This is a genomic window from Lacticaseibacillus huelsenbergensis (genome assembly GCF_029726355.1).
In the GTDB taxonomy this organism is placed as follows: domain Bacteria; phylum Bacillota; class Bacilli; order Lactobacillales; family Lactobacillaceae; genus Lacticaseibacillus; species Lacticaseibacillus casei.
Genome location: NZ_CP120687.1, coordinates 2479872 through 2710557 on the forward strand (window position 1 = coordinate 2479872; position 230686 = coordinate 2710557).

Sequence of the window (230686 nt, forward strand, 5' to 3'; positions counted from 1 at the left end):
TTGCGGCATTAAAAGACGCCCAGGAAGGTATCGATGATATGGTGATTCGCCGAGTCGCTGACAGTCAGCGGCAGGTGAATACGTATCGCGGACTGTTAAAACGAATCAGCGAAGGCCAGCGGCGATTGAAGCAAATGAAGTCGCGGATTTTTTGGCATAACCTGAATCATCTTCAAGAGATTTTATTGACGCCGTATAGCCAACGGTTTGCCCGCAATTCCGCCAACCAGGAAAAATTGACCCATACGCAGCAGGAAGTACAGGCTTATTCCGCACAATTGGCTGATTTAAATCAAGCAGTAACGGAAATAACGGAGCAGGTTGAGCAGTTGCGCAACGAAAAAGCCAAGCAGGATCAGCTGATTAAGCGCCGGGCGCAATATGAGGAGCAAATTGAGGGCAACCAACGCGTATTAGACGATTATCGGAAGACACAGCAAAAAGTCGCAACATTACAGCAGCAGCTGGCAACCTTGGCCATCAAACATGACCGGATTAAACAACAATTGGCCGATCACACACAAACCAATCTTTCCCCGATCAGAGTCAAACTACTCGCTTTGACAAGCACCTTGAACAACTTTTCCCAGGTGATGCAGGCCGATGACTGGCAGGAGATTGAAGCAGAACTTGGGCATTATATTCATCAAGTGTCAGCGGCAAAAGTTCAGTACGATGGGATAGAGGAGACCATCAATCGCCTCAGCGCCGATGTGGGTATTACCAAGCAGATGCAAGCCAAAATGGGAACCGCGATTGATACGCGAGTCCAGGGGTTTGGTAGCGGCCGAGTTCATGATGGTTTGCAGGAAGATAACCGCACTATTCATGAAGCTGGCGCGGCGCAAATGAACACGCAATATCAGCTATTGCGTGACCAACAGTCAGCGATCCTGAAAAAACAGCCGGATTTGACTGTGATTTTGAAAGATCCAACGATTTTGTCTCAGTTGAAGGATCTGCGCAAACAGCTCAAACCGCTGGTGCAGACTTTGCTTCGCATACAATCGCTGTTAACTGCTAATGAAAGCGAGCAAAAAGCGCATCAGGGCAAACTGGATACGCTATTAGATACTTTAGATCCTGGCTTTGACGCGGATGAACTGGCGCAAACCATCGCGCGACTGAAGGCCGAACAAGCGGCATTGAAAATTGATCCGGAACTGCCGAAACGTTTGGCTGCGGCGGTCAATAAGCAAAGAAAGTTAACCCAACAGTTGCAAAGCGTGGAAACCGAAATCGCCACCAGACAAGGGGTCATCAGTACTTTGACTGGTACGATTAAAACAGACACGGCGCAATTAGCCAAAGAGGCGGCGGATGCTGCAGGAAAGCTTAAAACGTTGAGGCCGTATTTTCCAGAGGGCGTTCACCTTACTGACATGGATGAGCTGTTGGCCTTTGCCACGAGCAATCGCGCTAAAATTCGCAGCAGCAGTTATAGCGATATCAGCGCGCAGATTGGCAACCTGATTCATCGCCACGATGGTCACGGCGAGGATCAAAATGCGCTTGATGCGCTTTTTGCCGATCGGGGTTTTCCTGCCGAGGCAAGTGCAATGCGCCAACAGCGTTCAGTCGCAGACAATGGCTTGACCGTGGTGGCGTTTGACGTTAACAAAGCATTGAAACTTTTAGATGATGATCATGCCGCGGTGGAGAAAGCTTTAGCTGAAGAACAAAGCGGCAATGACATGGCTTATACGACCTTTGTCCAGGCGGCAACGGCAGCGATCAGTGCGCAGTACAACGTCATCACGACCTACAACCAGATTCTTGCCGCTGGAGCCGGTCATCAACATATCAAATTGAAAGTTCGCTTGACGCCGATCAAAGGGATCGCACCGGAAGCCATCGAAGAAGCCTGTGATCCGCAGCGTCAACAGCGGCCACACCTTGAGGCATTGGTGAAGCAGCGCCTTGATCAACTTGCCAACAACACCGAGGTTTCGAATGATGATGAGGCGTTCTTTGCTGCTGCGCGGGAGTTGCTCGATACGCGCGAATGGTCCGATTTTGAGGTACTGATTCGGCGGCGTCAAAGCGGCGAAAACGATTTTGAAGTCGTTGACGATAAATTTGTCCAGTCCGGCGGTTCAGGCGCGGAAAAGGCGCAGGCGATGGTATTACCACTCTTGCTGGTGCCGAAAATGGTTTTGCAACGGTCGAATCGTGCCGATGCACCGCATTTGGTCATGTTTGACGAGTTTGCCGATAAACTCGATCCGGAAACAGCTAAGTCTTTTGCCAAAACGATTGTTAATTTTGGCTTCAGCTTTATTGCTACGATGCCAAGCGGGGCGCAAAACAAGCTTTTGGCAGACGGCGTTGACAACATTGTGTGGGACGTCATGGCGTCACCGCAGCAAGGCGACGGCCGCTTCCATTTAAATCGCGTTCAGCAGAACTTTATTTGGAAAAAGGACACCGATAATGATTGAGTCATGGATTAGTTAGGTAAGAGGGGGATAGCAAGGATGAGTCGTTACAGCGATGCTTTTGAAAGCCAGACAGGACAAGCAGCACCGGAAAAAGCTGCGCAACTGGATCAACTGTTTGATCAAATTGCGCGCGGGAAAGCCTTGCCGCCTCGCGGACAACAGGCAGTCGCGCTGGGATTAACCGCGCATACCTTGAACGATCCGCACGAAGATCCGCCGCTTTTTGCCTATTATCGCTGGGTCATGACCCATTGCTTTCAGTCCGGCCAGGTCAATGAACTGACGGCACGCCTCATCGGAATGGCGTTTACCTCGGCTAATATTTTTGCGACTGACCTGCCTCAGCCGCTGACATTGAATCCCTGGCAGCTCAAACCAATGCTCGACTTTCCGCTGAAAAACACGCGGGCGGTGGTGATCGAAAACAATGGCGTCTTCGCATTGCTGAATCAGGAATATCCGGACTGGCCATTAATTTTGCAATCCGGCAATGACTTCAATGATGTTTATGTTCAGCTTATTCAGCGCCTCGAAGACCGCGGCATGCGTTATGCCTATTTAGGCGATCTCGACAGCAAAGGCGTTCAAATGGCCGATCAATTCGCGCGATTGCTAAAACAGACCGCTGCAAAAGACGTGGCGGCCTTACAGACACCTAAAGATGTTCGCATCTGGCTGGCCGATATGGGTAAAAAAGATCCGCATCGCACCAGACAATTAAAGGTCGTGATGCCTGTCTATCAGGCTGAGATGACAACGATCAGGCTATTCGGGAAGTTTGTTGAGCAAGAGCAGTTGATGGGGATTTATGAAAAGCGGATTGGGCAGTGGCTTGACGCGGGAAAGTAAGGTACCGGGATTGATTGATGGAAGATGCTTACAAATAGGGGAAACGATGGTCGCATACACAATTAAAAATTATCAATCGGAAATGCTGGAAAGCTGGTTGCGTTGTCGCGCACTGGCATATATGCGTAGTTCGTTTCAGGACGAGATTACTGCCGAAAAGGAAAATGTTTCGGATGCCACAGGTGTTTCACTTGTGGCAATTAAGGATCAACAAGTTATTGGTATTGCCGAGGCTATCTTTTTGAATCAAGGCCAGGCAAAAGCGGCATCTTATGGTCTTCATGAAGGAACAGTCCTGACCACACTTGATACGATTGCGGTGCATCCTGATTATCAACGTGTTGGAATTGCTAAAGCCTTGCTGAAGCAATTGCGCAGCCGATTAAAGATGCGCGGTGGTATTTTACTGATTTATACGCTTGATGATGATGCTGCCAATGGCTTGTACCAAACGATTGGCGCCAAACTTTGCTATCGGGCATCCATTGTTCATGGTCACAGTTCCAAGAATCATGTACCGGAATGGACACATTTTCGTGTCACCGATGATAAGCAGGTAGCTGTTTACGATGAACATGATCAGGAGATTGCATATGGGCAGGACATGGAGACATATTATGTCGGTAAGTCTGAAAACATCAAACAGTTGACAGATGTTCACAAAGTTGTCACTGAAAATGTCTATATTTTGGAGCTTTGATCGGCTTTGCTTTAAATTTACAAAAAAGATTGAAGTTCTTTAAAAAGTTTCTGAAACGGTGATTGTTGTGTCAGTACGCTTATTTACAAGTGTGCTGGCATTTTTAGCTATCTTGCAAGAGAAGTGACACCGTGTCACCTTCTATGATTCAAAATTTGAAATTGTCATTAATAAATGCCGCGAAAATACTTAATGTTCCGAATCCATTCCCGTTTGATATATGGAAAAACACACTGCACGTAAGCATTTTTACTTTGCGGTTCCCAGCCGTTCGTTAAAAGCCAGTGTTCATCGAATAACTTTTCCCAGTCATGATCATTACCAGAAAGATCGTCGGAAAAATTGCCATGGCCAAGAGGAATATGCCACGCATCAAAATCGCTTGCTAGAACAAGTTGGCTGGGAATATCGACGATTAACTGAACTGACGCAGCACGCCGATCATTCAAGCCCCGATATTGGACCTCATCGTGAAGCGGATGAATCCAGCCCCAGAGTAACGCGTTATCAGGATTTAGCGGCATTCGACGAAGCTCAAACTGATGACGCATCCATTCATAAGGTTCCCGGAAATTGCTAAGATCGGGCTCGTGCCAAACCTCGCGAGAACGCGGAGTGGTTAGTGTGTTACCCGGTTGTTTGATAAAAGAACGACGTTGCACGGTTCGAATAAGCATGCTATTACCCCAATGATTAGCGTTATTGGCACAACATTTCACAGCCAATATTCGATTATCTATTTAAAAATTTTGCTATCTATGTTAACGGAAATGAAGCTTTTAGCAAAATCTATTGTTAACACAAAAACTTATAAATGATGGTCGGTTAAGATTGGGGGAGGATGTTAACAGCACTCAAATATGTTGAATCATATGGAATAAAGCGGTACAACGTGGACATAATAATTAAGTGGAAGCTGTCCGTGTGTTCAAACCGAGTTAACTGGCAAAATATCTTGACAAGAGCCTCAATCGATACTGTATGATGGTTCTTACCAAAGTTCCGCTAGCTAGCATTGGTTTGAACGCTTACTCTGAGCTTCCTCTAAAGTGGCGTTTAACCAGCCAATTGAGAGGAGGTGACAACTTTTGATTAAAACGCATAAGATTAAGCTCTATCCCAATGCAACGATGCGGCGTGAACTGGAGCGATTGTTTAATTATCGCCGATTTGCTTGGAATCAGGCCCTTGAGACTTGGAACGCCATGTACGATGCTTCTTTGGTGATGGCAGACAAAACTTTGCGACCAAATGAACGCAAAGTACGGGATGAGCTGGTCTGGAACAAAGCCGATTGGCAGTACGAACAGTCCGCCCGGGTTTTACAGCTCGCGGTAAATGATTTAGGTAAAGCGTGGAAGAATTACTTCAATCCGAAGATGCCGAACCATGATAAGCCCAACTGGAAATCTAAAAAAAGATCCCGCAAAACATTTAAAACGGATCGAGCGCAACTTGTGAATGGCAAGTTGCGCTTAGATAAACCTCATGGTGCTGGTGCCTGGTATGACATCAAGCTGGCGGAACAACCACGCTGGCAAGGAAAATTGAAACAGGTTTGCGTCGTTCAAGACGCTGACGGTTACTATGCCTCCTTTTCAATTGAGGTTCAGACTTCTGTTGAAAAGAAGCCGGGTCTAATGGTCACTGGAGTTGATGCCAACATCGGCAAGTTTGACTATCAAACGTCAACTGGTTATGCGACTCAACCCACCTTACCTGAACGTCTGCCACCACTTTACGCCCGCATTGCTCATTATCAGCGACAATTAGCGCGTAAGCGGAAAGTAAATTCCAAGCGGTTTAACTCTGCGGCTTATCGCACAACGAGAGCCAAGTTGAAGCGTCAATACCAACGAGTTGAACGGATTCAAACGGATTTACTCCAAAAGTTTACGACTATGCTCGTCACTGATTATGATCTAATTGGGATTGAGGATTTGGATAATCACCATATGCGCATGAATAAACGGCTCGCGAAGAATCTGCATCGATCCTTGTTTGGCAAGTTCAAAGTGATCATGCAATACAAGGCTGATTGGTATGGCAATACGTTGGTGCTGGCGGATCGGTTTTACCCCAGCACCCAACGTTGTTCACGATGTGGTTATGTGAAAACCGCTGATGAACGCATCACGCTGAGTGGAAACTTGAAACATCATACTGGTCACGATGATTATCATTGTTACCAGTGTGGGGTAAAGTTGCGGCGAGACGAAAATGCGGTGGAGAATCTGATAGCTTATGCAAAATCAAAGGTTACGGGGTAGGCTATACCCTTAAAGTTCAGGAGACGGTCACTGTCATGCTGAATTATTTCAGAGTGGGAATACCGTTGTTGACGGGACTAAATGAAATGTAGGATTGTCAATCAAGAAAGGAAATATATAAAACCTTTATTGGTGTCGCAGAGACATTCTTCCACATTTTATATAGCAGGCGCAAATGACTAGGGAAAAACTTAAAAAGTTGGGTTCTGATGAACGCTTCACGTTTCAGGCAACTTATGCCGACATTGGGATGAAGCGGACAACGCGCGGGAAAATCAACACGCGCTTTTTGCCAACAATCTTATTTGAACGTGTCATGCTTGGCGATCAAGAGGTCACAGATCATCTTTGGCTCAATTATACGAAACAGTTTGCCGAATTGGGACTTTTAACCAAAGGCGAGATTGTTCAATTCAATGCGCGCGTGCATCGGTATAAAAAAGGCTATGCAGCGGTCAAGGTGATTGATTACGGCTTGCAACGACCCACGAAAGTATCGATTATCAAGAGCTTGACCGACAATCGCGCTAAATTACCACCGTTACCTGATGAGAAGAATGCCTTAATCGGGCTTGTTATGAAAACTAATAAGGACACTTACCTCAAAAACGGGCGTGGATTTGATCAGTGGTATGTCGATCAATATAACGCGTGGCTGCGGACCGAAAGCAACTCGACCGAGTACTGATCTTTTGCCGAAAATCAGTCAAAGTACGAATCCTTAAAAGAAAAACATCCGCAATTTTGGTAATATGGTACTTATTGAGTCGACAAGAAGCCAAGTAGAAATTGTGAGGAACGTTAAATTGATTGAAGAACAAACTGTCCAGTTAATGCAGCAGGATTTAACTAACATCACTCATCATCAGATCAGCGCCGTTTTGAATCTGATGCAAGAAGGCAATACGGTTCCGTTTATTGCGCGTTATCGGAAAGAGATGACCGGCAGCCTCGATGAAGTGCAGATTCAGGCGATCGAGGAAGCGTACAAGCATGTGACGGCCTTGCAGGATCGCAAAGAGGCGGTGATCAAAAGCATTGCCGAGCAAGGGAAGCTGACGCCTGAACTGGAGCGGCAGATTCACGCCAGCACGAAGCTTCAAGACGTCGAGGATATTTACTTACCTTATAAGCAGAAGCGACAAACTAAGGCAACCATTGCCAAAGAGCGGGGGCTTGAACCGTTTGCGCGCTGGCTGCTGTCGTTTCCCACTGGCAGTTTGAATGACGAAGCGCAGAAATACGTAGACGCGGACAAAGAGCTTGCATCAGTGCAGGATGTTTTGGACGGAGCGCACGAAATTCTGGCAGAAACATTCAGCGAGATTGCCGCCATTCGTAACTGGGTGCGCAATTTTACGATGCGGACCGGAACCATTCGCACCACAGTTAAAACCAAGGGTAAGGACTTGGACGAAAAAGGCGTTTACCAGCAGTTTTATGATTTTGAAGAAACCATCAAAAAAATGACTCCGACCCGAACCCTGGCCATTAACCGGGGCGAAAAAGAAAAGATTCTGACGGTCAAGGTGCTGGTCGATCCGGCTTCGGTCATGCAGTATTTTCATTTTAAAATCATCGATAATCGTCCTGACAGCGAAGCAACGGCGTTCATTGAAGACGCCTATCAGGATGCCTATAAGCGGTTTGTCGGCCCGGCTATTGAGCGGGAAGTGCGCGGTACGTTAACCGTTGACGCTGAAGAAAAGTCGATTAAAGTATTCGGCCAGAACCTGTACAACTTGCTGATGCAGGCGCCGATTAAGGGCAAGGTTGTCCTCGGTTTTGATCCTGCCTACCGCACCGGTTGTAAGCTAGCAGTGGTTGATGAGAATGGTAAGTTTCTCGATAAAGCGGTCATCTATCCGCACAAACCGGCGCCGGAAAAGAAGCGCGAAGCAGCAGCCCCCGAGCTAATTGCGTTACTCGAAAAGTATCAGGTAACCATGATCGCCATTGGCAACGGAACGGCAAGCCGTGAGTCGGAGCAGTTTGTTTCAGAAACGCTCAAGCAGATTAAACGCGATATTTACTATGTGATCGTGAATGAAGCCGGTGCGTCGGTTTATTCTGCCAGTCAGGAAGCGCGTGATGAATTTCCTGATTTGCAGGTTGAACAGCGTAGCGCGATCAGTATTGCCCGCCGGCTTCAGGATCCGCTTGCCGAACTGGTGAAAATTGATCCGGAGTCAATCGGTGTTGGCCAGTATCAACATGATTTACCGAGTAAAGAGCTGGCTAATGAAGTAGATGCGGTCGTTGAACGCGCAGTTAACCGAGTTGGTGTGAACCTGAATACCGCTAGTTACCAGCTGTTGACGCGTATTTCCGGTTTATCAAAAACAATCGCGCTCAATATTGTGCACTACCGGGATGAAAACGGTCGCTATAATAGTCGTACTGAGCTAAAGAAAGTGCCGCGCTTGGGGCCGAAATCGTTTGAACAGTCAGTTGGGTTCCTACGTATCATTGGCGGTAAGCAACCACTGGACAACACCGACATTCACCCGGAAAGTTATCCAGTCGCCAAAAAGATTTTGGCCGCGGCAGGTCTATCTGAAGCAGACCTTGGCGATCAACAAGCGGTTGCCAAAGTCAGCAACGTTGACTTAGCACCATTCGTTAATGAAGGCGTTGGTGCCGAAACACTTAAAGATATTGTCGCCAGCCTACAGAATCCGGGCCGAGATTTGCGAGACAACATGGCGGCACCGATTTTGCGCAAAGACGTTTTAACTATGGCGGATCTGAAACCGGGGATGAAGCTGGAGGGAACCGTGCGCAATGTTGTTGATTTTGGCGCTTTTGTCGACATTGGGGTGAAACACGACGGCTTGGTCCATGTCTCCAAAATGGCCCACAGGTTCGTTCGCGATCCGAAAACAGTTGTAGCCATTGGCGATATTGTTGAAGTCTGGATCGAATCGGTGGACTTGGCTCGCGAGCGCATTCAGTTATCGATGGTCGGCCCTGAAAAATAATCAATGATGATGGGCGGCTTTTGGTAGCTGTAAATCAGACAAGTTAGATAAACGGATTGTCATCCCTGAATTGCGGATGGCGATCCGTTTTTTTGTCACCATCTGAAAAAAATGGTTCGATTTGAAATACGCACACATGGATGTTCTTGAAGGCCCGAATGGCACCGATGTAAGGAAATAACGTTATTTTAAAGAGTACAACCTCAAAAACATTGCCGCCTTATATTAAGATTTTGGTTGAAAATAATTATATAAAGATTAAAATACAAGAATATCTAAAATACAAGGAGCTGATAGAATGCGACCGATTATCGCACTTACAGGTGATTCAATGGTCGCGCCTTCGCCTGTCATTAATCTAAATTACGCAGACATGGCGCCCAATATGATTAAAAACGCCATTGTGAAAGTTGGCGGTGCACCCTTGATTTTACCTTATCCGGAAGATGATGCTGCTTCCGAAGCATTAGCACAACAGTATGTGGCTGTTTTCGACGGATTGGTTTTGCCAGGCGGGCCGGACGTTGACCCGACGTTTTACCATGAAGAACCCATTCAAGCCATGGGGCGTGCGACTTATCAAAAGGATCGGTTTGAAATTGCCTTAATCAAGGCGACTTTAGAAGCGAAGAAACCCATTTTTGCCATTTGTCGTGGTATTCAAATTTTAAATGTGGCATTAGGCGGAACGTTGTATCAAGACTTACCGAGCCAAAACCCTAAAGTCACGATTCGCCATTCACAAGCCGCGCCGGGACAGTGGCCAACGCATCATGTTGCGATCACGCCCGGTTCGCATTTAGCGTCATTGATGGGCACGAGCAGCTATGTGAATTCCCGTCACCATCAAGCGGTCAAAGAAGTCGCGCCGGATTTGAAGGTAACCGCGCAGGCTCCTGATGGCGTGGTGGAAGCGGTGGAAAGCAAAGATTCCGATTTGATTCTGGGTGTTCAGTGGCATCCGGAGAACATGTGGCCGAGTTTTCCCGACCAATTACCATTATTTAGCGACATTGTGAAACGCGCAGGAGGTGAGGCTCATGAATAATAGCATCGTGAAAAAAGAGCAAATGGGCTACTGGAGTATGATTTTACTTGGCATCAACGGCATCATTGGTTCCGGCATTTTTCTTTTACCTAATCAAGCCGCCAAATTAATGGGTTCCGCCAGTATTTTCGTGTTATTGTTTGATGCGTTGCTGGTGATTACGATTGCGCTTTGTTTTGCGCAGGCGGCCACTTATTTTGATCGTGATGGCGGCCCATACTTATATGCGAAAGATGCGTTTGGCGATTTTGTCGGCTTTGAAGTCGGCTTTGTGACTTGGGCGATTCGCATTATTGCCGAAGCCACGATGGCAGTTGCCTTTACCACCGCCTTGGTCGGCACGTTTCCGTCACTGAACCAGCCAGTGATCAAAGACGCGGTTATTTCGGTCATGGTCATCGGGTTAGCCCTGATGAACATCGCCGGCGTTCGGGTTTCGACCGTTGTCAACAACATTATTAGTGTTTCCAAATTGGTCCCGCTGGTGTTATTCGTTGCGATTGGCATTTTCTTTATTAAAGGCAGCAACTTCACGCCATTATTCCCCGGCGGCAGTTACAAATCCGGCAGCTTCGGCCAAGCCGCAGTTGTTATGTTTTACGCGTTCACCGGATTTGAAGGCCTCGTGGTTGCGGCAGGTGACATGAAAAATGCCAAGCGTAACCTGCCTAAAGCGGTGGCCACGGTCATGACGGTGGTCGCACTCTTTTATATTCTGATTCAGGTTGTCAGCACCGGCATTTTAGGCAGCGCGTTGGCGAATACTGACACACCGATTCAAACAGCCTTTGCCAAAGTGGCAGGCGGCTTCGGTAACGCCTTAGTCGCTGCTGGGACATTGCTCTCAACCGGCGGGCTATTGGTGGCCAGCTCCTTCATCACCCCACGGTCCGGCGTAGCACTTGCGGAAAACCACATGATGCCGCAACTGCTGGCCAAACGTAATCGCGTGAACTCGCCATACGTTGCGATCATTGTGTCCGCCACCATCACTCTGATCATTGCCTACTCCGGCACATTTGGCTACTTGGCGCAAATCAGCGCAGTCTCGCGATTTGCTCAATACATCCCAACTTGTTTGGCCGTCATCGTCTTTGCCCACACCAAAACCAAAGACAAGAGCAGCACCTTCCATTTGCCTTTAGGTCCGGTTATCCCGGCAGTGGCGATCTTGGTTAGTTTGTGGTTGCTGGTTCAGGTACAGGTCAGCCAGCTTGTTATTGGACTGGGTGCGCTCGTCATCGCGGTGCCATTTTATTTCTTGACGTATACGTATCGGGAGCATGGTAAGTCGTAAGTTATAGAATAATTTTCTAAAAAGAAAGCCAGCTTGACTTGGGAGAGTCAGCTGGCTTTTTGCGGACATTGTGTTTTTAGGTATTATGTATTGCATGTTAGGCCGACCTGGGGTATATTATGTGCAGGAACTAGATGGTATTACCCACTAGCAGAGAAAGGAAAAAAGATGGCCCAGGATTTGCACACACAAATGCTCAAAGGCATCTTGCAAGGTTGCGTCTTGATCATACTTAGTCGCGGCGAATACTATGGCTATACTTTAAGCCAGGAACTCGAAAAGTATGGCTTTGCCGAAATTTCCAAAGGCACCATTTACCCGCTGCTCATGGCTTTGGAGAAAAAGGGGCTGATCACCAGCCAACTAAGGTCATCACCGGACGGCCCTCCGCGTAAGTATTATCAAGTTACTTCGGACGGTATGGTTGCCTGTCATGATTTTATCCAGCAATGGCACCAATTATCACAGCATGTTACCCAATTATTAACCGCAGAGGAGGGCGTGAGCCATGACGACCAAGGAAGACCAACTCGTTGAGGAAAATAATCAGCTCCGTACACAACTGACACCTGGCAATAAACATTATTATGAGGATTTGTTGGTATATATGCGTACGGGAGCGGTATTAAAGGACAGCACAGCCATCGAACAAGAGTTACTCACGATTCTGACAGATATTTTAGCTGCACAAAAAGATGGCGTCACAGCCGTAGAGTATTTTGGCAAACAACCAAAGGAAACCGCCGATGATATTCTGGCTGAAGTCCCGATCAGCTGGTTTAAATCATTCAAAATGGTCGGTTATGTTTTGATCACCTATTTTTTGGTAACAACCATTCCCGCCTTAATGATGCCAACGCAACCTTGGGACATCGGTGAAGAACTTCTTGTTGGCATTTATTTCACCTTTGTGGCGCTGGGAATTGTCACTTATATTGGGCACACAACTTATAAAAGAAATCAGCAATGGGGGCGATGGAGGATCTTTCTCCTTTGGCTGGCGTGTTGTGCGCTTATTGCGCCAGGGTTCCTACTGCCACTCTTCTTGAAAACACCTTGGCAACTTGATTTATCAGGTGTCAGTGGCGTTGTACTCATTGCTATCTTGTTAATTGCCCTAGGATTTGCTTTTTGGCGGCAAGCCGATAAAACAATGTGGTTACCATTTGTTCCGATTATCGGTATCATGGCCGTTCTCGGAATCGCCACCCGTGTCCCGGCCTGGCAACCTTTCCTGCTCAAGAGCACAGTAGGGCGGATCGGCTTGGCGTCAGTGTTGATTTTGGGGATTATTGTTTTTAACGTGTTGATTTGGTTGACCGTTCGTAAGATGAAGCGGGATGATTGAAGCCGATTAATTGTTTGCTGCTGAGATCCTGGCTATTTTGGCTGTTGATTTGCTCATTTGAGTTTACTACGGTGTCAAGTATGAGACACGAAAGTATGACTTTTTTAAAACTGGCTTGTGTTTTGATGATGAAAGCACGAGATTTAAAGATCACTATTTTAAAATAGTTAGCGGGGAACCAATCTTATTTGTAATTTTGATAATTTGGATTGACGATAAATCGTTTCTTGTCCTTCTTGTCAAGAGAATAGAAAGTCTTACTGTTAGGTACAATTGTCATTATGGTTTCTCCCCCTTGTTCGTCGCTTACGTAGCCGGCAAAATGTGTGGAATAAAGTTGCTGGTTCTGGGCGGGGAAATAAAAACTGATGTAATGTGCGTTGTCACTCGGAGCTGGGTCTTCTGAGAAGTGATAAATAAGAGTTATACTCTTTGTTTTGTTATTAGTATGGTTTGTATCTAGAGCATATTTGACTTTTTGGGAGTATGTAAATTTTCCGACTTTGCTTGTATCAGCATCGCGCCATGAATCACCATATGATTTTCTTAACCGCTGAAGTATCTTATCTGTGGTTTTCAGCCGTGCAATTTCACCGAAAGTTATCGAAGGAAGATTTCTTCCGTTCGCGTCGTGGGGATCAGATTGAACCGTTAATTCTGCTACTCTGTCATTTTTTATAAGGTAAACAGACCCCGGCCGAGAATCTTTATCCAATGGTATGGGTGCCTGAAAGAATATCTGTAGTTTTGGACTATGCATGATTGAATTCACAACTGTTCTGTTGTCAGGGAGAGATTGATTTGTTGTGATTTTGTTTGTGCTATTACTTGTTCTATTGCTATGACTGCAACCGCTTAGTACAATAGTGCCCAGTAGTAAAGTCAATGCAATAGCAATTTTTCTAATTCTCATTTGTTTATTCCTCCAAAGATTTAATTTTATGCTGTGATTGTGGATTAGAATTCTTGACCTTGCCATCGAATATCCACGGCCTTCACAGCTTATTTGTTCTCCGTTAACTGATGGTCAATGTAGGTTACGAGGATGGCCTTTAGATACAACAAAAACCAGCTTATGCTTCTTTGCAAGCTGGATTTGTCGGTGCTGTGTTATATGCTTAGTCTGCCTGTGAACAAAATTCTCTTGAAATTGAGGAAGTATATGCAGCAGGAATACCGATTATAGGTCATGCGAAATCATTATCCTTGGAAAGGAATCGTAATGATACCATTACCCGTAAAAACATAGGGACTATCTAGAGGCCTCTTCTTATTTAAATCTTGGGCAAATTGATCCAAATCAACTGTTACTTTGGAAGCGTCATGTTTCTTCACCGCAGAATCGAGAATTAGTTGTACATCCAAACTATCAAACTTTGAACCGTTACTTTCTGTTGTTATGTCTAGGTCACTAGCAATCATCTGGACAGCTGTATCATCTACTTTCCACCCGACAGTTGGATCGCTTAGCATATGTCCTTTTAAGATCGTTGCTACGTCAATCTTTTTTCCAGTGGGAATAGTTCCGACGACATAACGTTTTTGGGCCACTTCTTTGCCGTTGTGTGTCAATGTCAACAAATATGCGTCACCCTGCTGAACATTGCTGATTGTGTTGTTTATATTAAACAAAGGACGAGAGGTGTCATCATCTCGTTTAATAGTTCCTTTGAATTGCTGAGCATACTTTTCCAGCGCCTCAAATTTACTTTTTAAACTGCTGTCCACGTCACCATAATCACCATAAAAGGCATCCATTGCGGTTTCTATTTGATCATAGCTGTCACCACTTTCGGCAAAAATTCGAATTTGAGGGGCAATTTTTTTAGAGAATTTGTCAATTTGGTCACTAGTTAATCCCAAACTCTTGCCTTTAAGATCAATCATCTTTTTTGCAACTGATTGATCGTTAAGAACTGCGCTAGCATGATCTGATGTTCCCTTTACTTGAATTGCATCGGCTAAGTATTCAGGATGCAGTGACTTTGAGGACGCCTTTGAGGCAGAAGAAGGGGAGTTGCTAGAGCGAGTGGTACTTGCTGCAGTGCTGGAATGGCTAACCGATTGAGTGCTTTTCTGATTTGAACTGCATGCAGACAAAGTTAGCGGGATCGTCATAGAGACTAATAGTGCTAATGTTCGAATAGTTTTCATGTTCTTCTCCATATCACATTTTTTCGATGATTTCTGATGCCACTAGTGCGTAATAATCTCTTTCGGCTTGTTTGCGCTTCTCCTTATCGCCACTTAAGAACTTAATGCCTTTACGTGTTAAGCCTTCAAGAAAATCACTATGGCTAGATCCGGTTCCCGAAAAAACATCAACAATATGATTTTCCCTTCGAGCACCTTTGTCGAAAATTGCACTTTGTCCAGCTTGGTAGGCTGTCACGAAGGCAAAGGCAGCTTGTTTTTCCATTTTAAAGACATAGTAGAAATAATCGTTGGGGTGTTCGGGATGATACATGAGAAGACAAGACTCAGATGAACCAAATAAACCACCAGTTTTAAGTTCATCAGTGGCAAAAGCAACAGGCAATTGGGCAGCTGATGCGTTGGCCGCGAGTGCGTTTTGCACGGATGACAAAGAAAGCCCGCCCTTTGAATCATGAAACTTAAAGCGAACTAATTGTTGTCGTAGTTGATTTTCTTTGATCATTGTAAACATCTCCTCCAAAGATACTGTTATTTGACAGTTAGCTTTTTTTAATGAAGTTCAGTAGCAAAACTCAATAGAACGAAAAATCAGCCAATCATTACCGGTTATCATTCGATAAGTTCTGATGGTCTTTTTCTGCCGCTTGTTGCATTTTATAAATGATTTGCCAACCCGTAACGAAAGCGAAAGTACAACTTAGAAACATAACCAAAAAATTCCAAAGGGTTTTAATAAACATGCCCAAAAGCCCTAAAGCCTCATTAGCATTCTTGCCAGGTTGAAAGGTTTCGGTATGCGACGTGGCGTTTGCAGTGATCTTGGGAATAGGAATACCATGGGAGTCTCGTTTAACATCATCGAAAAAATTTCGTTCCCACTTCACATTCCCAAACATATCTTTATCAACCTCGGCAGTGACCTTCGTTGTCGTTCTTGTTGCATAAGGAAGTTCGTCATCGCGCATGGGGTTAATCGGTCTGCTGTCGTCTGCTAATAGTTTGTCAGTTTTTAGACGAACAAAGGGATAAAACCGACAGTCGGTATACAACACTAACGCGATCAGAAGTGAGAAGATCAAATGCGGGATGGAGACAGATAAAGATTGAACTGAACTGGCAAAAGACATTATAAACATGTCCCGAAAGTCAGAGTATACATTTCCCAAGTCAGTGAGCACCAAGGTAATAGCGATTAGAGCCAGCGCAAGACTCGGGATTGTGATATATTGTCGGAACTTTAATTGGCCAGAAAAATGCCAAATACGTTTCATCTTTTTCATAGTTCACCCCCTTAATTTTGATAAGCGCCACCACAGGAATCGAACCTGTGCAGAAATATTCTGGTACCAACGTGGCTTAGTTGTCGTGGATAACAAGAAGAGGCATGTGCTTTAGCTGCTAGTAAAGCATATAGGTTCCCATTCTCCCTGTGGATACTGCAGTAGAAACTCGGTAGTAACTGCCCGTATCAACGACATATACGGCAGCAACTAATGAATCAAAATTACTGTTAATTATGTTGTCGTAATGTCCACCAACTTTTCCATCATTGTTTTCAGGTAGTTCATCAGTAATATATTGTTGATACATGGCATTAGCAATTTCCTTGATGAGGTTATCAAGATTTCCTACAACTGCGGATTTTTTAATACTTGATTGTGAAATGTTTTCGGTGTTAAAGGTCTGTGAGGGCTCGCCGTTCACCCAACCGGGACTATATTGCTTGCCTGGAACTTGTTTGTCAGGTGAACCATGATTGAAGTCGTACATGACCTCAACAGCTCGTTCGGCCATAGCTAGATTATCTTTTGGCAATGTATTGAGTTTGGTTAAAGTGTGGCCGGTTCGCGTTTGCTCCTTATTTACCATTTCGTTAAATAACTTGGCTACACGCAAAGATAATTCGGAATTAGTATAGGTTTCGGCTTCTTGGATATCGACTTGTGTATCGTCTTTAGTAATTTGATCTGAAATGGCTTTTGTCATCGGATCATCGGTTTTCTTAATGGCAGCAACAATTGGATCAATGACGATACTCTTATTACGCCAAATTAAAACTGTTTTGGTGACGGAATAGATATCACCGTTTGCTGCCGTGTGATCTTGCGTAGAGGTCGTTTTGTCAACCTCAATGTAGTTGGCTGTACTGGTCAATTTTTCGCCGGACATTTCATCAATATTGATGACGGTTGGGGAATTGATATAAAAGTGTTGGATTTTGTGATAGATTTCTGTTGTTGTTACAGTAGTCGTGACATTTCCATCATTATCAGTCGTATTTTCTGAAGATGTATTTCGTGAAATCAAATGATAGCCGTCTGTATTTACAAGTACGTCTCCATTTTCGTCTTTCTTAACAGTAATTTTGACAGTTTTGTGATTTGGGTTGGAATTAGGTTTCTCCCAAAGAATCGTCGTCGTTACGACTGTGGTAGTATCTCCATTCTTAGCCACTTCGTCTCTACTGCTCGTTTTTGTAGCATCCTTAATCCGGTTATAGCCTTCAGTTGAGGTCAGTGTGTGACCATTCTCATCCACGTTAACCGTCACATCCTTGGTAAAGTACTGGATCTTATGATAAACATTGGTCGTTATGTGATGAGTCACAATGGTGCCATCCGGATCGGTCGTTTCTTTGGTTGACGGTTGGATCGTCATGAGATGATAAGCGTCTGAAGGCGTAACCAGGTTGCCCTGCTCGTCTTTATTAACCGTCTCATAAATGTCACGTTGGCCAGGTTGTTGGGTGGCCTTTTTCCAGGTCACGGTCGTGGTGATGACAGTCGTGACATCACCATTTTGAGTAACTTCTTTCTTGGTCGTGGTCTTTTCGTCCCCAGAAGCTTTGGTATAACCATTAGTGGACTGGAGAGTTTGGCCATTTTCGTCGACATTAACCGTTACTTGCTTGGTAAAGTGCTGGATCTGGTGATAGGTTTCGGTCGTCGTATAGGTGGTGATGGTATCGCCATTGGCCAAGGTCTGAACGGTCTTAACCGGGGCGCTGGTCTTGATGAGCTTGTAGCCCGTGGTATCGGACAACTGATGACCTTGTTCGTCCACTTTAACCGTGACCTGCTTGTCGGTATTCACTGGCACGTGATCGTCTTTCGGCATGTTGGCGTTGGTGTGGTCAATCGTGGTTTGCGCTTGCTGACCGGCACTGGTGGTATCGTTTGCCTGAGCGGCCACATTCGCTGTGTTAGCCTTGGTGGTTTGCTCCTTGGCCTGATCCAATTTGGTTTGGACAGCCGCAATGGTCTGCTGCCAAGCTTGGATCTGGTCATTTAAGGTCTTGAGCTGACCATCCAGCGTCGTTAATTGGGCATCATAATTGGCCAGGTCGGCTTTGAGCTGCTTGGCTTGGTCACTATTTTTGGCGGTCGCCTGTTGTGGCAAGGCCGCCAAATTGGTGTTGGCCTGTTGCAACTCGGCATTAGCGCTGGTGACTTGACCATTAAAGCTATCCAACTGATTTTTGGCATTAGCCAAGGCTTGCTGAGCAGCCGTTTCGGCTTGTTTTGCGGTACTCAGTTGTTGACTGGCTTGACTGAGTTGCTGCTCATAGGTTTGCAAACCTTGTTGTGCCTTAGTCAGGGCATTTTTAAGGGTGGCCACTTTGGCCTGGGTTGCCGGATCTTTGGCCGCTTGCGCATCGGCATTAATGGTGTCCAGTTGCGCCTGGAGACTCTGAATCTGGCTGGTTTGGGAGTTAATGCCAGCCGTTGCGGTGTCAACTTGCGTTTGTTTGGAGGCCGTATTGGCCGTTGCGGTATCTGCGGCTTGTTTAGCCGTTGCATACGCTTGTTGGGCAGCTTGCAGCGCTTGCGTGGTACTTTGAACTTTAGCTTTGGCGGTATCGACAGCGGCTTGGGCAGCCGTTCGTTTCGTCTGGAGTTGTGCCAGGGTCTGACCATTTTCCGCATTGAGCAATTCGGTCAACTTGGCTTCGGCTTCTTGCTTCGCCTTTTCCGCCGCTTCCCGTTCTGCTTGTAGTCGTGCCTGCTCTTCTTTAGCTGCTTTGATGGCAGCGTCAATATCGTTCTTGTTTGGGACAGACTTGTCATTACTTGTTCCGGTATTTGAATGATTGTGCCCAGCAATCAACGCAGCATCTGTAACGGTGGTTTTCTCATTGCCGATACTCTGGCCATTTGAGCCAGTTGAGTTTTGCTGAGGTGTGACAATCGCAGGTTTTGCAGGATTCAGATTATAAGTCTGATCATTTCCTGCGGCGTCTTTGGTTGTTACCGTTGCATTTTCCCCAGATCCTTGTAAGTACAACTTTGCGCCTGCATAAATCAAATTAACATTAGCAATGTGATTGATCTCAGCTAAACGATTAACTGAAGTGGTGAATCCTGTATGATTTAAGGCTTCAGAAATTGTTGAGAGAGTGTCACCCCATTGAATGTCGTAAACAGTTTTATTTGAAGCTTTAATTTGAGCTTCAATTTGACTAACTGGCCGCAAAGTCCACACACGTCCAGTCGTTGATGTTGACTTTTGTGTGGTAATTTGCTGATTGCTGCTAGCATTTACCACATTTGTTTGTCCTGCCAACCCAACAGCTACTATCCCCAACCCAATGCTGGTTAACCCCAAAGTAAACCAGCCACGATGCTTGCTATGCACCAGGGAAACACGGTGTGACTGCTTTTCAAGAGCAACCTGCAGTCGACGCCGTTTCCGAGAATTTTTCATCTTTACCCCTCCATAACAGTAATTATTTGAGCGACTTCATTGTACCTTCAATTTACTCTGGAGTCCATAATTTGTTTTATATTGACTTTTTAGCACTGATTTTCTGCTTTGTATTCGTTTAGCGTTGAATTATCAGCGAAAACGAGACTTGTGGTCTGAAGTCAAGGGAGTGATTCAAATTATCTAGACTTGTTTCATTTTTCAGAGGGTATACTTCCCCCAGCCCAGGGATTTAGTAATTTCTCTAGGTGAATCTAAAGCCCTAACTTGACGCTTGGCGCGCTAGACCGCTTTGGCTGGTTTATACAACTCGTGGTTTTTAAGTAATGCATAGATCACGCGTACCAGCTTTCTTGCAGTCATGACACAAGCACGTCGGTGTTGATATTTTGGCACCTCCCGGTATTTCTTGTCGTAAAATCTGGCAAATGTGGGATCATGCGCTCTTACCGAGTTGGCAGCTTCAATTAGGTAATAGCGTAAGTACTGATCGCCGTTATGCGTGCGCGGCGTTAGTTGCCGCTCACCGTTTCCGGATTGACTTCTGCGCCAAACCAGTCCGGCATAGCTTGCCAAACTAGCTTCACTCGGAAACCGTTCAATCTGACCAATTTCAGCCAGTAGTCCAGCCGAGTAGACTGGGCCAACGCCTGGAATACTTTGCGTTGACTGTGAGCCATCAATGACGGCACACAGGTCGGTGATGCTCTTGTCTAGGGCTTTTAGTTGCTTTTGTAACATCCGGATCTGGTTGATGTAAATCGCCATGACCTGGTCAACAGAATCGGCAACCGTCTTGCTCAAGCGATAAGAGCTACGGATGGCTTTTTGTAAGGCCTTAGCGATCGCCTCTGGGTCACCAAAGCGACCGTGGGACAATTGGTTAAGATCTTGAGTAAGCGTCTGTAAGGGCATCTGAGCGATTTCGTCCAGTGTGTACTTTTCACCGCTAAGCACCGTCATCATCGTGTTTCCGAACACAGAAGTCGGTAGCTCAGCTTCCAGTGTGTTCAATCGGAAGTACAGATTGTTGAGGAAGTGGTTTTTGCCATCTGTAATTTGTTTGACGACGTGATACCGTTCGCGGGTGAGCCGCTGTAAGGCAATGTGTTTCTCGTCGCGGGTCACTGGCACTTGATACCGGCCAATGCGCAGAAAGTCTGCGATGTGGAAGGCATCAATGGTATCAGTCTTGTCGTCATCGAACAATTGGCTGTAACGATGAGTCATCTTGGGGTTCAACGTGACGACAGTGGCATCCAACGCACTGAGCGCTGAGCTTTGTTCAAAGTAAAGTGTGGGGTGGATGTTGTACACCGAGGTGGCTTCCATGCCAATCACGATCTTTAGTGAATCATCTTGGCGTTTAGCCCATTCCAGGATTAATTTCTCAATTTGGCCGGCCCCGTCAGGGGTATTCGTGGTCTTGTCCTGGAAAATAACCTTCTTGGCAGAATCCAAGCCACAGTAATCAAGCTTTGCTTTTGAAACATCAATACCAACATTCAAGTTCATCGAATTGGACCTCCTTTCTGTTCTGATTTATGGATAGGCTTGGGCGCTGCGCGATATTCCCTAATTATGAACCTACAGTACTTCCTCGCAGTATGAGCAGTCTGTCTGAGGATCAGTAGCTGCTCGGTGAAACGCGAGTCACCGAACTGATCTCCAGCCCCCGCAGCTTGTGGTTTGTGCTTGTTCGATTCATCTGGGCGGCAGTCTCGGGGTGAAGTCTAGCAATAGCTAGCAACAGGAGGGAAAAGCCTATACCAGTTGGACCCAAATCCAATGAACAACTAGAGAATATCACGCAACATCCAAGTACGGAGCTATCCAAGAACTTGGTTGTAATTTAAATATACGAGGAGGGATGTCAGTGTCATTACCAGAACAAGTTGCTCAAAGAATTCGTGATCTGCGCATGAGCAAGCATATTTCTCAAGAGCAGCTTGCAAATATGGCAGGGATGGACGCATCAATGCTGGCAAGAATAGAGAATGGGCGGCGGCCTAATATTAAACTGGCAACATTGGAAAGGATTGTTAAAGCTTTGGGGGTCAATTACCACGAGTTCTTTACAATAGAAGATGATGAAAATCCGCAGATGCATTTAGCTGCCTCAGTGGTTCTTCTCAATAATCCAAAACTTGTTCAATCACTTCAAAATATTGTTGATTTAGCATTGGACGATTTCCGTGACGCCGAAGATAAGCAATAATTAATGGGAAACATCTAGAAAAGGGTGATCCAAAAAAGCTGTCCAAATCCTTTAGGGCTTGGGCAGCTTTTTAGATATGCAGGTTTGGGAAATGTTTTACTGTAAAGCAAAAGTGGATGTTGGTGGATTGGGACCCAATGCTCTTCATGGAAAGCATAGGTTAGAATGACGTACATATCATTTGTCCCTTAAGTTCAGTTATAGTTAAACTGCGTTAAAGACACAGCCATCAAGAGGAATAGTTGAGTGAAGGATGGTTTATTATTTGTACAAACAGATTTGAACGAAGTAGGGTACCCATATTTTTGAGGGGGTGATTTTCCGTCAGACGGCGTGCCCGTACCTTTCCTAATGAAATATGGTGTAGCTGACCGACATTACATTAATATCAAAAAAACACGCCCAAGATGGACGTGTTCGGCAATTGTTTGACCAGCTAAACTGAGTGCACGCAACCGCACGCGATAAATCGCTGTGAACGCCGGTGTAGAGGCATTCGTGGTCAAAAGTATTAAAGTTTCTGGTTATAGTATTCAACAACCAGTGATTCGTCAACTTCTGGTTCGAGTTCGCCACGTTCTGGTAAGCGAACGAGGGAGCCTTCCTTCTTGTTGTCGTCAAAGGTGACGTAGGCCGGACGGGAAACGGTGTTCTCGATGGCGTCATTGACGATGGCGAGGTTTTGTGAGCGTTCGCGAAGACCGATCACTTGACCAGGCTGTACTTCGTAGGAAGGAATATCAACGCGCTTGCCATCAACGGTGATGTGACCGTGGTTAACAAGTTGGCGTGCTTGCGGACGGCTGGAAGCCAGACCTAAGCGGAAAACCATGTTGTCCAAGCGGGTTTCGAGCAGGATCATGAAGTTATCACCATGGGTACCTTCTTTGATCTTGCCGGCGCGCAGGAACAGGTTCTGGAATTGACGTTCGTTTAAGCCGTACATCCAACGTAGCTTTTGCTTTTCACGCAATTGCTGACCGTATTCGGAGATCTTCCGACGGTTGTTGGCACCATGATCACCAGGTGCATAAGGACGACGAGCTAATTCTTTACCAGTGCCGGAAAGGGACAAGCCGAGACGACGGCTTTGCTTCCAGCGAGGACCAGTATAACGAGACATATAGATATTCCTCCAAGTTTTTATTTGGAGTAAAATAACGAATTGCGGCTTTAGCACACGGGCAGTCCTGCAAAGGTTCACCTTTGCAGCCGCGGTTACTACTGTCACCGGCTTAACGCCGAGGCAGGACTGGAGCCGACCATGCCGGCCGCTGCTGCATTATTTTACACGCGAGCTAGTATACCGTGTTTAACGCGGCAGTGTCAAGATGTGCGGCCAGTGTCTGCCCGAATTGCGTCAGGATCTTTTCGTCTTCTTCGCTAAACCGATCGAATTTTGGCGAATCGATGTCCATGATGGCAACTGTTTTACCGTCAACGTTGATAGGAACCACGATTTCGGCATTGCTGGCGGAATCGCAAGCAATGTGGCCGGCAAATTCGTGAACGTTCGCAACGCGGATGACGGATTGTTGCTGGAAGCTGGTGCCGACAACGCCTTTGCCTGGCTGAATGTGCATGCAGGCAACTTTACCTTGGAATGGCCCGAGGTCGAGCTGCCCGGTTTTGGTATTAAAAAGGTAGAAACCGGCCCAGTTGAGGTCGGTCATACTATCGTTTAGCAACGCGCTGGCATTGGCGAGTGCGGTAATAGGGTTGGTTTCGCCTGTGAGTAAGCCATCGAGTTGGTCGATAATGATGGGATCGAGAGTCGTCATTTGATCAGTCCTTTTAGGAATTTATGAAAAGCGGCATATAGGCCTTTTAACTGAAGGCTTTTTTTGCGATACTTGTAGCTAGGATATTCTCGTGTTTTGACACTTAACGGCATTTTAGCTGTGAAGCGGGCGAAATGCAATCAGAAAAGATAATCGGTAAAGCAGAGGGTGTAGGGATGATCTGGTTCTTTATTATCGTCGTGATTATAATTGTGGCCGCTGGCGGTGTCTGGTGGCTTCAGCATTATTTTCAGACTCGCATCAAGAACTTAGACGAAAAGGTCGAGGCGATTGATATTGGTGCGCTTTCGAGTCAAGTCCGCAGCATTGAGCAACTGAAGCTGACCGGCGACAGCCTTGCGACGTTTGGCAAATGGGAGCGGGCGTTTGATCAATTAAACGATCATGACTTGGCAGATCTCCAGAAAATTTTGCTTGATTTGGAAGATCAGGTCAGACGATTCCGGTTTGATCACGCCTCTAAGATTGCAAAAGTGTTGGAAGCCAAAATCGAAACGGCCCGCCACCAATATGAGCTGATTAGCGATGCCTTGCAGGATATTCGGCATGATGAAGCAGATAATCGGAGCAAAATGTTGCGACTGCGGGATGATTATCAGGTTTCCCGCAAGACCATCCTTGCCAAAAGTTTTGTTTTCGGCGATGCCCAGCCGGCGTTGGAACAACGGCTGCAACAACTTGCCCAGTTATTCCAAAAAATCGACCAGATCAACAACGATGGCGATCACCAAACAGCCAAGGCAGAGATTAAGCAGTTGGCTGAACAAATGGACGAGTTAAAAAAGCAGGTCAAAGAATTGCCACCGCTGGTCAATGAACAGGTCAATGAGTTCCCTGGTCAGATTAATGAAATCCAACACGGTTATCGGCAATTAACCACCGCCCATTATGTTTTCACGGATGATATCCCAGGCATGGTGGCGGACGTCGAAGCAAAAATGAAAGACGCGAACGCCACATTGAAGTCGATTGACGTAGCTGCAACTGCTGCGGCTAATGCCGAAATCGAAGCCGAGATCGACAAGATGTATGCGATTATGGAAAAGGAAATGCAAGCCAAGAAGCGGGTTGACGCGGCTACCCCTGACTTGCGGCGTTTCATTGACCATGCGTTGCGTCAGAATCGCGAGCTACAAACCGAGCTGGAGCATCTGGATCAAAGTTATACCCTGAATCATCATGAAATCAAAACGGCTAAAAATCTAAAAATGCAACTCGACACGATTGATGCCAATTATACGAAAGACACTGATGCCATCGAGGCCGGCAAAGCGGTTTATTCTGATGTGATTGGCAGGTTTGATGCGACTAAAGAACAATTAACCGAAATTGAAAAGCACCAGGTTCAAATTAATCAAGATGTGGCCGGTTTGAAGAAAGGCGAGATTGTTGCCAATAAGCAGGCAGAAAACTTTGAGCTTGATATGCGCAATATCAAACATGAAATTGTTCGCCACCACTTGCCGGGACTGCCGCAGGATTATGTAGATCAGGTGAAGCATGTCACCTCGGAAATCGAACAGCTGAATCACGATTTGAATCAAGTTAAAATCGATATGGATGCGATTGCGAAGTTCTTGATTAAAATTGCCAACGATATTGAGGATTTGAAGAAGGCAACCAGTGCGTTGATAGATGCTGCCGGTCTGACTGAAGAATTGATGCAGTATGCTAACCGCTACAAGACAACGGTTAAGCCGGTGGCCGATGCCGTGAAGCATGCCACGGAACTTTATTTGCATTTTGATTATCAGCAGGCTGCGGATACACTTGCCACGGCGCTGGAACAGACCGAGCAGGGGAGTTATCAGAAGGTTGAAGATGCTTATCTTGCGCGGAAGAAAGCTTCATTATATTAGGAGTTATTGAGAAGCCAGTCTGATTGGGCTGGCTTTTGTTTTGGCGTGAGGGGGTTGGGACTGTTGGCTCTCACAGTCGCAGAAATCTTCACATAAGGGCTTCAAGCCTAAATAGATTGCAGCTTTCTGGCGCAAAAACGCGCTCACCAGCCCAGAAACCTGCGTGTAAGGACCTTGGACGCAATGGCCAAACCCGGGCCATCACGCCCAAGGCCACTTACACTCCGGTTTCTAACCGGGCTGGTTCGCGCTCTTGAAACTTACTAACTTTTTGTCTATAATTCAACCCAGTCTAAATAACGGAAGGGGCCGGCTGATGATTTATTTTGATAATAGTGCGACGACTAAGATTTCGCCTGATGCTTTGGCGACTTACAATAAGGTCAGCACGGATTTTTTTGGTAATCCGAGTAGTTTGCATGCGCTGGGGACGAAGGCTGATGAGGTTTTGCAGAGTTCACGGGCGCAGATTGCCAAGTTGATTGGGGCTAAGCCGGATGAAATTTATTTTACCAGCGGCGGCACGGAAGGCGATAACTGGGTGATTAAGGGAACGGCCATGGCGAAGCGTGAGTTTGGCCGGCACTTGATTACGACCAGTATCGAGCACCCAGCTGTGATGAATAGCATGAAACAACTTGAAAAGTTGGGCTTTGAAGTTACGTATCTGCCGGTTGATCACCGCGGTTTTATTCATATCGATGATTTGAAGGCCGCGATTCGGAAGGATACGATTCTGGTTTCAATCATGGCTGTGAACAATGAGATTGGCAGTATGCAGCCGATTGTTCAGGCCGCACGGGTTTTGGATGCTTATCCCAATATTCATTTCCACGTTGATGCGGTTCAGGCGGTTGGTAAGGGCTTGGATAGCGCATTGCAGGATCCTCGGATTGATTTTCTCAGTTTTTCCGGGCACAAATTCCATGCGCCGCGCGGTACCGGGTTTATCTATGCCAAGGAAGGCCGCATGATCGATCCATTGCTGACCGGTGGTGGCCAGGAGCGTGATTGGCGTTCAGGAACCGAAAATGTCCCGGCAATTGCGGCGATGGCGAAGTCGTTGCGGTTGTTGTTAGCAAACGAAGACGACAATGTTGCCCAGCAGCAGGCGGTTCGCAAGCGTATTTACGATCATGTCAGCCAAAAGCCTAAAGTGACGATGTTTAGTCAGTTAACGCCGGATTTTGCCCCGCATGTTCTGTGTTTTGCTATTGCCGGGGTGCGCGGCGAAACGATTGTCCATGCGTTTGAAGATCATGCGATTTATATCTCGACAACGAGCGCCTGCTCAAGCAAAAAAGGCACGGAAAGCAGTACGCTGGCAGCGATGCATACTGATCCGAAAATTGCGACATCGGCGATTCGGGTTAGCCTTGATGAAGCCAATACGTTAGCTGAGGCTGATGCGTTTAATGACGCATTTGACCAGATTTATGCGAAGTTTGCCAAGCTCGATAAGGCGACTGTTTAACTGAAAGGATTTTGAGATGCAATATTCAGAAATTATGGTTCGTTACGGCGAACTCTCGACCAAGGGCAAGAATCGCCAGGCCTTCATCGGGCGCTTGAATGGGAACGTGACGCGTGCGTTGCATGAGTTCCCTAAGCTGACGATTCGGCCAAAACGGGACCGGATGCATATCGAGTTGAATGGCGAACCCAGTGATCAGGTGATGGCACGGCTGTCACAGGTCTTTGGCATTCAGAATTTTTCCCCGAGTATTGCCGTTGAAAAAGATATGGCCAAAGTGCATGAAGTTGCCTTGCAGTTGATGAACGAAACGGCACCTAAAGGCATTAGCTATAAGGTGAATACGCGGCGTAGTGACCATGACTTTGCCTTGGACACGAATGCGATGAATCTGGACCTCGGTGACTTTTTGACGGATAAACGGCCGGATCTAGTGGTTAAAATGCATCATCCTGATATGATTTTGCGTGTAGAAGTTCGGCGTGAGGCTATTTATCTGTCAACCAAGACCATTCAGGGTGCAGGTGGCTTGCCAGTCGGGACGGCTGGTCGTGCTGCGTTGATGCTTAGCGGCGGCATTGATTCGCCGGTGGCAGGTTATTATGCGTTGAAGCGCGGTGTGGACATTGAAATGGTGCACTTTTTCAGTCCGCCTTATACCAGCCAACAGGCGTTAAATAAGGCCAAGCAGCTGACGGCTAAATTGACCCCGTATGTCGGGCGGATTTACTTTATTGAAGTACCGTTCACCGAAATCCAGGAAGACGTCAAAGCAAAAGTTCCGGAAGGCTATTTGATGACGGTTCAACGTCGGATGATGTTGCGCCTCACCGAAGCAATTGCCAAGCAGCGGGGCGACCTGGCCATTTTCAACGGTGAATCGGTCGGGCAGGTAGCGTCACAAACTTTGGAGTCCATGGCGGCAATTAACGATGTGACGACCATGCCGATTATTCGACCGGTCGCGACGATGGACAAGAATGAAATCATTGCCGAAGCGGAAAAAATCGACACGTATGACTTGTCGATCATGCCGTTTGAGGATTGTTGCACGATTTTTGCGCCGCCATCCCCGAAGACCAAACCCAAGACCGATCGCGCGCGCTATTATGAAAGCAAACTGGATGTTGACGGGCTGATGACGCGTGCATTAGCCGGAATCAAGGTTCAGGAGATCAAGTCCTCGGATCAGTTTATGAATCAGGATCAGGACGTTATTGCAGAGTTGCTTTAAAGCTTGATGGCACCGGACGCAGATGGTAATGATTTTGTTGCCTCTGCCGCCCGGTGTTATTTTGTTGTCTAAAAGAAAAAGTTCACAAAAAATCTCATCATTTTAGCCGCGGCTTCGCGAAACCCTTTTCGGATGCTTATAGACGACGATCTTCCGCAACGTTGGTAACTGGGTCAACATGAAGCGCAATCTGCTATTCGCCAATTTTTTGCCATGAAAAAGGTGGCTAAAATCGCTTACATCTGTTAAACTAAATATGTGAAATGCTTAACAAATAGGTGCGGAGGTGTTCATCTTGGTCGTCAATAAACAAGCATTGTCGCAAGCAACGATTAAACGCATTCCGGTTTACTATCGAACGGTCAAAGCTTTACAACAATCGGGTGTCAAACGGGTGCGCTCGGATCGGTTAAGCAAGATGGTGCATATTGCCCCCGCGACTATTCGCCGCGATTTTTCTAATTTTGGCGACCTAGGCCGCAGCGGGTATGGCTATTCAGTTGATTTGCTTGCGGAAGTTTTTGGCGAGCTATTAGAGGTTCACTCCGAAGAGCAGATGCTGTTGGTAGGCTGTGGGAATCTGGGGCGGGCGTTGCTGACCAATAATTTTCGACGTAATCCCGACTTATCCATTGTGATGGGCTTTGACACGGATCCCAGCTTGATCGGGACGACAATTGCCGGTATTCCGATTTATAACTTGGCGACCTTATCCGAAAAAGTCCGTCCAGGCATGCACACCGCGATTGTCTGCGTGCCGAGTTCTGCGCAGGCAGCAGTGATTAGCCAACTTGAAGCTAATGGCATAACGGCGATTTTGACCTTTGCACCTAAGCCGGTTCCCGCCCAACCCGAAACAACAATTCGTTATATTGATTTGACCAGTGAATTACAAGCGTTACTGTTTGTTGACCATCAAAATAAGTTAACACAAGAGCAAAAAGCACCTTTGAAGCAATCATGACAGCGTTGACCCTGCCATGTCCGCGGGTTATAATGCAGCTAATGCAATGATCAAGAGGGTCATGATCTTTTTTCCCAGCGACGAGATGGTTGGTGTGAATCTCGAAAAGGGGTCGTGATTGTAGCTTGTGAGCTGCCGTCCTGAAGTGAGTAGGGAATGGCCGGTGACAGCCGTTATCCTGAATTAAGTGGGGAAGTTATTCCCAATTTAGGTGGTACCGCGAGTGAAATCGTCCTAATTTTTATATAAATTAGGGCTTTTTTTGTGTGAGCGCGAGCCGGTGCGGTTAGGAGTCGGAGTGTAAGCGGCCTTGGGCGTGATGGCGTTTTTTGCCATTGCGACCAAGGTCCTTACACGCAGACTCCTGCGCCGGGGAGCGCGTTATGGAGAAGCGTGAGCCGGCGCGTTATAGGAAGCGCGAACCAACGCGGTCGACAAATCTGCATATTGCGGTCCTGAAAACCTGGATGGACAGAAAAATTTGTGAGGTGGAGCCAGTGAGTGATGAAACATTAGCACCAAAATATGATCATAAAGCGGTCGAAGCAGGCCGCTATCAGGAATGGCTGGACGAAGATGTTTTTAAACCAAGCGGCGATCCAAAAGCCAAGCCGTATTCGATTGTCATTCCGCCACCCAATGTAACTGGGAAGCTGCACATGGGCCATGCCTGGGATACAACCTTGCAGGACATCGTGATTCGCCAAAAGCGGATGCAAGGCTTTGATACGCTGTGGCTGCCGGGGATGGACCATGCCGGAATTGCCACACAGGCGAAAGTTGAAGCCAAATTGCGCAAGGAAGGCATTAGTCGCTATGACTTAGGCCGCGAAAAGTTTGTCCAGAAGGTCTGGAAATGGAAAGATGAATTTGCCAAAACCATTCACGGCCAGTGGGCGAAGATGGGCTTGTCGCTGGATTACAGCCGTGAGCGCTTCACCTTGGACAAAGGCCTGAACGAAGCCGTTCGCAAGGTGTTTGTCGAACTCTACAAACAAGGCCTGATTTACCGCGGCGAATATATCGTTAACTGGGATCCGCAAGCCCGCACGGCATTGTCCGATATCGAAGTCATTCATAAAGACGATAAAGGCGCTTTTTATCACGTCAAATATCCGTTTGCCGATGGTAGCGGGTATATCGAAATCGCCACGACTCGTCCGGAAACCATGATGGGCGATACTGCGGTGGCCGTTCATCCTGGTGACAAGCGCTACAAAGATATGGTTGGCAAGGAATTAATTCTGCCGCTGGCTAACCGCAAAATTCCAATCATTGAGGATGCCTACGTTGATCCTGATTTCGGAACTGGGGCCGTTAAAATCACCCCAGCGCACGATCCTAACGACTTTCAGGTTGGCAATCGCCATGATCTGAAGCGCATCAATACCATGAACGATGACGGCACGATGAATGAAAATGCCGGCAAATACAATGGGATGGATCGGTTTGAAGCCCGTAAAGCCATGGTGGCGGATTTGGATAAGGAAGGCCTATTACTTAAAGTCGAACCGATTGTGCATAGTGTTGGTCACAGCGAGCGGACCGGCGTTCAAGTCGAAGCCCGTTTGTCGACGCAGTGGTTTGTCAAAATGAAGCCGCTCGCCGAAGCAGCCATCAAGGCCCAACAGGAAAGTGATAAGAAAGTAACCTTTGTTCCGGAGCGCTTTGAGCACACTTATTTGCAATGGATGGAAAATATTCACGATTGGGTCATTTCCCGGCAATTATGGTGGGGCCATCAGATTCCGGCTTGGTACAACAAGCACACCGGTGAAATTTACGTCGGTATGGAAGCACCGAAGGATATTGAAAATTGGCGCCAGGATCCTGACGTACTGGACACGTGGTTTTCCAGTGCTTTGTGGCCATTTTCCACAATGGGCTGGCCGAATACCGATGCGCCGGATTATAAGCGGTATTATCCGACGAACACCTTGGTCACAGGCTACGACATTATCCCATTTTGGGTTGCCCGCATGATCTTCCAAGGATTACACTTCACCGGCGAGCGACCATTCCAATACACGCTGATTCACGGCCTGATGCGGGACGAACAAGGCCGCAAGATGAGCAAGTCGCTAGGAAACGGGATTGACCCAATGGACGTCATTGAAAAATATGGCGCCGATGCCCTGCGGTGGTTCCTGATCACAGGTAATAAGCCGGGGCAGGATACGCGGTTTAGTTACAAACAGGTTGAAGCTGCCTGGAATTTCATCAACAAGATTTGGAATATTTCACGCTTCGTGATGATGAATCTAGGCGATCTGGACAAGCCGCAGCAGCCTGATCCAAGCACATTTGACTTATCCGATAAGTGGCTTTTTTCGCAATTAAACGAAACCATTAAGCAGGTTACCGATCTGTCTGAACGGTTTGAATTTGGCGAAATGGGTCGGACCCTTTACAACTTTACCTGGAATGTCTTTGCGGACTGGTATGTTGAAATGAGCAAGGAAGTCCTCTACGGTGACGATGAAAAGGCCAAGGCAGCTAAACGGGTTAATCTGGCTTATGCCCTTGATCAGATTCTGCGGCTTTTGCACCCAGTGATGCCGTTTGTGACCGAGAAGTTGTGGTTGGCTTTGCCGCACTCCGGCAAGTCCATCGTAACCGCCAGCTACCCTGTGGAAAACACTGCGTTTGAAAATGCCGACGCAACCAGTGCGATGGATGCTATTATTGCGCTTATCCGCGGCGTTCGCAGTATTCGTAAAGAAGCAGGCGCACCGCTTAAAACCAAGGTTGATATTATCGTGAAGTTGACGGATCCTGCTTTGAAGCCGATTTTTGACCAGAACTTCGATTTCATCGATCGGTTTGTTAACAGCAAGGAATTCACCGTCGGAACCGATGTAGCAGAGCCGAAAATGGCTGGCAGCGCCGTCATTACCGGAGCAACAATCTTTGTTCCGCTCAATGAATTAGTCGATCTGGACGAAGAAAGGGCCAAGCTAACCAAAGATGCTAAGAAGCTTGAACAGGAAATTGCCCGAATTGACAAGAAACTCAACAATCAAGGTTTCCTGTCCAAAGCGCCTGAAGCGGTTGTCGCCGAACAACGCACCAAGCGCAGCGACTTCGCCGACCAACTCAGCAGCACCCAGCAGCGGCTTGAGCAGTTGCAGCAGGCATAAGAGATCGAAGCCCGGTCTTGCAGGTAAAATGTTCGTCCGTCAACCTCAAGCGGTGTGGGTGACATAGCTTAACTAGATTTCCGAGAGGCTGGGTCATAATCTATAGCCACAATACAGAAGCGGACATACTCCAACTATAACTGGAGTATGTCCGCTTCTAGTTTTCCTAGGAGAATTCGTTGGATTATTAAGACGTTAGTGCCAAAGCGGAGCAATCTCCGGCCAGATGGGGCTGGAACGCTGTGGGCACGACTTTGAGCCTCAGCAAAGCCCGCTGAGTCTCAAAGCTCGGCCTTGTACTACGCCGGGAAGATCGCCCGGCTAGTACAATCTCACAGCTGAGCCCCATCTGGCCTCCGATTGCGGAGTTTGGCACGGTCTCACAGCTGAGCCCCATCTGGCCTCCGATTGCGGAGTTTGGCACGGTGACAAACTAATTGCCTGAGATTTTCTACTATACGAATAGGCGTAGATCCGTGTATTCCTCATGAATTGAGCAAAATTTCCGTTATCAGCGGCTTAGCCGACCAGCATTTTCTGGTATGATTAAGCCATATTGAGGCGCTGCAAAGGCGGTGTCTGCATGGATGTCACGATTGAAGGAAGTTAACGATGAACTACTCTGAAAGTGTTGCTTATATTCATTCTTTTCCGCGTTTAGCCAAAACCGGCGATCATCGTCGTATTCTGACGTTGTTACACGCGCTCGGTGACCCGCAGAAAGAAGGTCACTATATTCATATCACTGGCACGAACGGGAAGGGATCGACGGCTAACGCCATTGCTCATGTGCTGGAAGCTAGCGGGCTGAAAGTGGGCTTGTTTACTTCGCCGTTTATTATGCACTTCAATGAACGCATGATGATTGACCATGTGCCGATCCTCGATGATGAACTGGTACAGGCGGTTGCGGTCGCCCGGGCAGCACTTGATGACTTGCGCACCACTCAGCCTGACTTTAATGTAACCGAGTTTGAATTTGTCACCGCCTTAGCGTTTTGGTATTTTCGTCAGCGCCGCGTTGATGTGGCGGTTATCGAAGTCGGCATTGGCGGAGATACCGATTCAACCAATGTCATCACGCCGGTTGTGAGTGTGCTGACGGAGGTGGCGCTGGATCATCAGAAATTGTTAGGCAATACCATCACGGCGATTGCGACGCATAAGGCTGGTATTATCAAGCCCGGAGTTCCGGTCGTTACCGGTGACTTGGTACCCGATGCAGCGGCAGTGGTAGCGGCCAAAACGCAGTCCACCGGTAGTCAGTGGTTTCGCTTCGGTCGGGATTTCACTGTTCCCAAAGCCAAGCTGCACGGCTGGGGACAGCGGTTGACGTACCAGGATGAAGACGGATCGTTAGCGGATCTGACCGTGCCATTAGTCGGGGACTATCAACAGCGTAATATGGCGATTGCAATTAAAACCGCTAAAATTTATGCACAGGTAACCGACTGGCCGTTGACGGCGCGCGATATTCGCCAAGGACTTGCGGCCAGTCGCTGGCCGGCGCGGCTTGAGAAGATTAGCGATTCGCCGTTTATTGTGCTGGATGGTGCGCATAATCCGGACGGTATCAAGGGTCTGGTCACTGCGTTGCATGAACTGTTTTCCGGACCGGTTACGGTGATTGCCGGTATTTTGGCCGATAAGGATTATGCATCGATGGCAGATATGCTGACACGGGCATTTGCGACTGTTTACCTCGTGCCAGTGCCGGGGACGCCACGTGCATTACCTGAAGCCGGGTACCAAAGGCTTCATGAAGGACAGTTAAAAGACTCATGGCAGGCGGCATTAGCAGCCAGCTTGGATAATGACCCGGAACAACCGATTGTGATCACTGGGTCCTTGTATCTTGCTGCTGCCGTGCGTCAAACTTTATTGGAGGGAAAGTCATGACAACAACCGTGATTTTTGATCTGGACGGAACCTTGGTTGATACCGAAGCAATTTATCTTCAAAGCAACGTGCGCGCCGCAGCTGAGTTGGGATTGAAGCGAACCGAAGATGATTTTCGCCCGTTAGTCGGTTCGGCGGGGCCAAACGAAGCCAAGATTATTGCAGATCTTGTTGGGTCGGAAAATGCTGCGTGGTTTCAAGAATTTTCGACCAAGGATGTGTTGGATCGGATTCGCAATGGTGCCGATTTTGTGTTGCCTGGAGCTGATGAAGCCTTGAGAACGCTGCGGGCTGCTCGTTATCGGCTGGCATTGGCAACCAGTAGCGCTCAGCATTATGTTGATGTGGTTTTGGCAGCAGCCGGTTGGCAAGACTGGTTTGACCCGATTTTGACCGGCAGTGATGTCAAGGCGCATAAGCCGGATCCCGAAGTGTATCAGGTCATGAAAAGGCATTTAGGCGCTGGCCCGGCGATCGTCATCGAAGACACGCACGTCGGGGTGGCGGCCGCAGAGGGAGCTGGCCTGCCTGTGGTCATGATTCCCGGTATTGCCCAGCAACCGGATGAGAAAGCGACCGCTATTTTATCATCTATCACCGAACTGCCGGACTGGCTGCAAAAGCATGGCACATTTGCGTAATCTTCCTAGTGAGTCATGAATTGGCTCAAAATCGCAGCGCGCAACCAGGACATTCAATCAGCATCAGCTCGAAACGCAATGTGGGAATTGAACTGATGCGACCTGTACGTGTGCTACCAGGGGGAAAACGATGGCAGATGCAACTGAACAACCACGCGAACGGTTATTGGCGCACGGACCGGCAGCACTGACAGATGCGGAATTGCTACAACTGATTGTGCGGGCGGGAAACCAGCATTATCCGGTCAAAGAGATCGTGAGTGAGGTGTTGGCAACCTATCCGGCATTGCAAGGTCTGGCGGAAGGCGATGGTGACTCATTGGATCACATTCGCGGCTTAGGTGCCGCCAAACGCGCCAGTATTTTGGCAGGGGTGGAATTGGGTCGCCGGGTGATGCGCCGACAATCCGTTCGTTATGGGCAGATTAAAAATAGCGAACAGCTAGGCAAGAACATGGTTTCGCGTTTTGCCGGTGCTAATCAGGAGTCCATGCTGATTTTGTTTTTAGATGTCAAAAATCAGATTATTACCGAGCAAACTGTGGCGATTGGTACGGTCGATTCTGCATTGGCCGATCCGCGGGTGGTATTTCGTGAAGCCTTAAAATTGAGTGCCACAAATCTCATTATGGTTCACAATCATCCGAGCGGCGATCCGGCGCCGAGTCAGGCAGATCGCGATACGACAACCCGTTTTCAGTTAGCGGCGGCGTTGCTAGGGATGAATTTGCTGGATCATTTGATTATCGGCGGGAAGGCGTTTTATTCTTTTGCCCGAGACGATCCTGACTTTAATTAATTCAAGAAAATTGTAAGGTTTTTTGAAATTGGCGGTAAGGTGCCAAAATCAGGCGGTTTCACATTTTGTCACAGAAATAAATATGCTATAATGCATGGAGTTAATACGAAATGAGTCAGCATAAGGAGAGAACGTCTTGTTTGGATTTGGATCAAAGAATATCGGGATCGATCTTGGCACCGCAAATACCTTAGTTTACGTCGACGGCAAGGGCATTGTCTTAAATGAGCCTTCCGTGGTCGCGAAGAATACCCAGACGGAAGAAGTCATTGCCGTTGGTGAAGAAGCCCGCGACATGATCGGTCGTACCCCGACCAATATCGTGGCGATCCGACCAATGAAAGATGGGGTCATCGCTGACTACGACACGACTGCGGCCATGTTGAAATACTTCATGCAAAAAGCATTGGGTAATGGCAGCCATCCGCAGGTGATGATTTGCGTACCAAGTGGGGTTACCGAAGTTGAAAAGCGTGCCGTCATTGATGCGGCTAAAGTAGCTGGTGCACGGGATGCGTTTGTGATTGAAGAACCATACGCCGCGGCGATCGGTGCCGGCTTGCCGGTTATGGACCCGACAGGCAGTATGGTCGTTGACATCGGTGGCGGCACAACCGATGTTGCCACGATTTCATTAGGCGGCATCGTTTCGAGTCGCTCCATTCGAGTGGCTGGCGATAAGTTTGACGAAGCCATTATCAATCATTTGCGACAGAATTTTAATTTATTAATCGGCGAACGAACTGCTGAAGCGATGAAGATTCAAATCGGGTCGGCATCGGTTGAAAAAGCCGCTGACATCGACGGGATGACGGTTCGCGGCCGAGATTTATTAAGTGGTCTGCCTAAGACGATTGACATTTCGGCGACGGACATTGCCTCGGCGATTCATGAGAACGTGCTTGACATCATCACGGCTATTAAAGAGACGCTGGAAGAAACGTCTCCGGAAATTGCGGCTGATGTGATCGATCACGGTATCGTGCTAACTGGTGGCGGGGCGCTTTTGAAGCATCTGCCGGATGTCATTTCCGATGAAACCAAAGTACCGGTCTTTATCGCCCAGGACCCGCTGGATTGCGTTGCGATCGGAACTGGCGAATCGCTGAAGAATATTGACGTTTTAAAGAAACGTTAACAGCCCATAAATGAAGATGCTTTGCGTGTGGCAAGAGGCTGGGATGAAGGATCCTGGCCTCTTTTCGCGAGTGTGACGGAGGAACCAATGCAGAAATTCTTTTCCAATAAAAAATTGATCGCCCTCATGATCGCTTTGCTGGTCAGTATTGGTCTGGTCGCTGGGTCGATTTATGCGAGCAACAATCGCAATACCCCGCCGTTTATTCAGCGGATTGCCAATGATGTTGTTGGCATCGGTGGCCGGTTGGTTGCCTTACCAGGGGATTTTGCCCGCAACGGGTTGGATGACGTGCATAGCCTGATGGATACGTTCCAGGAGAATCAACACCTGAAACAACAGCTAGATAGTCTGGCCCAGACCAAAGTACAGGTTCAAACCCTGAAACGCGAAAACAAACAGCTGAAACAACAGTTGAAATTGAACGGTACTTTGACTGATTACTCGCAGATCAGCGCCGCCGTTATTTTGCGAACACCGAGTGATTGGCGGAACATGGTGGTGATTAACCAAGGCAGCGCGGCAGGGGTTAAAAAAGGCATGCCGGTGATGGCCGGATCCGGATTGGTCGGGCGGATCGTTGAAGTCAATCGAACCAGTTCAAAAGTCGAAATGCTATCGACTGCCAATAAGTCCAGTGATCGCGTCGCTGCCGCCGTTGAAACGAGTGAGGATAAAGAAGTTAACGGGATCATCACTGGCTATGACGAAAAGTCGGGTGACTTGGTTCTTGGCGAACTGAACAGCGAGCATGCGATTAAAAAAGGCGATAAAGTCGTGACCAGCGGCTTGGGCGGCATGACCCCTAAAGGCTTGCTTATCGGAGAAGTCACTAGTGTTAAAAAAGATGACTATGGGCTTGCCAATACCGTTTATCTGTCACCGGCTGCGAATCTCAATGATGTAACGGTTGTGACGGTCATTTCGCGGACAATCAAGGGTGACTGATATATGTTGAACGAAAAACACTTTACAGGGCATTGGTGGATTATTTCAATCCTGCTTTTGCTGTTATTAATTGATGGCAGTCTGGCATCCGTATTAGCCCAGTGGATTATGCGGCCGAGTTTTATGGGTACGCCGCAGCTGACTTTGTTAGGCTTGGTTATGGTGACCCTGCTAGTTCCGGAAGAGAAGTACACGACCTGGATTGCCGCCTTGATCGGGTTGATTTTTGACAGCTTTTACACCGGCATATTAGGCGTCAATGCTTTATTGTTCGCGTTAGTGATTTATATCGTGCGTCAGATTCGGCCGTACATTCCGCACACCGCGGTTTTTGTCGGGATGGTGTATATCATTGCGCTATTGCTGTATGGTGTCGCCAATTATTTTGTGAATCATTTTATTGGTTATGGCAGTTCCAGTGTAGTGATGCTGATTGCCAATCATTTGGGGCCGGGGTTGACGGTCAATCTGATTCTTTTCGTCATTGTGTATGGCCCATTGCATCGGGTATTGATTAACTTAGCGGAAGAATAGTTTGGGGTGATGATGTGGACAGTGTGGTCTTAAAAGGTCGAAACGACAGTCTGGCACTGCAGCTTCAAGATACGGCGGATTTTATGCAGATCATCGGGACGCTGAAAACGTTACTGGGGAAGCTGTATGAAGAAACGCCGACTGGTGAAGTCAGTTATCGCTTGGAAACCGGTAATCGTTTGTTGACTGAAGAGCAGCTTGCCCAAATTCAATCGGTTTTCGCCGATTATCCGCGTTTTTCAATCAACGGCATTACCAGTGCGGTCGTTGACAAAGATGTGGTGGCAGATATGGTCACGGCCAAAATGACGCATCGTATTGGTGGGGTGATTCGGTCTGGCCAAACGATTGACATCATGGGTGATGTGCTGTTCTTGGGCGATCTGCATTCCGGTGCGACTTTATGTGCTTCCGGGAATGTTTTTGTGATGGGTAAGGTCAGCGGCGTGGTGCAGGCTGGCAGCCAAGGGGATACACGCGCCGTTGTGGTTGGTGATCTTGAAGGGGCCAGCCAGGTGCGAATTGCCGATGTGATCGAGATTGTCGCTGATCACTATGATCCGCTCAAGCCAGTCGCTTATTTAAGTGAGTTACATACAATGACACACGCCAAAATGGCTGAACTGGCGAATCTTCGGCCGCGATTATTCAAGCAAATGGAGGCAATGTAGATGGGTACAGCGTTAGTGGTTACTTCCGGTAAAGGTGGTGTTGGTAAAACGACCACCTCGGCCAACATCGGCACCGCATTGGCTTTGCAGGGCAAGCGGGTGGTTTTATTGGACCTTGATATTGGCTTGCGTAATTTGGACGTGGTCATGGGGCTATCTAATCGGATTATTTATGACATTGTCGATGTCGCTACCGGCCGGGCTAAATTGCATCAAGCTTTGATCAAAGACAAACGCTTTGATGACCTTTTATACTTATTGCCAGCGGCGCAAAATGCTGAAAAGGATGCCATAGAGCCCGAGCAGGTTGTCGAAATTGTTGAACAGTTGCGGCCGGATTTTGACTATATCATTCTTGATTCGCCTGCCGGTATTGAGCAAGGCTTTCGCAATGCGACGGGCGCTGCCGATGGGGCGATTGTGGTGACCACACCGGAAATTTCGGCAGTCAGTGATGCCGATCGGGTGGTTGGTTTGCTTGAACAGCGGGATATGCCGCTTAAACCGCGATTGATCATCAACCGTATTCGGCAAAATATGCTGGCAGATGGCCGCTCGATGGACATTGACGAAATCACCAGTCATCTGGGACTCGATTTGCTGGGCATTATCGTTGATGATGACGGTGTGATTGAGAGCTCAAACAAAGGTGAAGCGATTGTGATGGATCCGGATGATTTGGCCAGCAAAGGTTACCGCAATATTGCCCGGCGACTGTTGGGCGACAGCGTGCCGTTAATGGACATTCGCCTTAAAAAGCAAGGCTTCTGGTCAAAACTTTTTCATCGGCATAACTAATTAAGCCACACGGTGTGGTGCGTCGACGCGGGAATTCGGCCATCACTTTTCCGACGAAAAGCTGCACGAATTTTTAGGAATAGTTGACTTTCGATGATTTTCGGTGTAATTTAGTGACAATTCATTAAAGCGTTGAGTGGAATCGATGAGCGGTCATGACTTCAAGCGAGTCCGGGTTGATGGGAACCGGGCAGTCATCCGTTGATCACACATCCATGAGTGGGCGATTGAACCTTAGTAGGTCGTCTCGGTTGGGCTCGTTATCGCCGTGGTTGAAATAACTACATGAGACTGATTGTGTGAGCAATTGGTAAATCTGAGGTGGAACCGCGGTTTAAGCCGTCCTCTTACAGCAACTTGCTGTAAGAGGATTTTTTTATGACTGCGATTTCGAATGATGATTATGAAGTTGATTTCAACCACATGAGGTCGACTGTGTGAACAGTCGGCAAATTGAGGTGGTACCGCGCAAAAAAGCGTCCTCTTGCTTGATGCAAGAGGACGCTTTTTTGCATTATCAGTCGGTCACCGGTTGCGGCCCGCCAACCACAAAACGCGTTTAATAAAATGAACAGAAACCATGGCAGTAAAGTTGTCACGGATTTGAAGGAGGAAGCACCATGACTTATATTTTTCAGATTTTACCGGCCTTATTATCTGGTGTGAAAATGACTTTGGGGATTTTTGCCATCACGTTGGTTGGCGCCATTCCACTTGGCTTGATTTTGTCAGTGGGACTCATTCCCAAACCTAAATCAATTCTGGGTAAGGCAGGAAAAAGCCTTTTGGAAGGTTACGTTTGGGTCTTTCGGGGAACGCCATTGTTGTTGCAATTGATGTTTATCTTTTATGGTTTACCGATTATCGGGATTGTTTTTGATCGGTTCTCGGCGGCTTTAGTTGCCTTTATTCTAAATTACGCTGCCTACTTCGCAGAAATCTTCCGTGGCGGCTTTGGGGCCGTTGATGAAGGCCAATTTGAAGCTAGCACCGTTTTAAACATGACGCGCTGGCAGGCATTGCGGTATGTCGTTATCCCGCAAGTCGTTAAAATCGTGTTGCCGTCCATCGGTAACGAAGTCATCAACCTTGTGAAGGATTCCAGCTTGGTTTATGTCATCGGCTTGGGCGATCTGCTGCGGGCCGGGAATATTGCCAGTGCCCGCGATGTCACCTTGTTGCCGCTTGTCTTGGTTGGGGTGATCTACCTGTTGCTGACGCTGATCCTGACGTTCCTGCAAAAACGGATCGAAGCAGCATTTTCATACTATCGCTAGGAGGCGTCGAACATGTTAGAACTGAAAAATATCAACAAATCTTTTAACGGCCGACCGGTTTTGAAAAATGTCACAGTGACCATTGAAGATGGTAAAACCCTAGCGATCGTGGGTCCCAGTGGTGCCGGAAAAACGACACTGCTGCGGATTATCAGCGGACTGGAGCAGGCTGATTCAGGTACCATGATCTGGAACGGCGAGCCGACAACCGCGCAGGCCATGCGTAAACAAGGGATCATCGGGGTTGTCTTTCAAAACTTTGAGCTTTTTCCGAATCTGTCCGTGATGCGGAATATTACGTTGGCTCCAACGTTGCAAGGGGTTGACCAGCAACAGGCTGATGCGACTGCCAAGAAATTATTGGATCAATTGGCGTTAAGCGATCAGGCTCAGGCATATCCGTATTCACTTTCCGGTGGGCAAAAACAACGGGTCGCGATCGCGCGGGCGTTGGCGTTGAATCCACAAATTCTTTTGTATGATGAACCGACCAGCGCACTGGATCCGTTGTTGCGGGAGAACGTGGCTGAGATGGTTAATCAGTTTAAGGCTTCCGGAATGACGCAGGTCGTGGTGACCCATGATATGGACTTTGCCAAGAGTGTTGCGGACACGACTTATCACGTTGGCAAAGGCGGTGATGGCCAATGAAACGGCGAATTTTATTAGCCGTCATGGTCGTTTTGGCCATGGCAGGCTTTATCATCAGCGGCTGTGCGCGCGAAACCGTCAACAATTCCTGGCCGCGGATTGAGCGCACTAAAAAAGTCGTGATTGGTTTAGACGATACGTTCGTGCCGATGGGCTTTCGCCAAAAGAATGGTCAGCTTGCCGGATATGACATTGATTTGGCAAAGGCCGTCTTTAAGCGCTATGGCATCAAAGCCGATTTTCAGACGATTGACTGGTCCATGAAAGAAACCGAACTGAAAAATCAAACCATTGACTTGATTTGGAACGGCTATTCCGTCACGCCGGAACGCAAAGAAAAAGTTGCCTTTTCCGACAACTACCTGATTAATCATCAGATTCTGGTTACCAAAACCAAGAGTCAGATTCATTCACTGAAGGATATGAAAGGGAAAACCCTAGGCGTGCAGACGGGATCAAGCGGTGCGTTTGACCTGGACGCGCAACCGAAAATTTTAAAGAATATGATTGCCAACAAAACCCCGATTCTCTACGATACGTTCAATGACGCCTTTATTGACTTAGACGCGGGGCGGATTCAGGGGATTTTGATGGATGAAGTTTATGCACGTTATTACATTGCCCACAAAGCGGACCCGTCAAGCTATCACATTGTTAACGATCCGTTTCCGCCAGAAGATTTTGCTGTGGGGATGCGGAAATCCGACCATGTCTTGCGCGGCAAAATCAACGCTGGCTTGAAGGCATTGAAGGCCGATGGCACCATCGCAAAACTGCAAAAGAAGTGGTTCGGTAAAGTTGAAGAGTGATTGGCGATTGCGACCGGATGAGTTTTTGGTTAGTGACGTGTCATCACTGATCAATCGTCTATAAACGCTGAGAAAAATGCTGCGGCAGGCACTGATTCATCTGACCGTAGCATTTCTCCTGGCGTTTTTATTGTCAGAAGATGGCGTTAGGGCACCGATCTTTAGGAAGAAAATGCAGCGAGAATGAGCCGTCGTTACGTCAGCACCACTGGACTTTTACGCTGCCTTGTCGGTAAAGTAGAGTATAATCATTGCCATGTGATTGGCTGGCAAGCATTCTGATATGGCATCATTTAGCGTGAATCTGGCGAGGAGGCAAGTTTATGTGGCTTGGGTTGATTTTTGGCGGGCTTTATCTTGTGAATGCGTTGATTGCGATTGTGACGGTTTTTCGCTCGCATCGTGACATCTCCGCAGTATGGGCATGGCTGTTGGTATTGATGCTGCTGCCGTTTGTGGGTTTTATCATTTATTTTGTGTTTGGCCGTAAGTTGCGGGCTAATCGCATGCAAGACTTGATGACGCAACGGCTTTTAGGCATCAATGACTTGGTCGTTCAGCAGCAAGAAGCCCTTGCAGCCGGCCAGCCGTTAATTGGCACCCCTGGTAGCGGCGGCGTTTCTGAGCTGGTTCGCACATTACTGCGGGCCGATGATGCTTTGGTGACCACCCATAATGAGGTTCAGGTTTTGGCGTTACGCGAAGCTTTTTTCAAGCAACTGTTTGAAGACATCGGGTTAGCGACCGAGCACATTCATATTGAAGCTTACACGATTCAGCCGGATGCAGTGGGCCGGCAGTTACGGGATTTATTAATTGAAAAGGCGCATGCCGGTGTTACCGTACGCGTTTTGTACGACACTTTTGGTTCTCATGGCTTGCCGATCAGTTTTTGGAAAGGATTGACCGATGCAGGTGGCCAGGTTGAGCGGTTTGTGGCGACGAAACTTGGGCGGTGGAATCCGCGAATTAACTTTCGGAATCACCGTAAGCTGATTGTCATCGATGGGCATCTGGCATACTTGGGGGGCTTTAATTTAGGAAAAGAGCATCATGGCTTGCCCACGTTACGCGATACCCAGCTGCGGATTCAGGGTAAGGCAGTTGCCGTGATTCAAGCGCGTTTTCTGATGGACTGGAATGGTACCAGCCGAAAGCAACAGGTTAAAAATGTTGACGTTCTTTTCCGCGAACCGGTTGTCACTGGTAATACAACGATGCAGGTGGTTGCTGGAGGACCGGAGCAGCAGGTTGAGGCAATTAAACTGGGTTATCTGGGTCTCATCAATCAGGCTAAGCGCAGTATCTGGATCGAGTCGCCGTATTTCGTGCCGGATGACAGCTTGCTGGATGCGTTGACGATCGCGGCCAATGCTGGTGTCGATGTCCGCATTATGATTCCGAAGAAAACCAATCAGGAACTGATGGCCAAAGCTTCTCAGTTTTACCTGAACCAAGTCGTGGCTAACGGTGGGCAAGCGTTCTTGTATGAAGAAGGTTTCTTGCATGCCAAAACGATTGTGGTCGATGGTAAATACGTTTCTACCGGAACCGCCAACTTTGACATTCGCTCCTTTAAACTGAACTTTGAAATTGCCGCGTTTATTTATGATCATCGGATCGGCAAAACATTTCAGAAACTTTTCCTTGCCGACATGGAACGAGCAATACCGTACACGCAAAAAGTTATCGATGCCAAAAAGCGGCCTGCCCGACTAGGAGAGGAACTCTCACGGCTATTGGCGCCGATTCTGTGACGCGACCGCTGTGAGCGCAAGAAAAAAGGCCTAACGACAGACGAGTTGTCGCTGGGTCTTTTTTTGCAAGTCATTCCACTAAGGTTCCTAGGTGATCGGTTTAGATAAGTTGCAAACTAGCGAGGGCACCGAGAACGACGCCGAGCACAGTAATGATAATCATCACCCAAGCGCTGATGATCGTCATTTTTTGAAATTTAGACTTTTTCTTTTTCTGCACCGAAAACACCACCTTTGTTATTCTGCTGGCTCTCATTGTACTGGTTTTTGCAAGGATCGGCAACTGAGATGCTGGGGGGATTTTGAAAAAGTTGCCATTTTTTAACGGTTCGCAAAGTTCTACTTTGTGATGAATGACAGTAGCGTTGAAATTGTTCGGCATGAGTTGGCACTGCAATGGTGCATCTTTCAACTAAATCAAGCTTGACGCTTATCCTCGCTTTGGGTAGGGTTAATTAGAATAGTATCAATAGACAGCGCTTCAGGCGGCTGCCTCCAGGGGGACTTATCATGGTGTTGCTCGCGTTGGGATTGCCGATTTTAGTGTGGTGCATGGTTGTCGCGGCAGTCGTGTACTTTGATTTTCATGGCGGTTCTTGGTTCTTCTTATTGACAGTGGTTAATTTTTGGGCGATTTTTCAGCTGACTTTTACGAAAACCCCGAATTTTATTTGGGTGATTTTGTTTACAGCCATGGTGATTGCTTTGATCCTGGTTATCTGGCAGGTCGTTCGTGAATATGATCTCATTATCCACCGTTATTGGCGTATGTTGACCCGAATCCTCTCATTGGCCACCACTTGTTGGTGGTTTGGCGGCATATTGATCTACTTTTTGGGATAAGTCCCCACTTTCTACCCACGTTTTAAAAAAGTCCGTGATCCTTGTGATCACGGACTTTTTTGCGTCTTAAAGGTTTTTTAAAACATAAAATAACTAAATTTTGTTTCAATTGTGGTTAGATGTGGAGAAGAGTGGGGCGTTGTGGTAGACTAAAAATCGTAGGGAGGTGCCAGCTATGCTCATGGGTGAATTTGAACGCAGTATCGACGCTAAAGGGCGTCTGATTATTCCAGCCAAATTCCGTGAGCAACTGGGGGCATCGTTTGTGTTAACCCGTGGTATGGACGGCTGCCTTTTCGGTTATCCAATAGCTGAATGGGACAAGCTTCAGGCCAAACTGGCAACGTTACCGTTAGCCAAAAAAGATGCCCGTACCTTTACCCGCTTTCTTTTTTCGGCCGCAACTGAGTGTGAGATTGACAAGCAGGGGCGGATTAACATTCCTAAGTCACTGTTTAAACACGCCGCATTGAAGAAGGAATGTGTGCTTGTCGGCGTCAATACTCGCATTGAAGTTTGGGATGCCGAGCGCTGGCAGGAATTTGCTGACACGGCTGAAGAAAACTTTGATGATATTTCGGAAAACTTAACGGACTTTGGGTTGTAGTGATGACAGAATTCAAACATGAAACGGTTCTATTAAAAGAAGCAACGGCAGCTTTAGCCGTGAAACCGGATGGCATCTATGTCGATGCTACGCTGGGTCGCGGCGGCCATACCCGTCAGATTTTAAAGCAACTGACAACAGGACGCTTGATCGCGTTTGATCAGGACGAAGCCGCCATTGCTGCTGTGACCGCTAGCTTTGGCAATTTACCGCCGCAACTGACGCTGGTTCACCGTAACTTTCGGGAACTAACGACGGCACTGGCTGAATTGAACATTAGCCATGTAGACGGTATTTTGTATGATCTCGGCGTCTCATCACCGCAATTTGATGATTCCAAGCGCGGCTTTTCCTACCGTTTCGATGCACCGCTGGACATGCGTATGGATCAGCGGCAGAAGCTCGACGCCAAGACCATTGTGAATGAATGGCCCTATGCTGAGCTGGTTCGCATCTTCTCGCGCTATGGGGAGGAGCATTTTTCCAAACAGATTGCGCGGCGGATCGAGCAAGCCCGGGCTGAGGGACCGATTACCACAACCTTTCAGCTCGTCGATTTGATTAAGGCGGGGATTCCTGCCAAGGCTCGGCGCACCGGTGGCCACCCCGCCAAAAAAGTGTTTCAGGCGATTCGCATTGCGGTCAATGACGAATTGTCAGCACTGGAATCATCGTTGGAGCAGGCATTGAAGCTACTCAATGTCAATGGACGGATCAGCGTGATTACCTTTCAATCGTTAGAAGATCGACTAGTCAAGACCATGTTTAAGGAAGTTTCGTCAGTTCAAGACGTTCCACGCGGTTTGCCGGTTGTTCCGGCGTCTGCCCAGCCGCACTATCGCTTGGTCACGCGCAAGCCGATCTTACCAAGCGCTGATGAGTTGGCCGAAAACCACCGTGCACATAGCGCTAAGCTCAGAGTTATCGAAAAAATTCGCAACTAGGGGGTACAATAAATGCTTGAGAGTACAGCAAGACCTTTGGTGCAGCAACCGGCGCCTAAACCGGTACATAAAACAGTTAACGAACCCGCGCCACAAACACATATCGCTTTTAGCGGATTCGAAAAAACCTTGATGTTCGCCTGTGGTGTTTTGGCCACGGTTGTTTGTGTGGTCTGTCTGTTCATGCAAAACCGCCTGAGCAATACCCAGCGCCAATACGAAGATTTACAAGCGCGCATTATGAAGCAATCGCAGGCAACCGCGAATCTCAAGCAGGAAATTGGTGAGCTCTCTAATTCGGAACGACTCGATGCTTTCGCAAAAGCACATGGGTTTAAAATCATTAATGGCAATATAAAGCGTGTTGATAATCAATGAAACTTTTCAAATCAAAACGATCAACGAATGCACATCCAGCCCGGAATCGTAAGTTATTTGGTATCGGACTGATCGGGTTTACGCTCCTGATTCTCGGTGGCTTCGTTCTTCGTTTTTCTTTTGTTGCCACAGTTGGCGAAGTGGATTCTAACAACCTGGCCAAGCAGCGGCAAAAACAATATCGTACGGATACGGTTCTACAAGCCCAGCGCGGGGCTATTTTGGATCGCACTGGCAATGTGATTGCCGAGGATTCAAATACTTATACAATTTATGCGATCCTCGACAAACAGAACAAGAATGGCGACAAGCCAGATTACGTCACGGATAAGGCAAAAACGGCTAAAGTATTGAGCCGTTATTTGGCGATCAGTGAAGACAAAATTCTGGCGCGTTTGAACCCGACTAAAAAGCATGTCTTCCAAGTCGAGTTTGGGACTCCCGGCACCAAATTGAGTCTGGCAATTAAAAAGCAAATTGACGCGGAAAAACTGCCGGGGATCCATTTTCGGGAAACCCCGTCGCGTCTGTATCCTAACGGCGTCTTTGCAAGCCATGTGATTGGCATTGCCCAAGCTCAGGATAAAGGCAGCGGGCTGACCGGCGTCATGGGACTGGAAAAGCAATTCAACACGGTTCTTGCGGGGGACAACGGTTATCGCCGCAGCGAAACCGATGCTTATGGGTACAAGCTGCCCAATGCCAAAACCAAGTTAAAAACGCCGGTTAATGGTGGAACGGTTTACACCACGCTGGACAGTGGCCTTCAATCCTATTTGGAAACGCTGATGACGGATGTCCAAACCAAATATGAACCAAAAGGGTTGACGGCGGTTTTGATGAGTGCCAAAACCGGCAAAATTCTGGCGGCCAGTCAGCGACCGACATTCGATGCCTCAACCGGTGAAGGCTTAGGCGATATGTGGCGGGATTCCTTGGTTGAAGACAATTACGAACCGGGATCCGTTATGAAAATCGTCACACTGGCATCAGCCATCCAGAGCGGCAAGTATCACCCAAATGAATATTACCAATCCGGTTCCGTGAAGCTTGACGGCGGAACGGTCAATGACTGGCGCAGTGGCGGCTGGGGCTCGATTCCGCTGAGCAAAGCTTTTCCATTGTCAAGTAATGTCGGCATGGTGAAAATCGAACAGGAAATGGGTGCCGGTGTCTGGAAGAGTTATTTAGATAAATTTAAATTTGGCCAAAAAACCGGCATCACGTTACCAGGTGAAACCAACGGGCGTATCAGTTTTGCCCAGCCATTGGACCAGGCGATCACTTCGTTTGGGCAAGGCATTGAAGTGAATGTCATGCAAATGATGCAGGCCATTAGTGCGGTCTCAAATGACGGTAAAATGCTGAAGCCACAAATTGTGTCCAAGGTCGTGCACAAGAATGGCAAAGAAACGGTCTATAAACCTGAAGTTGTCGGTCAGCCCATTTCCAAAGAAACCGCCGCTCAGGTCATTGACGCCATGCGACACGTGGTTAACGATGAAGATGGTACCGGGGTTGCGTATAAAATGCCAGGCGTGGATTTAGCTGTTAAAACCGGTACCGGACAAATTGCCAGTGCCCAAGGCGGTTACCTCACCGGTGATTCTAACTACATCTTTAGTGTGGCCGGTATTGCACCGGCGTCGGATCCGAAATATGTGCTCTATGTCACCATGAAACAACCACAGAAAATGACGGAGCCGGCTGAAACAATTTTGGCCAGCATTTTCAAACCGATGATGCAACGGGCGCTTGATACCACCGCCAACGGCACCGTCGCCAAAGACACTAATACGGCTGATGTTCCTGCGGTGACGAATGCTGCGTTAACCACCGCACAGGATACCGTGAAAAAGGCCGGCTTTGACGTTGCCACAATTGGCACAGGCAATAAAGTTGTTCAACAATTACCAGCGAGTGGAACCAAGGCACTGCGCGATTCGCGTGTGCTGCTTTTGACCAATGGTGCTATGACCATGCCTGATCTTACTGGTTGGTCGAAATCCGATGTGTTAAAATTTGTACAATTGACCGGTAAGAAATTCAAACTTGTCGGTGACGGCTTTGTTGTTCAACAAAGTATTGCCAAAGGAACTCTTTTAGGCGATACCAGCGGAACAATCGAGTTCAAACAACAATAGAATTGGGGATAGTCATGCAACTTGCTCAGATGCTCATTCCGATGGTTTCGGCATTTGCCATTACAATTATGTTTATGCCGCTATTTATCGGGTACATGCGTTACAAAAAAGAAGGCCAGGTGATTCGCGAAGAAGGGCCGAGTTGGCACGAGAAGAAATCAGGGACACCAACAATGGGCGGCCTGATTTTCATTGCCGCGATGATTATTTCGGCTATTTGGGTTAGCCTTTGGCAACACCAACTGACGCTGAGTGTCTGGATTTCTTTGTTTATTTTGGTTCTATACGGCCTACTGGGCTTTTATGATGATTTTGAAAAACTGGTTCATCATCGTAACGAAGGGCTGAAGGCTTGGCAAAAGCTGGCAGGTCAGATTCTGGGCGCCGTGATTTTTCTGATCGCGTATTTTCATGAAGGGTTCGATCATACCTTATGGGTACCGGTGATCGGCAATATCAGTGCCACATGGTTCTACGTTGTTTTTGTCATTTTTTGGCTAGTTGGTTTTAGCAATGCAGTTAATTTAACCGATGGCTTAGACGGGTTGGTTGCTGGGCAGACGACGATTTCGTTTGGTACCTATGCCATCATCGCTGCCCGCGAAGGCCGGACGGATGTGCTGATTATCTGCCTTGTCACGGTCGGCGCCATGCTTGGTTTTTTGATGTTCAACCATAAACCAGCACAGATTTTTATGGGCGACCTAGGTTCCTTGGCGCTGGGCGGCATGCTGGCAGTCGTGGCCATTTTACTTCATCGCGAATGGTCGCTATTACTGATTGGAATCATTTATGTCATTGAAACTGCTAGTGTCATCCTGCAGGTGGCGTCGTTTAAGTTAACCGGCAAACGAATCTTCCTGATGTCGCCGATTCATCATCATTTTGAGATAAAAGGTTGGTCCGAGTGGCGGATTGATTTGACGTTCTGGCTGGTCGGGCTAATCGCTAGCGGCATTTATCTGGTATTTTTTCTTTAAAGTCATGCTATAAAAAGAAGGATCAATTGTGAAAAATATTTCGGATTATCGTAATAAAAAGGTGCTCGTGTTAGGTCTGGCAAAGAGCGGTGTCAACGCTGCTCGCTTACTACATAAATTAGGTGCCTTGGTGACGGTTAATGACAAGCAGAAATTCGATAACAATAAGGATGCGCAGGAATTGTTAGCAGACGGGATGCGGGTGATTACCGGCCGGCATCCGGTCGAATTGCTGGATGAACATTTTGAATTGATGGTCAAAAATCCCGGCATTCCATACAGTAATCCTATGGTAAAGCGAGCGCAGGAGCTAGGGTTACCGATTATTACCGAGCCGGAGTTGGCTTATCAGGTATCCGAAGCCGAATGGATCGGAATCACGGGTACGAATGGCAAAACCACCACAACCACATTAATTGGCTTGATGTTGAATCAGCAGCGGCCACACCATGCGTTTGATGCCGGCAATATCGGCATTCCCGTCAGTCAGGTCGCCCAAAAGGCCGGCAAAGACGATACGATTGTGGCGGAGTTGTCGAGTTTTCAGCTGTGCGGTATCAAAACCCTGCATCCCCACATCGCGGTTCTGACCAATATTTATGAAGCGCATTTGGATTGGCATGGCAGCCGCGCCAATTATGTCGCAGCCAAAATGCGGATCACGATGAACCAAACACCGGATGACTATTTCATTATGAATTGGGATCTTCCGGAAATGCATAAGCTCGCCAAGCAAAGTAACGCCCAGATTGTGCCGTTTTCGCGTAAGCAGGCACCCGGTGCACGTGCTTCGCTGATTGATGGCTGGCTGACGTTTGATGGCGATAAAATCATGCAAGCCAGTGAGATGCAGATCCCAGGTCTGCACAACATTGAAAACGCGCTGGCAGCGATTGCCGCAGCCAAGTTAAAAGGGGTCGAAGATGACGCGATTCGCGAGGTGTTGCGGACCTTTTCCGGGGTCAAACATCGAATTCAGTATTTGGAAACGCTGGAAGGACGCCGGATTTATAACGACTCCAAGGCAACCAACGTCGAAGCTGCGACCGTTGCTTTGAATGCTTTTCATCAGCCGATCGTTTGGTTGGCAGGCGGACTGGATCGCGGATTGCCGATGGATGCGTTAACGCCGCTGGTCAAGGAACATGTGAAGAGCATGGTTGTTTTTGGGCAGACAGCACCACTGATGGCCAAAATCGCTAAGGATGCCGGGGTGCCAGTTCAAAAAACCGACAATGTCATGACTGCGGTGCCGTTAGCTTATGAAGCCAGTCGACCGGGGGATGTCATTTTGCTATCACCGGCAGCGGCCAGTTGGGATCAATATCCAAATTTTGAAGTCCGTGGCGATGATTTCATCAAAGCGGTTCATCAGTTGCAACAAACGGTCGAAAGCGAGGGCAATTAAATGCGGCTGGTTATTTCCGGTGGCGGTACTGGCGGCCATATTTATCCGGCCTTGGCGTTAATCGAGGCGTTGAAGGCGGAAGGTAAACTCGATGATGTCCTTTATGTCGGCACCGAGCATGGCTTGGAAAGTCGGATTGTGCCGGCAACCGGCCTGAAATTTGCGACACTCGACCTGCAAGGCTTCAAGCGCAGCCTTTCCTTAAGCAATATGACAACGGTCAGAAAGTTCATCGGCAGTTTGGGTCAGGCAAAAAAGTTGTTGCGTGATTTCAAACCAGATATCGTAGTTGGCACGGGTGGTTATGTCTCTGGCGCGATTTTATTTGCTGCCGCGCGGATGCACATTCCTACCGTGATTCATGAATCAAACTCGGTTGCTGGCGTGACAAACAAGTTTCTCAGCCATTTTGTCGATCGCGTCGCCATTGTTTTTCCTGAAGTGGCTTCAGCGTTTCCGGCAAAAAAAGTGGTGGTAACCGGCAATCCCCGAGCGCAGCAGGTTGCCGGGTTAAAACCGAATGACCGTCTAAAGGATTTCGGACTTGATCCTCACAAGCGTACTTTATTGGTTTTCGGCGGTTCACGCGGAGCACCCAAGATCAATGAGGCGGTTTTAGCAGCATTGCCGATTTGGGGCAAAGCGGATTTCCAAGTGCTATTTGCAACTGGACGCAGCCACTATGATACGATCAAAAAATCTCTGCCACCGTTGCCGTCTTCGATTAAGGTGGTGCCATATATTGATGATATGCCGTCAATCTTACCGGATATCGGTTTGTTGATTAGCCGGGCCGGGGCGACGACGCTTGCGGAGATCACGGCATTGGGCATTCCGGCCATCCTGATTCCGAGTCCTAACGTAACCCACCACCATCAATATTTAAATGCACAGAGTTTAACCAAACAAGGTGCGGCGCTGACGATTACCGAACCTGAATTAGGTCAAGATTTTCCCCAGCGGGTCGTGACCCTCATGGAAGATGATGCCAAACGTGCCGCCATGGCGCAAGCATCAAAGAAACTAGGCGTACCGGATGCCAGTGATCAGCTGATCGCTGTGATGACAACACTCCTTTCGAAACGTAGGTGATGACTTTGGCTTGGCTCCGAAAAAAAGAACAGCAATCTGATCCGCTGACACCGTGGCAGCAATATCAAGCGCGTCAGCAACAGAAGCCGCGACATGATCGGCGCCGAAAGCCGAAGCTGGATGTTGAGCTGCCGAAGATTCAAAATTTGCGGCGACGTAAACTGATCAAGAACCTTGCGTTGATCCTGCTCCCCCTGCTATTTTTGCTGGGGGTTTTTGGCTATTTTGCTAGTCCGCTTTCTAAAGTCGGATTGGTAAGCGTCCAAGGTGTCACAACGGTACCTGATCAGCAAGTGATCAATGCGACTAAACTGTCGGATAACGATTTAATGCTCAGTGTGTTGGTGCATAAAAATGACATTGCGCAACGGGTGCAGAAATCTTTACCGGAAATTAAAGAAGCCAGCCTAACTATAAAAGGGTTCAACCGGATTATCATTCGTACCAGTGAATATCAGACGATTGGCTATGTGTATCGGAATCACGCTTACCATAAGATTCTGGTCACTGGCAAAGTGCTGAAGGCCGGCACGCAAACGCCGGTTGACACGTACCCAGTTTTTTCTGGATTCACTGCCAAGGAATTACCTAAAATGATTGAGTTACTGAATCAGTTTCCTGATGCGATTCGTCATGACATTTCGGAAATCGATGCAAGCCGCGGTGACGCCAATCCCAACCAGATTGCTTTAAACATGAGCGATGGTTATCGGATCATAGCCGATTCGCGTACCATTGCCAAAAAAATCAAGTACTATCCGGCAATTGTTTCACAGGTCAAGAAAAAAGGCGTCGTTGATTTAGAAGTCGGTGCTTTCTGGCGGCCATATTCAAGTGGTGAAAAGTCGTCAAATGACTGATTTTGTAAGGTTTGTTTTCTCATCAGAAAATGAGTGTGTTACACTGATGATGGCACCGTTTTAATATGAAAATTAAGTTGATTAAAAAGTTACACAAGGAGGTTCCCGATACATGGATAATCAAGGTATTTACGTTGGACTTGATATCGGAACCACCTCAATAAAAGTCATTGTTGCCGAAGCAGTACAGGGACAAATGAATGTTATTGGTGTGGGAAGTCAGCGGTCTGAAGGCGTTAGTCGTGGGGTGATCGTTGACATCGATAAGGCAGTCGCAGTCATCCAGGCGGCCGTTGCCCAAGCTGAAGACAAGGCAAATATCAAGATCGATCGGGTTGTGGCTGGCATCCCTGCCAATATGCTGCAGATTGAACAGGTTTCGGGGATGATTGCCGTTGGTGAGGAGAACAAAGAGATCTCTGACAACGATGTCCGCAGTGTTGCTGCGGCTGCATTGGTTCGCAACCTGCCGCCTGAGCGTGAAACATTGTCACTGGTTCCGACCGAATTTATCGTTGACGGGTTTGACGATATCAAGGATCCACGTGGGATGTTGGGCGTTCGGCTTGAGATGCGCGGCATTATGCTAACGGTTCCCAAAACCGTGATTCATAACACGAAAAAAGCCATTGAAAAAGCTGGGTTACGGGTTGGCGGACTGGTCATTTCACCACTGGCGATTGGCCGGTTGGCGTTGACGGATGGTGAACAAGACTTTGGGACGGTCTTGATCGATATGGGTGGCGGCCAAAGCACAGCGGCTGTTATCCACGATCGCAAGCTCAAGTTTACGTCGGTCGATCAAGAAGGCGGCGAATATATCACCAAAGATATTTCCGTCGTGTTGAACACGAGTTTTACGGATGCAGAAAAGTTAAAACGCGAATACGGCAATGCAGATTCGCTAGCCACCAGCGAAGAAGAAACCTTCCCCGTGACCGTTGTCGGTAAACATGAACCGGCGATGATTTCGGAAAAATACTTATCGGAAATTATCGAAGCGCGGGTCGCGCAAATCTTCAAGCGCCTGAAAAAAGCACTCGATGCCGTTAACGCACTTGAGCTGCCGGGTGGCGTTGTGATCACCGGTGGCACGACGGCATTGCCAGGGGTTACTGAATTAGCACAGGATATTTTTGATCGCCCGGTCAAGCGCTTTATTCCCGATGACATGGGCCTTCGCCATCCTTCATTTACAGAAGGACTGGCACTGATCAAATATGCCGCTCAAATGACCGATATCGAAATGCTGGTTTCCAGTGTTCTGCCGACGCCGTTTATGGTTGACGGCGCCCAGACACCATCATCGTCACCATCACCGGCACCGCAAAAACAGCCGGAACAAACCGCTGCTTCGGAAGGCCAGCGTCTCGTCAAGCGCAAGCCCGACAAGCAGACAGACAAAACCAAGTCTAAGGAGCCATCTGCCTTGCGCCGGTTCTTTGGTAATTTCTTTGAATAAATCTCGATTCTAGGAGGAACACGAATGGATTTTCAAATGGACGCACAGAGTGAAAAAGGCGCCAACATCAAAGTTATCGGTGTTGGCGGTGCGGGTGGCAATGCCATTAATCGCATGATTGCCGAAGACGTTAAAGGCGTTGAATTTATCGCTGCCAATACCGATTTACAGGCGCTGAATGCCAGCAACGCAGAAACCAAGATCCAGCTTGGACCGAAATTGACGCGCGGCTTGGGCGCCGGTTCCAATCCGGAAATCGGGCAGAAGGCTGCGGAAGAAAGTGAAGAGGCGATTGGTGCCGCATTACAAGGTGCCGATATGATCTTTGTCACGGCGGGCATGGGTGGCGGCTCCGGTACCGGTGCCGCGCCGATCGTGGCTAAGATCGCCAAAGACCAAGGTGCCTTGACGGTAGGGGTTGTTACCCGCCCATTCACGTTTGAAGGGCCTAAGCGGGCTAAAAACGCCACTGAAGGCATTGCCCAGTTAAAGGAACATGTCGATACGTTGGTCATTATTGCCAATAACCGACTGCTCGAGATTGTGGACAAAAAGACCCCGATGCTTGAAGCATTCCATGCAGCGGACAATGTTTTGCGCCAAGGGGTTCAGGGCATCTCCGATCTGATCACCAGTCCTGGATACGTCAACCTCGATTTTGCCGATGTTAAAACCGTGATGGCCAACCAAGGTTCCGCCTTGATGGGAATCGGCAGTGCCACCGGCGAAAACCGGACGGTCGAAGCGACGAAAAAGGCGATTTCCAGTCCGTTACTGGAAGTCAATATCAGCGGGGCCAAACAGGTGTTGCTGAATATTACAGGCGGACCGGACCTCAGTTTGTTTGAAGCACAGGATGCTTCCCAAATTGTTGCCGATGCTGCCAAAGACGACGTTAACATCATTTTCGGAACGTCCATCAATGAAGAGCTTGGTGATGAAGTCGTTGTGACCGTCATTGCCACTGGGATTGAAGAAGAAGACCAGCGTCGGGAAAGCTCCCGCCGCCCAGCTGCTCAAACACGCGGTGCCGATCACGACAAAGGTAATGACACTTATCGTCCGGCATTTGCGGGTAACGATCAGCATGACGATCAGTCAGCACAAAGTGACGATCCATTTGGTAACTGGGATTTGCGGCGCGAGCCAAGCAAACGACAAACACCGAGTTCCGATGACATGAACAATGTGAAGAAAAAAGATTTTGATATTTTTGAAAATCAAACCAATGCAGACGATGCCGGAAGCGACGACCAGCCGCCGTTCTTTAAGCGTCGGCGTCAATAGTCAGGAGGTCATGGAACATGGCGTTTGGTAAGTTAGGCGAAAAATTCAACAACTTCTTTGCCATGGATGATGATGAAGATGATTATCAGGACCAAGAAGACGAACAGACGCAGGCAGCGCAGCCGGAGGATCGGAATGTGAATCACTACCGTAGTAACAAAGTTGTCGCTATGGGGGCACCGACCGGTAAAGCTGCCAAGATCGTGGTGTTTGAGCCTAGAATTTACTCGGACGCCAAGGAGATTGGGTCGCATTTGCTGAATAATCGAGCGGTGGTCATTAATTTTGATCGCATTGGCGCAGATGATGCCAGGCGGATCGTCGATTTCTTGACCGGGACTGTCTACGCGATCAACGGCGAGATTAAGCGGATCGGTGAGTCGATTTTCCTGGTTACACCAGCCAATTTTGAAATTGACGGCTCCTTAGCCAGCACCATTGATTCTGACGGTTTGAATCTTTCATCACAACACTAAACGAGGTGTCAAGTGTTCAATTTTCTTTATGCATTATACCGAGTCGGTGACTGGGCGATTTACTTATACATGATCATGGTGTTTGTTTACATTCTGATTTCATGGTTTCCTAACGCTCAAGGGACGGCGATTGATCGCTTCCTGGAACGGTGGGTTGATCCGTTTTTAAGTATTTTCCGGCGGTTCATTCCCGCAATTGCCGGGTTGGATCTTTCTCCGATCCTGGCGTTCTTCGTGCTTTCGCTGATTAAGTTCGGCTGGTCGCGTTTATTCTTGATACTCGTTCAATTAATTGGGTGACAAATCATGGACGCCATCTATCAACATTTTCGAAAAGACGAAGCAGCACTGATCGACCATTTCGCTGAATTAGTCGAAACGGCTCGGACCGAGTATCGCGCTGTTTTGACTGATTTTACCGATCCCCGACAGCGTTTAATCGCTGACAGTCTGATCAGTGCCCACGATGACATGAAACTCATGCATTTTGGCGGGTATCCGCATGCCGAGCGCCAACGGTTGATTTTTGCGCCGGATTATTATGAAGCACAACCGGATGATTTTGATATTCGCCTGTTGCAGATTGTGTATCCGGAAAAATTTGCCGAGATGCATCATAGTACGATTCAAGGAACATTATTAAACGCCGGACTGGATCGCGATGTTTTTGGCGATATCATTACAGACGGGCAAACGTGGCAATTCTTTGTGGCCGCCCACATGGAAGACTGGGTCATGAGCAATATCTCGAAAATTGGCCGTGTCGGCGTTCACTTTACCGACTATCCGTTAGATCAGGCGGTCACTCCCGAGAATGACTGGGAACCGATTGACTTTTCAATCAGTGCGTTGCGACTCGATACGGTTGTGGCGCATGGTTTCAATATGTCGCGGCAACGCGCCAAGATTTTGATTCAAGGCGGAAAAGTACGGTTGAATTTCGGTGAAACCGAGGCGCCGGATGCTGAAGTTGCGACGTCGGATATCATCTCGGTTCGCGGTTTCGGCCGCTTGCGATTGGATGCGATTCTTGGTGAAACCAAAAAAGGTAAGTTGCGTGTGTCGGCGGCGGTTATTCATAAATGAGGATGAGCGCGAGCTGGCGCGGTTAGAAGCCGGAGTGTAAGTGGTCATGGACGTGATGGCTGGGCTTTGCCATTGCGACCAAGGTCCTTACACGCAGGCTTCTGCGCCAGGGAGCGCGTTACGGTAAGCGTGAGCTGGTGCAAGAACCAAGCTCACGCTCATCCTAGTAGAGGAGGACTAATTTCATGGCTTTAAGTCCACTGGACATTCATAATAAAGAATTTAGCAGCAAAATGCGCGGTTATGACAAGGATGAAGTGAATGATTTTCTTGCCCAGATCGTTAAAGATTACAGCAGTCTGATTAAGGACAATGAAGGACTTAAGAAGGAACTGGCAGATGCCAAGGAAAAGGTTCGGTATTTCACGGACATGAAGGAAGCCCTGAACCAGTCAATCATTGTGGCGCAAGAGAGTGCTGAGAAAGTCAAAAATAGTGCGCATCAGGAAGCTGATTTGATCAAGCAGCAAGCACAACAGGATGCCCAGGCGATTTTGAATCGGGCCAAATCCGATGCGGATCAAAAGATGCACCAGGCACAGGCGCAAACGGAGCAGACGTTGCATGATGCGGAACTGAAACGGCAAAATATTTCCGTTCAGACCGAGGATCTTAAACGCCAAAGTCGGGTTTTCCGTCAGCGATTGCAGGTCATGTTAGAATCGCAGCTTGAAGTTGTGAAGAGTCCGGAGTGGAAAGAATTGCTTTCCAGCTCACCTGAAGCACCGGATACCACGGACCCGAGTCAAGAATCGCTTGACAATTCGCCAGCTGGTTTCGTAAACTCTAAGGGAGCAGCTTCCGGTGCCGATGCCTACACGGAGATTATTTTCCCAGATGATCAAAGTGCAACCTCAAGCTCAGCCAACGCTGAAGCAACACCGGCTGATTCGGCGACTGCTGAGTCGGAATCGGAATCAAGTGAGTCGAACAGTGACGATTCTGATGCGACAACCGATCAAAATGTTTAAAAACGTATGAACACGCGTCGTTTAGCGGTCCCCTTTGCAGCGAGCCAGGAATTAGGTGTGAGCCTGGCAAGTACCGCTTGATGATATCAGTTCGCAGTTGTCTCGCCGAGTCAATAAGCGGGACCGGTTGATCACCGTTAAGCAATCACTGAGGGGGACTTGTTCCCTGAAGTTAGGTGGTACCACGTTTGCTCGTCCTAATATAGGGCGGGCTTTTTTCATTCAATCAACAAAAGGAGCTGGACACGTGAAAATTAAAGATACGTTGAATATGGGGAAGACGACTTTCCCGATGCGCGCCGGATTGCCAAAGAACGAGCCGGTTTGGCAAAAGAAGTGGGACGAAGACCATGTTTATGAGCAGCGGCAGAAGTTAAACGAAGGCAAACCGACCTTCATGTTGCATGATGGCCCACCATTTGCTAACGGCAATATTCATATGGGGCATGCTTTGAATAAGATCAGCAAGGATATTATCGTTCGGTATAAGTCCATGAACGGTTTCCGGGCACCATATGTTCCTGGCTGGGATACTCATGGACTGCCGATCGAACAGCAATTGGCCAAACAAGGGGTCAAGCGCAAGGAAATGTCGATGACCGATTATCGGGAACTGTGTCGGCAATTTGCCATGAAGGAAATTGATAAGCAGCGGACTGATTTCAAGCGTTTAGGCGTCATGGGTGACTGGGAACATCCATACATTACACTGCATCATGCTTATGAGGCCAGCGAGATCCGGGTCTTCGGGGCAATGGCGAAAAAAGGCTACATTTACCATGGCTTGAAGCCGGTTTATTGGTCATGGTCATCTGAATCGACGTTGGCCGAAGCCGAAATCGAATATCACGATGATAAATCACCGTCGATTTATGTTGCGTTTCCGGTAGTTGATGGCAAGGGCTTGTTGGATCAGGATACATCGCTGGTTATCTGGACCACCACGCCTTGGACCATTCCGGCTAACTACGGCATTGCGGTTAATCCGAAGTTTGATTACGTTCAGGTTCAAGTTGGCGACCACAAGTATGTTGTGGCAGCCGAACTGCTTGATCAGGTGGCTGAAGAAATTGGCTGGGATCAGCCTAAGATTCTCAAAACTTTCAAAGGCACGGCCATGGACAAAATGACGGCCAAGCATCCTCTGTATGATCGTACAAGCTTGGTTATGGAAGCTGACCATGTCACGCTTGATGCCGGGACCGGCCTGGTTCATACCGCTCCTGGACATGGGGAAGATGACTACAAAGTCGGCATGAAATATGGCTTGCCCGTGATTTCGGTCGTTGACGCCAAGGGCTACATGAACGAAAATGCGCCGGGATTTGAAGGGGTCTTTTATGATGATGCCAATAAGCTCATCACCAAAGCCTTAACTGAAAAGGGCGCACTGTTGAAACTGGATTTCTTCACCCATAGTTACCCGCATGATTGGCGTACCAAAAAGCCGGTCATTTTCCGAGCCACAACGCAATGGTTTGCCTCAATTGAAGCTTTCCGTGATCAGATTTTGAAGGCGATTGATACAGTCGACTTTAAGCCTAGTTGGGGTAAGACCCGTCTGTACAATATGATTCGTGATCGTGGTGACTGGGTCATTTCCCGCCAACGTGCATGGGGGGTTCCGCTCCCGATTTTCTACGCTGAAGACGGCGAACCGATTATCGAAGAAGAAACCATTAACCATGTCGCCGACTTATTTGGCAAATATGGCTCCAATGTCTGGTTTGAACGCGAGGCTAAGGATCTTTTGCCGGAAGGGTACACGAACCCGCATAGCCCGCATGGTCAATTCACCAAAGAAAAAGATATCATGGATGTCTGGTTTGACTCAGGTTCATCACATCAGGCAGTCTTGGCTCAGCGTCCGGAATTGAGTTTCCCGGCTGATCTGTACCTGGAAGGATCCGACCAGTATCGTGGTTGGTTTAACTCCAGCTTGATTACCAGTGTTGCCGCAACCGGTGTCGCCCCATATCGTGGCATCCTGTCTCAAGGCTTCACGCTTGATGGCAAGGGTCGGAAAATGAGTAAAAGTCTAGGCAATACCATTGTGCCTGCCACAATTGAAAAGCAATTTGGCGCCGAGATCATTCGGCTGTGGGTCGCAACCGTGGACTCCTCGTCTGATGTCCGGGTTTCGGTTGACAATTTTGCCCAGACGTCTGAGGCTTATCGTAAAATTCGCAATACGTTGCGGTTTATGGTGGCTAATACCGGTGACTTTGATCCGCAAAAGGATGCCATTGCTTATGACGACCTCGGCTCCGTTGATCGCTATCTCATGGTTCGTCTGAATCAGGTCATTGCTAAGGTCAAGGCGGCCTATGATGTCTATGATTTTGCCACGGTTGAAAAAACCATTAGCAGTTTCCTGGTTAACGATCTGAGTGCCTTTTATCTCGATGTTGCCAAGGATGTGGTTTATATCGAGGCCCAAAACGATCCTAAGCGGCGGAGCATGCAGACAGTGATGTATACCGCTTTGCTAGATCTGACGAAGTTGCTGACGCCGATTTTGCCGCATACAGCGGAAGAAGTTTGGCCGTATCTGAAACAGGATACTGCTTACGCTGCCTTGTCTGACATGCCGGACGTTACGCATTTTGACGACGAGGATCAGTTACTCGACATCTGGTCAGCATTCATGGATTTCCGTTCCGAAGTGCAAAAGGCGCTTGAAGTTGCGCGGGACAACAAGGTGATCGGCAAGTCCATGGAAGCAGCCGTTACGGTGTATCCATCCGGACCGGTTCGTGACATGTTGGATGATGTTGAAGCGAACGTGATGCAACTGTTGATCACCAGTCACTTTGAAGTTGCGCCAAGCGATGCCAAAGCGCCGGCAGATGCCGAACAGTTCGAAGATATGGCAGTGGTTGTGACCCACGCTAAAGGGGAAGTATGCCCACGTTGCCGGATGGTTCGCACTGACATTGGGACTGATCCAAAATTACCTGAATTGTGCAGTCGCTGTGCCGCCATCGTTGAAGCCAATTACCCTGAGGCTGTCGCAAACGGTTTTGATAAATAAGCAGGTGACAGGATGCAAGGACGAGTTAAGAATTTCAATGTCGACAAAGGCTACGGTTTTATCGAAGCCGATGGGCAGCCGGATATTTTCGTTCATTTCTCGGCGATTAATGAACCCGGGTTTAAAAGTCTGACGCCGGGCGAACTGGTTGACTTTGTTATCGTTGAAGGTCCCCGTGGTCCTCAGGCTGCCAATGTGACGGTTCATCATGAGGCGGATCATTCAGACGATCAATGAACTGGCAGATATAAAGGTGCCACAATCATTCAATTAAAAGAATCGGCATGATAAAAAACCGTGATCACAGTTGATCGCGGTTTTTGTATACAGCCTATTTATATGCTAGAAATATGGAGCAGGTTACTTGTTGACTTCTTCGATTTTGCCGTCGTACGTGCGGGCAACGGTCATTTTGGTGATGGGGATGTAACCCAGCTTAGGAACCAGCGTCTTTTGAACATTCTTTGATTGAATGTAGTTGATGAATGCAGCGGTTGATGCGTTAGGCTTACCCTTGGTGTACATGTGCTCGTAAGCCCAGATCTTCCAGGTGTTGGTCGTCACATTTTTGTCAGTTGGTTGCACCTTGTCCAGTGCGAGCTTTTGGACGCCATCTTTAATTGCCGAGAAGGCTAGATAGCTAATCGCACCGGGCGTTGAGGAAACCATCTGATAAACGGTACCGCTTGAATCCTGTTCCTGACTGGTCTTGACTTTGTCGGTCTTGATACCGAACTGTTCAAAGGTGGCACGGGTACCGGAACCTTGCGCACGATTAATCAAAACAATTTGTTGATCTTTACCGCCAACGTCTTTCCAGTTGGTGATCTTGCCTTGGAAGATATCGACCAGCTGCTGGGTTGTAATGTTCTTAACACCGGCATCTTTGTTAACAACTGGGGCAATGGCAACTACCGCGACCTGATGATCAACCAGGTCGCTGGCCTTCAAGTCTTTCTTTTCCTGAGCGAAAATGTCTGAATTGCCGATGGTGACTGATCCAGCCGCCACCTGACTTAATCCGGCACCGGAACCGCCGCCTTGAACGGTGATTTCGGCCTTAGGATTGTCGGTTTGATATTGCTTAGCGGCCTGCTCAACAAGCGGCTGCAGGGCTGTGGACCCAACGGCAAGGATTTTACTTTGCTTCGCTGGTGCCGAGCTTGCCGAGCTTGAACTGCTGGCGGATTTCGACCCGCAACCCGTTAATACCAAAGTGGCAGTTAAGGCCACGGTCAAACCGACTAACAACTTCGAATGCTTCATTACTTTTCCCTCCAATACTTGAATAACTTAAGGATAAAGAATGAGTGTAAAGACTTCGCCACTTTGATGTAAAGAATGCGTTTTGCTTTTGTAAATAAGGTGTAGGTTCCTTTGAAAAAGTAACAAGATTCGGCGTATAATGGTACAGCTAGGCGTTTTAGAAGGAGCGGAAAATGTGAAAAATTACATTGATAACCAAAAAGTCCAGAAAAACCGGTGGTGGATCATCACGGCCATCGGGATGTTTACCATCATGTCGACGCTGGACGGGTCTATTGTCAATATTGCGTTGCCGGTGATGAGTCGAGATTTGAAAATTCCGATGAATCAGGCCGAGTGGGTTGTATCCATTTATCTGATGATGATCTGTGGATTGCTTTTATTTTTCGGAAAATTAGGCGATTCGATTGGCAAGATCAAAGTATTTCGTATCGGGATGGTGCTGTTTCTCATCGGTTCTCTTTTTGCCGGGTTTAACAATAGTTTGGCGTTGTTGTTGGCGGCACGAATTGTGCAGGCAACGGGCGCATCCATGACGATGGCTAATAACAACGGGATCGTGACCGAAATCTTTCCAATGAATGAACGCGGGCGAGCCTTGGGTCTCATTGGGTCGTTTGTTTCTATTGGCGCAATTGCCGGACCCGGGATTGGCGGGTTGATTCTGGGTCAACTGCCGTGGGGCTACATTTTTTGGATCAATATTCCGATTGGCATTGTGGCGTTGATTCTCGGATCGATTGTTTTACCGAAGGATTTACCCAGCAAGCGGGTTCCGATTGACTGGTCAGGCTTCATTAGCTTTTTAGGGTTTATTCTGACCTTGTTCATGGGTATTTTCCTGGGTCAGGAACGTGGCTTTACAGATCCGGTGATTCTTGCACTGTTCGTCATCGCCTTGATCGCATTGGCTGTCTTTGTTCGGATTGAAAATCATAAAACCGATCCGTTAGTCAGCTTTAAGTTATTTCGGAATAGCGCGTTTACGTTAAGTTTGTTATCGGCTTTCTTTATTTTTGTGACGAACTTCTTCTTTAATGTGATCTCGCCATTTTATTTACAAAATGCGCGCGGCTTATCACCGGAAAAAGCTGGCTATCTACTGATGATTTTCCCGATTGTCCAGGTGATTGTGGCGCCGGTGGCTGGTTCAATTGCCGATCGCATCGGACCTTACCGGATTACCATGGTGGGGTTGTTGTTCATCGTGGGCAGCCAAGTCGGCTATGCGTTATTCAATTTGCAGACGTCATTTGTTTTCGTGGCATTGATGATTGGCTTAGTCGGGTTTGGTAATGGCCTGTTCCAGGCGCCGAATAATACGGTCGTGATGTCGAGTGTCGCGCCGCAGGATCTCGGGATTGCAGGCGGCTTGAATGCTTTGGCCCGTAACTTAGGTATGGTTGTCGGCATTTCGACGGCGACGACAGTTTTGTTCTCCTCGATGAGTCACACCGCCGGGCGGAAGGTAACGACTTATTTAAACGGTCGTCCTGATGTCTTTATCGCAGGGATGCATGTATCCTTTTGGGTCGCGACCGGTTTGTGCCTCTTAGCCTTGGCATTGACAGGTTATCGGATGTGGCAAATTCGTGATGTTGCCGATGCTTAATCTGGGAAGGCGACGTCACTGAGGATCCGCTGGAAGTGAGTCAAAAAAAGTCCGCGATGACGAAGATCGCGGGCTTTTGACATTATTCAAAGTTTAACTGGAAGCTTAGGCTCGTTAAACATGCGGCGTGACGTCTTTAGGATTTTGACCATTCATATCGCCGTGGGTATAATTTAGCAATTGTTGCTTAAGTTCGCCTTCCATTTGTACAAGCTGTTTTTCGGCATTCTGACGCTTGACGCGGCCATCTTGCTGAATTTGCAAAGTCTGTTTCAAGGTATCGATCAGATCGTTTTGTGTCTGCGTCAGCGTCTCGATATCGACAACGCCGCGTTCATTTTCTTTGGCGGTTTCAATCGAACTGATCTTCAGCATCTCACTGTTCTTCTTCAGCAAATCGTTGGTTGTTTCCGAAACTTGACGCTGTGCGGTGACCGCATTTTTTTGACGCAAAAGGGTGAGGGCGATAGCCACCTGGTTTTTCCATAGAGGAATGGCAGTGTTGACACTGGCTTGGATTTTTTCTGCCAGCGCCTGATTGGTGTTTTGGATCAAGCGAATCTGCGGCGCTTGCTGAATGGTAATTTGCCGCGCTAATTGCAGATCATACGCCCGTTTTTCCAAACGGCTGGCGAACTGCCGCAGATCGTTGACTTGCTGAATCGCCATTTGGTCATTAGCTGCTTCGGCGGCCTTGGCTGCTTCAGGGATCGTTTTATCATTTAATTCGGCCAGCTTCAGGTTCGCCGCTTCAATGTAAATATTCAAGGCATCAAAATACGCCTTGTTTTGGTCATAAAGCTCGTCTAAAAGCTTGTTGTCGTTTAACAAACCCTGTTGTGATGTTTCGAGCCGGTTGGCAATCGTGTCGATTTGAGCACCGATTTTTTGGTACTTTGCGGTGATTTCATAAATAGATCGCTTGACACGGCCAAAAATTTTGCGGAAAATATTGTTATTTTCTGCTTTGAGTTCGTCAGGATTGGCTTCATTTAGACGCGTCATCAGGCTGGTTAAAGCGTCACCAACGGCACCGGTGTCTTGGCTTTGCACCTTCGTCAGCATGTTTTGAGAGAAGACCCCAAGCTGCTTTTGGGCATCGGCACCGTAGTTTAAGACAGTTTCGCCTTTAGTGACATCAATTTTGCTGGCCAAGTCCTGCGCTTTGGCTTCCTGTTCCGGGGTCAGTTTCGGCTTGGCTGTTGCTGCCTCGGAGATTTTGGGCGCGGTATCGCTTGCGCCGGATGAGGTGCTGAAGGGATCCGCTAATAGGTCATCGGTCAAATTTGTTTGTTTATCGTCGCTCACGTTGGTCACTCCGTTTCATGCATCTTATTAGGATCAAGATGTTTCTTGGCAAGGCGGACATCGCTATCCAGGTCATCCAAGTCATCTTTAATGAAGGTTTGATAATCGGTGCGGATCTTACCCGCCATCCCGGTCATCGTTTCAAAGGCCTTATCTAACGTTTCGTAGGTGTCAGCCGTTTTGACTTCATGGTGTGTGATTTGGGCATATTTCTGCATTAGATCCAACAGATTCGGGACCTGTTGATAGACAAAGGTGCCGGCGTCTGTCAGCCGCTGCGGAGCTTGCACCAGTGCCTCGAAATAAGCGTGCAGCAAATCGATCAAATCGGTATTAAGTGTGAGCGCACGAAGCTTTGGCACCTCTTTGGTCAATGCTTCAATGGTCCGAATTTGATCGGCAAGTTCAGCCATGGTCTTTCTAAAAAGTTTGATTTCTTCATCACTTAATCCGGAAGCCGCATAGTGTTCAGCCATTTTTGGATCCAAACTTGGCAGACTGGTGGATTTTGGCTTCGGTCGGCTTAGTTCACCGATAAAGCGAGCGAAGGCAAACACAACGCCGACAAAAACAGCGATTGCCCAACGCCCGGATAAGGCACCTAATACCGCACCCATGGCGGCCCAGAGTATGATTCGCCAAATGCGAATACGTTTGCTTGTGGCCACGAGATCACTTCCTCTTTCGTTTGAGTTTAGTTTAGCACAGTCCTATAGGTTGACTATCAGCCGGAAGTTGGATATTCGCAAATTTTTTGTTAAGATCAAGCATTGCATCGTTTGCTGGTGTAAGCTGATGACATGATCTTTCATAAAAGTGGTGTTTGGCAACGTTTTGAGTCGGTTAACGATTCGTTGATTGACGGCTTGGTACTTGTGACTAAATAGGACGAGGAGGCGGCTGCGATGGAGGAAAAACCGATTGCACAACAACGGGTATTTACGGGTGAATTGGTAGCAGTAGATGAACTGACGGTTAAACTGGCCGATGATCAGACAGCTAAGCGGGAAATCGTGCGTGCACAGCCGGCTGCGGGCATTTTGGCGTTGAGAAGACACCAAGCCATGTTTGTCAGTCAATTCCGGTCAACTGTTGGCCAGGCAACGCTGGAAATTCCAGCAGGTAAGATCCACCAAGGCGAGATGCCACTGGCTGCTGCCCAACGCGAATTAAATGAAGAAACCGGTTTAAAAGCGTTGAATTGGCAGCCGCTTGCCAGTTATTTTCAATCACTTGGCTTTTCGGATGCGACCATGGCACTTTTTTTGGCTCGCGAATTGACCCCCGCTGATCAGCGCCTGCCGCAAGATGCCGATGAATTTGTGAACAGTCATTGGCTAACCTTTGATGAAGCCCAACAAGCAGTCGATGATGGCCGAATTTGTGACAGTAAGACGTTGTTAGCCTTGTTTTATTGGCAGCAGCAGGAGGAACAGCATGGCAGAAGTTAACACGCGTAAAGCCTACCGTGAAGCCCAGAAGAAAAAGAAGCAAGAAGCTCGTGATCGCGAAGCCAAACGGGTTGAAGTGGAAAAAGAATACGCCCGGCAGACGCGCGACAAGCCAGAGGTTAAGGCGGCACGTTTTGATGAAATCACATTTCGTAAAGTGAATAGCCTCAAGAAGCGGCTGAATTGGGCGATCGGCATTGTCTTTGGGTTGATTGTGATTGTCTTTTTGGTTCTTTATTTTGGCTAAGGGATGTATCGAACCTACGAGGCGTAAAAATAGCGTCATAATTAATAGAGAAAACGAGGGGATTTTTTGATTAAAGTCGGTGTGATTTGTGCGATGGAAGAGGAAATTCGCACGTTGTTGGCGCGGCAAACCCAGCAAAAAGAGACGGTTATTGCCAGTCAACATTATTTTGAAGGCAAGATTGGCGATGTCGATGTGATTTTGGTACAATCCGGCATCGGCAAGGTGCAAGCCGCGATGACAGCGGCATTGCTGTTGGCGACTTATAAACCTGACGTTGTCATTAATACCGGTAGTGCCGGTGGGATTGGCCACGGGCTGGCGATCGGTGATGTGGTTATTTCCAGTGGCGTGGCTTATCATGATGTGGATGCTACGGCCTTTGGCTACTTGCCGGGGCAACTTCCGCAACAGCCGCAGATTTTTGAAGCAGGTATGTCTTATGTGACGCAAATTCAAACAGCGGCTGCGGCAACTGGTTTGACGCCCAAAGTAGGCTTGATTGTATCAGGGGACCAATTTATTAACGGGAAAGAAGCTATTGCCCGTATTTTGAAAACCTATCCGCAGGCACTTGCCAGTGAAATGGAAGGTGCGGCAGTCGGCCAAGTTGCCAAAGAGTTCCACACCCCATTTGTCGTGATTCGCGCCATGAGTGACGTGGCCGATGAGCAATCCGGGGTTGATTTTGACAAGTTTGTGATTAAAGCAGGTGAGCAAAGTGCCGCAATGTTGTTGCAGTTCTTTGCCCATTTACAGGCATCTCAGCATGATTAGGAGCTGATTTTTTTATGCAACATATTTATCTTGATAATGCCGCAACAACGCCAATGGCACCTGAAGTTATTCAGACGATGACGGATCAAATGCAGCATGACTTTGGTAACGCGAGCTCGACTCACTGGTTTGGACGGGAAGCACATACCGTAATGGACAAAAGTCGAAAAATTCTGGCCGATTCAATTCATGCCCAGCCCGGCGAGATGGTCATCACCAGTGGCGCCACCGAAAGCAACAATACGGCCATTACCCAGACGGCGCATGCCCGCGCTGCTTTGGGGAAGCACATCATTACAACTGCGATTGAACATCCTTCAGTCTTGCAGCCACTGAAGGCCCTGGAAAAAGAGGGCTTTCGGGTCACCTATCTGCCGGTTGACGAAAATGGGCGGATTCTGTTGGCGGATTTTGACGCAGCCTTGGATGATGACACGATTCTGGTCACGATCATGATGGGCAACAACGAGGTCGGTAGCCGCATGCCAATCACTGAAATCGGCGAACGGCTGGTGGATCATCAAGCCTGGTTCCACACCGATGCCACTCAAGCGTATGGATTACTGGATATTGATGTCAAAACCCAGCACATTGATATGTTGAGTGTGTCCGCGCACAAAATCAACGGACCAAAGGGGATCGGCTTCTTATATCGCGATCCCAAAGTGCAATTTCCATCGTTGCTAAAAGGCGGCGAGCAGGAACTCAAACGCCGTGCAGGCACCGAAAACATTGCCGGTATTGCCGGTTTTGCAACGGCCGTTGAGCTGATCACTTCTGAAGAAAAGGCAAAGCGCCAGACCAAATATCTTGGCTTCAAGAAACAAATCATGAACGCCTTAGATGATGCCGATATTCCTTACGCAATTAATGGCGACATCAGACCTGATAACGTTAATCACGTCTTCAACTTGTGGCTGAAGGGCATTTCCACCTATGCCTTACAAACCAACCTCGATTTGGCTGGTGTGGCTGTTTCAGGCGGATCTGCCTGCACGGCTGGGTCGCTGGAGCCATCACATGTCTTGACCGCAATGTTTGGTGCGGACAGCCCGCGGTTAGGTGAATCGATTCGCCTTTCATTTGGGGCACAAACCACTCAGGAAGACATTCAGGCCTTCATTGATACGCTGTTGCCGATTGTCCAACGGCTGACCGTTAAACAAGCCGCACAGTAGCCTCATGATATGCTAAACTTAATGATAGTAAAGCGTGTTCATGAGGAGGATGTTTCACAATGGCATTAGCACCCACAGGATCTGCGCAAGGCGATCCTAAGACTTATCGAATTGGTTCAGAGTTGAAACGGTTCACGTTGATTGATCTTGGCTTTGTTCAGACCAAGAATGGCAATTTTCAGTTGCAACGGTCTCTGGATCCTAACTCACCGTATACGACGGCGAATAAGCTGAAAATGACGGTAGCTAAGAACTTGGACAAGTTTCAACTTGATGTAACCACTGGGAACGGCTTAAAGGCGATTAACATTTTTAAAAACGACCGCACCAAAGAAAATGTTGAACAGTATCAGTACTGGGTTAACAATTTAATTGAACGCGGCGTTATTGAGCCTAAGTAATCGGGTTTGAAACTAGCAGTAATCTTCTTGTGTGTGAGGAGATTGCTGCTTTTTTCTTTGAGCATGAACGATTGATTCGCCGTGATGGGGTCATACTTGAAAAGTAAAAGTGCTAAGCTGGTATTATTAAGAATTTTTTAGCGTAAGCCGGCGCGTTGTGGTGAACGCGCGTCAGCAAGCACACGAATGGTTAGGGGGACGCTGGATGTTCGAGCACGGTTTTATCGAAGTGCATAACGCCAATCAGAATAATCTGCAACATGTGAATATTAAAGTTCCAAAGTACGCGATTTCCGTTTTCGTCGGCCGTTCTGGGTCAGGCAAGTCGTCGTTGGTCTTTGATACCATCGCGGCTGAATCGCGGCGGGAACTCAATGAAACCTTTCCCAGCTTTACCCAGCAATATCTGCCCAAGTATGGCCAACCTGATGTGGGCTCAATTGACCATTTGCCTGTCGCCATCGTGGTCGAGCAAAAACGAATCGGGAAAAATGCCCGGTCAACCCTAGCTACCTATACCGGGATTTATTCACTTTTACGGCTGCTGTTTTCCCGAATCGGCAAACCCTTTATCGGCTATTCGGACACTTTTTCATTCAATCTACCGCAGGGGATGTGCCAAACGTGTCAGGGACTCGGCTATGTCGATGATATTGATGTTAAAAAGTTGATCGATCCGAACAAATCGTTAAACGAAGGCGCCATCACGTTCGTCAGTTTTGGGCCCGATACTTGGCGGTGGCGGCGCTATGCCTATAGTGGGCTGTTTGACAATGATAAGCCGTTGCGGGATTATACGCCGGAAGAAATGAAACTATTGCTGTACGCGCCGCAACAGACACTCGAGCATGCACCTGCCAAGTGGCCGCGAACGGCTCTGTATGAAGGGGTTGTGCCGCGCATCAAGCGATCGATTATTGGCAAAAAAGAAGCGGAGCACCACAAAGCGGCACTTGCCGAAATCGTGACGCGCAAGCCCTGTCCTGCATGCCATGGCACCCGCCTGCGTCCGGAAGTGTTGACCTGCCTCATCAATCAGACCAACATTGCGCAGGTATTAAAAATGGATCTGGTCAATGTGCGGGAGTTTTTGAAGAAAATTCAGGTCCCATTGGCGCAAGATGTGATTCGCGAACTGTTGCGGAAAATCGATGCTTTAATTGATATCGGGTTAGGTTACCTTTCGTTGGATCGGCCGACAGAAACACTTTCAGGTGGCGAGACCCAGCGCATCAAAATCGCTAAGTTTCTGACCAGCGCCTTGGTCGACATGGTTTATATTCTTGATGAGCCAAGCGTCGGCCTCCATCCGCATGACATCGAATTGATTAAGCGGGCACTGGTGCGGTTAAAGCAAAAAGGTAATACGATTTTGATTGTCGAACACAATCCGGCGTTAATTGCATTAGGTGATTACATTGTCGAAGTCGGTCCCGGTGCCGGCACAACCGGTGGCCATATCACGTTCACCGGCACTTATCCACAGTTGCTGGCTAGCCAAGCGTTGACTGGCCGTCTGCTTAAACAGCGACTGACGTTTCGTCAACCGCGGCCAGCCAAGACGACGCTTGATCTGCCTCACATTAAGCGGCACAACTTGAAAGATGTCCATGCCGTCATTCCCTTGGGCATCGAAACCGTGATTTCCGGAGTTGCTGGCTCAGGTAAAAGTACGCTGGTCAGCGCATTACGCGATCATTTGACGGTGCCATATATTGACCTGGCACAGGCCGACATCGGTGCCAACATTCGCTCAACGCCGGCAACTTACCTGAAAATTCTGGACCCGATTCGCAAAGTTTTTGCCCACGCGAACCATGTAGGCAGCAGTTGGTTTAGCTACAACGGCAGCGGCGCTTGCCCACGCTGCAAAGGTAAAGGGGTGACGATCACGAACATGGCCTTCATGGATCCGGTTGTCTCCGTCTGCGAACAGTGCCACGGGCGGCGTTATAACGATCAGGCACTGAGTTACACCTATCACGGGCAAAATATTGCCGACGTGTTACAAATGCCGATTGCTAAGGCGCAAACCTTTTTCGCTGAAACAAGTGAGATTGCCAAGCCGCTACGGAATATGGCGCGGGTGGGGCTTGATTACTTAACACTCGGCCAGCCGCTGACCACGTTGTCAGGTGGGGAAAAGCAGCGTCTCAAGCTGGCGGTTGAATTAAATCGCACGGGCGAAGTTTACCTACTAGATGAACCGACAGCCGGCCTCCACTTACAGGACATCACCAAATTGTTGCGCTTGTTTGACGATTTGGTGGACGCCGGAAATTCACTGATCATTGTCGAACACAATCTGCAAGTCATCAGTCAGGCCGATTGGTTAATTGATATGGGTCCTGATGCCGGCATTTATGGTGGGCGGATTTTATACGCCGGAACCCCGGAAGCTAGCATGCAGGTCAAGCAATCCCGAACCGGCCAGGCATTGCGACAATATAACGAAGCCCCGGAACGGCGGGCATAATGCCAGAAGCAGGGTAATCGGCGCCGCTTAACCGTCACAGCACGTCTAGTCGATTTAAAAAACTTGGTCCACTTTAACCCAAAAGTCGGAAAAGGCTTGTACAGAGCTGTGCTTGCTATCTTTTTGTGGCCTGCTATAATAACACTTACTGGAATTCGACCTTCAAATCGGATATCTCCAGAATCTGATGAAATGATGGTGATTGTTTTGGACAATTCCAACACCCGGGTTGTTGTCGGCATGTCTGGCGGCGTTGACTCCAGTGTCACGGCGCTTTTGCTGAAGCAACAGGGATATGATGTTGTCGGTGTCTTCATGAAAAATTGGGACGACACCGATGAAAATGGTGTTTGTACGGCGACCACGGATTACGAGGACGTTGCTAAGGTAGCAAGTGAAATCGGGATCCCTTATTACTCGATCAATTTCGAAAAAGAGTACTGGGACCGGGTTTTTCAGTATTTCCTAGACGAATATAAAGCCGGCCGGACACCGAATCCCGATGTTATGTGCAACAAGGAAATTAAGTTCAAGGCATTTTTGGACTATGCTGAGCAGTTAAATGCGGACTACATTGCGATGGGCCATTATGCGCAAGTGAAGACCGATGAGGATGGCGTGACTCACATGTTGCGTGGGGCTGATGGTAATAAAGACCAGACATATTTCTTGAGTCAGCTTTCCCAGGATCAGCTTAAGAAGTCGATGTTTCCGATTGGCCACCTGCAGAAGCCGGAAGTACGTAAGATTGCGGCTGCTGCGGGACTTGCTACAGCGAAAAAGAAGGATTCGACCGGTATTTGCTTTATCGGTGAGCGGAACTTCAAGCAGTTTCTAAGTACCTATCTGCCAGCGCAGCCCGGTAAAATGATGACCGTTGATGGTGTCGAGATGGGCACCCATGACGGGCTGATGTATTATACGATCGGTCAGCGTCAAGGCCTTGGCATCGGCGGCAATTCGCAAAATTCTGAGCCTTGGTTTGTTGTTGGCAAAGATTTAGACAAGAATATCCTTTACGTGGGCCAAGGTTTTGATAATCCTGCCTTGATGGCCACGAGTCTCAGTGCGTCAAACCTTAACTGGACAACCGGAGAGGCGCCTGCAGAAGGCACCCACATGACAGCAAAGTTCCGCTATCGTCAGCGTGACACGGGCGTTACGATTCACTATCATGCGGACGGTACAGCCACGGTTGATTTTGACGAGCCGGTTCGTGCCATCACTCCCGGTCAGGCCGTTGTCTTTTATGACGGCGACGAGTGCTTAGGCGGCGGCACCATTGATGCAGCTTATGCCCACACGAATGAGTTACAGTACGTTTAGTAACAAATAATGACCGATTACAAAAGCTTCAGCCTTGGAGATGCTTGTCGTCTCTAGGGCTGATTTTTTTTGAGCGTGAGCCGACTCCTGCGCCGGCGAAAGCGTTATAGGTACCACTTGTCAGTTTTGATCCATCCCTGAGTGTGCTTGATATTTATGGCGAAAATACTGATAATGAAAAGGTTAAGACGTAAAAGGAGAGCGGCTTGTGACCAAATTATATTTTGTACGCCATGGCAAAACCGAATGGAATAATCAAGGACGTTATCAAGGCGCAAATGGGGACTCCCCGTTGCTTCCGGAAAGTTTTGAGCAAATCAAGGCATTGGCCGACTATTTGCGTGGTATGCATTTTGCCCACGCCTATGTGAGTCCGCTTAAACGTGCGCGGGTGACGGCGCAGACTTTAATCAAAGATTTGGATGAAACAATTCCGTTAACGGTTATGCCAGCGTTGCGGGAATTTAACCTAGGAAAAATGGAAGGCATGACGTTCAGTGATGTTGCCAAGCATTTTCCGGCAGAGCTCCATGCTTTTCGCCATGAACCGGCTGCTTATGACCCGCGAAAAATTCATGGCGAGTCGTTTTCCCAGCTGATCAATCGCGCCATTCCGGCCATCGTTGCAACAGTTGCGATGGATCGGAGCGGTGAGGCTAATTTGTTGTACGTCAGTCATGGCGCCGCGTTGGCTGCAGTCATTCAGAGCTTGCTGGGGACGCCATTAGCCGAGATTCGCAAAGACGGTGGCCTTACAAACAGCAGCGTGACGATTTTACAGGCAGATGGACCAAGCCTGCCGTTTAAATTAATCGACTGGAACGAGACCGGCTTTTTACCGGAACCCCCAAAACCAACCGACACCATTTGATTTTTGGGACAGCATGACCACGATATGAGTAAAGAGGTTGTTATGGATTCAGATATTTTAACCGCATTTAATCAAGGAAAACACGAAGAGGCCATACGTGCAGCCGTCAAAGCCATTGATGCTGCGCCGAAAGATCCTAAGCGCTATGCCATGTTGGCAACAATGCTCATCAGCTTGAAGGCCTTGGACCAGGCGGGTGAACTGCTCGCCAAAGCGCGCAACCTTTTCCCGACTGATATTGAACTCCAATATACAGCCGGCTTATTTGCCTATGCACAGGCGGATTATCCAGCCGCAGCAGCCTGGTTTGCCAAATGTCGCAAGGACAAGCACCTCAAAAACGATGCCACTTACATGTTGGCGTTGAGTTATCAACAGGCAGGTCAAACCAAAAAAGCCCTCGCATTTGCTCTCACCGCCCACGAATTGGCACCTAAACAAACCGACGCGGCTTTGCTTGCAGCTGATTTGTTGTTGGCAGCGCAGGCATTTGACGCGGCAGCGGACATTTTGAAGCCATTGCTTGACGCCAAACAACCGCAAATTCTGTTTACTTATGGCATGGCGTTAAGTGCCGCTGGCAAAGATGGTAGTCATTATCTGGATGAAGCCAAGCGACTCGATCCAAAGGGCTATGATCAAAAGGCCAGCGCGGTCGCCGACATCAACCGGTTTTTAAAGCTGCAGGAGGGTCACGATGGACAGGCATGAGGATAGTGTCACCGGCCGGGTCAAAAGCATTTTCTTTCAGAATCCGACGAATTTTTTTAAAATTCTCCTGATTGACATTACCGCCACGACGATCACCTGGACCGAGCCGGACATTGTCGTGACCGGCACGTTTGGTGATATCAAAGAAGACGAAACTTACACGTTTACCGGTCACGTAATCGACCATCCCAAGTATGGTCAACAGTTTCAAGCAGATAATTATCATGTTGATCAGCCAACCAACAAAACCGGTTTGATCAATTACCTCAGTTCGGATAAGTTTCCGGGTATCGGGCCAAAAACTGCCGAGAAGATCATTGGTAAGCTTGGGGTAGATGCGATTAATCAGATTCTCGATGATCCGGCATCGCTTGAAGGACTTGGCATCACCGCTGCAAAGCGAAAAATGCTGGTTGACAATCTTAAGACGAATCAAGGCATGGAACGCGTCATCATCGGACTGAATGATTACGGCTTCACCAGTAACATGGCGGGGCGGATTTATCAGCAATACCAAAATGACGCGCTTGAAGTGATTAAGCAAAATCCATATCAACTCATCAATGATATTGCCGGCATCGGGTTTACCCGTGCGGATCAAATTGCCGCCAAATTGAATATCGCACCGGATTCGCAATTGCGTCTCGGCGGAGCCGTCATGGACACGTTGCAACGCCTGACCGATGGCGAAGGGGACACTTTTGTCGAACTGCGCACGCTCGTTACCCAGACACTTGATTTGTTAGAGCGGGCACGGAATATTGCCGTTAAGCCAGATGACGTTGGTCAGGCCATTGTGACCCTTGCTAAAGATAATGAGCTGGTCGCTGAGGACAAACGGATCTTTCCTAAACGGCTCTATGATTCGGAGTGGCAGATTGCTCGTCAGTTGAAGGGATTAGCCGAAGCAGGCGCGAAGGCTGAAGAACCTGAGCTGCCAGATATTGAAAAAACGTTAGCCGAAGTACAGGCAGACACCGGCATTGCCTACGATGATGTCCAAAAAAAAGCAATTGTGACGGCGTTGCGATCCCCGATTTTTCTATTGACGGGCGGTCCTGGTACCGGAAAAACGACCGTGACAGATGGGATCGTCCGCACTTATGCGCGACTACATGATCTTTCGTTAGATGCCAATCAGTATAACTCGGATGATCCATTTCCAATCATGCTGGCAGCGCCGACTGGCCGTGCAGCTAAGCGAATTAGCGAGACGACGCAATTACCGGCCAGTACCATTCATCGGTTATTGGGACTAGGTGTGGATACGCAGGATTTTGCGCCTAATGATCTGCCGGACGGGCTGTTGATTATTGACGAAATGTCGATGGTCGATACGTATTTATTTCGCACGCTGTTGACCGCGCTTCATCCTGGCATGCAGATTGTGCTAGTGGGAGATAAGGATCAGCTTCCTAGCGTCGGTCCGGGACAGGTTTTTGCGGATCTTTTACGCAGCGGTGCATTGCCCCAAGCCGCATTAACCCATATTCATCGCCAAGACGCCGATAGTTCGATCATTCCGTTAGCCCATGCGGTGAACGCCGGCAAACTTCCTGACGATTTCACGCAACCACAAGTGGATCGCAGTTTTTTGGCATGCGCGCCCAACCAAGTGCCGGAGGTCGTAGGTCAAGTTGTGAAGCGGGCGGCCGTCAAGCAATTTTCGATCGCCGACATTCAGGTGTTAGCACCAATGTATCGCGGAACCGCGGGAATTGATCGCCTCAACCCAATGTTGCAGAATATTTTGAATCCTAAACGCAGCGCGCGGACCAAAACCGTTCATTTTGGCGACACCGAGTATCGAATCGGTGATAAAATCCTGCAGCTGGTCAATGATCCTAACCAGAATGTGTTTAATGGCGAAATCGGCCAGATTGTCGGGATCACGTTAGCCAAAGAAGCACCCAGCAAAACCGATGAGCTGACGATTGACTTTGACGGCAATGAGATCACGTATAAGCGTAGCGATTTTAGCAAAATCACGCTGGCCTATGCGACGTCGATCCACAAAGCTCAAGGGAGCGAATTCCCGATGGTGATTTTGCCGCTAACCTTGCAAAGTCGGCGAATGTTGCGGCGAAACTTGCTTTATACCGCCATTACCCGAGCAAAGTCATTTCTGATTTTGGTGGGTGAACTTGCAGCTTTTGAAACGGCGGTTGGTGAAGTGGCAGTGAATCGGCATACTGGGTTGGTTCAGCGGTTGCAGCAGGTGTTTGACATCGAAGGATCGCAAACGGCTGTCGAAGAAGCTACGGTACCACAACCAGCGTTGCCGCAAGAACCCACGCAAATTGACACAAATGGTTCCGACTCGGATAATGAAGTTAGGCCTGCCAAAACGGCGCCGCACCAGTTAACGCCGGCATTAGCAGCCTCACAGAAAATTGATCCGATGATTGGAATGGATGGTATAACCCCGCAAATGTTTATGACGAAGGAGAATTAATTTTGTATGGAGGACAACATACGCAAGTCACTGGTCATTAAGCCAGTGACGCCTAAGGATCTTGAGCAGTTCAATGATCTTTTGACTTATGTGTTTCAGGTTACGCAAAAAGACTTAGAACAATCCGGCTATGAAGAAGGCGAGTTGGAGCGGGCCAAGCGTCCGGTTTTGGAAAAATCAGATGTGCTGGGGTGGTTCCATAAAGATGAGCTTGTTAGCTCGCTTGCTATTTATCCTTGCACGGTGAACATTCATGGGACGTTGTATCAAATGGCCGGACTAACCGGCGTCGGGACTTATCCGGAATACGCGGGTCATGGACTGATGCACGATTTAGTTAAGTTGGGCTTGGAGCATATGCGCAGCCACAAACAATGGATTTCGTATCTGTATCCCTACAGCATTCCGTTTTATCGCAAAAAAGGCTGGGAGATCATGTCGGATCATCTCACGTTTGACGTCAAAGATACCCAGCTGCCGAAACAGGTTAATGTTCCTGGCCACGTTGAACGTTTGGAAATTGATGATCCTGACGTGATTGAGACATACAACCGTTTCGCCATGAAAAATCACGGTGCCATGATCCGCAACCAGTTAAACTGGGACGAGTACTGGCGCTGGGAAAATGAAGAAGAACGGACTGCAGGTGTGTACTATGATGCCGACGATCAACCTCAAGGCTATGTTCTGTATTGGATTGCGGACGAAGTTTTTCATGTGAAGGAAATGATCTACACCAATCAGGAAGCCCGCGTCGGGTTGTGGAACTTCATCAGTGCCCATTTTTCGATGGTGACGCATGTTAAAGGCAACATTTACAAAAATGAGCCGTTGCATTTTCTCTTGGATGACGGGGATATCTATCAAACCATTAAACCTTACTTCATGGCGCGGATTGTGGATGTCAAAGCCTTCTTGGCACAATACCCGTTTGCAACCGAGACAACGGAACCATTCCACTTTATTGTGAGTGATCCGTTAGCGCCATGGAACAACGGCACCTTTGGGGTTTATTGGGATGAAAATCAGCAGGTGCACATTACCGATCGGCCGGTTGGTGAAGCCATTACGACTGACATTCAGACACTGACAACCATGCTCATGAGTTATCGGCGGCCTTCTTATTTGGCTCAAATCGAACGGCTTTCGGCAAGTAAACACGCCATTAAATTGTTGGAAAATGCCGTGCCAATGGAAGAGCCTTACTTTTCGGATTATTTCTGATTGGATTTTGGTAGCACAATTTAAGTAACCGGTTTAGCGCACGCTGATCAATACGAACACTGAATAGCGTGAAAAGGCACCGCAGTTTGTGAAATTTCACAAACTGCGGTGCCTTTTTGTCATTCATTTAAATACTGCGGTCAATCCAAAAGCGTTGGCTGGCTACCGAAAAGTCTATTTCAAATGGTCGCGTTCCCATCTCTTCACCATCCATCTGGCCGAATTCCAGGGAGCTGGTCTCGACCGTTAGTTTATTCGCATGAAAAAGGTGAACGGCTTTGCTGGTCGGTGTTTTGCCGCGCAGCAATTGTAGCATCGCCAAGGCCCAGGAGACGATATTGAACCATTCCACGATCACTAGGTCTAACTGGCCATCAGTCGGATCGGCGGGTTTGTAAAGCCGGATGCCGCCGCCGAAGTAAGGAATATTCGTGGTGGTACAAATATAAGCATGGTGAAAAAAATGGCGGACACCTTTTTCATAAACTGCCACTGGAAAAGGGCGGCGGGTCAGTAACATGCCGAGAACATGGAATAAGTAGGTTAACTTGCCGAGGTGGAATTTGTTTAACAGTTGCTTACTGTCGCTGTGATTGGCGGCATTGACGACGGCTGCATCAAACCCAATGCCGATATTGTTGACAAAATAACCGGATTCATCGCGAGTTCGTTCGTGGTAGCGACCGATATCAATTGTAACCGGTTTAGAGGCTTGCAGAATCTGTTCTAGCGCATGCATCGGGTCCTCTGACATACCGATGCCCCGCGCGAAGTCATTGCCCGATCCGGCTGGTACATAGGCAACCGGGATATCATGTTGACGAGTGCCGATTAATCCATTGATAGCCTGATTCAACGTGCCATCGCCGCCGATCACCAACAAAACCGGATGTTCATGCGTGTTGAAGTTACCGATCTGTTTGGTAATAACGTTGGTATGGCCAGGATAACGCGAGGTTTTGATCGCGTAAGGCAACTGGCGCTGATCCAAGACGGCCTTAACCTGTTTAAAAATCGGGATGGCCGCACCGCCACCAGCCGCCGGGTTATAGATAAGATAATAAAAAACAGCCGCCATCAACTTTCCTCCTAATCAGACACGCAATCAATTATACCGAAAAACTGAAGAAAAACAATGCAATGACGTCCTCTCCAGAAGCCAAAAAAAATACCGTACTGCCGGCAACAATGCGGCAGTACGGCCATGATCGACATTTTGAACAACGATTGTTTTTGACAAGTCGGCTTTAAAGTAAAATCAACATCGGCAAAATAACTGGATGTCGTTCGGTTTTATCGAACAGAAATTCCTGCAAGTTACTGATAATCGCGTCTTTTAAACTTGCCTCGGTTACTTTTTCATTATTGGAAAAAGTGGATTTGATCGTGCGATAAACCCGCCGTTGTGCTTGGTTGATTAATTCACCTGATTCACGCATGTAGATGAACCCGCGTGAGAGCAAATCCGGGCCAGCCAAAACAGCTTGCTTCTGCATGTTGATGGTTGCGACTACGACGACCAAACCTTCTTCTGACAACATGCGGCGATCGCGGATAACCGCATTGCCGATGTCGCCAACGCCGCTGCCATCGATGTAAACGTCGCCAGCAGGGAAGTGGCCCGCGATCCGCGCACTTTTTTCCGTGAGCGCCAATACGTCACCATTTTCCATGATGAAGCAATTCTTTTCCGGAACCCCGCATTGTTGGGCAAGTTCACAGTGAATCTTTTGCATCCGATATTCACCATGGCAGGCCATGAAGAATTTCGGTTTGATCAGGCGCAACATCAATTTCTGATCTTCTTGACCACCGTGGCCGGAAGTATGGACGTTGTTGACTTTGCCATGAATCACTTCGGCACCGGCTTCGCTCAGCTGGTTAATCACGTGGTTAACGCTGACTGTGTTGCCCGGAATCGGATTACTGGAGAAGATTACCGTGTCACCGGGCTGAATGCTGATTTGGCGATGGGTACCATTCGCAATCCGGCTCAACGCAGCCATTGGTTCACCTTGCGAACCCGTGCACAGAATCATAACCTTATCGGCAGGCAGTGAATTCAACTGGTGGGCGTCAATTAAAACATCGTCCGGGATGTTCAGATAACCTAGCTCACGGCCATTGACCATCGCGGTTTCCATCGAACGGCCAAAGACCGCAATCTTGCGGCCATGTGCCATGGCGGCATCAGCAGCCTGGGCAATTCGCGAGATGTTGGACGCAAATGTCGCGAAGATAATGCGCCCATCAATTCGATCAAAAATATGGCGAATCGACTTACCGACAAAGCGCTCTGATTTGGTAAACGTCGGGATCTCGGCATTGGTCGAATCAGACATTAAGACTAGGACGCCTTCTTCGGCGAAACGACACATTTTTTGAAAATTCGGTGAAGGTTGGTCACCAACCGGCGTCAGATCAAACTTAAAGTCACCGGTCTGAATGACAATTCCCTGTGGCGTGTGGACGGCAATACCCAATGTATCCGGGATACTGTGGGTGGTGCGGAAAAATTCAACACTCAGTTTTTTAAACTTTAAAACGGTGTCTTCATTGATCTCCGTCAGCTTTGTTGTGCGTAACAAGCCGTGTTCCTCCAGCTTGCCGCGAATCAAGGCAGCTGCTAACGGCCCAGCATAAATCGGGACGTTTGGAACCTGCTTAAGGAAGTAGGGAATACCGCCGATATGATCTTCGTGGCCATGGGTAATGACCAAAGCCTTGATCTTGTCTTTGTTCTGAACTAAATAGGAATAATCGGAAATGACATAATCAATCCCAAGCAGATCATCTTCAGGAAATTTGATCCCCGCATCGATGACGATGATTTCATCTTGGAATTGAACCCCGTACATGTTCTTCCCGATTTCACCTAAACCGCCGACAGCAAAGACAGCGGTTTCGTTATTTTTAATATTTAATTTCATATGATTAGAAGGTGGTCAGCTTAAAGTTGGCTGACTTTTCCTCATACTCCAGGAAATTTCCGGAGAGTTCCTGGATAAATTCAATGTTGTAAGGCGTGTTCGCTTCTACAAGTGCACGCGCTTCAACCGCAGATGGCGCCTCGAGGTAAAGCGTCTGGGTTGTTTCCCGCCGCGGATTTTGGACCTTGTCTTTTTGATATAAGACTTTGTAGATCATGATTGGACTCCTTCCGTGGTACAAAAAGAAAGGAAGTGTGACAAAATGGCTTCCGAAAAAAGGGACACACCACCGAGATAACGAACCATAAAAAAACATGGTCGATCTCCTTGAAATGGCCGATATTTCGCACCGCTTGAACCGCAAAATGGCAACAAAGCACCCTTGCTGTGGTTCATTTCTTGCCACAACTCCTAAAACCTTTATGACCGATCGATTTGTTGTGAATACAACAGCTAGCAATAGTTTAGCATAATCAAGAAGGAATGAACAGAGAACGCATTTTGAAGAGGGCAGTTACATGTTGAACAGCAGGATTGGACGGTGCGTAGCGGATTTTAGCGATTACCATTACCACTTTTACACGTCAACTTCCGCGTTAACACTCACGATTGCGAGTTAAAAAATGAGTCAGCACTTTTCAGAATTTTAGATTAACGGCGATGACTGCCAAATGTTTTTGTCGGATTAGCGAGTTGCGACTGGTTTTAGGTATAATAATGATAGAAGAAACAAAAGTGTTCTCTAGAAGGGGGTGGACGTCATAGCATGGTTTTTAGTCGTCCTGTTACTGGTTGTCGTGGCAATTCTCTTAGCATTTAGGAAACGCTGGCGGCGCAACAAAGCCATTCAAATATTACTCCATCACAGCCAACGATTAACAGATCAAACAATGGCGGCAGCTTTACAGACACTGAACTTTCCCGTCGCTAAGCCGTTGGTGTCAAAACCGATGGCAGACATATGGGGACATGGCATCATGGCATTTTCATATCAATTACCGTTGCAAACAAAAACCCTCAAACAGCAGCCCCTTGAAAAAGCTTTGCAGAACGCAGCCGAAGAATTGGACATTGCAAGTTCGGATCCTGCATTGCCGCCTTTTGTGATTACCGATTTTTTTGTATTGGACGGCCAATTGCATGTCGATGTCGCGTTCATCACCAACCAAGCAACCATTGAGTATGTCCGTGATGTCAATCGCGTGGCGTGAGAGAATGATGTAGAAGGTGCAGTACACAGTCATTGTTGTTGCGAAAATCATCCTTTGCAGGGACCAAGCGGTTAAAAGGCTGGACCATAACTTATAGCTAAAAGAAAGCATGTGCGAAGGTAAAATTTCCAACTCCCCAGAAACTTCAAAAATGAAAGGAACCGATTCAAGGCTGAAAAATAGTCTTGGATCGGTTCTTCTTTAACGCCATTATACTTTTTAACATCGAGCGGGTTCCGCACTAAGATAATAAGTAACAACACGAACCAGAGAAAATGGGAACAACAACATGGCCATTAAGCGTACAGAAAATTAAGCGCTTTTTTTGAATACTGCCTTTGTCGTACAAGATGTACAGATGTGTTGAAATTATAGGAGGAAATGTACATATGAAAATCGAGAACATCAAAGTCACAGATCCGTTCTGGACCAAGTACAGGACCATCGTCAAAGACAAGCTGATTCCTTACCAGTGGTCAGTCATTAACGACGACAAGGCCATCACAATTGAGAAAGAAAACGCTGGGGCATACGACGCCGTGAAAAAGAGCCATGCTGTCGAGAACCTAAAAATCGCTGCCGGTTTGGCCAAGGGACACTTTTATGGTTTCTGGTTCCAAGATTCCGACGTCTACAAATGGTTGGAAGCCGTGGCGTATACTCTTCGATATGCACCGGACAAGAGATTAGAAGGTATCGCCAACAACGTCATCGACATCATTAGCCAGGCTCAGGAGCCGGATGGGTATCTAGACACATACATTCAGATTGAAGCGCCGGAGCATAAATTTACCCACGTGTCCCTGAGCCATGAGCTGTACGTCATGGGCCATTACATTGAAGCCGGGGTTGCCTACTATCAGACGACACATTATCGGAAGGCATTGGACATCGCCAAGAAAATGGGTGACTGCATCGATGCCAACTTTGGACCCGAAGATAAAAAGATGCACGGTTATCCCGGGCACCCGGAAATTGAGTTGGCGCTGGCCAAACTGGCCGACGAAACCGGCGACGTCAAGTACACCCGGGTGGCAAAGTACATGATCGACCAGCGAGGCACCCGGCCTAATAATTTCTTCGAGGAACAGCTTAAGAACGTTCAAGCTAAGAAGATTGAGGACCCCTACTATAGCGATGCCAGCCAGTCGGATCCAGAACCATCTTACTTCCAAAATGACGTGCCTGTTCGAGAAATGACCAGTGTGGAGGGCCACGCCGTCCGGATGGTCTATCTGCTCACCGGTATGGCCCACGTGGCTCGGCAGACCGGGGATGAAAGTCTCTTTGCTGCCAGCCAGCGTCTATGGAAGGACGTTACCCGCCGGCAGATGTATATTACCGGCGGCGTGGGCTCGTCTGCACCCAAGGGCGAAGCCTTCACCTTCGATTACGATTTGCCCAACGACACAGCCTATGCCGAGACCTGTGCTTCTTGTGCGATGTCCTTCTTTGCTAAGCAGATGCGGGATACTTACCAGGATGCCGATTATGGTGATGTGTTGGAGCGGGAACTATACAATGGTACGATTTCGGGCATGTCCCTGGATGGAAAGCATTTCTTCTATGTGAATCCTTTGGAAGTGGATCCCAAGGCCAGCAAGGAAGATCCCATGAAGTCCCATGTTAAAGTGCAGCGTGCCGCTTGGTTTGGCTGCGCTTGCTGCCCGCCGAACCTCGCCCGACTGGTGGCGTCGGTAGATCAGTACATCTACACCGTGACGGAGGATGCTATTTATGCGGATCAGTTCATCGGCAATGAGACCACTTTCGATAACGGGCTAACCATTGAGCAGACCGGTAATTTTCCCTGGTCTGGTAATGTGCAGTTTGCCATCACGGCAAAGAAAACGGTGAAAACGACTGTGGCAATTCGAATTCCTGCTTGGAGTCGTGATCATTACGCGGTGACCGTCAATGGTCAACCGCTGGCTGTGGAACTGGATCAAGGCTACCTGAGGATTAAGAGAAATTGGTCGGGTACAACGCAGATCGCAGTCACGCTAGACATGAGCGTGCAAATGGTCCACGCCGACCCCCGAGTTAAGGACGATGTGGGCAAAACTGCCATCCAGCGCGGGCCGGTGGTCTACACGCTAGAACAAGCAGATAATGGCTGTCAGCTCCAGGCCAATACCCTGCCGGTAACCCCGGCGTTCACCGTCACCCCCGATGATCAAACCTTTGCGGTGCCGATAGTGAAGATTACCACGACGGCCCTGCACACGGACGCCGCCACGCCGATTGGCAACCTCTACGGTACACCAGCAACCACGCTGACACATAAGAAGCAGCTTACTTTCATCCCGTACTTTGCATGGGCGAATCGAACCCCAGGAGAAATGATGGTCTGGGTGCACCAGATGTAAGGGTGATTCGCGATACCTAATGATTTGGTTCCTCTGGTTGGCTGGGTGAGGTGTAATTTTGCTGTAACACAATCAACATTTCAAATGCTTACCAAAACTAACTGGAACGTGGGGGACGGCAATAATTGCCTGGGGTCACTTATGCTCCGATTTCTAAGGGTTCTTTCATGCTTTGCTTTTCACACTTGCAGCGGTGTGCTAATCTAGTAAAAGAAATGAACGGAGGTACGGATCTTGTATTTAATGAAGGATATCACTCGTGACGGCGCTAAAGTTTTGCGTGAAAGAGCTAAGCCAGTAACGTTTCCTCTTTCTGATGAAGACAAAAAATTGGCTCACGACATGATGGCCTATCTGGTGATTAGTCAAGATGAAGAGCAAAACGAAAAATACCATTTGCGCCCCGGCGTTGGTTTGGCAGCACCGCAAGTCGGCCAGAGCAAAGCGATGGCTGCGGTTCTCGTGCCCGGAGAAAATAACGAAATCCTTTTCAAGGAAGTTTTGATCAATCCGCGGATCATCAGCAACAGCGTACAGCACGCTGCTCTTGCTGAAGGTGAAGGCTGCTTGTCTGTTGATAAAGATATTCCCGGTTATGTCGTACGCGCCGATCGCATCACGATTGCTTATCAAAACGAGGCCGGAGAACATAAAAAAGTCCGCCTTAAGAACTATCCTGCCATTGTGTGTCAGCACGAGATTGACCACTTGAATGGTGTTTTGTTTTACGACCACATCAATAAGGAACATCCCTTCTCAATCGATCCAAATGCTGTTTTGATTCATTAAAACAGCTGAATTTTCATTGCGGTCGGCACAATTGTGGAAGAGGGTGCGTGTTATTGTTGACATCCCTCTTTTCATCGGCTACTATAGATTACGGTAAATAAATACGGTGCTTTCCGTTAGGTGAGGCTCCTATACGAACAATGTTGCTGCTCAGAAACATCGAGAGATGCCAATTGAGTCAACTGCGTTTGCCCATTAAGGCTTACGCTAACGCAACTGAAGCTCGCTTCTAGGCGTATAGTGCTAAAACTAAACGATTGGGATGCTATTTCTGCACGTCCTCAATCGGCGTGCAGTTTTTTTATCTGAGGGAAAGTAGAAAAGGTGGTGAGCATAATGGAACAATCTTCAAAGAGTAGCGGTAGTAGCAGCGATTTAGCGGATCCCGGAAGGCCCATTATGCTGCCGCTACGATCTCTTAAGTGAAATTAATGGATTTGGCAGCATCGCGGCTCTTTTCGGGATATACGGAAAGGAGTTTGTCGATGTTGATGATGATATCAAGCGGCCTGACACGCTATGAAGCGCAAAGGGCTCAAAAAGCAGTGACACCCCACCAGAATTCGATCAGCAAGACAAAACTCTTTTTGCCTTTGCTGGCGGTACTGGCTGGTGTGAGCAGCCTAATTAGCTTTGTCAGTCACAGCTGGCTTTTAACTGCTATTATTGCGATACTGCTTGGTTTTTTGATTGCTGTGGTTGTTTATTTGATCACAGCGTTGACTCGGCATCAAAGTAATCCCCAACAATCAGTGTTGGTCGTGCGTGAAGGACTGGTTCGTCAGGTTCAGGCGCAAGACCTTGTCGTTGGCGACGTTTTGATGCTGACAGCGGGAGAAAAACTGCCTGTTGATGTTGCATTGTCTCCTGAAGTGCACGCAACCTTGCCAAGTGACATGGCCGGGATGCTGGTTTTGTTGAATCAGCAGGTGCCTGCAGGAATGGGCGTGGCTGGTGCCGTGATGGCAACCGACGCCCAAGCAACGGTGACTGCAGTTTGGCATAATGGTCTACTGGACCGTGCGTTAATGCAGCTTGCGAATCAATCCACAAATCTAGCGTCAACTTCACTTGTAATGAGTGCGGTTACCGCTATAACACTTGCGTTGAAACAGATTTGCTGTGTGGCTCGCATGACTGTATCAATTCTCCCTGCAGAATTGTTCAAAAGCAAACAAATAAATCGTGCAGTGCAAATTCAGCTGGATATGGATTTTGCACGCCACGCCACCTTGGTTGGCGCCATGAAACATCACAGTAAAACCAGTGATTTCTGGCACAACCAAGATCCGGTCTCGTGATGCACGGACAATGTTTTGATGATGAAGAGGCACGCGATTGTGAAACGACGTGCTTTTTTTGTGTCTTAATAAAAGGGGCCGCCTGTTATAGTCTGACAATGACATAACGGGCGGCTTTTTTTCGTAAAAAGTACTTCTTGTGTACCTTGAAATAAAACGCTTGCAACGACAATTTTGCAATGTTACGCTTTGTTTGTAAAGATTTTCATTAGTACAGTTTTCCTGGGTTAATAACTACAGGAATGGAAAGAGGTTCTGATTATGGCAAAACAGCATGCTGCAGTTGATTTTAAACGACTGCTAGACAATCAAGATGCCGATTTTAAGCCGACGATCCAGATTCTGGATGAGGTTGGCAAAGTCGTCAATCCTGATATCATGCCCGATCTCAGTGATGATCAGTTGGTTGATTTGATGTCCAAGATGGTTTGGCAACGGGTGCTTGATCAACGGGCAACAGCGCTAAACCGGCAAGGACGTTTAGGATTTTATGCGCCGAGTGCAGGCGAAGAGGCCAGCATGATTGGCAGTCATGCGGCAATGAAAAAAGAAGATTGGCTGCTGCCAGCCTACCGTGATTTACCGCAGCTGATCCAACATGGCCTGCCACTGGACAAGGCATTTTTGTGGTCGCGTGGTCATGTCGCAGGTAACGAATATCCAGAAGATTTTCATGCACTGCCACCACAAATCATTATTGGTGCGCAGTATGTGCAGACTGCTGGTGTTGCGCTTGGCTTGAAGAAAAATGGCAGCGATGAAGTCGCCTTTACGTATACCGGTGATGGTGGTACGTCACAGGGGGATTTCTATGAAGGCGTTAACTTTGCCGGACACTTTAAAGCACCAGCACTCTTCATCGTTCAAGACAACGGCTTCGCGATTTCCGTTCCGCGTGCCAATCAGACGGCGGCCAAGACGCTGGCTCAAAAAGCAGTGGCTGCCGGGGTTCCCGGCGTGCAGGTTGACGGTATGGACGCACTGGCCGTTTATGAAGTTACCAAGGAAGCCAGAGCTTGGGCTGCGGCCGGCAATGGTCCGGTTTTGATTGAAACACTGACTTATCGGTATGGTCCGCATACGTTGTCAGGCGATGATCCGACACGCTACCGTTCAAAGGAAACCGATGAATTGTGGCAGAAACGTGATCCGTTGATTCGAATGCGTAACTTCCTAACCGATAAAGGTCTCTGGGACAAGGACAAGGAAGACGCCTTGATCGAAAAGGTTAAAGACGATATTAAGAATGCCATTAACGAAGCCGATAAGGCACCACAGCAAACGGTATCGCGGTTCCTGAAAGATACCTATGAAGAGTCACCTCAGAATGTGGCGGAACAACTGGCAGAATTTCAAGGAAAGGAGTCGAAGTAACCATGGCACAAAAAACAATGATCCAAGCCATCACTGATGCGCTTGATGTTGAGTTGGCGAACGACCCTAAAACCTTGGTATTCGGCGAAGATGTTGGTAAAAACGGTGGGGTCTTCCGGGCAACGGATGGCTTGCAGGCTAAACACGGTGAGGATCGTGTCTTTGATACGCCACTTGCCGAGTCAGGCATTAGTGGTTTGGCCATTGGATTGGCATTAACCGGCTGGCGGCCGATTCCGGAAATCCAGTTCTTTGGGTTCGTTTTTGAAACCATGGATAGTATTGGCGGTCAGATGTCGCGGATGCGGTATCGGATGGGTGGTACGCGGTCCATGCCGATTACCATTCGGGCACCATTTGGCGGTGGGGTTCATACACCGGAAATGCACAGTGATAACTTTGAAGGCTTGATCGCCCAGTTCCCGGGCATGCGGGTTGTTATTCCAAGCAACCCATATGATGCTAAAGGTTTGCTGATTAGTTCCATTCGCAGCAATGACCCAGTGTTATTCCTTGAACACATGAAACTTTACCGGTCGTTCCGTCAGGATGTTCCAGAAGGGACTTACACGGTGCCGCTGGATAAGGCAGCGGTAACGCGTGAAGGAACCGACGTGTCGATCATCACTTATGGTGCGATGGTTCGTGAAGCGCTCAAGGCGGCTGATAATCTAGCCAAAGATGGCATCAATGCAGAAATTGTTGATCTACGAACTATTGCCCCGCTTGATGTTGAGACCATCATTGCATCGGTTAAGAAAACGCATAAGGCAGTGGTCGTTCAGGAAGCCCAGCGGATGGCCGGTGTTGCCGCCAACGTTATCAGTGAAATTTCTGAACGGGCAATTCTGTCACTTGAGGCACCGATCGGTCGGGTTGCGGCTCCTGATACGCCGTTCCCATTTGGTCAAGCCGAAAATATTTGGCTGCCAAATGCCAAGGATATTGAAGCTAAAGTTCGGGAAACCGTTAATTTCTAGAGAGAAGAGGTGCCAACATGGCTTTTGAATTCAAACTGCCAGAACTTGGCGAAGGTTTGGCAGAAGGTGAAATCGTCAAGTGGGACGTTAAACCTGGTGATGAAATCAAGGAGGATGACACCCTTCTTGAAGTTCAGAGTGATAAAAGTGTCGAAGAAATTCCGTCGCCAGTATCCGGGAAAATTTTAAAAATTTTAGTACCGGAAGGCGAAACAGCTTCGGTCGGTGATTTGTTGGTTGAAATCGATGATGGCTCAGGCGCGCCTGCACAGTCGGCAGCACCAGCAGCTTCAACCGCTGCACCGGCTGCACCTGCACCGGCCGCAGCTAAGTCGGTATATCAGTTTAAGCTTCCGGAATTAGGCGAAGGCTTGGCAGAAGGTGAAATTGTCAAGTGGGACGTGAAGGCTGGCGATGAAATCAAGGAGGATGACACCCTTCTTGAAGTTCAAAGCGATAAGAGTGTCGAAGAAATTCCATCTCCGGTTACCGGAACAGTTGTCAAGATTCTGGTTCCTGAAGGGGAAACGGCATCTGTTGGCGACGCCTTGGTTGATATTGATGCTCCGGGCCATAACGATACGCCAGTTGCCGGTGAACCGGCAGCTACACCGGCAACGAGTACTGCTGGGGCAGAGACTGCTTCTGCACCAAGCCCGGCGGCAGGTGCCGTACCGGCAATAACAGATCCAAATCGCGAAATTTTGGCAATGCCTTCTGTTCGGCAATACGCGCGTGAACAAGGCGTTGATATTTCGCAAGTGCCTGCAACCGGTAAGCACGGCCGCATTACCAAAGCTGACGTTGATGCGTTTAAGGCAGGCGGTTCAACTTCAGCAGCAGCTCCGGCACAACCAGCGCAAGCGGCAGCTAAGTCTGCTCCGGCTCAAGCAGCACCGGCAGCACCAAAGCCGCAACCTGTTGCACCATATGTTTCAAGCGGCAGCGAAGCCGAACTTGAGACACGTGAAAAGATGACCCCAACGCGTAAGGCAATTGCGAAGGCAATGCTGTCATCCAAGCAGCGGAGCCCACATGTCACGAGCTTTGATGAAGTCGAAGTTTCTAAGTTGATGGCTCATCGTAAGAAATACAAGCAGTATGCGGCTGATAAAGGCATTAAGCTGACCTTCTTGCCATACATCGTCAAGGCACTGGTCACCGTCTTGCGTGAGTATCCTGAATTTAATGCGTCTATTGACGATACCACCGATGAAATTGTCTACAAGCATTACTTCAACATCGGGATTGCAACCAACACGGATCATGGCTTGTATGTGCCGGTTATCAAGAACGCCGATGCGAAGAGTATGTTTGAAATTGCCAAAGAGATCAGTGACAATGCGCAGAAAGCCTATGACAGCAAATTGAAGCCAGATGAAATGCGTGGCGGTTCCATGACCATCAGTAATGTCGGATCAATTGGCGGCGGCTGGTTCACACCGGTTATTAATCAGCCGGAAGTTGCAATTCTTGGTGTTGGTAAAATTGCCAAGGAACCATACGTCAATGCTGATAACGAAATTGTTGTCGGTAATCTGCTGAAGCTGAGTTTGAGTTATGATCACCGTCTAATTGATGGTGCGCTGGCGCAAACAGCATTGAATCTGATGGACAAATTGTTGGCAGATCCTGATCTGCTGTTGATGGAGGGATAAGTATGGTTGTAGGCGATTTTGCAATCGATTTGGATACTGTTGTGATTGGCTCCGGCCCCGGCGGCTATGTTGCTGCCATTCGGGCTGCTGAAATGGGCCAGAAAGTTACCGTGATCGAAAGTACTTTCATCGGCGGTGTTTGTTTGAATGTTGGCTGTATTCCATCAAAAGCGTTGATTAATGCTGGGCATCGTTATCAAGATGCTTTGGACGCCAGCACATTCGGCATTAACGCTAAAGGTGCGGATCTTGACTTTAAGAAGACACAGGACTGGAAGCAAAATAAGGTTGTTCACACCTTAACCAGCGGTGTTTCAATGTTGTTCAAGAAGCACAAGATTGATTCAATCATGGGTACTGCTTTCTTAAAGGATGATCATAGTTTACGGGTCATGCAAAAGGATTCAGCCCAAACGTACACTTTCAAAAACTTGATTATCGCAACCGGCAGTCGGCCGATTGAAATTAAGGGCTTTAAATTCGGTAAACGAATTCTTGATTCGACCGGTGGCTTGAATTTACCAGAGGTTCCAAAAGAATTCGTTGTTATCGGTGGTGGCTACATCGGTTCTGAATTGGCAAGCGCTTATGCAAACTTAGGTGCACATGTCACGATCCTTGAAGGGACCAGTTCGATTCTGCCGAACTTTGAAAAGGATATGGTTCAGTTGGTATTGAACTCCTTTAAGAAGCGCGGTGTCACGGTTATCACGAATGCGATGGCCAAAGAAGCTGAAGATACCGGTAACGGTGTCAAGGTCACTTATACCGCTGATGGCAAAGAACAGACGCTGGCCGCTGACTATGTCATGGTCACTGTCGGACGTCGGCCAAATACGGATGATTTAGGACTGGACATTGTCGGCATTGAAACGACTGATCGCGGTTTGATCAAGGTTGATGCGCAAGGCCGCACTAACAAACCAAACATCTACGCAATTGGCGATGTTGTTCCGGGTGCAGCGTTAGCCCATAAGGCGAGCTACGAAGGTAAGGTAGCTGCTGAAGCGATCAGCGGCAAAGCGAGTGCGGTTGACTATAAAGCAATGCCGGCTGTTTGTTTCACAGATCCTGAGCTTGCAACGACTGGCATGACGCTTGCAGAAGCCAAAGCCAAGGGCATCAAAGCCAAGGCAAGCAAGTTCCCATTCGCTGCTAATGGCCGCGCCTTGAGTTTGGCCCAAACAGAAGGCTTTGTCCGTCTTGTCACCAATGAAGACGGCACGGTTATTGGTGGTCAGGTAGCCGGCGCCGGCGCCAGTGATTTGATTTCCGAGCTGACTGTGGCTGTCGAAGGCGGTCTGAACGTCGAGGATTTGGCGCTGACCATTCACCCGCATCCGACCTTAAGCGAAACGATCATGGACGATGCCGAAGTTGCATTAGGCTTACCAATCAATATTTAGCAGCTGGATCGGTCATTGTCAGAATTAGTTTTAGTTTCGGGTCACAATTTCTAGGATCACTAAGCAGACACTGGATTTTCACCAGTGTCTTTTTTTGTGCACACTTTTTTTCTTTTTTAAAAGACTAATCTTGCTAACTTTGAAAATTCAGGGCAAGTTATGACCACCAGCCTGAAGATAACAACGGTATTTTCATATGAGAAGGCGTTAATATTTCAGTTAGTTAACAATTGCACCTAAAGTCCTTTTTAATTTTGTCTTAAGATTGCGCTTCCGCTAGAATATAGGTAACGCAACTGAGGGGAAGGGGTTTCATGCAAAGAGTCGTCGTTCACGGAGCCAGTTGTAGTACACAAGCACTTTTGCAAACGTTAATTGCGTCACCACTTGATCTGGAAATTGGTTGCTACGAGCCGGATGCGGCATTGGTGGATGTCGCCGGTTTGACGGCACTGAGTCAAATTTGCCACAATACGTTTATCAAGGTAACCCCGAAAGTTCTCAAAACGGCGGATGTGTTGATTCTAACTGATACCGGAACGCCGGATGATGAAAACTTTGTGGCGACCAACATTGCCTCAATTCGTAAGGTTCTGAATTCAGCGATGGCAGCAGGCTTTACGGGTCGGGTTGTCGTGGCGATGACGCATGATGAACGCTTCACTTATTTTGCCCAGCGGTTCTCCGGGCTGAATAAACGGCAGGTTGTCGGATTAGGGACTTTCGGTGCGACGTGGCGCTTTGAACAATTCTTAGCGGATCGACTGGCTGTCCCGGCCAAACAAGTAACGGCTTATGTCGTTGGCACCAGCCAATCACCGGTATTGATCTGGAGTCGGGCCTATGTCGGGGCAACGCCAATATTGCGGTTACTAAATGATGACCAAGCCGTTTTTACCGAAGCGGCTTCGGCTGTTCATGCCTTTTTGGCAAGCGCCTTGACCGTTTTGGTGGGTCGGCTTGTAGAACCGATTCTGGCTGCGTTTGCTGGCGAAAAGCTCATTGGGACATTCGCACATCTGCGAGATTCTGACGATGAAACCGGACAAGTTGACAGCTCACCGATTTTGTTGGACGAACGTGGCGTGGTCACACTGGCGACAGTTGCGGGGTCCGATGATGAAGAGGCGGCTTTGAGCACAGCAATTCAAGCTGTTCAAGCCGAAATCGAAGCAATCGAACAAGGAGCAGATAAAAATGAAACCTAATTACAGCTATCCACTAGACCTTGACTGGACAACTGACGAAAAAATTAAAGTGACGACTTTCTTTGCACTCATTGAAGATGCGTATGAGCATGGCGTCGATCGGGATAACCTGTTGGCAGCCTACCGTGGATTCAAACAGGTGGTGCCAGATAAAGGCACTGAACGTCAACTGGATCGGGAGTTTGAAGCACTGTCCGGCTATTCCATGTATACTGTTGTACAGATGGCGCGCCAAGGTGTGAGCCAAAAGATTAAGGTGAAGGTGAGTTAAGTATGACGCAAGATCCAGAAAAACTACGGCAGACCCTGATCAGCTGGTTTGCGGAAAGTCGAAAGCAAATTTTAGCGGAAATGGCGAAACCATTAGATGTCGCGCGTAAAAGTAATCGCAATGATTTGGTCACCAATGTCGATAAAGCTAACCAGCAATTTCTAATTGATCACATCAAAGCCGAGTATCCGACAGCACGGATTATCGGCGAGGAAGGCCATGCCCATGATGATACGGATCTCAACGGATTGGTCTTTTTTGTCGATCCGATTGACGGTACGATGAATTTTGTCAAACAGCAGGCTCATTTCGCGATCATGATTGGTGTTTATCGTGACGGACAACCGGTTGTCGGGGCAATTATGGACGTCATGCGTAATGAGGTGCTTAGTGGCGGACCGGAAATCCCTGTTACGTTTGCGGGACGAACATTGACAAAATTACCGGATTTGCAACTGAAAGACGGGTTGTTGGGTGTGACCGGTCCAATGACGATCAAGAATCGGCTACATTTAGGTGATATTGCGTTGGCAAGTTCCGGGCCGAGAATGAGTGGCAGTGCTGGCATGGAGTTTATCGAAATCGCGTTAGGCCGACAACTTGGCTACGTTTCATATTTGCAGCCTTGGGATGTGGCGGCCGGCATGGCGATTACAAAGGGTCTGGGTGTTCAATTCAGTCGCGAAGATGGTTCACCGATTGATCTGCGTCAACCAGGCGTCGTTGTGGCTGCCACACCGCAAGCGCATCACACGATTCTTACAATGATGGCTGGCAAGTGATTTCAAGCCACAATAAGTAGCGCTCACAAACGAGCAACGATGACCGGCGATTAATGGAGACGCCGGTTTTTCGTCTATTTATTAGCCTAACAGCGGTTCTTTTACGAAAATTCAGCTAAAATGGCTGCGTGAAGCAATTCACTTTTCAGAAAATCCAGACAGATTGGGTAGAGTGTGTTATAATTCAAAATCGTATAACTGTGTCAGTTGCTGGCACTTTTTTAATGTGGTAAGCGGCCTGTAGTGCCAGCAGAAAGGAAGTAGAAACGTGAAAACACGTGACGATATTCGCAATATTGCGATCATTGCCCACGTTGACCATGGTAAGACAACTTTGGTTAACGAGATGCTTAAACAATCGGATACACTTGATCAACACATTCAATTACAAGATCGGGCGATGGATACCAACGCCATTGAAAAGGAACGTGGTATCACCATCCTGAGTAAAAACACGGCGGTGAAGTATGGCGATACAACGATCAACATTCTTGATACCCCAGGACATGCCGACTTTGGCGGTGAAGTAGAACGGGTTATGAAGATGGTTGACGGGGTTTTGCTGGTTGTCGACGCCTTTGAGGGCCCGATGCCGCAAACGCGCTTTGTTTTGAAGAAGGCGCTTGAACAGCATTTGACGCCAATCGTAGTTATCAACAAGGTTGACCGTCCGGGTGCTCGTCCAGAAGAAGTCGTCGACGAAGTACTTGAATTGTTCATCGAATTAGGTGCCGATGATGCGCAGTTGGAATTTCCTGTGGTCTATGCTTCCGCCGTTAACGGGACTTCCAGTATGGATTCCGACCTGTCAACGCAAAAGCACACGATGAACCCGCTTTTTGATACCATTATCAAAACAATTCCTGCGCCAATCGATAATAGTGACGAACCGTTGCAATTCCAGGTGGCCATGCTGGATTATAACGATTATGTCGGCCGAATCGGTATTGGCCGGATTTTCCGCGGCAAGATTAAAATCGGCGACAATGTTACCGTTATGAAATTGGATGGTTCGCAAAAGAACTTCCGCGTGACGAAATTATTTGGTTTCTTCGGGTTAACCCGGACTGAAATCAATTCCGCCAAAGCCGGTGATCTGATTGCCGTTTCCGGGATGGATGACATCTTTGTCGGTGAAACCGTGACGGCTGCCGACACACCGGAAGCGTTACCGATTTTGCGGATTGACGAACCGACGCTGCAAATGATGTTTGTGGCCAATGATAGCCCGTTTGCTGGTCGCGAAGGTAAAAATGTCACCGCGCGTAAATTGGAAGAACGTTTGAAATCCCAGCTGCAGACTGATGTTTCGTTACGTGTTGACGATACCGATCAGGCCGGTGCCTGGATGGTTTCCGGTCGTGGGGAACTGCATCTGTCCATTTTGGTTGAAGAAATGCGGCGTGAAGGTTTCGAGCTTCAACTCGGCCGGCCAGAAGTTATCTATCGCGATATCGATGGCGTGATGATGGAACCGTTTGAAAACGTGCAGATCGATACGCCGGAACAATATACCGGTACGGTTATCGATGCGATGAGCCAACGTAAAGGCGAAATGCAGAACATGGAAAATGAAGGCAACGGGCAAACTCGCCTCACTTTCCTGGCACCTTCTCGTGGCTTAATCGGCTACTCGACTGAATTTCTATCTTCCACTGGCGGTTACGGGATCATGAACCACACCTTTGAAAAGTATGCGCCGGTTATCAAAAACTGGGAACCTGGTCGTACTCAAGGCGCTTTGGTTTCGATCAACGCCGGTACTGCTACCACTTATAGCTTGCAGTCGGTTGAAGATCGTGGGCAATTGTTCATCAATGCCGGAACCGAAGTTTATGAAGGCATGATTGTTGGCCAAAACTCCCGCGAAAATGACATTGCTGTCAATGTCACCAAGGGGAAGAACCTGACTAATACACGTGCTGCCGGGAAAGACCACGCAGCTGCGATCAAGACGCCAAAGAAAATGACGCTTGAAGAATCCATTGAATTCTTGAATGATGATGAATACTGCGAAGTAACGCCAAAGAACATTCGCTTGCGTAAGAAGATCCTGAACACAGGCGAACGTCAAAAGGCAGCCAAGCGTAAGAAGATTGCTGCATCTAAATAGTTTATTTTCTGAAAACCGCCGATTTTGGCGGTTTTTTCTTTGGGCATAAACAGGCGCATGAGGCTGCTCAAAAAGGCAAATTTGAAATGACCAGCAGCGAGACCGACAAACCGGCTGTTTACGAACCGTTTCGTTGTGCTAAGTCAGTAGGAATAGCTACCGATTGTCACCCTCAGTTTGCGTAAATTTAAGTTAAAACCGTCTAAACTTAGCGATAAGTGTTTTCAAAGCGCCTTGGCGGGTGTAGTCGGTATGCTATAATAAATCCAATCATTGCTTGAAAGGCCGCGTTTTTCTTGAGGAAAAAATTACGCCATGTGGATTACTTCATTTTGGTACCCTATCTGATTCTGTGTGCCATCGGGATCGTGATGGTCTATTCCGCTAGCGCTTATTGGGTGCAGCGGCAATATGGTGCTGCAGAAACTAAATACTTATTGCAACAAATTGTTTTTGTGGTGCTCGGGATCGGAACCGTGTTCTTCTTTGACAATATGGCCCTTAAGATTTTGCGTAATCGCTGGGTGCTATTTGTCTTGATGTCGGGTTTGTTTGTCATGTTGGTGTACCTAATCATACACGGACGGGCGGTTAACGGGGCCGCTGCATGGATTTCCATTGGCAGTTTTCGCTTGCAACCGTCTGAATTTGCCAAAATGATTTTGATTTTTTATCTGGCGCATATGTTGACGTCGCGCGAAGATAGCTTTCGGCAGGAAAATTTCCGCCTGCGTCAGATGTGGCAGCCGCTATTTATTGCCGGCATGATGATGTTGCTGGTTTTCGTCGAACCGGATACTGGCGGTTTCGCCATTCTCTTTTTGATCACGCTGGTGGTGGTGATGTCTAGCGGGATTCCAATGCGCTATGGCTTACTTTGGCTGGTTGCACTGATTGCCACAGGTATTTTGGGGTACTACATTGTGTCGCATTATCACTTCCCGGGTCTGGAACATAACTATGCTTATCAGCGGCTGGTTGCCGCGATTCATCCTTTTGAAAAGGCAAACGCGGCCGGTAATCAGGTGGTTAATTCGCTTTATGCCATTAATCACGGCGGCTTGTTTGGCGTCGGGTTGGGGATGAGCAGTCAAAAACTGGGGTATCTACCTGAGCCTTATACTGATTTCATTTTGGCTGTCATTGCCGAAGAACTGGGCTTAGTCGGCACAGTGGTCGTACTGGGCTTACTGTTTTTCCTGGTGATGCGGTTTTATCTGATTGGCATTCGTTCCAAAAATACTTATCACACTCTGATTGCTTACGGCATTGCGACGATGATGTTTGTCCAAACGGTTTTCAATGTCGGTGCCGTCGCCGGTGTGTTACCTGTTACCGGGGTCACGTTGCCGTTTATCAGTTATGGCGGCTCAAGTATGATTGTTTTGTCGATGGCAGTCGGGATTATGCTCAATATCAGTTATCATAGCGAACGTACGCAACGAAAGGTAGAGAAAACGCATGCATAAAGTTTTAGTCGCGAATCGTGGCGAAATCGCCATTCGGATTTTCCGTGCCTGTGAGGAGCTGGGCCTCAAGACCGTTGGCATTTTTGCCAAGGAAGATGCCTTGTCGATTCACCGGTTCAAAGCTCAAGAAAGTTACCAAGTAGGCGCAGGCAAGGCACCCATTGCCGCTTATCTGGATATGGATGATATCATTCGCATTGCCAAACAAAGCGGGGCGGATGCGATCCATCCCGGCTATGGGTTGCTTTCTGAAAACGCAACGTTTGCCCGTAAAGTTCGGGCTGCGGGTTTAACGTTTGTTGGCCCTCGCTCGGAGTTGCTTGATGTGTTTGGCGATAAAGTGGCAGCGAAAGAAGCAGCCCATAAGGCCGGGTTGGCGACGATTCCGGGGACACCGGAGCCAACACGTGACTTCAGCGAAATTCAGGATTTTACCGCAACGCACGGTTTCCCGGTGATGCTTAAAGCAGCCAGCGGTGGTGGCGGCAAAGGGATGCGTATTGTTCACTCCGAAGCTGAGCTGGAAGCTGTGTATCAAAATGCGGTTAATGAAGCCAAGGCTAGTTTTGGTGATGATCGCATGTACGTTGAAAAGTACATCGCTTCGGCTAAACACGTCGAAGTTCAGGTGTTAGGCGATGAGCACGGACATCTTTTGCATCTTTTTGAACGTGACTGCTCAGTCCAGCGCCGCCAGCAAAAAGTCGTTGAAATTGCGCCGGCAGTTGCTTTGCCGGTCGCTTTGCGTGCGAAGATCTGCCAAAGTGCCGTGGACTTGATGGCAAGTCTGCATTATGAAAACGCCGGGACTGTAGAATTTCTGGTTGACGGCGATCAGTATTACTTTATTGAAGTTAATCCCCGCGTTCAGGTGGAACATACAATTACGGAACTCATCACAGGTGTCGATATTGTTCAGTCGCAATTGCGGATTGCTGCCGGAGCGGATTTGTTTGCCGATCTGCACTTGCCGCAGCAAGATGAGCTGCGTGAAAATGGCGCTGCGATTCAGTGCCGGATTACGACCGAAGATCCAGAAAACAACTTCATGCCGGATACCGGAACCATCAATACTTATCGTTCTCCGGGTGGCTTTGGTATTCGGCTGGATGTCGGCAATGCATACGCCGGCGCCGTCGTCAGCCCTTATTTTGACTCTTTATTGGTAAAAGCTAGCGTTCATGCACCAAATTTTCCGGCAGCAGTGGCCAAAATGCAGCGTGCCTTACACGAATTTCAAATTACCGGTGTTAAAACCAACGTCGCTTTCTTAGAGCATCTATTGGCTACTAAAACCTTCCGGACAGGTGAGGCAGAGACAGCATTCATTGACGCCCATCCCGAATTGTTGCAGGTGCAAGCTAAACCGGATCTGGCTTCCCGGCTGTTATGGTATATCGGCGATGTGACGATCAACGGGTTTAAAGGCGTTGAGCGCCAAACGCAAAAGTATTATCCTGAGCTACAATACGATAGCCATTTTCCAACAACCAAGCCGCAGACTGATTTAGTGGCACTGCTTAAAGACAAGGGTGCAAATGGCGTTACTGATTGGGTAAAAGACCACAAATCGCTGTTGCTGACGGATACGACTTTTCGTGATGCCCACCAGAGTTTATTTGCTACCCGCATGCGGACTCGCGATATGCTGACGGTTGCCAAGGATATGGGCAACGGCTTGCCTAATCTGTTTTCGATGGAAGTATGGGGTGGTGCGACGTTTGATGTGGCGTACCGGTTCTTGAATGAAGATCCGTGGGTCCGATTGAAAAAACTGCGCGCAGCATTACCGCATACGTTGTTACAGATGCTGTTTCGTGGCAGTAATGCCGTTGGTTATCAGAACTACCCTGACAATGTGATTAAAGCTTTCATTCAACAAGCGGCTGATGATGGCGTTGACGTTTTTCGAATATTTGACAGTCTGAACTGGCTGCCGCAAATGACGCTGAGTATTGATACGGTCAAACAAACCGGTAAGCTTGCGGAAGCAACGATGTGTTACACTGGCGATATTTTAAGCGATGCCCATCCAAAATATCAATTGGCTTATTATGTGGCGCTGGCCAAGCAACTTGTTGACGCCGGCGCGGATATGATTGCCATTAAAGATATGGCGGGATTGCTTAAACCACAAGCGGCTTCAGTCTTGATTGGCGCGTTAAAAGACGCTGTTTCGGTACCGATTCATTTGCATACCCACGATACAACCGGCAACGGCATTGCTACTTACTTGGCAGCGACGCATGCTGGGGTCGACATTGTTGATGTTGCCCAAAGTAGCTTTTCGGGGACGACCAGTCAGCCAAGTCTGGAAAGTCTTTACTATGCTCTGAGTGGCGATCAGCGTCAACCCGAAGTGGCGATTGAAAAAGCCCAGTCGTTGGATCGTTATTTTCAGGCAATCCGGCCTTACTATGCCGACTTTGGCAACGGCGTGACCGGGCCGCTAACCGATATTTACACTGTTCAGATGCCAGGTGGCCAGTACAGCAATTTGCAACAGCAAGCTCGCAGTATGGGCATTACAGACTTCGAAGCCGTTAAAGCCATGTATGCGCAAGTCAACACTTTGTTCGGCGATATCATTAAGGTAACCCCGTCGTCAAAAGTGGTCGGTGACATGGCGCTGTTTATGCTGCAGAATCACTTGACACCGGAAATGGTCAAGGACCATGGTGAACAATATGATTTTCCGGCATCAGTGGTTGCCTTTTTCAAAGGCGATTTAGGTCAACCGGTTGGCGGTTTTCCTAAAGATTTACAGAAAAAAATCCTCAAAGGGCAAAAACCGCTGACTGTCAGACCGGGCCAACTGGCTAAGCCGGTCGATTTCGCCGCTGTTCGGCAGGACTTGATCGCGGCGGGCGTGGCTGAACCAAGCACTGAAGAAGTTTTAAGCGCCATTTTATATCCGGATGTTTTCAAGGCCTTTGTTCGCAAGCAGAAGCAGATCGGACCGGTCACCAAACTTGACTCGCCTTCTTATTTCCAGGGCATGCGGATTGGCGAAACCGTTTCGGTGCCAATCAAGGCTGGTAAAACGCTGATTATTCAGTTAAATGCGATCGGGACGGCGGATGCCAGTGGCATGAAGACGCTTTATTTCACGGTTGACGGGCAGAAACAGGAGATCCAGATTCGCGATGCCCACCAAAAGAGTGCCGGATTGCAGCATCAGTTGGCAGAACCGACTGACAAGAACCAAATCGGCGCACCAATGGCCGGCAAAATTGTTTCAGTCGCAATCAAACAAGGGCAGCAGGTTGCAAAAGGCGATGCTCTGTTTGTCATCGAAGCCATGAAAATGGAAACAACCGTCCACGCGCCGTTTGCCGGCACCGTCACCCACTTGTATGTTGAGGCAGGCGCGTTAATTAAAAGTCAGGAACTGTTGGCCAAGCTTCAGCCCGGTGCCGCCAAGCAGTGAGTTTAGAAGGTGAAAGCATGTTTTCAATGAAACAGCGGCAGGGCCTAGTTGTTTGGGTGTATTCACTTAAGCAACTTAAGACGCTGCGGCGTTACGGCACCATTATGTATGTTTCGCGGCGCATGAAATATGTTTATTTGTATATGGATCGCGACGAAATTACGGCAGCGAGCAATAAATTAAGTAAGTTGCGGTTTGTCAAACGTGTCGAACCGTCGCATCGTCCGGAATTAAAAACCGAGTTCGGCAGCGATATCGGTAAATCCAAACCGACAGAAGAAGATCTGGAAACCAAAGCAAAACAGCGGCGGCGCGACCGGATGACAATTGACAAGCCAAAAGGGGATCATCATGCGAGTCATTAGCGGGGCCTTTCGCGGCTTGCGGCTGAACGCGGTTCCGGGTAACCAGACGCGACCGACAGCCGATAAAGTTAAAGAATCCATGTTTAATATGCTCGGACCATATTTTGATGGCGGTCATGCCCTTGATTTATATGCAGGCACCGGGGCACTGGGAATCGAAGCGGTGTCACGCGGGATGCACGATGCCGTGTTAGTGGATCGTCAATACGCGGCGATCAAAACGATCAACGCCAATGTGGCACTCACCAAACATTCCGAAAATTTTACGGTCTTAAAGATGTCGGTTAACAAAGCAATTGAACATTTTACTGCCGCGGGTCAGTCGTTTGATCTCATTTTGATGGATCCGCCTTATGCGCAACAACATGTGATCGCCCAGTTAGCTGCGTTTGTCAGTGGTGATCTCTTGGTACCCGGAGGCCGGGTCTTGGTTGAAACCGGACTGGATGTCGTTTATCCTGAGGTCATTCCCGGATACACCAAACTGCGGCGCCAGACTTATGGCGTGGCACAGGTTTTGATTTTAGAGCGAAACGAGGAAGATCATGACTAAAAAAATCGCAGTATTTCCTGGCAGCTTTGATCCGTTTACGAATGGTCATTTGGATACCGTTTTGCGGGCTAGTCGCTTGTTTGATGAAGTGGTCGTAGCGGCGATGACGAATACCAGCAAGAAGGCACTTTTCTCAAGTGATGAAAAATTGGCATTGATCGCGGTTAGTACTGCCGACTTGCCAAATGTCAAAGCAGTAGCGGCACCTAGGCGTTTGACAGTTGAATTTGCCAAATCAATTGGTGCCCAGTTTATTATTCGCGGCATTCGCAACGTTGCGGACTTCGGCTATGAGGCTGATATTGCCACGGTCAATCATGACTTGGACAGTCAGATTGAAACAGTCTTTTTGCTCGCGGATAAGCAATACGACGCCTTGTCCAGTACGATTATCAAGGAAGTCGCGGCGTTTGGTGGCGACATTCATCGGTTTGTGCCGGCGCCAGTTGAAAAAGCCTTATACAAGAAACTAGGTGAGCCTCATCAAGCCAATTAATCGGTTAAAACAGAAAAAACGCTGGCGGTGGCTCATTGGTATTTTGGTTGGCGTTATCGTGCTAGCTGCGCTTCTTTTCTTCCCGACCAACTATTATCTGGAAGTACCGGGCTCGGCGGAGTCGTTGAAGCCTTATGTTAAGGTCACCGGCAGTAAAGACAATGCCAAGGGAAGTTACATGTTAACGACGGTGGGCGTGGTCGGTCCCGCCTCACCCGCGTTATTACTGTTTAGCAAAACGCAGGCCCACACCGATATTGTCTCCAAGCAAGATTTAATGGGCAATGACAGTAGCGCCGAATATGATCAATTGCAGGCCTATTATATGAAAAGTGCTGCCAATAATGCGGTTGCAGCAGCGTTCAAAGCTGCCAAGAAACCGTATCAGATTCACCATCGCGGCATTTATGTGATGTCGATTTTACCGCAGTCACCCTTCAAGGGGAAATTGGCTCTCGGTGACACCATTACCAAATTAAATGGTAAATCATATAAAACTGCCGACGCTTATGTGAACGCAATTAAATCGCAAAAAGTGGGCACGGCCATTACGCTGACGTATCAACATCAAGGTAAGACCAAACAGGCCACGGCGAAGTTGATTCGCTTGCCACAGACAAAGCGCGCCGGCATTGGCATTACGCTGACCGAAAACACAGCAGTCACGAGTGATCCTAAGGTTAAGATTGATGCGGGGAATATCGGCGGCCCGAGTGCCGGCACCATGTTTGCCTTGCAGATCTATACGCAGATCACCCATCAGAATTTGCGCCGCGGACACGTGATTGCCGGAACCGGCACCATCGATCCAGCTGGTCACGTTGGCCAAATCGGCGGCATTGATAAGAAAGTGGTCGCCGCGGATGCCAAGGGGTCCAAAGTTTTCTTTGCTCCGAATCAGCCTGCCACCAAAAAGTTGAAGCACTATGATCCAAATTATGTCAACAACTATACGGAAGCGGTGCAGACGGCTAAGCAAATTAAGACCAAGATGAAAATCGTACCGGTCAAGACTTTAAGCGATGTGATTCGGTATATGGAAAATTATTCGAAAACCGCCAAGTAACGTCATGATTTTAAAACGAGAACTGTCAGTTTGGCAGTTCTTTTTTAATGGCTTGCGTAATGTGTTGTCGAGGTGAGAAAAATGACGACACTGACGTATTGGCTCAAAACATATTGGTACGCGCCTTTGATTATCGTCATTGGCGGCTTCTTTTTTTGGCAACAGGCTCAAGGTAGTTCGGCTAACCAACCGCTGTCCGAGAGTGGGCGTGCTAGCGGCAGTTCGCAGGTGATGATGTCCCGGTCTTCCGGTAGTGCAAGCAGTCGCAGTCGGCCATCGCAAGGATTTGTGCATCTCAAAGGGGCAGTCTTGCGGCCTGGTATTTATCCGGTTAGGGAAAACACACGGTGGGACGAGGTCGTTAAAGCTGCCGGCGGACTGACCGCCAATGCCGATATGCAACAGGTTAATTTAGCCAAAATTGCCAGTGATCAGGAAAGCCTGCATGTACCGGAAAAAGGGGAGACGGTTGCTGCACCGGTCGCTACGGCAACTTCCGGGGTTGCTTCAAGCGGCGAAGCGAAGGCTCAAGCCGCTGGTGGCGGCGGTGCTGTTGATCTCAATAAAGCAGATGCGACCCAGCTGCAAACGATTAGCGGGATCGGACCGAAAAAAGCCGCTGATATTATTAATTATCGGGATAGTCATGGCGGTTTCAAAGAGATTGCCGAGCTCAAGGAAGTGCCGGGAATCGGCGATAAAACGTTTGAAACTTTGGCTCCGCAGTTTACGCTGGGGCCATGAGCGGCCGGCTTATTTTGGTGACAGTTGCTTTACTTGCCGGTATCATGGGCGGAATCGGGTTTTGGTGGGTGACGGGGTTATTGGTCATTTGGCTGATTATTAAAACGGATCGAACGATTTCTATTTGTGTTGGTTTGTTTTTCGTGATTGGGTTGGGACGCGGCGTTATGGATGTCCTTCAGTGGCGCCATCCGCCCCAGCCACATGGCAGTATCGCTATTCCGGCTTCGGCTATTAAACTTAAAGAGGGGTATGTTAGTTTTATCGGTCGGGCGGCTAACGGCGTCAGTGTCAGCGGTCGTGGTACGGTCTCCCAAGCGGTCGCCAGCAAATTGGCAACGAATGACCAGCCCGTGCGGCTAGAGGGTGCTTACGAAGTGACACGCCTAGCTCCGGCGCGCAATCAATATGAATTTGATTATGCAACTTACGCGTGGCAGAGTCGGCAACTTGCTTATGAATTAGTTAAACCAACCTTAGATTTTTCGTTTCAGCAAAAACAGCAACTGCAGGATGTTATTGACGGGTGGCGTGTCAAGATCTTTGCTTATTTTGCCCAGTTGCCGCCTAAGGTACGCCAATATGCCAAGGGACTATTGCTAGGACAAATGGATGATGACTTTATGACCCAGCGGCAGGCGTTTGTCGATTTAGGTGTTTTCCACCTTTTTTCCATATCCGGATTACATCTGTTCGCATTAGTCGCCGCGCTATACTGGTTTGCTGCCCGGCTTCGGATACCTCAGGGCGTTGTTGATTTGGCGCTGATGGGCTTGTTGCCGCTTTTATTGCTCTTGTTGCCATTGGGGGCAGGCTTGTGGCGTGCTGTCTGGATGCGACTAGCCGGGATCGTTAATCGCTATCTTCAGTTAGGCTTTACCGGTCTAGATTTATTTGGCATGGTGCTGATGGTGAATTTAATCTGGCAGCCGCGAATTTTAATGACGATGGGTGGGCAGCTGACTTATTTAATGACCGGTTTACTCATTAGTTTGCCGACCATGCGTAAATGGCAACTGAATTGGCGGTTGGTTCTGGCCGGCATGCCGGTTATTGCCTGGCATACGTTTAGCTTTAATGTGCTGACAGTGATTTTTAATTGGTTATTGATGCCAATTTTTGAATTGGCGATTATGCCCGGTTTGGTTGTGGCTTTGGCATTGCCACATTCGGGGGTGACACGCCTTTTCAATGATGCCCTCCAGCTGTTAGAAACCGTGTTGATCGGACTGAGCCGACTGCCGGGACAAATGATCATCGGTGCTTTTCCTAGTTGGTTAGCTGTTGCCGGTGTGCTTGTGATGGCCATTGTTATTACTCGGCTGAAGTGGCCACTCGCCATTAGCTGGTTTTTGGTTGTGCTGGCGTGGTGCTGGTATCAACCGAATTATCGGGTCGTGATGTTTGATGTGGGGCAAGGGGACGCTATTTTAATCGAAGCGCCTTTTCGCCGTGGCGTGATGTTGATTGATACTGGCGGACGAATCTTTGGCCAAACCAGTCATCCACCTGTTAGCCGAGCAATTGTTCCCTACCTGCATGCGCGCGGATATGCGCGTTTAAATACATTGGTCGTGACCCATCCGCATATGGATCATCTGGGGGATGCCCCGTTACTGGCGCAACTCATGCCGATCAGTCGCCTAATTACGACGCCAACCGCGCAGAGCCATCCCATGATTCGTAAGGTTCGACAGCGGGTGGGAACGATGCAGGTTGTTACGGCTGATCAGCAGCTTCAGGTGGGCCCGTTACAATTTCAGGTGCTCTGGCCGACGGTAGATGCGCGCCCCAATCCGCAAGATAAGAACGCCGATTCGATTGTGCTCTATGGTAAAATAGGCAAAAGTAACTGGTTGTTTACCGGTGATGCTGATCAGACGATTGAAAGGTCACAAGTTTTACCGCGCCAACTTAAGGCCGATTTTTTAAAAGCAGGGCATCACGGTTCAAAAACTTCCAGTGATCCCGCGGTTGTTGCAAGTTTAGATTTAAAGGCAGCGTTAATTTCTGCAGGAGTTGCCAATCGCTATGGTCACCCGCATCGGGAGACACTTGAGACGTTTGCCAAGGCCGGCGTGCCAGTGGTAAGCACGCATGAGCAGGGGATGATATGGGTTGAATCAAGCCCCTATCGCCAAGAAGACGAATTATTCGGTTGGTTAAAAATAAAGGAGTCCAAGTCACATGCAGGTCCGTGATTTTATCAAACATCTAAAAAATGGTGATCGTCCGCCACTGACGCTTATTCTTGGCGAAGAACAGGCACTGCGCGAACAGGCCCAACAAGCAATTGCCAACATGATTCCCGAAGATCAAAAGGCAATGAATTTTGGCCGTTACGATATGCATCAGACACCTGTTGGCGTGGCTTTAGACGACGCTACTTCGATGCCGTTTTTCGGGGACTATCGAGAAGTAGTGATTGACGCGCCTTACTTTTTAACCGGCGAGAAGAGTACGGATAAAATTGATCATGACCTTGCCGGATTACAGACCTATTTTGAAAATCCTGTCCCGTCAACCATGATGGTATTGGTGGCACCTTACAAAAAGTTGGATGAACGTAAGCGACTGACGAAAGCACTGAAAAAGTCGGCATTGATCGTTGATGCGGCGCCACTTGATGAACACGCTGCCCGCATGGCACTGGCGCAAATTTTCAAGCAACATAAAGTTAGCATTGAAGCTCCGGCACTGGACACACTTGTGCAGCGCACGAATGGCCAATATTCCATCATGATGGGAGAAGTGCGCAAACTTTTGACCTACGCCAGCGATGGTAGCCCGCTAACTGTTGCGGCGGTCTCGGCACTCGTACCCAAGCAACTCAATGACCGAGTCTTTGATTTGGTAACGGATGTGTTACGCAAACATGCAGCGGATGCTTTGGCATTGTACCGGGATCTGCTTGCCCAGCGAGAAGAGCCGATTCGGTTGAATGCCTTGATGCTTGGCCAATTTCGTTTATTACTGCAAGTTAAGCTGTTGGCTCAAAAAGGGTATGGCCAGGGGAACATTGCCACAACGCTTAAGGCGCATCCTTATCGCGTCAAGTTGGCGTTGCGACAAGTTGATCGATTGCCTTACCAACAGCTAACGCAGGCTTATAGTGGTTTGGTTGATACCGAGACAGCTATGAAAACCGGAACCATTGATAAGGAATTGGCGTTTGAACTTTTTATGCTTAAATATACGGGACAGTCATCGGCTGGGCATCGTGGTAATCAGCGTCAATCAGTACGTTAACCGGGCGATGAGTGGTCGCTAAATACCGCGGCTTGTTTGTTAGGGTAATGGTCGTCATCAGTTGGTCAAATACTTGGACATCAAAAAACAGCTACCACGTGTCGCAAAACACGCGGTAGCTGTTTTAAATTGGCTTAACGCCTTGATTACTTGTTGAGTAGGGCTGAAAGACGGCTCTTATCGCGGCCGGCCTTGTTCTTTTTGATGAGGCCCTTGCTGTTTGCCATGTCGATGGCACGAGTTGCTGCCTTGTAAAGATCCTGACTGTTGTCAGCATTTTGTTCGGTTGCACTCTTGAACTTCTTAACAGCAGTACGCATTGCGTTCAACTGAGCGATGTTGCGTTCGCGAGCGGCTTCTTGTGTCTTAACACGCTTGATTGCAGATTTGATTTGTGGCATGAGATGTTCACCTCCAACAGTGGATTATGATAAAACTGCATAAGTTTCAACAGACGCTATTATACAGAAGCCAAGCAGCCAATGCAATAAAAACTTGTAAAGGAAAATTGCTTGATAGCTAAAATGACTTGCAATCGCCGGTCAACTCCGGTAAAGTTAGACAGTACTTTGAACCCGATACTTAGTTTTGCGATCCACCGACGCTTTACTCAGTTTCAGGCAATATTCAGAAAGGTGGTACACAACATTGGCAATTGACCAAACTCAAAAGAACGAAATCATTAAGCAATATGCACGACATGATGGTGACACTGGTTCACCAGAGGTTCAGATCGCGGTTTTGACAGCAGAAATTCTGGCATTAAACGATCACTTGTCCGTTCACAAGAAAGATCATCACAGCTACGTCGGCCTGATGAAGAAAATCGGCCATCGTCGTAACTTGCTGGCTTACCTGCGTAACAAAGATATCATCCGCTACCGTGACTTAATCAAGTCATTAGGCCTGCGTCGTTAAGCTATTCACCAAAGGTCGCCTGTTGAGGCGGCCTTTTTTGGTGTGAGCGTGAACCAGCCCGGTTAGAAACCGGAGCATAAGCGGCCTCGAACCTTAATGGCTGGGCTTTGCCATTAAGGTTCGAGGTCCTTATGTGCAGGTTTCTGGGCTGGTGAACGCGTTATGGTAGTAGCAAGGGAAAGTGCGGTTTTGGCCATTTAGCCTTGAGGTCCTTACACGCAGGCTCCTGCGTCAGTGAACGCGTTATAGAGAGCAGAAGAAGGGTATCGTACCAGGCCTTGAATAGAACACTTTTCCCCGATGGCAGTTTTTGACCATTGCGCCCAAGATCCTCACACGCAGGCTCCTGCACCCATAAGCGCCTGATATCATCTTGGATATTCCTAGGTCAAAATGCTATAACCAACGTAACGGCTAGACAAACTACCTAAGGGGATGGGCGAATATGTATGAGGAGTACCGTCAGCGCTACCAAAATCAACTATTACGGGTCACCGTTTTGGGGGTCACTCCAAACAGTGCTTGGGTACTTGCGGGCATAAGCGGCAAATGGGCATTTGTTGCCGTGACTCGAGATGAGCCGGATCAAGTTATCACGTCCCAAATTGATCCGGCAATTGTGCAATTAATCCGGCTGATCGCTAAACGCTTGCTCGGATTTGACGTGAACACGTCTATACTGCCAGGCTCGCTTAAAGCAATGGTAACGTCGTTTTCATCTGATGATGTCAACCGGCCACGCAAGACTTTCCCGTTGACTTTAATTCGCAAACCTGCTGGCACATCTCTGGACTTTTGGTCCTTGGGCGAAGCGGCGTTTTTAACGGTGCCTGATCAAAAAATACAACCAGCTGACTTGCGCACTTGGTTAGTTAATCTGCTGCCGCATGCTCACGGTGTCGGGTTTGGCCCAGTAACCGATCGCGCGGCTTTGGCAGTCATGGCGCTTGATCATGGGCAACAATTTGCTGCTGGCAGTTCGCCTGAAGTTGCCGTGGTTTTAGCGAATGGCCGCGAAGTCGCCGAGTACCATTTGGATGCCGCACAAACTAGCGATGCCGGTTACCAGGCTGCACTTGAAACGGCCAAGCAAAATCAGGCAACTGTCCGCAGGTTCTTTGCCGACGAAGTGTGAATGGATGGCAGTACAAGCAACTAAAAACGACCATTGAAAAAAGAACGCTACTAGTCACGTTACATGCCTGTTCGAATAAATCCGTCTTATGCAGCTCGCTGACTTGCTACCAGCTCATCAAACGTTGCTAGGCCGGCAGTTTAGGGAGGCATTTTGCATTCAAACATCATTGGATCAGGTGCCGGCAATGTCGGTTCTATAGGTTTTCAACGCTTCGTGTGTTACACTGGTAGCAGAATTTATTCGGCGGAAGCATGTTGCAACGCACGGTTGTCAACGATGCTTCCATAATTTAACCACGAGGTGAAACCATGACGAAGATCAATCTGGTCGCTCTTGGTGGGGTACGTGAAAACGGAAAAAACATGTACGCCGTCGAAGTTGACGACCAAATTTTTGTATGCGATTTTGGATTGAAATATCCTGATAATGAGTTACTGGGAATTGATGTTGTCATTCCCGATTTTAGCTACTTAACCGAAAATGCTGACCGTATTGCCGGTATTTTCCTGAGTCACGGGCATGCAGATGCTGTTGGGGCGCTGCCGTATTTTCTGGTAGATCATCCGGTTCCGGTTTTTGGATCGGAATTGACGATTGCCATGGCCAAAGTCTTTATGCAGCATGACAGTCAGGCCAAGAAATTTAAGGATTTTCATGTCATTGACGAAAAGTCCGTGATCGATTTTGGCGATGTGTCTGTGTCGTTCTTTAAGACTACGCATAGTATTCCGGGTTCATTGGGGATTGATATTGAAACCAGCGAAGGCCAGATTGTCTACACTGGGGACTTTAAGTTTGACCCTAGTGCGACGCCGATGTATCAAACGGACTGGTCACGGCTGGCACAAATTGGCAACAAGAAGGTTCTCGCGTTGCTGTCAGACTCAGCCAATGCGGAATCGCCTTATCCGAATGCCAATGAGCATGAAATATACGACCATATCAAAGAAACATTTGAATATCAGGATGGCCGGATTATTGTGGCAGGGGTTGCCAGCAACATTCAGCGGATTCAGCAAGTCATTAATGCCGCCGCATCACTCGGTCGCCGGGTTGTCTTGACCGGGCGCGATGTCGAAAAGGTGGTTAAGACGGCTATTCGCTTAGGCTATATCAAGCTGCCTAATGACGATATTTTAGCAAAAACCAAGGAATTAAAGGCGTTAGCGCCAGAAAAAACCGTCATTCTTGAAACTGGCCGGATGGGCGAACCGATGAAGTCGCTGCAACGAATGGCAACATCACGCCACCGTCTCATCCACATTCATGACGGCGATCTCGTCTTCATCACGACAACCATTGCTCATGCGATGGAAACCATGGCAGCGCGGACAAAAGATATGATTTATCGCGCTGGTGGTGACGTTAAGGTTTTGGGCGATGATATTCATTCCTCCGGCCATGCTTATAAGAACGATCTTCAATTGATGATCGACCTGCTGAAGCCGGAATATCTGATACCGGTGCAAGGCGAGTATCGGCTGTTGGCGGCGCATGCTGAAATCGCGCATGAAGCCGGAATCCCGTTAGCAAATATCTTTATTGTCGGCATGGGGGATATTTTACGCTATGAAAAAGGCCAGATGAATGCTTCCGGTCATGTCAATGCCGGCAACACCATGATCGATGGCATTGGCGTTGGCGACATTGGTAACATCGTCCTGCGCGATCGTAAAATGCTTGCCGAAGATGGCATTTTTATTGCCGTCGTCACGATTGACCGCAAGAAAAAGCGGGTTGTTTCCACGCCTAAAGTAACCAGTCGGGGATTCGTTTATCTGAAAACCAGCCGTGATTTGCTTGCAGAAAGTGGCACTTTGGTCACAGAAACGGTTCAAAAGAATCTCGATAACAAGGAGTTTGATTGGACTCATCTTAAACAGGATGTTCGCGATAAGCTCAGCCGCTTCTTGTTTGAGCAAACCAAGCGACGTCCCGTGATTTTACCGGTGATCATGGAAGTTAACCAAAATAGTGCCAAGCGCCAATAGCTAAGTAAAAAAATTCGGAACGATATCCGGATTTTTTTGTTTAGCTTAGAGACAAGTGATTATCGGCAAGATAGGAGGATCGTATGGCAAAGATGGTATCATTACCGGATAACGAAAATCGCCACTTTGTTATTGGTGAGAAAGCTCTGCAAAAAGGCAACTTTGCCTCGGCAGCCGCACATCTTGAAAAGGCCTATGAGGTGGAACAGAATTTTGCCACTGCCCGGCCATTAGCGGCCAGTCTGAACGGACTTAAGCAATATCATGAAAGTCTCAATGTGATCCTGCCGCATTACAAGACATTTTTAGAAACCGATGCAGACACTCAACTGGCACTGGATGCCTGGCTGGGTACATTGAATTTCGTCATGGCGCGGACGATGTTGCGGGAGCTGGAGCCGGAGCGGCGGCAACATTTTCTGAAACAAATCGAAAAGGCTGAAGAAGTGGTCTTAAAGCAGCGAGGCGAACAAATTGCAGACTTGGTGAGAAAACTAAGCCATTTGGGCGGCTTTTCACGGCAAGAACAACAAGATCTGTTCAGCCAGATCGGACTTCTGCCAAAAGCAAAGCTGATTGAAGCCGCGGTACCTGATCTGACGGACCTGTCAGTGCCGGTTGCCATGCGCGTCTCGTTGTTAGATTTGCTGACAAATGTCGGGTATGATCAGCCGGTGCAGTATCAAGCCTACGATCGGCAGGAGACACTGATTCCCAGTGAACTACCGGGAATGGCGGAGGAAAAAGCGGGACCGCAAATTCTGGCGCGGCTTCAGGATGCACTGGGCGACGACGATCAGGAATTAGGCAAGGCGCTTGTCCAGATGGCGCGAGTGCAAGTCGCTTTTTTGTATCCGGATATCGAACGTTTGATTCCGGATCAGGCGGCTTTTGTGCAGGCGTATCTTGATCATCATCAGGGAAAAGCAACCAACTTTGACAAACTTTTCGCTTGGCAAGCGGCCGAAACAGCGAAATTGTCTGAATAGGCGAAATGACACGTTTTCACTGTAAATGAAAGAAACTTGACGCTATCTGTTTACAAAGTGAAAATGACCATGTATACTCATTGCTGGAATTCATTTCCAGCGTAGATATTTGTTTTGGTATTTACGCTCAAATGTAGTACACTTAAACGTAAAGGATTATCAGGGTACACAAACGTATCCTGTATTCTTACGAAAAATACAGGAGGTTCGTTTTTTCATGGCTGAAAAAGAACACTATGAACGCACAAAGCCCCACGTAAACATTGGTACGATCGGGCACGTTGACCACGGTAAAACAACATTGACCGCGGCTATTACCAAAGTATTGGCGGAGAAAGGCCTTGCCAAAGCGCAGGACTATGCTTCGATTGATGCTGCACCAGAAGAAAAAGAACGTGGCATCACCATCAACACCGCCCACGTTGAATATGAAACGGAAAAGCGCCACTATGCACATATCGATGCACCAGGGCATGCTGACTACGTTAAGAACATGATCACCGGTGCTGCGCAGATGGACGGTGCGATTCTGGTCGTTGCCGCAACTGATGGTCCAATGCCACAAACACGTGAACACATTCTGTTGGCACGTCAGGTTGGTGTTGATTACATCGTTGTATTCCTGAACAAGACTGACTTGGTTGATGATCCAGAATTGATCGACTTGGTTGAAATGGAAGTTCGGGAACTCCTCAGCGAATACGATTATCCTGGTGATGATATTCCTGTCCTCCGTGGTTCTGCCTTGAAAGCACTTGAAGGCGATAAGGAACAGGAAAAGGTTATCATGGAATTGATGGATACCATCGACGAATATATTCCAACCCCAGTTCGTGAAACCGACAAGCCATTCTTGATGCCTGTCGAAGATGTCTTCACCATCACTGGTCGTGGTACTGTTGCTTCTGGCCGTATCGATCGTGGTACCGTTAAGGTCGGCGACGAAGTTGAAATCATCGGCTTGAAGCCAGATGTTCTCAAGTCCACCGTTACGGGTCTTGAAATGTTCCGTAAGACCTTGGATCTTGGTGAAGCCGGCGATAACGTTGGTGTTCTGCTTCGTGGGATCAACCGTGACCAAGTTGAACGTGGTCAGGTTCTGGCAAAGCCAGGTTCCATCCAGTTGCACAACAAGTTCAAGGGTGAAGTTTATATCCTGACAAAAGAAGAAGGTGGCCGTCATACGCCATTCTTCTCCAACTATCGTCCACAGTTCTACTTCCACACCACCGATGTTACCGGTGTGATCGAATTGCCAGAAGGCGTTGAAATGGTTATGCCTGGCGATAACGTTACTTTCGAAGTTGACCTGATTGCTCCGGTTGCTATCGAAAAAGGTACCAAGTTCACCGTTCGTGAAGGCGGTCGTACTGTTGGCGCCGGCGTTGTTTCCGAAATTCTTGACTAATTTCTGAATAAACGTTTAAAGTCCGCAAGCTTGCTTGTGGGCTTTTTTGTTTGAGCGTGAACCAGCCCGGTTAGAAACCGGAGTGTAAGCGGCCTTGGACGTGATGGCGTTTTTGGCCATTGCGCCCAAGGTCCTTACACGCAGGCTCCTGCGCCAGTGAGCGCGTTATAGAAAGCGCACGTAAGATACTTAATTGCCTCAAACAGAATAGCTCCTTTTAACGTATCTATGGACGTGACGCCCACAAGCCTTCACACGCAAACTCTTACGCTAGCGAAAAAATGCCTATTTCAAACAACCAAAAAAATCTCAAGCCGAGTAAGACTTGAGATTTTTTAATACGATTGATTGGCTGCCACTGCTCATAGAGGACGACTTGCTCAAATCCCCGAAGTTAGTCAGATTACCTTTAGGCAGACTGCTTCGTTTCGCTAGGCTCCGCCAATGTGATCTGCGTTTTTTCAGGTTCGATTTTATCAGCTTCCAAAATGGTTTTACCGATAGAATGTGCCCGAATACTGCCACTGCCTGGATTTTTGACACTGATAATATCGGAGCAAATATCCGCATCAATATTGGTGCTGTATTCAAAAACCAGATCGGAATGGAGCAGCGCGCAGTTCTTCATGGTTAAATGATCGATATAACACAATCCCTGATTGCTCTCGATGGTGCAGTTGATGAGTGTCAGGTTCTTGGCATTCCAGCCGAGGTAATTGCCGTTGATGGTGGAGTCGTAAATGGTGACATTTTCAGAGTTCCAAAACGCATCTTTAGCCACAAGTGTGGAATGATGCATCTCGACGTTTTTGGCACCATCAAAGGCGTAATCACCAATCAAATTGAGATGGTCGGCGACGATGTTCGAGCTGTTCATGCCGAAATAGTTGCCACTTGCCTGCACATGGTCGAGGCTGATGTGATCGCAGTTCCACAAACTTTCACTTGCATCGGAAAAATGGACGTTTTTTAGACGAATATCCTGACTCCGGCGAAAAGTTTTCGGAGCCTGGATCTCACTATCCGAAACCGCGATGTCAACCGTATACCAGATGCCTGATCGAGCCATGGTTTCAAAAATGGTGTTCGTCACTGCAATGTGCTGGCTGTACCACAGAGGATACTTATATTGAAAAATTGATTGATTTAACTTGATATGGCGGCTTTCTTTCAGAGGGGACTCGCCTTTTCCAAAAGTTGTACCAACGATGGTGGCATGTTCCTGACCGAATAAGGGACGTTCACCATGAAAAAATTGATTGTTGTAATTCACCATGATAGGTTCGCTTCTTTCTTTGTGGTTCCAGAAAATGATTTGATGCATGCGGCATTTTTCAGACCGTTAACACAATGATCTGAGACTTTTCAAGCTACGATGCTACTGAGAATCTCAGCAGCTTTACCAGATAAATAAACAGTGTTTGGCTCTGCCAGGTTTTCCATAGAGACTCGGGATGCATTGATGACGATTTTGGGGCAACCCAACCGAAAACCTGAGGCGGATTGACGCGTGCCAATGATTAATAATAGGTCCGCTTGTGCTAGCATTTGCTGGCCGTGCCGAATTTCGTCTGGATAAGTTGCCAAGTGCCTTAGAACGAAATCCGGTAAAATAAGTCCGCCACAGTTAGGGCAAATCGGGAGGGCAGCGGTCGGCGTTTTTTGCCAGTCACTGGGGCGATGGCAAATCGTGCAATGATTACGCCGGACATCACCCCAGTATTCCGCAATATTGTGGGTTCCGGCTTTTTGATGTAGATAGTCAACATTCATCGTCACAACACCGAGCAGCTTTTTTGCCTGTTCGAGTTGTACTAACGCTTTATGGGCATTATTGGGACGTGCCTGCGGTTGGCAAAATGTCTGCCGGTACATTTGGTAAAAAGCATGTGGATCGGCGATCGCCTCTTTCGGGTCAAGAAAGCGAAAGACATTACCGGCAAATTTATGCGATCTTTTTAAGATTTGATCAATCCCATCCAAATCCGGGATTCCCGATTCAGTCGAGATACCGGCACCCGTAAATGCAACGATTCGGTGATGTTGACGAATCAGCGCTGCTGCCTGTTGCAAACGTTGCTTTTGGCTCATGGCGCTCATCTGGTTTCGAAAACGCGCCGCGCAACAGTTAAGCCATTGAGTACCCGAGGGAAGCCGATATAGGGAATGCAATGAATCATAGTTTCGACAATTTCGGTTTTGGTCAAACCAACGTTGAGCGCGCCATTGAGATGGACTTGTAGTTGATCGGCAGTGTCACCTTGGATAAGCAGCGCGGTCAGGGTAATCATTTCCCGTTGCTTTAAATCCAACCCGGGACGATTGTAAATGTCGCTAAAAGCAAACTCCAAAATATACTTCCCAACATCAGGCGCAATATCTGCTAGCGAATGCATGACGTTGGCAGCCGCTGCACCATCAACTTGAGCAAGCGTTTCCTGACCATTTTCTAATCGTGTTTTTTCTGACATGTTCATAACCTCTTTCATTTAGGATGTCTTTACCCTAAATGCTGGAGTTAACTCCATGTCAATCATTTTTTTAAATTCTTTTCTAGCAATTTTGCTTTTAGCTGATGATACGTCGCAATTTTATTTTCCAAGAATGCAATATGGGCATCAATTTCCTGTCGTTGCGCCGTTAAGCGGGCTTTTTGGGTGAATAGCAACTCCAGACGCTCGTCAATCGTGCTATTACCTTGATAACGTAAACGTGCATACGTTTTGATTTCCTTAATGGGCATGCCGGTAGCCTTTAACCGCTTGATGAAGGCAATCCAGCGTTGGTCGGCGTCTGTGTAGGTTCGGCGATTATTTTGATCGCGGTCGGGAACAATTAAGTGTTCTTTTTCGTAGTAGCGTAACGTATCAATTGACAGTGAAACCATTTTTGAAAATTTACCAATCGAGTAGCCCATCAGTGAAGCCTTCTTTCATAGATCATGTTGGGTTGTATGATGAGACTTTCCGTAAGATTAGTCAACACTTATATAAAAGCCTGAGCATTTTAATCGCTTAATTAAAATTATTGTTATATGATAAAGCTTCGGAAAAGGGGGGCATTCATTTGGCGAAATCAACAACTTGGCGAATGATCGCATTTTTCTGGCGCCAGCTGGCGGATATGAAACGTAAATTGTTACGTATCATTGTGGCATTAGTTGGCGTAGCCGTGGCTTCGTATCTGGTTCCGCGAATAACGCAATATGTCATTGATCAGGTGATTCCCCAACGCGCCATGGGGACGCTGCTTGGCGCGATTGCCTTGGCGTTATTGCTGACGGCGGTGGCCGGCTTGCTAAGCGGGCTCAGCACTTATTGGATCGGGCAGGTCAGTTTACATGCGATTGCCCGCATGCGTGATGACTTGTTTCGGCACACGTTAGGCTTGGATATGCGGTATTTCGAGACGAGCCAGACCGGTGATCTGATGGTGGTGCTCACGAGCGACGTGAATACGCTGCAGCGGCTAATTTCGAGTAATACGCTGGGATTATTTGGCAGTCTGCTCAGTTTTGTCGTGGTGCTGGTTCTGATGATCGTTCAGGATTGGCAACTGACCGGACTGATTTTGTTGACCTTTCCGGTTTTATTTGTTCTGAACAATATTTTCGTGCGCAGCATTCGGGCTGCTTATCGTCAGGTGCGGGCAAGCTCCGGGATGATGAATAATCAAATTCAGCAGGCTTTAACCAGCATTGGATTGATTAAAAGTTTTACAACCGAGGAAATGACAGCAACCACGTTTCAACACGCCAATGCGCGCAACCGTGACTATCAGCTTAAAGCAACCAAACTCAGTGCAACCTTTTCGCCGTTAACCGACTTCGTTAACTATTTAGGAACGGCGATTATCTTGGGCTTTGGTGCTATTCAGGTCATGCATGGCCAGTTCACGGTCGGCTTGATCGTTGCTTATACCGCTTATCTTGGCATTTTACAGGCGCCGATTCGTCAGTTGACCGGACTCATTCAACAATTGCAACAGGCGACGGTGTCATTTGAGCGAATTGAGGCATTGCAGGCCGCTTCACCGCAAATCGTGTCGCCGCCAAACGCCGTGCGCTTACCGCGATTTCAGAAACAAATTCGGTTTGATCACGTTGACTTCAGTTACGATGAGGATGTGCCGGTGTTGCACGACATCAACTTTGCCATCAATAAAGAAGAAGTGGTAGCGCTAGTGGGTTCTTCCGGCGCAGGGAAAACGACGATTACGAATTTATTGGCGCGGTTTTATGATCCTACTGGCGGGCGAATTCTGATGGATGGCATCGATTTGCGCCAGGCGGATCTGATGAGTTTACGCCAACAGATTGCCATCGTTTCGCAAGATGTGATTCTGCTCGATGGCACTATTCAGGAGAATCTTGAATATGGGACGCCATCTGCCAGCGAGGCGGCGATTTGGCAGGCTGCCGAAGCGGCTAACATTGCCGATTTTATACGCAGTTTGCCCCAAGGCTTGGCGACTCAGGTAGGCGAGCGCGGGATTCGATTATCTGGCGGCCAGAAGCAACGAATTGCAATTGCCAGGGTCTTTTTGAAAAATGCCCCGGTTGTCATCCTAGATGAGGCGACGGCAGCTTTGGACAATGAGTCGGAGCGTTTTGTACAAGCCAGCTTCGATCGGTTAATGGCCGACCGGACGTCGTTAGTGATTGCGCACAGGCTTTCAACCGTGCGACACGCTGATAAAATTCTTGTGTTAGAGCATGGTCAAATTGTGGAAGCTGGTAATCACGAACAGTTAATGGCGCAAAACGGTCGTTACAAAGAACTTTATGATTTGCAGTTCAATTAGTCAGGCAAAACCCTGATACTCAAATGTTCACACCACCAGTGAGATCCTCATGTACCAGTTTTAAATGTGAAAAAAAACATCTAATGTCGCCTTTTTCCGGCACAACGTTTACATTCCCACTGGTTTCGGGTATCATACATTAAGTATGCAATGTGAATTGCGAGACTAATTGTCGGAGGTACAGCATGTCTGCAAAATGGGAAAAAAAGGGCACCAATGATGGTGAACTCACTTTTGAAATCGATTTACCAAAAATTCAACAAGGTTTAGACCAGGCGTTTCAACGTGTTCGTAAGAACCTGACCGTTCCTGGATTCCGAAAAGGCAAAGTAAGCCGCACGGTGTTCAAGCGGATGTACGGTGACGCGGCATTATATGAAGACGCGTTAAATATTTTGTTACCGGATGCGTATGAAGCAGCGGTTAAGGAATCCGGGATCGATCCAGTCGACCAGCCGAAGATCGATGTTGAGTCGATGGACGAAGGCAAGCCTTGGGTTATCAAGGCAAATGTCACGGTTAAGCCTGAAGTTAAGCTTGGCGAATATAAAGGCGTTGAAGTGCCTAAGCAAGATGTTGAGGTATCTGACGACGATGTTAACGCTGAACTGGAAAAGCGTCGCGAACAACAAGCCGAACTTGTGGTCAAGGACGATAAAGCAGCCGAAAACGGCGACACGGTTGTCATTGACTATGTCGGCACCATCGATGGCAAAGAATTCGATGGCGGCTCGTCCAAGAACTATAGCTTGGAATTAGGATCCAACTCCTTTATTCCTGGCTTTGAAGAACAGCTTGTCGGCCACAAGTCCGGCGATGAAGTCACAGTAAAAGTGACCTTCCCGGATGATTACAAAGCCACCGATCTTGCTGGCAAAGCCGCAGAATTCAAAACAACGATTCATGAAGTCAAGGTTAAGGAATTGCCAGAGCTTGATGATGACTTTGCCAAGGACCTCGATGAGGATGTTGACACCCTTGATGAATTGAAGCAAAAGATCAAGAAGGAACTGACTGATCAGCGTAAGGAAGCTGCAAAGAATGCGGTGCAGGAAGCGGCAATCAAGAAAGCAACCGAGAATGCGACGATCGAAGAAGTGCCTAGTGCTATGATCGAACAAGAAGTGCATAACCAAATGGATCAATATCTTGGCAATATGCAACGTCAAGGGATCGACCCGAAGATGTACTATCAACTAACCGGTACGACCGAAGCTGATTTGCACAAGCAGTTTGAGGCCGACGCCGAAACCCGTGTTCGTACCAACTTGGTTCTTGAAGCGATTGTAAAAGCTGAAGATATTCAGCCAACCGAGGATCAGGTTAAGGAAGAGGTTAAGAATCTTGCCTCTGAATACAACATGGATGAAAAGGCTGTTCGTCAGGCTTTAAGCGAAGATATGCTGAAGCATGATATCGGTGTTAAAGAAGCCATTGATATCATTACGGATAACGCCAAAGAAGTTGAACCAGCCAAGGACGAAGAAGCTGACAAGGCTGATTCTGATAGTGAAACCGATAAATAGGTGTCAATGTCGCGTCAAAGAGACGATCCTTGATCGTCTCTTTTGTCGTCTTGAGGCACGCATCTAGCAAGCATTTTTGTTGACAAAGCCGAACTGTGTCGTTGCTAGTCGGTACTTGACGGTTCTGGTAGAATAAAGGTAACAAGAAAGGGTTGAATCAGATGTTTGACAACGTTGAAACAACGGGTCCGGTTACTTGCTCTTTTTGCGGCAAGTCACAGGATCAAGTGAAGAAAATCGTTGCTGGCCCTGGGGTTTATATTTGTAATGAATGTATTGACCTCTGCAAAGAGATCATTGACGAAGAATTTAAAGAAGAAGCCTATCAAAATCTGCTAGAAGTACCGAAGCCAATTGAGATCATGAAGACCCTTAACGACTATGTTATCGGTCAGGATGCTGCCAAGAAGGCGCTCTCGGTTGCCGTTTATAACCACTACAAGCGGGTTAATCAGATGCAGACGGCAACGAAAGACGATACCGAACTCCAAAAGAGCAACATTGCGCTGATCGGGCCAACCGGTTCAGGGAAGACGTTCCTGGCACAGACATTGGCCAAGATTCTCAACGTGCCGTTTGCCATCGCGGATGCGACAACGTTGACCGAAGCCGGTTATGTCGGTGAAGATGTCGAGAACATTTTGCTTAAATTGTTGCAAAATGCCGATTACGACGTTGAACGGGCAGAAAAAGGGATCGTCTACATTGACGAAATCGATAAGATCGCCAAAAAGGCCGAGAACGTTTCAATTACCCGGGATGTCTCAGGTGAAGGCGTTCAACAGGCACTTCTAAAGATTTTGGAAGGTACCATTGCCAATGTTCCGCCGCAGGGTGGGCGTAAGCATCCCCAGCAGGAATTCATTCAAATCGATACGACCAATATCCTCTTTATTGTTGGTGGTGCTTTTGACGGCATTGAAAGTATCGTGAAGAATCGAATCGGGGAGAAGACCATCGGCTTTGGCACGGACTCCAACAATCAGGTTGATCCGGATAAATCCTTGATGCAGCAGATTATTCCAGAAGACTTGATGCAGTTTGGGATTATTCCTGAATTCATTGGCCGTATCCCGATTCTGGCAGCTTTGGAGAAACTTAACGAGAATGACTTGGTTCGCATTTTGACGGAACCTAAGAATGCATTGGTTAAGCAGTATCAAAAACTGTTGAGTCTGGATGATACCGATCTGGAATTCACACCTAACGCGCTGAAGGCCATTGCTCATCAGGCAATTGTCCGTGACACCGGTGCGCGTGGATTGCGGTCGATCATGGAAGCCATTATGCAGGATACCATGTTTGATCTGCCAAGCCGCAGCGATGTGGATAAGGTGGTTGTTACCAAGGCAGCCGTTGAAGGCAAAGCTAAGCCACAATTGGTTTTAACCAAGGGCCGCGAAGCATCTTAATAATAGATAGGCATGAGGAAGCATCAGGTGCAACAGCCTGGTGCTTTTTTGCGTTTGTAGCGCATCACTTAGTGGCACGCCTGCTTATCTTTATCCTGCCGATCGGTGAGGCGAGTGCCTGCAAAGTATGCTAAACTATTGAAGGCAACGGCGTATTTGCGTCGATTAAAGTGATAACAAGAAAAGGAGGCCATTCAAGATGGACGTCCATGATGTCAAACTGACAATCAGTGCAGTGGCAGCTGCGCAATATCCTACAGATGGTCGTCCGGAGATTGCCTTTCTCGGACGGAGCAATGTTGGAAAGTCTTCACTCATTAATAGACTGATCAAGCGCAAAGCCATGGCGCGAACTTCTAGCGTGCCTGGGAAAACCCAGACGCTTAATTTTTATGACCTTGATAGTCGGCTTTTTTTTGTTGACGTTCCTGGCTATGGCTATGCTAAGGTCAGTAAAGCGGCACGGGCGAAGTTTGCTGCGATGATCGAGACGTACCTGACAACACGGCAGCCGCTGCATGGTGCCGTGTTGCTGGTGGATAGCCGGCATGATCCGACAGCCGACGACATCAGCATGTATCAATACTTAAAGTACTATCAAATTAAAACACTGGTTGTGGCGACCAAAATCGATAAAACGCCTAAAAGCAAACGGCTGCATGTGGTTAAGCAAATTACCAAACGCATGGACTTGAACCAAACGGATGTGGTAATTCCGTTTTCGGCCGTGACAGGTGAAGGTTATGATGCCATTTGGTCGTGGTTGGAGCAGACAGCGGGTGTGGAGGGAAGTTTGAAATGAATTTTAATGAGTATCAACAAAAAGCCAATCGCACATTGGCTGGGAACGAACATGTTTTGACTAATTTGTCTTTAGGCTTGGCAAGTGAAAGCGGTGAAGCCATTGACTTGATTAAAAAGTATACTTTCCAAGGTCAGGATCTGGACAAAGAAGAGCTGAAACATGAATTAGGCGATGTGCTGTGGTACCTTTCACAGATTGCTTTATGGGCAGATATTGATTTTGATGATGTCGCGAACGACAATATTAAGACGTTGGCAAAGCGGTATCCGCAATCAAAGAAGTAATCTTCATTTAGGGTTTTCAATCAAGTGTGCATAAAAAAAGATTCAAGCGCCGAGGGTCAGCGCTTGAATCTTTTTTGTTGTTCACCATTTTTTACACAGCGTACTGAATCACAAAGTTAATCCTTTGCTTTTTTCTCGTCGGTTTTATGGGCTTTTTTAGCCAGTTTCTCTTGATGTTTCGGATCCGGCCCGGTTGCCTGTTCCTTATCGCCAGGCAAACTTGCGAATTTATCGAACATGTCGTTCAGGTTGGTTTGAGTGTTGATCTTAAGTGCCATGCACGCCACCCCTTTCCTTGGTGAAAGTATAGCATCAACAATCCGAAGCGTCTAGGTCCGCGGCTTTAGAGCGTGAGCAGGCCCAGTTAGAAACCGGAGCGTAAGTGGCCTCAGACCTAAATGGCTGGGCTTTGGCCATTTAGGTCTGAGGTCCTTATGTGCAGGTTTCTGGGCCTGCGAACGCGTTTTGGCGCAAGAAAGCCACAGGCCCCAGTCTTTGAGTCCCTTGCACGCAGACTCCTGCCCCAGAGAATGCATTTAGAAAAAGAGACGTGGCTTAGTTGATAGTCGCTACCGTATCAGTCAAGGATGCCATTATCTACCAAGTAAATTGCTGAAAATCAAATTATGAATATTAGTTGCATAAAAATGAATTTTAGCGTATAGTACGTTCTTGTAATCAAGGAGGGTATTATGAATCATTTGAAACGCTGGTTAGTCGCTTTGTTCGCAGTTTTTGCCGCGGTTGTGACCTTAAATATGCAAACCGTTCACGCTGATGACAGTCTGGCAAAGATTCAACAAAAAGGCACAATTGTCATGGGGACAAGCCCCGATTATGCACCTTATGAGTTTTTGGTGAATAAACATGGTAAGAATCAGGTTGTCGGCATGGATGTCGAGGTTGCTCGTAAAATTGCGAAAGATCTTGGCGTCAAGCTGGTGATTAAGCAGATGAATTTTAGTTCATTGCTGGTCGCCTTGCAGTCGGGCAAGGTTGATATGGTGCTTGCTGCGATGTCGCCAACCAATGCCCGCCGTAAGTCGATTGACTTTTCCAATACGTATTATAAATCGGGCCAGGATATTATCATCAACAAAACCGATGCCAAGATTTATAAGGACCACAAAAGCTTCGCCAATAAAAAAGTCGGGGTCCAAAACGGAAGTCTTCAAGAAACCTTAGCTAAAAGCCAGATGAAATCAAGCACGACGCTGGGATTGACGAAGGTGACCGATTTGATCTTGGCGTTGAAGACGCATAAAGTGGCCGGCGTTGTGGCCGAAGGGGCGGTTGCACAGGCGTATACGTCCAATGACGATTCACTTGTCGAAATCCCCGGACATTTTAATCTCTCCAGTGACACGATGGGGACGGCGATTGGGTTTGCCAAAGGATCCGATTCGCTGGTGGCAGCGGTGAATAAAAGTCTGGCGGAGATCAAACAGAAAAAGCTGATTCCGCAATATCTTAAAACCGCTGGCAGTTACATGAAGACGAATACCGAGGATACGAGCATGTTGCACTACTGGACTTATTTCCTTAAAGGGGTTGAGTATACCTTACTCATCAGTGCAATTGGGGCGTTCTTCGGGGTCTTGCTCGGTACGATTTTTGCCTTATTGCGGTTGAGCAAACACCGCCTGCCACATCTCATCGGGGTTGCTTACATCGAATTTGTTCGAGGCACGCCGTTGATGATTCAGGTCATGTTTGTCTACTTCGGGATCGGGATTTTCATCGACATTCCGGCACTAGTCGCCGGACTTATCGCGGTATCGCTTAATTCCGCTGCGTATGTGGCCGAGATTATCCGAAGCGGGATCGATAGCATTCCGGTCGGCCAAACCGAAGCAGCGCGTTCGCTTGGGTTATCCGAACGTCAAACGATGACGAGTGTTGTTTTACCGCAAGCCATCAAGAATATCTGGCCGGCGCTGGGGAATGAATTTATCTCGCTGATTAAAGAAAGTTCCATTGTCTCCATCATTGGGGTCACGGACCTGATTTATCAGCTGACAGTGGTTCAAACCGCTACGTACAAAGGGGTTCAACCAATTCTGGTTGCCATGGTCCTTTACTTTGTCCTGACATTCGGGTTGTCCAAGCTCCTGAGTCATTTTGAAAGGAAGATGAATCATGCAGCATAAACCTTTAATTCAAATCAACCACCTGACCAAGAAGTTTGGTGACAATGTGGTTTTGAATGACATTAGCGAAACGATCAATCAAGGTGATGTGATTGTTGTGATCGGCGCATCCGGCGGCGGGAAAAGTACCTTTTTGCGTAGCCTGAATCTGCTTAATCGGCCGACACAAGGCGAGATCCTGTTTGAAGGCACCAATTTGGTTGATCTCAGCGAAAAGCAGCTTGACAACGTCCGGGAAAAAATGGGCATGGTGTTCCAAAGCTTCAACCTTTTCCCGAATATGACGGTTTTGGAAAATATCAAGTTGGCGCCGTTAAAAGTCAAAACCGTGACGGATGAAGAAGCAACCAAAACGGCCAAGGAACTTCTGGAGCAAGTTGGCTTGGGTGAAAAAGCCGATGCCTACCCAGCCAGTCTTTCCGGCGGCCAACAGCAGCGGGTGGCCATTGCCCGGGCGCTGGCGATGCATCCGGATGTCATGCTATTCGACGAACCGACCAGTGCATTGGATCCCGAAATGGTCGGCGAGGTGCTCAAGGTTATGCAGGATCTTGCCAAAACCGGCATGACGATGGTGGTGGTGACCCACGAAATGGGCTTTGCCCGCAGCGTGGCTGACCAAGTATGGTTCATGGACGGCGGCAAAATTCTTGAAAAAGGCACACCTGAAGAACTGTTCGAACACCCCAAGGAAGCTCGGACACAGGATTTCCTGTCCAAGATTTTGGCGCAATAAGTTTTGCCCAGTCGAAGTTGAGAAGAAACTCCAGTTCACAATCCAAAAGCGAACATGCTTTGAGTGTTCGCTTTTTGTGTTCCTGAAAATAATTCGTTAAGTCAATCAATCTATTAGTGCCAAAGCGGAGCAATCGTAGGCCAGATGGGGCTCAGCCGTGCAAACAACACAGCGACCGATTTTGTCGCTGATGTTGTTAGGCGACTTTAAGACAGCGGTTTTCTGGCTCAAAGCGCCGTCTCCGCTCTAGCTTCGCGTCGCCAGCACCATCTGGCCGGAGATTGCGGAGTTTGGCACGGCAGGAGACTCATTGCCTAAGCTTTTCTGAATCATTTGGAGCTCTGCGAGTTAAGAACAGGTCACTAGAAATGTGGCTCAATCTCATTTGATGCCAACTGCCAAGATGTCTTTACAATCGCAGCTATGCGCAGCAAGTGCGTCGCTTGCAATCTAATTTTAGAATCTTTATAATGTTAAGCGAACATTTGTTTTATAAGGAGATTACGATGGCATCAGCACACATTGAGCATAAATTATCGTTGCTGCCGGATCTGCCCGGCAGTTACCAGATGAAAGATATTAACGGGAAGATTATTTATGTCGGTAAGGCCAAAAATCTAAAGAATCGCGTTCGCTCTTACTTCAAGAGCTCACATGATGGCAAAGTAGCAGCGATGGTGGCACAGGTGGCTGATTTTGACTATATTGTGACCTCGACGAATAAAGAAGCGTTTTTGCTTGAAATCACGTTGATTCAAAAGTACCAGCCGTATTACAACATCAAGCTCAAAAAGGGGACTGGCTATCCTTACATCAAGATTACGCACGAGCGCGATCCAAAAATTGAAATCACCGGCACGATTCGCAAAGATGGCGGCTACTACTTCGGTCCGTATCCCAATGTTTATGCGGCGCAGGAAACGATGCACTTTATTCAAAAAGTGTACCCATTACGCCGGTGCAACGGGTATCAAGGACGGCCGTGTCTGTATTATCACATGGGTCAGTGTCTGGGCGCATGTTTTCGCACTGTACCGGAAAAAGAATATGCCGACCAGATTGCTCGGATCAAACGTTTCCTGAATGGTAACGTCAGCAAAGCCAAGGCCAGTCTGACGGCAAAAATGGAGCGGGCAGCCAAAAATCTGCAGTTCGAACGGGCGGCGGAGATTCGTGACCAGTTGTATTACATTGAACAGACCGTTGAAAAGCAAAAGATTATTTCGAATGACAATACCACGCGTGATTTGTTTAATTTCTATATGGACAAAGGCTGGATTAGCATCCAGGTCTTCTTCATTCGTCAGGCGCGGTTGATGAAGCGCGAATCGCGGCTTTTTCCGGTCGTTAACACGGCAAAAGAAGAGTTCGAGTCTTTCATTTTGCAGTTTTATAGTCGCAAAAATAATGTCAAACCGCATGAAGTTTTGGTGCCGGCAGGGCTGGATAATAAGGTGCTTGCCGATATCTTAGGTGTTCCGGTGCGTACCCCGCAACGAGGCGAGAAACGTGATCTGATGGCATTAGCCGCGAAGAACAGCCAAATCAAGCTCGAAGATAAGTTTCGCTTAATGGAATTGGATAATCGCACAACAATCGGGGCTATGAAGGAATTGATGGCGGCGTTAAAGTTACCAATGGGCCATGTGGTTGAAGCTTTTGACCACAGTCATATTCAAGGTGCCGATCCGGTTTCTGCAATGGTTCAATTTGTTGACGGACAGCCAGCCAAGAACAACTATCGCAAATATAAGTTGGATGCTGACAAAACTCATAATGGTGCGGACGAAGCGGCGAATACGCGTGAGGTCATTCGGCGGCGATATACCCGGTTGTTAAAGGAACATGCGGCACTGCCGGATTTAATTTTGATGGATGGCGGCGAAATTGAAATGAATGCTGCCAAGGACGTTTTAGAAAATGAATTGAACCTTGATATTCCGGTTGCCGGGATGGTTAAGAATAACAAGCACAAAACCGCAGCGCTTCTGTTTGGCAATGCTGATCAAATGATTAATCTGGATCCGAAGTCACAAGGGTTTTACTTGCTAGAACGCATCCAGGATGAGGTTCACCGGTTTGCAATTTCTTTTCACCGTCAATTGCATGCCAAGAATTCACTGGCATCGCGCCTGGAAGGTATCAAGGGTGTTGGTCCCAAGACCCGCCTGAAGTTGTTGCGTAAGTTTAAAACAATCACCAAAATCAAAGAAGCGCCGATCGAAGACATTCAGGAGCTGGGCATTTCCAAACGCGTTGCGCAGGCATTGAAGCTTTCGTTAACGGCTGATCCAACGCCAGCGCGCCGGGTTTAAGTCTTACTCAGAAAAATTGGATACAAAAAAATCGCAGCGATTTGTTTGTCGCTGCGATTTTTTATTTGAGCATCAATTAATGGTACAGGTTGAACCTGCGCTAAAACGAATCATTGATTCTCTTTAGCCACCGGACGCCAGAAGCCAAGAATTAACGCGGCAATGACAGTCCCGATGATGAGTGACATGACGAACCCCAGTTTCTGATTTGTTAGCAGCAGGGCCACAATGCCGCCGTGCGGTGCCGGAACATTGACGTGCCAAAGCTGGGTTAAACCGCCGGCAATCGCGGAGCCAACAACGGAACTACCGATAATATGCACGGGATCGGTCGCGGCAAATGGGATCGCACCTTCAGTAATAAAGGTCAACCCAAGTGCATAGTTGGATAAGCCGGCATTGCGTTCCTGCAACGTGAATTTCTTTGGAAAGAAGGTGGAGGCAACCGCAATGGCCAACGGTGGAATCATCCCGCCGATCATGACAGCAGCCATCCAGCGGCCATCTTTAAAGCCAGATGCCTGATAAACCCCGATGGCAAACGTGTAAGCCGCCTTGTTGAACGGGCCGCCCATATCGATACTCATCATGGCAGCCAAAATGACACCGATGAGAATGGCATTACCGGTTCCCATACCTTCAAGGAAGCTGATTAACGCACCGTTGATCGCGGCGAAAATCGGGTTGATGATGAAGAACATCAGCAGGCCCATAATGGCCAAACCGATGACGGGATACAGCAGGATGGTGCGCATGCCGTCTAGTGACTTCGGCATTTTGGCCAAGGCTTTCTTCAGACCGACGATCATCCAGCCGGCAGCAAACCCGGCAACCAAACCGCCTAAGAAACCAGCCGGATTCTGGGCCTTCACAACTGAAGCGGAAGCGACCGTTGCCATATAACCACCAACGAACCCAGGCATCAAGGCCGGTCGATCACCGATAGATTCAGCGATATACGCCGCTAGTACTGGGACCAGGAAGCTAAAAGCAAATGTCCCCAGATTATTAGTGAAGGTGAACCACATGGAAGTCTTACCCAGCCATTGTTCAAGGATGAATGAGATCGCCATGATAATCCCGCCGCCGACAACGAATGGCAGCATGTTGGAAACACCGTTCATCAGGTCTTTGTAGATTCGATTCCAGAGTCCGCCGGAAGTTTCTTCAGTATCAGAACTTTGCGTGTTCGCACCGCTTGCGTGGAAGACCTGCCCCTGACCTTTAAGGGTTTCTTCGATTAATTCTTCAGGCTTTTTGATGCCATCGATGACAGGCCGGTTCAGCAACTTCTTACCGTTGAACCGATCCATCTCGACCTTTTTATCAGCAGCAACGATGACCCCGGTTGCTCGGTTGATATCGCTGTCGGTTAATTTATGCTTGATCCCTTCGGAGCCGTTGGTTTCGACTTTAATATCGACACCCATCTTCTCCGCAGTTTCTTTTAACGCAGCCTCCGCCATGTACGTGTGGGCGATCCCGGTCGGGCAGGCAGTGACAGCCACGATAAATGGTCGCTCTTTACGCTTTTCTTCTTTGAATTCGGCTTGCTTAGCGGCAGCATCTTTAGCTTCCTGTGCTTTTTCCGCTTCAGCCTCTTTTTTATCTTTAGCAACTTTTTCGGCTTGAGCCTTGCCGAATAAATCCAGTACCTCGTCCGGTGTTTTGGCTTGCTTCAAGTCCGCTACCAGTTTTGGATTGATTAAAAGGGAAGATAGGGCAGCCAGAGCGGCAAGATGTTCATTGTTGGCGCCTTCAGGGGCGGCAATCATGAAGAATAAGTGTACCGGCTGGCCATCGAGCGCGTTAAAGTCAACACCCTTGGCACTTTTTGCAAAAAGCACGGTTGCTCGAGTAACGGCACTGTCTTTGGCGTGAGGCATCGCAATGCCTTCACCAATCCCAGTGGTGGACTCAGCTTCACGTTTTAAAATATCCTGACGATATTCGTCGGCATCGGTTACAATGCCTTCTGCGTGATACTTGTCGACCATTTCATTGATCACAGCCTCTTTGGTGGTTCCTTTGAGATCCATGATCATGACATTTTTTAGTAGTAAGTCACGAATGTCCATTTTGTCCTCCTAAACTTCAGTGATGCTGATGGTTTGTTTAACAGCAGCAATTTTATCGGCAGTGGCAAGATCCTTGGAAAAGGCAGTCGCAGAACCGCACGCGATACCGACCTTGAAACTTTCCAAGGCGTCATGGGTTTGGGCAAACGTTCCGGTAAAGCCTGCCAGCATACTATCACCGGCACCGACCGAGTTGACGGCCGGCTGCTTTGGAACTGTCCCGAGCCAAGCATGATCGCGTTCAATCATCAGGGCCCCGGCACCAGCCATCGAAATCAAAACGTGCTGTGCCCCTTGATCCAATAAGCGGCGACCAGCCTTAATAATGGCATCATTGTCGGCATACGGCTTGTCGTTGAATAAGGCTGCGAGTTCATGGTGATTGGGCTTGACGACCAGTGGATGATCCGGAAGCGTGTCCAGCAGTGCCTGGCCGGTAGTATCAATAACAAAATCGGCTTGATGCTCGTGGATGGCCGGAATTAAGTCACGATAAAAAGTGGCCGGCAGCCCTTGTGGCAAACTGCCAGACATCACGACGACATCGCCGGCTGCGAGTTTGGCTAGTTTTGCTTTAAAGTTGGCAATTTCATCATTGGTAATGGTTGGCCCGCTTGCGTTGAGCTCGGTTTCCGATTCAGCTTTGAGTTTGACGTTAATTCGGGTATCACCTTTGATCTTCGTGAAGTCACAAGGCATCGCGATGGCATCGAGTTGTTGTTGAATAAAGGTGCCGGTGAATCCGCCGAGAAATCCCCAAGCAGTTGTCGGCAAGCCAAGTGTCTGAAGAATTCGACTGACATTAATGCCTTTACCGCCTGGCAGCTTAACCGCGTGAGTCAAACGATTGACAGCACCGAGATCAAGCTGTGGTAATTCGATGACATAGTCAATCGAAGGGTTGAGCGTAACTGAATAGATCAAGAATGAACCTCCTTAATATTTTGAAACCGGTGGTAACCTGCTGGTAGTGCTTGCAGTGAACTGGTTAAGATCGTAACGTCGCCGATATCGGCAAATTTAACGAAACTGACCTGTTCGAATTTACTTGGATCCGCAAGAATCATCGGTTGACGCGCTTGATGAATCGCCAAGCGCTTGATCACGGCTTCTTCCGGATCAGGTGTGGTGTTCCCAAACTCAGGGTGAATACCATTCGTGCCGATAAAGGCGATATCGAAACGATAATGATGAAGTGCTTCTGCAGTGGTCGCGCCAATAAGCGCTTTGGTTGCTGATTTAACCATGCCACCAAGCATCAATGTCGGAATTTGATAATCCGCCAGTAAAGAGGCATTATCAACACCGGTCGTGATCACCGTCACCCCAAGGTCAGCCAGAAAAGGGATGAGTTGGGCTGTCGTTGTCCCGGCATCCAGGAAAACTAGATCATCCTGTTCGACTTGGTGGGCTGCGGCGCGAGCAATAGCTTGTTTGGCGCGTAAATTTTGGGTCGACTTGCTGGCCACATCGGGTTCGTCGCCAAGGCCGTTAATTCGTTTGGCACCGCCGTGAATCCGTTTAAGTTCGCCCGCTGCTTCAAGTTCGTCCAAATCTCGCCGAATGGTTGATTCTGACGCATCCAAAGCCGCCATTAACGCTTTGGATTTGACGACAGTATGCTGTTGTAACTGGCTAAGAATGTATTGTCGCCGTTCTTCTGTAAGCACTTTCGTTTCACCTCGCTCTTCATTATACTGATGAAACGTTCAAAATCAACCTAAAGCCGTTAAAAACATTCACAACGGTCAAAAACAGGCGTGTTTCAAGGGACTTTGCACTTTTTTCATTTGTTGTGCTTAAAGTACTTGTCCTACTGTCTGACGTGGTAAAATGAGAAAGACATGCGATCTGCTATGCGGATGGCGGGTTAACGGGTATAATTATAAATTATGTTTTTTCAGAAAGGGGATCGCCAATGTTTGTCGATCAGGTACAAGTAGAAGTTCAGGCGGGCAAAGGCGGTGACGGCATGGTCGCGTTTCGGCGTGAGAAATTCGTGCCGTTTGGCGGCCCGGCTGGAGGTGATGGTGGCCGTGGTGGTAGTATCATTTTATATGTCGATGAAGGGTTGCGAACCTTGATGGACTTCAGATACCAACGCCACTTCAAAGCGCCAGCTGGTGGCAATGGCCAGGGTAAGTCCATGTATGGGCGGGCAGCTGAAGATCGGCGGATTGCCGTACCGGCAGGAACCACAGTCACCGATGCCGATACCGGCGAAGTCCTCGGTGACCTGACGAAGCCGGGGCAGGAACTGCTTGTTGCCAAAGGCGGTCGTGGCGGGCGCGGTAATATTCATTTTGTGTCACCCAAAAACACTGCGCCGGAAATTGCCGAAAATGGTGAACCCGGACAACATCGCTTCATTAAATTGGAGTTGAAAGTCCTCGCTGATGTCGGCCTGGTTGGGTTCCCGTCAGTCGGCAAGTCAACTTTATTGTCGGTGGTCACGCAGGCTAAGCCCAAGATTGCCGCGTACCAGTTTACGACATTAGTGCCAAACCTTGGCATGGTCCAGCTAGACGACGGCACCGATTTTGTCATGGCTGATCTGCCGGGTTTAATTGAAGGTGCCTCACATGGTGTCGGCCTTGGTATCCAGTTCTTGCGGCACGTCGAGCGGACGCGGGTTCTGTTGCATCTGGTTGAAATGGATCCGGAAAACGGCCGCGAGCCGCTGGAAGATTATGACCAGATTCGTCGCGAACTAGGTGCTTATGATGAGAATATCTTAAAGCGACCGGAATTAATTGTTGCGACGAAAATGGATCTGCCAGGCGCAGATGAAAGATTTGCTGAGTTTAAAGCAGCTTTGCTCAAGCGTGGCATTGACCCAGCCAATATTTTTGAAATTTCCAGTCTGACGCATCGCGGGGTCATGCCGTTAATGCATCGCACCGCGCAAGTGCTGAAAACCGCACCACAATTTGAACCGAAACAGGAAACCGTTAAAACCGCCGATTACAAGTTTGCTCCCGAACCGGCCTTGAAGGTGACGCGGGATAGCGATGGCACCTTTGTTTTAACCGGTGAAAAAGTGGAACGCGCGTTTAAGATGGCGAATCTTGATCACGAAGATGGCGTCATGCGGTTTGCGCGGCAGTTACGGAGTATGGGTGTTGACGATGCGCTGCGCGAAGCAGGTGCGCAAAGCGGCGATTTAGTTGCGATTGATGATTTTACCTTTGAATTTGTTGAATAATCTCCAGTGAACTAGCTGAGAGCAGTAATCTTTTTAAAGAATGGTGGGGCCTCAATTGAAACAGACGCGTAGACGAAAGCGCCGGTATATTCATGGATTTGACGGTTTACGGACAATTGGTGTCATTGGTGTTATCCTGTATCATTTGCGTCCCGAATTATTTCGGGGTGGTTACCTAGGTGTCCCGATCTTCATGGTTGTGTCCGGTTATTTAATTACGGATGGCTTATTGATCGAGTTTAATCGCAATGGGCGAATTGATTTTAAGAGTTTTTTCATTCGGCGATTTAAACGTCTTTATCCGGCACTCATTACCGTTTTGTTTGGAACTGCAGCTTATATCACGCTTTTTTCGCAAAATCTCCTGCACAATCTGCATATGATGGTGTTGACCAATTTACTTTATGTCTATAATTGGTGGCAGATTTTGAACGGTCAGTCTTATTTTGCGCGCTATGCTAACGGCGAATCACCTTTCACGCATTTGTGGACGCTTTCAATCGAAGGGCAGTATTATCTGGTATGGCCATTTTTGGTTTTAGGCTTGCTGCTATTAGTTAAAAACCGGCATCAGATTGCCAATATTGTCTTGATTTTGGCGGCAGCCAGCGGCGCGTGGATGGCCATCTTATATATGATGACCGTTGCGCACACGTCACCTGCTGCCTTTGATCCGAGCCGATTGTACTATGGTACCGACACACGGGCGTTTTCGATTTTGCTCGGTGCCGCCTTAGCGTTCATTTGGCCAAGCGGTCGGCTTTCGGAGCATTTACCGCGAAAGTGGGTGGTTAGTCTCGATTTAATGGGAACGGTGAGCTTCGTTGGTTTATTAGCCATGGTCTTCACGGTTGACGCCCAAAGCAGCTTTCTTTATGAAGGCGGCATGGTGCTGTTCTCCATTTTGACGACGATTCTGGTTGCGGTTGTTGCCCATCCGGCGGCGCATTTTGATCGCCTGCTGAGTAATCCATTGTTTAGCTATATCGGTAGTCGCAGTTATGGCTTGTACCTTTACCAATTTCCAGTCATGATTTTCTGGGAGAATCGTTTCCGCAACATTGCCGATCATCCGGTTTTGTATCCGGTGATTGAAGTCGTCTTAATCGTGGCGATCTCCGAGGCTTCGTATCGGTGGATTGAGCAGCCAGCGGCGCATTTTGACTATCATAAAACCTGGGCGTTTATCAAGGGGTTGGCCGATCCGAAGAAACGTATGGGCAAGGCGCGTTGGATCAGCTATGCAGCGTTGGTCATTCTGGCGATTGGCAGTGTTGGTTTAGCCAAGGCACCATCAGCTAAGGCGGTTGGCGACGACTCGCCGCTGGCCAAACAACTTAAGAAACGCGCGGAATCGCCTAAGGAAAAGGCCAAGCGTCTGGAAGCCATGCGTTCTAGCTTAGCCGAAGAGCGTAAAGAAGCCAAAAATAAAACTGAACAAAAATCGCGATCCCGTGCACAGGAGTCGAAGTATGCTTCGCAAGCCAAGGCCCATCCGGTTAACCAAGAGTATGAACAATATGGCTTAACCCAAATCGAATTGCAACGGGCCCAGGATCTGGGATTAACCGCGATTGGCGACTCAGTCATGCTTGACGGACAAGAGGGCCTACAGAAGATTTTCCCTAAAGCAGTGATTGATGCGGCTGTATCTCGGCAAATGATCAATAGTATTGATCTGGTTCGCAGTTATGCGGAAAAAGGCGTGTTAGCGAACGTTGTGTTAATCGGTTTAGGCACCAACGGCCCATTTTCCGACGAACAGCTTGCTCAGATGATGCAGGCGATTGGTCCGGATCGGCAAGTCTTCTGGATTAATGTGCGGGTGCCAACGCGGGCATGGCAAAATGATGTCAATGGCAGGTTGGACGCTGCGCAAAAGCAATATAAGAATCTGACGGTGATTGACTGGTTCCGTAAATCTGATGGACATCCTGATTGGTTCTACAAGGATATGGTGCACATGAATCCAACAGGTAACCCGCAGTATGCGGCGTTTATTGCCAAGACCATTTTGGATAAAACCAAACAGTCAGCTGATTAACATTTTATTGAAGCTGGCGTCAACTAAACTGAGTTCCGGTAAGAGGTTGGAAAGCCAATCGTTCTTATCGGAACTTTCTTTTGCCTGTGCGCCGCTTTGCCAAAGCTAAGCAGCGTTATCCGCGATCAAACAAGGATAATTCTGCAGGACTTGTGGTAGACTACAAAGTGAAGTTTGACAGAATAGGAAGTATGGTATGGAAATTCAATTTTTGGGTACAGGCGCCGGTTCGCCTTCCAAAGTTCGCAATGTCAGCAGTCTGGCTTTAAAGCTGCTTGACGAACGCAATGAGGTTTGGCTATTTGATGTTGGCGAAGGCACCCAGCATCAGATTCTGCAGACCACGATTAAACCGCGAAAGATTGCCAAGGTGTTCATCACCCATTTGCATGGCGACCACATTTTCGGGTTACCGGGGTTTTTGGCGAGTCGCGCTAACCAAGGCGGCACTGATCCGCTCACGATTTACGGGCCGCCTGGCATTGAGGATTTTGTTAGAACCAGTCTGAAGGTTTCCCAGAGTCATTTGAGTTATGCCTTAAAGTTTGTGTTGCTGCGGCATCCGGGAACGGTTTTTGAAGATCAGACCTTTAAAGTCAGTTTCGACCGACTTGACCATCGCATCACCAGTTTTGGGTTTCGGGTTGAGGAAAAGCCACATCCGGGTGAGTTGCTGATTGATAAGGTCCGGGCCTCTAAAATTCCGTCTGGACCGGTTTATGCCGAGTTAAAGGCAGGTAAACAGGTGACGTTGCCCGATGGCCGGACGTTTGACGGTAATGATTTTATCGGGCCAGCACAACCGGGCCGGATTGTGACTATTTTTGGCGACACCAGAAAATGCAGTCGCGCGTTGCCACTAGCAGCTGGTGCAGATGTTCTGGTTCACGAGAGTACTTTTGGCCCGGACGAAAGCCAGTTAGCCAAACAGTACTATCATTCAACCAATATTCAGGCTGCCGAGTTAGCCAAGCGCGCCGGTGTCGGCAAGTTGTTGCTGAATCACATTTCTGCGCGGTATCTTGGCCCCGGCGTTGCGATGTTAGAAAAAAGTGCCCAGCGTATTTTTCCCAATACCCACGTGGTGAAGGATTTTGAAGAAGTTAATATTCCGTTTGCCAGTCCCCAGTTGACGTCGGCGGGATCCGTTCAATAACCGGTTTTGTCAGCAAGCGACAATGGTGATTGGCTGAAAAGCAGTGCAAGCTTGAAGTGACAGTGGCTTAAGCGTGATTGGAACAGCAAAGCGTACAAGGAGGGAGCAGCATCGTGAAACAACACCTAACAGTAGTTATTTCTGGCGGATCAGCCGGATTGGGTAAAGCAATTGGGTTGGAAGCCGCCAAAAAAGGGGCAACGGTGGTTTTCCTAGCCCGTAGACGTGACAAGTTGCGTCAGGCTCAAGCAGAGGCAAGTTCACTTTCTGGTCGGCCAGCGTTTGCTTTTCCGGTTGATGTGGCTGATCCTGTCGCTATTGAAGCCGTCGTTGAGCGCATTCATGCCACCGTCGGATCTGTCGATGTGTTAGTCAACGCAGCCGGTTTTGGTCATTTTGAGAATGCATTTGACACGGATATGCACTTGGTTGAACGCATGTTTCGCGTGAATGTTTTGGGAACCATGTACTTAACCAAGCTGCTGGGACGCGACATGGCGATTCGTGGTCAGGGACACATCATCAATGTCTCATCGATGGCTGGTAAAATTGCCACACCCAAGTCAGCTATTTATTCGGCGACAAAGTTTGCAGTGGTGGGTTATAGTAACGGACTGCGACTGGAATTGAAGCCATTTGGGGTCAATGTGACAACCGTTAACCCGGGACCGATTGCAACCGACTTCTTCAAATCGGCCGGCGCATTGGACTACTTGGCCAGCGTTTCTTGGCTGGTATTGGATCCCGATAAACTGGCGCGGCGAATTGTTGCAACATTTAACCATCCGGTACGGGAAATCAATACACCTCGGTTGATGAATCTGGGTGCTGACCTGTATACTTTATTTCCACATATCGGCGATTGGTTAGCAGGCGGTTTGCTGAACAAAAAATAAAGGGGTGGCTTGAATGAAGGGTCAACAGCGATTTATTATCGGATTGGTACTTGCATTAATTTTAATTATTTTTGCGTTGCTAAATGGTCAAGGCGTTTCGGTTAACTTTTTTGGGATTCAGTTGGAGTGGCCATTGATCGTGATCATTGCGGTTTCTGTGTTAATCGGCGCGGTGGTCACTTGGCTCATTTCAACCAGTGCCGTTGCCAATGCCAAAAAACAGATTCGTGAATTGCAGCAGCGCATCACTGAATTGACGAAGGCAAACAAAGCCGAAAAGCCAGCACCTAAACCGGTTCAGGCACCTAAGGAAGAGCCAGTTGATTCAACGAAAAAATAACGACAAAACGCGGATGATGCGATTCGCGTTTTTTATTCGATAATGTTTGACCTTTACTGACCAATATCGTAAAGTGGATTTGAAAACAATAAACAGTTAATGAACGGTTATGGAGGGATACGTGGATGAATCCAGATAATTTTACCCAAGCAGTTGCCGAGGCTTTAGGCGCTGCGCAGCAAATTGCCCAAGTGCGGCATCATCAAGAAATTGACATTCCGCATGTCATGAAAAGTCTAGTCCAACCTAATCAGTTGGCTGAGCAGATTTATCGTGAAGCCGGCGTGAATGTTCAAGGACTGAATGCAGCCATTGATGCGGCCCTTGAAGCTGAGCCAGTCGTGGAAGGCGCCAGTACTTATGGCCAGAGTATGTCCCAAAACCTGGCCCAATTACTGACAGACGCCAACACCGTTAAAGATGAGTTCGGTGACACTTACATTTCAACCGAGGCACTGTTACTTGCGCTTTATCAGCAACGCTATAACACGATTACCCAGTACTTACTCAACGATGCTAAAGTCGATGCCAAAAAGTTGCGTCAGGTGATCGATAAGATCCGTGGCGGGGAAAAAGTGACTAGCAAGAATGCCGAAGCCAACTACAAGAGTCTGGAGAAATACGGTACTGACCTCGTCAAAGAGGCTCGTAGCGGAAAAATGGACCCGATCATCGGTAGGGATGAGGAAATCCGCGATGTGATCCGAATCCTGAGTCGTAAAACCAAGAACAATCCGGTTTTGATTGGCGAACCGGGGGTCGGGAAAACCGCGATCGTTGAGGGCTTGGCCCAACGGATTGTTAAAAACGATGTGCCGGACAATTTAAAAAATAAAACGATTATTTCCTTGGATATGGGCAGTCTGGTAGCAGGTGCCAAATACCGTGGGGAATTCGAAGAACGGTTAAAGTCGGTTTTGAAAGAAGTCAAAAAAAGTGAAGGTCAAATCATTCTTTTTATTGACGAAATTCATAACATTGTCGGTGCCGGTCGCGCTGAGGGTTCCATGGATGCTGGCAACTTGCTTAAGCCGATGCTGGCGCGTGGTGAGTTGCATCTGATCGGGGCTACAACGCTTGATGAGTATCGCGAAAACATTGAAAAAGACAAAGCCTTGGAGCGGCGTTTTCAGCGGGTTCTGGTACAGGAACCAAGCGTCGAAGACACGATCAGCATTCTGCGCGGCTTGAAGGAACGATTTGAAATTTTCCACAAGGTACGAATTCATGACTCGGCGCTCGTGGCAGCCGCAACCTTGTCGAACCGGTATATCACGGATCGGTTCTTACCGGATAAGGCGATCGATTTAGTCGACGAAGCGTGCGCAACGATCAATGTCGAAATGAACTCCCGCCCAACCGAACTGGACGTTGCTGAACGCAAACAGATGCAATTGGAAATCGAACAGCAGGCGTTGAAGAATGAAAGTGATCCGGCAAGTAAGAAGCGCCTAGAGAACGCTGATGCCGAACTGGCTAACTTGAAGGAAAAAACCAATAAGTTAAAGGCGCAGTGGGAAGCAGAAAAGAAAGATATCCGGCAGCTCAACGAGAAAAAGTCGGCGATTGACAAGGCTAAGCATGAACTAGAAGATGCCCAAAGCCGTTATGATCTAGAAACCGCGGCCCGCCTACAACACGGCACGATCCCCCAACTTGAAAAAGAGTTGCAAGCTATGGAAAACAACGATCGGCCCCAGTCCTGGTTAGTGCAGGAAAGTGTGACTGAAAATGAAATTGCGGCAGTGATTTCAAGGGAAACCGGCATTCCAATTGCTAAACTGGTTGAAGGTGATCGCCAAAAGTTGCTGCATCTGGCAGATAATTTACACAAACGCGTTATTGGCCAGAATGAAGCAGTCACCGCAGTTTCCGATGCGGTTTTGCGTTCGCGTGCCGGGTTACAAGACCCAAGCCGTCCGCTGGGCAGTTTCCTTTTCCTGGGGCCCACAGGTGTCGGGAAGACCGAACTTGCCAAAGCGTTGGCTGAGGATTTATTTGATTCGGAAAAGCACATGGTCCGCATTGATATGTCAGAGTATATGGAAAAAGCCAGTGTTTCAAGGTTGGTTGGTGCCGCGCCGGGTTATGTCGGCTATGAACAAGGCGGGCAATTGACAGAAGCGGTCCGGCGTAATCCATATACGATTGTGTTGCTGGACGAAATCGAAAAAGCCAATCCGGATGTTTTCAATATCTTATTGCAGGTGTTAGATGACGGACGCTTAACGGATGGGCAAGGCCGGACGGTTGATTTTAAGAACACGATTATCATTATGACCTCGAATCTGGGTTCGGAGTACCTTTTGGATGGGGTTCAGGCTGATGGCACCGTCAGTCAGCAGGCAAAGGATCAAGTACGTCAATTGGTCAACAAGGCCTTCAAACCGGAATTTTTGAACCGAATTGATGACATTATCATGTTCCATCCACTCTCACTGGATGATGTTAAACAAATTGCCGTTAAAGATTTGCATCAGTTGGGAACCCGGTTGGCCGATCAGCAGATCACTTTGGATATTACGCCAGAAGCCCAGACCTGGCTGGCAGACAAGGGCTACGATCCGGCATTTGGCGCTCGGCCGCTGCAACGTTTGATTACCAGCGCCGTTGAAACACCATTGGCCAAAGAGCTCATTCGCGGCACCATTGAACCCGGTCAGGAAGTCGTGATCACTGTTGTCGACGATCAGTTGCAATTTAAAGCAAAGCAGGTCGCAGCCAAGGCGTAAGCTTGTAACAACTGAATTATTCTGTAAAGACAAACAACTGAATTATTCTGTAAAGACCCTTGCCTTGACGCCGCTTTTCATGTATGATTAGCGTTGCTGTGACAGAACAAGTTTCTGTCCACGCGTGATGATGATCGGACTTGCATTTTGATCATCGACCGTATAAAGTAGTTTAGAAATCTTACTAAAAAAGGGGTTTTCCGCTCATGGCAGTTCCAGCACGCAGAACGTCAAAGACCAAGAAGCGTATGCGCCGCGGTCACATTAAGTTGAATGTGCCTAACTTGCAATTCGATGCAGCAACCGGCGAATACCGCGTTTCCCACCACGTTTCACCTAAGGGTTATTACAAGGGTGCACAAGTGGTCAAGAAGTCTGACGATAACGCAAATGCATAACAAAAAGCCAACACACATCATCGGTGTTGGCTTTTTTGTTGAGCGCGAACCGGCGCGGTTGGAAGCCGGAGCATAAGTGACCTCGCCCTAAATGGCTGGTCTTTGGCCATTTAGGTGCGAGGTCCTTATGTGCAGGCTTCTGCGCCGGTGAGCGCGTTATAGAAAGCGAAAGTCGACGACACATTTGCCCACAATAGAACATTGCTTCCCGTTAACGTTATTTTGGCCATTTAGGTCTGAGGCCCTTACACACAGGCTTCTGCGCCGGTGATCGCGTAACCAAACGCAAGAACCGAAAAAACACATGCATAGATAGCACCCTATAAATAATCAGATCTTTAGAAATTAAATAAATACAGGACAAATAGCATAGTAGATATTCAACTATTGAACCAGTGAACATTTGGTTATCAAAACTAACTGTCATGATATAATGTAGCTAAAACGAGGTGCAATATGGCTGATAACAAAAAATTTGCTGACTACCTGCGACAACTTCAAGAAGCACAGTTTCCGCGCTGGGCCGATTTACCCCAATTTGATCTTTACATGGATCAGGTTATTCAATATGTGAATGACATTGTATCACCGCTTGGTTTTGGTGAGATCACATCGACCATGGTGAACAATTATGTCAAAAAAGGGGTGATTAAGGCGCCAATCAAGAAAAAATATCGCCCAGAACAATTGGCGAATATTTTAGTGATTGCGATGTTGAAACCGGTTTTTGCATTGGACATGATTGCCAAGGGGATCCGCTTTGCCAAAGAAGGTCGGCCAGTCGCTCAAGCGTATGACACCTTTATCCTTACATTTGTCAGTGCCATTGAGCAGGCAAACTCAGATTTTAATGATGCCTTGACCATTAACCGGGTTAATAAACCAGACACCACGGCGACTCAGCATGCAGTGGTGACATTAGCGATTAATGCGGTTTTGCAAAAGCTCATGGTTGAAAAAATGCTGGAACTTGAAGAAGAACCGGCGCCGAAGGAAGGGAAAAAGGCATGAAACTCACGATATTGTCAACCAGCGATACCCATGGTTTTGTTCTGCCGACTAATTATGTTAAACGCCAGCAGGACCTGCCTTTCTCCCTTACCAAAGCCAAAACGATTTTGGATGCGCAAAAAGCTGCTGCCCCAGGTCCGGTTTTGACGATTGAAAATGGCGATTGGCTGCAAGGCTCGCCATTAGCGTATTATGTCGCCAAGATTAGTCGCCAGCCGGAGCAGCTTACACAAATTTACAACGCGGTTGGTTATGATGCGGGCATCATCGGCAACCATGAGTTTAACTATGGTGCCGACTATTTACGGCAAGCGTTGGCAACGCTGAATTATCCAACGTTGAATGCGAATATTACCCGTGATGGTAAACCCACTTTTGGTGCTCCTTATCAAATTTTTGAACGGGACGGGGTCAAAATTGCTGTTCTTGGCTTGACAACTTCCTATATCCCGCACTGGGAGGCACCTAAAAATATTGCCGGGCTTCAATTTCAGGATGTAATCACGACGGCGAAGTATTATGTGCCGCGTTTACGACAGCAGGCAGATGTTGTCATTGTGGCCTATCATGGCGGTTTTGAGCGGGATTTAAGAACCGGGCAGCCTACCGAACGCTTAACTGGTGAAAATGTGGGTTATGCGTTGACGCAGATTCCTGGAATCGATGCGTTGATTACGGGCCATCAACATCGCCAGTTGGCCGCAACTGTTAACGGCGTTCCGATTACGCAACCAGGCTATCGCGGCGAAGCAGTCGGTAAAATCACTTTAACCCTGACCCCAACTGCAACTGGTTATCAGGTGACCGATAGCAAAGCGGTTTTGGTTAAAGCCGGTGCTTCGGCTGCCAGCGAAGCCATTGTGGACGTTGCCAAGCCGCTCAATCAAGTTGTCGAGACTTGGCTTGATCAGCCATTGGCAAAAGTCCAAGGTGACATGCGGATTCGGGATCCGTTTGCGGCGCGGGTGCATGAAACCCCTTATATCGAGTTTATTCAGCGAGTACAAATGGCCAGTACCGGCGCCGACATTTCCGGCACCGCCTTGTTTAATAACGAAGGCCGCGGTTTTGGTGCGACCATTACGATGCGCGATGTCGTGACCAACTATATCTATCCTAATACACTGGCTGTCTTGCGCTTGACGGGTGCGGATCTTAAAGCCGCATTAGAACAATGTGCGACCTACTTTTCATTGACTGCTGATGGTCAGTTGACAGTGACACCGCGATTCGAGCGTCCTAAGCCGCAACATTATAATTATGATATGTATCAGGGCATCGATTATACGTTGGATATTCGCCAGCCAGTCGGTCAACGCGTGACCAAACTGACGTACCATGGGCAACCAGTGATAGCAGCGCAAACTTATGATGTTGCCGTCAACCAATACCGGGCAGCCGGTGGTGGTAATTTTGCTATGTTTGGACCGGAAAAGATTATTCGCGAAAATCAAAAAGATATGACCGAATTGATTGCTGATTATTTGAAGGTTCATCCGACTTTAGAAGCAGTGGCAGATCATAATTTCACCGTCTTGCCGTCAATGTGACACTGAGTCATATTTTGCTTGTCAAGTGCCCAGTGAACGCTTATGCTGATGGACGTCATTAATTGAGATCAAGTGAAGGGAATGTTCCGTCATGAAGTTTTGGAAATACGGTCTGATTGGTCTATTGGCATTATTGCTGGTAGGCTGCGGACAGCAATTAAGCACCACAAAAACAACTTACGGCCGTGATGGGCTAGTTGCAACGGTCAAGGGCAATGCCAGTGGCGTCAAACGCGTCAGTTACACCAGTGACGCTGGCAAAGGAAGCGTGCCGGTTAACAGTGGCACGTTTGTCATCGATGTACCGATCACCGATAAGGCACAGAAGGTTAACCTCAAGGCGGGTTCACTCAAAACTAATGTTACTGTTAAAGCAGGCAAGTCATTGGGGAATTACGCCGATATTGCAACTAAATTCAATCAGATGCTGGCAGTATCGAGTCTTTCAAAAGCTGATCAAGCTAAACTGAAACAAGGGCAGGCAGCAGCGGCTGCGCTCCAAAAAAATGCGGCTGGCATGACCCCTGCAGAAAAAATGGCAGCTGCACAACAGGCACAGGCACTTAAAACGCTGATGGCTCAGGCAACGGCCAATACAAAGGCAAATCAATTGCCTACAACGGCCAAAACTGGCATTCAGTCCATCTTAAAAACCGCTGATATCAATTATCGCGCGAGTGTTGCGCATGGCAAGGCAATGGGCTTTGCTGTTATTGTGCCGTTAGCGGTTCTCAAGGACAGCAAGAAGATGCAGGCCTTCGCAACTGATTTCGGGCTCCTCAGTACGGCGGTCGGTGCCAATGCCAAAACCGTTTTCTCTCACTTCAAGAAACTGACAAAAGATGCCAAATCTAAGAACAACGCCACAACGATTAGTACGATTAAGAGCAACGGTGTGCATTTTGACGTTGGCTATTCAACCACCGCTTTGTACCTTTACGTCACAAAGTAGTTCAACCAAAATTGTTGAATGGCTGGTTCCACGCGCACTGATCATGTAGTTTGGGGCCCAACTGAACATCGAAATTTAGAGATCATGAAAATAGCACCTGAGGGCAGCCAATACGAAGGCCGTCTCCAGGTGCTTTTTTGGGATACTGATCTGTCAAGCGTGTTCAATTGGCACGTTGTAGTTTAATGTTCTGGTTTTCCTGCTGACTTGGCAAAGTGCTGCATAACCGGCGGGAAGAAAAATAAAATCACGATGAAAATAACACTAACGATCGCGCTTGTTTTAGGATCGTAACTGCTGCCGCTCAAGGCGCCGACCAGGAAGCCGACAACTTGGCCGAGGATCAGGCCCCAGACGATGGTAGGTAGATACCGCATGAAATCCCTCTTTTCTGTCGTCATCTTACCACGACTCTTGATGAAATCAACTGAAATTGTGACAATTTTCAGTATAATAGGGGTGAGGTGGCAAGATGACGTTTACCCAATTACAGGTTCATAGCAATTATACCCTATTACACAGCCCATTGGCACTGCCTGATTTGATTCAGGCAGCCAAAACAAGGGGTTACACGGCCATTGCCTTAACCGACACCAATGTGGTTTACGGTCTGGTCGAGTTTTATCGCCAGGCAAAAGCTGCAGGGCTAAAGCCGTTGCTAGGCATGCAGATTGATATTGACGATGCCCGCTTGTTAGTCATTGCCGAAAACAATACGGGCTATCACCAACTCTTGAAATTATCGACGCAAATCATGCTGGCGAAGACACCGGTTAAGTTTGCTGATTTATTACCGCTGACTGGGTTGGCCGCCATTGCGCTGCCGGATTCGCCATTTGCGGAGGCTGTTACGACGCATCACGATGAGCAGGCAATGGCGTTTTTAACGGCTTTAAAAGCCAAGCAGCCGGCGTCGGTTTATGTCGGTGTGGATGAGGCGCATCTTGACAGTGCTATTCCGGCGTTTATCGCAGCGCACCAGCTTGAACCGCTGGCATTGGGCAATGTTCTTTATCGTGACCCAACCGATGCCTTTACGCAAAAAGTCATGGTTGCCATTGATGAAGGCAGCCAATTAAACTTTCGTGATCCGGTTTTAACCGATGCCGGTGAAGCTTGGTTAAAACCGCCAACAGACGCTGCTGCACCGTTTGCAGCGGCTGGGCTACAGACAGCGGTGGATCATACCGCTGACATTGCTGCCCGTGCCGATGTCACCATTGACTTTAAACAGCCTCAGCTGCCGCATTACCAGACGCCGGATCAGATACCGTCGAAAGATTATTTGACCAAACTGGCTAAATCCGGTCTTGACGCTCGTTTTCATGGCCAGCCGATTCCAGAAGCCTACCAGAAACGTTTGCAATATGAGCTGCATGTCATTATCGAAATGGGCTTTGCCGATTATTTTCTGGTGGTTTGGGATGTGATGAATTATGCGCACAAGGTGAACATCATGACCGGCGCCGGACGTGGCTCGGCGGCTGGCTCGTTAGTGAGTTATGCGCTGGCCATTACCGAAGTCGATCCGATTGAATATAATCTGCTGTTCGAACGATTTTTGAATCCGGCACGGGCGCAGATGCCGGATATTGATCTGGATATTCCAGACAACCGCCGCGGCGAGTTAATTCAGTATGTGCACGACAAGTATGGCGAGAATCACATGGCTCAGATCATTACTTTTGGAACATTCGGGGCCAAGCAGGCGATTCGTGATGTTGCGCGGGTATTTGGCTTAAGTCAGTTTGAAAGTAACACATGGAGTAAGGCAATCCCTAATTTGTTTCACATTGATTTGAAGACAGCTTATGAGCAAAGCCAGCCGCTCAAGAATTTGGTTGCCGACTCACCCAAAAACCGGATGCTTTTTCAGACCGCACTGGCTTTAGAAGGGCTGCCGCGGCATTACTCCACGCATGCGGCGGGTATCGTGCTGTCAGAAGAGCCATTAACCGATACCGTGGCCTTGCAGCCCAGTGGTGACGGACTCGAACAAACCCAGGTCCCCAAGGATGACGTTGAAGCGTTAGGCTTGTTGAAAATGGATTTTCTGGGACTGAAGAACCTTAACATTTTGGCTGCTGCCAGCCATTTTGTGGCGCGGGATACCGGCAAGCCGTTTGATCCCAAGACCATTCCGCTGGACGACAAACCGACGTTAAACTTGTTTGCGCGAGGCGATACCAATGGGGTTTTCCAGTTCGAGTCGTCTGGCATCAAAAATGTCTTGCGAAAATTGCACCCGACTGCATTTGAAGACGTCGTTGCGGTTAATGCCTTGTATCGACCCGGGCCAATGGAAAACATCGACACTTTCATTGCTCGCAAAAACGGCCAGGAGCCGATCGCTTACCCAGATCCGGCGCTGACCGAAATCCTCAAGCCGACCTATGGCGTGCTCGTTTATCAGGAGCAGGTCATGCAGGTTGCCAACGTTATGGGCGGCTTCAGTCTTGGCGAAGCGGACTTGTTACGACGAGCGATGAGCAAGAAAAAGTCCGCAGTGCTGGCGGCAGAGCAGGACAAGTTTATCGAAGGTGCCGTTAAGCAAGGCTTTCCTGAAGAAACAGCCAAAACCGTTTACGCCTACATTGATCGGTTTGCAAATTATGGCTTCAACCGTTCACATGCTGTTGCGTATAGTAAGGTTGCCTTTTGGCTGGCTTATTTAAAAGTTCATTATCCGGCAGCGTTTTTTGCCGCCTTGATGAATGCCAGCATGAACAATCTGCCAAAACTGCGTACCTACGTTCAAGAAGCCAAGGCCCGGAAAGTCGGTTTGCTAGGCCCTGATATTAATGCCAGCAATGGCGGTTTTAAATTAAGCCAAGGAAAAATTCGTTTTGGCCTGTTGTCCGTCAAAGGGATGCGCCGCGACTTTAGCGAAGCCATTTTTACCGCCCGTCAAAATGGCCCGTTTAAAAACTTACGCGATCTTTTACAACGATTGGATCCCAAGTGGTTAAAAGCTGACAACTTTAAATCATTGATTCTTGCCGGGGCATTTGATACGTTTGATGCGAATCGGGCGCAAACGCTAGCCAATCTGGACGAGTTGATTAATTCTGTTAAATTGGCAGGCAACGACGTCGGGCTCTTTTCGATGTTGGCGCCTAAAACAATCAAAGTGCCGGAAATGTCCGCCAGTGAGCGGCTTGAAGCCGAAGCGGAGGTTCTTGGGGTTTATCTATCCGGACATCCGGTTGATAAATATGCGCCGTTGAAAACCCAATATACCTTGGTGAGCGTCAGCGATCTGGAGGAAGGGCAGACGGTGAACATTTTGCTGCTGGTGCGGCATATCAAACGAATTCGGACGAAAACAGGTAAACCGATGGCCTTTGTGGACGGCCAGGATGCAACCGGCAATGTGTCACTGACAGTTTTTCCGAACCTGTATCCGACGATCGAAGACTTAACCACGGATATGGTGGTATTCGTGAACGGGCGCGTGGAAAAGCGTCATGATGATTTGCAGCTGGTGGTAAATCGGATTCAGGATGCACAACCGTTATTAGCTAGCCTGCCAAGTGCCGAATTATTCATTCGGCTGGACGCGAAGGATACAGCTTTGCGAACCGATTTACTGAAAAAATTGCAAGCCGCTCATGGAACAACACCTGTTATCACTGTGGACACTGCTACTCGTGAAAGTATTTTGTTAGACAAGCGTTACTGGGTCAAGGCTGATACAACATTGGTAGAAGCCCTGAAGTCACAGTTCGGCGCCAACAATGTGGTCCTAAGAACGCGGCAGGAGTCCTAGAGAAAATTGAAAAATGTTCTCATTTTCAAGGACTTTGTTTCAGAAAAGTGGTAAACTCAATGAGTATTTGTGGTAGGACATATCGCAAAAGAATATGCATGAGGTGAAATAATGAAACGCATTGGTATTTTGACCAGTGGCGGCGATGCACCAGGCATGAACGCTGCGGTCCGGGCTGTTGCTCGCAAGGCGATGCATGAAGGCCTTGAAGTATACGGCATCAATTATGGCTTTGCTGGATTAGTTGCTGGCGATATTTTTAAAATGAGCGAGTCAACTGTCGGCGATAAGATTCAGCGTGGCGGGACCATGCTGTACTCGGCACGCTATCCGCAATTTGCTCAAGAAGAAGGCCAGTTGCGCGGGGTTGAACAGCTGAACAAGTTCGGGATTGAAGCATTGGTTGTCATTGGCGGCGATGGTTCTTATCACGGAGCTTTGGCATTAACCCGCCACGGTTTCAATACGATCGGCTTGCCGGGAACGATTGATAACGATATTCCGTACACCGACTTTACGATCGGTTTTGATACTGCAGTCAATACCGTGGTTGAGGCGGTCGACCGGTTGCGTGATACCGCGGCTTCCCATGAACGTACCTTTGTTGTCGAGGTTATGGGTCGTGAGGCTGGTGACATCGCACTTTGGTCCGGTGTAGCCGGTGGCGCTGAAGATGTCATCATTCCGGAACACGACTTTGATGTTAAAAAGATTGCATCGAAGTTGCAAAGTTCACGTGAACGCGGTCAGAAGCATGCGGTTATTTTGCTTGCTGAAGGCGTGATGCATGCCGATCAGTTTGCCAAAGAATTGGCAGCATACGGCGACTTCCAGTTACGTGCAACGGTTCTGGGCCATATTGTCCGGGGCGGTGCACCATCCGCTCGTGATCGCGTATTGGCTTCACAAATGGGTGCTTACGCCGTTGAACTTTTGCTGGACGGCAAGGGTGCATTAGCAGTCGGCATTGAAAACAACAAGATCACGGCGCATGACGTCCGGACCTTGTTTGATGCTAAGCACCACGCTGAACTTTCGCTCTACACCTTGGCGGAAGAGTTAACATTTTAATTTCTGTAAACAAACGACATTAACGTCTGTTTAAATAATTGCAAGGAGCGATTTCACTTATGAAAAAAACCAAGATCGTCAGCACACTTGGACCTGCTAGTAACACCACTGACATCATCGTTAAGTTGATCGAAGCGGGCGCCAACGTTTTCCGTTTCAACTTTTCCCATGGTGATCATGAAGAGCACTTGGCACGGATGAAGATGGTTCACGAGGCTGAAAAGATCACGGGCAAGACCGTTGGTATCATGCTTGATACGAAAGGTGCCGAAATTCGGACCACGCTTGAGGATACCCCTGATGGCACGATCGAATTCCACACGGGTGATAAAGTTCGCATCTCCATGGATGCCAGTTTGAAGGGTACTAAGGAAAAGGTTGCTGTTACTTATCCTGGTCTTTACGATGACACGCATGTTGGCGGCCACGTTTTGTTCGATGATGGCTTGATCGACATGAAGATCACCGAAAAAGACGAGAAGAACCGCGAGCTTGTCACTGTTGTTCAAAACGACGGTGTTCTTGGCGGTAAGAAAGGTGTCAATGCTCCAGGCGTTGCCATCAATTTACCTGGTATCACTGAAAAAGACTCCAATGATATTCGTTTCGGTTTGGATCACGGGATCAACTTCATTGCTGCATCCTTTGTTCGTAAGCCTCAGGATGTTTTAGACATTCGTGAACTCCTTGAAGAAAAGAACGCGCTTAATGTTCAGATCTTCCCTAAGATTGAATCTCAAGAAGGTATCGACAACATCGATGACATCTTGAAGGTTTCTGACGGTTTGATGGTTGCTCGTGGCGACATGGGTGTTGAAATTCCATTTGAACATGTCCCGATCGTTCAAAAACGGTTGATCAAGAAGTGCAATGCTTTGGGCAAGCCGGTTATTACCGCTACTCAAATGCTTGATTCCATGCAGGAAAACCCTCGTCCTACCCGTGCCGAAGTAAACGACGTTGCGAACGCTGTTTTTGATGGTACGGATGCAACGATGCTTTCCGGTGAATCTGCTAATGGTGATTATCCGGTTGAATCTGTTGCTGCAATGGCCCGGATCGACGAATATACCGAAGCAGCGATGATGGATCAAGATGCATTTGCCTTGAAGGAATACAGCAACAAGAACATTACCGAAGCTGTTGGCCAAAGTGTTGCACACACGGCTCGTAATCTTGGCGTTAAGACCATTGTTGCTGCAACCCAATCTGGTTACACTGCACGGATGATTTCCAAGTATCGTCCGAAGGCTGACATTCTTGCCATTACCTTCAACGAGAAGACCCAACGTGGTTTGATGGTTAACTGGGGTGTTTACCCAATCATTGCCGACAAGCCTGCTAACACCGATGCCATGTTCGACTTGGCAACCAAGAAGGCTCAAGACCTTGGCTTTGCTAAGGAAGGCGATCTGATTCTGATCACTGCCGGTGTTCCTGTTGGTGAATCTGGCACAACCAACGTTATGAAGGTTCAACTTATCGGCTCCAAGCTGGTTCAAGGCTCAGGTGTCGGTGACGAATCCACGATTGGTAAAGCAGTCATTGCAAGCAATGCGCAAGAAGCTGCTGCTAAGATGCAAAAGGGTGACATTCTGGTTGTTAAGACAACCGACAAGGATTACCTGCCAGCAATCGAAAAAGCGGCTGCCTTGGTTGTTGAAACTGGCGGCTTGACCAGTCACGCTGCTGTTGTCGGCATTGCCATGGGCATTCCGGTTGTTGTTGGTGCTGAAAATGCTACCAGCGTTATCTCTGACGGCCAGATCATTACCGTTGATTCTCGTCGGGGGATTGTTTATAAAGGTGCTACCAACGCCCTTTAATCCGGACGATCAATTTAACATTGGTTTTCAGAAACTCCTGAGGAAACTCGGGAGTTTTTTGATGGCTGAAATGAGTTCTCATTTTAGCAATTAACTGCTAGCAAAAATGACTGGGGACTCGTCAGCGATGATCGGGTAGCTTATAATGAAAAGCAGTATGAATTGATGAGATGAATAGCAGGCAGCCGATGATCCTGATCGGCAAATGATTGGAGGAGCGCACCTGTGGAAAGTTGGTTATTTTTACTGGCCATTTTGATCATTGCGTTAGTCGGCAAAAATAAGAGCCTCGTGATCGGCGTTGCTGTCGTGATGGTGCTGAAATTACTGCCGCAAACACAGCATTTGATGAAGTTGTTGCAGAGTCAAGGCATTAATTGGGGTGTCACCGTCATTTCGGCTGCGATTATGGTGCCGATTGCGACAGGTGAAATCGGCTTGAAAGAGTTACTGCACGTGATTAAAAGTCCGGCTGGCTGGATTGCCATTGGCTGCGGCGTTTTAGTGGCAGTGTTGTCTGCCAAGGGTGTCGGTCTGCTAGCCATGAGTCCGGAAATGACAGTTGCTTTGGTTTTTGGCACGATTTTAGGGGTTGTGTTCTTAAAAGGCATCGCTGCCGGTCCGGTGATTGCTAGTGGTATTACTTATGTTATTTTGACAGCGTTCAACATACTGCCTGGACGGTAAGGCAAGTCGGATCCAGCTAAAAGGGAGACATGATCATTAAAATGAAATTCAATGGCCAAATCGTCACCGCACACGTGACGGATCACAATGAAAAAGAAGTATTCGCTCAGTACGATGGCGTTACCTTGGCAATCGATCGTAAGGAATTAGCAGCTTTGCCTGAGATCGGCAGTGAACTTGAAGGTTTTGCTTATGAGAACAAGCATGGTGAAGCCCGGTTAACAACTAAATTACCTAAGGTGGGCCGCGATCACTACGCATTTGCACCGGTTGTTGAAGTACGCCGCGATTTAGGGGTCTTTGTTGATATTGGCTTACCGGATAAAGATATCGTGGTGAGTGAGGATCAACTGCCTGAGCTCAATCGACTTTGGCCTCAACGCGGAGATCGGCTGATGATTGCTTTGACAACCGATAAAAAAGACCGGTTGTGGGGAAATCTTGCTGACGAAACGATCATTCGGGCAGTGGCCAATCGTGCCAAACCTGACCAAATGAATGCTGATGTGACCGCAACGGCTTATCGCCTGAAAATGGCGGGTACGCGGGTATTGACGGATGACTTTTACCTTGGCTTTATTCATCCAAGTCAACGTGATGTCGAGCCGCGACTGGGTCAGGTGTTGCATGCCCGCGTGATTGGTGTCAGCGATCAAGGCGAACTGAATCTATCGTTGAAGCCACGGGCATATCAGGCGATTGGCGACGATGCGGCGATGATTTTGGCGGTGTTGCAACATGATCCTGCTGGCAAAATCGCCTATACCGACAAAAGCGATCCAGATGCGATTAAACAGGTCTTTGGCATTAGTAAAGGCGCGTTTAAGCGGGCATTAGGTCACTTATTGAAAGCCGGATTGATTAAAGAAGAAGCAGGTTATACGATTTTGTTAAAGACAAACGGTAACGCATCTCAGGAGTAAGAACATGCACGGGTTGATTGCAGATTTTATTCATTATTTAGATGTTGAGCGTGGATTGGCGGCCACAACGCAAATAAGCTATCAACAGGATTTAATGACCTTTCAGGCTTGGCTGACATCGCAAAAACGGACTACCTTTCCGGAAGACTTTGCGGTTATTCAGACATTTTTGAAACAACAAAACGATACGAAAGCCCCTGCGTCAGTCAGTCGGATGATTTCGGCGCTGCGGAAATTTTACCGATTTTTGTTGCGGGAAGGGGCTGTTAAAACCGACCCGATGACCAAAATCGATACCCCCAAAAAGGCGCAGCACTTACCGGCAACGTTGTCAGGGCCAGAAATCGACGCGCTTATGGCCAAACCGGATATTACGAAACCACTTGGCCTGCGTGATCGCGCCATTTTTGAATTGATGTATGCGACCGGGTTGCGCGTGTCGGAACTCATCGGGCTACGCATGGATCAACTGCATTTAGCCATGAACTTGTTGCAGGTGACTGGGAAAGGTGACAAGGAGCGGCTCGTGCCAATCAGTCCCCAGGCAACAGAGTGGGTTAATCGATATTTGCGTGATGCGCGGCCACGGTTGATTAAGCAGCACCAACCTAAAGCTGTTTTCGTCAATTTTCATGGACATGCGCTCACCCGGCAGGCAATTTGGAAGAATTTAAAGGCCTATATTGCCAGTGTCGGCATTCAAAAAGATGTCACCCCGCATACGCTGCGACACAGTTTTGCAACCCGACTGCTTGAAAACGGGGCGGATTTACGGGTTGTTCAGGAATTACTGGGACATAGCGACATTAGTACGACGCAGATTTACACGCATCTTAGTAATCAGCATTTGGTTGCGGTCTACCATAAAACGCATCCGCGCGGTTAGGGAGTACGTTGCTCCAACGCGGTTTGTATGATAGAGTGTTACGAGAGTATCTCTTGGAGGCAAATATGCTGGTTAAATACAAAAACGACTACGAGAAGATCGCCATGGGACTTTTGTCTTTTATTCCCGATCTCAAAGATGTCGGACACTTGAAGACCGAACTTAAGATGTACACCGAAGACGATTCGCATGCGCTGTATTTGTATAAGCAGGGGCATGATTTTGTCGGTGTGATCGGTATCGAGTTAAGTGATGATTTTGTTTTGGTGCGGCATTTGAGCTTTTCACCGAATTTCCGTGATCAGGCGACGGCGTTTGCTGCGCTGACAGAGTTGACGAAGCTTTTCCCTGATAAGAAACTGATGGGTGCTTTAGAGCATGCGTCATTGATAGCTGCCTTTAACAAGTTTCGAAAAGAGGATGACCATGGCACTGACACTCGTGCTGAATGATTTCTCCGGACCGCTGGATTTGTTGTGGCATTTGATTCGGACAAACGAAGTGGATATTTACGATATTCCGATCGCCGAGATTACCACCCAGTACCTTGACTACCTGCACCAGATGCAGGATCTGGCGCTGGATGTAGCCGGCGATTATTTTGTCATGGCCGCTAATTTAATGGTTTTAAAAAGTCGCCTTTTGTTGCCGCAACCGGAACCGGAAACCACTGAACCAGAGGAGCCAACCGATCCGCGGGCGGATTTAGTGGCCCAACTGTTGACTTATCAGGTTTACCAAGAAGCAGCCAAAGATTTAAAGCACCGGGAAGCTAAACGGGCACAATCCTTTGCCAAGCCGACGACATTACCAGACGAGAAAATGGCTGTGCCGCTCGCTCCTGGCACCGTCAAATTGATTGACCTGCAGGCAGCGATGGCCCGGGTGATGAAGGCGCAGCAAGCGGCCCGCCAGACGATTGCCCATATTGAAACCGAGCCGGTGTCGGTCGAAAAACGCATCGGCGAAGTTCTGAAGACATTACAAAAAGACGGCCAGTGTCTTTTTGCTGATTTATTGGCGGTTCATTCGGTTGAGCAGGTGGTTACGACCTTTTTGGCCTTGTTAGAACTGATGAAAAGCGATCAGGTGATTTGCGAACAAGATGCGCCGTTTGATCCGATCACGGTGACGCTGAAGGAGGCCGCTTAATGGAGCCGGTATTGGAAGCTATTCTGTATACAGCAGGTGAAAGCGGCGTGACCCTGGGCGAACTTGCCGGGATTTTGGAAATCAGCGAAAGTGCGATGCGCCAACAACTAGAGGCATATCAGCAAAAGCTGGCCGCCGACGAGCAGCGCGGCTTACAGGTTCAACAATTTGCTGACCGCTACTACTTGTTAACCAAACCGGACTTTGCCGCTGCTATCAAAAAGTATTTTGCCGGTCCGCCTGCTGCTGGTTTGTCACAGGCAGCGCTGGAAGTTTTAGCCATCATTGCTTATCAGCAACCGATTACGCGAATCGAAATTGACGAAATTCGGGGCGTTCAAAGTTCCGGTGCGCTGACAACATTAGCATCCCGGCAACTGATTAAAGAAGCCGGCCGTAAAGAAGCGCCGGGACGGCCGATTCTGTATGCGACCACCCAGTTTTTCCTTGATTACTTTGGCCTCAATCGGTTGGCAGATCTGCCGCCACTGGCCGATGCACCTGAAGATACCGGTGAAGTCGATCTTTTTACAGCATTTCGTGATGATGGTCAGTCGCAACAGGCTGAAGACGATAAGAAAATGGAGCAAAACCAACAAGATGACAACCAAAACTGAACGATTGCAAAAAGTCATTGCCAAAGCCGGCATCGCCTCACGCCGCCATGCAGAGACACTCATTGCCTCGGGACATGTGAAAGTCAATGGCCAAGTGACCACTGAAATGGGCATTAAAGTCGGTCCGCATGATGACGTTGAAGTAGACGGTGTTCCAATTGGCAAAGAGGCTAAACGGTATTTTCTGTTTTATAAACCGCGTGGTGTGATTAGCGCAGTCGAGGACAACAAAGGCCGGAAAGTCGTGACTGATTATTTTGAAGATATTCGCGAACGGCTTTACCCGGTTGGCCGCTTAGACTATGACACCAGCGGTTTGTTAGTGATGACTAATGATGGCGAGTTAGCCAACCACCTCATGCATCCGCGCTATGCCCTCGAGAAAAAGTATGTCGCCAAAGTGGAAGGCATTCCGAATCGACCTGCCTTAGCGCCGCTTAAAACCGGGGTGGTCATTGACGGTAAAATGACGGCACCAGCAAAATTCGAGATTCTGTCGACAGATAAAGCCAAGAAAACAGCGATTGTGGCGCTCACCATTCATCAGGGCATGAATCATCAGGTGAAGAAGATGTTTAAAGCGGTTGGCTTCCCAGTGATCAAGCTGTCCCGTGAAGCTTATGGCAACCTGACACTAGCCGGTTTACAGCCGGGAGAACACCGTGAGATTAAACCGCAGGAGCTGCATGATTTACGGCAACTTACCGGTGATCAGGACGAAAAGCATTAAGTTGTTAACGTTTTCAAGGCAAGCGCTTGAATTTAGGCCGCACCTCTGATAAAGTATGTCTGTAATTAAATAATTGGTTCGTCTTCAGGGCAGGGTGTAATTCCCGACCGGCGGTATAGTCCGCGACCCGCGTTTGCGGTGGAACCGGTGTGAATCCGGTACCGATAGTGATAGTCTAGATGGAAGAAGATGGGGCTTTTTTGAATCTGCATTCAATCGAGACCTATTCCCCCCTGAAGGAGGAATAGGTCTTTTTAAGTTCCGGAAGACGGCCTCATGGAGGTTATGTATTATGGCAAGTCGTTCTAAAGTTCATCGTTTGGTGGGTATCGCACTTTTAGCGGCGATCGGTTACGTATTGATGATGTTCTCGTTTCCGATTATTCCGGCGTTTCCATTCTTGAAGTTGGATTTATCTGACTTGGTTGTGTTGCTAGGAGGGCTGCTTTATGGACCGGTTGGCGGCATCAGTGTTGCCTTTATCCGGAGTCTGGTCCATTTTGCCTTGACCGGAGGCGGCGTTGTGAACCTCATCGGCGATTTGGCCGCCTTTATTGCCAGTGTTGGATTCTTACTGCCGGTGGTTTATACCATCCGCGGCAAACACAGTTTATGGCGCCAAGTTGAAGGTCTGGTTTTAGGTACTTTAAGCCTTACTTTGGTGATGAGCATTCTGAACTGGCTGGTCATCACGCCGATGTACATGGCGGTCTTCAATTTCAACTTAGGCATGTCGCTAACCCGTTATGTGCTGATTGGCGTTGTGCCATTCAATCTGATTAAGGGTGTCGTGATTTCAGTCGCCTTCTTTGCGATTGCGAAGGCACTGGCACCTTGGCTTGCCCGTCAAGAAATGCAGATGAGCCACTAATCGATTCGTCGAGGCCTTTTGGAACCTTTAGTAGCTGCACGTTTGCAAACAAAAACTTCCGTCAATTTGGCGGAAGTTTTTTTGCGCGACTTGGCTACAGGCAGGCATCATTTGAAAACGGCGTAATGTATGAATAGAGCGTTAATCGATGTATGAGAGAGACAGCCGACTTATTTTGCCTTGGTTGGCGTATAAGGATCGGCGTCAAACGGATGGTCACTGCGTTTGATGGCGTGTGTCGGGCACCGTTTATACGCTAAACGAAAATGAATCGTCGCCTGATCATCAAGCGCTTTTGTGCCGGTATTGCGATCAGGCTTATAATAGGCGATGCCTGCCTGATCGTAGTCAAATAAGTCTGGCGCCAGCATCTGGCATAAACCACACGCGATGCATTCAGGCCGTTCTACTCTGCCGTATAAAGCCATTATCATATCCGCCTTCAATCTTTTGTCATGATTCCAACTACCTGTCATTGTACAATAACAACCGGGAAAAGAGGTGCTTATTTTGCTGCCAGACTTGGTGATTCAATTTTTTAATATCCAACCGCGTCGCGAACGGTCTGTATTTGGGCTGTTAACCGGTAAACAAACCATTTCTATCCTCTATGCGGCTTTGAGTCACCATCAGTTGCAATGGCTCCATCTTTATCCCGGATTATCGAAGGAGGCGTTTTTAGCCGCCGTGGCGAAGCTAAAAGCACAAAAATGTTTAGCGGCCACGGAAACCGGATTGGTGCTAACGGAAATCGGCCAAAAGCGTCAGATCCAAGCAGCTGAGGAGGTGTCACTACCTGCTTACTACCAACCATGGATGCGGGTTGACAGGTTCGCACCGCGCTTCTTTTTAGCAGTTCAGGTTTTATCCGAAGCCAGCTATCATTCGCAAGCTTACCGACCGATCAGTACTGATTGGGCAACCCAGCAGGCTGTGAAGCGCTGGTATCGACAAACGCGTGTTCAGACAGCGGTTGATGAATTAACCGATCTTTTTGAGCGATTACCGGCGTCGCTTGCTGATGAGCTCGCCGCCAACCTGATCGGGCACAATTACGCAGGTCAGCGCCAACCGGCAACATTATCGGCACATTTTGCCAATGTGAATGCGTTAGCTGCGTTGATTCAGGAAATTGCTGCAGCCAAGAATCAATGGTATGCCTTGTGGGGTGGACCGCAGGAGTTGGTGACGCGTCCGGCTCAAGCGACCTTGAAGCAAGTTCGGTTAGGCGTTGATTTGGCGACAGTTGCCGCACAAAGTCATCGCAAAATGAGTACTGTCAAAGAGCATCTACTATTAGCCGCGATCATGGGTCAGGATGTTCCGATAGCCAGACTGATTCCGCCAGCGGTGCATCACGCTTTGGATCAGGTGGATCAATGGCAGGATCATCAGACGTTACTGGCGACGATTCCGGACAGTGAATTTTTTCAGATTCGTTTGTTTCAGATTTTTAAACTGCAAGGGAGATGGCCGCGTGCCGCAACTTGAAACTTTATTGGCCGACCATTTCGGCTTTGAACATTTTCGGCCCGGACAAAAAGCAATTATTCAGGCAGTCTTAGCAGGGCAGGATACTTTGGGGATCCTGCCAACCGGTAGCGGTAAGTCACTTTGTTATCAGTTGCCAACGATCATCAAAGCAAAGCCGACGTTGATTATCGAGCCTTTAATTGCTTTGATGCATGATCAGGTCGGGCGGCTACAGGCGGCGGGTGAGAAGCGGGTCTTGGCTTTGTCGGGACAAATTGCCCCAAATGTGTTTCCTGAAGTTTTGCGAAATTTGGGTCAGTATCGCTATCTTTTCATCTCTCCGGAAATGTTGCAGCGTGCGGATGTATTGGCGGCACTCAAGCAACTTGATTTGGGCTTGTTTGTGGTCGATGAGGCGCATTGTATTTCTCAATGGGGTCCGGATTTTCGCCCGGCCTATTTACAGTTGGGACACGTCCGAAGCCAATTACACGTTGATGCCGTTTTGGCGCTCACCGCAACCGCTCCTGAACGGGTTCGCACAGATATTTTGACGCAATTGGGCATGCAAAATCCAGTCACCATTGCTGGTTCGGTTGATCGCCCGAATATTTTTCTCGGGGTTGATGTTTGTCCTAATGAGGAAGCAAAGCAGCAGGAGCTTCAACATATTATGGCAGCAAACATTGGGTCAACGATTGTGTACTGTCCGACCCGAGCGGCATCTGAGAACCTGGCCGGCGAATTGCAAAAAGCCGGAATGGCAGCCGCCTTTTATCATGCCGGATTGGACCAGCATCAGCGTGATTTGATTCAGCGGCAGTTTCAATCCGATCAGCTTCAGGTGATTTGCGCCACAAGTGCTTTTGGCATGGGCATCGATAAGGCAAATGTCCGCCTTGTCGTTCATTTGTATGTACCCGAATCACTTGAAGCGTATTACCAGGCAATCGGTCGCGCCGGGCGTGATGGGGCGTCTAGTTTAGCGGCGATGGTGGTGACTCAGGATGACTTGAAACGCAGTCAGGCGCTGGCAGGAATGCTGCCTGACCAAACGATGATTCAGACTATCTTTGCCCACCCGGAGATTTATCGCAATTTTGATGACCCGCAAGTCAGCTTGATTGAAGCGTATATTACGGCCGGCTTTTCGCTGCTTCAAACGCAGCAGCAACTTGAGAAGCGAATGACGGAAAAACAGAATAGTTTTACGGCGATGGCAGCTTTTGTCAACGCATCCGGTTGTCGACGGGCGTTATTACTTAAGCACTTTGATTCACCGGTTCCGGCACATGGCTCATTTTGCTGCGGCCGAGTGACGTCGGACGTCTTACAAATTTTTGTCACAGAAAAAAGACATCAGACAACCCAGCCGAAACACTGGCAAGCCGTTTTTAGGCAAATCTTTAGATAAGCGGCGTCCTGATTTGCTGCGATATGATACAATAAATCCATGTAGTGAGGAGGTTCGTGATGGCCGAAAAAGATAAACACCAACATGACAGTGCGGATCAAGAACATAAGCGTGACGATCAAAACAAGCCTTGGGAAACCCTTTTCGATGATGATCGTGATGACCAAGGCAATTTAAGTCGATTGGCCACCCGTAAAAAACGCCAAGGCAGCTCAAAATTTACATGGATTTTGGCAATTATTTTGATTTTGCTCGTTTTATCGCCAATTATTTACGTCAAGGTTTGGGGCAGCCAAGGTAGCAGTGGCTCAAATTTGTCAAATGACAAAGTGGTGATTCAGAGCGCCAAGAAAGCCAGCCATCGATCAAAGGTTAAAAAATCCGAAAAGTCTTCTAAAGCGGCAAAGGCTTCTTCAGCTTCTACGAAAGAAGCAAGCAGTCAGCAGCCGTCGACTCAACATGTGGCAAGTAAAGAAGCCACAACTGCTGCTTCGACAACTGCTGCTTCTGCCCAAGCACCTAGTGTCGCATCTACAGCGCCGAGTCAGGCCAGCACTGCTAGCACTGCAGCTAACTCGTACACGGTGATTTCCGGGGATAATCTTTACCGGATTGCCCGTAACCATAATATGACGTTGGACGAACTTTTGCAGTTGAACGGCCTTAGCGCCAATTCCAGCCTGACACCCGGAACCGTTTTAAAAGTGAAATAAATGTAACGCGCCCCTGTTCGTGCCATTGACGAGATGAACAGGGGCGTGTGTTGTGGAGGAAATTCATGCAGATTGCGATCGACGGCCCGGCAAGCGCCGGCAAAAGTACCATTGCAAAACTTGTCGCCAAGAAATTGGGCTTTATTTATTGCGATACCGGTGCGATGTACCGTACCGTCACATATATGGCGCTTAAGGATCAATTACCGCTGGACGACGAAACAGCCATTATGCAGCATCTCGCCAAGATGGTGATTCGGTTTGCCCCCGGCGAAACGGAACAACGGGTTTTCATGAATGACGAGGACGTGACGCTGGCCATTCGTGAACCCGATGTGACGAATAATGTGTCCCAGGTTTCCGCGTTACCGCGCGTGCGAACCGAATTGGTCAAGCGGCAGCGTGATATTGCGGCGACTCATGATATTGTGATGGATGGCCGTGATATCGGGACAACCGTTTTGCCGCACGCTGCTTTGAAAATTTTCATGGTGGCGTCAGTTACAGAGCGTGCTAAGCGGCGCTATAAAGAAAATGTTCAAAAGGGGATCACGACACCACTGGCAACACTTGAGGCTGAAATTGCCGAGCGTGACCGTAAAGATTCCCATCGGGCGGTATCGCCTTTACGGCAGGCGTCTGACGCGATTCGGATCGATACGACCGATATGTCGATTGATGAAGTCGTGGCACGGATTCTGACATTAGTGACAGAAACGAAAACGCATTAGTTAACCGGAGCGAAATAAGCGCTGGTAATTTGTTTCGTTTTCAAGTACAATAGATCCAGTATACAGCTGCATAGGAGGATTTTTTGGCATGAGTGATAATAACGTTAATGAGAACACCGAAACAATGGCGGACGCCCTTAAGAGTGTCACTACAGTAAAGATTGGTGACACTGTCAAGGCAGATGTCCTTGCTGTTGAAGATAAACAATTGATCGTTGGGATCGAAGGAACGGGCGTCGAAGGCGTGGTCCCGATCAAGGAGTTATCAACTCAGCCAATCGATGACATTCACGATGTTGCCAAGGTCGGCGACAAACTTGATTTAGTTGTGCTTTCAACGGTTGGCAAAGATAAAGAAAATGGTCAGTTCTTGCTGTCCAAGCGCCGTCTTGAAGCACAAAAGGTTTGGAAAGAAATCCAGGCTAAATATGAAGCCGGCGAAACCATCACGGCACCTGTCACCAGCGTTGTCAAAGGTGGCTTGGTTGTCAATGCCGGTGTTCGTGGCTTTGTCCCGGCATCAATGGTTGAAGATCACTTTGTTGAAGATCTCAATCAATATAAAGGCAAAGAACTCGAATTTAAGATTATTGAAATCGAACCTAGTGAAAACCGCTTGATTCTTTCGCATCGGGCTATTGTTGAAGCAAGTAAGGCTGAAGCACGCAAAGAAATCTTTGCTAAGATTCAACCAGGCGATGTCGTTGAAGGTAAGGTTGCTCGGTTGACCAACTTTGGTGCCTTTGTTGATCTCGGCGGTGTGGATGGTTTGGTTCATGTGTCTGAAATTTCATTCGACCATGTTGATAAGCCAAGTGATGTCTTGAAGGTTGGTCAAGAGATTAAGGTTAAGGTTTTGAATGTTGATCCTGACCGTAACCGCATCTCCTTGTCCATCAAGGCAACCCTGCCACAGCCATGGGATAATATCGAAGAAAAAGCACCGGCTGGCTCAGTTTTGACCGGCACGGTTAAGCGCTTGACGACGTTTGGTGCGTTCGTTGAAGTATTCCCTGGTGTCGAAGGCCTTGTTCATATTTCCCAGATTTCACATGAGCATGTTGCAACGCCAGCTGATGTTTTAAAGGAAGGCCAAGAAGTGAAGGTTAAAGTGCTGTCAGTTGACCCTGACGCACATCGCTTGGCATTGTCCATCAAAGCATTGCAGGATCGTCCAGCAGGCGCCAGCGAAACGCCAGCGCACGAAGGCGGCAATAACAGCGGCAATAACGAACGTCGCCGTTCATCCCGTCCGCGTCGTGGCAATGATCGTCATCAGTCGACATCGATTCCTGCTGAGTATCAGCAAGATGATTCCGGCTTCTCACTCGGCGACATCTTGGGCGATGCGTTGAAAGACGCTGCTAAAGGTAAGAACGATGATCAGGATGACAACAAGTAATTGTTCCGTCCTTTAAAAAGTTGAGCCTTGGCTCAACTTTTTTTATGGCTAACGGTCTGTTGCACATAAAATTAGCGGATCGGTTGCGATACATTTTAAAAGTGCTCATAAAAGACCTCAGCAAAGAAAGGAGGCCATAACATGGTTTTACCAACACTTGCCATTGTCGGCCGGCCCAACGTCGGTAAATCGACTATTTTTAATCGGATTCTCGGTGAACGGGTCTCGATTGTTGAAGATACGCCAGGCGTCACGCGTGACCGGATTTACGGTAAAAGCGAATGGTTAGGCAAAGAATTTGCGGTCATTGATACTGGCGGGATTGATCTCGGCGATGAGCCGTTTCTGTCCCAAATTAAAGATCAGGCTGAAATTGCCATTGAGGAAGCCGATGTGATTCTGTTTCTGACCAGTGTCGAAGCAGGTGTCACTGACGCTGATGAACGGGTGGCACAGATACTTTATCGAGCGAAAAAGCCGGTTGTTTTGGCTGTAAACAAAGTCGATAATCCAGAGCGCCGGCAGGATATCTATGACTTTTATTCATTAGGCTTTGGCGAACCATTTCCGCTTTCCGGTACCCATGGCATCGGTTTAGGCGATGTTTTGGATGCTGTTTTGGCGGCGTTCCCCAAAGAAGCCAATTCAGTTGAAGACGATAGTATTAAGTTCAGTCTGATTGGCCGCCCGAATGTCGGGAAGTCATCGCTTGTGAATGCTATTCTAGGGGAGAATCGCGTCATCGTGAGTCCCATTGAAGGCACAACGCGCGACGCCATCGACACCAAGTTTGAAGCCGATGGCGAAACATTTACCATGATTGATACCGCCGGGATTCGTAAACGCGGCAAGGTTTACGAAAATACGGAAAAATACGCCGTACTGCGGGCTTTACGTGCGATTGACCGATCAGATGTGGTTTTGGTCGTCATTAATGCGGAAGAAGGCATTCGCGAACAGGACAAGAAAGTCGCCGGTTATGCCCATGAAGCTGGACGCGGTATTATTATCGTGGTGAATAAATGGGATACGGTCGAAAAAGATAATCACACCATGAAAGATTTTGAGAATTTGATTCGCCAGGAATTCCAATATCTGGATTATGCGCCGATAATTTTTGTCTCAGCTAAGACCAAACAACGTTTACAGAGCTTGCCAGCTATGATCGTCGAGGTTTCAGAAAACCAAACCCGGCGAATTCAGAGTAGCGTGTTGAATGATGTCTTGATGGATGCCATTACTGTCACACCAACACCGACAGTTAATGGGAAACGCTTGCGAATTTATTATATGACGCAAGTGGCCGTCAAACCGCCAACTTTCGTGGTTTTCGTGAATGATCCCGATTTATTGCACTTTTCTTACGAGCGCTTTCTCATAAACCAGTTGCGTCAGGCATTTGATTTTAGCGGGACGCCGATTCACGTCATTGCCCGTCAACGTAAATAATTTTTACAATGTTGGATAATGACTTTTCATTCAATAAATCGAGATTTTCGATAACCAATACGCGATTATCGAGCAAAAATTTTGGCAAAAACCTTGTCACGGCGGGCTTGCTATGCTATGTTTAAACCTGAAATGGTGATACATAATTATCATTGTTTCTTCATTCCTGAGCGGTCAGGAATGGACATGTTTAGGTGTTCACGCATCTAATCAATTATGGAGGTGAAATGTTCATGGCAAACAAAGCAGAATTGATCGAAAGCGTTGCAACTGCAACCGGTTTGACCAAGAAGGACGCAACCGCAGCTGTTGATGCAGTTTTCGGTTCCATCCAGGATTCCCTTTCAAAGGGTGACAAGGTTCAATTAATCGGCTTTGGTAACTTCGAAGTTCGTGAGCGTGCTGCTCGTAAGGGTCGCAACCCACAAACCGGTGCCGAGATCAAGATCCCAGCATCTAAAGTACCAGCATTCAAGCCTGGTAAAGCACTCAAGGATGCCGTTAAATAAACGGTTCAATTGGGTCAGCTATTAAAGCATCACCAAAAACCGAGTCTTAGCGGACTCGGTTTTTGCGCGTTTTGGCAGTGATAAGTCATGATGTGGTTACTGGCTCAAGTACCGGTTCACGCTCACATTAACGCGTTCACTGGCGCAGAAGCCTGCGTGTAAGGAACCTTGGTCGCAATGGCAAAGCAGCCCGCCATCGCGCCCAAGGCTACTTACACTCCGGCTTCTCCCGCGCCGGTTCACGCTCACACATGTTAAACTTATGCATATGGAATTTATTTTGGCTTTTCAGATACGGAGGCAGCTATGAGTTACGCACAAAAAATGCTCGATGCACTTGAAACAGGTCAGATGGAAACGGCGCGGCAACTTTTTACGCAGGTTTTGAAGCATGATGACGACGAAACCCAATATAATCTAGCTGAAGAACTTTACGCTATGGGCTTCAATGGTCAGGCTAAGCGGCTGTATCAAGGCCTGTTAGGTCGTTATCCGGATCAAGGCGACTTGGCCACTGCTTTAGCCGATATTGCGGTTTCTGACGGCGATACAGATGCCGCACTGAACTATCTGAGTCGCATTCAGCCAGGCGATCCGGCTTATGTCCAAAGTTTGGTAAGCGCCGCCGATGTTTATCAGACACTGGGGTTGTATGAAGTTAGTGAGCAGAAGTTATTGGAAGCCAAGAAACTGGCGCCCAAAGAGCCGGTCGTTACATTTGCGCTTGGTGAGTTTTATTTTGACTGGGGCCATTTTCCTCAGGCAATTGCGGCGTACAACGAGCTTCTTGCTGGCGGGACCAAAGAACTTGCCGGGGTTAACATTGAAGCACGGCTGGCGGCCAGTCTGGCGCAAACCGGCCAGTATGAAGACGCGGTGGCTGCCTATGAAGACGTCGGGGTGGATGCGTTGGATCTCAATGGCCGATTTGAGCTTGGCGGTTTGTACCTGCAGTTGGACGATCCGGCCAAGGCCATTACCAACTTACAGGCGGTAATTGACACCGATCCAAGTTATGCCAATGCTTATTTACCGTTGGCACGTGCGTATGAGGCCCAGAATCAGCCTGATAAGGCCTTAGACACCGTTCAAGCGGGGGTTATGGTCGATAACACGAACCCCGACTTATACGCGTTAGGCGGCAAACTAGCGCTTAGTGAAGACAATCCCGATTTAGCCGAAAATTATTTACAAAAAGCACTGAAAATCGATCCAGAAGATCAAGGTAATATGTTGGCCTGGAGTAATTTTCTGGTTCAGCAGGAACGTGATCAGGAGAATATCGATTTTCTTAGCCAGATTGATCGCAGCGGTGATGTCGACCCGCAGATTTACTGGAACATGGCTAAAAGTTACGATCGACTGGATGACGTTAAAAAAGCCCGGGAGAATTACCTGTTGGCGTTCAATCGCTTCCAGGATTCGCCAGACTTTCTTCATGATTTGATTGATTTCTTCCAGTCAACCGGTGCCCGCGCTGAGCTTAAGGCAGCCTTGGTTCGTTACCTGAAATTGGTGCCGACCGATGATGACATGCAAATGCGGTTAGATGAACTCAATGATGAGGCGGATTAAAGTGCGAGGGATTAGTGGCCGAACAAAAGTCGTCGCCGTTTCTTTTGGTAGGTGAAGCCTTCGCCTAATGCTTCGTGGACATCCAGAATGCTGATGAAGGCATGGGGATCGATAGCTTCGATCAATCGTTTCGTATAGGCGATTTCGGTTGAGGCGACAACCGCATAAACGACTTGCTTGTGATCATGCGCAAAGCCGCCTTCCGCGTGCAAAAAGGTGGTGCCGCGTTCAAGATCATTCATAATTGCCGTGGCAATGGCTTGACTGTGATCTGAGACGATTAACACACCTTTGGCTGCATACGCGCCATCCAGCGTAAAGTTGACGATGCGGGAAAAGACGTAGGCACCCAGCAGTGTGTACATCATCAATTCAAGGTTTAAATAAGTCAGTGAAATGGTCAAAACAATCGCATCAAAAATGAGCAGCGTCCGCCCCATCGGCACCCCGGTTTGTTGCTCGACAATTCTGGCCACAACATCGGTGCCGCCAGTTGTGCCGCCGTGGCGGTAAATCAAGCCGCTGCCAAAACCGCCAAAAAGACCGGCCAGTACCCCGGAAATGAATAAATCATGATGAATGTCGATGCTCAGTGGGACCCGTTGCCAGATCCATAGCCATGCCGATAACATTAACGTTCCGAAAATCGTATATACCAGCGCCCGTTTTCCCAGAAACTTATAACCCACGATGAGAAGCGGGATATTAAGCAGTACCGTGCTATAAGCCGGGTCCACGTGCCACCAGTAACGAATCAGCAGCGTAATCCCCGTGACGCCGCCTTCTGCCAGGTGGTTGGCAATGTTAATATAGACCAAGCCAAATCCGTATAAAGCACAACCGAGAACAATCATCAAAAGATCCAGACAAATCCGCATGTTGCGTGACATAAGGTGCCTCCCAAAAAAGAATTTAAGCTCATTCTAACAGAAATCTTATCTTGCGGTGTTTTTGAGGTGAGGTCAACACCAAAACAAAAGGAGTAGCGTAAATGCAGTTAGATTTAAAGCAGCCTGATTTTCAAGCGGCAATTCCTATTTTAAAAAAAATCGAAGCAGCCGGTTATGAAGCCTATTTTGTCGGTGGCAGTGTGCGCGATGCGTTGTTAGGGCTGCCGATCCATGATGTCGATATCGCCAGCTCAGCCTACCCGGAGGAGATTAAGCGCATTTTTAAGCGCACCGTCGATACCGGTATCGAGCATGGGACTGTGATGGTGTTGGACCATGGGACGGGATACGAAGTCACCACATTTCGAACCGAGTCACGGTATCAGGATTTTCGGCGGCCGGATCACGTGACATTTGTCCGTTCGTTGGCAGAAGATCTCAAGCGCCGGGATTTTACGATTAATGCCTTGGCCGTTCGCCATGACGGCACGATTATTGATTTATTCGACGGTCTAGCCGATTTGAAAAAGCACGAGTTGCGGGCAGTTGGTGATCCGCACGAGCGTTTTCACGAGGATGCGCTGCGGATGATGCGCGCCGTCCGGTTTGAAAGTCAGCTGGGTTTTCACATTGAGCCGGCGACCAAAGAAGCGATTACGGCAAATGCTCCGTTGCTAAAGCATATTTCGGTTGAACGGATTGCGGCGGAATTTAATCGGCTGTTGATCGGGATTGATCGGCGGTTTGGTATTCAAGACTTTGTGACGACCGGATTGTTCGCGTATGCCCCGGCACTGGCTGGCCAGAGAACGGCTTTATGGCACTTTAGCGAGCTGCCGGACACCCCTTTTAGCGGCATTGCCAGTGGTTGGAGCGCGCTGCTTTTTATGCTCAAGCTAGATCCGGAACCAACCTTAAAAGCCTGGAAGCAATCTAACGACTTAATTGACCTAGTCAGTCAGACGGTGACGCTGCTGGCCAAAATATCGACGCCGACTCCCTGGGATTTGTATACTGCCGGCTCCCGGGCTGTGGCAGTTGCTGGTGAAGTGGCCGCCTTACTGGAACCGAACTTTGATCGACAGGCGCTGGCGGCAGCATATGCCCGGCTGCCAATTCACGCCAAAAAGGAGCTGGCACTGACCGGACGTGATTTAATCACAGCCGGTGTTCGTCCCGGCCCCGAAATGGGAAAATTGCTGCATCAGGTTGAATCACAGGTTGTGGCCGGTGTTTTGCCCAATGATCCCAAAAAGTTGTTGCCCGCAGCAATTGAAATGTCTCGAGAACGGCAGTGAGTGTGTTATGATGAGCATGTAAGCACATACAACAACGTCACATCAGGATCAATGCATGGTCGCAAGGCTTCCCAAAAGTTTCTGGCCAACCTTGATGCTGGTGTGATCGTGAAGGGGGATTTCTAATGGCAGAACATGTTTTTGAACAATTGGTTTTTCATTTTCGTAATGGTGACGAATGGACGGTCCAGCATGATGAGCTGGCCGATGTCTGGATCAGCCGGGTAACCACCAGCTATGGGCGGATTCACGGCGGCCAGATTCAGGAAATTCATCCTTGCAAGAGTTTCAAGGTTGAAATTTTACCGGAAGCCGATCATGTCAAATCAAGCGACATCAACACCGGTTCACTTGAAATGGGCATGTTTGGTCGCGCTACGAAATATCAGGACATTGAAAAAATGGACTTGGTATTCGATGCCGAAGCCAAAAAGCAGGTTCAAATTTACTTCCCGTTTAAGCAAAAAGATCCGAGCGGGCTTGATAATGAGTATCAAACCAGTAAGCTAGCCAAGAATGGTCATCTTTACATCGTCATTGATGCCCAACATACCGTGGACGACGAATACCCGCGGATTTAAGGCAGCAAACAGGCAGGTCGACAGTGAGTCGGCCTTTTCTTGTGCCTTGCTTCTTGCTAAGATGGACAACGATACAAGGGAAATGAGGGACAACATGCAGACGTTAACAGCAGAAGGCCTGAGCAAGGCATACGGTGACAAGCAATTATTCAAACAAATCGATTTTTTAATTAATGAAGGCGAACGCATCGGGCTGATCGGGGTGAACGGTACCGGAAAGACCACGCTGATTCGCGCCTTGGCTGGGCTGGAAGCATTAGACGCCGGCACGGTTAAAACGCCGAAGAATTATCGCATTAGCTATTTGACCCAAGTACCTGACCTTGATCCTGATCTGCCGATTATGGATGCCATCTATCGCGGTGATTCGCCGGTTTTTCAAGCGATTCGGCAGTATGAACGGGCACTGGCTGCCTACACCAAGGATCCGCTGAATCAAGCGAAAACTGATGCCTACACCAAAGCTGACGCCCGCATGACTCAAGAAGACGCATGGTCGGCCGAAACCGATATTAAGACGATTCTGACACAGCTGCATATTGACGACTTGTCGGCTCGGGTCGGTAGCCTCTCCGGCGGGCAGCAAAAGCGGGTAGGACTGGCGCAGGTTTTGATTGAATCACCTGATCTCTTGCTGCTGGATGAGCCGACGAACCATCTTGATTTTGATTCCATCGCTTGGCTCGAAAAATATTTAAGTAGTTATCGCGGCGCCTTAATCGTGGTCACCCACGATCGCTATTTTTTGGATCGCGTCACCAATCGCATTTTTGAGTTGGATCGCGGCCGACTTTTCCAGTATCAAGGCAACTATCAGGCATATGTCGCCAAAAAGGCTGATCAACTGGAGGCTGAGAAATCGGCTAACCATAAACAGGCGCAACTTTATCGCCAGGAGCTGGCTTGGATGCATGCGGGCGCTCAAGCACGGTCGACCAAGCAGCAGGCGCGGATCAATCGGTTTAAAGAACTGCAAGCAGCTAAAGACGATGCGCCGACACCTGATCAGCAATTGGATCCGATCCAGATTGCCAGTGCGCGGCTCGGCAAGAAAGTGATCGAAATGAACCACGCCAATCTGAGTTTTGGTCATCACGTGATTTTAAACGATTTTAACTGGCTGGTGCAGCCAGGAACCCGTATTGGCATTACCGGGCAAAATGGGGCCGGTAAGTCAACCTTACTCAATATTATTGCCGGCAAGCAGAAGCTGGACAGCGGCACGATTTCGTTAGGAGAAACGGTTCAGTTGGGGTATTACACCCAGATGAATACCGATCTCGATCCAAATAAACGGATCATTACCTATTTGCAAGAAGTCGGCGAAGAAGTCGTGCAGGCAGATGGTCAACGGGTATCAGTGACCCAGATGCTGGAGCAGTTTCTGTTTCCACGCAATATGCACGGCACGTTAATCGGACGACTTTCCGGCGGCGAAAAGCGGCGGCTGTATTTGTTGCAGGTGCTCATGCGGCAACCGAATGTTTTGCTGTTGGATGAACCGACGAACGACCTGGATATTGCGACGTTGACGGTCTTAGAAGATTATCTGGATCATTTTCCCGGCACCGTGATCACCGTGTCGCATGATCGCTATTTTCTTGATAAAGTGGCCGATCAGCTGCTGATCTTCAATGGCAATGGCCAGATTGACCGCGCTGTTGGTGAATTTTCCGATTACCTGGCGAAGCAAGCTGCGCAACCGGCGACACCAAAAGCTAAGCCTGTCGCAACCAAACCGGCACCGAAAAAAGTTGCGCCGAAAGCGAAGTCGAAACTCACATACGCTGAAAAAATAGAGTATGATAAACTGCAACAAGAACTCGATGAACTTGACGAGCGCTTGGCCAAAGTGAAGGCGGAAATGGCCGATGTCAACGGCGAAGATTACGTTAAGTTAGGTGATCTTCAAGCAAAGATTGATAAAATCAACCAGACGATTGACCAGAAGTTCGACCGGTTCGCCGAGCTGGATCAATATGTATGAGCAATGAACGATAGAAGGGGAAAGACGATGTTAGAGCAGCCATATCTGGATCTTGCAAAAAAAGTCCTCGATGAAGGACATTTCAAACCCGATCGCACCCACACCGGCACTTACAGTATTTTTGGACATCAAATGCGCTTTGATCTCAGCAAGGGATTTCCGTTGCTGACGACTAAAAAAGTGCCATTTGGTTTAATTAAAAGTGAACTGTTGTGGTTCCTGCGCGGCGACACCAACATTCGGTTCTTACTGCAACACAAAAACCATATCTGGGATGAATGGGCATTTGAAAAATGGGTCAGCAGTCCGGAATACCACGGACCGGATATGACGGATTTTGGTCATCGGCGGGTAAAAGATCTCGAGTTTGCAAAAGTTTATCAGGAAGAAATGGCTAAGTTCGACGAAAAGGTTTTGAACGATGATGCCTTCGCTGCGAAATATGGCGATCTCGGGTTGGTGTATGGTTCCCAGTGGCGTGCCTGGCGCACCAGTACCGGCCAAACTATCGACCAGCTAGGGGATGTTATCGAGCAGATCAAAACCCACCCATACTCGCGGCGCTTGATCGTGTCAGCTTGGAATCCCGAAGATGTTCCGACCATGGCATTGCCGCCTTGCCATACGCTTTATCAGTTTTATGTCAATGACGGCAAGTTGTCCTTGCAACTTTACCAGCGGTCCGGAGATATTTTTCTGGGCGTCCCGTTTAACATTGCGTCTTATGCATTACTGACGCTTTTAGTCGCGCATCAATGCGGGCTAAAAGTCGGCGAGTTCGTTCATACATTCGGGGATGCCCATCTCTATGTCAATCACATTGACCAAATTAAAGAGCAACTGACACGTACCCCGCGTCCAGCGCCAAAATTGGTTTTGAATCCGGATAAGCACGATATTTTTGATTTTGAGATGAAAGATATCAAGCTGCTGAACTATGATCCTTACCCGGCTATCAAAGCGCCAGTTGCGGTTTGACGGGGCTTGTCAGAGGACTCGTAGATGCGGCGCATGGTATGATCAGTTTAACCATTGATGGCAAAGCTGCTTATCTAGGAACTTGGGGATTTTTCAACGATCAAGGAGGAGTTGCATATGACCGAATTTTTATGGGCACAGGATCGCACTGGCATTATCGGCAAGGACGGCCATTTGCCTTGGCATCTGCCAGATGATTTGCATTATTTTCGGGCACAAACCGTGGGCAAAATCATGGTTGTGGGGCGGCGTACCTACGAAAGCTTTCCCAAACGGCCGCTGCCTGAGCGCACGAATGTTGTTTTGACCCATCAAGCCGATTATCAGGCGCCGGGGGCTGTTGTGCTGCATGATGTCCCTGAGGTCTTTGATTACGCCAAGCAGCACCCTGACCAAGATCTCGTCATCGCAGGCGGCGCACAAATCTTTACAGCCTTTAAAGATGACGTTGATACCTTGTTGGTCACGCGGTTGGCCGGAAGCTTTGATGGCGATACGAAAATGATCCCGTTAGACTGGGATGCCTTCACCAAAGCATCCAGCCGCACCGTTGAAGATGCCAATCCAGATTTGACGCACACGTATGAAGTTTGGAAAAAGAAAGCTTAAGGCTCTACTTTTGTATGTTTTAGTATTTCCCAGCAAAGCATGCCTGTGACAAAAACCCAGCGGCAATAGCCACGAAAAAACGTCTCTCCAGTCACGTGAAGAGACGTTTTTCGTGGCTATTTTACGGTTTACAGGTAAAAGTAAATCGATAAGTACATGCATAAGCTGCCAAGAATGACGAAGAGATGCCAGATAACATGGATGTATGGGATGCCTTTTTGCAAATAGAGCATCGCTCCGCCAGTGTAAGCTAAGCCGCCAGCCACTAATAAGCTGAATCCGACCGGGCCCAGGTGATGCCATAGCGGAACCATGCCGATCACGCAGAGCCAACCTAACACCACATAAATCATGGTTTCCAAATGTTTGAAGCGATTCAGGAAAAAGAGCTTATAGCCAATTCCCCCGAGGCACAAGGCCCAAATGGCGATTAAAAGACCGGTGCCGAGTTTGCCGCCAATGGCCACCAAGCAATACGGCAGGTAGGAACCGGCGATTAAAATGAAGACGCCGGAGTGATCCAGTACCTGCAAAACATGGCGGGCCTTGCTAAAATAGAAACCATGAAAGGCAGTTGAAGCGGTGTAGAGTAACATCAGTGAAACGCCGAACCCGATGAGACTGAACAATTCGATCCGATTGCCACTATGTACCCCTTTAACGCCCAGTAAAACGGTTCCCATCACGGCTAGGCCGAGTGCGAACGCGTGGGTGATAGCACTAAACATTTCATTGTTAAATTCGTAATGGCTTGATTTTGACACGCGCATTGCCAACCTCCTTGAAGACAGTCGCGTAAATTTTTGAATGCGACCGTCGCTGCTTCATATCAAATTCTACCATGTTGCGGTTTACAAAACAACACAATGTAGTTATGATAACTAGGTAATGTATACTGACATTGGTTAGGGAGTTTGCTATAATATGACGGTAGACGAACCTAACAGAAAGCGTGGCTCAGACATGGCAAATATCAAGATCGTCACGGATTCCTCCGTTCAACTGACTCCAGAAGAGATCAGCAAGTACCATATTACGGTTGTTCCGTTGACTATTATGATTGACAATACGGTTTACATTGACGGTGAAACGATCACCCGCGAAGACTTTATGGATGAAATGGCGGCGGCGCATAATCTGCCAAAGACATCCCAGCCGGCAATCGGCACTTTTACGGATGTTTTCGATAAGTTGACCGCCGATGGGAGCCAGGTACTGGCGATTCATATGACGGAAACGCTTAGTGGCACCGTTAACTCAGCACGGCAGGCCGCGCAACTTGCAAAAGGTAAGGTGACGGTCGTTGATTCGTTATCGACGGATCGCGGGCTGGCATTTCAGGTTTTGGCAGCTGCGGAAATGGCAGAGGCCGGTAAGGATCTTCAAACGATTCTTAATAAAATCAAGCAAATCCGCGACAACACAACGTTGGTTTTAGGGGTTACAAGTTTGGACAACTTGGTTAAAGGCGGACGAATTAGTCGTGTTTCCGGTTTGATTTCGTCTTTCTTGAATATCAAAGTTGTTTTGCAGTTGAAGGACGGAGAGCTGTCGGCACTACGCAAAGGCCGCGGCATGAAGACCATTAATAACTTCATTACCGAAACGATCAGTCAAATGGCTAAAATGCCGAATATCAAAAGTGTCGGCATTTCAACCGCAGGCGCAACTGAGTTAGGTGAAAACGTCGGCCGCCGCATTGCGGAAGTCTTACCAAGCGTCCCGGTTCTGGTGCGGCCAACCGATCCGGTCATCGCAACCCACACCGGCCCCGGTGCCCTTGCGATCATTTATTACGTTGATTAAATTTTAAATAAACTTCAATCGGCCGGCGCGGAGGCGTTGGCCTTTTTTGTTTGAGCGCGAGCAGGAGCGCTTAGAAATCGGAGTGTAAGTGGCCTCAGACCTAAATGGCTGGGTTTTGGCCATTTAGGTCTGAGGTCCTTACACTCCGATTTCTGCGACTGCGAGCGCGTTATAGAATGCGTAAGTCAATTTGAATATTGCCAGCAATAGAACGCCGCCATCCTTAACACAGCTCAGGCTATTGCGACCAAGGTCCTTATGTGGAGGTTTCTGGGCTGGTGAACGCGTTATAGAACGCGAAAGCCCGCTACACTTTTGCCCGCAATAGAACACCTCTGACTTAACCCAACTAACAAAACCAGCAAACCAACTGGTATCGATACCATAAAAACCCGTTAAAAAGCATTCACCTTTGTTTATTCACCCGCGGTCAAGTACAATAATCTATTATGACTAACAACACATGCGTTCATGGGAGGCAATATGGCTAAATTAAAAAATATTTTTATAGCTTGTAGCGTCGTGCTGATTGCCTGCCTGCTGGCGTTTGGCGGGTGGCAGCTGTTTGGGCCGGCAACCGACCCTAGTGAGGTTAAAGTTGCCTCGAGCACGCCTAAGCAAATCCAACTGACGGCGGTTGGCGATTCGTTAACTTATGGTGTCGGCGACGCAACCAATAATGGCGGTTATGTCGGTTTAACAAAAAGTGATTTAGAAGCAACCGGCCAATATCAGGTTACGACGAAAAATTACGGGGTCAGCGGCGACACTAGCACGCAAATTCTCAACCGCATCAACAAACAAGCCAAGATCCGTGCTGACCTGAAACGCGCCAATATCATTACCGTGACTGCCGGCGGAAATGATTTAATGCATGTCCTCCAAAAGCACTTTTTGACGTTGTCCGAAAAGCAGATCACGGCAGGCAGTGCTGCGTTTCAGAAACGCTTGACAACGCTGCTTACCACGATTCGCAAGGAAAACCCATCCGCGCCGATTTACGTTTTCGGCATTTACAACCCATTTTACGTTTATTTTCCAAAAATGACGGCCATGACCAATAGCGTCACCGCGTGGAATCAAGCCACTCAAAAAACATTGCATCAGTTTAAGGACGTTTACTACGTTGATATTGACAGTGTTTTGTCGAGCGGAGACACTGCGGCAAACAAGGCTTCGGCTAAAGAAGCGCTCAAAGAAGCAACTTCCGGCGAAGGTAATCCGCTTATTTTCTCTCAGGATCATTTTCATCCCAATAATGCTGGCTATGCGCAGATGACGAAGCAGCTTATGAAACAAATACAGGCAACGAAGAAAGAGTGGGAGTAGGTAGGATGGAAGCAAAGAAACGATCACGTCAGCGAAACACGCCGCAGCCCAAAAAAATCAGAACCGGGATTAACTGGTGGAAATGGTTATTGCTTGTGCTGGTCGGGTTACTGCTGGGAACCGGTATCTGGTTCACGAAGACAATTTTGACACCGGTGAACATCAACACAACCGCTAAAACCGCCACGACCACGAATGAACCGGTTTTCACCGTGAAGCTCACCAAAGCCAGTGCCAATCGCATCATGGCCCACTATTTAAAAAATTATCTGCGTGACAGCAACGTCAAATATGCGGTGACGCTGGGTACGAACGAGGCTGCGTTAAGCGGTAAGTTCAAATTCCTTGGCAATTCCGTTAAATTTCAGTTAACGTTCGATCCGTTGGTTCTGAAAAATGGCGACGTGCTGCTCAAAGCGAAGGATCTGAATGTCGGTGCGTTACCGGTGCCGATTAGTTTTGTCATGAGTTATATCGGTAATAGTTATAAAATCCCGCGTTGGGTAAGTCTGAATAGTAAGGCCGGAACTGTTGTGCTAAAATTGAGCCAATTTAAACTTCAAAATGGGATGACACTAAAGGCCACCAAATTGGATCTCACCAATGATGATCTTGAATTTGCGGTTTATCTGCCTGACGAGCCGTAACCATTAGAAAGAGGCTGATGAAACATGAAAAAAGAAACTGCTATTTTTGCCGGCGGGTGTTTTTGGTGCATGGTTGAACCGTTCGAGGAACAACCCGGCATTTTAAATGTGGTTTCCGGCTATACCGGTGGGCATGTGCCTAATCCAACTTATGAACAGGTATCTTCGCATACGACCGGCCATACCGAAGCCGTTGAGATCACTTTTGATGCAGACGTTATTGATTACCCGACATTGCTGGGGATCTATTGGCAACAAACCGACCCGACCGATGCCATGGGACAGTTTCAGGATCGTGGCGACAATTATCGGCCGGTTATTTTCGTGAAAGACGAAGCGCAACGCAAAGCAGCTGAAGCGTCGAAGGCGGCGTTAGAAGCCAGCGGACGCTTCACCGACCCAATTGTGACGCAGATTGAACCGGCCAAGCCGTTTTATCCGGCCGAACCGGAGCATCAGCAATTTTACGCCAAGAATCCGCGGCGGTACGCAATGGAACATGCACAACGCCAAGCTTTTATTGACAAAAACTGGAAGGACTAATCATGCATCGGACTTTTTACGAATATCTCATGACATTGCGCAATCCCAATGACCATGGGGAAATTGCCGAGTTTGCCAAGAACGCTTTTCTGGATCAAAGTTTTCCGAAACAGGAGAAAGATTACCATCGGCTAAGTGATTACCTGGAATTAAACGGTAATTATCTGCCGACACTGGCGATTTTTGATGAAACGTACCACGACTATCTGGCCAGCGAAAGCACAGGAGGCGATTCCAATCAATAAACACAAGGTTCCACTGTGGGCGGTCATTTTGATCTTTGTAGTTGCGCTTGGCGGCGGTGCAGTAGGCGGCTATGCCTTGTCGTATCAGCAGGCCCAACAAAGCGTGCTGAAAACCGGCGTTCCTAAGGCATTGGCACCTGTCGTTTCCGCGTACGAAACAGTCACCAACAATTACTACAAAAAGGTGAACACGACCAAGCTGACAGACGGGGCGATCAAGGGGATGTTGGGGACGCTTGACGACCCTTACTCGGTCTATTTGCAAAACAATGACAAAACCGACCTTGACGACACCATCTCTGCTTCGTTTGGCGGAATTGGCGCCACGATTCAACAAAATCACGACAGTCTGTCGATTGCCAGCATTTTGCCAGGCACGCCAGCCAAAAAAGCCGGCATGCAGGTGGGCGATGTCCTGCTCAAAGTTGACGGGAAAGATGTCGCCAAAAAGACGGTCACGCAAGCGGTTGACAAAATTCGCGGTAAAATCGGGACGACCGTTGCAGTGACGGTCAAGCGCGGCAACAAGCAGGCAACATTTTCCATGAAGCGCAAGAAGATTACGGTTGATACGGTGACTGGTAAGCTTGCGCCGGAAAACAAGCAGGTTGGTGTCATCACGATCTCCAGTTTCAGTGAACCGACTGTGAAGCAATTCAAAGCGACCGTTAAAAAATTGCGTAAAGAAGGCGCGAAGTCCTTTGTGCTCGACCTGCGTCAAAACCCCGGTGGCATGATGACAGCGGCTTTGTCGATCAGTTCGATGTTTTCCAAGAACGGGCAAACCGTGATGCAAATCGAAGACCGTAACGGCGCCAAAGAGGTCTACAAAGCTGGCAAGAAGCTTGATGGCGGCTTTAAGATTACCGAGAAAACCGCGGTGCTGATTGATGGCAATTCAGCTTCGGCCAGCGAAATCACGGCGGCTGCATTGCACCAAAACCGCAATATTCCGTTAGTCGGTGAGAAGAGTTTTGGTAAAGGCACCGTTCAAAATGTCGGCGAAATGGGCAGCAATAAGGAGCTCAAGCTGACAGTTGCCAAATGGCTTACACCAAACGGCACCTGGATCAACCACAAAGGCTTAACGCCTGACGTGAAGGTTGACTATCCGGCTGCGGCCAAAATCACGTTAATCAATGCGACCCAGCTCAAGCCTGGCGACAAAGGTAGCGATGTGAAATCCCTGCAGCAAATGTTGACGGCTTTGAAAGTTGGTTCAGTTAACGTTAACAGTCAATACGACGATGAGACTCAAGCTGCCGTCAAATCCTTCCAGCAAGCCAACAAACTCGACGCAACCGGCACAGCCGATCAGGAAACCTTGGCAGCTCTTGCCCAGAAGTTGAGTGATCAGCTGACGAAAGATGATCCGATGGTGAAAGCTGCGGTGCAGGAAGTCACGAAGTAAGTTAGATTGAAGTTGTTTAAATGCGCGCATGCCTTAAAGGTGTGGGCGTATTTTTTGTAAAGATTTTTAATTTTAAAAATTAAAAAACAGACTGGTGCGTATTGATATGACCTCAAATTTCTAAAATTAGTATTTTTCAAATAAAAAAATAACCTAATGAGGGAATGCTTTCAAAAACGCTGATAAATCAGCTATTGATAGAACTTGCTCAAGAGGTAACATATGCACATTTAAAAAACAGGGATTTTCTTTCTAAACGACATTGGATAAGCTTGAAATAAAAGGAGTGAATGCCATGACAAAAGCAAAAGGTATTGTTATAAAAAATAATCTTGCAGAAGCAATGGAACGTTGTCATTTTTCAGTCAATTCTTTAAGCATCTTTTCAGGTGTATCTCGATCAAGAATTGCAGCATTACAAAAAAATCGTAATTTAAACGTTACACTTCAGACCGCAGTGCCTCTGGCCAGAACGCTGGGGCTGCCATTTTACGAAATATTTACTTCTGAGCAGTCATTTAGATCTCACTGGGAATTTGATTCCAAGAGACTCGACAGCTTAAGAAAGTTGGCTGAAGAAGAAAAAATCAAATTAAAACTAAGCCCCTATTCTCAGGGAAATGCACTTAATTTAGAAACAAAGTATGCAAGTAATCGGCGAGTCAGTTTTTCTGGAAATTTCCATACTGCGTCAAAGTATTCAGTGCGAGTTCTTCAAATCATAGATTTTGATGTAGACAGGAGAGATTCTGAAGTCTCCTTAGAAGAGCGCGATAAGATGGTAAAACAAATGGCTTGCGTAGTAGCAAAATTTGCGAAGTTAAACCAAATAGGTATTATTTTGGTGAGATTAATGACTCCAGGTATTCGTATTAACGCCGCCCCAACGATTGCCTCTTTGCAAAGGCAACTAAATAAAAGTCGGTTACTAGATACCTATTTTCTAAACGATTATCGAAGTTTTTACAGTTTAGGATTTAGAGTCAATTCAAAATCAGTAAGAAACAGATTTTTAAATTTTGATTTGACTTTGGAGAAGAAGATCAGGATTTTTGAGTAGTGATCACTTGCATAAGTAACATCTTTGGAGAAAGCCTTGCGAGTATAGGCTTTTTCCTATATCGTATGGAAAACAGTGGAGGAGTGAACAACATTGATTGAATTAGAAGGATTTGCTGTCCATCCTGACAAAATTGCGCGTGCCCAAGAATGGATGGCTTTCTTGAAAAGTCATCAAGAGACTGTTAATGCAACCTTGGTGCCCGAACACATCACCGTTGAACGAATCTTTTCGCTCTCGTTTAATGATCGGATGTACCTATGCTGGTATTCTGAACAAACCGCCCCTAGTCCGGATGTCACAGAGAGTCCCAATTCGATTGATAAGGTTCATGTCGCTTTTTGGCATGAATGTATTGATGAATCCATTCCAAGCATGAAGTTTCGGCTGGAAAATGAATTTGTTAATCCGAACCTGATAGGTAAGTGAATAGCCTTTGGGTTTATCATATTTTTAAAGAACTTTGTTTATGGTGAAGAGACAACTCGTTGCCCTGATGAGTACCAAGGGGAGAGAAAGACAGATGGATCAACAGGAAACCTTTGCCAACAAAGTATTGGCATTTAGTGAAAGCCTCAAGCATGTCTCAATTGATTTGCCCAGAAACTATCGCATAGTCAATCCCTTTAGCGGTGCTCAAAAAAATGCCGTCAATAAGACAGTGACGACATTTTACAAAAGGTATTTTAATGACACCAAGCCGCGGCGCTTGATACTTGGAAGTTCACCTGCACGCCGAGGAACAGCGATAACCGGCGTGCCTTTTGAAGATGAAGATGAGCTTAAAAAGGAGACCGGTATTACAGTTAATGAATTTCGAGTTAATCGAGGCTCATCAAGCTTCTTATACGGCGTTATGGACAAGTACGGTGGTAAGGATAAATTTTACAAAGACTTTTTCCTAAGTTTTGTGTGCCCTCTAGGATTGATCAAAATAAATGAAAAGGGCAATGAAGTCAATTGCAATTATTATGAGAACCGGCGCCTTCAGCGAGAGCTGTTACCATTTATTGTGAATTCACTGCGAACTCAGATTAAGTTTGGGGTGAATACGGAAGTTTGCTATTGCATTGGAAGTGGCGAGAACTATAAAGCATTAAATGAAATCAATCAGAAAGAACACTTCTTTGAATCGATTGTTCCACTTGAACACCCACGCTATATTATGCAATATAATTCCAGAAACAAGGACTTTTATATGGGAAAATATATTTCAGCATTAAGTAGAACTTGACGACACAAGCGTTATGGCTATTCGACGATTCGGACAAACTTTTAGGAAAAAAAGAGTCATCTTGTTCTGGATTGAAGTAAGCCCTTTTTTATCTGAATCCCACTAAACTTAGGCTCAAAGTCTATGCTATATCTAAGTGGTTTGCTATACTAACGATAAGCTAGCATCATAAGGGTAGCTCCCGAAAGAGATCTAGCCCAGCAGTTTTGCAAGACATCACCCCTCAACTATTATCTGAAGGCGGAGGTGAGGTCAATGCAAAATCGGAGTGACTGGAGGGTTCGCGATGGTTGATTTTGCCATCGCTGTCTGGATCTTGTCCAAGGCGTATCTCAATTACGTCAAGGCTCGCCAGATACTAAAAAAGCCAGCTCGTAAGAACTAGCTTTGACCCAGTCTTCTGAACTGCGCTTGAGGCCATCGAGGCGCAACTCGGTGGCCTCTATTCAACTATAGAAATTGTATCATGGAATTCACTGGTTGTAAAAAAGATCGGGAATAATTTGATTTGAGTGATGCAGTGTTCTGAATCGCATTGGCAGTACCTGTTTTCTCGTGTAACATAAGCATCGGTAACTTTCAAAATCAAGCTTTAAACAAGCTCTATATAACTCAGATATAAACAAGTATTTTGCCCATAAGGAGTCTGAAAATTTTGGCAATTCAATGGTTCCCGGGCCACATGGCGAAGGCCCGTAAACAAGTACAGGAAAAAATAAAACAAGTCGATCTCATTCTTGAGGTCGTTGACGCGCGTACACCTGAATCATCGCGCAACCCAATGTTAGATGAGATAATTGGCGAAAAGCCGCGCATGGTGATCCTCAATAAGCAAGATTTGGCGGATCCGGCCCTGACACGTGAATGGGTGCAATACTATCAAGATCAAGGTTTTGCCGCAATTGCGATTGATGCGCAACATGCCAAACGACTGCAGCAAATTCCGCAGTTGGCCACCAAATTGATGGCAGAGAAAATTGCCCGGAAGAAGGCGCGCGGGATTCGTAATCCCATGATTAAGGCGATGTGTATTGGTATCCCTAACGTTGGCAAGTCGACGGTACTGAATCGGCTGGTTCATCGTAATATTGCGGTAACTGGTAACAAGCCCGGTGTGACCAAGAATCAACAGTGGTTAAAGGCGAGTGATAATTTTCAGTTGCTGGATACCCCTGGGATTTTGTGGCCCAAGTTCGCCTCACAGACGATCGGGATGCGTCTGGCGTTTACCGGTGCGATTGCCGACGCTGTATTCCAAGAAGATGTGGTCGGTTTATATGGCTTAACTTATTTTATGGCAAATTACCCGGACGCCCTGAAAAAAGCTTACCATCTCACTGATACGGACTTGCAAGCAGCACCACATGACTTACTGGTGAAGCTGACAAAAACGCAGGGATTCGGAGAGGAATTCAATCGAATGGCGGAACGGTTAATTTTCGATGCACGGCAGGGGAAATTAGGCCGCTTTACCTTGGAAAAGCCTGGTGAGACTGATGCCGACACTGAGTGAGTATAAGGCGCTTTTGCAAGCAGATCATGTCGATCCCGCGATCTTAACGGCGCTCAAAAATGATAGTCGCATTGGTGCGGGCAAATTACTGGCGGCTTATCAACGGCGTGAGGACCATCGCGCTGCCGAGGCGGTGGCGCTGAAATATCGCAGCAGGTATGAGCGCCAGTTATGGGGAACGTACCAGTATGTTGCTGGGTTAGACGAAGTAGGGCGGGGACCGCTGGCTGGCCCAGTTGTGACGGCGGCGGTCATCCTGCCGCATCATTTTCGATGGCCAGTGAATGATTCGAAGCAACTAACAGCACATGAACGCAACGTGTTGTACCCGCACATTTTGACGGAGGCCATCGCGGTTGGCATTGGCGTCGCTGACAATCGCGAAATTGATCGGGAGAATATTTACCACGCGACTGAACTTGCGATGGCAAAGGCGGTGAGTCATTTACGCGTTGCGCCGGAGTTTTTGCTGGTAGACGCGATGCATGTGCCGGTCGATTTGCCACAAGAACGGTTGATAAAAGGCGACGCCAATAGTATTAGCATCGCCTCGGCTAGTATTGTTGCGAAAGTGATTCGGGATCGGCTGATGGTGATGTACGATCAAGTTTATCCTGGTTATGATTTTAAACACAACATGGGTTACGGTACGAAAGCACACTTAGCAGGTCTGGCTGCTCATGGCGTCACGCCGATTCATCGGCGAAGTTTTGGGCCAGTGCGTGATTGTTTAAACTCCTAAGGTGTGATTGTCGTTAAGCCGCGTAATGTATTGACAGGAGGAACTTCTGGCATGACATTACGTGACTTTTTATTAACTTGGCATCTAGTAACCCATCAGAATCCGCGCTTGGCGGTCGCTTTGGAAGAAGCTATTCGTGCCAAAACCGATTTAACAGCATTTCAACGCGAACTTGACAAGAAAATGATTCAGTCGGCGGAACCATTATTGGCGGTAGCGCGGCAGTCAGCTTACGTCACTTATGTCGATGCTGCTTATCCACCACGGTTGCGTGAAATTCCCCAGCCGCCACTGGTGCTTTTTTATCGCGGTCAGATAAAGTTGCTTCAACAATTGACATTGGGTGTTGTTGGTTCGCGCAAGGCTACCGGTTATTCAGCGGCCGCCTTAGCGCAATTATTCCCGCAACTGCCGATGATGACGATTGCAAGCGGCTTGGCAACCGGCGCCGACAGCACGGCCCATGAGGCGGCACTCACAGCTGGTTTGCCGACGATTGCGGTGATCGCTAACGGTATTGATCAGGTCTATCCGGCTAAGCATCGTTTGCTGCAGGAACGGATCGGCCGCGCTGGGTTGATTGTGAGCGAGTACCCGCCCGGAACAGCTCCGCAACGGTTCCAATTTGTGGCACGTAATCGAATTATTGCCGGGTTGGCGCATGGGGTGATGGTCACTGAAGCGGAAATCAAAAGCGGCAGTCTGATCACGGCAAATTATGCCTTGCAGCATAATCGTGAAGTTTTTGCGTTACCTAATCGTTTTGGCGAGCGTTTAGGCGCGGGAACCAATGCACTAATTCAAGCGGGCGCGGCAATTGTGACCGGTCCGGATACGTTGATCGAGAACCTGCATTATTACCCGTGAAGTGCCAAAAAGTGCCCTCTCTATAGTAGGAAAATTTTCATTTGATTTGACAAGAGCAAAATGACTAGCTTATGATAGCAACTGTTTTGAGCCAGCAGGCGTGATCGGATGGTTTTAGGCGGAAGTGTATTGCGCCACTGTGACCGATCGTAGTAACCTACTGAATCATGAAGCACTGACGGTAACCCGTCAGCCCGCACAAATTAATCAGGGCTTGCTGTTGTAGCAATGCCACCGGAAGGAGCGCGTTCATGGCCGACAAGAAGTTAGTCATTGTTGAATCGCCAGCCAAAGCCAAGACCATTGAAAAATATCTTGGCCGCACCTATAAAGTTGTTGCTAGTTTAGGGCATATTCGTGATTTACCTAAGAGTCAAATGGGTGTTGATGTTGAAAACAACTACGAACCTCGGTACATTTCGATTCGTGGTAAAGGCGATGTCATTAAATCCTTAAAGAAAGACGCTAAAAAAGCTAGCCGCGTTTATCTCGCAGCCGATCCGGATCGTGAAGGAGAAGCCATTGCGTGGCATGTCAGTCATATTCTCGGTTTGGATCCCCAAGCCAAAAATCGTGTCGTCTTTAACGAAATCACCAAAGACGCAGTTAAAAACGCGTTTAAGGCGCCACGCGGAATTGATATGGATCTCGTCGATGCCCAGCAGGCCCGGCGGATTCTCGATCGGCTTGTAGGCTATTCCATCAGTCCGTTGCTGTGGAAGAAGGTCAAAAAAGGCTTAAGTGCCGGCCGAGTTCAGAGCGTTGCATTAAAACTGATCATTGATCGCGAAAATGAAATCAAGAATTTCATTCCTGAAGAGTATTGGTCACTGGATGCAGAGTTCCAGAAAGGCCGCAGCAAAAAGTTTACAGCCAGTTTTTACGGCATCAAGAACAAGAAACAGGCCTTAAAAAATAATGAGGCTGTTCAAAAAGTCTTAAGCCAGGTCGATAAAACCAAGCCGTTTAACGTGACCAAAGTAGTTAAGAAAGAGCGCAAGCGTTTTCCGGCACCGCCGTTTACCACCAGTACCTTGCAACAGGAAGCCAACCGTAAGCTGGGTTTCCGAACCCGGAAAACCATGATGTTGGCCCAACAGCTGTACGAAGGTATTAATTTAGGCGGCAAGTTAGGCACGGTCGGGTTGATTACGTATATGCGTACTGACTCCACTCGTGTTTCGAATGTCGCCAAAACCGAGACCAGCCACTATCTGCACGAAAAGTACGGCGAAGCTTATGCCGCCGTTAAAATCCGTCAAGGCAAACTTCAGGAAGGGGCTCAAGACGCCCATGAAGCGATTCGCCCAACCAGTACGTTGCGGACGCCCGAAAGTCTGGCTTCGGTTTTGGATAAAGACCAAATGAAGCTATATCGGTTGATTTGGAGCCGATTTGTTGCCAGTGAAATGACACCGGCAGTGATCGACACCGTCGCCGTTACTCTTGACCAAAATGATGTTACGTTCCGTGCTAATGGCAGTCAGATGAAGTTTGAAGGCTTTACTAAGCTCTACGTATCCTCGCGGGATAACGACGAAAAAGACAATGTTTTGCCGCCGCTTGCTGTCGGGGATGCCGTTAAAATGCTGAAAACCGATCCGGCGCAGCATTTTACCCAGCCGCCAGCCCGTTATTCGGAAGCGAATCTGGTTAAGGCATTGGAAGAAAATGGTGTCGGTCGGCCATCAACTTACGCGCCAACCATTGAAACCATTCAGAAGCGCTATTACGTCAAGCTCAATGCCCGCCGCTTTGAACCGACCGAATTAGGCGAAATCGTCAACAGTCTGATCGTTGAATTCTTCCCTGATATCGTCAATATTAAGTTCACGGCAAATGTTGAGTCCGAATTAGACAGCATCGAAACCGGCGAAGCCAACTGGGTAAAGGTTATTGATCAGTTCTACAAGCCGTTTGAGAAAGAAGTAGCGCACGCCGAAACCGGCATCGAAAAGATTCAGATTAAGGACGAACCAGCAGGCTTTAACTGCGACATCTGTGGCGCACCCATGGTCATCAAAATGGGACGTTATGGTAAATTTTACGCCTGCTCGCGCTTCCCGGATTGCCGCAACACCAAGGCGATCGTCAAAGAAATTGGCGTCATTTGTCCTAAGTGTCACGAGGGTCAGGTGGTCGAACGCAAGAGCAAGCGTAACCGTGTCTTTTATGGTTGCTCCCGCTACCCAGACTGTGACTTTGTCTCCTGGGACAAACCAGTTGGCCGCGACTGCCCGGTCTGTGGTCACTTCTTAGTCGAAAAGAAAACCAAAGCCGGCACCCAAGTCGTTTGCCCAAACAACGATTACAAGGAAGCTTTACAAAAAGCATAAAACCAAAACCAGCAAGCCCGAATCCTTTGGGTCTGCTGGTTTTTTTGATAAACTAGGCAAGAGCGTGAGCTGGCGCGCTCAGAAGTCGGAGTATAAGTGGCCTTAGGCGTGATGGCCCGGATTTAGGCCATTGCGCCTAAGGGTCCTTATACGCAGACTTTTGCGCCAGCGAACGCGTTTTCGGCAGCATCGGCCAAAAAACTTTTCCCACGAGAAGACTTTCTCTACGCCCAAGGCCCGGCAAACAAGCCTCTGCGCCAATAAAGCACATGTTAAATGTAACATCACAAAAACCCACATCAAACAAACTTTAAGAACCCCCGTCCCACCATCAACCCAAACCCCACACCAAAGGAGGAATTCACCATGCCTATTGTTAACGTCATTGGCGCTGGCCTAGCCGGTTCAGAAGCCGCTTGGCAAATCGCCCAAACAGGTGTCGACGTCAATTTATATGAAATGCGTCCGGTTACCATGACCCCGGCGCATCACACCGCCAATTTTGCGGAACTGGTCTGTACAAATTCGTTGCGTGCCAATCAGATTACGAACGCGGTTGGACTGTTGAAAGAAGAAATGCGGCGCTTAGATTCGATTATTATTCAAAGTGCCGATGCGACCGCCGTGCCAGCTGGCGGTGCGCTAGCGGTTGACCGCGAGCCATTTTCCCAGTTAGTGACCCAGAAACTCATGGCGCATCCCCGGGTTCATGTCATTCATGAAGAGCTGACTGATTTTCCTGAAGGGGTGACAGTGGTTGCTACAGGGCCGCTGACCGCACCGGGCTTGGCGGATGCTATTGTCGCCTTAAACGGTGAAGCTGGCTTATCATTTTTTGATGCTGCCGCGCCGATTTTGGACGCCAGCACCATTAATACCGACATTGTTTATAAAAAGTCGCGCTATGATCGTGGCGAAGCTGCTTACTTAAATTGCCCGATGGACCGGGAAGAATTTCAAGCGTTCTATCAGGCATTAATCTCTGCTGAAGTTGCGGAAGGCCACGATTTTGAAAAAATGACGGTCTTTGAGGGGTGCATGCCAATTGAAGTGATGGCCAAACGCGGGATTAAGACGATGCTGTTCGGCCCGCTGAAACCGGTTGGCTTGGAGGATCCGCGAACCGGCAAAACGCCGTATGCGGTCGTTCAGCTGCGGCAGGATAACGCGGCAGCGAGCCTGTATAACATCGTGGGCTTCCAGACGCATCTCAAGTGGGGTGAACAAAAACGGGTCTTCCGGATGATTCCGGGATTGGAAAATGTTCAGATTGTCCGCTATGGCGTGATGCATCGCAATACATTCATGAAGTCACCGGCTGTCCTTGAGCCGACGTATGCGTCTAAGCGGCGCGCGGATCTCTTCTTTGCAGGGCAGATGACCGGCGTTGAAGGCTACGTTGAAAGTGCGGCCAGCGGATTAATTGCTGGGACGAATGCAGCCCGGTTGGCGCAAGATTTGCCGCCACTGGTATTTCCGGAAACAACGGCAATGGGTGCCATGGCACATTACATCACTCACACCTCACCAAGGCATTTTCAGCCGATGAATGCTAATTTTGGTATTATGCCGCCACTAGCAGTTAAGGTACGGCAAAAGAAGGAGCGTAACCAGCAATTAGCAGAACGGGCCTTAACCGATCTTGCAGCATTTAAAACTGAATTAAGACGCGTGAACCAACTTTAAAAATAAAAAAAGATCTCGGGTAACCGGGATTTTTTCATTGTCGTGTCATGTTATCTTCATAAAGGAACGGTTATAATGAAACAAGGCCAACGCTTAAGCAATCTTGGTGTCCGGAGAGCGAAAAATTGCCGCTCCCTATCAATGTTTGGCTTCTGAAAACGTCAACAATCGTTCTTTTTATGTTAATCTATTAAGCGGAGGGATGTCGGGATGAAGCCAATTGCAGCTTTTCAGGAATACTTAACGGTCGAGCGGCAGTATTCACCAGAAACCGTCACGGCGTATTTAAAAGACATTCAGGAATTCCAGGCCTTTCTCAAAGCCAATGGCGGGTTCACGGATTTTAACAAGGTAGATGATCTAGACGTTCAGACTTATTTAACCGATTTGAATAAACAGGGACTGGCTCGTACTTCCATTGCCCGCAAAATTAGTAGTTTGCGTAGCTTTTATCGGTATCTGGTGCGAATTGATGCGGTCAAGCGCAACCCGTTTGAATTAGTTGAATTGAAGAAGCAACACCATCACCTGCCGCAGTTTTTCTATGAGGCGGAAATTCAGGAACTGTTTAAAACCGTTGAAGGCAAAACGCCACTTGACCAGCGCAATCGGGCATTGCTGGAAGTCTTGTATGGCACCGGCATCCGGGTTTCCGAGTGTGCCAACTTAACACTCAACCAGGTGGACTTTAATACAGGGTTGTTACTGATTCATGGGAAAGGCAATAAGGATCGCTACGTACCATTTGGTCAGTACGCCCAGCGCGCGTTACAAACTTATCTAAAGGATGGACGCCACACGTTGATGCAGAAGCACCAGACCCAACATCGAGTGGTGTTCGTCAACCAGTATGGTCGGCCGATCACAGCTCGCGGGATTGAATACATTCTGGATCAGCTTATTAAACAGACGAGCCTGACTGCCAATATCCATCCCCACATGTTGCGGCATAGCTTTGCTACCCACATGTTGGATCACGGAGCAGATCTACGCACTGTCCAGGAGCTGCTCGGGCATGCGAGTCTGTCGACAACCCAGATCTATACCCACGTGACGATGGCCCATTTAAAAAACGAGTATATGAAATATTATCCTAAGCATCATTAAGACTAAAGTACGATGTAATCGGTGCTTGAATTTTCTAAAGTATGACTATTGGTCGGTTGCTAACAACCGCCACCGCTGATGAGTTTCAATTCATCAGGGGGAATGAAAAGGAGCATAACAATGACAACAATTGCAGCAGTTAGAAAAGATGGCGTGACCGCTTTAGCAGGCGATGGCCAGGTTACCTTGGGCGAAAAAGTCATTATGAAAGGCAACGCCCAAAAAGTTCGGCGCATTTATCATGATCAAGTTGTCATCGGCTTTGCCGGTGGCGTTGCCGACGCGTTCACTTTACAAGATTGGTTTGAAAAGAAGCTCGAGCACTATGCCGGCAACTTACGGCGTTCCGCAGTGGCGCTGGCACAGGATTGGCGCAAAGATCCAACGCTGCAAAAGCTCGAAGCGATGATGATCGTCATGGACGAACACGACTTGTTGCTTGTATCCGGCTCAGGGGAAGTCATCGATCCGGACGAGGATGTCGTGGCAATCGGCTCAGGCGGTAATTTTGCCCAAGCTGCCGCCATTGCGATGTTGCGGCATGCGCCTGACATGACGCCGGCCGACATTGCCAAAGAGGCAGTTAATATTGCCGGTAACATTGACATTTTCACCAACCACAACATTATCGTTGAGAGTTTCTGACTAGGCCAGAGCACGCTCACAGGAGGTTTAAAATGGTAGAGGTTCAAACACCTAAACAAATCGTTGAAAAACTTGACCAATATGTCATCGGTCAGGACGATGCCAAACGCGCCGTTGCGGTTGCCTTGTATAATCGCTATCGCCGGATGCAGTTGTCACCCAAGATGCAAGAAGAAATCACGCCGAAGAACCTGTTGATGATTGGGCCAACCGGTGTAGGGAAAACGGAAATCGCCCGTCGATTAGCCAAAATTGTGGACGCACCATTTGTTAAAGTCGAAGCGACCAAATTCACGGAAGTCGGCTATGTCGGTCGGGATGTTGAATCCATGGTCCGTGATCTTGCTGAAACCGCAGTGGCGATGGAAGAAGAAAAACAGTTCAAGAAAGTCCGCGTTCGCGCCGAAAAGGAAGCCAACAAACGCCTCGTTAAAATTTTGGTACCAGCGATTCGCAAAGAAAAGAACTCGAATCCGATGGCTGAAATGATGAACATGTTACAAGGTATGCAAAACGGCAAGACACCTGCTGCTGACGATGCCGATGCTGGTGGCGAAGTGACCGATGACATTCGGAACAAACGCCTGAGTGTCGCTGAACAGCTGGAGAAAGGCTTGCTAGAGGATCGGGAAATTACCGTTGCCGTCAACGACGAGAAAAAAGGCGGCGGCATGAGTGATATGTACGGCCAAATGGGGATTGACTTAAGTGATACGATTGGTGCGTTAATGCCCAAGAAAAAAGTCGAGCGCACCATGACCGTTAAGGAAGCCCGCGAAATCTTCATTAAAGAAGAGTCGGATAAGCTGGTCAACCATGCCGATATTTATCACGACGCCATCCAGAGTGCCGAAAACAATGGCATTATCTTTATTGACGAAATCGATAAAATCGCTGCAGGCGACAAGCATACCAGTGGTGAAGTTTCTCGCGAAGGGGTTCAACGCGATATTTTGCCAATCGTCGAAGGCTCACAGATTAACACCAAGTATGGGCCAATCAACACCGATCATATTTTGTTCATCGGTTCAGGGGCATTTGCTGAAGCCAAACCGAGTGATTTGATTGCCGAATTGCAAGGTCGGTTCCCGATCAGGGTTGAGCTAAAAGATTTGACCGAAAAAGACTTCGTACGGATTCTGACCGAACCGGACAATGCGTTGATTAAACAATATATTGCCTTGATCGGTGCTGATGGCGTGAAAATCACGTTTACCAAGGAAGCCGTTAATCGGATTGCCGAAATTGCCACGCAGGTTAATCACGATACCGATAATATCGGCGCGCGGCGGTTAGCAACCATCTTGGAAAAGCTATTGGAAGATGTGCTTTACGAAGGTCCGGATATGGCAATGGGCAGTGTGACGGTGACCCAGCAGTATGTCGATGATAAGATCGGCCATATCGCTGCCGATACGAACATGACCCGGTATATTTTGTAAGGCAACCCGTGGAGAACTGTAGATAAAGGATGAGGATGTATGGTAACGATTGCAAATGACTTTTTGACCGTTGACATCAGTCGGCATGGTGCCGAGCTGACTAGTATCAAGGATAACCTGACTGGGCGTGAGCGCCTGTGGCAGGCTGATCCGGAAGTCTGGCCGCGGCACGCACCGGTATTATTCCCGATTGTCGGGGCACTGGCTGATGACCAATATCATTATGCTGGCAAAACTTACCACATGACCCAGCATGGCTTTGCCCGTGATCGTGATTTCACAGTCGTGTCGGCAACGCCTTTTAAGGCCAGCCTTGTTCTTAAAGATGACGATAAAACTCGCGCCATGTATCCCTTTGCGTTTCGGCTGATCATCACCTACGCATTGGAAAACAATAATCTGCATGTCACTTACCATGTCGATAATCCTGATAAAACGGCTCCTTTATACTTCAGTGTTGGCGGACACCCTGGTTTCAAGGTGCCGATGACAGCAGACACGCAGTTTACGGATTATTACATGAACTTCAAACCGCGCAAGTCGCTTGTTCAAATTCCGCTGGTTGCCGGCAAAGGCGTGGATTATCCGCACCGAACGCTGGCCGCAACTGATGCCAATCTGGCGCTGACCCATGAGACGTTTAAAAATGATGCACTCATCTTTGCTCCGCTTGGTAAGACCTCGTTTAATCTGCTTTCGGACAAAACCAAACACGGTGTGAGTGTCACCATGACAGACACACCTTACTTAGGCGTATGGAGCCCCTATCCCAAGACGGGTGAGTTTGTTTGCATTGAGCCTTGGTGGGGCATCGCAGATACGATTGGCACGACCGGCGATTTCACCAAGAAGCTGGGCATCAATCGTCTCGAACCGGGAACGGCGTTTGAAAAGGGCTACACAATCAGCATTTTTTAATTCGGTAGGATAGCTGGTGATCGATAACAAAAAGACATCCAACAGGGGATGTCTTTTTGCGTGGTATATTTTGTGTTCTTTACTGCTGGCGACGGTGTTGCCGTAAGTAAAGGCCGAGGCCAAATGGGACCATGTTCTCGTCGCCCGCTTTGATGCGCTTAAAATTGGCCCGATGTTTAATGAAGAAAACGACAAGCAGACCGCAAGCCACGGTGGTCAGCAACCAGTCGTGATAAACAAGCGACCAGCAGGTGATAATGACCATGCCAAGTGTACTGGCGACACTGACCATGGACGTTAGCAAGATCAGACTAAACCAGATAGCAAAGGCAATGAAGAAGAATTCCGGATTATACGCGAGCAAAATGCCGGCACTCGTCGCCACTGCTTTGCCACCTTTGAAATGAATATAAATCGAAAAGGTATGACCTAAGACAGCCGCCAGCCCGACAATCAGAATCAGCCAGTGGTGGTCAATTCCAAACAAAATCGGTAAACTGGCTGACAACGTTCCTTTTAGAATATCCAATAGCAACACTAGTGTTCCGCCAACCGGTCCTAGCATTCGATAAGCGTTGGTTGTCCCGATATTATGGCTGCCACCTTTGCGGATGTCGGTATGATAAAATACTTTGCCAATCACCACACCAAACGGAATGGCACCAATGAAATAAGCGAGTATAAAACAAAGCACAAGAACCAAGTGTGCCCCTCCTCTCAGACTTAAAAACTATTTTAGCATTTTTGACTTTTGAGTGATACGCCGTTAAGATAATGCGAACACACATTCGATTTGCAATAATGGGTTAAATGCCCTAGAGAAACGTCAACGCAGACTTTTTATGGACGTAAAGGCTACACTGGAAATACGTAGCTCATAAAGCGGCTGCGTGCGAATGTTGGCCGAGATCGTCTTCGTGCCGTTTTCTAAGCATTTTTTAGTCATGCTTTGTTCGCGCTCTGCGGGTGCGTGGTGTATTCTATAAATTAGTTGTTTCAAAAAGGGAGTTTATTATGGACAAAGCAACGCAAGCATATAATGATTCATCCATTCAGGTGCTGCACGGCCTGGAAGCCGTTCGCAAGCGGCCTGGGATGTATATTGGTTCCACCGATGGCCGCGGATTGCACCACTTGGTTTATGAAATCGTGGATAACTCAGTCGATGAAGCGCTCGCGGGGTTTGGGGACGAAATCAATGTAACCATTCACGCCGATAATTCGGTTACCGTGCAGGATCATGGACGGGGGATGCCGACGGGGATGCATCCCAGCGGCAAGCCGACGATTGAAGTGATCTTAACGGTGCTGCACGCCGGCGGGAAGTTTAACCAAAATAGCTATAAAACATCCGGCGGTCTGCACGGAGTCGGTTCCAGTGTCGTGAATGCCTTATCTGAATCACTGACCGTGCGGGTTGTCCGCGACAAACGGGCTTTTGAGGAGCACTTCATCAACGGTGGTCATCCAGACGGTGGTTTGCAAAAGCTAGGCAAAGTGAATGAACCAAATGGCACCACAATCACCTTCAAACCGGATCCGACAATTTTCCAGACCACGGTTTTCAACTATGATACACTCGCCGAACGGTTGCGCGAATCAGCCTTTTTGCTGAAAAATATTACGATTAACTTAATTGACGAGCGCACCGGTAAGCAGGATCAGTACCACTATCCGGATGGCTTGGTGAGTTTCGTCAAGTATCTTAATGAAGGCAAAGATGCCTTATCGCAGGTCATCAATTTTGAAGGCAAAAAAGACGGCATTGTGGTTGACTTTGCCGGCCAATATAATGATGGCTATTCCGAAAATATTATTTCCTTCGTTAACAATGTGCGCACCGGAGATGGCGGCACGCACGAAATCGGCCTGCGTAGTGGGATGACCCGGGCGTTTAATGAGTTCGCACGCAAAGTCGGCTTGTTGAAAGACAGGGATAAGAACCTTGAAGGCAGTGATGTTCGGGAAGGCTTCGCCGGTATTTTAAGCGTGCGGATTCCTGAAGAAATCCTGCAGTTTGAAGGCCAGACAAAAGGCAAACTGGGTACCCCGCAAGCTCGCACAGTTGTCGACGGTATTGTTTACGAAAATCTTTCCACGTTTTTGATGGAAAATGGGGAAGAGTCCCAGGAACTCGTACGTAAGGCGATTAAGGCCAGGGATGCCCGCGAAGCAGCGCGTAAGGCGCGCGATGACAGTCGGACCGGCCGTAAGCGGAAAAAAGATCAGGGACTGCTCTCCGGTAAATTAACCCCAGCACAGACCAAAAATCCTAAACGCAATGAACTTTACCTAGTCGAAGGGGATTCGGCTGGCGGCTCTGCCAAGCAAGGGCGGGATCGCAAGTTTCAGGCGATTTTACCGTTGCGCGGGAAAGTTCTGAATACACAAAAGGCCAAGCTGCAAGACATCGTTAAGAACGAAGAAATCAATACGATGATTTATACAATCGGTGCCGGTGTCGGCGCGGATTTTGACATCCAGCAGGCAAACTACAACAAGATCATTATCATGACCGATGCGGATACCGATGGCGCGCATATTCAGATTCTGTTGCTGACGTTCTTTTATCGGTACATGCGACCGTTGATTGATGCCGGACGGGTTTATATTGCGTTACCGCCGTTATATCGGCTGCAAAAAGGTGCTGGGGCTAAAACCAAGATCAGCTATGCCTGGACCGATGAAGAGCTGGCTAAGGAAACCAAGGCCATGGGGAAGGGCTATACGCTGACTCGCTTCAAAGGACTTGGGGAAATGAACGCTGATCAGTTGTGGGAAACCACTATGAATCCAGAGACGCGCACGTTGATTCGGGTGCGGATTGACGACGCCCAGTTAGCCGAACGGCGCGTGACGACTTTGATGGGCGATCGGGTCGAACCCCGGCGTGAATGGATTGAACATCATGTTAAGTTTGACATGGATGACGACGGTAGTATTTTGGAGACACCGACAGCCAACCACGAGAAGTTGCAGTTTGGTGCCAAGCAAATCGTTAAACAGTTAGACAAGAAAGGAAAGTAAAAGCCATTGGCCAATCAGATTCAGGAGTTGACCTTAGAAGAGGTCATGGGCGACCGGTTTGGCCGGTACTCGAAATACATCATTCAAGAGCGGGCATTGCCGGATGTCCGTGACGGGCTAAAGCCGGTTCAGCGCCGAATTTTGTTTGCGATGAATCAGGATGGCAACACTTACGACAAAGGTTTTCGTAAATCGGCTAAAAGTGTCGGTAACGTTATGGGTAACTATCATCCACATGGTGATAGTTCGATTTATGAAGCAATGGTCCGGCTCAGCCAGGATTGGAAGTTGCGGGCACCGTTGATTCAAATGCACGGCAACAACGGATCGATGGACGGGGATCCGCCTGCCGCAATGCGGTACACGGAAGCGCGTCTGAGCAAGATCAGTAAAGAAATGCTGGCGGATATCGACAAAGAGACCGTGGATATGGTCCTTAATTTCGATGACACGGCGCAGGAGCCAACAGTTTTACCGGCTGGATTTCCTAATTTGTTAGTCAACGGTGCGACCGGTATTTCCGCTGGTTACGCGACCGAAATTCCGCCGCATAATTTGCGTGAAGTAGTAAATGCCATTTTGTACCTGTTAAAGCACCCGCAAGCTGACCTAAATGACTTGATGCAATATGTCAAAGGCCCGGATTTTCCAACCGGTGGGATTATTCAAGGGCTTGACGGCATCAAGCAAGCATATGAAACCGGCCGCGGCAAGATTGTGGTGCGTTCACGCACGCATATCGAAACCATGCGTGGCGGACGGGAAAAGATTGTTGTCACCGAGATTCCTTACGATGTCAATAAAGCCTTGATGATTAAAAAAATCGACGAACTGCGCCTTAATAAGAAAGTCGATGGCATCGCCGAAGTTCGGGATGAAAGTGACCGTTTTGGTTTAAGCGTTGTCATTGAGCTGAAGAAAGAAGCCGACGCCCAAGGCATTTTGAATTATCTGTTCAAAAATACCGACCTGCAGATCACTTATAACTTTAATATGGTTGCCATCGCCGATATGCAGCCAAAACTGCTAGGTTTAAAGCCGATGCTGGAAGCGTATGTTGCCCATCGCCGTGATGTCGTCACTCGCCGCACGCGGTATGAACTGAACAAAGCACAGGCACGGCAGCATATTGTTGAAGGCCTGATCAAGATGCTGTCGATTTTGGATCAGGTGATCGCGGCTATTCGAGCTTCTAAGGATAAAGGCGATGCCAAGCGTAATCTGGTTAAGCAGTTTGACTTTTCCGAAGCGCAAGCAGAAGCTATCGTGTCCTTGCAGTTGTATCGCCTGACCAATACCGATATTACTGCCTTACAAAACGAAGCGGCGCAACTGGCTAAGGCTATCGCTGGTTATCAGGATATTCTGGCGCGGCCGGCCGCGCGTGATCGGGTCATCGAGCAGGAACTCAAGCGGATTGCCAAGGAATACGGGGATGATCGCCGTAGCAGCATCCAGGCTAAAATTGAAACGCTTGAAGTTGCAACGACGGTGACGGTTGCTGATGAGCCAGTTATGGTTCAAGTATCACGGGATGGCTACGTCAAGCGCAGTTCGTTGCGCAGTTACCAGGCCGTTGACCCTGACGATAACGGGCTCAAAGCGAATGATTTGGCCATTTTCACTGGTGAGTTGCGCACGCTGCAGCACCTTTATATTGTGACCAATGCCGGGAACATCATTTATCGGCCGGTTTACGAAATCGGTGATGCCCGCTGGAAAGATACTGGCGAGCACCTGAGCCAGACAGTCGGACTGGGTACCGATGAAAAGGTATTGGCAGTCTTTGCCTTTGATCAGTTGGACATTGCAGGTAGTTTTGTTCTTGGTTCCAGTGATGGCTATATTAAACAGACAGCGCTGAGTGATTTACAACCACAACGGACCTATAAACGTAAACCGATGCTGGCCATGAAGCTTAAGACGGCTGGTGCGGTGGTTACGAATGCTTATTTCACCACTGATCAGTCACAGGATGTTTTTGTTGTCAGTCACCATGCATACGGATTAACGTTCCCGTTAGCCGATGTTTCGACCGTTGGCGCGCGAGCAACCGGCGTTAAAAGTATGGATCTAAAACCGGATGACGAGGTCGTCAATTTTATTCTGGTTAAGAATCCGCAAAGCGCGGTCGTCGGGATTCTGACCCAACGCGGTGCGTTCAAACGGATGGCATTAAGTGAAGTCGGCGAAATGAGTCGGGCTCGACGCGGTCTGCTGGTCTTGCGCGAGCTTAAGCGTGATCCGCATCGCATCGTCGCCATGATGGCAGTTGATGTGAATACCCGCTTGGATGTACTGACTGATGCTGACAAAGTTGTTACGCTGACGCCGAGCCAACACCCAACCGGTGATCGTTACTCCAATGGGTCATTCGTCATTGATACGGATGTTCAAGGGACACCGGTCTTTGTCCGTACCCGCGAAGAGATTCCAGAAAAAAATGAACAATAGATTGAAGGGTAGCCGTTCCTGTATTAATACAGGAACGGCTATTTTTACTTATTGTAGTACAGATAAGTTGTGCACGATTTATCAAATTCGCGGTCTACTAATTTTTATGAAACAGTTAAGTACACTAAAAAAACAAAAGAACCCCTGTTATATAGGCAATAAAACGCTTGCATAGATCCCGCACCGTGTTATACTGAGTTTGTAAGAACTGTCACATCTGTAATTCACTTTAGGAGGCAAACACCTATGAAACAGCTTGACGAAACCAAAGTTCCTAATTATTGGGAAGGCTTTAACGGCGGTGACTGGCAAGAAGAAATCAATGTGCGCGATTTTATCGAGCATAACCTGAACCAATATGATGGGGACGAGAGTTTCCTTGCTGGCCCCACTGAAGCAACAACTGTTTTGAACAATCAGGTTCTGAACTTGAAGAAGCAAGAACGTGCCAATGGCGGCGTTTTGGATGCAGACAACAACATTCCATCAACCATTACGTCACATGGCCCTGGCTATCTCAACAAAGATCTCGAAAAGATTGTCGGCGTTCAAACCGACAAGCCATTCAAACGTGCATTCATGCCGTTTGGTGGTATTCGGATGGCAGAAGATGCGTTGAAAGCTTATGGCTTCGAAACCGATCCTGCCGAACACAAAATTTTCACTGAATATCGTAAAACCCATAACCAAGGCGTCTTTGATGCTTATACGCCGGAAATGCGCAAGGCTCGTCACTACAAGATCGTGACTGGGTTACCTGATGCATATGGCCGTGGTCGAATCGTCTCAGACTTTCCACGGATTGCCATCTATGGTATCGATCGGTTGATGGAAGAAAAGGTTAACGATTATAACCTGACTGGCGACGGTGAAATGACCGATGATGTCATCAAACTGCGCGAAGAAATCAACGAACAATATCGTGCGTTAAACGATATGAAGAAAATGGCCAAAGAATATGGCTATGACATTTCTCGGCCAGCTGCAAATGCTCAAGAAGCCGTTCAATGGATTTACTTTGGCTATCTGGCAGCCGTTAAGACGCAAAATGGCGCGGCGATGTCCGTTGGCCGGATCGATACGGTTATCGATGCCTACATTCAACGGGATATGCGTCTCGGCAAGTTAAACGAAGAACAGGCTCAGGAACTGATTGATCATTTGGTTATGAAATTGCGGATGGTTCGGTTCATTCGGACTGAAGAATATAATTCACTCTTCTCCGGCGATCCGATCTGGGCAACCCTGTCCTTGGCTGGCATGGGTAATGATGGTCGGCATCATGTCACCAAGACCGCTTTCCGGTTCCTGAAGACCTTAGACAACATGGGTGCAGCACCGGAACCAAACATTACGTTATTGTGGAGCGAACGCTTGCCAGAAGGCTTCAAGCGCTACGCAACTGAAGTCTCCATCCAAAGTTCAACCATTCAATACGAAAATGATGATCTGATGCGTAACGAATGGGGCACGGACTATTATGGCATTGCCTGCTGTGTATCCGCACAGCCGATCGCTGACGGCGTTCAGTACTTTGGCGCTCGGGCAAACCTGGCAAAGACCGTCTTATATGCCATCAATGGTGGGAAAGACGAAATTCAGGAAGCACAAGTGGGTCCTGAATATGAACCAATCACCAGTGATTACATCGATTACGACGAATTCATGAAGAAGTTCGACAAGATGATGGACTGGTTAGCTGACGTTTATGTTAATGCGCTGAATGTCATTCACTACATGCATGACAAGTATTACTACGAAGCAGCACAGTTGGCATTGAAGGACACCCGGCTGAACCGGACGTTTGCAACTGGTATTTCCGGCTTGTCACATGCGGTTGACTCTATCAGTGCGATCAAGTACGGTCATGTTAAAGTGATTCGCGATGAAAATGGTATTGCGGTTGACTTTGTTGCTGACAACGACGACTATCCGCGTTATGGTAACAATGACGATCGGGCCGACAACATCGCTAAGTGGTTGGTGAAGACCTTCTACAATAAGATGAACACCCATCATCTGTATCGCGGTGCCAAGTTGAGTACCAGTGTTCTGACCATCACCTCCAACGTGGTTTATGGTAAGAACACCGGGACAACACCAAACGGCCGTCAGAAAGGCGAACCATTCTCACCAGGTGCCAACCCGGCATACGGCGCAGAAAAGAACGGTGCTTTGGCTTCCTTGATGTCCACCGCTAAGATTCCGTATCACTACGCAACTGACGGTATCAGCAACACGTTCGGGGTTACACCAAATACCCTGGGACATGATGATGAAACCCGTAAGGATACCTTGGTTCACATGGTCGACGGTTATATGGAGAACAGCGGCATGCATCTAAACATCAACGTCTTCAACAAGGAAACGTTGATCGATGCACAGAAGCACCCAGAAGAATACCCAACCTTAACTGTCCGGGTTTCAGGCTATTGCGTATACTTCGCGGACCTGACAAAGGAACAGCAGGATGACGTTATCGCACGGACATTCTTCGACGAAATGTAATCCAGTCAACTCAACATCAAAACAGGAAATCATTCCTGTTTTGTCAAAAGACGGCAACGTTGCTGTTGCCGTTTTTTGACAAACTGAAATGAAAATCGTTTGAAAACTATCAGCATACTAGCAGTGGAGGCGGCATAGATGAAACTTATCGATCAATCACAAAGCCCGTTAAACATTTTGGAACAGGTCGGGCAGGATCATGAAGGGCCAATTAAGGGTTACGTTCACTCGGTCGAAAGCTTCGGCTCAGTCGATGGACCCGGGATTCGCTTTGTCGTTTTCATGCAAGGGTGCCGTATGCGGTGCCAATACTGTCACAATCCTGACACTTGGAATATCGGCGTCGGTGAGGAAATGACCGCTGATCAGATTTTGGCGGATGCACAGCGTTATAAGGCTTTCTGGGGCGAACAAGGCGGTATTACATGCAGTGGCGGGGAAAGTCTGGTGCAAATTGACTTTATCCTTGAGCTCTTTACTAAAGCCAAGGAACTCGGCATTTCTACTTGTCTCGATACGTCAGGTGGCCCATTCACCCGCGATCAGCCTTGGTTTGGTCAGTTTGAGAAACTCATGGCGGTCACGGATATTTCATTGGTGGATATTAAGCACATTGATTCGGCTGAGCACAAGAAATTAACGGGATTCCCGAACGAAAACATTTTGGATATGGTTCAGTATATGTCTGCCCACGGCGATGATATGTGGATTCGACACGTGTTGGTACCACAACGTACCGATTTTGATCCTTACCTTAAACGGTTAGGGGATTACATCGCAACGTTAGACAAGCATGTGGTTCAAAAAGTCGAAATCCTTCCTTACCACACGCTGGGGGTCAAAAAATACCATGAACTTGGCATTACCTATCCACTGGAAGGCATCGAACCACCATCAGCAGATCGGGTTAAGAATGCGGAAAATCTGTTGCATGTCCAAGATTACACTGGCTGGCAAAATTGGCGTCCGCGTCCGGCTACCAAGGCGTAGTTTAGTTAGAACTTAACGTAACGATTAAAAACGCGGCAAATCTGTTGCGTTTTTTTTAAATGCCACTTATCATGATAAATGATCAGTATTATAAATTTATAAATGAAAGGGAAGCCGCCCCATGAAAACGAAGCAAGAGCGCATTTTCTCCTCGAAGACTCTCACGTATTTTCTGCAACTTGCAGAAACAATGAACTACACCCAGTCCGCTCAGCTGTTGGGCATTACCCAACCTGCATTGACGCAGCAAATCAAGAAGCTGGAGCGGACAGTGGGGGCGCCGCTGTTCTACTCTGTTGGGAAGAAACTGCATTTGTCGGATGCCGGTCAGACAATGTTGAAGGCAACCCACGAGATCTATGAGATCCTGAACCAGACGACTGACGAGATTCAGCAAAGTACCAGCGCAACTGTGGGTAAGATTAACATTGGCTTGTTGAGTTCGATTGAAGACAGTGCCTTTAACGCCTTCATTGCGCATTACTATGATTTGAATCCCGAAGTTGAAATCACTTTGCGGATGATGACCCGTCACGAAATTTGGGAAGCATTAGAAAACAATCAGGTTGACTTGGCGATTATGAATCTGCCTGATGAGACGATCAAGAATTGGAAACCATACGCCAGCAAGAAAATTCTTGATGAGCAATTGCTGTTTTTACATCATGACGATTCGTTGGCAAACCGTAAGCGCCTTCATTTTAAAGATACGCTTGCTGAACCATGGGTTACTTATCCGGATGATTATTTCCTGGGGCAGATGCTTCACGAAGCCTACAAGAATCAGATGGTTGATTTTCCGCATGTGGTGGCGCACTTTACCACGCCATATCAACTTACGCAGTTTGTTAATCACACCGGCGTGAATACTGCCTTGCCGACGAGTTTTGTGACGGCCCACGCTGATCAAATCAAAGCCCATGCTGTTTCATTCGAACCGGCCATTCGCTTTGAGACCTCATTCGTTTATCGAAAAGAAAAGGCTGATATTCCGCGGATTGCCAACTTCTTTAAGACGTTTGACGCCTATCTGGCAGAAAAAGATTATCTGTCGCGGGTCGGCGAAAACAGTGGTAAGATTGAAAGGTAAATATTGAGCTGAGGAGCGATCAATTAATATGACGACTTTGATTTTTGGACATCAAAACCCAGATACGGATGCGATTACCAGTGCCATGAGCTGGGCCGAGTTTCAAAAGCAGGCGGGCAACACAGATGTTGAAGCAGTAGCACTCGGTGAACCAAATGATGAGACCAAGTTTGTCTTGGATCATTTCAAGGTTCAAGCACCGCGTGTCATTAAAACCGCAGCAAATGAAACCGACACTGTGATGCTGGTAGATCATAACGAATTTCAGCAGAGTGTTGCTGATATCGAGGACGTGCAGATTGCGTCAGTGGTTGATCATCACCGGATTGCGAACTTTCACACCGCTGCACCGCTGTTCTATCGCGCAGAACCGGTTGGCAGCACGAACACCGTGATTTTCGAACTATTTCAGGAACACGGCTACACGATCTCGCCAACATTGGCTGGCTTGATGGCATCGGGGTTGATTTCCGACACATTGTTGCTGAAATCGCCGACTGCCACGGACAAGGACAAAAAGATTCTGCCTGAAATGGCTAAAATTGCGGGGATTGATTTGCAATCGTACGGTTTAGCCATGCTGAAGGCTGGCACTAATTTGGCTGCTAAGTCTGATATGGATATTATCGAAGGCGACGCCAAGAGCTTCACAATGGGCGGCAAGTCGATCCGGATCGGTCAGGTCAATACCGTCGATCTGGATGACATCTATGCGCGTCAGGATGATCTGTTGAACGCCATGACCAAGGAAGCACAGGCAAAGGGTTATGACGACTTCCTGCTGATCGCGACGGATATTTTGAACAGCAACTCAACCGGCTTTGCTGTTGGTGCTGACCGCGATAAAGTAGCGGCAGCATTTAACGAAAAGTTCGATACGAACGCTCGTTTGGCATTGCCTGGAGTAGTTTCACGTAAAAAACAAGTCGTGCCACCGATGCAAAAAGTATTTGAAGGTTGATCTGTCCGTTTTACGAATATAGTTAATTAAGTCGCAGCTGAACACCTTGGCTGCGACTTTTTGTGTTGTTTAAGTTGGCAAGATGGTAGAGCACTTAAGCTAAACTGAGTGACTCGTTCGATTGAAAGCAGATGTCCTGACGATGATGATCAAACGTGGTTAGCAAATTTTTGTGAACCAAGATTTGGTGTAGACTTGATTGACTGTATGTGTGCCGGAAATTTACGAGCGGTTAACTGATCGGCTCAATGAGCACACGAGAATGCTAGATTTGCGTAATTTGAGTGAACCTCCTGGAAAATATGCGAAATCAACGACCTACATACTACTTCGTATAATATATATTATGTAAACTAGAATGGAGAATCAGGGAACGGCACTTTTCGCTATATTTTGCCGGGCAGTAAATTCTTCCTAGTACACTCCCCCACTCGTGGATATCGGAAATTTTTTAACAGCAACGAGATTGGCACAAAAGCAGCGGTTTGATTCGAGGTTAAGAATTTTTCGCAAACTTTATGTACGATAACTGATCAGCAAACTTTATGCAGATGTTTTGGCTTAAACGGACATTTATCGGATAATCAGTAAATTTGCCCAGACTGGCAGAAATCAATCAATTGTTGCATGATTGCCACTTTTGTGATGGCCGCATATTTTGGCTGATAGCTGATTCATGATGAATTGCTGAAGCTTGTTCAAAATTGTAGCCAAACAACAACCACCAACTGAATTTTTCCAGTAGCAAGCAGCATCCAGTGCTGCAGACGGCGAATTTTAAAGTTCGAAAGTTCGGTGGTGCGAGCGAGTTTCCATACATAAATTCGGATCAATAAACACGTTTAAGAATTAACGGGATTTGGCGACCTTAACCAGGCTTTGACGTTTACCTTTGGATAAAGCTAGAACTTTATTCAATACAGTCTCACATCATTTTGCCGAAACAAGCTGCGTTAAATCGCGGTTAAGTCGCTCATCTTCCTCGGCATCAGCCTCTTTTTTCAGGTATACTAGCATTATCTAGAAGAAAACATATGTTCGAGGTGATGTTGATTGTCGACTCAGAATTATCCAAAATTAATCCACGCCATGCTGCCCTCTTTGCCTGACTACATTCAGGACTACTATCACAGTCAAAAAGCAATTCCGATTGCTGACTCTACCCTTTACCAGTATCTGCATTTTTATCAGGAATTTCTTGAATGGCTGATCACTAGCGGCGTGACGACCGCCACTTCCCCGCAATCTGTGCCGCTTGAAACGCTGGAACACCTTTCTTTACGCGATGCGCAGGCTTTTATGGCTTATCTGCTAGAGCGGCCTTCCAAAACGCATCCAAATAAACGGATGACGCGGCGCAGTGTTGCCTTGCGATTGGTGGGCATTAAGGCACTTTATCGATTTTTGACCGAGGAAAGTGAACCGCATGAAGACGGTGAGCCTTACTTTTACCGCAATGTCTGGAATAAGGTTAAATTAAAAACCCATGCCGAGACGACGGCTTATCGCAATCACAAATTGCAGGAAATGCTGTTTGTGGACGGTGAAGATGCTAAGTTTTTGCATTGGCTGGATCAGGTTTATGCCCATCAGTTACCTTCGAAGCAACGGGCTTACTTTAATGCAGCCAAACAGCGCAACTTGGCGATTATTGCGTTGCTGTTTGGGTCTGGTGTGCGTGTGAGCGAGCTGGTTAATATGAATCTGGAAGATTTGAATATGGACCGACACACGGTGCAGGTTGTGCGCAAAGGCAATTTTCAGGATCGGGTGAATTTTGCGGACTGGATTGACCCCTATCTCACCGCGTATTTACAACAACGTGCGGCCATTATTGCCTATCAAAAGCCGACCTCGCCGCTGTTTGTAACGCAGGTCGGTCAAACTGTGAAGCGCATTCGCCAAAATACGATCGAGGCTTTTTTTAAACGTTACACGACGGCTTATGGTCGACCATCCACACCGCATAAAGCGCGACATACTTTAGGGACGAATATTTATACGGTGACCAAGGATGTGCAACAAGTGGCCGATCAGCTTGGGCAGACGACGACAAGTGCGACTGATCTCTATATTAACCTGAGCGATAAGCGCGGGAAAGCTGCGCTGCGTGAGGTTTCTGAAACAGCAGCCAAGGCGTTGGATCGGCACACCCAACAACCGCATGAAAACTAGTGCGCCTGAATTAGCCTAGAAGGGTGTTATTCAGGCGTTTTTGCATGGACAGGCTTATAATGAAGCCAGTTAGCATAAGGGTAAATAGAAAGGCGTGATTCATTGTGTTGGATGTTAAGGATTCAGTGAACCGGCTGGCTTGGACCACCGAGCACCATTTTCTGCATATTCAGGCGCGGCATGATTTCATGCGGGCTTGGGCCGTTCAATTCGAAATGGCTTATACGGATTTTCGGGTGATTCAGATGGCCTTACAGCTTGGCGGTGAGCAGTATCATGATCTGCTAAAGCGGTTTGCGGCTGCCTATGAAGCAGTTTATCCATTCGAATACGCATTTGCGGCAGGTGGCCTTGCCGGTTTTGATGAGCAATTCGCCGATAAAATGGCCGATTATCAAACCGCTGAACAAAACCTGCTTAAGCTGATTGCCGAGATTAAAGCCTTGCAGCCGGCTTGAGACATAACAACTAAAAATGCCGTTTCTGACAGTATCGTTGTAGACAAACGATGGGTCAGGAACGGCACTTTTTTAGAGTTTTGGTGGTTACCGGACTATCACCAGCGTCCCCTTACCTACCTGCGACTGGTTGGCTGGCGGCGGGAAACGATGCGGTAATAAACATTGCCGGTCAGACGATACATTAACACGTAGATCACGGCAAAAATGGCTAACGTGATGAGTGAAACGGTCAGGAAGAATTGCCAATCAGGCAAGCCAAACAGCATCATGATTCGCTGCACGAATGGCAAGGCAAAGCCAACGTGGATGGCAGCGACGACCAACGGCAGATAAAACAGCATGAGTAGTTGGCTGTTGATGGTTGACCGCACCTCGCGCAGGCTTAAGCCGACTCGCTGGAGAATGGTGTAACGCCGCTCATCAGCATAACCTTCTGCCAGTTGCTTGTAATAAAGAATCAGCAAAGTTGCCAAGATAAACGTGGCACCAAAGACGATGCCGAGAAACAGAAAGCTGCTCATCATGCTGGCGGTATCGTCGTAGTTGACGGCGCGGGACTGAACAGTGTCAGGAAGTGCGATGCCACTTTTGTTTAAATCTTGATACAGCTTAGTTTGGTTGACATGACTGCCGCTCAACATTAAATCCTGATTCGTGGTGACATCTGTTTTAAGCTCGGCCATGGTCTTTTTCGGGTACAAATGATGCAATGCCGCGAGCATTTGTGTTTCAGATGGAAATGCGACGAAAAGATTGGGAATAAACGTTTTCGGTGCATTGGGAAAGCTTGAAACCCGCGTTGCGACATGATAAGTTTGCTTCCCGATTGTCAGAGTATTGCCAGCGAAATGATTGGACGTGTAAATAAGAATATTGTTTCCATTCAGCGAACGGTGTTGTCCAGTGTAACGATTATAGTTCGCAATGGTCATCAACTGGACGCTGCGGGCATTGTCAAAGCCAAACGGTCCGTTGATACTGCTTTGGGAATTCAACCGGTTTTTTTCAAGCAATGCCAACGTGCTGGAAGGGCCAGTAAACGTGCGAATTGACCGGATACGGACGTGATGGGTTTTGGCCAGCTCGGTGACGCGATTGGCAGCTTCGGCATCATTTGTTTTAAGGGAGTATGATAAGTCGACTGGCGTTTGTGCGTTAACGATTTCATTGATGCCAAAGAAAAGCGTGGCGGTCGTGGCCAGCGTAATGAGGGTCATGGTCACCAAAATGGCAATTGATGCTAAACCGGCGCCGTTTTGTTGCATTCGGTAAAGCAGATTCGAGACATTAATGAAATGCTTAGGCTGGTAGTAATAGTTTTTTCGACGCCGCAGCCATTTTAAGACAAAAACCGAACCCGACGTGAATAAGCCATATGTTCCTGTGATGACCAGTATGACCGCAAAGAAAAACATACTCATGGCTTCCAGCGGATTGGTGATGACAACGGCCAGTGTATAGCCGGCGATTAAACATACAAGGCTGAAAATCAGCGTGAACCACGCAATCTTCGGTTCCCGCTCACCGGCGCTTTGTTCGCGAACAATGTCAATTGGCTGCTTGCGAATAAGCCAGATTTCATCGATGAACATTAAGATGATGAAGAGTCCGATTGTGATGATGCCGGCAATGCTGAAGGCTTGTTGGCTCAGACCAAACTCAAGGTGGTGGTTGACATGCAGCACCTTGGCCAGTGTCAGATAGCTAATCCGCGACAGGACTGTTCCCAAAGCACCGCCCAATAGCAATGTTGCCAACAGAAGCAGCAATTTTTCGATGGCCATCATTTTGCTGAGTTCGCCTTTACCAAAACCGATGATGTTGTACAAACCGAGCTGGCGGATACGTTGCTTGCGAAGAAAATTGTTGGCATAAATCACTAAAATGACGGAGACGATTGCGGTAATGACCGAGCCAAACATGAACAGCGATCTGCCCGCCGAAGCGCCAAACTCGCTGAACAGAACATCACTGCTGGCATAGGCATTTAGCATGATCAGATTGATCGCCATTAGGAAGCTGGTGGTGATGACAAATGGGACAAATAAGCGGCGGTCTGCTTTGAGGTTGGTGGCGGCCAGTTTGAAATAGAATTTCATTGTCCTTCGCCTTCCTTCGTCAGCATCGCCGTCATCGTCTCGCTGATTCGGGTCAGGAATTCCGGTTGATCAAGTTCGCCCCGGTAAAGTTGATGGAAAATTTGGCCATCCCGGATGAAAAGCACCCGCTTGCTATGGCTGGCAGCAATGGCACTATGCGTCACCATGAGAATGGTTTGTTGACTCTGGGCATTCACGTCTGTCAGCAAGTCCAAGAGTTCGCTCGAAGTTTTGGAATCAAGCGCCCCAGTCGGCTCATCGGCCAGCAGAATTTCCGGTTCGGTGATCATGGCGCGGGCGGCAGCGACCCGTTGCTGCTGGCCGCCGGAGAGCTCGTACGGATACTTTTGTAAGAGGTCGCTGATGCCCAACCGCGGTGCGAGTTTAGCCAAGCGCTCGTTCATGACGGCTAGCGGCTTTTTTGCCAAAACCAGTGGCAGAAAAATGTTGTCTTGCACGTTGAAGGTATCAAGCAAGTCAAAATCCTGAAAAATAAAACCAAGGTGCTCCCGCCGGAATTTAGCACGTGCCCCTTCTTTAACTTTGCGGAGATCCTGGCCGTTGAGCGTGATTTCACCGCCTGTAGGGTTATCCAGTGTCGCAATCAGGTTCAGCAGCGTACTTTTACCGGATCCGGATTCCCCCATAATGGCGACGAATTCGCCTGATTCGACTGTAAAACTGATATTAACCAATGCTTGAACGGGTTGGGCGCCCCGACTTGTATAGGTTTTTTCGACATTTTTTAATTTAAGTAACGTTGACATACGATCTTCCCCTTTCACTGACTAGCTTAAAAGGGATGGCACCCTAAAACTACTTACAGTCGGCTGCGATTGCTTACAAGCTGGTAAGCTGGCTTACTCTGCCAGCCATCGGGTTTGGGGAAAATGAATCGCAAACGTACTGCCAACGCCGACTTTTGACGTCACCGTTAACCGCAAGCCTAATTTTTCGGCGATCTGACGGCTAAGGAATAAGCCTAATCCGCTAGCCTTTTGCGTGGCGCGCCCGTTATAGCCGGAATACCCCTGTTCAAAAATCCGCGGCAGGTCTTCTGGCAAAATTCCGATACCCGTGTCGGCGACAAAAACGGCATCCCCTTTTGCGTAAATCCGGATGGACCCGCGCGGCGTGTATTTAATGGCATTCGTCAAGAGTTGTTCAAAAATAAACCGCAGCCACTGACTATCACTGACAACGGTTGGCAATGCTTAGACGGAGACCGTTAAATCCTTGGCAATAAACAATTTAGCCAGATCGCGAACGGTTTCGTTGACGAGTGGTTTTAGCGCCACTTCGGTTAAAACCAGATCGGTGTTGAGGGTTGTCAGTTTGAGGTAGTTTAACATCACCGTCAGATAGCGATTGATTTTGCTGATTTCCAGCCGTGCATCGTTTGCATTGACCGGTTCTACCTGCAGTAGCAAATCCAAAGCCGTTAGCGGCGTTTTGATTTGGTGCGTCCACAACTGCAAGGTGTCTAACATTTCCTGCTCGCGATCGCGGTAGGTGTCGCTGTTTTTTCGCACAGTTTGTTGCAAAGACTGGATTTTTTGGTAATACGCGCGGCCCAACGGATCGGTGATTTGGGTATCGTCCAGCAACGAGACATCCGCTTGTAATTGCTGCCATTCCCGGTTGAAACGCCACAAATCGTAACCGCCAATCACGAGTAACGGAATAAGGGCGAACAGCCACATATTAAGAATGACCTCAATTGAGACATTAACCAGCCAATTTGCCAATAGACCGGTCAGAAGCAACGTGAGCAGGCTTAACCAAACCATCCAGCGTGCATGGTAATAAGCCTTAATCATGGCCGGCCTCCTTGCTGGCTAACCGGTAACCTTTGCCTTTGACTGTTTCGATCAGTTGCGCCAGGCCAACCGGTGCGACTTTCTTGCGCAGCCGATTCATATTCACGGCTAATGCATTGCGGTCGATAAACTCGTCACCTTCCCACAATTTTTCGATCATGGCTTCGCGGGTCACAACTTCGCCATTGGCACTAAACAAAAGGCTCAACAATTTAGTCTCAGTGGGTGTGATATCAAGCACGCCTGCTGGTGAGCGAAGCTGATTATCGGTTGGTACCAGTGTGAAATCGTCGTGGGTTAAATTAGTCTCGGTTTGCTGATACTGATAAGTCCGCCGCAGCATCCCCTGAATCTTCGCCAACAAAACCGGCAATTCGATCGGTTTGGCCAAAAAGTCGTCAGCACCCAGGTTCATGGCCATCACGAGGTTCATATCATCGCCGGAACTCGTCAGAAAAATAACTGGTACGTTGCTGTGCTTGCGCAGCTCACTCAGCCAGTGAAAGCCGTTAAAATATGGCAGACTGATGTCCATAATCACGAGATCCGGTGCCGCGGCGCGAATTTCTTCGTCGACTTGGTCAAATTTTTTAACCAGGCTGACCGTGAACGCCCAGCGGTTCAGGTAATTGGCGATCGTTTTAGCGATCACATCGTCGTCTTCAACAATAAAAATCTTTTGGGGCATGCTCATTGCGCTCCCTTCGTGGTGATTCGTGGGTTTTTTTGATCTTTTGATTTACACTAAAGTCAGTTTCTATTTTAACTGATTTCAGGTGTTTAAGTTGGGACAATCAAAAATCGGCTGGCAAGGACAAACTGCGGCCTTTCTGTTAAGTCAAAATTTATTTGTTTTCGGTACGTCAACCGTCTTTTTTGCGGTGCTTTGGGACATTGCCTTAAAAACGTCTTCAGGCGCGTGGATGACGTATGTATCATTGGCGACTTCGTTACCGGCGATTTTAATCTCCTTATCCGCTGGAGTTTTGGCTGATAGGTACAATCGAAAATGGCTGATTGTCCTCTCTGCCGTTGCGGTCACGGTTTTGACCCTCGCTGTTGCCTACGTGTTTGCTTTTGTGACTCAGGAGCTGTGGCTGTTGCTGGTGATTGCCGTGATCCGCAGCTTTGGCAACGGACTGGAAAATCCGGCGGCCAATGCCTTACTGCCGCAGCTGGTGCCAGCCAAGCAAATTACGCGGGTGAATGGCTACAATCAAATTTTGATGGCGGCGATGCTGGTGATGTCACCGTTGTTGGCGGGCTATATTTTAAGCGATCTGGGAATCTTCTGGATATTCGTCATTGATGCTTTGACCGCGGCGTTGGCAGTACTTTGCCTAGGGGTGGTTCACGTACCGACGCCAACTGCGCGCCGGGATCGAGCCAGCAAACGGCAAAATGGGATCTTGGCCGGCCTGCGTTACGTGGGGAATACACCGTTGCTGTTGGCGTTCATGTTGTTTACCGGCGCGGCCTTTATTTTAATTGCGCCATCCTCGCAACTATCAACGTTGTATGTGAATCGGACATTTGGCTCGGAAGTCTGGCATTTGACGTTCAACGAATGGTCGTGGACGATCGGTGCTGGCTTAGGGGGCCTGTTTATTGCCCGCCACAAAAAGTTTCGCGATCAGCTTGGCCTCATCGCCATTGGCTTTGCCGGCAGCGGTATTGCGTTTGCGGAAATGGGGCTGAAACAGCCGTTCATCACTTATCTGTTCTTCATGTTTATTTCCGGTATTTTTTATCCGTTGATTCAAGCCGGCCAGACGATTTATCTGCAGGAGAATGTACCAGCAGATAAGTTAGGGCGCGTCTTTTCGTTATGGGCAATCCTATCGACCGGTATCTATCCGCTGGCGATGTTGGCATATGGACCATTGGCAGATTGGGTGCCGATCGGATGGATTTTCATCGTCACCGGGCTACTATTAATTGGCGTTGCTTACTGGTTCTGGCAGCGGTTAAAAAAATTGAGTTGGTAGCGATGCCTACTGCTGATCACGATGTATTCAAAAATGCCTCATCACGACGGGCCGAACAACGGCACTTCATGTGTGATGAGGCGTTTTTCTATTCAAGTTTAAAATCGCTGAAGAGCTGCTGGCAAAAGACGCCAGTGGTCAGTCATCATGACCCACCAGCAGACGTTTGCGAGCAATATGTTTATTTAAAAAAGGTGACTTTACTTGCTGGGATTCGATAAAGTGAGTCCGGCGCATTCTTTGGCTTACCCACCGCAATAAGCAGCGTTGGCATGAAATGCTCAGGATCAAGATCCAATGCCGGTAAGATCTTCTCGTGATCAAAGCCGGTCATGGCGCCGGTTTCATAGCCATAGGCGCGCGCAGCCAACATGAAGGACATGGCGGACAGACTGCTGTTTTGAATGATGAATTCACGCAACGCCTGTTTGTCGGTTTGGAAAGATGCCACCAGATTTTCGATCATGGGTTTTTGATGCTCAACGGCGCGGTCGGTCAGCAAGCCTGCTGCCGCTGCTCGCTTGAACAGTTCTGCTTCAAATGGCCCTAAATCCAGTTCACCACCGACAAGCACAACCGCGGATGCGGACAGAATTTCCGGTGCATTAGTTCCAGCCACGCTGGCGATTTTTTCTTTTGCTGCGTTACTTTGGGCAACGACAAAACGGGTCGGTTGCATGTTGAGTGCGCTTGGCGCTTTTGTCGCATAGGTAATCATCTGCAGCAATTCGCCTTTGCTGATAGTAATTTCCGGATCAAATTCGCGTGCAGTGTGGCGTTTCATGACGACTTCATCAAAGTTATTGTTTTCCAACATCAAATTCACCTCTTAGAATGTGAGCGTGAGCCGGCGCGCTTAGAAGTCGGAGTGTACGTGGCCTTGGGTGTGATGGCCCGGGCTTAGGCCATTGCGACCAAGGTCCTTACACGCAGACTTCTGCGCCGGGGAACGCGTTAATATTTTTGGACATCTTCAGGATACGCTAAATGTTGGCGTTTTCCTAGTGATATTTAAAAATGGTATAGGCCTTATAAGAAAAATGGAAGCGCCATCATTGGTCTGCTATGCCATCGTCAACTGTAATGCGCCTAATTCTGTAATCGCCGCTGTCAATTGATCGCCAGGCTTCAAAAAGACTTGCGGATCGCGGCCAACACCCGTACCACTCGGCGTTCCGGTGAAGATGAGATCGCCGGGCTGCAGTGCCACAATCCCACTAAGATAATGGATTAACGTCGGTACTTTAAAAATCAGTTGGTCCAGACTTGCCTGTTGCATCACCTGACCATTGACCGTTGTTGTGATTTGTAGCCGATCCAGATTGGCGATTTCGTCAGGTGATGTGACCCACGGACCGATGGGTGAATAGTTTTGAAACGACTTTGCCAAAGAAAATTGCGGTTCCGCATTGGCAAACTGAACAGCCCGATCGCTTAAATCTTCGCCGACCATCCAGCCGGCAACATGGCGCATCGCCTCGCCTTCAGGAATATTGCGGCCACCAAGCCCGATCACCACGACTAACTCGGTTTCCCAGTCGGTTTTGGGCCCATGCATGCGCACCGTGGCAGTCGGCTTGGCCAATGAGCTACTGAATTTGGTAAAAACACTTGGAACCGTTGGCAACTTGATGTGAATTTCTTCCGAGTGATCCAAAAAGTTCATCCCGATCGCAAAAATCTGCTGGCTAGTCGTGATGGGTGCTTCCAGCTGGTCAGCGGTAAATTGAAAAGTCGGCCCGAGCGTTAATGATGCCGGCTTCGTTAAGGCAGTCAAAACTTCCGGCGCATTCGTAATCGGTTGTGCGGTCGATGCTGACGTGATCAGATGCGGCTGACCGCCAATGTTGGCAATTTTCACTTGAAAAACTTCCTTTCAGAAGTATTAAGGTACGTCTTCAGTTTACTTCTGAAAAATCGTGGTGCCAAATGTATTGGCCGTGGTAGATGAGTTAATCTTAGGTGACGCGAGGCGATGAACTAAGACATGATCTTGGTACACGCTCATCAGAGATTCGCCTGAAACGCCTGAATAACTTGCTGAACGGCTTGATTTTGGCTTGCGGTTCCAAAAGTGACTCTCAACCAGCCAGGCATGAGTCCGTCACGAACAAGAAAGCCGTGCTGAAGCAATTCCTGCTTGAGAGATTGCGCTTGGTTTTGTGGTGCCTGAAAAAATTGAAAGTTCGTTTGGCTAAGATAATGCGGCAACGCCCTATCTGTCAAAAAAGTTTCCCAGCTGCGACGTGCCTGCCGAACGCGGCTTCGTGTTATCTGAACAAACCCCTGATCAGCCAATGCAGCCTGTGCGCTTAATTGTGCGATGGTGCTGAGGTTATAAGGTAAGCGAACCGACTGAAGATAGCTGACCAGTTGCTTCGGGAAAATACCAAAACCAACGCGAAAATTGGCCAGCCCGTAGATTTTGGAAAAAGTGCGTAAGACAACCAGATTATCGAATTGCGGCAGCAGGCCGATTGCACTTGTGGCGGGATAGTCGTCGGTGAATTCGATATAAGCTTCGTCTACCAGAACCAGTACATCTTCCGGTACTTGGCGCATGAACCGGGTTAATGCCGTCAGTGACAGCAGTGTGCCTGTGGGATTGTTCGGGTTACATAACCATATCAGCTTTGTTCGTGGTGTGATGGCCTGCACCATCGCGGCTAGATCGAAGTTGCCGGTTTCGGGTTGAACCGGGACATCCACCACCTTGGCGCCTTCAATCTCGGCATGTAACCGGTATTCGGAAAACGTTGGCCAAGGTTCGACAACTTCATCCCCCGGCTCCAAAAAGGTTCGGGCAATTAAGGCAATCACTTCGTCAAGACCGTTGCCAAACACAAGTTGCTCGCTTGCGACATGAAGGTGATCGGCAACGGCCATTCGCAACTGACTCGCGTTACCATCTGGATAATCGCGACTTTGCGTAAAATCCCAGTTAGCCACCGCCTGTCTTACTTCAGGACTGGTACCAAAAGGGTTTTCGTTTGCCGACATTCGAATTAAGCTGGTTAACCCCAGTTCTTTTTTCAAATCGGCCAACGGTTTTTCCGGTGTGTAGGGTTGTAAATGCTTAACGGTGTGTTTAAGCATGTCTCTTCCTCCTGTATGCAAAGAAGTGAGCGTGAGCCGGCGCGGTTAGAAGTCGGAGTGTAAGTGGGCTTGGGCGTGATGGCCCGGGCTTAGGCCATTGCGACCAAGGTCCTTACACGTAGACTTCTGCGCCAGGGAGCGCGTTATAGCGAGCGTGAACCAGTGGCGTTAAATGTGTGGCTACCGCGGGCTATTCAACCATCAATATTTATTGATGCTGCTGCGTTCCTTCAGACGACTCATTTTCCCTTCGCGACTTGCCAATTCCGCTTCGATCTGATCAAGCGTAATACCCCGTTCAACCATCAACACCAGAACGTGATAAGTCAAATCAGCGACTTCGAGGACGAAGGCGGCGTCATCAGGATTTTTGGCAGCGACAATGACCTCGGTGCTTTCTTCGCCGACTTTTTTTAGAATCTTGTCCAGCCCCTTGGTGAAGAGATAATCCGTATAGGAACCGGGAATCGGTTGGGCTTGGCGGTCTTTGATGAGGTCATATAGTTCGGTGATACTTTGTTTGGCAGCTGTCATGGCTGATCATTCCTTTCTTGCATAAGTGCGATAAAAACAACTCGTGTGCCCGGTGTGACAGGCGGGACCTGCGGGTAGAACCGATATCAGCAACGTGTCCGCATCGCAGTCAACGGCGATTGATTGGACTCTTTGGATGTTGCCGCTAGTTTCACCTTTGTGCCACAACATCTGGCGACTGCGCGACCAAAACCAGGTTTCACCGGTTTCCAGGGTTTTTTCAAAACTTTCGGCATTCATGTACGCCACCATCAAAACCTGTTGGGTCCGAGCATCTTGAATAACCGTTGTGATCAACCCTGAGCCCTTTTTAAAATCAAGTGCGATCATCGAACCGCCACCTTTGCTTGTTTTAAAACCGTTTTGACTTCGGGGATGGTTAATTGACCAAAATGGAAAATTGACGCGGCGAGGCCGGCCGAAACGGCGGTCTCTTTGAACAAGGCAACGAAATCTTCGGCGGAACCTGCACCGCCGCTTGCGACAATGGGAACTGTTACCGCGGCACTTAATTGGCGATATAGGGCTAAGTCGAAGCCCTCCTGAGTGCCATCAGCGTCCATTGACGTGACCAGTAGCTCCCCTGCTCCGGCAGCAACTGCCTGCTTAGCCCACTGAATCGCATCGAGATCCACCGGCGTGCGGCCACCATTAATCGTGACCTGGTAGCGTTGGCGTTCCGCTTGCCACCGGGTGTCAATGGCGACTACGACCGCCTGACTGCCGAATGTCTCGGCACCGGCCGTGATAAGTTTCGGCTGCTTCACAGCGGCCGAGTTTAAAGCAATCTTGTCAGCTCCGGCGCGCAACAAGTCGTGCATATCGGCAACTGAGCGAATCCCCCCGCCAACTGTGAGCGGCATGAAAACCTGCGCTGCCACTGCGGCCACTGTTTGAGTCATGGTTTGGCGGGCGTCAGTCGTGGCAGTGATGTCCAGAAAGACAAGTTCATCGGCTCCTTGGGCTTCATAAGCTTTGGCGATGGCAACCGGGTCGCCGACATCTTTGAGTTGAATGAAATGAACGCCTTTTTTAACCCGTCCCTGATCGACATCAAGGCATGAAATAATTCGTTTGGTCAGCATCGTCATCCTCCAATTCTTTGAGCTTGTTCAGTTCGATGGCGCCGGTTTGCCACGCTTTTCCGATAATGGCGGCGTGAATGTCGGCTGTGCGTAAGACGGTTAAGTCAGCCAGCGTCCGAACACCACCACTAGCTACAATGTTGATCTCAGGGATGGCGTGTTGAAGCGTCCTTAGTAAGTCAACGTTTGGCCCTTGCATCGTGCCATCCCGGCCGATATCGGTCACGATCACCGTCTGCACCCCGGCTGTCTGCATCGTTTGCATCACGGCCAGGGCGTTTTGCCGAGTCGTGGTCAGCCAGCCGTTTGTGGCGACTTTACCAGAGCGAACGTCAATGCCGACAACAATTCGCCGTGAACCAAATTGCGCAATCGCTTGCTCAACCATTTCAGGATCCGTAATGGCAACGGAACCGAGGACAAGGCGATCAATACCGGCTGTCAGATATTCATTCATCGTTGCCAGATTGCGAATACCGCCGCCAAGTTCGATAAACGCCGAGGTGTGTTGGCGAATGGTCTTGATGGCAGCTTGATTAATCGGTTGTTGGGCGCGGGCGCCGTCTAAATCAACCAAGTGCAGACGGGTTAAACCTGCAGCATTTAACCGTGCCACCTGGTCCAGCGGGTCCGCGCTTAAACTGACGCGTTGGTAATCGCCTTGCGTTAAGCGGACGCTTTTGCCGGCTAATAAATCAATGGCTGGATAAAGTTGCATGGTCGGTCATCTCCTTAAAACGCTGCAAACCGGCAAGGCCAATCGCACCGCTTTTTTCTGGGTGAAATTGCGTGCCGAGAATATTTTGGCGCCGAACGATACTGGTCAGTGGTTGGCCGTAATCGGTCGTGGCGAGTGTATACGCACTTTTTGTTTGGACGTAATAAGAATGCACGAAATAGGTCGCTTGATTGGCAAATCCTGCTGCAAACGGATCGTCTTGGGTCAGCGTGTTGGTGTTCCAGCCCATGTGTGGGATAGAGATGCCTTCTTTTGTCGGAATCGCGACCACCTGTCCGGGGATAAGCCCTAGGCCTTGCGTTTCACCAAACTCCTCGCTGCGATCAAACAAGAGCTGCATGCCTAAGCAGATGCCCAGTAATGGTTTACCAGTGGCGGCAAAAGCCTGAATCACCGAGACGAGGTGCCTTTGCTGCAAGGCGTTCATGGCCGTTTTAAAGGCGCCCACCCCTGGCAAAATCAGACCGCTTGCTGCCATGATAATGGCGGGATCGGCGGAAAGTTGATTGTCAATCGCCAAATATTCAAGCGCTTTTTTGACGTTAAGCGTGTTGCCGGTGTCATAGTCCACGATGACGATCATCAAATCACTCCCTTAGTTGACGGTATCCCCTTGACGGCCGGATTCTCGGCAACGGCCGCTTGCATGCTGCGACCAAGTGCTTTGAACAAGGCTTCAATTTTATGATGGGTATTGCGTCCGTATAAAACAGCCGCATGCAGGTTAAACTCGCCGGCAAAGGCAATTGCCTGGAAAAAGTCTTCGGTGACTTCCGTGTCAAAGCCCCCCAATCGTTGGTTGGTTAACTCGGCGTCAAACACTAGATAAGCGCGACCGGAAAGATCAACGACCACGCGCGCCAGTGTTTCATCCATGGGGACAAAGGCGCTGCCAAAACGTTCAATACCCGCTTTGTCACCGAGCGCTTGCTTAAAACAGTTACCTAAGACAATGCCGGTATCTTCAATCGTGTGATGCGGGTCGACATCCAGGTCGCCTTGGGCTTTGATTGTCAGGCCAAAGCGGCCATGCTTGGCAAACGCCTCTAGCATATGGTCAAAAAAGCCAATGCCCGTATCGATGGCAATACCGCTTTGCTGATCAAGGTTGAGACTGATCGTGATTTGGGTTTCTTTGGTTGTTCGGGTGATCGTGGCTGTACGCATGGAAATACCTCCTTGTCGTTAAGTGATGCGTTGACAAACATTTATCGGGCTGTCCGTTTCAAAATGGCTTCAGCATGACCGTCTAGTCCCTCGGTTCGCGCCAACGTCACGATCGCATCAGCTTGTCGCGCCAGCGCTTCGGAACTGTACTGAATAAATTGGGTTCGTTTCACAAAATCATAAACGCCTAAAGGTGAGAAAAATCGCGCCGATCCGGCAGTTGGCAAGACGTGGTTCGGACCGGCCACATAATCGCCCACCGGTTCTGCAGCATTTTCGCCAAGGAAGACCGAACCAGCATGCTGGATTCGATTTAAGTAAGTGATCGGATCAGGCAACTGGACCTCCAAGTGTTCCGGCGCAATCGTGTTCATGAGGGTAAATGCGGCATTTGTGTCGGTAACAACAGCGATAAAGCCCTGATTCCTGATCGCGGTGCGGGCAATGGCCGCTCGCGGCAACGTTGCTAACTGAATTTCGACTTGATCACTGACGGCCTCAGCCAACTTTTCACTAGGTGTAACGAGCATTGCCCGGGCGTTGGGATCATGTTCTGCTTGCGACAAGAGGTCGGCGGCTACACGCACAGGATTGGCCGAATCGTCAGCAATAATCCCGATTTCCGATGGACCGGCAATCATATCGATGGCAACTGCTCCGAAGACTTGTTTTTTGGCTTCCGCGACATATTGATTTCCTGGCCCCATAATTTTGTCGACGCGTGGGATGGTCTCCGTACCAAAAGCCAAAGCCCCGATCGCCTGGGCGCCACCGATCTGGTAAATTTCGTCAATGCCAGCCAATTTGGCAGCGGCCAAAACCACAGGATTAAGTCCCGCTTTTTGCGGTGGTGTCACCATGACGATTTTTTTGACACCCGCAAGTTTGGCCGGGATCGCCGTCATAAGAATCGTTGACGGATAAGCAGCAGTACCTCCGGGAACGTACAAACCAACCGCATCAAGCGGCGTCACTTTTTGGCCGCGAATGATGCCCAGGGATGGACTATCGATGAAACCGTGGCTGATTTCTAACTGGTGGTAACTTGTGATGTTGGTCTTGGCCAAGTTCAACGCTGTTAATAATTTCGGCGATAAGTTTGCCAAGGCAGCATCAATTGTTGCTTGTGGAACGCGCAGGTCGTCGATTGAGACGTGATCAAGTTGCTTGCTGTAGTTCCGCAAAGCAGCGTCTCCTTTTGCTTTCACGTTAGCCAGAATTTCCTGTACGGTTGTTTGAACCGCCGTATTTTGTGTTAGGTTTTGTTCGCGGGCGGCGACTTGTTGCTGAAGTTGGGTTAAAGTGCCGGTAAGAATTTTCATGTTAAACCTCCTGGGGACGAACCCGTTTCAGTGCCTGGATGAGTTGGTAAATGGCAGATTTCTTTTGCTTGAGCGCCAGCCGATTCACCACAAGATGGGTGGACACTGGCGTTAGTGTGGCAAAAACCTTCAAATGATTTTCGCGTAAGGTCGTCCCGGTTTCAGTGATGTCGACAATCGCATCAGCCATGCCGGTCAGCGGTGCCAGCTCAACCGAGCCTTCAATTTTAATCATCTCAACGTCTTCGCCTTGTGTCTGAAAATAGCTCTGGGCGATGTGCGGATATTTGGTGGCGATTCGTTTGCGACTTGTCTGATATGGGTCAAAGTCAGGGGTTGATGCGAGAATGAAGCGGCAACGACCGGTTCTAAGATCCAACAGGTCAAACTGTTGGTGACCTTGTTCCTCGAGAATATCCGAACCGACAATGCCAATATCCACCGTGCCACGGTTCAAGTAAGTCAAGACATCAGGCGCTTTGACAAGGACAAAATGGAAATCCGGATCATCGGTAAAGAGCAAGCGCCGGCTTTTTTCCTGGAGCGGCATACAGTCAATACCGGCAGCGCTGAGTAGTGGCAGCACCTGTTCAGTTGTCCTGCCTTTTGCCAATGCAATGGTTAACGTCATAGTGTGGCCTCCTTGGGGGAAAGATCAATTAAGCGAGCATGGCGACTTTTTGCCAATGCCCGGGCTTCAGCAAGCGAATCGACGAGGCAAAGCCGGGCATTGGGCGTTGTGGCGACAACTGCTGCTGCTTCCTGCCATTGGGAAGGTAAGCCATAGACAAAGGTCTGCGGCGATGCGGTCGGTTCCTGAACGGTGTCCGTTAAGGCATCCACATCAAATGCCAATCCGACTGCCGGCAGCAGATCGCGTTGGAAGCTCGCCATGAGCTGGTCATAGCGCCCACCGCTAAACAGATATTCGCGCCGATTAGGGACGTAAGCGTGGAAGAAAATGCCGGTGTAATAGGATTGCGGCGGCTGACTGGTTAAGTCCAGCGTGACGTTAAGATCCGGGAATTGGTCCTTCAAGAAATCAACTGTTATCTGCAGACGTGTTACCTGCTCGCCCACAAATGCCGGTGGCAATAATTGCCTTAATTGTTCGAAAACGGTCGCAGCTGGACCGAATAACCACGGCCATTGTTTTAAGAAGGGGTACAACGCATTGGCAGCCAGTGGTTCAATCAACCGTTCGTAGGCGTTGAGATTCTTCGCGAAAAAGGCCGTCTGCAATGCGGCTTCGGTTTCCGGGTCCAGCGCCAAAGCCTGCAGAATTTGCGGAACAAAGCGTGCATCGGAAAGTTCTAGCGTTAAATCGCCAACCTTCAAATCATTACAAATGCGGATGGCCTCGTTTAAACACGCCCATTCGGCTTTCAAAGACGCGTAACCGATCAATTCAATGCCTGCTTGGGTGATTTGGTTGTAGGTACCGCTCAGACTTTTTCTGACGCGGAAAATATCGCCGACATACCACCAGTGAACCGGCGGCTGAATATTGGTGGTGCTCAATAAGCGCGCCAATGGCAACGTCAAATCCGGTCGCATCACAACGGTCTCCCCTGCATCATCGAGCATCTGATAAGGTTGTTCACCCGTGACGGTCAGCGGCTGAAAAACATCGCGATATTCCAACAAGGGCGTTTTGACCCGATCGAATCCGGCATCGATAAAATGGCGACTCATGATTTGAATTAGGTTTTCTTTACGGATAGCGCGCGGCCCGAATTCGTCGCGGGTACCAACAGGTAAATGGCGATTTGACATGACGGTGCTCCTTTCGCTGGTGCGGGTTTTTCTGGTGCGAAGTTGTTGGGGGGCGTGTTGGCTGGTGATTAGTCTAGTTGAATTTTTGCTATCTATAGCGCGCCGGCTCACGCTCACACCATAACGCGTTCGCCAGCCCAGAAACCTGCGTGTAAGGACCTTGGTCGCAATGGCCAAAGACCAGCCATCACGCCCAAGGCCGCTTACACTCCGGTTTCTAACCGGGCTGGCTCACGCTCACGCAAAAAAAGCCCCCGAAAACGTTTTTACGTTTTCGAGGGCGACTGGTGATCGCGGTACCACCTCAATTTTGTTTAGACCTCACGACCCAAACCTCACCTACCAGCCACAAGTCGGCTTGCGCGAACTGTGACTGGCAGCGGTGATAACGCAACGGGTGCGTGACAGCCTACTTGGTTCAGCCATCAAGTTCTTAGATGTGTGTTCGGCTGGTCGATCGCACCTTCTCAGCAATGGGCGCTCTCTTGGGATCGGTGGTAGCTTACTTGGTCTAATCACAACTTCATGTTTGTTAATGTGACTCTAATCATAACGACCTTTAGAAAAATGTCAACCACTTTTTTAAAATAACTGCATTAGGTTCCGAGATTGCCAACCGTTTGTTTTTTAATTTAGATGCAAGAACGAGATTGCGATATTCAAAATGATCATTTTGCCAGCGGAGATGTCGTCTTCAGAAAATCGAGCAATAACCCCTGCACTTCAGCATCCTGTTCTGGGGTTCCAAAGCTTTGGCGAATCCATCCGGGAACCATACTATCGCGCACCAGATAGCCATGTTGCTTTAAGAAAGCGCCTAATGCTTGTGGTTGCGCCACTTGGTACAGCATAAAGTTGGTCTGGGTGGCGTAATGCCGGATGTGATGGTGATCGAAGAATGCTGTCCATTGCTGGCGCGCCGCAAAAAGTTGGCGTTTAACTTTTTGCGTGAAAGCAACATCTTTCCATGCTGCCAAAGCGGCCGTCTGACTGAGGCCGCTAATGTTATAAGGCAAGCGCACGTTTTGCATTTTCGGAATGAGCGCCTTGGGGACGATGCTAAAACCAACGCGGAAATTGGCGAGTCCGTAAAGTTTGGAAAAGGTGCGCATCACCAATAAATTGGCAAACTTTGTGATCAGCGGCAAGACGGAAGGATTGGCGACCTGATCAACAAAGTCAATATAGGCTTCATCCACGACAACCAAAATTTCCGGCGGCACCTGTGCCATGAATTCGGCAATTTCACTGACCGGCAAGTAGGTTCCGGTGGGATTGTTTGGGTTGCATAACCAAATGACTTTCGTTTTCGGTGTGATGCCTGCCAACAGGGCTTGAAGATCAATGCTTCCTGTGGTATCGTCGACCGGTGCATTGACCGTCACAGCACCCGCAATCGCCGCCTGTAGCTGATACTCCGGATAAGTCGGCCATGGCTGAAGGCTCTCGTCGCCAACGTCAAGGAAGGTTCGGCAAATCAAGGCAATCATTTCGTCCAAGCCACTTGAAAAAAGTAGTTGATCAGCAGGAATGTGCAGCCGCTCCGCCACGGCGGTTCGCAACGGCATGGCATCCGGATCAGGATAACTGCGAGCTTGTGAAAAAGTCCAATTGGCAATGGCTTCCTGTACTTTAGGAGAAGTACCGACAGGATTTTCATTAAAAGATAAGCGCGTTAGTTTTGCCAAACCTGCCGCCTTCGCGATTCTTTCCGGGGTGCTGTCCGATACATAATCCGGCAACCCGGCGATACTTTTGCGCAACATCACGCCACCTGCTTTCTTAATTGCCTTAGAGTTTACCCGCATTTGGGTGCAATGTAAATATAAAATGCATAAATATTCATAAATGTAACAGAGACTAACCTTGTTTTTCTTTCTTGAAATTTTCAAATGTTATTCAACTGCTCTAAATATAAAAGACATTGGCGTTTTTTTTATCACCTACGCCAGACGATGTTCGTTGCCAAAAGTTTTTCGCCATCGACTTTTGCCCACACAAACAGGCACTAAAAGACGGGATTCAGTCCTTTAGTGCCTGTTTGGTGTCATGGATCAGCGAACATCAGCTATTGGCAACAAAGGCTAAATAGTAAGTCACTGCCGCAACGGTTTGAGCCGAGTTGATTTTACCTGCCTTAACGCCTTCAACCAGCTCAGAAAACGGCACTAAACGACTGGTGACGAATTCGTCCTTATCGAAATCCTGCGACGTTTTGGCGGCTAAGTCAATGTTGGCCAGCACAAGATTGACTGTTTCATCGGTCATCCCTTCACTGGAACGGACCGCGGTCAGCCACTGCAAATCATGGGTCAGATAACCCGTTTCCTCATGCAGTTCCCTGCTCGCCGCAGTTTGCCAATCTTCACCAGGATCGATTAATCCGGCAGGCAATCCAAAAACTTCGCTGTTGGTTGCCACCCGATATTCCCGATTGACTAACACTCGCCCATCGTTTGTCAGTGCCAGCATGGCAACAGCATTGGCGTGGCGAATCAAATCGCGTTCAACCGTCAGACCATCAGGCGTTTTGATTTTTTGCGTCACAACATTGAAAATCGGACCGTGATAATGCGGCGTTTCACTTAAAATTTTTCCCTTCGCTAAGGGTTGGTCAAAAAACATGCTGGAATCCTCCTTCAATAACACGCTCCTGCTCACGCTCAAATCAAAAAAGCCGCGCCTGGACGCGACTTTACTTATGCTTTGGTGAAATCCTTCATCCATGCTAGGGCAATGGCCTTTTCGCCTAAGTGTGTCCCGACAACCGGGCCGAAATAGGAAAGTTCGAACGGAACAGTCGGAAACTTCTGCTGAAGATCCGTCAACCAGCGCTGTGCTTCCTCAGGGTCATTAGCATGAATCACCACAGCGCGAATCGGATAATCGACTCGTTCAAGTTCTTGCTGGAACAATGTCTCAACGCGGGCGTAAGCTTTTTTGATGGAACGGATTTTTTCGATAGCGACGATTTTATGGGACTGATCGTCGAAAGTTAATAATGGCTTAATTTTCAGCATACCGCCAATAAAGGCTGAGGCATTACTTAAGCGGCCGCCGCGGACAAGATTCTGTAAGTCATTGACAATGAAGTATTCGCCCATGGTGCTGCGCAGATCATCCAGCCGGGCCAAAATGGCTTCTGGGTCTTTGCCGGCTTCAGCCATTTGCGCTGCGGCTAGAACCAACCAGCCCATTAGGATAACGGTAATTTGGGAATCGTAAACATAAACTTTAGCGCCATGAACTTCATCAACAGCACCTTTTAAGGTATTGACAAAGCCGGAAATCGTGCTGGCAAGATGAATGCTGATAATGGTGTCATAGCCTTCGTTGGCGAGATTTTCGTAAAGCTTCAGCATCTCACCCAGTGGCGGTTGCGTGGTGCTGGGAAATGTTTTTGCGGTTTTTAGTTTGGCGTAGAATTCTTCTGTGGTAATATCCTTACCTTCGTCATAGACTGCGCCGTCAAGAATGACCGGAATCGGCACCACGGTAATGTGATGTTTGTCGATTTCGGCTTGCGGCAGATAACAGGTACTATCCGTCACGATAGCAGTTTTCATACAGGCACCCACTTTTTTAAAAATGATTGTCTACATCATACCATAAAATGCAAAGATCAAGGAGAAACACCCGGGAGCGTGTTATCTAAATTTGACGCTGGATGCTTCAACCGTTCTCCAGATACTACCTTTCAACACTAACTATGCTATATTTTGAGCATAGACAATTCCAAGGAGGACCTTGCAATGACGACTTCAAAGCATACCACATTGGCCGTGGTCAAAATGACCAGTAAGCACCAGATCACCATTCCCAAGGCCGTTCGTGAAAAACTGGGATTGAGCGATCATGATAAGCTTGTTTTTCAGCTGACTGATCATGGACAAGTTATGATCGATAAAGAACAAAAGTCGGATCTATGGTCGATTATTCGCGAACAGGATGCGGCCCACGGTAGTATCGACACACCTGAGCCTGATTGGGGGAAAGGTGTTGGGGCAGAGTTGATCGATGACTGAAAATAGAAGGTTTCACTAGAGCGACGTCATTTTCCTCAATCTTGATCTTACTGAAGGACGCAAATCTCTCGCTCTTCCATAAACGCCTTAAAACCGGTAAAATGATTGGGACAATTGGAAAGCGAGCGGATTAACATGTCTTTTGATGGAATCTTTACTCATGCCATGGCCCAAGAGCTTAACGGAATCTTAAGCGGAGGCCGTGTTGCTAAAATTCAACAGCCTTATGAAAACGAAGTCGTGATTACCATTCGCGCCGGGCGTAAAAATCATCCCCTGCTGCTGTCGGCCAATCCGCAGTATGCGCGGGTGCAAATTACCCATATTCCCTTTACGAATCCCGATGTTCCCGCTACCTTTACCATGACGCTGCGAAAGTATTTTAACGCCGCAACATTAACGGCAGTTCACCAAGTACAAAACGACCGCGTACTGCATTTTGAATTCTCGACGCGCGATGAACTGGGTGATGAGTTAGGACTGCGTTTGATTATCGAGATGATGGGCCGACACAGTAATATTTTTTTGGTTAGCAAGCGAACCGGGAAAATCATTGATTTGATTCGCCATGTCTCGGCTGACCAGAATCGCTATCGCCCGTTGATCCCTGGTGCGCAGTATGTGGAGCCGCCAAAACAGGACAAAATCAATCCGTTTGATGATCGTGATCGACTTTACCACGAACTAGAACGTCAAGTGACGCCAACACTCAGCCGCGCCGCCTTGCTTCAGCAACATTATCAAGGGTTAGCCAAGGATTCTGCGGCGGAACTGGCTTTGCGCCTCAATCAAGGCGATGCTGGATGGGATGGCTTTTTCAAGGAACTTGAAGCGCCAGCGCCGACGATTACGACGCAAGGCAAAAAAGCGGTCTTTACTGCCATCCCCTATCAGTCGCTGTCAGGCGATCAGCAGTACTACCCGACCTTGAGCACAATGCTTGATGCTTATTATGAACAAAAAGCCGAGCACGATCGCGTCTTGCAACAAGGCGGCAACCTGATTCATGTCATTAAAAACATCATCGATAAAGACCGTAAAAAACAGCGTAAATTGAAACGCACGCTGGAGGAAACGGAAAAGGCCGATGATTACCGCGTTCGTGGCGAAATTCTGACGACGTATCTGAGTCAGGTGCAGCGTGGCATGACCAGCATCGAATTACCGAATTTTTATGCGGATAACCAGCCGATTAAAATTACACTCTCGAATCAGCTCACGCCATCCCGCAATGCCCAGAAATATTTTGCCAAATACACGAAATTACGCAATGCGGTTGCTCATGTGAACCAACAAATGCAGGAAAATCAGGAGGAACTCGATTATCTGGAAGGCATTATGGCCCAAATTAATGTGGCCAGCCCCAAGGATTTAGCCGATATTCGCCTTGAGCTGCAGCAGCAAGGCTATTTGCGGAAACAGAAGCAGAAGAAAGGTAACAAACGCCAGAAAGTTTCCAAGCCGGATCAATTTTATGCCAGTGATGGTACGAAAATCTGGGTGGGCAAAAATAATTTACAAAATGACCAACTGACTTTGCATACCGCCAAGAAAACTGATATTTGGCTGCATGTCAAGGATATTCCTGGCTCGCACGTCATTATCGACAGCAGTAAGCCCAGTGAGAAAACACTGCTAGAGGCGGCTAAACTGGCGGCATATTTTTCTAAAGCTCGGGAAAGTGCCAATGTTCCCGTTGATTGGATTGAAGTGAAGAAAATTCGTAAACCCAATGGCGCCAAACCTGGCTTTGTTGTTTACGAAGGACAAAAAACGGTGAGTGTTACGCCAGATGCTGAATTAGTCGACAAACTGCGCACCCCGCCAACGAAATAGAAAGGGATTTTAAATGACCAACACATCTGCACAAATTAGTCGACCGATTCAGGAACACATTATTGCCAACAAAGTTAAACATGGCTGGAACACGACCGATACCAATTTTGAAATGCTGCTCGCCTATCATGAAATGGCTGAACTAACCACAGCACTGCTTAAGCGTGATCAAGACAACATCGCTGAAGAACTGGCTGACGTCACTATTTATCTGCTCGGTATTGCCGAAATCAAAGGGATTGATTTGGCTGAGGCGGTTAATGCAAAAGTTGCCATCAACGACCATCGTGTTTACGATGCGCAAGGCCATAAGCATCTTGAATGAAGCAGTGTCTAGGTAAAGATTGAGACTGCGCGATCATGTTCCACGGCCAATAAAAAATGACCAAATATACCCGCTTGCGATTGGGGTGTTTGGTCATTTTTTGGTTACTATTTTGGATAATTTTTAGGGTGCGTCTTTACTAACCCAAAAATTTGAAAACGATTCGACTGTCGAACAATTTTAGCATCTTTTCAAATAACACTTTGCTTAGCAACGCTGCTGCTACCGGAATGACGATCCAGCATAGTAAAACCAGCGGAATTGCCAAACCAGCATCCATGGCCGCAAGTGGGCCGACCATGCCAACAATTCCGAAGCCGGCCGACTGTGGCGTCCCGCTGATTGACAATAACGCGACCGGAATTGCGGAGATGATTGCCGTGAACAAGCATGGAAGCAAGATAATTGGGTGCTTAAACAGATTTGGCATCATGATTTTCATTCCGCCTAATGCAATGGCAATCGTGACGCCAGATTTGTTGACCTTCCAGGAATAAACCACCAGTGCTAAGGCTGTGGCGGCAACGCCCATTGCTGATGCCCCTGCCGAAACGCCGTGAAGTTGGATCGCCAGCCCGATAGCAACAGTTGAAATCGGACTGACAATTAAAATGGCAAAAGAACAGGAGATCAGAACAGCCATCAGGATCGGTTGCAGAGTGGTGAAGCTATTGATGACATCGCCGATCGCGGTAGTGAAAGCAGCGATGAATGGCAGCAACAGTACCCCAATATAAGCGACGCCACACCCGACTAGAATTGGCATAGCAATGACAGCTGTTGAACCAAACCGATCTTTCACCCATAGCAAGACTAAGACAGCGATTGATGCCGTAATCATGGTATTGATCAAATCGCCGGTCCCGGCACCAACATAGGCTTTCGTGGCCGGGTTGAATTTCACGACGCCTGAGCCAACAAACGCTGCCCCTGCCGTTACCATCATTTGCAAAGGCTTCAGTTCAAATTGAAGCGCGATTAAGCCGCCAATAATTAAGGGGGTGGCAATTTGAAAAATGGCTGCGACTTGCGTCAAAGTTACTGCGAATGTGTTCGTTCCAAAATATTTGAGAATGCCGGACAAAACCGCATTTGGAATCAATCCAATAATGACCCCCAACGCTGTTCCTGATAAAACCTTATTGATAAAAGCCGTCACTGTCATACTGATTGCCTGAGTAGTCGTCGCGTGAGAACCTCGCTCTCCTTGCATCGGTGCGTCAGCAAGTGTTTCGGCTGCAGCGGGCATTCCTTTTGTTGTTGAATCTCCTGCCATTGACTTTTCCCCCTTAATAAGAATGTAATGAGAATATTAACAGAAGATGTGCAGATAAGTCTAGCGTTAGATTGAAATTAATTAATGGGATTTTTCTGTTATACATCAGTGGGCATTGCAATGGTCGCAACGATAAATTGTAGTCGCAAAATTAACCGTTTTGGCCGTCAATACGTGAACTTTAGATCAAGGGAAACCCGCGTATTAATTCAATTTTAAAAGGGCATGTTCAGTATTTGCTGGCCATCTTTAGACATGATTGTGATTCAATGATCGTTATCAGGGAGCACTATGCTTAATATGAAACAGTCCGTATACTCAGATGTTTGCAATTACACTTTTAATGATAGTCATAGCCAACGCACGAAAATTGCAA

The 230686-nt window shown here is 48.1% G+C and carries 203 protein-coding genes, 3 pseudogenes, 2 riboswitches and 1 other annotated feature (1 of these 209 running past the window's edge); of the genes and pseudogenes, 156 read left to right on the forward strand and 50 right to left on the reverse strand.

From position 1 onward, the window contains the following. The 3 genes in view from LHUE1_RS11495 to LHUE1_RS11505 are tightly spaced (at most 46 nt apart) and all read left to right on the forward strand, a layout consistent with a single transcriptional unit that may run on beyond the window. Positions 1 to 2441: the 3' portion of an SbcC/MukB-like Walker B domain-containing protein gene (locus LHUE1_RS11495; protein ID WP_049169024.1), read on the forward strand. 682 nt of this gene lie to the left of the window's left edge; the window shows 2441 of its 3123 coding nt (coding positions 683-3123); its start codon lies beyond the left edge, outside the window; it ends in the stop codon at positions 2439 to 2441. A 36-nt stretch (positions 2442 to 2477) separates the two neighbouring features. Next, positions 2478 to 3290: a DUF2399 domain-containing protein gene (locus LHUE1_RS11500; RefSeq protein WP_049169023.1), complete on the forward strand. Its 813-nt coding sequence runs from the start codon at positions 2478 to 2480 to the stop codon at positions 3288 to 3290. 46 nt (positions 3291 to 3336) lie between these two features. Further along, entirely contained in the window at positions 3337 to 3990 is a 654-nt protein-coding gene (locus tag LHUE1_RS11505; RefSeq protein WP_049169022.1) for a GNAT family N-acetyltransferase, read from the forward strand. 167 nt (positions 3991 to 4157) lie between these two features. Here LHUE1_RS11505 and LHUE1_RS11510 read toward each other — a convergent pair whose 3' ends face one another. After that, a complete protein-coding gene (locus LHUE1_RS11510) occupies positions 4158 to 4667 on the reverse strand; it encodes a hypothetical protein (protein ID WP_049169021.1) in 510 nt (169 codons plus the stop codon). Between the two features lie 411 nt (positions 4668 to 5078). Between LHUE1_RS11510 and LHUE1_RS11515 the strand changes: the two genes are divergently transcribed. The 7 genes from LHUE1_RS11515 (at position 5079) to LHUE1_RS11545 (ending at position 12934) form a co-directional block, all read left to right on the forward strand. Further along, positions 5079 to 6260: an RNA-guided endonuclease InsQ/TnpB family protein gene (locus LHUE1_RS11515; RefSeq protein ID WP_213291544.1), complete on the forward strand. Its 1182-nt coding sequence runs from the start codon at positions 5079 to 5081 to the stop codon at positions 6258 to 6260. A 175-nt stretch (positions 6261 to 6435) separates the two neighbouring features. Beyond that, complete coding sequence (locus LHUE1_RS11520) at positions 6436 to 6948, forward strand: hypothetical protein (protein WP_049169447.1); 513 nt, start codon at positions 6436 to 6438, stop codon at positions 6946 to 6948. 118 nt (positions 6949 to 7066) lie between these two features. Beyond that, positions 7067 to 9241 carry a Tex family protein gene (locus tag LHUE1_RS11525; RefSeq protein ID WP_049169446.1) on the forward strand — a complete coding sequence of 725 codons (2175 nt, stop codon included), beginning with the start codon at positions 7067 to 7069 and terminating at the stop codon, positions 9239 to 9241. 298 nt (positions 9242 to 9539) lie between these two features. After that, on the forward strand, positions 9540 to 10289 hold the full coding sequence (locus LHUE1_RS11530) for a gamma-glutamyl-gamma-aminobutyrate hydrolase family protein (protein WP_049169445.1): 750 nt from the start codon (positions 9540 to 9542) through the stop codon (positions 10287 to 10289). After that, positions 10282 to 11586, forward strand: coding sequence for an APC family permease (locus LHUE1_RS11535; protein ID WP_049169444.1), 1305 nt, complete (start codon positions 10282 to 10284; stop codon positions 11584 to 11586). The genes LHUE1_RS11530 and LHUE1_RS11535 overlap by 8 nt, the downstream gene beginning before the upstream one ends. A 168-nt stretch (positions 11587 to 11754) precedes the next feature. Further along, on the forward strand, positions 11755 to 12123 hold the full coding sequence (locus tag LHUE1_RS11540; RefSeq protein WP_049169443.1) for a PadR family transcriptional regulator: 369 nt from the start codon (positions 11755 to 11757) through the stop codon (positions 12121 to 12123). Then, positions 12095 to 12934: a DUF1129 domain-containing protein gene (locus LHUE1_RS11545; RefSeq protein ID WP_049169442.1), complete on the forward strand. Its 840-nt coding sequence runs from the start codon at positions 12095 to 12097 to the stop codon at positions 12932 to 12934. The genes LHUE1_RS11540 and LHUE1_RS11545 overlap by 29 nt, the downstream gene beginning before the upstream one ends. A gap of 184 nt (positions 12935 to 13118) precedes the next feature. Here LHUE1_RS11545 and LHUE1_RS11550 read toward each other — a convergent pair whose 3' ends face one another. The 6 genes from LHUE1_RS11550 to LHUE1_RS11575 all read right to left on the reverse strand — a co-directional run bounded on the left by LHUE1_RS11550 (position 13119) and on the right by LHUE1_RS11575 (position 21310). Further along, on the reverse strand, positions 13119 to 13847 hold the full coding sequence (locus LHUE1_RS11550) for a hypothetical protein (protein WP_217774553.1): 729 nt from the start codon (positions 13845 to 13847) through the stop codon (positions 13119 to 13121). Positions 13848 to 14134: 287 nt separating this feature from the next. Beyond that, on the reverse strand, positions 14135 to 15088 hold the full coding sequence (locus LHUE1_RS11555; protein ID WP_049169440.1) for a hypothetical protein: 954 nt from the start codon (positions 15086 to 15088) through the stop codon (positions 14135 to 14137). Positions 15089 to 15101: 13 nt separating this feature from the next. Further along, positions 15102 to 15593: a hypothetical protein gene (locus LHUE1_RS11560; RefSeq protein WP_049169439.1), complete on the reverse strand. Its 492-nt coding sequence runs from the start codon at positions 15591 to 15593 to the stop codon at positions 15102 to 15104. A 97-nt stretch (positions 15594 to 15690) separates the two neighbouring features. Next, entirely contained in the window at positions 15691 to 16371 is a 681-nt protein-coding gene (locus LHUE1_RS11565) for a hypothetical protein (RefSeq protein WP_049169438.1), read from the reverse strand. Between the two features lie 118 nt (positions 16372 to 16489). Further along, positions 16490 to 19795 carry a LysM peptidoglycan-binding domain-containing protein gene (locus LHUE1_RS11570; protein WP_049169437.1) on the reverse strand — a complete coding sequence of 1102 codons (3306 nt, stop codon included), beginning with the start codon at positions 19793 to 19795 and terminating at the stop codon, positions 16490 to 16492. Positions 19796 to 20077: 282 nt separating this feature from the next. Further along, positions 20078 to 21310, reverse strand: a complete 1233-nt coding sequence (locus tag LHUE1_RS11575) for an IS110 family RNA-guided transposase (protein ID WP_039639065.1) — start codon at positions 21308 to 21310, stop codon at positions 20078 to 20080. A 361-nt stretch (positions 21311 to 21671) separates the two neighbouring features. Here LHUE1_RS11575 and LHUE1_RS11580 point away from each other — a divergent pair, with 361 nt between their 5' ends. Beyond that, on the forward strand, positions 21672 to 22013 hold the full coding sequence (locus LHUE1_RS11580) for a helix-turn-helix domain-containing protein (RefSeq protein ID WP_049169436.1): 342 nt from the start codon (positions 21672 to 21674) through the stop codon (positions 22011 to 22013). A gap of 511 nt (positions 22014 to 22524) precedes the next feature. Here LHUE1_RS11580 and rpsD read toward each other — a convergent pair. Continuing rightward, positions 22525 to 23136, reverse strand: a complete 612-nt coding sequence (gene rpsD, locus LHUE1_RS11585; RefSeq protein ID WP_010488729.1) for a 30S ribosomal protein S4 — start codon at positions 23134 to 23136, stop codon at positions 22525 to 22527. Between the two features lie 175 nt (positions 23137 to 23311). Further along, positions 23312 to 23794: a GAF domain-containing protein gene (locus tag LHUE1_RS11590; protein ID WP_025013882.1), complete on the reverse strand. Its 483-nt coding sequence runs from the start codon at positions 23792 to 23794 to the stop codon at positions 23312 to 23314. Between the two features lie 176 nt (positions 23795 to 23970). On the opposite strand from LHUE1_RS11590, the gene ezrA reads away from it, so the two are divergent. The 17 genes from ezrA to cls all read left to right on the forward strand — a co-directional run bounded on the left by ezrA (position 23971) and on the right by cls (position 44408). Further along, positions 23971 to 25674, forward strand: coding sequence for a septation ring formation regulator EzrA (ezrA, locus tag LHUE1_RS11595; RefSeq protein WP_049169435.1), 1704 nt, complete (start codon positions 23971 to 23973; stop codon positions 25672 to 25674). A 316-nt stretch (positions 25675 to 25990) separates the two neighbouring features. Beyond that, the gene (locus LHUE1_RS11600) at positions 25991 to 27148 is read left to right on the forward strand and encodes a cysteine desulfurase family protein (protein WP_047106020.1); all 1158 of its coding nucleotides are present in this window, start codon (positions 25991 to 25993) and stop codon (positions 27146 to 27148) included. A 16-nt stretch (positions 27149 to 27164) separates the two neighbouring features. After that, complete coding sequence (gene thiI, locus LHUE1_RS11605) at positions 27165 to 28382, forward strand: tRNA uracil 4-sulfurtransferase ThiI (protein WP_049169433.1); 1218 nt, start codon at positions 27165 to 27167, stop codon at positions 28380 to 28382. 295 nt (positions 28383 to 28677) lie between these two features. Then, positions 28678 to 29346: a redox-sensing transcriptional repressor Rex gene (locus LHUE1_RS11610; protein WP_049169432.1), complete on the forward strand. Its 669-nt coding sequence runs from the start codon at positions 28678 to 28680 to the stop codon at positions 29344 to 29346. A gap of 37 nt (positions 29347 to 29383) precedes the next feature. Continuing rightward, positions 29384 to 29586: a binding site (T-box leader), on the forward strand. Positions 29587 to 29813: 227 nt separating this feature from the next. Beyond that, positions 29814 to 32486 carry a valine--tRNA ligase gene (locus LHUE1_RS11615; RefSeq protein WP_390882705.1) on the forward strand — a complete coding sequence of 891 codons (2673 nt, stop codon included), beginning with the start codon at positions 29814 to 29816 and terminating at the stop codon, positions 32484 to 32486. A 612-nt stretch (positions 32487 to 33098) separates the two neighbouring features. Further along, complete coding sequence (locus LHUE1_RS11620) at positions 33099 to 34385, forward strand: bifunctional folylpolyglutamate synthase/dihydrofolate synthase (RefSeq protein ID WP_049169703.1); 1287 nt, start codon at positions 33099 to 33101, stop codon at positions 34383 to 34385. Continuing rightward, positions 34382 to 35026 carry an HAD family hydrolase gene (locus LHUE1_RS11625; protein ID WP_049169704.1) on the forward strand — a complete coding sequence of 215 codons (645 nt, stop codon included), beginning with the start codon at positions 34382 to 34384 and terminating at the stop codon, positions 35024 to 35026. Before LHUE1_RS11620 ends, LHUE1_RS11625 begins: the two co-directional genes overlap by 4 nt. A gap of 130 nt (positions 35027 to 35156) precedes the next feature. After that, on the forward strand, positions 35157 to 35825 hold the full coding sequence (gene radC / locus LHUE1_RS11630) for a RadC family protein (RefSeq protein WP_049169705.1): 669 nt from the start codon (positions 35157 to 35159) through the stop codon (positions 35823 to 35825). Positions 35826 to 35961: 136 nt separating this feature from the next. Then, positions 35962 to 36963 carry a rod shape-determining protein gene (locus tag LHUE1_RS11635; RefSeq protein WP_005684795.1) on the forward strand — a complete coding sequence of 334 codons (1002 nt, stop codon included), beginning with the start codon at positions 35962 to 35964 and terminating at the stop codon, positions 36961 to 36963. 87 nt (positions 36964 to 37050) lie between these two features. After that, positions 37051 to 37911 carry a rod shape-determining protein MreC gene (gene mreC, locus LHUE1_RS11640; RefSeq protein WP_010488695.1) on the forward strand — a complete coding sequence of 287 codons (861 nt, stop codon included), beginning with the start codon at positions 37051 to 37053 and terminating at the stop codon, positions 37909 to 37911. Between the two features lie 3 nt (positions 37912 to 37914). Further along, positions 37915 to 38445 (forward strand): rod shape-determining protein MreD, encoded by a 531-nt coding sequence (mreD, locus tag LHUE1_RS11645; protein ID WP_049169706.1) that lies wholly within the window; start codon positions 37915 to 37917, stop codon positions 38443 to 38445. Between the two features lie 14 nt (positions 38446 to 38459). Then, on the forward strand, positions 38460 to 39116 hold the full coding sequence (locus LHUE1_RS11650) for a septum site-determining protein MinC (protein ID WP_049169707.1): 657 nt from the start codon (positions 38460 to 38462) through the stop codon (positions 39114 to 39116). Then, the gene (gene minD / locus LHUE1_RS11655) at positions 39117 to 39914 is read left to right on the forward strand and encodes a septum site-determining protein MinD (protein WP_010488690.1); all 798 of its coding nucleotides are present in this window, start codon (positions 39117 to 39119) and stop codon (positions 39912 to 39914) included. Between the two features lie 620 nt (positions 39915 to 40534). Beyond that, the gene (locus tag LHUE1_RS11660; RefSeq protein WP_049169708.1) at positions 40535 to 41191 is read left to right on the forward strand and encodes an amino acid ABC transporter permease; all 657 of its coding nucleotides are present in this window, start codon (positions 40535 to 40537) and stop codon (positions 41189 to 41191) included. A 12-nt stretch (positions 41192 to 41203) separates the two neighbouring features. Continuing rightward, on the forward strand, positions 41204 to 41842 hold the full coding sequence (locus LHUE1_RS11665) for an amino acid ABC transporter ATP-binding protein (protein WP_049169709.1): 639 nt from the start codon (positions 41204 to 41206) through the stop codon (positions 41840 to 41842). After that, positions 41839 to 42651, forward strand: a complete 813-nt coding sequence (locus LHUE1_RS11670) for an amino acid ABC transporter substrate-binding protein (RefSeq protein ID WP_049169710.1) — start codon at positions 41839 to 41841, stop codon at positions 42649 to 42651. Before LHUE1_RS11665 ends, LHUE1_RS11670 begins: the two co-directional genes overlap by 4 nt. A gap of 323 nt (positions 42652 to 42974) precedes the next feature. Further along, the gene (gene cls, locus LHUE1_RS11675) at positions 42975 to 44408 is read left to right on the forward strand and encodes a cardiolipin synthase (RefSeq protein ID WP_217774552.1); all 1434 of its coding nucleotides are present in this window, start codon (positions 42975 to 42977) and stop codon (positions 44406 to 44408) included. 100 nt (positions 44409 to 44508) lie between these two features. Here the strand turns inward: cls and LHUE1_RS11680 are convergent, their stop codons facing one another. Then, entirely contained in the window at positions 44509 to 44628 is a 120-nt protein-coding gene (locus tag LHUE1_RS11680; RefSeq protein WP_003565145.1) for a DUF4044 domain-containing protein, read from the reverse strand. Positions 44629 to 44918: 290 nt separating this feature from the next. On the opposite strand from LHUE1_RS11680, the gene LHUE1_RS11685 reads away from it, so the two are divergent. The 17 genes from LHUE1_RS11685 (at position 44919) to LHUE1_RS11765 (ending at position 62217) form a co-directional block, all read left to right on the forward strand. Next, positions 44919 to 45251, forward strand: coding sequence for a hypothetical protein (locus LHUE1_RS11685; RefSeq protein ID WP_025013188.1), 333 nt, complete (start codon positions 44919 to 44921; stop codon positions 45249 to 45251). A gap of 175 nt (positions 45252 to 45426) precedes the next feature. Beyond that, entirely contained in the window at positions 45427 to 45858 is a 432-nt protein-coding gene (mraZ, locus tag LHUE1_RS11690; protein WP_010488673.1) for a division/cell wall cluster transcriptional repressor MraZ, read from the forward strand. Positions 45859 to 45860: 2 nt separating this feature from the next. Further along, positions 45861 to 46802: a 16S rRNA (cytosine(1402)-N(4))-methyltransferase RsmH gene (rsmH, locus tag LHUE1_RS11695; protein WP_049169713.1), complete on the forward strand. Its 942-nt coding sequence runs from the start codon at positions 45861 to 45863 to the stop codon at positions 46800 to 46802. A 12-nt stretch (positions 46803 to 46814) separates the two neighbouring features. Beyond that, positions 46815 to 47180 carry a cell division protein FtsL gene (gene ftsL / locus LHUE1_RS11700; protein ID WP_049169714.1) on the forward strand — a complete coding sequence of 122 codons (366 nt, stop codon included), beginning with the start codon at positions 46815 to 46817 and terminating at the stop codon, positions 47178 to 47180. Next, positions 47177 to 49324, forward strand: coding sequence for a penicillin-binding protein (locus LHUE1_RS11705; RefSeq protein ID WP_049169715.1), 2148 nt, complete (start codon positions 47177 to 47179; stop codon positions 49322 to 49324). The genes ftsL and LHUE1_RS11705 overlap by 4 nt, the downstream gene beginning before the upstream one ends. Before the next feature lie 14 nt (positions 49325 to 49338). Beyond that, positions 49339 to 50304, forward strand: a complete 966-nt coding sequence (gene mraY, locus LHUE1_RS11710; RefSeq protein WP_049169716.1) for a phospho-N-acetylmuramoyl-pentapeptide-transferase — start codon at positions 49339 to 49341, stop codon at positions 50302 to 50304. A gap of 28 nt (positions 50305 to 50332) precedes the next feature. After that, the gene (gene murD, locus LHUE1_RS11715; RefSeq protein ID WP_047106035.1) at positions 50333 to 51712 is read left to right on the forward strand and encodes a UDP-N-acetylmuramoyl-L-alanine--D-glutamate ligase; all 1380 of its coding nucleotides are present in this window, start codon (positions 50333 to 50335) and stop codon (positions 51710 to 51712) included. Next, positions 51713 to 52804, forward strand: a complete 1092-nt coding sequence (gene murG / locus LHUE1_RS11720) for an undecaprenyldiphospho-muramoylpentapeptide beta-N-acetylglucosaminyltransferase (protein ID WP_049169717.1) — start codon at positions 51713 to 51715, stop codon at positions 52802 to 52804. A gap of 5 nt (positions 52805 to 52809) precedes the next feature. Then, on the forward strand, positions 52810 to 53664 hold the full coding sequence (locus LHUE1_RS11725) for a cell division protein FtsQ/DivIB (RefSeq protein ID WP_087913250.1): 855 nt from the start codon (positions 52810 to 52812) through the stop codon (positions 53662 to 53664). A gap of 112 nt (positions 53665 to 53776) precedes the next feature. Then, positions 53777 to 55126 carry a cell division protein FtsA gene (gene ftsA, locus LHUE1_RS11730; RefSeq protein ID WP_049169719.1) on the forward strand — a complete coding sequence of 450 codons (1350 nt, stop codon included), beginning with the start codon at positions 53777 to 53779 and terminating at the stop codon, positions 55124 to 55126. Between the two features lie 24 nt (positions 55127 to 55150). Further along, on the forward strand, positions 55151 to 56413 hold the full coding sequence (gene ftsZ / locus LHUE1_RS11735) for a cell division protein FtsZ (protein WP_025013180.1): 1263 nt from the start codon (positions 55151 to 55153) through the stop codon (positions 56411 to 56413). Positions 56414 to 56430: 17 nt separating this feature from the next. Then, complete coding sequence (locus LHUE1_RS11740) at positions 56431 to 56889, forward strand: cell division protein SepF (RefSeq protein ID WP_049169720.1); 459 nt, start codon at positions 56431 to 56433, stop codon at positions 56887 to 56889. Between the two features lie 12 nt (positions 56890 to 56901). Further along, positions 56902 to 57189: a YggT family protein gene (locus tag LHUE1_RS11745; protein ID WP_010488652.1), complete on the forward strand. Its 288-nt coding sequence runs from the start codon at positions 56902 to 56904 to the stop codon at positions 57187 to 57189. Positions 57190 to 57195: 6 nt separating this feature from the next. Next, positions 57196 to 57975 carry a YlmH family RNA-binding protein gene (locus LHUE1_RS11750; RefSeq protein ID WP_049169721.1) on the forward strand — a complete coding sequence of 260 codons (780 nt, stop codon included), beginning with the start codon at positions 57196 to 57198 and terminating at the stop codon, positions 57973 to 57975. A 185-nt stretch (positions 57976 to 58160) separates the two neighbouring features. Then, positions 58161 to 58946 carry a DivIVA domain-containing protein gene (locus LHUE1_RS11755; RefSeq protein ID WP_049169722.1) on the forward strand — a complete coding sequence of 262 codons (786 nt, stop codon included), beginning with the start codon at positions 58161 to 58163 and terminating at the stop codon, positions 58944 to 58946. Positions 58947 to 59193: 247 nt separating this feature from the next. Next, positions 59194 to 61980, forward strand: coding sequence for an isoleucine--tRNA ligase (gene ileS, locus LHUE1_RS11760; RefSeq protein ID WP_049169723.1), 2787 nt, complete (start codon positions 59194 to 59196; stop codon positions 61978 to 61980). A gap of 12 nt (positions 61981 to 61992) precedes the next feature. After that, positions 61993 to 62217 carry a cold shock domain-containing protein gene (locus LHUE1_RS11765; RefSeq protein ID WP_049169724.1) on the forward strand — a complete coding sequence of 75 codons (225 nt, stop codon included), beginning with the start codon at positions 61993 to 61995 and terminating at the stop codon, positions 62215 to 62217. Between the two features lie 123 nt (positions 62218 to 62340). Here LHUE1_RS11765 and LHUE1_RS11770 read toward each other — a convergent pair whose 3' ends face one another. Continuing rightward, positions 62341 to 63246 (reverse strand): phosphate ABC transporter substrate-binding protein PstS family protein, encoded by a 906-nt coding sequence (locus LHUE1_RS11770; protein ID WP_049169725.1) that lies wholly within the window; start codon positions 63244 to 63246, stop codon positions 62341 to 62343. Positions 63247 to 63421: 175 nt separating this feature from the next. Here LHUE1_RS11770 and LHUE1_RS11775 point away from each other — a divergent pair, with 175 nt between their 5' ends. Continuing rightward, positions 63422 to 64858, forward strand: coding sequence for an MFS transporter (locus LHUE1_RS11775; RefSeq protein ID WP_049169726.1), 1437 nt, complete (start codon positions 63422 to 63424; stop codon positions 64856 to 64858). Positions 64859 to 64972: 114 nt separating this feature from the next. On the opposite strand, the gene LHUE1_RS11780 is transcribed toward LHUE1_RS11775, so the two are convergent. Both LHUE1_RS11780 and LHUE1_RS11785 read right to left on the reverse strand, forming a co-directional pair. Further along, positions 64973 to 66175, reverse strand: coding sequence for a toxic anion resistance protein (locus tag LHUE1_RS11780; protein ID WP_049169727.1), 1203 nt, complete (start codon positions 66173 to 66175; stop codon positions 64973 to 64975). Continuing rightward, entirely contained in the window at positions 66172 to 66834 is a 663-nt protein-coding gene (locus tag LHUE1_RS11785) for a 5-bromo-4-chloroindolyl phosphate hydrolysis family protein (RefSeq protein ID WP_049169728.1), read from the reverse strand. Before LHUE1_RS11785 ends, LHUE1_RS11780 begins: the two co-directional genes overlap by 4 nt. A gap of 237 nt (positions 66835 to 67071) precedes the next feature. On the opposite strand from LHUE1_RS11785, the gene LHUE1_RS11790 reads away from it, so the two are divergent. The 11 genes from LHUE1_RS11790 to LHUE1_RS11840 all read left to right on the forward strand — a co-directional run bounded on the left by LHUE1_RS11790 (position 67072) and on the right by LHUE1_RS11840 (position 79283). Continuing rightward, positions 67072 to 67617: an NUDIX domain-containing protein gene (locus tag LHUE1_RS11790; RefSeq protein ID WP_049169729.1), complete on the forward strand. Its 546-nt coding sequence runs from the start codon at positions 67072 to 67074 to the stop codon at positions 67615 to 67617. Then, complete coding sequence (locus tag LHUE1_RS11795; RefSeq protein ID WP_010488633.1) at positions 67604 to 67864, forward strand: hypothetical protein; 261 nt, start codon at positions 67604 to 67606, stop codon at positions 67862 to 67864. The genes LHUE1_RS11790 and LHUE1_RS11795 overlap by 14 nt, the downstream gene beginning before the upstream one ends. 66 nt (positions 67865 to 67930) lie before the next feature. After that, a complete protein-coding gene (locus LHUE1_RS11800) occupies positions 67931 to 68641 on the forward strand; it encodes a 5'-methylthioadenosine/adenosylhomocysteine nucleosidase (protein ID WP_010488631.1) in 711 nt (236 codons plus the stop codon). Between the two features lie 14 nt (positions 68642 to 68655). Beyond that, the gene (locus LHUE1_RS11805; RefSeq protein WP_277848234.1) at positions 68656 to 69819 is read left to right on the forward strand and encodes a cysteine desulfurase family protein; all 1164 of its coding nucleotides are present in this window, start codon (positions 68656 to 68658) and stop codon (positions 69817 to 69819) included. Positions 69820 to 69878: 59 nt separating this feature from the next. Next, entirely contained in the window at positions 69879 to 70220 is a 342-nt protein-coding gene (locus tag LHUE1_RS11810) for a DUF1831 domain-containing protein (protein WP_010488627.1), read from the forward strand. A 205-nt stretch (positions 70221 to 70425) separates the two neighbouring features. After that, complete coding sequence (locus tag LHUE1_RS11815) at positions 70426 to 72696, forward strand: ATP-binding cassette domain-containing protein (RefSeq protein ID WP_049169731.1); 2271 nt, start codon at positions 70426 to 70428, stop codon at positions 72694 to 72696. A 192-nt stretch (positions 72697 to 72888) separates the two neighbouring features. Continuing rightward, the gene (gene mnmA, locus LHUE1_RS11820) at positions 72889 to 74022 is read left to right on the forward strand and encodes a tRNA 2-thiouridine(34) synthase MnmA (RefSeq protein WP_049169732.1); all 1134 of its coding nucleotides are present in this window, start codon (positions 72889 to 72891) and stop codon (positions 74020 to 74022) included. A gap of 208 nt (positions 74023 to 74230) precedes the next feature. Then, a complete protein-coding gene (locus LHUE1_RS11825) occupies positions 74231 to 74893 on the forward strand; it encodes a histidine phosphatase family protein (RefSeq protein ID WP_049169733.1) in 663 nt (220 codons plus the stop codon). 42 nt (positions 74894 to 74935) lie between these two features. After that, a complete protein-coding gene (locus LHUE1_RS11830; RefSeq protein WP_049169734.1) occupies positions 74936 to 75604 on the forward strand; it encodes a tetratricopeptide repeat protein in 669 nt (222 codons plus the stop codon). Then, on the forward strand, positions 75591 to 78059 hold the full coding sequence (recD2, locus tag LHUE1_RS11835; protein WP_049169735.1) for an SF1B family DNA helicase RecD2: 2469 nt from the start codon (positions 75591 to 75593) through the stop codon (positions 78057 to 78059). Before LHUE1_RS11830 ends, recD2 begins: the two co-directional genes overlap by 14 nt. A gap of 6 nt (positions 78060 to 78065) precedes the next feature. Beyond that, positions 78066 to 79283: a GNAT family N-acetyltransferase gene (locus LHUE1_RS11840; RefSeq protein ID WP_025012978.1), complete on the forward strand. Its 1218-nt coding sequence runs from the start codon at positions 78066 to 78068 to the stop codon at positions 79281 to 79283. A 127-nt stretch (positions 79284 to 79410) separates the two neighbouring features. Here the strand turns inward: LHUE1_RS11840 and LHUE1_RS11845 are convergent, their stop codons facing one another. The 3 genes from LHUE1_RS11845 to LHUE1_RS11855 form a co-directional block, all read right to left on the reverse strand. Next, positions 79411 to 80361, reverse strand: a complete 951-nt coding sequence (locus LHUE1_RS11845; protein WP_025012977.1) for a diacylglycerol/lipid kinase family protein — start codon at positions 80359 to 80361, stop codon at positions 79411 to 79413. A gap of 169 nt (positions 80362 to 80530) precedes the next feature. Continuing rightward, positions 80531 to 82213 carry a ribonuclease J1 gene (rnjA, locus tag LHUE1_RS11850; protein WP_047106055.1) on the reverse strand — a complete coding sequence of 561 codons (1683 nt, stop codon included), beginning with the start codon at positions 82211 to 82213 and terminating at the stop codon, positions 80531 to 80533. A 4-nt stretch (positions 82214 to 82217) separates the two neighbouring features. Further along, positions 82218 to 82430 carry a DNA-dependent RNA polymerase subunit epsilon gene (locus LHUE1_RS11855; RefSeq protein WP_010488611.1) on the reverse strand — a complete coding sequence of 71 codons (213 nt, stop codon included), beginning with the start codon at positions 82428 to 82430 and terminating at the stop codon, positions 82218 to 82220. Between the two features lie 544 nt (positions 82431 to 82974). On the opposite strand from LHUE1_RS11855, the gene LHUE1_RS11860 reads away from it, so the two are divergent. The 22 genes and pseudogenes from LHUE1_RS11860 to holA all read left to right on the forward strand — a co-directional run bounded on the left by LHUE1_RS11860 (position 82975) and on the right by holA (position 109047). Beyond that, positions 82975 to 83424, forward strand: a complete 450-nt coding sequence (locus LHUE1_RS11860; protein WP_087913252.1) for a hypothetical protein — start codon at positions 82975 to 82977, stop codon at positions 83422 to 83424. A gap of 389 nt (positions 83425 to 83813) precedes the next feature. After that, a complete protein-coding gene (locus LHUE1_RS11865; protein WP_206541220.1) occupies positions 83814 to 85793 on the forward strand; it encodes a glycoside hydrolase family 127 protein in 1980 nt (659 codons plus the stop codon). Positions 85794 to 86027: 234 nt separating this feature from the next. Further along, positions 86028 to 86582: a peptide deformylase gene (def, locus tag LHUE1_RS11870; protein ID WP_010488607.1), complete on the forward strand. Its 555-nt coding sequence runs from the start codon at positions 86028 to 86030 to the stop codon at positions 86580 to 86582. A 105-nt stretch (positions 86583 to 86687) separates the two neighbouring features. Continuing rightward, positions 86688 to 86851, forward strand: a riboswitch (M-box (ykoK) riboswitch). A gap of 216 nt (positions 86852 to 87067) precedes the next feature. Next, on the forward strand, positions 87068 to 87883 hold the full coding sequence (locus LHUE1_RS11875; protein ID WP_049169736.1) for an ATPase: 816 nt from the start codon (positions 87068 to 87070) through the stop codon (positions 87881 to 87883). 261 nt (positions 87884 to 88144) lie between these two features. After that, a complete protein-coding gene (pdhA, locus tag LHUE1_RS11880) occupies positions 88145 to 89257 on the forward strand; it encodes a pyruvate dehydrogenase (acetyl-transferring) E1 component subunit alpha (protein WP_049169737.1) in 1113 nt (370 codons plus the stop codon). Positions 89258 to 89259: 2 nt separating this feature from the next. Continuing rightward, positions 89260 to 90237, forward strand: a complete 978-nt coding sequence (locus LHUE1_RS11885; protein WP_010488601.1) for an alpha-ketoacid dehydrogenase subunit beta — start codon at positions 89260 to 89262, stop codon at positions 90235 to 90237. Positions 90238 to 90254: 17 nt separating this feature from the next. After that, the gene (locus tag LHUE1_RS11890; protein ID WP_049169738.1) at positions 90255 to 91895 is read left to right on the forward strand and encodes a dihydrolipoyllysine-residue acetyltransferase; all 1641 of its coding nucleotides are present in this window, start codon (positions 90255 to 90257) and stop codon (positions 91893 to 91895) included. A 2-nt stretch (positions 91896 to 91897) separates the two neighbouring features. Then, positions 91898 to 93301 (forward strand): dihydrolipoyl dehydrogenase, encoded by a 1404-nt coding sequence (lpdA, locus tag LHUE1_RS11895; protein ID WP_049169739.1) that lies wholly within the window; start codon positions 91898 to 91900, stop codon positions 93299 to 93301. Between the two features lie 314 nt (positions 93302 to 93615). After that, positions 93616 to 94509, forward strand: a complete 894-nt coding sequence (locus LHUE1_RS11900) for a lactate dehydrogenase (RefSeq protein ID WP_049169740.1) — start codon at positions 93616 to 93618, stop codon at positions 94507 to 94509. Continuing rightward, positions 94499 to 94780 (forward strand): UPF0223 family protein, encoded by a 282-nt coding sequence (locus LHUE1_RS11905; RefSeq protein WP_049169741.1) that lies wholly within the window; start codon positions 94499 to 94501, stop codon positions 94778 to 94780. Before LHUE1_RS11900 ends, LHUE1_RS11905 begins: the two co-directional genes overlap by 11 nt. A gap of 2 nt (positions 94781 to 94782) precedes the next feature. Continuing rightward, positions 94783 to 95562 carry an inositol monophosphatase family protein gene (locus tag LHUE1_RS11910; RefSeq protein WP_049169742.1) on the forward strand — a complete coding sequence of 260 codons (780 nt, stop codon included), beginning with the start codon at positions 94783 to 94785 and terminating at the stop codon, positions 95560 to 95562. Positions 95563 to 95830: 268 nt separating this feature from the next. Then, positions 95831 to 97675, forward strand: a complete 1845-nt coding sequence (gene typA, locus LHUE1_RS11915; RefSeq protein ID WP_010488589.1) for a translational GTPase TypA — start codon at positions 95831 to 95833, stop codon at positions 97673 to 97675. A gap of 296 nt (positions 97676 to 97971) precedes the next feature. After that, positions 97972 to 99144 carry an FtsW/RodA/SpoVE family cell cycle protein gene (locus tag LHUE1_RS11920; protein WP_049169743.1) on the forward strand — a complete coding sequence of 391 codons (1173 nt, stop codon included), beginning with the start codon at positions 97972 to 97974 and terminating at the stop codon, positions 99142 to 99144. Next, positions 99137 to 102574, forward strand: coding sequence for a pyruvate carboxylase (locus tag LHUE1_RS11925; RefSeq protein ID WP_049169744.1), 3438 nt, complete (start codon positions 99137 to 99139; stop codon positions 102572 to 102574). Before LHUE1_RS11920 ends, LHUE1_RS11925 begins: the two co-directional genes overlap by 8 nt. A gap of 17 nt (positions 102575 to 102591) precedes the next feature. Beyond that, positions 102592 to 102939, forward strand: a complete 348-nt coding sequence (locus tag LHUE1_RS11930) for a YlbG family protein (protein WP_277848235.1) — start codon at positions 102592 to 102594, stop codon at positions 102937 to 102939. Continuing rightward, positions 102926 to 103492 (forward strand): 16S rRNA (guanine(966)-N(2))-methyltransferase RsmD, encoded by a 567-nt coding sequence (gene rsmD, locus LHUE1_RS11935; protein ID WP_049169745.1) that lies wholly within the window; start codon positions 102926 to 102928, stop codon positions 103490 to 103492. Before LHUE1_RS11930 ends, rsmD begins: the two co-directional genes overlap by 14 nt. Beyond that, entirely contained in the window at positions 103485 to 103988 is a 504-nt protein-coding gene (gene coaD, locus LHUE1_RS11940; RefSeq protein ID WP_049169746.1) for a pantetheine-phosphate adenylyltransferase, read from the forward strand. The genes rsmD and coaD overlap by 8 nt, the downstream gene beginning before the upstream one ends. After that, positions 103966 to 105054, forward strand: coding sequence for a SepM family pheromone-processing serine protease (locus LHUE1_RS11945; protein WP_049169747.1), 1089 nt, complete (start codon positions 103966 to 103968; stop codon positions 105052 to 105054). The genes coaD and LHUE1_RS11945 overlap by 23 nt, the downstream gene beginning before the upstream one ends. Before the next feature lie 81 nt (positions 105055 to 105135). Further along, positions 105136 to 105529 (forward strand): annotated as a pseudogene (locus LHUE1_RS14395) (SLBB domain-containing protein); the annotation flags it as partial. Positions 105530 to 105606: 77 nt separating this feature from the next. After that, a pseudogene (locus LHUE1_RS14400) lies at positions 105607 to 105798 on the forward strand (ComEA family DNA-binding protein); the annotation flags it as partial. Continuing rightward, the gene (locus LHUE1_RS11955; protein ID WP_213291541.1) at positions 105795 to 107999 is read left to right on the forward strand and encodes a DNA internalization-related competence protein ComEC/Rec2; all 2205 of its coding nucleotides are present in this window, start codon (positions 105795 to 105797) and stop codon (positions 107997 to 107999) included. The pseudogene LHUE1_RS14400 and the gene LHUE1_RS11955, both read left to right, overlap by 4 nt. After that, on the forward strand, positions 107986 to 109047 hold the full coding sequence (holA, locus tag LHUE1_RS11960) for a DNA polymerase III subunit delta (RefSeq protein WP_049169750.1): 1062 nt from the start codon (positions 107986 to 107988) through the stop codon (positions 109045 to 109047). The genes LHUE1_RS11955 and holA overlap by 14 nt, the downstream gene beginning before the upstream one ends. 146 nt (positions 109048 to 109193) lie before the next feature. Here the strand turns inward: holA and rpsT are convergent, their stop codons facing one another. Continuing rightward, complete coding sequence (gene rpsT / locus LHUE1_RS11965; protein WP_010488569.1) at positions 109194 to 109448, reverse strand: 30S ribosomal protein S20; 255 nt, start codon at positions 109446 to 109448, stop codon at positions 109194 to 109196. 247 nt (positions 109449 to 109695) lie between these two features. Between rpsT and rpsO the strand changes: the two genes are divergently transcribed. The 5 genes from rpsO to tuf all read left to right on the forward strand — a co-directional run bounded on the left by rpsO (position 109696) and on the right by tuf (position 115491). Further along, complete coding sequence (rpsO, locus tag LHUE1_RS11970; RefSeq protein ID WP_005685642.1) at positions 109696 to 109965, forward strand: 30S ribosomal protein S15; 270 nt, start codon at positions 109696 to 109698, stop codon at positions 109963 to 109965. 445 nt (positions 109966 to 110410) lie between these two features. Continuing rightward, complete coding sequence (locus LHUE1_RS11975) at positions 110411 to 111100, forward strand: hypothetical protein (protein ID WP_277848236.1); 690 nt, start codon at positions 110411 to 110413, stop codon at positions 111098 to 111100. A gap of 311 nt (positions 111101 to 111411) precedes the next feature. Further along, positions 111412 to 113094: a ribonuclease J gene (locus LHUE1_RS11980; RefSeq protein WP_047106075.1), complete on the forward strand. Its 1683-nt coding sequence runs from the start codon at positions 111412 to 111414 to the stop codon at positions 113092 to 113094. 83 nt (positions 113095 to 113177) lie between these two features. Further along, positions 113178 to 114083 carry a tetratricopeptide repeat protein gene (locus tag LHUE1_RS11985; RefSeq protein WP_049169752.1) on the forward strand — a complete coding sequence of 302 codons (906 nt, stop codon included), beginning with the start codon at positions 113178 to 113180 and terminating at the stop codon, positions 114081 to 114083. 217 nt (positions 114084 to 114300) lie between these two features. Beyond that, entirely contained in the window at positions 114301 to 115491 is a 1191-nt protein-coding gene (gene tuf / locus LHUE1_RS11990; RefSeq protein WP_010488554.1) for an elongation factor Tu, read from the forward strand. 409 nt (positions 115492 to 115900) lie between these two features. Here tuf and LHUE1_RS11995 read toward each other — a convergent pair whose 3' ends face one another. The 4 genes from LHUE1_RS11995 to LHUE1_RS12010 form a co-directional block, all read right to left on the reverse strand. Beyond that, the gene (locus LHUE1_RS11995) at positions 115901 to 116767 is read right to left on the reverse strand and encodes a DUF3737 family protein (RefSeq protein WP_277848237.1); all 867 of its coding nucleotides are present in this window, start codon (positions 116765 to 116767) and stop codon (positions 115901 to 115903) included. An 89-nt stretch (positions 116768 to 116856) separates the two neighbouring features. Then, entirely contained in the window at positions 116857 to 117582 is a 726-nt protein-coding gene (locus tag LHUE1_RS12000) for an SIR2 family NAD-dependent protein deacylase (RefSeq protein WP_049169754.1), read from the reverse strand. A 5-nt stretch (positions 117583 to 117587) separates the two neighbouring features. After that, positions 117588 to 117962, reverse strand: a complete 375-nt coding sequence (locus LHUE1_RS12005; protein WP_025012906.1) for a carboxymuconolactone decarboxylase family protein — start codon at positions 117960 to 117962, stop codon at positions 117588 to 117590. 62 nt (positions 117963 to 118024) lie between these two features. After that, positions 118025 to 118408 carry a MerR family transcriptional regulator gene (locus LHUE1_RS12010; RefSeq protein WP_049169755.1) on the reverse strand — a complete coding sequence of 128 codons (384 nt, stop codon included), beginning with the start codon at positions 118406 to 118408 and terminating at the stop codon, positions 118025 to 118027. Positions 118409 to 118557: 149 nt separating this feature from the next. On the opposite strand from LHUE1_RS12010, the gene LHUE1_RS12015 reads away from it, so the two are divergent. From LHUE1_RS12015 to LHUE1_RS12035, 5 genes are all read left to right on the forward strand, one after another. Beyond that, complete coding sequence (locus tag LHUE1_RS12015; protein WP_049169756.1) at positions 118558 to 120294, forward strand: ABC transporter ATP-binding protein; 1737 nt, start codon at positions 118558 to 118560, stop codon at positions 120292 to 120294. A 185-nt stretch (positions 120295 to 120479) separates the two neighbouring features. Then, positions 120480 to 121820 (forward strand): trigger factor, encoded by a 1341-nt coding sequence (gene tig, locus LHUE1_RS12020; protein ID WP_049169757.1) that lies wholly within the window; start codon positions 120480 to 120482, stop codon positions 121818 to 121820. Between the two features lie 161 nt (positions 121821 to 121981). Continuing rightward, on the forward strand, positions 121982 to 123232 hold the full coding sequence (clpX, locus tag LHUE1_RS12025; RefSeq protein WP_010488530.1) for an ATP-dependent Clp protease ATP-binding subunit ClpX: 1251 nt from the start codon (positions 121982 to 121984) through the stop codon (positions 123230 to 123232). Between the two features lie 199 nt (positions 123233 to 123431). After that, positions 123432 to 124034 carry a ribosome biogenesis GTP-binding protein YihA/YsxC gene (gene yihA, locus LHUE1_RS12030; RefSeq protein ID WP_049169758.1) on the forward strand — a complete coding sequence of 201 codons (603 nt, stop codon included), beginning with the start codon at positions 123432 to 123434 and terminating at the stop codon, positions 124032 to 124034. Next, the gene (locus LHUE1_RS12035) at positions 124031 to 124321 is read left to right on the forward strand and encodes a nucleoside triphosphate pyrophosphohydrolase family protein (RefSeq protein WP_010488525.1); all 291 of its coding nucleotides are present in this window, start codon (positions 124031 to 124033) and stop codon (positions 124319 to 124321) included. The genes yihA and LHUE1_RS12035 overlap by 4 nt, the downstream gene beginning before the upstream one ends. A 116-nt stretch (positions 124322 to 124437) precedes the next feature. Here the strand turns inward: LHUE1_RS12035 and LHUE1_RS12040 are convergent, their stop codons facing one another. Next, positions 124438 to 124599, reverse strand: coding sequence for an SPJ_0845 family protein (locus tag LHUE1_RS12040; RefSeq protein WP_049169759.1), 162 nt, complete (start codon positions 124597 to 124599; stop codon positions 124438 to 124440). Positions 124600 to 125013: 414 nt separating this feature from the next. On the opposite strand from LHUE1_RS12040, the gene LHUE1_RS12045 reads away from it, so the two are divergent. The 3 genes from LHUE1_RS12045 (at position 125014) to uvrC (ending at position 129522) form a co-directional block, all read left to right on the forward strand. Continuing rightward, a complete protein-coding gene (locus LHUE1_RS12045) occupies positions 125014 to 126471 on the forward strand; it encodes an ABC transporter substrate-binding protein/permease (RefSeq protein ID WP_049169760.1) in 1458 nt (485 codons plus the stop codon). Continuing rightward, entirely contained in the window at positions 126461 to 127207 is a 747-nt protein-coding gene (locus LHUE1_RS12050) for an amino acid ABC transporter ATP-binding protein (protein WP_010488519.1), read from the forward strand. The genes LHUE1_RS12045 and LHUE1_RS12050 overlap by 11 nt, the downstream gene beginning before the upstream one ends. Before the next feature lie 506 nt (positions 127208 to 127713). After that, a complete protein-coding gene (gene uvrC, locus LHUE1_RS12055) occupies positions 127714 to 129522 on the forward strand; it encodes an excinuclease ABC subunit UvrC (protein WP_010488516.1) in 1809 nt (602 codons plus the stop codon). A 110-nt stretch (positions 129523 to 129632) separates the two neighbouring features. Here uvrC and LHUE1_RS12060 read toward each other — a convergent pair whose 3' ends face one another. Genes LHUE1_RS12060 through LHUE1_RS12070 form a run of 3 tightly spaced genes read right to left on the reverse strand, consistent with a single transcriptional unit; the run spans position 129633 to position 133270 of the window. Then, the gene (locus LHUE1_RS12060; RefSeq protein WP_049169761.1) at positions 129633 to 131600 is read right to left on the reverse strand and encodes a PTS fructose transporter subunit IIABC; all 1968 of its coding nucleotides are present in this window, start codon (positions 131598 to 131600) and stop codon (positions 129633 to 129635) included. A 9-nt stretch (positions 131601 to 131609) separates the two neighbouring features. Further along, positions 131610 to 132524, reverse strand: a complete 915-nt coding sequence (gene pfkB, locus LHUE1_RS12065; protein WP_049169762.1) for a 1-phosphofructokinase — start codon at positions 132522 to 132524, stop codon at positions 131610 to 131612. Next, complete coding sequence (locus LHUE1_RS12070) at positions 132521 to 133270, reverse strand: DeoR/GlpR family DNA-binding transcription regulator (protein WP_213291540.1); 750 nt, start codon at positions 133268 to 133270, stop codon at positions 132521 to 132523. The genes pfkB and LHUE1_RS12070 overlap by 4 nt, the downstream gene beginning before the upstream one ends. Positions 133271 to 133518: 248 nt before the next feature. On the opposite strand from LHUE1_RS12070, the gene obgE reads away from it, so the two are divergent. From obgE to LHUE1_RS12120, 10 genes are all read left to right on the forward strand, one after another. Next, positions 133519 to 134805 (forward strand): GTPase ObgE, encoded by a 1287-nt coding sequence (gene obgE / locus LHUE1_RS12075; RefSeq protein WP_277848238.1) that lies wholly within the window; start codon positions 133519 to 133521, stop codon positions 134803 to 134805. Positions 134806 to 134845: 40 nt separating this feature from the next. Then, positions 134846 to 136849, forward strand: coding sequence for an acyltransferase family protein (locus tag LHUE1_RS12080; RefSeq protein ID WP_213291539.1), 2004 nt, complete (start codon positions 134846 to 134848; stop codon positions 136847 to 136849). Between the two features lie 196 nt (positions 136850 to 137045). Then, a complete protein-coding gene (gene rnz / locus LHUE1_RS12085; RefSeq protein WP_049169766.1) occupies positions 137046 to 138005 on the forward strand; it encodes a ribonuclease Z in 960 nt (319 codons plus the stop codon). A gap of 110 nt (positions 138006 to 138115) precedes the next feature. Next, a complete protein-coding gene (locus LHUE1_RS12090; RefSeq protein ID WP_049169844.1) occupies positions 138116 to 138901 on the forward strand; it encodes an SDR family NAD(P)-dependent oxidoreductase in 786 nt (261 codons plus the stop codon). A gap of 13 nt (positions 138902 to 138914) precedes the next feature. Beyond that, positions 138915 to 139241, forward strand: coding sequence for a LapA family protein (locus LHUE1_RS12095; RefSeq protein ID WP_010488491.1), 327 nt, complete (start codon positions 138915 to 138917; stop codon positions 139239 to 139241). Between the two features lie 125 nt (positions 139242 to 139366). Beyond that, positions 139367 to 141973 carry an ATP-dependent chaperone ClpB gene (gene clpB / locus LHUE1_RS12100; RefSeq protein WP_217774548.1) on the forward strand — a complete coding sequence of 869 codons (2607 nt, stop codon included), beginning with the start codon at positions 139367 to 139369 and terminating at the stop codon, positions 141971 to 141973. Positions 141974 to 142179: 206 nt separating this feature from the next. Then, the gene (rpmF, locus tag LHUE1_RS12105) at positions 142180 to 142371 is read left to right on the forward strand and encodes a 50S ribosomal protein L32 (protein ID WP_005686472.1); all 192 of its coding nucleotides are present in this window, start codon (positions 142180 to 142182) and stop codon (positions 142369 to 142371) included. A gap of 456 nt (positions 142372 to 142827) precedes the next feature. After that, positions 142828 to 143382 carry a DUF1836 domain-containing protein gene (locus LHUE1_RS12110; RefSeq protein WP_049169768.1) on the forward strand — a complete coding sequence of 185 codons (555 nt, stop codon included), beginning with the start codon at positions 142828 to 142830 and terminating at the stop codon, positions 143380 to 143382. Then, complete coding sequence (locus LHUE1_RS12115; RefSeq protein ID WP_049169769.1) at positions 143379 to 144932, forward strand: bifunctional metallophosphatase/5'-nucleotidase; 1554 nt, start codon at positions 143379 to 143381, stop codon at positions 144930 to 144932. Before LHUE1_RS12110 ends, LHUE1_RS12115 begins: the two co-directional genes overlap by 4 nt. Before the next feature lie 91 nt (positions 144933 to 145023). Then, positions 145024 to 145884 carry a hypothetical protein gene (locus LHUE1_RS12120; RefSeq protein ID WP_049169770.1) on the forward strand — a complete coding sequence of 287 codons (861 nt, stop codon included), beginning with the start codon at positions 145024 to 145026 and terminating at the stop codon, positions 145882 to 145884. 182 nt (positions 145885 to 146066) lie between these two features. Here the strand turns inward: LHUE1_RS12120 and LHUE1_RS12125 are convergent, their stop codons facing one another. After that, positions 146067 to 146261 (reverse strand): YjzD family protein, encoded by a 195-nt coding sequence (locus tag LHUE1_RS12125; protein WP_010488470.1) that lies wholly within the window; start codon positions 146259 to 146261, stop codon positions 146067 to 146069. A 95-nt stretch (positions 146262 to 146356) separates the two neighbouring features. On the opposite strand from LHUE1_RS12125, the gene dnaE reads away from it, so the two are divergent. The 11 genes from dnaE to LHUE1_RS12180 all read left to right on the forward strand — a co-directional run bounded on the left by dnaE (position 146357) and on the right by LHUE1_RS12180 (position 158416). Continuing rightward, positions 146357 to 149653, forward strand: coding sequence for a DNA polymerase III subunit alpha (gene dnaE, locus LHUE1_RS12130; protein WP_049169771.1), 3297 nt, complete (start codon positions 146357 to 146359; stop codon positions 149651 to 149653). A 111-nt stretch (positions 149654 to 149764) separates the two neighbouring features. Next, positions 149765 to 150724, forward strand: coding sequence for a 6-phosphofructokinase (gene pfkA / locus LHUE1_RS12135; RefSeq protein ID WP_010488465.1), 960 nt, complete (start codon positions 149765 to 149767; stop codon positions 150722 to 150724). A gap of 59 nt (positions 150725 to 150783) precedes the next feature. Further along, positions 150784 to 152550, forward strand: a complete 1767-nt coding sequence (gene pyk / locus LHUE1_RS12140) for a pyruvate kinase (RefSeq protein ID WP_010488463.1) — start codon at positions 150784 to 150786, stop codon at positions 152548 to 152550. Between the two features lie 225 nt (positions 152551 to 152775). Next, positions 152776 to 153237 carry a DUF441 domain-containing protein gene (locus LHUE1_RS12145; RefSeq protein ID WP_010488461.1) on the forward strand — a complete coding sequence of 154 codons (462 nt, stop codon included), beginning with the start codon at positions 152776 to 152778 and terminating at the stop codon, positions 153235 to 153237. Positions 153238 to 153278: 41 nt separating this feature from the next. Continuing rightward, positions 153279 to 154160 (forward strand): CvfB family protein, encoded by an 882-nt coding sequence (locus LHUE1_RS12150; protein WP_049169845.1) that lies wholly within the window; start codon positions 153279 to 153281, stop codon positions 154158 to 154160. Positions 154161 to 154164: 4 nt separating this feature from the next. Further along, positions 154165 to 155046, forward strand: a complete 882-nt coding sequence (xerD, locus tag LHUE1_RS12155) for a site-specific tyrosine recombinase XerD (RefSeq protein ID WP_049169772.1) — start codon at positions 154165 to 154167, stop codon at positions 155044 to 155046. 65 nt (positions 155047 to 155111) lie between these two features. Further along, positions 155112 to 155498, forward strand: coding sequence for a riboflavin biosynthesis acetyltransferase RibT (locus LHUE1_RS12160; protein WP_010488456.1), 387 nt, complete (start codon positions 155112 to 155114; stop codon positions 155496 to 155498). Next, positions 155473 to 156198, forward strand: a complete 726-nt coding sequence (locus tag LHUE1_RS12165) for a segregation and condensation protein A (RefSeq protein ID WP_010488453.1) — start codon at positions 155473 to 155475, stop codon at positions 156196 to 156198. The genes LHUE1_RS12160 and LHUE1_RS12165 overlap by 26 nt, the downstream gene beginning before the upstream one ends. Next, complete coding sequence (scpB, locus tag LHUE1_RS12170; RefSeq protein ID WP_049169774.1) at positions 156198 to 156815, forward strand: SMC-Scp complex subunit ScpB; 618 nt, start codon at positions 156198 to 156200, stop codon at positions 156813 to 156815. Before LHUE1_RS12165 ends, scpB begins: the two co-directional genes overlap by 1 nt. After that, entirely contained in the window at positions 156799 to 157545 is a 747-nt protein-coding gene (locus LHUE1_RS12175) for a pseudouridine synthase (RefSeq protein WP_049169775.1), read from the forward strand. The genes scpB and LHUE1_RS12175 overlap by 17 nt, the downstream gene beginning before the upstream one ends. A gap of 76 nt (positions 157546 to 157621) precedes the next feature. Next, positions 157622 to 157740, forward strand: a riboswitch (FMN riboswitch). A 97-nt stretch (positions 157741 to 157837) separates the two neighbouring features. Further along, on the forward strand, positions 157838 to 158416 hold the full coding sequence (locus LHUE1_RS12180) for an ECF transporter S component (RefSeq protein ID WP_049169776.1): 579 nt from the start codon (positions 157838 to 157840) through the stop codon (positions 158414 to 158416). A 170-nt stretch (positions 158417 to 158586) separates the two neighbouring features. On the opposite strand, the gene LHUE1_RS12185 is transcribed toward LHUE1_RS12180, so the two are convergent. After that, positions 158587 to 158844, reverse strand: coding sequence for a ferredoxin (locus LHUE1_RS12185; RefSeq protein WP_049169777.1), 258 nt, complete (start codon positions 158842 to 158844; stop codon positions 158587 to 158589). Between the two features lie 82 nt (positions 158845 to 158926). On the opposite strand from LHUE1_RS12185, the gene LHUE1_RS12190 reads away from it, so the two are divergent. The 8 genes from LHUE1_RS12190 to LHUE1_RS12225 all read left to right on the forward strand — a co-directional run bounded on the left by LHUE1_RS12190 (position 158927) and on the right by LHUE1_RS12225 (position 167682). Beyond that, positions 158927 to 159907, forward strand: a complete 981-nt coding sequence (locus LHUE1_RS12190; RefSeq protein ID WP_049169778.1) for a helix-turn-helix domain-containing protein — start codon at positions 158927 to 158929, stop codon at positions 159905 to 159907. After that, positions 159894 to 161303 carry a RecQ family ATP-dependent DNA helicase gene (locus tag LHUE1_RS12195; protein ID WP_049169779.1) on the forward strand — a complete coding sequence of 470 codons (1410 nt, stop codon included), beginning with the start codon at positions 159894 to 159896 and terminating at the stop codon, positions 161301 to 161303. Before LHUE1_RS12190 ends, LHUE1_RS12195 begins: the two co-directional genes overlap by 14 nt. Before the next feature lie 59 nt (positions 161304 to 161362). Then, positions 161363 to 162016, forward strand: coding sequence for a LysM peptidoglycan-binding domain-containing protein (locus tag LHUE1_RS12200; protein WP_049169780.1), 654 nt, complete (start codon positions 161363 to 161365; stop codon positions 162014 to 162016). Positions 162017 to 162081: 65 nt separating this feature from the next. Continuing rightward, a complete protein-coding gene (cmk, locus tag LHUE1_RS12205) occupies positions 162082 to 162747 on the forward strand; it encodes a (d)CMP kinase (protein WP_049169781.1) in 666 nt (221 codons plus the stop codon). An 88-nt stretch (positions 162748 to 162835) separates the two neighbouring features. Then, entirely contained in the window at positions 162836 to 164149 is a 1314-nt protein-coding gene (gene rpsA, locus LHUE1_RS12210) for a 30S ribosomal protein S1 (protein WP_049169782.1), read from the forward strand. A gap of 141 nt (positions 164150 to 164290) precedes the next feature. Beyond that, positions 164291 to 165598, forward strand: a complete 1308-nt coding sequence (gene der, locus LHUE1_RS12215; RefSeq protein ID WP_025013430.1) for a ribosome biogenesis GTPase Der — start codon at positions 164291 to 164293, stop codon at positions 165596 to 165598. A 233-nt stretch (positions 165599 to 165831) separates the two neighbouring features. Next, positions 165832 to 166107, forward strand: a complete 276-nt coding sequence (locus LHUE1_RS12220) for an HU family DNA-binding protein (RefSeq protein WP_003658248.1) — start codon at positions 165832 to 165834, stop codon at positions 166105 to 166107. Positions 166108 to 166413: 306 nt separating this feature from the next. Next, on the forward strand, positions 166414 to 167682 hold the full coding sequence (locus LHUE1_RS12225) for a tetratricopeptide repeat protein (RefSeq protein WP_277848239.1): 1269 nt from the start codon (positions 166414 to 166416) through the stop codon (positions 167680 to 167682). An 11-nt stretch (positions 167683 to 167693) separates the two neighbouring features. Here LHUE1_RS12225 and LHUE1_RS12230 read toward each other — a convergent pair whose 3' ends face one another. After that, positions 167694 to 168572, reverse strand: coding sequence for a YitT family protein (locus tag LHUE1_RS12230; RefSeq protein ID WP_049169784.1), 879 nt, complete (start codon positions 168570 to 168572; stop codon positions 167694 to 167696). 101 nt (positions 168573 to 168673) lie between these two features. Between LHUE1_RS12230 and LHUE1_RS12235 the strand changes: the two genes are divergently transcribed. The 5 genes from LHUE1_RS12235 (at position 168674) to LHUE1_RS12255 (ending at position 174025) form a co-directional block, all read left to right on the forward strand. Continuing rightward, positions 168674 to 169870, forward strand: coding sequence for a CCA tRNA nucleotidyltransferase (locus tag LHUE1_RS12235; protein WP_049169785.1), 1197 nt, complete (start codon positions 168674 to 168676; stop codon positions 169868 to 169870). Between the two features lie 125 nt (positions 169871 to 169995). After that, positions 169996 to 170451, forward strand: coding sequence for a hypothetical protein (locus tag LHUE1_RS12240; RefSeq protein WP_025013426.1), 456 nt, complete (start codon positions 169996 to 169998; stop codon positions 170449 to 170451). A 94-nt stretch (positions 170452 to 170545) separates the two neighbouring features. Next, positions 170546 to 172438 (forward strand): ABC-F family ATP-binding cassette domain-containing protein, encoded by a 1893-nt coding sequence (locus tag LHUE1_RS12245; RefSeq protein ID WP_049169786.1) that lies wholly within the window; start codon positions 170546 to 170548, stop codon positions 172436 to 172438. 27 nt (positions 172439 to 172465) lie between these two features. Then, positions 172466 to 173416, forward strand: a complete 951-nt coding sequence (locus LHUE1_RS12250; RefSeq protein WP_049169787.1) for a thymidylate synthase — start codon at positions 172466 to 172468, stop codon at positions 173414 to 173416. Between the two features lie 117 nt (positions 173417 to 173533). After that, complete coding sequence (locus tag LHUE1_RS12255) at positions 173534 to 174025, forward strand: dihydrofolate reductase (RefSeq protein ID WP_049169788.1); 492 nt, start codon at positions 173534 to 173536, stop codon at positions 174023 to 174025. Positions 174026 to 174153: 128 nt separating this feature from the next. Here LHUE1_RS12255 and trhA read toward each other — a convergent pair whose 3' ends face one another. Then, positions 174154 to 174795, reverse strand: a complete 642-nt coding sequence (gene trhA, locus LHUE1_RS12260) for a PAQR family membrane homeostasis protein TrhA (protein WP_049169789.1) — start codon at positions 174793 to 174795, stop codon at positions 174154 to 174156. A gap of 193 nt (positions 174796 to 174988) precedes the next feature. Between trhA and LHUE1_RS12265 the strand changes: the two genes are divergently transcribed. From LHUE1_RS12265 to LHUE1_RS12350, 18 genes are all read left to right on the forward strand, one after another. Further along, positions 174989 to 175831 (forward strand): DegV family protein, encoded by an 843-nt coding sequence (locus LHUE1_RS12265; RefSeq protein ID WP_049169790.1) that lies wholly within the window; start codon positions 174989 to 174991, stop codon positions 175829 to 175831. 483 nt (positions 175832 to 176314) lie between these two features. After that, positions 176315 to 177160, forward strand: a complete 846-nt coding sequence (locus LHUE1_RS12270) for an SGNH/GDSL hydrolase family protein (RefSeq protein ID WP_277848240.1) — start codon at positions 176315 to 176317, stop codon at positions 177158 to 177160. Between the two features lie 5 nt (positions 177161 to 177165). Then, positions 177166 to 177807: a YpmS family protein gene (locus tag LHUE1_RS12275; RefSeq protein WP_047106115.1), complete on the forward strand. Its 642-nt coding sequence runs from the start codon at positions 177166 to 177168 to the stop codon at positions 177805 to 177807. A 24-nt stretch (positions 177808 to 177831) separates the two neighbouring features. Then, entirely contained in the window at positions 177832 to 178350 is a 519-nt protein-coding gene (gene msrA / locus LHUE1_RS12280) for a peptide-methionine (S)-S-oxide reductase MsrA (protein ID WP_025013418.1), read from the forward strand. Positions 178351 to 178352: 2 nt separating this feature from the next. Beyond that, on the forward strand, positions 178353 to 178595 hold the full coding sequence (locus tag LHUE1_RS12285; RefSeq protein WP_049169792.1) for a YozE family protein: 243 nt from the start codon (positions 178353 to 178355) through the stop codon (positions 178593 to 178595). Further along, positions 178537 to 180006 carry a S41 family peptidase gene (locus tag LHUE1_RS12290; RefSeq protein WP_449273588.1) on the forward strand — a complete coding sequence of 490 codons (1470 nt, stop codon included), beginning with the start codon at positions 178537 to 178539 and terminating at the stop codon, positions 180004 to 180006. The genes LHUE1_RS12285 and LHUE1_RS12290 overlap by 59 nt, the downstream gene beginning before the upstream one ends. 295 nt (positions 180007 to 180301) lie before the next feature. Further along, entirely contained in the window at positions 180302 to 181066 is a 765-nt protein-coding gene (locus LHUE1_RS12295; protein ID WP_049169793.1) for a hypothetical protein, read from the forward strand. Positions 181067 to 181159: 93 nt separating this feature from the next. After that, positions 181160 to 181495 carry a DUF6176 family protein gene (locus LHUE1_RS12300; protein ID WP_049169794.1) on the forward strand — a complete coding sequence of 112 codons (336 nt, stop codon included), beginning with the start codon at positions 181160 to 181162 and terminating at the stop codon, positions 181493 to 181495. Between the two features lie 94 nt (positions 181496 to 181589). Continuing rightward, a complete protein-coding gene (locus LHUE1_RS12305) occupies positions 181590 to 182300 on the forward strand; it encodes a uracil-DNA glycosylase family protein (RefSeq protein ID WP_049169850.1) in 711 nt (236 codons plus the stop codon). Positions 182301 to 182952: 652 nt separating this feature from the next. Beyond that, positions 182953 to 183813, forward strand: coding sequence for a ribosome biogenesis GTPase YlqF (gene ylqF, locus LHUE1_RS12310; RefSeq protein ID WP_152902734.1), 861 nt, complete (start codon positions 182953 to 182955; stop codon positions 183811 to 183813). Then, positions 183797 to 184555: a ribonuclease HII gene (locus tag LHUE1_RS12315; RefSeq protein ID WP_049169795.1), complete on the forward strand. Its 759-nt coding sequence runs from the start codon at positions 183797 to 183799 to the stop codon at positions 184553 to 184555. Before ylqF ends, LHUE1_RS12315 begins: the two co-directional genes overlap by 17 nt. A gap of 51 nt (positions 184556 to 184606) precedes the next feature. After that, positions 184607 to 185422, forward strand: a complete 816-nt coding sequence (gene dprA, locus LHUE1_RS12320; protein WP_049169796.1) for a DNA-processing protein DprA — start codon at positions 184607 to 184609, stop codon at positions 185420 to 185422. A gap of 251 nt (positions 185423 to 185673) precedes the next feature. Then, complete coding sequence (gene topA, locus LHUE1_RS12325; RefSeq protein ID WP_049169797.1) at positions 185674 to 187758, forward strand: type I DNA topoisomerase; 2085 nt, start codon at positions 185674 to 185676, stop codon at positions 187756 to 187758. Between the two features lie 366 nt (positions 187759 to 188124). Then, positions 188125 to 189444 carry a methylenetetrahydrofolate--tRNA-(uracil(54)-C(5))-methyltransferase (FADH(2)-oxidizing) TrmFO gene (gene trmFO / locus LHUE1_RS12330; RefSeq protein ID WP_049169798.1) on the forward strand — a complete coding sequence of 440 codons (1320 nt, stop codon included), beginning with the start codon at positions 188125 to 188127 and terminating at the stop codon, positions 189442 to 189444. A gap of 210 nt (positions 189445 to 189654) precedes the next feature. Next, entirely contained in the window at positions 189655 to 190551 is an 897-nt protein-coding gene (gene xerC, locus LHUE1_RS12335) for a tyrosine recombinase XerC (RefSeq protein WP_049169799.1), read from the forward strand. Positions 190552 to 190671: 120 nt separating this feature from the next. Further along, positions 190672 to 191196: an ATP-dependent protease subunit HslV gene (gene hslV / locus LHUE1_RS12340; RefSeq protein ID WP_025013523.1), complete on the forward strand. Its 525-nt coding sequence runs from the start codon at positions 190672 to 190674 to the stop codon at positions 191194 to 191196. A 32-nt stretch (positions 191197 to 191228) separates the two neighbouring features. After that, positions 191229 to 192638, forward strand: a complete 1410-nt coding sequence (gene hslU, locus LHUE1_RS12345; protein WP_049169800.1) for an ATP-dependent protease ATPase subunit HslU — start codon at positions 191229 to 191231, stop codon at positions 192636 to 192638. A gap of 39 nt (positions 192639 to 192677) precedes the next feature. After that, on the forward strand, positions 192678 to 193556 hold the full coding sequence (locus LHUE1_RS12350) for an aldose 1-epimerase family protein (RefSeq protein ID WP_049169801.1): 879 nt from the start codon (positions 192678 to 192680) through the stop codon (positions 193554 to 193556). 79 nt (positions 193557 to 193635) lie between these two features. On the opposite strand, the gene plsY is transcribed toward LHUE1_RS12350, so the two are convergent. Next, the gene (plsY, locus tag LHUE1_RS12355; protein WP_049169802.1) at positions 193636 to 194259 is read right to left on the reverse strand and encodes a glycerol-3-phosphate 1-O-acyltransferase PlsY; all 624 of its coding nucleotides are present in this window, start codon (positions 194257 to 194259) and stop codon (positions 193636 to 193638) included. A gap of 311 nt (positions 194260 to 194570) precedes the next feature. Between plsY and parE the strand changes: the two genes are divergently transcribed. The 8 genes from parE (at position 194571) to LHUE1_RS12395 (ending at position 207219) form a co-directional block, all read left to right on the forward strand. After that, positions 194571 to 196583 (forward strand): DNA topoisomerase IV subunit B, encoded by a 2013-nt coding sequence (parE, locus tag LHUE1_RS12360; RefSeq protein ID WP_049169803.1) that lies wholly within the window; start codon positions 194571 to 194573, stop codon positions 196581 to 196583. Between the two features lie 6 nt (positions 196584 to 196589). Then, positions 196590 to 199037, forward strand: coding sequence for a DNA topoisomerase IV subunit A (gene parC, locus LHUE1_RS12365; protein ID WP_049169804.1), 2448 nt, complete (start codon positions 196590 to 196592; stop codon positions 199035 to 199037). Positions 199038 to 199283: 246 nt separating this feature from the next. Then, on the forward strand, positions 199284 to 201545 hold the full coding sequence (gene pflB / locus LHUE1_RS12370; RefSeq protein ID WP_010488355.1) for a formate C-acetyltransferase: 2262 nt from the start codon (positions 199284 to 199286) through the stop codon (positions 201543 to 201545). Between the two features lie 138 nt (positions 201546 to 201683). Next, positions 201684 to 202535, forward strand: coding sequence for a pyruvate formate-lyase-activating protein (gene pflA, locus LHUE1_RS12375; protein ID WP_025013527.1), 852 nt, complete (start codon positions 201684 to 201686; stop codon positions 202533 to 202535). A 121-nt stretch (positions 202536 to 202656) separates the two neighbouring features. Further along, entirely contained in the window at positions 202657 to 203625 is a 969-nt protein-coding gene (locus tag LHUE1_RS12380; RefSeq protein WP_010488353.1) for a LysR family transcriptional regulator, read from the forward strand. A gap of 28 nt (positions 203626 to 203653) precedes the next feature. After that, complete coding sequence (locus LHUE1_RS12385; RefSeq protein ID WP_047106129.1) at positions 203654 to 204586, forward strand: manganese-dependent inorganic pyrophosphatase; 933 nt, start codon at positions 203654 to 203656, stop codon at positions 204584 to 204586. Positions 204587 to 205639: 1053 nt separating this feature from the next. Then, positions 205640 to 206761 (forward strand): tyrosine recombinase XerS, encoded by a 1122-nt coding sequence (gene xerS, locus LHUE1_RS12390; RefSeq protein ID WP_277848241.1) that lies wholly within the window; start codon positions 205640 to 205642, stop codon positions 206759 to 206761. 104 nt (positions 206762 to 206865) lie between these two features. Further along, positions 206866 to 207219 (forward strand): hypothetical protein, encoded by a 354-nt coding sequence (locus tag LHUE1_RS12395; protein WP_047106130.1) that lies wholly within the window; start codon positions 206866 to 206868, stop codon positions 207217 to 207219. Between the two features lie 116 nt (positions 207220 to 207335). Here the strand turns inward: LHUE1_RS12395 and LHUE1_RS12400 are convergent, their stop codons facing one another. The 4 genes and pseudogenes from LHUE1_RS12400 to LHUE1_RS12415 form a co-directional block, all read right to left on the reverse strand. Beyond that, on the reverse strand, positions 207336 to 209321 hold the full coding sequence (locus LHUE1_RS12400; protein WP_049169806.1) for an FtsX-like permease family protein: 1986 nt from the start codon (positions 209319 to 209321) through the stop codon (positions 207336 to 207338). Continuing rightward, positions 209318 to 210088 carry an ABC transporter ATP-binding protein gene (locus LHUE1_RS12405; RefSeq protein ID WP_049169807.1) on the reverse strand — a complete coding sequence of 257 codons (771 nt, stop codon included), beginning with the start codon at positions 210086 to 210088 and terminating at the stop codon, positions 209318 to 209320. The genes LHUE1_RS12400 and LHUE1_RS12405 overlap by 4 nt, the downstream gene beginning before the upstream one ends. A 93-nt stretch (positions 210089 to 210181) precedes the next feature. Continuing rightward, positions 210182 to 211141 (reverse strand): annotated as a pseudogene (locus tag LHUE1_RS12410) (sensor histidine kinase). After that, the gene (locus LHUE1_RS12415; protein ID WP_010488338.1) at positions 211134 to 211829 is read right to left on the reverse strand and encodes a response regulator transcription factor; all 696 of its coding nucleotides are present in this window, start codon (positions 211827 to 211829) and stop codon (positions 211134 to 211136) included. The pseudogene LHUE1_RS12410 and the gene LHUE1_RS12415 overlap by 8 nt, the downstream one beginning before the upstream one ends. A 97-nt stretch (positions 211830 to 211926) precedes the next feature. Here LHUE1_RS12415 and LHUE1_RS12420 point away from each other — a divergent pair, with 97 nt between their 5' ends. Beyond that, entirely contained in the window at positions 211927 to 213129 is a 1203-nt protein-coding gene (locus LHUE1_RS12420; RefSeq protein ID WP_049169809.1) for an MFS transporter, read from the forward strand. Between the two features lie 181 nt (positions 213130 to 213310). On the opposite strand, the gene LHUE1_RS12425 is transcribed toward LHUE1_RS12420, so the two are convergent. From LHUE1_RS12425 to LHUE1_RS12495, 15 genes are all read right to left on the reverse strand, one after another. After that, entirely contained in the window at positions 213311 to 213946 is a 636-nt protein-coding gene (locus LHUE1_RS12425; RefSeq protein WP_049169810.1) for a nitroreductase family protein, read from the reverse strand. A 246-nt stretch (positions 213947 to 214192) separates the two neighbouring features. Next, the gene (locus tag LHUE1_RS12430; RefSeq protein WP_277848242.1) at positions 214193 to 214990 is read right to left on the reverse strand and encodes a fumarylacetoacetate hydrolase family protein; all 798 of its coding nucleotides are present in this window, start codon (positions 214988 to 214990) and stop codon (positions 214193 to 214195) included. Between the two features lie 146 nt (positions 214991 to 215136). Beyond that, on the reverse strand, positions 215137 to 216225 hold the full coding sequence (hisC, locus tag LHUE1_RS12435; protein ID WP_049169812.1) for a histidinol-phosphate transaminase: 1089 nt from the start codon (positions 216223 to 216225) through the stop codon (positions 215137 to 215139). A 201-nt stretch (positions 216226 to 216426) separates the two neighbouring features. Beyond that, entirely contained in the window at positions 216427 to 216759 is a 333-nt protein-coding gene (gene hisE, locus LHUE1_RS12440; protein WP_047106138.1) for a phosphoribosyl-ATP diphosphatase, read from the reverse strand. Between the two features lie 6 nt (positions 216760 to 216765). Continuing rightward, entirely contained in the window at positions 216766 to 217089 is a 324-nt protein-coding gene (gene hisI / locus LHUE1_RS12445; RefSeq protein WP_049169813.1) for a phosphoribosyl-AMP cyclohydrolase, read from the reverse strand. Continuing rightward, the gene (hisF, locus tag LHUE1_RS12450) at positions 217086 to 217844 is read right to left on the reverse strand and encodes an imidazole glycerol phosphate synthase subunit HisF (RefSeq protein ID WP_049169814.1); all 759 of its coding nucleotides are present in this window, start codon (positions 217842 to 217844) and stop codon (positions 217086 to 217088) included. The genes hisI and hisF overlap by 4 nt, the downstream gene beginning before the upstream one ends. Beyond that, complete coding sequence (gene hisA, locus LHUE1_RS12455) at positions 217813 to 218562, reverse strand: 1-(5-phosphoribosyl)-5-[(5-phosphoribosylamino)methylideneamino]imidazole-4-carboxamide isomerase (RefSeq protein ID WP_049169815.1); 750 nt, start codon at positions 218560 to 218562, stop codon at positions 217813 to 217815. The genes hisF and hisA overlap by 32 nt, the downstream gene beginning before the upstream one ends. After that, a complete protein-coding gene (gene hisH / locus LHUE1_RS12460) occupies positions 218540 to 219166 on the reverse strand; it encodes an imidazole glycerol phosphate synthase subunit HisH (protein ID WP_049169816.1) in 627 nt (208 codons plus the stop codon). Before hisH ends, hisA begins: the two co-directional genes overlap by 23 nt. Next, positions 219166 to 219750 (reverse strand): imidazoleglycerol-phosphate dehydratase HisB, encoded by a 585-nt coding sequence (gene hisB, locus LHUE1_RS12465; RefSeq protein ID WP_049169817.1) that lies wholly within the window; start codon positions 219748 to 219750, stop codon positions 219166 to 219168. The genes hisH and hisB overlap by 1 nt, the downstream gene beginning before the upstream one ends. 41 nt (positions 219751 to 219791) lie before the next feature. Then, positions 219792 to 221072 carry a histidinol dehydrogenase gene (gene hisD / locus LHUE1_RS12470; RefSeq protein WP_049169818.1) on the reverse strand — a complete coding sequence of 427 codons (1281 nt, stop codon included), beginning with the start codon at positions 221070 to 221072 and terminating at the stop codon, positions 219792 to 219794. Between the two features lies 1 nt (position 221073). After that, on the reverse strand, positions 221074 to 221703 hold the full coding sequence (hisG, locus tag LHUE1_RS12475) for an ATP phosphoribosyltransferase (protein ID WP_049169819.1): 630 nt from the start codon (positions 221701 to 221703) through the stop codon (positions 221074 to 221076). Continuing rightward, positions 221700 to 222848 carry an ATP phosphoribosyltransferase regulatory subunit gene (locus tag LHUE1_RS12480; RefSeq protein WP_049169820.1) on the reverse strand — a complete coding sequence of 383 codons (1149 nt, stop codon included), beginning with the start codon at positions 222846 to 222848 and terminating at the stop codon, positions 221700 to 221702. Before LHUE1_RS12480 ends, hisG begins: the two co-directional genes overlap by 4 nt. Positions 222849 to 223516: 668 nt before the next feature. After that, complete coding sequence (gene hisC, locus LHUE1_RS12485; protein ID WP_277848243.1) at positions 223517 to 224614, reverse strand: histidinol-phosphate transaminase; 1098 nt, start codon at positions 224612 to 224614, stop codon at positions 223517 to 223519. A 298-nt stretch (positions 224615 to 224912) separates the two neighbouring features. Then, entirely contained in the window at positions 224913 to 225473 is a 561-nt protein-coding gene (locus LHUE1_RS12490) for an NUDIX hydrolase (RefSeq protein ID WP_049169822.1), read from the reverse strand. A 74-nt stretch (positions 225474 to 225547) separates the two neighbouring features. After that, a complete protein-coding gene (locus LHUE1_RS12495) occupies positions 225548 to 226414 on the reverse strand; it encodes a DegV family protein (protein ID WP_049169823.1) in 867 nt (288 codons plus the stop codon). Between the two features lie 186 nt (positions 226415 to 226600). Between LHUE1_RS12495 and LHUE1_RS12500 the strand changes: the two genes are divergently transcribed. The 3 genes from LHUE1_RS12500 to LHUE1_RS12510 all read left to right on the forward strand — a co-directional run bounded on the left by LHUE1_RS12500 (position 226601) and on the right by LHUE1_RS12510 (position 229034). Beyond that, the gene (locus LHUE1_RS12500) at positions 226601 to 226873 is read left to right on the forward strand and encodes an AbrB/MazE/SpoVT family DNA-binding domain-containing protein (protein WP_049169824.1); all 273 of its coding nucleotides are present in this window, start codon (positions 226601 to 226603) and stop codon (positions 226871 to 226873) included. Between the two features lie 135 nt (positions 226874 to 227008). Next, complete coding sequence (locus tag LHUE1_RS12505; RefSeq protein WP_049169825.1) at positions 227009 to 228709, forward strand: NFACT RNA binding domain-containing protein; 1701 nt, start codon at positions 227009 to 227011, stop codon at positions 228707 to 228709. Between the two features lie 13 nt (positions 228710 to 228722). Beyond that, positions 228723 to 229034 (forward strand): MazG-like family protein, encoded by a 312-nt coding sequence (locus tag LHUE1_RS12510; protein WP_025012370.1) that lies wholly within the window; start codon positions 228723 to 228725, stop codon positions 229032 to 229034. Positions 229035 to 229173: 139 nt separating this feature from the next. Here LHUE1_RS12510 and LHUE1_RS12515 read toward each other — a convergent pair whose 3' ends face one another. Beyond that, positions 229174 to 230247 carry a PTS sugar transporter subunit IIC gene (locus tag LHUE1_RS12515; protein ID WP_049169853.1) on the reverse strand — a complete coding sequence of 358 codons (1074 nt, stop codon included), beginning with the start codon at positions 230245 to 230247 and terminating at the stop codon, positions 229174 to 229176. Positions 230248 to 230686 lie beyond the last annotated feature (439 nt).

What these genes read in the sequence shown, in the direction of transcription:
- LHUE1_RS11505 (WP_049169022.1), top strand. Translation starts at nt 3,337, where the DNA reads ATGGTCGCATACACAATTAAAAATTATCAATCGGAAATGCTGGAAAGC.
- hisH (WP_049169816.1), bottom strand. Translation starts at nt 219,166, where the DNA reads ATGATCGTCATCGTGGACTATGACACCGGCAACACGCTTAACGTCAAA.
- LHUE1_RS12035 (WP_010488525.1), top strand. Translation starts at nt 124,031, where the DNA reads ATGAATTTTAATGAGTATCAACAAAAAGCCAATCGCACATTGGCTGGG.
- LHUE1_RS11980 (WP_047106075.1), top strand. Translation starts at nt 111,412, where the DNA reads ATGACGAAGATCAATCTGGTCGCTCTTGGTGGGGTACGTGAAAACGGA.
- LHUE1_RS11510 (WP_049169021.1), bottom strand. Translation starts at nt 4,667, where the DNA reads ATGCTTATTCGAACCGTGCAACGTCGTTCTTTTATCAAACAACCGGGT.
- hisB (WP_049169817.1), bottom strand. Translation starts at nt 219,750, where the DNA reads ATGCGTACAGCCACGATCACCCGAACAACCAAAGAAACCCAAATCACG.
- ezrA (WP_049169435.1), top strand. Translation starts at nt 23,971, where the DNA reads ATGATCTGGTTCTTTATTATCGTCGTGATTATAATTGTGGCCGCTGGC.
- LHUE1_RS11910 (WP_049169742.1), top strand. Translation starts at nt 94,783, where the DNA reads ATGACGCAAGATCCAGAAAAACTACGGCAGACCCTGATCAGCTGGTTT.
- LHUE1_RS12400 (WP_049169806.1), bottom strand. Translation starts at nt 209,321, where the DNA reads ATGAAATTCTATTTCAAACTGGCCGCCACCAACCTCAAAGCAGACCGC.
- LHUE1_RS11750 (WP_049169721.1), top strand. Translation starts at nt 57,196, where the DNA reads ATGGACGCCATCTATCAACATTTTCGAAAAGACGAAGCAGCACTGATC.
- LHUE1_RS11995 (WP_277848237.1), bottom strand. Translation starts at nt 116,767, where the DNA reads ATGGTGAATTACAACAATCAATTTTTTCATGGTGAACGTCCCTTATTC.
- LHUE1_RS12425 (WP_049169810.1), bottom strand. Translation starts at nt 213,946, where the DNA reads ATGTTGGAAAACAATAACTTTGATGAAGTCGTCATGAAACGCCACACT.
- LHUE1_RS12315 (WP_049169795.1), top strand. Translation starts at nt 183,797, where the DNA reads ATGCCGACACTGAGTGAGTATAAGGCGCTTTTGCAAGCAGATCATGTC.
- LHUE1_RS12200 (WP_049169780.1), top strand. Translation starts at nt 161,363, where the DNA reads ATGGCCGAAAAAGATAAACACCAACATGACAGTGCGGATCAAGAACAT.
- hslU (WP_049169800.1), top strand. Translation starts at nt 191,229, where the DNA reads ATGGTAGAGGTTCAAACACCTAAACAAATCGTTGAAAAACTTGACCAA.
- ftsA (WP_049169719.1), top strand. Translation starts at nt 53,777, where the DNA reads ATGGATAATCAAGGTATTTACGTTGGACTTGATATCGGAACCACCTCA.
- LHUE1_RS12125 (WP_010488470.1), bottom strand. Translation starts at nt 146,261, where the DNA reads ATGCGGTATCTACCTACCATCGTCTGGGGCCTGATCCTCGGCCAAGTT.
- tuf (WP_010488554.1), top strand. Translation starts at nt 114,301, where the DNA reads ATGGCTGAAAAAGAACACTATGAACGCACAAAGCCCCACGTAAACATT.
- scpB (WP_049169774.1), top strand. Translation starts at nt 156,198, where the DNA reads ATGGAGCCGGTATTGGAAGCTATTCTGTATACAGCAGGTGAAAGCGGC.
- msrA (WP_025013418.1), top strand. Translation starts at nt 177,832, where the DNA reads ATGAAAAAAGAAACTGCTATTTTTGCCGGCGGGTGTTTTTGGTGCATG.
- LHUE1_RS11615 (WP_390882705.1), top strand. Translation starts at nt 29,814, where the DNA reads ATGGACAGAAAAATTTGTGAGGTGGAGCCAGTGAGTGATGAAACATTA.
- LHUE1_RS11955 (WP_213291541.1), top strand. Translation starts at nt 105,795, where the DNA reads ATGAGCGGCCGGCTTATTTTGGTGACAGTTGCTTTACTTGCCGGTATC.
- LHUE1_RS11620 (WP_049169703.1), top strand. Translation starts at nt 33,099, where the DNA reads ATGAACTACTCTGAAAGTGTTGCTTATATTCATTCTTTTCCGCGTTTA.
- hisI (WP_049169813.1), bottom strand. Translation starts at nt 217,089, where the DNA reads ATGATCGCACTTGATTTTAAAAAGGGCTCAGGGTTGATCACAACGGTT.
- LHUE1_RS12415 (WP_010488338.1), bottom strand. Translation starts at nt 211,829, where the DNA reads ATGCCCCAAAAGATTTTTATTGTTGAAGACGACGATGTGATCGCTAAA.
- clpB (WP_217774548.1), top strand. Translation starts at nt 139,367, where the DNA reads ATGAATCCAGATAATTTTACCCAAGCAGTTGCCGAGGCTTTAGGCGCT.
- minD (WP_010488690.1), top strand. Translation starts at nt 39,117, where the DNA reads ATGGGTACAGCGTTAGTGGTTACTTCCGGTAAAGGTGGTGTTGGTAAA.
- rnjA (WP_047106055.1), bottom strand. Translation starts at nt 82,213, where the DNA reads ATGAAATTAAATATTAAAAATAACGAAACCGCTGTCTTTGCTGTCGGC.
- hslV (WP_025013523.1), top strand. Translation starts at nt 190,672, where the DNA reads ATGACAACAATTGCAGCAGTTAGAAAAGATGGCGTGACCGCTTTAGCA.
- dnaE (WP_049169771.1), top strand. Translation starts at nt 146,357, where the DNA reads ATGACGTTTACCCAATTACAGGTTCATAGCAATTATACCCTATTACAC.
- mraY (WP_049169716.1), top strand. Translation starts at nt 49,339, where the DNA reads ATGCAACTTGCTCAGATGCTCATTCCGATGGTTTCGGCATTTGCCATT.
- rpmF (WP_005686472.1), top strand. Translation starts at nt 142,180, where the DNA reads ATGGCAGTTCCAGCACGCAGAACGTCAAAGACCAAGAAGCGTATGCGC.
- rpsD (WP_010488729.1), bottom strand. Translation starts at nt 23,136, where the DNA reads ATGTCTCGTTATACTGGTCCTCGCTGGAAGCAAAGCCGTCGTCTCGGC.
- obgE (WP_277848238.1), top strand. Translation starts at nt 133,519, where the DNA reads ATGTTTGTCGATCAGGTACAAGTAGAAGTTCAGGCGGGCAAAGGCGGT.
- hisG (WP_049169819.1), bottom strand. Translation starts at nt 221,703, where the DNA reads ATGACGTTAACCATTGCATTGGCAAAAGGCAGGACAACTGAACAGGTG.
- pyk (WP_010488463.1), top strand. Translation starts at nt 150,784, where the DNA reads ATGAAAAAAACCAAGATCGTCAGCACACTTGGACCTGCTAGTAACACC.
- LHUE1_RS11885 (WP_010488601.1), top strand. Translation starts at nt 89,260, where the DNA reads ATGGCACAAAAAACAATGATCCAAGCCATCACTGATGCGCTTGATGTT.
- LHUE1_RS11555 (WP_049169440.1), bottom strand. Translation starts at nt 15,088, where the DNA reads ATGAAAACTATTCGAACATTAGCACTATTAGTCTCTATGACGATCCCG.
- recD2 (WP_049169735.1), top strand. Translation starts at nt 75,591, where the DNA reads ATGGACAGGCATGAGGATAGTGTCACCGGCCGGGTCAAAAGCATTTTC.
- LHUE1_RS11890 (WP_049169738.1), top strand. Translation starts at nt 90,255, where the DNA reads ATGGCTTTTGAATTCAAACTGCCAGAACTTGGCGAAGGTTTGGCAGAA.
- LHUE1_RS12000 (WP_049169754.1), bottom strand. Translation starts at nt 117,582, where the DNA reads ATGAGCCAAAAGCAACGTTTGCAACAGGCAGCAGCGCTGATTCGTCAA.
- LHUE1_RS12165 (WP_010488453.1), top strand. Translation starts at nt 155,473, where the DNA reads ATGGCACTGACACTCGTGCTGAATGATTTCTCCGGACCGCTGGATTTG.
- LHUE1_RS12175 (WP_049169775.1), top strand. Translation starts at nt 156,799, where the DNA reads ATGACAACCAAAACTGAACGATTGCAAAAAGTCATTGCCAAAGCCGGC.
- xerC (WP_049169799.1), top strand. Translation starts at nt 189,655, where the DNA reads ATGAAGCCAATTGCAGCTTTTCAGGAATACTTAACGGTCGAGCGGCAG.
- xerD (WP_049169772.1), top strand. Translation starts at nt 154,165, where the DNA reads ATGCACGGGTTGATTGCAGATTTTATTCATTATTTAGATGTTGAGCGT.
- murG (WP_049169717.1), top strand. Translation starts at nt 51,713, where the DNA reads ATGCGGCTGGTTATTTCCGGTGGCGGTACTGGCGGCCATATTTATCCG.
- LHUE1_RS11530 (WP_049169445.1), top strand. Translation starts at nt 9,540, where the DNA reads ATGCGACCGATTATCGCACTTACAGGTGATTCAATGGTCGCGCCTTCG.
- hisC (WP_277848243.1), bottom strand. Translation starts at nt 224,614, where the DNA reads ATGTTGCGCAAAAGTATCGCCGGGTTGCCGGATTATGTATCGGACAGC.
- LHUE1_RS12180 (WP_049169776.1), top strand. Translation starts at nt 157,838, where the DNA reads ATGGCAAGTCGTTCTAAAGTTCATCGTTTGGTGGGTATCGCACTTTTA.
- LHUE1_RS11975 (WP_277848236.1), top strand. Translation starts at nt 110,411, where the DNA reads ATGTATGAGGAGTACCGTCAGCGCTACCAAAATCAACTATTACGGGTC.
- lpdA (WP_049169739.1), top strand. Translation starts at nt 91,898, where the DNA reads ATGGTTGTAGGCGATTTTGCAATCGATTTGGATACTGTTGTGATTGGC.
- LHUE1_RS12060 (WP_049169761.1), bottom strand. Translation starts at nt 131,600, where the DNA reads ATGGACATTCGTGACTTACTACTAAAAAATGTCATGATCATGGATCTC.
- LHUE1_RS11875 (WP_049169736.1), top strand. Translation starts at nt 87,068, where the DNA reads ATGTTGATGATGATATCAAGCGGCCTGACACGCTATGAAGCGCAAAGG.
- clpX (WP_010488530.1), top strand. Translation starts at nt 121,982, where the DNA reads ATGTTTGACAACGTTGAAACAACGGGTCCGGTTACTTGCTCTTTTTGC.
- LHUE1_RS11845 (WP_025012977.1), bottom strand. Translation starts at nt 80,361, where the DNA reads ATGGCGGCTGTTTTTTATTATCTTATCTATAACCCGGCGGCTGGTGGC.
- cls (WP_217774552.1), top strand. Translation starts at nt 42,975, where the DNA reads ATGTGGCTTGGGTTGATTTTTGGCGGGCTTTATCTTGTGAATGCGTTG.
- LHUE1_RS11765 (WP_049169724.1), top strand. Translation starts at nt 61,993, where the DNA reads ATGCAAGGACGAGTTAAGAATTTCAATGTCGACAAAGGCTACGGTTTT.
- LHUE1_RS11790 (WP_049169729.1), top strand. Translation starts at nt 67,072, where the DNA reads ATGGAGGAAAAACCGATTGCACAACAACGGGTATTTACGGGTGAATTG.
- rnz (WP_049169766.1), top strand. Translation starts at nt 137,046, where the DNA reads ATGGAAATTCAATTTTTGGGTACAGGCGCCGGTTCGCCTTCCAAAGTT.
- mnmA (WP_049169732.1), top strand. Translation starts at nt 72,889, where the DNA reads ATGATGGTGATTGTTTTGGACAATTCCAACACCCGGGTTGTTGTCGGC.
- LHUE1_RS12510 (WP_025012370.1), top strand. Translation starts at nt 228,723, where the DNA reads ATGACCAACACATCTGCACAAATTAGTCGACCGATTCAGGAACACATT.
- LHUE1_RS11520 (WP_049169447.1), top strand. Translation starts at nt 6,436, where the DNA reads ATGACTAGGGAAAAACTTAAAAAGTTGGGTTCTGATGAACGCTTCACG.
- topA (WP_049169797.1), top strand. Translation starts at nt 185,674, where the DNA reads ATGGCCGACAAGAAGTTAGTCATTGTTGAATCGCCAGCCAAAGCCAAG.
- ftsL (WP_049169714.1), top strand. Translation starts at nt 46,815, where the DNA reads ATGCTTGAGAGTACAGCAAGACCTTTGGTGCAGCAACCGGCGCCTAAA.
- pdhA (WP_049169737.1), top strand. Translation starts at nt 88,145, where the DNA reads ATGGCAAAACAGCATGCTGCAGTTGATTTTAAACGACTGCTAGACAAT.
- yihA (WP_049169758.1), top strand. Translation starts at nt 123,432, where the DNA reads ATGGACGTCCATGATGTCAAACTGACAATCAGTGCAGTGGCAGCTGCG.
- LHUE1_RS12250 (WP_049169787.1), top strand. Translation starts at nt 172,466, where the DNA reads ATGTTAGAGCAGCCATATCTGGATCTTGCAAAAAAAGTCCTCGATGAA.
- LHUE1_RS11500 (WP_049169023.1), top strand. Translation starts at nt 2,478, where the DNA reads ATGAGTCGTTACAGCGATGCTTTTGAAAGCCAGACAGGACAAGCAGCA.
- hisC (WP_049169812.1), bottom strand. Translation starts at nt 216,225, where the DNA reads ATGCTTAAACACACCGTTAAGCATTTACAACCCTACACACCGGAAAAA.
- LHUE1_RS11840 (WP_025012978.1), top strand. Translation starts at nt 78,066, where the DNA reads ATGGAGGACAACATACGCAAGTCACTGGTCATTAAGCCAGTGACGCCT.
- LHUE1_RS12230 (WP_049169784.1), bottom strand. Translation starts at nt 168,572, where the DNA reads ATGTCACGCAACATGCGGATTTGTCTGGATCTTTTGATGATTGTTCTC.
- LHUE1_RS12385 (WP_047106129.1), top strand. Translation starts at nt 203,654, where the DNA reads ATGACGACTTTGATTTTTGGACATCAAAACCCAGATACGGATGCGATT.
- pflA (WP_025013527.1), top strand. Translation starts at nt 201,684, where the DNA reads ATGAAACTTATCGATCAATCACAAAGCCCGTTAAACATTTTGGAACAG.
- LHUE1_RS12040 (WP_049169759.1), bottom strand. Translation starts at nt 124,599, where the DNA reads ATGGCACTTAAGATCAACACTCAAACCAACCTGAACGACATGTTCGAT.
- LHUE1_RS11565 (WP_049169438.1), bottom strand. Translation starts at nt 16,371, where the DNA reads ATGAAAAAGATGAAACGTATTTGGCATTTTTCTGGCCAATTAAAGTTC.
- LHUE1_RS12405 (WP_049169807.1), bottom strand. Translation starts at nt 210,088, where the DNA reads ATGTCAACGTTACTTAAATTAAAAAATGTCGAAAAAACCTATACAAGT.
- pfkA (WP_010488465.1), top strand. Translation starts at nt 149,765, where the DNA reads ATGAAACGCATTGGTATTTTGACCAGTGGCGGCGATGCACCAGGCATG.
- coaD (WP_049169746.1), top strand. Translation starts at nt 103,485, where the DNA reads ATGACTAAAAAAATCGCAGTATTTCCTGGCAGCTTTGATCCGTTTACG.
- LHUE1_RS12120 (WP_049169770.1), top strand. Translation starts at nt 145,024, where the DNA reads ATGAAGTTTTGGAAATACGGTCTGATTGGTCTATTGGCATTATTGCTG.
- LHUE1_RS12010 (WP_049169755.1), bottom strand. Translation starts at nt 118,408, where the DNA reads ATGGGCTACTCGATTGGTAAATTTTCAAAAATGGTTTCACTGTCAATT.
- radC (WP_049169705.1), top strand. Translation starts at nt 35,157, where the DNA reads ATGGCAGATGCAACTGAACAACCACGCGAACGGTTATTGGCGCACGGA.
- LHUE1_RS12275 (WP_047106115.1), top strand. Translation starts at nt 177,166, where the DNA reads ATGGAAGCAAAGAAACGATCACGTCAGCGAAACACGCCGCAGCCCAAA.
- LHUE1_RS11925 (WP_049169744.1), top strand. Translation starts at nt 99,137, where the DNA reads ATGCATAAAGTTTTAGTCGCGAATCGTGGCGAAATCGCCATTCGGATT.
- LHUE1_RS12500 (WP_049169824.1), top strand. Translation starts at nt 226,601, where the DNA reads ATGACGACTTCAAAGCATACCACATTGGCCGTGGTCAAAATGACCAGT.
- mreC (WP_010488695.1), top strand. Translation starts at nt 37,051, where the DNA reads ATGCAGAAATTCTTTTCCAATAAAAAATTGATCGCCCTCATGATCGCT.
- mraZ (WP_010488673.1), top strand. Translation starts at nt 45,427, where the DNA reads ATGCTCATGGGTGAATTTGAACGCAGTATCGACGCTAAAGGGCGTCTG.
- LHUE1_RS11795 (WP_010488633.1), top strand. Translation starts at nt 67,604, where the DNA reads ATGGCAGAAGTTAACACGCGTAAAGCCTACCGTGAAGCCCAGAAGAAA.
- LHUE1_RS12220 (WP_003658248.1), top strand. Translation starts at nt 165,832, where the DNA reads ATGGCAAACAAAGCAGAATTGATCGAAAGCGTTGCAACTGCAACCGGT.
- LHUE1_RS11535 (WP_049169444.1), top strand. Translation starts at nt 10,282, where the DNA reads ATGAATAATAGCATCGTGAAAAAAGAGCAAATGGGCTACTGGAGTATG.
- LHUE1_RS12235 (WP_049169785.1), top strand. Translation starts at nt 168,674, where the DNA reads ATGCAGTTAGATTTAAAGCAGCCTGATTTTCAAGCGGCAATTCCTATT.
- thiI (WP_049169433.1), top strand. Translation starts at nt 27,165, where the DNA reads ATGCAATATTCAGAAATTATGGTTCGTTACGGCGAACTCTCGACCAAG.
- mreD (WP_049169706.1), top strand. Translation starts at nt 37,915, where the DNA reads ATGTTGAACGAAAAACACTTTACAGGGCATTGGTGGATTATTTCAATC.
- LHUE1_RS11660 (WP_049169708.1), top strand. Translation starts at nt 40,535, where the DNA reads ATGACTTATATTTTTCAGATTTTACCGGCCTTATTATCTGGTGTGAAA.
- LHUE1_RS12050 (WP_010488519.1), top strand. Translation starts at nt 126,461, where the DNA reads ATGCAGCATAAACCTTTAATTCAAATCAACCACCTGACCAAGAAGTTT.
- parE (WP_049169803.1), top strand. Translation starts at nt 194,571, where the DNA reads ATGGACAAAGCAACGCAAGCATATAATGATTCATCCATTCAGGTGCTG.
- LHUE1_RS12255 (WP_049169788.1), top strand. Translation starts at nt 173,534, where the DNA reads ATGACCGAATTTTTATGGGCACAGGATCGCACTGGCATTATCGGCAAG.
- hisF (WP_049169814.1), bottom strand. Translation starts at nt 217,844, where the DNA reads ATGCTGACCAAACGAATTATTTCATGCCTTGATGTCGATCAGGGACGG.
- LHUE1_RS11770 (WP_049169725.1), bottom strand. Translation starts at nt 63,246, where the DNA reads ATGAAGCATTCGAAGTTGTTAGTCGGTTTGACCGTGGCCTTAACTGCC.
- LHUE1_RS12490 (WP_049169822.1), bottom strand. Translation starts at nt 225,473, where the DNA reads ATGTTTTTTGACCAACCCTTAGCGAAGGGAAAAATTTTAAGTGAAACG.
- rpsT (WP_010488569.1), bottom strand. Translation starts at nt 109,448, where the DNA reads ATGCCACAAATCAAATCTGCAATCAAGCGTGTTAAGACACAAGAAGCC.
- LHUE1_RS11665 (WP_049169709.1), top strand. Translation starts at nt 41,204, where the DNA reads ATGTTAGAACTGAAAAATATCAACAAATCTTTTAACGGCCGACCGGTT.
- LHUE1_RS12295 (WP_049169793.1), top strand. Translation starts at nt 180,302, where the DNA reads ATGACAAAAGCAAAAGGTATTGTTATAAAAAATAATCTTGCAGAAGCA.
- LHUE1_RS11805 (WP_277848234.1), top strand. Translation starts at nt 68,656, where the DNA reads ATGCAACATATTTATCTTGATAATGCCGCAACAACGCCAATGGCACCT.
- LHUE1_RS12185 (WP_049169777.1), bottom strand. Translation starts at nt 158,844, where the DNA reads ATGGCTTTATACGGCAGAGTAGAACGGCCTGAATGCATCGCGTGTGGT.
- LHUE1_RS11930 (WP_277848235.1), top strand. Translation starts at nt 102,592, where the DNA reads ATGTTTTCAATGAAACAGCGGCAGGGCCTAGTTGTTTGGGTGTATTCA.
- LHUE1_RS11575 (WP_039639065.1), bottom strand. Translation starts at nt 21,310, where the DNA reads ATGAACTTGAATGTTGGTATTGATGTTTCAAAAGCAAAGCTTGATTAC.
- pflB (WP_010488355.1), top strand. Translation starts at nt 199,284, where the DNA reads ATGAAACAGCTTGACGAAACCAAAGTTCCTAATTATTGGGAAGGCTTT.
- LHUE1_RS11810 (WP_010488627.1), top strand. Translation starts at nt 69,879, where the DNA reads ATGGCATTAGCACCCACAGGATCTGCGCAAGGCGATCCTAAGACTTAT.
- LHUE1_RS11985 (WP_049169752.1), top strand. Translation starts at nt 113,178, where the DNA reads ATGGCAAAGATGGTATCATTACCGGATAACGAAAATCGCCACTTTGTT.
- LHUE1_RS11625 (WP_049169704.1), top strand. Translation starts at nt 34,382, where the DNA reads ATGACAACAACCGTGATTTTTGATCTGGACGGAACCTTGGTTGATACC.
- LHUE1_RS12005 (WP_025012906.1), bottom strand. Translation starts at nt 117,962, where the DNA reads ATGTCAGAAAAAACACGATTAGAAAATGGTCAGGAAACGCTTGCTCAA.
- LHUE1_RS11905 (WP_049169741.1), top strand. Translation starts at nt 94,499, where the DNA reads ATGAAACCTAATTACAGCTATCCACTAGACCTTGACTGGACAACTGAC.
- LHUE1_RS11685 (WP_025013188.1), top strand. Translation starts at nt 44,919, where the DNA reads ATGGTGTTGCTCGCGTTGGGATTGCCGATTTTAGTGTGGTGCATGGTT.
- LHUE1_RS11550 (WP_217774553.1), bottom strand. Translation starts at nt 13,847, where the DNA reads ATGAGAATTAGAAAAATTGCTATTGCATTGACTTTACTACTGGGCACT.
- LHUE1_RS12285 (WP_049169792.1), top strand. Translation starts at nt 178,353, where the DNA reads ATGCATCGGACTTTTTACGAATATCTCATGACATTGCGCAATCCCAAT.
- LHUE1_RS12160 (WP_010488456.1), top strand. Translation starts at nt 155,112, where the DNA reads ATGCTGGTTAAATACAAAAACGACTACGAGAAGATCGCCATGGGACTT.
- LHUE1_RS11705 (WP_049169715.1), top strand. Translation starts at nt 47,177, where the DNA reads ATGAAACTTTTCAAATCAAAACGATCAACGAATGCACATCCAGCCCGG.
- LHUE1_RS12240 (WP_025013426.1), top strand. Translation starts at nt 169,996, where the DNA reads ATGGCAGAACATGTTTTTGAACAATTGGTTTTTCATTTTCGTAATGGT.
- holA (WP_049169750.1), top strand. Translation starts at nt 107,986, where the DNA reads ATGCAGGTCCGTGATTTTATCAAACATCTAAAAAATGGTGATCGTCCG.
- rpsA (WP_049169782.1), top strand. Translation starts at nt 162,836, where the DNA reads ATGAGTGATAATAACGTTAATGAGAACACCGAAACAATGGCGGACGCC.
- LHUE1_RS12080 (WP_213291539.1), top strand. Translation starts at nt 134,846, where the DNA reads ATGGTGGGGCCTCAATTGAAACAGACGCGTAGACGAAAGCGCCGGTAT.
- LHUE1_RS11815 (WP_049169731.1), top strand. Translation starts at nt 70,426, where the DNA reads ATGTTCGAGCACGGTTTTATCGAAGTGCATAACGCCAATCAGAATAAT.
- ftsZ (WP_025013180.1), top strand. Translation starts at nt 55,151, where the DNA reads ATGGATTTTCAAATGGACGCACAGAGTGAAAAAGGCGCCAACATCAAA.
- rsmD (WP_049169745.1), top strand. Translation starts at nt 102,926, where the DNA reads ATGCGAGTCATTAGCGGGGCCTTTCGCGGCTTGCGGCTGAACGCGGTT.
- dprA (WP_049169796.1), top strand. Translation starts at nt 184,607, where the DNA reads ATGACATTACGTGACTTTTTATTAACTTGGCATCTAGTAACCCATCAG.
- tig (WP_049169757.1), top strand. Translation starts at nt 120,480, where the DNA reads ATGTCTGCAAAATGGGAAAAAAAGGGCACCAATGATGGTGAACTCACT.
- LHUE1_RS12505 (WP_049169825.1), top strand. Translation starts at nt 227,009, where the DNA reads ATGTCTTTTGATGGAATCTTTACTCATGCCATGGCCCAAGAGCTTAAC.
- LHUE1_RS12095 (WP_010488491.1), top strand. Translation starts at nt 138,915, where the DNA reads ATGAAGGGTCAACAGCGATTTATTATCGGATTGGTACTTGCATTAATT.
- LHUE1_RS12495 (WP_049169823.1), bottom strand. Translation starts at nt 226,414, where the DNA reads ATGAAAACTGCTATCGTGACGGATAGTACCTGTTATCTGCCGCAAGCC.
- hisA (WP_049169815.1), bottom strand. Translation starts at nt 218,562, where the DNA reads ATGCAACTTTATCCAGCCATTGATTTATTAGCCGGCAAAAGCGTCCGC.
- LHUE1_RS12245 (WP_049169786.1), top strand. Translation starts at nt 170,546, where the DNA reads ATGCAGACGTTAACAGCAGAAGGCCTGAGCAAGGCATACGGTGACAAG.
- LHUE1_RS12480 (WP_049169820.1), bottom strand. Translation starts at nt 222,848, where the DNA reads ATGTCAAATCGCCATTTACCTGTTGGTACCCGCGACGAATTCGGGCCG.
- LHUE1_RS12265 (WP_049169790.1), top strand. Translation starts at nt 174,989, where the DNA reads ATGGCAAATATCAAGATCGTCACGGATTCCTCCGTTCAACTGACTCCA.
- der (WP_025013430.1), top strand. Translation starts at nt 164,291, where the DNA reads ATGGTTTTACCAACACTTGCCATTGTCGGCCGGCCCAACGTCGGTAAA.
- LHUE1_RS11670 (WP_049169710.1), top strand. Translation starts at nt 41,839, where the DNA reads ATGAAACGGCGAATTTTATTAGCCGTCATGGTCGTTTTGGCCATGGCA.
- LHUE1_RS11545 (WP_049169442.1), top strand. Translation starts at nt 12,095, where the DNA reads ATGACGACCAAGGAAGACCAACTCGTTGAGGAAAATAATCAGCTCCGT.
- LHUE1_RS11590 (WP_025013882.1), bottom strand. Translation starts at nt 23,794, where the DNA reads ATGACGACTCTCGATCCCATCATTATCGACCAACTCGATGGCTTACTC.
- LHUE1_RS11865 (WP_206541220.1), top strand. Translation starts at nt 83,814, where the DNA reads ATGAAAATCGAGAACATCAAAGTCACAGATCCGTTCTGGACCAAGTAC.
- LHUE1_RS11560 (WP_049169439.1), bottom strand. Translation starts at nt 15,593, where the DNA reads ATGATCAAAGAAAATCAACTACGACAACAATTAGTTCGCTTTAAGTTT.
- hisD (WP_049169818.1), bottom strand. Translation starts at nt 221,072, where the DNA reads ATGAAAATTCTTACCGGCACTTTAACCCAACTTCAGCAACAAGTCGCC.
- LHUE1_RS11755 (WP_049169722.1), top strand. Translation starts at nt 58,161, where the DNA reads ATGGCTTTAAGTCCACTGGACATTCATAATAAAGAATTTAGCAGCAAA.
- LHUE1_RS12115 (WP_049169769.1), top strand. Translation starts at nt 143,379, where the DNA reads ATGAAACTCACGATATTGTCAACCAGCGATACCCATGGTTTTGTTCTG.
- LHUE1_RS11740 (WP_049169720.1), top strand. Translation starts at nt 56,431, where the DNA reads ATGGCGTTTGGTAAGTTAGGCGAAAAATTCAACAACTTCTTTGCCATG.
- LHUE1_RS12380 (WP_010488353.1), top strand. Translation starts at nt 202,657, where the DNA reads ATGAAAACGAAGCAAGAGCGCATTTTCTCCTCGAAGACTCTCACGTAT.
- LHUE1_RS12150 (WP_049169845.1), top strand. Translation starts at nt 153,279, where the DNA reads ATGAAATTCAATGGCCAAATCGTCACCGCACACGTGACGGATCACAAT.
- LHUE1_RS11570 (WP_049169437.1), bottom strand. Translation starts at nt 19,795, where the DNA reads ATGAAAAATTCTCGGAAACGGCGTCGACTGCAGGTTGCTCTTGAAAAG.
- trmFO (WP_049169798.1), top strand. Translation starts at nt 188,125, where the DNA reads ATGCCTATTGTTAACGTCATTGGCGCTGGCCTAGCCGGTTCAGAAGCC.
- LHUE1_RS11855 (WP_010488611.1), bottom strand. Translation starts at nt 82,430, where the DNA reads ATGATCTACAAAGTCTTATATCAAAAAGACAAGGTCCAAAATCCGCGG.
- rsmH (WP_049169713.1), top strand. Translation starts at nt 45,861, where the DNA reads ATGACAGAATTCAAACATGAAACGGTTCTATTAAAAGAAGCAACGGCA.
- LHUE1_RS12515 (WP_049169853.1), bottom strand. Translation starts at nt 230,247, where the DNA reads ATGCAAGGAGAGCGAGGTTCTCACGCGACGACTACTCAGGCAATCAGT.
- LHUE1_RS11900 (WP_049169740.1), top strand. Translation starts at nt 93,616, where the DNA reads ATGCAAAGAGTCGTCGTTCACGGAGCCAGTTGTAGTACACAAGCACTT.
- LHUE1_RS11600 (WP_047106020.1), top strand. Translation starts at nt 25,991, where the DNA reads ATGATTTATTTTGATAATAGTGCGACGACTAAGATTTCGCCTGATGCT.
- LHUE1_RS12305 (WP_049169850.1), top strand. Translation starts at nt 181,590, where the DNA reads ATGGATCAACAGGAAACCTTTGCCAACAAAGTATTGGCATTTAGTGAA.
- LHUE1_RS12045 (WP_049169760.1), top strand. Translation starts at nt 125,014, where the DNA reads ATGAATCATTTGAAACGCTGGTTAGTCGCTTTGTTCGCAGTTTTTGCC.
- LHUE1_RS12290 (WP_449273588.1), top strand. Translation starts at nt 178,537, where the DNA reads ATGAAACGTACCACGACTATCTGGCCAGCGAAAGCACAGGAGGCGATT.
- LHUE1_RS12350 (WP_049169801.1), top strand. Translation starts at nt 192,678, where the DNA reads ATGGTAACGATTGCAAATGACTTTTTGACCGTTGACATCAGTCGGCAT.
- trhA (WP_049169789.1), bottom strand. Translation starts at nt 174,795, where the DNA reads ATGCGCGTGTCAAAATCAAGCCATTACGAATTTAACAATGAAATGTTT.
- LHUE1_RS11540 (WP_049169443.1), top strand. Translation starts at nt 11,755, where the DNA reads ATGGCCCAGGATTTGCACACACAAATGCTCAAAGGCATCTTGCAAGGT.
- hisE (WP_047106138.1), bottom strand. Translation starts at nt 216,759, where the DNA reads ATGACAGCTGCCAAACAAAGTATCACCGAACTATATGACCTCATCAAA.
- uvrC (WP_010488516.1), top strand. Translation starts at nt 127,714, where the DNA reads ATGGCATCAGCACACATTGAGCATAAATTATCGTTGCTGCCGGATCTG.
- LHUE1_RS12225 (WP_277848239.1), top strand. Translation starts at nt 166,414, where the DNA reads ATGAGTTACGCACAAAAAATGCTCGATGCACTTGAAACAGGTCAGATG.
- LHUE1_RS11830 (WP_049169734.1), top strand. Translation starts at nt 74,936, where the DNA reads ATGGATTCAGATATTTTAACCGCATTTAATCAAGGAAAACACGAAGAG.
- LHUE1_RS12270 (WP_277848240.1), top strand. Translation starts at nt 176,315, where the DNA reads ATGGCTAAATTAAAAAATATTTTTATAGCTTGTAGCGTCGTGCTGATT.
- LHUE1_RS12110 (WP_049169768.1), top strand. Translation starts at nt 142,828, where the DNA reads ATGGCTGATAACAAAAAATTTGCTGACTACCTGCGACAACTTCAAGAA.
- cmk (WP_049169781.1), top strand. Translation starts at nt 162,082, where the DNA reads ATGCAGATTGCGATCGACGGCCCGGCAAGCGCCGGCAAAAGTACCATT.